This window comes from Methylobacterium sp. Leaf117, assembly GCF_001422985.1.
In the GTDB taxonomy this organism is placed as follows: domain Bacteria; phylum Pseudomonadota; class Alphaproteobacteria; order Rhizobiales; family Beijerinckiaceae; genus Methylobacterium.
In genome coordinates, this window is record NZ_LMNL01000034.1 from 338,298 (window position 1) to 562,380 (window position 224,083).

At 66.7% G+C, this 224,083-nt stretch carries 224 protein-coding genes, 3 tRNA genes and 11 pseudogenes (1 of these 238 running past the window's edge); 113 read left to right on the forward strand and 125 right to left on the reverse strand.

Translation table 11 applies throughout. The annotated features are described in order from the left end of the window. From ASF57_RS16145 to ASF57_RS16175, 7 genes are all read right to left on the reverse strand, one after another. On the reverse strand, positions 1-163 hold the 5' portion of the coding sequence (locus ASF57_RS16145) for a type II toxin-antitoxin system PemK/MazF family toxin (protein WP_156376183.1). 182 nt of this gene lie to the left of the window's left edge; the window shows 163 of its 345 coding nt (coding positions 1-163); it begins with the start codon at positions 161-163; the stop codon falls past the left edge of the window. A gap of 16 nt (positions 164-179) precedes the next feature. Further along, a complete protein-coding gene (locus ASF57_RS16150) occupies positions 180-413 on the reverse strand; it encodes an AbrB/MazE/SpoVT family DNA-binding domain-containing protein (RefSeq protein ID WP_056181781.1) in 234 nt (77 codons plus the stop codon). A 37-nt stretch (positions 414-450) separates the two neighbouring features. Then, positions 451-1,383, reverse strand: coding sequence for a UDP-N-acetylmuramate dehydrogenase (gene murB, locus ASF57_RS16155; protein ID WP_056181784.1), 933 nt, complete (start codon positions 1,381-1,383; stop codon positions 451-453). Next, complete coding sequence (locus ASF57_RS16160; RefSeq protein ID WP_056485052.1) at positions 1,380-1,922, reverse strand: DUF559 domain-containing protein; 543 nt, start codon at positions 1,920-1,922, stop codon at positions 1,380-1,382. Before ASF57_RS16160 ends, murB begins: the two co-directional genes overlap by 4 nt. A gap of 7 nt (positions 1,923-1,929) precedes the next feature. Continuing rightward, complete coding sequence (gene murC, locus ASF57_RS16165) at positions 1,930-3,345, reverse strand: UDP-N-acetylmuramate--L-alanine ligase (protein ID WP_056181790.1); 1,416 nt, start codon at positions 3,343-3,345, stop codon at positions 1,930-1,932. A 72-nt stretch (positions 3,346-3,417) separates the two neighbouring features. Then, complete coding sequence (murG, locus tag ASF57_RS16170) at positions 3,418-4,527, reverse strand: undecaprenyldiphospho-muramoylpentapeptide beta-N-acetylglucosaminyltransferase (protein WP_056485054.1); 1,110 nt, start codon at positions 4,525-4,527, stop codon at positions 3,418-3,420. Further along, positions 4,524-5,690 carry a putative peptidoglycan glycosyltransferase FtsW gene (locus ASF57_RS16175; protein ID WP_056181796.1) on the reverse strand — a complete coding sequence of 389 codons (1,167 nt, stop codon included), beginning with the start codon at positions 5,688-5,690 and terminating at the stop codon, positions 4,524-4,526. The genes murG and ASF57_RS16175 overlap by 4 nt, the downstream gene beginning before the upstream one ends. 529 nt (positions 5,691-6,219) lie before the next feature. Between ASF57_RS16175 and ASF57_RS16180 the strand changes: the two genes are divergently transcribed. Continuing rightward, on the forward strand, positions 6,220-7,911 hold the full coding sequence (locus ASF57_RS16180; RefSeq protein ID WP_056485056.1) for a HAMP domain-containing methyl-accepting chemotaxis protein: 1,692 nt from the start codon (positions 6,220-6,222) through the stop codon (positions 7,909-7,911). Positions 7,912-7,969: 58 nt separating this feature from the next. Here ASF57_RS16180 and ASF57_RS16185 read toward each other — a convergent pair whose 3' ends face one another. Beyond that, on the reverse strand, positions 7,970-8,956 hold the full coding sequence (locus tag ASF57_RS16185) for a GTP-binding protein (protein ID WP_056485058.1): 987 nt from the start codon (positions 8,954-8,956) through the stop codon (positions 7,970-7,972). A gap of 67 nt (positions 8,957-9,023) precedes the next feature. Then, on the reverse strand, positions 9,024-9,626 hold the full coding sequence (locus ASF57_RS16190; protein WP_056485060.1) for a TetR/AcrR family transcriptional regulator: 603 nt from the start codon (positions 9,624-9,626) through the stop codon (positions 9,024-9,026). Between the two features lie 187 nt (positions 9,627-9,813). Between ASF57_RS16190 and ASF57_RS16195 the strand changes: the two genes are divergently transcribed. The 4 genes from ASF57_RS16195 (at position 9,814) to panB (ending at position 13,640) form a co-directional block, all read left to right on the forward strand. Next, the gene (locus ASF57_RS16195; protein ID WP_056181808.1) at positions 9,814-10,767 is read left to right on the forward strand and encodes a quinoprotein relay system zinc metallohydrolase 2; all 954 of its coding nucleotides are present in this window, start codon (positions 9,814-9,816) and stop codon (positions 10,765-10,767) included. Positions 10,768-10,935: 168 nt separating this feature from the next. Next, positions 10,936-11,742, forward strand: a complete 807-nt coding sequence (locus tag ASF57_RS16200) for a quinoprotein dehydrogenase-associated SoxYZ-like carrier (RefSeq protein WP_244477017.1) — start codon at positions 10,936-10,938, stop codon at positions 11,740-11,742. Positions 11,743-11,756: 14 nt separating this feature from the next. Next, a complete protein-coding gene (locus tag ASF57_RS16205; RefSeq protein ID WP_056485062.1) occupies positions 11,757-12,344 on the forward strand; it encodes a rhodanese-like domain-containing protein in 588 nt (195 codons plus the stop codon). A gap of 471 nt (positions 12,345-12,815) precedes the next feature. Beyond that, entirely contained in the window at positions 12,816-13,640 is an 825-nt protein-coding gene (gene panB, locus ASF57_RS16210; RefSeq protein ID WP_056485068.1) for a 3-methyl-2-oxobutanoate hydroxymethyltransferase, read from the forward strand. Between the two features lie 43 nt (positions 13,641-13,683). Here the strand turns inward: panB and ASF57_RS16215 are convergent, their stop codons facing one another. The 3 genes from ASF57_RS16215 to ASF57_RS16225 form a co-directional block, all read right to left on the reverse strand. Continuing rightward, positions 13,684-15,813 carry a TonB-dependent siderophore receptor gene (locus ASF57_RS16215; protein WP_156376184.1) on the reverse strand — a complete coding sequence of 710 codons (2,130 nt, stop codon included), beginning with the start codon at positions 15,811-15,813 and terminating at the stop codon, positions 13,684-13,686. Positions 15,814-16,232: 419 nt separating this feature from the next. After that, positions 16,233-16,535, reverse strand: coding sequence for a hypothetical protein (locus ASF57_RS16220; RefSeq protein ID WP_056485072.1), 303 nt, complete (start codon positions 16,533-16,535; stop codon positions 16,233-16,235). A gap of 233 nt (positions 16,536-16,768) precedes the next feature. Next, a complete protein-coding gene (locus ASF57_RS16225; protein ID WP_056485074.1) occupies positions 16,769-17,701 on the reverse strand; it encodes a LysR family transcriptional regulator in 933 nt (310 codons plus the stop codon). Positions 17,702-17,800: 99 nt separating this feature from the next. Between ASF57_RS16225 and ASF57_RS16230 the strand changes: the two genes are divergently transcribed. From ASF57_RS16230 to ASF57_RS16240, 3 genes are all read left to right on the forward strand, one after another. Further along, the gene (locus ASF57_RS16230) at positions 17,801-18,163 is read left to right on the forward strand and encodes a hypothetical protein (RefSeq protein WP_056485076.1); all 363 of its coding nucleotides are present in this window, start codon (positions 17,801-17,803) and stop codon (positions 18,161-18,163) included. A 204-nt stretch (positions 18,164-18,367) separates the two neighbouring features. Then, positions 18,368-19,516 (forward strand): type II asparaginase, encoded by a 1,149-nt coding sequence (locus ASF57_RS16235; RefSeq protein WP_082504048.1) that lies wholly within the window; start codon positions 18,368-18,370, stop codon positions 19,514-19,516. Positions 19,517-19,624: 108 nt separating this feature from the next. Beyond that, entirely contained in the window at positions 19,625-20,245 is a 621-nt protein-coding gene (locus ASF57_RS16240) for an alpha/beta hydrolase (RefSeq protein WP_056485081.1), read from the forward strand. A 73-nt stretch (positions 20,246-20,318) separates the two neighbouring features. Here ASF57_RS16240 and ASF57_RS16245 read toward each other — a convergent pair whose 3' ends face one another. The 4 genes from ASF57_RS16245 to ASF57_RS16260 all read right to left on the reverse strand — a co-directional run bounded on the left by ASF57_RS16245 (position 20,319) and on the right by ASF57_RS16260 (position 26,290). Next, complete coding sequence (locus ASF57_RS16245) at positions 20,319-21,239, reverse strand: bestrophin family protein (protein ID WP_056485083.1); 921 nt, start codon at positions 21,237-21,239, stop codon at positions 20,319-20,321. 241 nt (positions 21,240-21,480) lie between these two features. Continuing rightward, complete coding sequence (locus tag ASF57_RS16250; RefSeq protein WP_056181840.1) at positions 21,481-23,454, reverse strand: CoA-transferase; 1,974 nt, start codon at positions 23,452-23,454, stop codon at positions 21,481-21,483. A 308-nt stretch (positions 23,455-23,762) separates the two neighbouring features. Continuing rightward, entirely contained in the window at positions 23,763-25,025 is a 1,263-nt protein-coding gene (locus ASF57_RS16255; RefSeq protein ID WP_082504142.1) for a hybrid sensor histidine kinase/response regulator, read from the reverse strand. Positions 25,026-25,117: 92 nt separating this feature from the next. Continuing rightward, positions 25,118-26,290, reverse strand: coding sequence for an FIST N-terminal domain-containing protein (locus tag ASF57_RS16260; RefSeq protein ID WP_056181847.1), 1,173 nt, complete (start codon positions 26,288-26,290; stop codon positions 25,118-25,120). Positions 26,291-26,432: 142 nt separating this feature from the next. Between ASF57_RS16260 and ASF57_RS16265 the strand changes: the two genes are divergently transcribed. Further along, positions 26,433-27,092 carry a response regulator transcription factor gene (locus tag ASF57_RS16265; RefSeq protein WP_082504051.1) on the forward strand — a complete coding sequence of 220 codons (660 nt, stop codon included), beginning with the start codon at positions 26,433-26,435 and terminating at the stop codon, positions 27,090-27,092. 55 nt (positions 27,093-27,147) lie between these two features. Here ASF57_RS16265 and ASF57_RS16270 read toward each other — a convergent pair whose 3' ends face one another. Continuing rightward, positions 27,148-27,585: a PRC-barrel domain-containing protein gene (locus tag ASF57_RS16270; protein ID WP_056485090.1), complete on the reverse strand. Its 438-nt coding sequence runs from the start codon at positions 27,583-27,585 to the stop codon at positions 27,148-27,150. A gap of 132 nt (positions 27,586-27,717) precedes the next feature. After that, positions 27,718-27,843 (reverse strand): hypothetical protein, encoded by a 126-nt coding sequence (locus ASF57_RS27295; RefSeq protein WP_274533543.1) that lies wholly within the window; start codon positions 27,841-27,843, stop codon positions 27,718-27,720. A 596-nt stretch (positions 27,844-28,439) separates the two neighbouring features. Between ASF57_RS27295 and ASF57_RS16275 the strand changes: the two genes are divergently transcribed. Next, positions 28,440-28,805: an SWIB/MDM2 domain-containing protein gene (locus ASF57_RS16275; RefSeq protein ID WP_056485092.1), complete on the forward strand. Its 366-nt coding sequence runs from the start codon at positions 28,440-28,442 to the stop codon at positions 28,803-28,805. A 78-nt stretch (positions 28,806-28,883) separates the two neighbouring features. On the opposite strand, the gene ASF57_RS16280 is transcribed toward ASF57_RS16275, so the two are convergent. Both ASF57_RS16280 and ASF57_RS16285 read right to left on the reverse strand, forming a co-directional pair. After that, the gene (locus ASF57_RS16280; protein WP_056485094.1) at positions 28,884-31,028 is read right to left on the reverse strand and encodes a helicase-related protein; all 2,145 of its coding nucleotides are present in this window, start codon (positions 31,026-31,028) and stop codon (positions 28,884-28,886) included. A gap of 149 nt (positions 31,029-31,177) precedes the next feature. After that, positions 31,178-31,681 (reverse strand): ferritin-like domain-containing protein, encoded by a 504-nt coding sequence (locus tag ASF57_RS16285; RefSeq protein ID WP_056181863.1) that lies wholly within the window; start codon positions 31,679-31,681, stop codon positions 31,178-31,180. A gap of 502 nt (positions 31,682-32,183) precedes the next feature. Between ASF57_RS16285 and ASF57_RS16290 the strand changes: the two genes are divergently transcribed. Then, a complete protein-coding gene (locus tag ASF57_RS16290; protein WP_056485096.1) occupies positions 32,184-32,540 on the forward strand; it encodes a hypothetical protein in 357 nt (118 codons plus the stop codon). Between the two features lie 5 nt (positions 32,541-32,545). On the opposite strand, the gene ASF57_RS16295 is transcribed toward ASF57_RS16290, so the two are convergent. Both ASF57_RS16295 and ASF57_RS27010 read right to left on the reverse strand, forming a co-directional pair. Further along, complete coding sequence (locus tag ASF57_RS16295) at positions 32,546-33,130, reverse strand: sigma-70 family RNA polymerase sigma factor (protein WP_056485098.1); 585 nt, start codon at positions 33,128-33,130, stop codon at positions 32,546-32,548. Beyond that, positions 33,127-33,456 carry a NepR family anti-sigma factor gene (locus tag ASF57_RS27010; protein WP_156376185.1) on the reverse strand — a complete coding sequence of 110 codons (330 nt, stop codon included), beginning with the start codon at positions 33,454-33,456 and terminating at the stop codon, positions 33,127-33,129. Before ASF57_RS27010 ends, ASF57_RS16295 begins: the two co-directional genes overlap by 4 nt. 407 nt (positions 33,457-33,863) lie before the next feature. On the opposite strand from ASF57_RS27010, the gene ASF57_RS16305 reads away from it, so the two are divergent. Further along, positions 33,864-34,793: a glutaminase gene (locus ASF57_RS16305; RefSeq protein ID WP_056182011.1), complete on the forward strand. Its 930-nt coding sequence runs from the start codon at positions 33,864-33,866 to the stop codon at positions 34,791-34,793. A 22-nt stretch (positions 34,794-34,815) separates the two neighbouring features. Here ASF57_RS16305 and ASF57_RS24910 read toward each other — a convergent pair. Beyond that, a pseudogene (locus ASF57_RS24910) lies at positions 34,816-35,458 on the reverse strand (WYL domain-containing protein); the annotation flags it as partial. Between the two features lie 284 nt (positions 35,459-35,742). Beyond that, positions 35,743-36,783 (reverse strand): glutamine synthetase beta-grasp domain-containing protein, encoded by a 1,041-nt coding sequence (locus ASF57_RS16310; RefSeq protein ID WP_056181877.1) that lies wholly within the window; start codon positions 36,781-36,783, stop codon positions 35,743-35,745. 196 nt (positions 36,784-36,979) lie between these two features. On the opposite strand from ASF57_RS16310, the gene ASF57_RS16315 reads away from it, so the two are divergent. Continuing rightward, on the forward strand, positions 36,980-38,086 hold the full coding sequence (locus ASF57_RS16315) for a cytochrome c peroxidase (RefSeq protein ID WP_082504053.1): 1,107 nt from the start codon (positions 36,980-36,982) through the stop codon (positions 38,084-38,086). 28 nt (positions 38,087-38,114) lie between these two features. Here the strand turns inward: ASF57_RS16315 and ASF57_RS26480 are convergent, their stop codons facing one another. Beyond that, complete coding sequence (locus tag ASF57_RS26480; RefSeq protein ID WP_200935883.1) at positions 38,115-38,276, reverse strand: hypothetical protein; 162 nt, start codon at positions 38,274-38,276, stop codon at positions 38,115-38,117. A 318-nt stretch (positions 38,277-38,594) separates the two neighbouring features. On the opposite strand from ASF57_RS26480, the gene ASF57_RS16320 reads away from it, so the two are divergent. Beyond that, positions 38,595-39,596: a hypothetical protein gene (locus ASF57_RS16320; protein WP_056485100.1), complete on the forward strand. Its 1,002-nt coding sequence runs from the start codon at positions 38,595-38,597 to the stop codon at positions 39,594-39,596. A 106-nt stretch (positions 39,597-39,702) separates the two neighbouring features. Here ASF57_RS16320 and ASF57_RS16325 read toward each other — a convergent pair whose 3' ends face one another. Continuing rightward, positions 39,703-40,050 carry a cupredoxin domain-containing protein gene (locus ASF57_RS16325; protein WP_056485102.1) on the reverse strand — a complete coding sequence of 116 codons (348 nt, stop codon included), beginning with the start codon at positions 40,048-40,050 and terminating at the stop codon, positions 39,703-39,705. Between the two features lie 265 nt (positions 40,051-40,315). Between ASF57_RS16325 and ASF57_RS16330 the strand changes: the two genes are divergently transcribed. After that, complete coding sequence (locus ASF57_RS16330) at positions 40,316-43,165, forward strand: EAL domain-containing protein (RefSeq protein ID WP_156376186.1); 2,850 nt, start codon at positions 40,316-40,318, stop codon at positions 43,163-43,165. Positions 43,166-43,263: 98 nt separating this feature from the next. Here ASF57_RS16330 and ASF57_RS16335 read toward each other — a convergent pair whose 3' ends face one another. Then, complete coding sequence (locus ASF57_RS16335) at positions 43,264-43,575, reverse strand: hypothetical protein (RefSeq protein ID WP_244476970.1); 312 nt, start codon at positions 43,573-43,575, stop codon at positions 43,264-43,266. 231 nt (positions 43,576-43,806) lie between these two features. Between ASF57_RS16335 and htpG the strand changes: the two genes are divergently transcribed. From htpG to ASF57_RS25865, 8 genes are all read left to right on the forward strand, one after another. After that, entirely contained in the window at positions 43,807-45,642 is a 1,836-nt protein-coding gene (htpG, locus tag ASF57_RS16340) for a molecular chaperone HtpG (RefSeq protein WP_056485106.1), read from the forward strand. Between the two features lie 163 nt (positions 45,643-45,805). Next, positions 45,806-47,458, forward strand: coding sequence for a DEAD/DEAH box helicase (locus tag ASF57_RS16345; RefSeq protein ID WP_056485108.1), 1,653 nt, complete (start codon positions 45,806-45,808; stop codon positions 47,456-47,458). Positions 47,459-47,552: 94 nt separating this feature from the next. Continuing rightward, positions 47,553-47,628, forward strand: a tRNA-Thr gene (locus tag ASF57_RS16350). Positions 47,629-47,799: 171 nt separating this feature from the next. Next, positions 47,800-48,168, forward strand: a complete 369-nt coding sequence (locus tag ASF57_RS16355) for a hypothetical protein (RefSeq protein ID WP_244476971.1) — start codon at positions 47,800-47,802, stop codon at positions 48,166-48,168. A 16-nt stretch (positions 48,169-48,184) separates the two neighbouring features. After that, a complete protein-coding gene (locus ASF57_RS16360) occupies positions 48,185-48,448 on the forward strand; it encodes a hypothetical protein (protein WP_056485112.1) in 264 nt (87 codons plus the stop codon). A gap of 313 nt (positions 48,449-48,761) precedes the next feature. Further along, entirely contained in the window at positions 48,762-48,980 is a 219-nt protein-coding gene (locus ASF57_RS16365) for a hypothetical protein (protein ID WP_056485114.1), read from the forward strand. Then, positions 48,977-49,306 (forward strand): hypothetical protein, encoded by a 330-nt coding sequence (locus tag ASF57_RS16370; protein ID WP_056485116.1) that lies wholly within the window; start codon positions 48,977-48,979, stop codon positions 49,304-49,306. Before ASF57_RS16365 ends, ASF57_RS16370 begins: the two co-directional genes overlap by 4 nt. A gap of 206 nt (positions 49,307-49,512) precedes the next feature. Beyond that, positions 49,513-50,163 carry a hypothetical protein gene (locus tag ASF57_RS25865; protein WP_156376187.1) on the forward strand — a complete coding sequence of 217 codons (651 nt, stop codon included), beginning with the start codon at positions 49,513-49,515 and terminating at the stop codon, positions 50,161-50,163. Positions 50,164-50,400: 237 nt separating this feature from the next. Here ASF57_RS25865 and ASF57_RS16375 read toward each other — a convergent pair whose 3' ends face one another. From ASF57_RS16375 to ASF57_RS24915, 6 genes are all read right to left on the reverse strand, one after another. Further along, positions 50,401-50,862, reverse strand: a complete 462-nt coding sequence (locus tag ASF57_RS16375; protein ID WP_056485118.1) for a hypothetical protein — start codon at positions 50,860-50,862, stop codon at positions 50,401-50,403. Next, positions 50,859-51,104 (reverse strand): hypothetical protein, encoded by a 246-nt coding sequence (locus tag ASF57_RS16380; RefSeq protein WP_056485120.1) that lies wholly within the window; start codon positions 51,102-51,104, stop codon positions 50,859-50,861. Before ASF57_RS16380 ends, ASF57_RS16375 begins: the two co-directional genes overlap by 4 nt. After that, entirely contained in the window at positions 51,101-51,442 is a 342-nt protein-coding gene (locus ASF57_RS16385) for a hypothetical protein (RefSeq protein WP_056485122.1), read from the reverse strand. The genes ASF57_RS16380 and ASF57_RS16385 overlap by 4 nt, the downstream gene beginning before the upstream one ends. A gap of 44 nt (positions 51,443-51,486) precedes the next feature. Continuing rightward, positions 51,487-51,999, reverse strand: coding sequence for a hypothetical protein (locus ASF57_RS27015; protein ID WP_056485124.1), 513 nt, complete (start codon positions 51,997-51,999; stop codon positions 51,487-51,489). 69 nt (positions 52,000-52,068) lie between these two features. Next, positions 52,069-52,386, reverse strand: coding sequence for a DUF6527 family protein (locus tag ASF57_RS16395; protein ID WP_056485126.1), 318 nt, complete (start codon positions 52,384-52,386; stop codon positions 52,069-52,071). A gap of 1 nt (position 52,387) precedes the next feature. Then, the gene (locus tag ASF57_RS24915; protein WP_082504054.1) at positions 52,388-53,053 is read right to left on the reverse strand and encodes a lysozyme; all 666 of its coding nucleotides are present in this window, start codon (positions 53,051-53,053) and stop codon (positions 52,388-52,390) included. Here ASF57_RS24915 and ASF57_RS24920 point away from each other — a divergent pair. Together ASF57_RS24920 and ASF57_RS25875 are read left to right on the forward strand one after the other, a co-directional pair. Next, on the forward strand, positions 53,052-53,549 hold the full coding sequence (locus ASF57_RS24920; RefSeq protein ID WP_162241570.1) for an HNH endonuclease: 498 nt from the start codon (positions 53,052-53,054) through the stop codon (positions 53,547-53,549). The genes ASF57_RS24915 and ASF57_RS24920 overlap by 2 nt on opposite strands. Before the next feature lie 172 nt (positions 53,550-53,721). After that, positions 53,722-54,549, forward strand: coding sequence for a hypothetical protein (locus ASF57_RS25875; RefSeq protein ID WP_156376188.1), 828 nt, complete (start codon positions 53,722-53,724; stop codon positions 54,547-54,549). An 87-nt stretch (positions 54,550-54,636) separates the two neighbouring features. Here ASF57_RS25875 and ASF57_RS16405 read toward each other — a convergent pair whose 3' ends face one another. The 5 genes from ASF57_RS16405 to ASF57_RS16425 all read right to left on the reverse strand — a co-directional run bounded on the left by ASF57_RS16405 (position 54,637) and on the right by ASF57_RS16425 (position 61,631). Further along, on the reverse strand, positions 54,637-56,070 hold the full coding sequence (locus ASF57_RS16405; protein WP_056485130.1) for a hypothetical protein: 1,434 nt from the start codon (positions 56,068-56,070) through the stop codon (positions 54,637-54,639). Further along, the gene (locus tag ASF57_RS16410; RefSeq protein ID WP_056485135.1) at positions 56,070-56,927 is read right to left on the reverse strand and encodes a hypothetical protein; all 858 of its coding nucleotides are present in this window, start codon (positions 56,925-56,927) and stop codon (positions 56,070-56,072) included. The genes ASF57_RS16405 and ASF57_RS16410 overlap by 1 nt, the downstream gene beginning before the upstream one ends. Continuing rightward, a complete protein-coding gene (locus tag ASF57_RS16415; RefSeq protein ID WP_156376189.1) occupies positions 56,924-58,195 on the reverse strand; it encodes a hypothetical protein in 1,272 nt (423 codons plus the stop codon). The genes ASF57_RS16410 and ASF57_RS16415 overlap by 4 nt, the downstream gene beginning before the upstream one ends. Before the next feature lie 78 nt (positions 58,196-58,273). Further along, complete coding sequence (locus ASF57_RS16420; protein WP_056485139.1) at positions 58,274-61,213, reverse strand: hypothetical protein; 2,940 nt, start codon at positions 61,211-61,213, stop codon at positions 58,274-58,276. Beyond that, positions 61,203-61,631: an NlpC/P60 family protein gene (locus ASF57_RS16425; RefSeq protein ID WP_056485141.1), complete on the reverse strand. Its 429-nt coding sequence runs from the start codon at positions 61,629-61,631 to the stop codon at positions 61,203-61,205. Before ASF57_RS16425 ends, ASF57_RS16420 begins: the two co-directional genes overlap by 11 nt. Positions 61,632-61,727: 96 nt before the next feature. Here ASF57_RS16425 and ASF57_RS24925 point away from each other — a divergent pair, with 96 nt between their 5' ends. After that, the gene (locus ASF57_RS24925) at positions 61,728-62,369 is read left to right on the forward strand and encodes a YadA-like family protein (protein WP_162241571.1); all 642 of its coding nucleotides are present in this window, start codon (positions 61,728-61,730) and stop codon (positions 62,367-62,369) included. A gap of 38 nt (positions 62,370-62,407) precedes the next feature. On the opposite strand, the gene ASF57_RS16430 is transcribed toward ASF57_RS24925, so the two are convergent. The 21 genes from ASF57_RS16430 to ASF57_RS16535 form a co-directional block, all read right to left on the reverse strand. Further along, on the reverse strand, positions 62,408-62,923 hold the full coding sequence (locus ASF57_RS16430) for a DUF1833 family protein (protein WP_056485143.1): 516 nt from the start codon (positions 62,921-62,923) through the stop codon (positions 62,408-62,410). Then, positions 62,923-63,351, reverse strand: a complete 429-nt coding sequence (locus tag ASF57_RS16435; RefSeq protein WP_056485145.1) for a hypothetical protein — start codon at positions 63,349-63,351, stop codon at positions 62,923-62,925. Before ASF57_RS16435 ends, ASF57_RS16430 begins: the two co-directional genes overlap by 1 nt. Then, complete coding sequence (locus ASF57_RS16440; protein WP_056485147.1) at positions 63,348-66,845, reverse strand: phage tail length tape measure family protein; 3,498 nt, start codon at positions 66,843-66,845, stop codon at positions 63,348-63,350. Before ASF57_RS16440 ends, ASF57_RS16435 begins: the two co-directional genes overlap by 4 nt. Further along, positions 66,835-67,032: a hypothetical protein gene (locus ASF57_RS16445; protein ID WP_244476972.1), complete on the reverse strand. Its 198-nt coding sequence runs from the start codon at positions 67,030-67,032 to the stop codon at positions 66,835-66,837. Before ASF57_RS16445 ends, ASF57_RS16440 begins: the two co-directional genes overlap by 11 nt. 29 nt (positions 67,033-67,061) lie before the next feature. After that, positions 67,062-67,502 (reverse strand): hypothetical protein, encoded by a 441-nt coding sequence (locus ASF57_RS16450; RefSeq protein ID WP_056485149.1) that lies wholly within the window; start codon positions 67,500-67,502, stop codon positions 67,062-67,064. 10 nt (positions 67,503-67,512) lie between these two features. After that, positions 67,513-68,454, reverse strand: coding sequence for a phage tail tube protein (locus ASF57_RS16455; RefSeq protein ID WP_056485153.1), 942 nt, complete (start codon positions 68,452-68,454; stop codon positions 67,513-67,515). A gap of 21 nt (positions 68,455-68,475) precedes the next feature. After that, on the reverse strand, positions 68,476-68,910 hold the full coding sequence (locus ASF57_RS16460; protein WP_056485155.1) for a hypothetical protein: 435 nt from the start codon (positions 68,908-68,910) through the stop codon (positions 68,476-68,478). A 12-nt stretch (positions 68,911-68,922) separates the two neighbouring features. Further along, complete coding sequence (locus ASF57_RS27020) at positions 68,923-69,090, reverse strand: hypothetical protein (RefSeq protein WP_244477028.1); 168 nt, start codon at positions 69,088-69,090, stop codon at positions 68,923-68,925. Positions 69,091-69,596: 506 nt separating this feature from the next. Beyond that, positions 69,597-69,974, reverse strand: coding sequence for a hypothetical protein (locus ASF57_RS16465; RefSeq protein ID WP_156376190.1), 378 nt, complete (start codon positions 69,972-69,974; stop codon positions 69,597-69,599). Positions 69,975-70,169: 195 nt separating this feature from the next. After that, the gene (locus tag ASF57_RS16470; protein WP_156376191.1) at positions 70,170-76,169 is read right to left on the reverse strand and encodes a fibronectin type III domain-containing protein; all 6,000 of its coding nucleotides are present in this window, start codon (positions 76,167-76,169) and stop codon (positions 70,170-70,172) included. A gap of 166 nt (positions 76,170-76,335) precedes the next feature. Next, complete coding sequence (locus ASF57_RS16480; protein ID WP_056485165.1) at positions 76,336-77,001, reverse strand: DUF6441 family protein; 666 nt, start codon at positions 76,999-77,001, stop codon at positions 76,336-76,338. After that, positions 76,998-77,324: a hypothetical protein gene (locus ASF57_RS16485; RefSeq protein WP_348528131.1), complete on the reverse strand. Its 327-nt coding sequence runs from the start codon at positions 77,322-77,324 to the stop codon at positions 76,998-77,000. Before ASF57_RS16485 ends, ASF57_RS16480 begins: the two co-directional genes overlap by 4 nt. Before the next feature lie 26 nt (positions 77,325-77,350). Continuing rightward, positions 77,351-77,635, reverse strand: coding sequence for a hypothetical protein (locus ASF57_RS16490; RefSeq protein ID WP_056485169.1), 285 nt, complete (start codon positions 77,633-77,635; stop codon positions 77,351-77,353). A gap of 11 nt (positions 77,636-77,646) precedes the next feature. Then, positions 77,647-78,702 (reverse strand): major capsid protein, encoded by a 1,056-nt coding sequence (locus ASF57_RS16495; RefSeq protein ID WP_056485171.1) that lies wholly within the window; start codon positions 78,700-78,702, stop codon positions 77,647-77,649. Between the two features lie 4 nt (positions 78,703-78,706). Then, on the reverse strand, positions 78,707-79,087 hold the full coding sequence (locus tag ASF57_RS16500; RefSeq protein WP_056485173.1) for a head decoration protein: 381 nt from the start codon (positions 79,085-79,087) through the stop codon (positions 78,707-78,709). Positions 79,088-79,089: 2 nt separating this feature from the next. Beyond that, complete coding sequence (locus ASF57_RS16505) at positions 79,090-80,262, reverse strand: head maturation protease, ClpP-related (RefSeq protein ID WP_056485175.1); 1,173 nt, start codon at positions 80,260-80,262, stop codon at positions 79,090-79,092. 27 nt (positions 80,263-80,289) lie between these two features. Further along, positions 80,290-81,816, reverse strand: a complete 1,527-nt coding sequence (locus tag ASF57_RS16510; protein ID WP_082504059.1) for a phage portal protein — start codon at positions 81,814-81,816, stop codon at positions 80,290-80,292. Beyond that, a complete protein-coding gene (locus ASF57_RS16515; RefSeq protein ID WP_056485179.1) occupies positions 81,816-82,046 on the reverse strand; it encodes a hypothetical protein in 231 nt (76 codons plus the stop codon). Before ASF57_RS16515 ends, ASF57_RS16510 begins: the two co-directional genes overlap by 1 nt. Before the next feature lie 2 nt (positions 82,047-82,048). Then, positions 82,049-84,043 (reverse strand): terminase gpA endonuclease subunit, encoded by a 1,995-nt coding sequence (locus ASF57_RS16520; RefSeq protein WP_244476973.1) that lies wholly within the window; start codon positions 84,041-84,043, stop codon positions 82,049-82,051. A gap of 34 nt (positions 84,044-84,077) precedes the next feature. After that, positions 84,078-84,722 carry a hypothetical protein gene (locus tag ASF57_RS16525; protein WP_056485183.1) on the reverse strand — a complete coding sequence of 215 codons (645 nt, stop codon included), beginning with the start codon at positions 84,720-84,722 and terminating at the stop codon, positions 84,078-84,080. A gap of 1,011 nt (positions 84,723-85,733) precedes the next feature. Next, positions 85,734-86,102 carry a hypothetical protein gene (locus tag ASF57_RS16535; RefSeq protein WP_056485187.1) on the reverse strand — a complete coding sequence of 123 codons (369 nt, stop codon included), beginning with the start codon at positions 86,100-86,102 and terminating at the stop codon, positions 85,734-85,736. Positions 86,103-86,243: 141 nt separating this feature from the next. Between ASF57_RS16535 and ASF57_RS16540 the strand changes: the two genes are divergently transcribed. From ASF57_RS16540 to ASF57_RS16565, 8 genes are all read left to right on the forward strand, one after another. Next, on the forward strand, positions 86,244-86,465 hold the full coding sequence (locus tag ASF57_RS16540; RefSeq protein WP_056485189.1) for a hypothetical protein: 222 nt from the start codon (positions 86,244-86,246) through the stop codon (positions 86,463-86,465). A gap of 94 nt (positions 86,466-86,559) precedes the next feature. Next, positions 86,560-86,874 carry a hypothetical protein gene (locus tag ASF57_RS24935; protein ID WP_082504060.1) on the forward strand — a complete coding sequence of 105 codons (315 nt, stop codon included), beginning with the start codon at positions 86,560-86,562 and terminating at the stop codon, positions 86,872-86,874. A 443-nt stretch (positions 86,875-87,317) separates the two neighbouring features. After that, entirely contained in the window at positions 87,318-87,560 is a 243-nt protein-coding gene (locus ASF57_RS16550; protein WP_056485193.1) for a DUF6522 family protein, read from the forward strand. Between the two features lie 294 nt (positions 87,561-87,854). Then, the gene (locus ASF57_RS16555; protein ID WP_244476975.1) at positions 87,855-88,127 is read left to right on the forward strand and encodes a hypothetical protein; all 273 of its coding nucleotides are present in this window, start codon (positions 87,855-87,857) and stop codon (positions 88,125-88,127) included. Between the two features lie 61 nt (positions 88,128-88,188). Continuing rightward, on the forward strand, positions 88,189-88,449 hold the full coding sequence (locus ASF57_RS16560) for a hypothetical protein (protein ID WP_056485195.1): 261 nt from the start codon (positions 88,189-88,191) through the stop codon (positions 88,447-88,449). A 61-nt stretch (positions 88,450-88,510) separates the two neighbouring features. Then, complete coding sequence (locus ASF57_RS25880; RefSeq protein ID WP_156376192.1) at positions 88,511-88,900, forward strand: hypothetical protein; 390 nt, start codon at positions 88,511-88,513, stop codon at positions 88,898-88,900. A gap of 378 nt (positions 88,901-89,278) precedes the next feature. Beyond that, positions 89,279-89,449 carry a hypothetical protein gene (locus ASF57_RS25885; protein ID WP_156376193.1) on the forward strand — a complete coding sequence of 57 codons (171 nt, stop codon included), beginning with the start codon at positions 89,279-89,281 and terminating at the stop codon, positions 89,447-89,449. Positions 89,450-89,459: 10 nt separating this feature from the next. After that, positions 89,460-89,699, forward strand: coding sequence for a hypothetical protein (locus tag ASF57_RS16565; RefSeq protein ID WP_056485198.1), 240 nt, complete (start codon positions 89,460-89,462; stop codon positions 89,697-89,699). Between the two features lie 71 nt (positions 89,700-89,770). Here the strand turns inward: ASF57_RS16565 and ASF57_RS16570 are convergent, their stop codons facing one another. The 4 genes from ASF57_RS16570 to ASF57_RS16585 all read right to left on the reverse strand — a co-directional run bounded on the left by ASF57_RS16570 (position 89,771) and on the right by ASF57_RS16585 (position 93,089). After that, positions 89,771-90,325, reverse strand: coding sequence for a transcription termination/antitermination NusG family protein (locus ASF57_RS16570; protein ID WP_056485200.1), 555 nt, complete (start codon positions 90,323-90,325; stop codon positions 89,771-89,773). Between the two features lie 191 nt (positions 90,326-90,516). Next, positions 90,517-91,467, reverse strand: a complete 951-nt coding sequence (locus ASF57_RS16575) for a DUF1376 domain-containing protein (protein ID WP_056485202.1) — start codon at positions 91,465-91,467, stop codon at positions 90,517-90,519. Positions 91,468-91,494: 27 nt separating this feature from the next. Next, positions 91,495-92,901, reverse strand: coding sequence for a DnaB-like helicase C-terminal domain-containing protein (locus ASF57_RS16580; protein WP_056485207.1), 1,407 nt, complete (start codon positions 92,899-92,901; stop codon positions 91,495-91,497). Then, a complete protein-coding gene (locus ASF57_RS16585) occupies positions 92,898-93,089 on the reverse strand; it encodes a hypothetical protein (protein ID WP_056485209.1) in 192 nt (63 codons plus the stop codon). The genes ASF57_RS16580 and ASF57_RS16585 overlap by 4 nt, the downstream gene beginning before the upstream one ends. Before the next feature lie 222 nt (positions 93,090-93,311). Between ASF57_RS16585 and ASF57_RS25890 the strand changes: the two genes are divergently transcribed. The 3 genes from ASF57_RS25890 to ASF57_RS24955 all read left to right on the forward strand — a co-directional run bounded on the left by ASF57_RS25890 (position 93,312) and on the right by ASF57_RS24955 (position 95,257). Continuing rightward, positions 93,312-93,473: a hypothetical protein gene (locus tag ASF57_RS25890; RefSeq protein ID WP_156376194.1), complete on the forward strand. Its 162-nt coding sequence runs from the start codon at positions 93,312-93,314 to the stop codon at positions 93,471-93,473. 440 nt (positions 93,474-93,913) lie between these two features. Then, positions 93,914-94,237, forward strand: a complete 324-nt coding sequence (locus ASF57_RS24950; RefSeq protein WP_156376195.1) for a hypothetical protein — start codon at positions 93,914-93,916, stop codon at positions 94,235-94,237. Between the two features lie 114 nt (positions 94,238-94,351). After that, on the forward strand, positions 94,352-95,257 hold the full coding sequence (locus ASF57_RS24955; protein ID WP_162241573.1) for a helix-turn-helix transcriptional regulator: 906 nt from the start codon (positions 94,352-94,354) through the stop codon (positions 95,255-95,257). Between the two features lie 223 nt (positions 95,258-95,480). On the opposite strand, the gene ASF57_RS25895 is transcribed toward ASF57_RS24955, so the two are convergent. Next, the gene (locus tag ASF57_RS25895; RefSeq protein ID WP_156376196.1) at positions 95,481-96,038 is read right to left on the reverse strand and encodes a hypothetical protein; all 558 of its coding nucleotides are present in this window, start codon (positions 96,036-96,038) and stop codon (positions 95,481-95,483) included. 358 nt (positions 96,039-96,396) lie between these two features. On the opposite strand from ASF57_RS25895, the gene ASF57_RS16605 reads away from it, so the two are divergent. The 11 genes and pseudogenes from ASF57_RS16605 (at position 96,397) to ASF57_RS16645 (ending at position 104,374) form a co-directional block, all read left to right on the forward strand. Continuing rightward, positions 96,397-96,747 (forward strand): hypothetical protein, encoded by a 351-nt coding sequence (locus ASF57_RS16605; protein WP_056485217.1) that lies wholly within the window; start codon positions 96,397-96,399, stop codon positions 96,745-96,747. Between the two features lie 90 nt (positions 96,748-96,837). Then, complete coding sequence (locus tag ASF57_RS25900) at positions 96,838-98,403, forward strand: hypothetical protein (protein WP_156376197.1); 1,566 nt, start codon at positions 96,838-96,840, stop codon at positions 98,401-98,403. After that, a complete protein-coding gene (locus ASF57_RS16615; RefSeq protein WP_056486046.1) occupies positions 98,400-98,870 on the forward strand; it encodes a hypothetical protein in 471 nt (156 codons plus the stop codon). Before ASF57_RS25900 ends, ASF57_RS16615 begins: the two co-directional genes overlap by 4 nt. After that, positions 98,867-99,598: a hypothetical protein gene (locus ASF57_RS16620; protein ID WP_056485221.1), complete on the forward strand. Its 732-nt coding sequence runs from the start codon at positions 98,867-98,869 to the stop codon at positions 99,596-99,598. The genes ASF57_RS16615 and ASF57_RS16620 overlap by 4 nt, the downstream gene beginning before the upstream one ends. Positions 99,599-99,670: 72 nt before the next feature. Next, complete coding sequence (locus ASF57_RS25905; protein WP_156376198.1) at positions 99,671-100,585, forward strand: hypothetical protein; 915 nt, start codon at positions 99,671-99,673, stop codon at positions 100,583-100,585. A 162-nt stretch (positions 100,586-100,747) separates the two neighbouring features. Next, on the forward strand, positions 100,748-101,026 hold the full coding sequence (locus ASF57_RS16625) for a hypothetical protein (protein ID WP_056485223.1): 279 nt from the start codon (positions 100,748-100,750) through the stop codon (positions 101,024-101,026). Beyond that, a complete protein-coding gene (locus ASF57_RS16630) occupies positions 101,013-102,203 on the forward strand; it encodes a hypothetical protein (protein ID WP_056485225.1) in 1,191 nt (396 codons plus the stop codon). The genes ASF57_RS16625 and ASF57_RS16630 overlap by 14 nt, the downstream gene beginning before the upstream one ends. A gap of 155 nt (positions 102,204-102,358) precedes the next feature. Then, positions 102,359-102,667: pseudogene (locus ASF57_RS27030) on the forward strand (IS701 family transposase); the annotation flags it as partial. A 1-nt stretch (position 102,668) separates the two neighbouring features. Beyond that, positions 102,669-103,819: pseudogene (locus tag ASF57_RS16635) on the forward strand (IS3 family transposase). A gap of 63 nt (positions 103,820-103,882) precedes the next feature. Then, positions 103,883-104,155, forward strand: a complete 273-nt coding sequence (locus tag ASF57_RS16640) for a hypothetical protein (RefSeq protein ID WP_056485227.1) — start codon at positions 103,883-103,885, stop codon at positions 104,153-104,155. A 15-nt stretch (positions 104,156-104,170) separates the two neighbouring features. Continuing rightward, positions 104,171-104,374, forward strand: a complete 204-nt coding sequence (locus ASF57_RS16645) for a hypothetical protein (protein WP_056485228.1) — start codon at positions 104,171-104,173, stop codon at positions 104,372-104,374. 9 nt (positions 104,375-104,383) lie between these two features. Here ASF57_RS16645 and ASF57_RS16650 read toward each other — a convergent pair whose 3' ends face one another. From ASF57_RS16650 to ASF57_RS16665, 5 genes are all read right to left on the reverse strand, one after another. Then, positions 104,384-105,373 carry a helix-turn-helix transcriptional regulator gene (locus tag ASF57_RS16650; protein WP_056485229.1) on the reverse strand — a complete coding sequence of 330 codons (990 nt, stop codon included), beginning with the start codon at positions 105,371-105,373 and terminating at the stop codon, positions 104,384-104,386. Between the two features lie 159 nt (positions 105,374-105,532). After that, the gene (locus tag ASF57_RS25910) at positions 105,533-105,730 is read right to left on the reverse strand and encodes a hypothetical protein (protein ID WP_156376199.1); all 198 of its coding nucleotides are present in this window, start codon (positions 105,728-105,730) and stop codon (positions 105,533-105,535) included. Between the two features lie 451 nt (positions 105,731-106,181). Next, on the reverse strand, positions 106,182-106,430 hold the full coding sequence (locus ASF57_RS16655) for a hypothetical protein (protein ID WP_056485231.1): 249 nt from the start codon (positions 106,428-106,430) through the stop codon (positions 106,182-106,184). 324 nt (positions 106,431-106,754) lie between these two features. After that, positions 106,755-106,991 (reverse strand): DUF2171 domain-containing protein, encoded by a 237-nt coding sequence (locus ASF57_RS16660; protein WP_056181921.1) that lies wholly within the window; start codon positions 106,989-106,991, stop codon positions 106,755-106,757. 387 nt (positions 106,992-107,378) lie between these two features. After that, positions 107,379-107,561: a hypothetical protein gene (locus ASF57_RS16665; protein ID WP_056181925.1), complete on the reverse strand. Its 183-nt coding sequence runs from the start codon at positions 107,559-107,561 to the stop codon at positions 107,379-107,381. 774 nt (positions 107,562-108,335) lie between these two features. Here ASF57_RS16665 and ASF57_RS27035 point away from each other — a divergent pair. Then, the gene (locus ASF57_RS27035) at positions 108,336-110,324 is read left to right on the forward strand and encodes a family 16 glycosylhydrolase (protein WP_244476976.1); all 1,989 of its coding nucleotides are present in this window, start codon (positions 108,336-108,338) and stop codon (positions 110,322-110,324) included. Between the two features lie 199 nt (positions 110,325-110,523). On the opposite strand, the gene ASF57_RS26260 is transcribed toward ASF57_RS27035, so the two are convergent. The 13 genes and pseudogenes from ASF57_RS26260 to ASF57_RS16730 all read right to left on the reverse strand — a co-directional run. Next, positions 110,524-110,801, reverse strand: a 278-nt coding sequence (locus ASF57_RS26260) for a family 16 glycosylhydrolase (RefSeq protein WP_162241579.1), incomplete at its 5' end; no start/stop codon positions are given. Position 110,802: 1 nt separating this feature from the next. Beyond that, a pseudogene (locus ASF57_RS27300) lies at positions 110,803-111,806 on the reverse strand (family 16 glycosylhydrolase); the annotation flags it as partial. A 99-nt stretch (positions 111,807-111,905) separates the two neighbouring features. Next, positions 111,906-112,603 (reverse strand): annotated as a pseudogene (locus ASF57_RS27375) (hypothetical protein); the annotation flags it as partial. 14 nt (positions 112,604-112,617) lie between these two features. After that, positions 112,618-112,946: pseudogene (locus ASF57_RS26615) on the reverse strand (hemolysin); the annotation flags it as partial. Between the two features lie 574 nt (positions 112,947-113,520). Further along, positions 113,521-113,868, reverse strand: a pseudogene (locus ASF57_RS26620) (hypothetical protein); the annotation flags it as partial. A gap of 413 nt (positions 113,869-114,281) precedes the next feature. Beyond that, positions 114,282-114,458: a hypothetical protein gene (locus ASF57_RS26495; RefSeq protein WP_200935884.1), complete on the reverse strand. Its 177-nt coding sequence runs from the start codon at positions 114,456-114,458 to the stop codon at positions 114,282-114,284. A gap of 41 nt (positions 114,459-114,499) precedes the next feature. Further along, complete coding sequence (locus ASF57_RS16700; protein ID WP_056185735.1) at positions 114,500-114,718, reverse strand: hypothetical protein; 219 nt, start codon at positions 114,716-114,718, stop codon at positions 114,500-114,502. A gap of 182 nt (positions 114,719-114,900) precedes the next feature. Further along, complete coding sequence (locus ASF57_RS16705) at positions 114,901-115,887, reverse strand: acetamidase/formamidase family protein (protein WP_056485241.1); 987 nt, start codon at positions 115,885-115,887, stop codon at positions 114,901-114,903. Between the two features lie 22 nt (positions 115,888-115,909). Next, a complete protein-coding gene (urtE, locus tag ASF57_RS16710; RefSeq protein ID WP_056485243.1) occupies positions 115,910-116,629 on the reverse strand; it encodes an urea ABC transporter ATP-binding subunit UrtE in 720 nt (239 codons plus the stop codon). After that, entirely contained in the window at positions 116,626-117,336 is a 711-nt protein-coding gene (locus ASF57_RS16715; protein ID WP_056485245.1) for an ATP-binding cassette domain-containing protein, read from the reverse strand. Before ASF57_RS16715 ends, urtE begins: the two co-directional genes overlap by 4 nt. Beyond that, positions 117,333-118,478, reverse strand: a complete 1,146-nt coding sequence (gene urtC, locus ASF57_RS16720; RefSeq protein ID WP_056485247.1) for an urea ABC transporter permease subunit UrtC — start codon at positions 118,476-118,478, stop codon at positions 117,333-117,335. Before urtC ends, ASF57_RS16715 begins: the two co-directional genes overlap by 4 nt. Further along, entirely contained in the window at positions 118,475-120,100 is a 1,626-nt protein-coding gene (gene urtB / locus ASF57_RS16725) for an urea ABC transporter permease subunit UrtB (protein WP_244476977.1), read from the reverse strand. The genes urtC and urtB overlap by 4 nt, the downstream gene beginning before the upstream one ends. A 4-nt stretch (positions 120,101-120,104) precedes the next feature. Continuing rightward, the gene (locus ASF57_RS16730) at positions 120,105-121,331 is read right to left on the reverse strand and encodes a transporter substrate-binding protein (RefSeq protein ID WP_056485251.1); all 1,227 of its coding nucleotides are present in this window, start codon (positions 121,329-121,331) and stop codon (positions 120,105-120,107) included. A 249-nt stretch (positions 121,332-121,580) separates the two neighbouring features. Here ASF57_RS16730 and ASF57_RS16735 point away from each other — a divergent pair, with 249 nt between their 5' ends. Further along, positions 121,581-121,970 (forward strand): transposase, encoded by a 390-nt coding sequence (locus ASF57_RS16735; RefSeq protein WP_056486050.1) that lies wholly within the window; start codon positions 121,581-121,583, stop codon positions 121,968-121,970. 34 nt (positions 121,971-122,004) lie between these two features. On the opposite strand, the gene ASF57_RS25920 is transcribed toward ASF57_RS16735, so the two are convergent. Next, positions 122,005-122,157, reverse strand: a complete 153-nt coding sequence (locus ASF57_RS25920) for a hypothetical protein (RefSeq protein ID WP_156376201.1) — start codon at positions 122,155-122,157, stop codon at positions 122,005-122,007. Positions 122,158-122,395: 238 nt separating this feature from the next. On the opposite strand from ASF57_RS25920, the gene ASF57_RS16745 reads away from it, so the two are divergent. Beyond that, positions 122,396-122,809: a hypothetical protein gene (locus ASF57_RS16745; protein WP_056485255.1), complete on the forward strand. Its 414-nt coding sequence runs from the start codon at positions 122,396-122,398 to the stop codon at positions 122,807-122,809. A gap of 90 nt (positions 122,810-122,899) precedes the next feature. Here the strand turns inward: ASF57_RS16745 and ASF57_RS16750 are convergent, their stop codons facing one another. Then, a complete protein-coding gene (locus ASF57_RS16750; protein WP_056485256.1) occupies positions 122,900-123,079 on the reverse strand; it encodes a hypothetical protein in 180 nt (59 codons plus the stop codon). A gap of 186 nt (positions 123,080-123,265) precedes the next feature. On the opposite strand from ASF57_RS16750, the gene ASF57_RS16755 reads away from it, so the two are divergent. Next, positions 123,266-123,448, forward strand: coding sequence for a hypothetical protein (locus ASF57_RS16755; protein WP_056185710.1), 183 nt, complete (start codon positions 123,266-123,268; stop codon positions 123,446-123,448). 8 nt (positions 123,449-123,456) lie between these two features. Next, complete coding sequence (locus tag ASF57_RS16760) at positions 123,457-123,789, forward strand: hypothetical protein (protein WP_244476978.1); 333 nt, start codon at positions 123,457-123,459, stop codon at positions 123,787-123,789. A 65-nt stretch (positions 123,790-123,854) separates the two neighbouring features. Here ASF57_RS16760 and ASF57_RS16765 read toward each other — a convergent pair whose 3' ends face one another. The 4 genes from ASF57_RS16765 to ASF57_RS16780 all read right to left on the reverse strand — a co-directional run bounded on the left by ASF57_RS16765 (position 123,855) and on the right by ASF57_RS16780 (position 127,668). Further along, entirely contained in the window at positions 123,855-125,006 is a 1,152-nt protein-coding gene (locus ASF57_RS16765) for a GGDEF domain-containing protein (protein ID WP_056485258.1), read from the reverse strand. Positions 125,007-125,237: 231 nt separating this feature from the next. Continuing rightward, positions 125,238-125,450, reverse strand: a complete 213-nt coding sequence (locus tag ASF57_RS16770; protein ID WP_156376202.1) for a hypothetical protein — start codon at positions 125,448-125,450, stop codon at positions 125,238-125,240. Between the two features lie 146 nt (positions 125,451-125,596). Beyond that, positions 125,597-126,028 carry a response regulator gene (locus tag ASF57_RS16775; protein ID WP_056185700.1) on the reverse strand — a complete coding sequence of 144 codons (432 nt, stop codon included), beginning with the start codon at positions 126,026-126,028 and terminating at the stop codon, positions 125,597-125,599. 170 nt (positions 126,029-126,198) lie between these two features. Beyond that, positions 126,199-127,668, reverse strand: coding sequence for a PAS domain S-box protein (locus ASF57_RS16780; RefSeq protein WP_056485262.1), 1,470 nt, complete (start codon positions 127,666-127,668; stop codon positions 126,199-126,201). Positions 127,669-128,131: 463 nt separating this feature from the next. Between ASF57_RS16780 and ASF57_RS16785 the strand changes: the two genes are divergently transcribed. Together ASF57_RS16785 and ASF57_RS16790 are read left to right on the forward strand one after the other, a co-directional pair. Then, positions 128,132-128,428, forward strand: coding sequence for a hypothetical protein (locus ASF57_RS16785; RefSeq protein ID WP_056485264.1), 297 nt, complete (start codon positions 128,132-128,134; stop codon positions 128,426-128,428). A 208-nt stretch (positions 128,429-128,636) separates the two neighbouring features. Then, positions 128,637-129,164, forward strand: a complete 528-nt coding sequence (locus ASF57_RS16790) for a hypothetical protein (RefSeq protein ID WP_244476979.1) — start codon at positions 128,637-128,639, stop codon at positions 129,162-129,164. 190 nt (positions 129,165-129,354) lie between these two features. Here ASF57_RS16790 and ASF57_RS16795 read toward each other — a convergent pair whose 3' ends face one another. Beyond that, positions 129,355-131,997 (reverse strand): EAL domain-containing protein, encoded by a 2,643-nt coding sequence (locus ASF57_RS16795; RefSeq protein ID WP_056485266.1) that lies wholly within the window; start codon positions 131,995-131,997, stop codon positions 129,355-129,357. A gap of 254 nt (positions 131,998-132,251) precedes the next feature. On the opposite strand from ASF57_RS16795, the gene ASF57_RS16800 reads away from it, so the two are divergent. The 3 genes from ASF57_RS16800 to ASF57_RS16810 all read left to right on the forward strand — a co-directional run bounded on the left by ASF57_RS16800 (position 132,252) and on the right by ASF57_RS16810 (position 133,643). Continuing rightward, positions 132,252-132,530: a hypothetical protein gene (locus ASF57_RS16800; protein WP_056485268.1), complete on the forward strand. Its 279-nt coding sequence runs from the start codon at positions 132,252-132,254 to the stop codon at positions 132,528-132,530. A gap of 90 nt (positions 132,531-132,620) precedes the next feature. Further along, the gene (locus tag ASF57_RS16805) at positions 132,621-132,989 is read left to right on the forward strand and encodes a DUF4440 domain-containing protein (protein ID WP_056485270.1); all 369 of its coding nucleotides are present in this window, start codon (positions 132,621-132,623) and stop codon (positions 132,987-132,989) included. Between the two features lie 96 nt (positions 132,990-133,085). Then, entirely contained in the window at positions 133,086-133,643 is a 558-nt protein-coding gene (locus ASF57_RS16810; RefSeq protein ID WP_056486054.1) for a metallophosphoesterase, read from the forward strand. A gap of 51 nt (positions 133,644-133,694) precedes the next feature. On the opposite strand, the gene ASF57_RS16815 is transcribed toward ASF57_RS16810, so the two are convergent. Next, complete coding sequence (locus tag ASF57_RS16815; protein ID WP_244476980.1) at positions 133,695-134,600, reverse strand: trypsin-like peptidase domain-containing protein; 906 nt, start codon at positions 134,598-134,600, stop codon at positions 133,695-133,697. A gap of 39 nt (positions 134,601-134,639) precedes the next feature. Continuing rightward, complete coding sequence (locus ASF57_RS16820; RefSeq protein ID WP_156376203.1) at positions 134,640-134,867, reverse strand: hypothetical protein; 228 nt, start codon at positions 134,865-134,867, stop codon at positions 134,640-134,642. A 458-nt stretch (positions 134,868-135,325) separates the two neighbouring features. Between ASF57_RS16820 and ASF57_RS16825 the strand changes: the two genes are divergently transcribed. From ASF57_RS16825 to ASF57_RS16890, 14 genes are all read left to right on the forward strand, one after another. Then, positions 135,326-137,209 (forward strand): methanol/ethanol family PQQ-dependent dehydrogenase, encoded by a 1,884-nt coding sequence (locus ASF57_RS16825; RefSeq protein ID WP_056185676.1) that lies wholly within the window; start codon positions 135,326-135,328, stop codon positions 137,207-137,209. Between the two features lie 449 nt (positions 137,210-137,658). Continuing rightward, positions 137,659-138,525 carry a methanol oxidation system protein MoxJ gene (moxJ, locus tag ASF57_RS16830; RefSeq protein WP_056485274.1) on the forward strand — a complete coding sequence of 289 codons (867 nt, stop codon included), beginning with the start codon at positions 137,659-137,661 and terminating at the stop codon, positions 138,523-138,525. Between the two features lie 178 nt (positions 138,526-138,703). After that, positions 138,704-139,297, forward strand: a complete 594-nt coding sequence (gene moxG / locus ASF57_RS16835) for a cytochrome c(L), periplasmic (RefSeq protein ID WP_056185670.1) — start codon at positions 138,704-138,706, stop codon at positions 139,295-139,297. A 92-nt stretch (positions 139,298-139,389) separates the two neighbouring features. Further along, positions 139,390-139,680 (forward strand): methanol dehydrogenase [cytochrome c] subunit, encoded by a 291-nt coding sequence (locus ASF57_RS16840; RefSeq protein WP_056185667.1) that lies wholly within the window; start codon positions 139,390-139,392, stop codon positions 139,678-139,680. Between the two features lie 317 nt (positions 139,681-139,997). Continuing rightward, entirely contained in the window at positions 139,998-141,029 is a 1,032-nt protein-coding gene (locus tag ASF57_RS16845; RefSeq protein WP_056486062.1) for a MoxR family ATPase, read from the forward strand. Then, positions 141,026-141,880 carry a hypothetical protein gene (locus ASF57_RS16850; RefSeq protein ID WP_056485276.1) on the forward strand — a complete coding sequence of 285 codons (855 nt, stop codon included), beginning with the start codon at positions 141,026-141,028 and terminating at the stop codon, positions 141,878-141,880. The genes ASF57_RS16845 and ASF57_RS16850 overlap by 4 nt, the downstream gene beginning before the upstream one ends. Positions 141,881-141,887: 7 nt before the next feature. After that, positions 141,888-142,823, forward strand: coding sequence for a hypothetical protein (locus ASF57_RS16855; RefSeq protein ID WP_056486065.1), 936 nt, complete (start codon positions 141,888-141,890; stop codon positions 142,821-142,823). Continuing rightward, complete coding sequence (locus ASF57_RS16860; RefSeq protein ID WP_056485278.1) at positions 142,820-143,869, forward strand: vWA domain-containing protein; 1,050 nt, start codon at positions 142,820-142,822, stop codon at positions 143,867-143,869. Before ASF57_RS16855 ends, ASF57_RS16860 begins: the two co-directional genes overlap by 4 nt. A gap of 134 nt (positions 143,870-144,003) precedes the next feature. After that, complete coding sequence (locus ASF57_RS16865; RefSeq protein ID WP_082504146.1) at positions 144,004-144,519, forward strand: MxaK protein; 516 nt, start codon at positions 144,004-144,006, stop codon at positions 144,517-144,519. Further along, a complete protein-coding gene (locus ASF57_RS16870) occupies positions 144,516-145,505 on the forward strand; it encodes a vWA domain-containing protein (protein WP_056485282.1) in 990 nt (329 codons plus the stop codon). The genes ASF57_RS16865 and ASF57_RS16870 overlap by 4 nt, the downstream gene beginning before the upstream one ends. A 3-nt stretch (positions 145,506-145,508) precedes the next feature. Beyond that, positions 145,509-146,042 (forward strand): SRPBCC family protein, encoded by a 534-nt coding sequence (locus ASF57_RS16875; protein ID WP_056485284.1) that lies wholly within the window; start codon positions 145,509-145,511, stop codon positions 146,040-146,042. Further along, positions 146,039-146,986 (forward strand): YncE family protein, encoded by a 948-nt coding sequence (locus ASF57_RS16880; protein ID WP_056485286.1) that lies wholly within the window; start codon positions 146,039-146,041, stop codon positions 146,984-146,986. Before ASF57_RS16875 ends, ASF57_RS16880 begins: the two co-directional genes overlap by 4 nt. Then, positions 146,983-147,498, forward strand: a complete 516-nt coding sequence (locus tag ASF57_RS16885; RefSeq protein WP_056485288.1) for a hypothetical protein — start codon at positions 146,983-146,985, stop codon at positions 147,496-147,498. Before ASF57_RS16880 ends, ASF57_RS16885 begins: the two co-directional genes overlap by 4 nt. Further along, positions 147,488-148,153 carry a response regulator transcription factor gene (locus ASF57_RS16890; protein WP_244476981.1) on the forward strand — a complete coding sequence of 222 codons (666 nt, stop codon included), beginning with the start codon at positions 147,488-147,490 and terminating at the stop codon, positions 148,151-148,153. The genes ASF57_RS16885 and ASF57_RS16890 overlap by 11 nt, the downstream gene beginning before the upstream one ends. A gap of 184 nt (positions 148,154-148,337) precedes the next feature. Here ASF57_RS16890 and ASF57_RS16895 read toward each other — a convergent pair whose 3' ends face one another. Next, a complete protein-coding gene (locus ASF57_RS16895; RefSeq protein WP_056185637.1) occupies positions 148,338-148,586 on the reverse strand; it encodes a hypothetical protein in 249 nt (82 codons plus the stop codon). A gap of 398 nt (positions 148,587-148,984) precedes the next feature. Here ASF57_RS16895 and ASF57_RS16900 point away from each other — a divergent pair, with 398 nt between their 5' ends. Both ASF57_RS16900 and ASF57_RS16905 read left to right on the forward strand, forming a co-directional pair. Further along, positions 148,985-150,337: a transposase gene (locus ASF57_RS16900; protein WP_056485290.1), complete on the forward strand. Its 1,353-nt coding sequence runs from the start codon at positions 148,985-148,987 to the stop codon at positions 150,335-150,337. Between the two features lie 42 nt (positions 150,338-150,379). Further along, complete coding sequence (locus ASF57_RS16905; protein WP_348528132.1) at positions 150,380-153,886, forward strand: DEAD/DEAH box helicase; 3,507 nt, start codon at positions 150,380-150,382, stop codon at positions 153,884-153,886. A 103-nt stretch (positions 153,887-153,989) separates the two neighbouring features. On the opposite strand, the pseudogene ASF57_RS16910 reads toward ASF57_RS16905, so the two are convergent. Then, positions 153,990-155,061, reverse strand: a pseudogene (locus ASF57_RS16910) (IS630 family transposase). Positions 155,062-155,636: 575 nt separating this feature from the next. Further along, the gene (locus ASF57_RS16920; RefSeq protein ID WP_348528133.1) at positions 155,637-156,113 is read right to left on the reverse strand and encodes a regulator; all 477 of its coding nucleotides are present in this window, start codon (positions 156,111-156,113) and stop codon (positions 155,637-155,639) included. Between the two features lie 127 nt (positions 156,114-156,240). Between ASF57_RS16920 and ASF57_RS16925 the strand changes: the two genes are divergently transcribed. From ASF57_RS16925 to ASF57_RS16935, 3 genes are all read left to right on the forward strand, one after another. Continuing rightward, on the forward strand, positions 156,241-157,218 hold the full coding sequence (locus ASF57_RS16925) for an AraC family transcriptional regulator (RefSeq protein WP_244476982.1): 978 nt from the start codon (positions 156,241-156,243) through the stop codon (positions 157,216-157,218). A 132-nt stretch (positions 157,219-157,350) separates the two neighbouring features. Then, positions 157,351-157,926: a DUF2380 domain-containing protein gene (locus ASF57_RS16930; RefSeq protein ID WP_244476983.1), complete on the forward strand. Its 576-nt coding sequence runs from the start codon at positions 157,351-157,353 to the stop codon at positions 157,924-157,926. Between the two features lie 94 nt (positions 157,927-158,020). Further along, complete coding sequence (locus ASF57_RS16935; protein WP_156376204.1) at positions 158,021-158,893, forward strand: hypothetical protein; 873 nt, start codon at positions 158,021-158,023, stop codon at positions 158,891-158,893. Between the two features lie 271 nt (positions 158,894-159,164). On the opposite strand, the gene ASF57_RS16940 is transcribed toward ASF57_RS16935, so the two are convergent. Next, positions 159,165-160,022: a LysR family transcriptional regulator gene (locus ASF57_RS16940; protein ID WP_056485302.1), complete on the reverse strand. Its 858-nt coding sequence runs from the start codon at positions 160,020-160,022 to the stop codon at positions 159,165-159,167. A gap of 89 nt (positions 160,023-160,111) precedes the next feature. On the opposite strand from ASF57_RS16940, the gene ASF57_RS16945 reads away from it, so the two are divergent. Further along, positions 160,112-160,492 carry a tautomerase family protein gene (locus ASF57_RS16945; protein WP_056485304.1) on the forward strand — a complete coding sequence of 127 codons (381 nt, stop codon included), beginning with the start codon at positions 160,112-160,114 and terminating at the stop codon, positions 160,490-160,492. 46 nt (positions 160,493-160,538) lie between these two features. After that, positions 160,539-161,462, forward strand: a complete 924-nt coding sequence (locus tag ASF57_RS16950) for a DMT family transporter (RefSeq protein ID WP_162241574.1) — start codon at positions 160,539-160,541, stop codon at positions 161,460-161,462. A 451-nt stretch (positions 161,463-161,913) separates the two neighbouring features. Here the strand turns inward: ASF57_RS16950 and ASF57_RS16955 are convergent, their stop codons facing one another. After that, a complete protein-coding gene (locus tag ASF57_RS16955; RefSeq protein ID WP_244477019.1) occupies positions 161,914-162,333 on the reverse strand; it encodes a MarR family transcriptional regulator in 420 nt (139 codons plus the stop codon). Between the two features lie 242 nt (positions 162,334-162,575). Between ASF57_RS16955 and ASF57_RS16960 the strand changes: the two genes are divergently transcribed. The 11 genes from ASF57_RS16960 (at position 162,576) to ASF57_RS17010 (ending at position 174,315) form a co-directional block, all read left to right on the forward strand. Next, positions 162,576-163,850 carry an amidohydrolase/deacetylase family metallohydrolase gene (locus ASF57_RS16960; protein WP_056485310.1) on the forward strand — a complete coding sequence of 425 codons (1,275 nt, stop codon included), beginning with the start codon at positions 162,576-162,578 and terminating at the stop codon, positions 163,848-163,850. A gap of 41 nt (positions 163,851-163,891) precedes the next feature. After that, positions 163,892-164,782 carry an alpha/beta hydrolase gene (locus ASF57_RS16965; RefSeq protein ID WP_056486072.1) on the forward strand — a complete coding sequence of 297 codons (891 nt, stop codon included), beginning with the start codon at positions 163,892-163,894 and terminating at the stop codon, positions 164,780-164,782. Beyond that, positions 164,779-167,151 (forward strand): xanthine dehydrogenase family protein molybdopterin-binding subunit, encoded by a 2,373-nt coding sequence (locus ASF57_RS16970; RefSeq protein ID WP_056485313.1) that lies wholly within the window; start codon positions 164,779-164,781, stop codon positions 167,149-167,151. The genes ASF57_RS16965 and ASF57_RS16970 overlap by 4 nt, the downstream gene beginning before the upstream one ends. Next, positions 167,148-168,041: an FAD binding domain-containing protein gene (locus ASF57_RS16975; protein ID WP_056485314.1), complete on the forward strand. Its 894-nt coding sequence runs from the start codon at positions 167,148-167,150 to the stop codon at positions 168,039-168,041. Before ASF57_RS16970 ends, ASF57_RS16975 begins: the two co-directional genes overlap by 4 nt. Beyond that, entirely contained in the window at positions 168,038-169,267 is a 1,230-nt protein-coding gene (locus ASF57_RS16980; RefSeq protein ID WP_056485316.1) for a 2Fe-2S iron-sulfur cluster-binding protein, read from the forward strand. Before ASF57_RS16975 ends, ASF57_RS16980 begins: the two co-directional genes overlap by 4 nt. 64 nt (positions 169,268-169,331) lie before the next feature. Continuing rightward, positions 169,332-170,489, forward strand: a complete 1,158-nt coding sequence (locus ASF57_RS16985; RefSeq protein ID WP_056485318.1) for an ABC transporter substrate-binding protein — start codon at positions 169,332-169,334, stop codon at positions 170,487-170,489. Positions 170,490-170,562: 73 nt separating this feature from the next. Further along, entirely contained in the window at positions 170,563-171,435 is an 873-nt protein-coding gene (locus ASF57_RS16990) for a branched-chain amino acid ABC transporter permease (protein WP_056485320.1), read from the forward strand. Further along, complete coding sequence (locus ASF57_RS16995) at positions 171,432-172,484, forward strand: branched-chain amino acid ABC transporter permease (protein WP_056485322.1); 1,053 nt, start codon at positions 171,432-171,434, stop codon at positions 172,482-172,484. Before ASF57_RS16990 ends, ASF57_RS16995 begins: the two co-directional genes overlap by 4 nt. After that, the gene (locus ASF57_RS17000) at positions 172,481-173,296 is read left to right on the forward strand and encodes an ABC transporter ATP-binding protein (RefSeq protein WP_056485324.1); all 816 of its coding nucleotides are present in this window, start codon (positions 172,481-172,483) and stop codon (positions 173,294-173,296) included. The genes ASF57_RS16995 and ASF57_RS17000 overlap by 4 nt, the downstream gene beginning before the upstream one ends. Beyond that, a complete protein-coding gene (locus ASF57_RS17005; RefSeq protein WP_056485326.1) occupies positions 173,289-173,993 on the forward strand; it encodes an ABC transporter ATP-binding protein in 705 nt (234 codons plus the stop codon). Before ASF57_RS17000 ends, ASF57_RS17005 begins: the two co-directional genes overlap by 8 nt. Continuing rightward, positions 173,965-174,315 carry a Rieske 2Fe-2S domain-containing protein gene (locus ASF57_RS17010; protein WP_056485328.1) on the forward strand — a complete coding sequence of 117 codons (351 nt, stop codon included), beginning with the start codon at positions 173,965-173,967 and terminating at the stop codon, positions 174,313-174,315. Before ASF57_RS17005 ends, ASF57_RS17010 begins: the two co-directional genes overlap by 29 nt. A gap of 244 nt (positions 174,316-174,559) precedes the next feature. On the opposite strand, the pseudogene ASF57_RS17015 reads toward ASF57_RS17010, so the two are convergent. From ASF57_RS17015 to ASF57_RS17025, 3 genes and pseudogenes are all read right to left on the reverse strand, one after another. Next, positions 174,560-176,061, reverse strand: a pseudogene (locus ASF57_RS17015) (IS66 family transposase). A gap of 107 nt (positions 176,062-176,168) precedes the next feature. Further along, positions 176,169-176,516 (reverse strand): IS66 family insertion sequence element accessory protein TnpB, encoded by a 348-nt coding sequence (gene tnpB, locus ASF57_RS17020; protein ID WP_056485330.1) that lies wholly within the window; start codon positions 176,514-176,516, stop codon positions 176,169-176,171. Further along, entirely contained in the window at positions 176,513-176,887 is a 375-nt protein-coding gene (locus ASF57_RS17025; protein WP_056485332.1) for a transposase, read from the reverse strand. Before ASF57_RS17025 ends, tnpB begins: the two co-directional genes overlap by 4 nt. A gap of 289 nt (positions 176,888-177,176) precedes the next feature. Between ASF57_RS17025 and ASF57_RS25925 the strand changes: the two genes are divergently transcribed. Further along, entirely contained in the window at positions 177,177-177,635 is a 459-nt protein-coding gene (locus tag ASF57_RS25925) for a hypothetical protein (protein ID WP_156376205.1), read from the forward strand. A 628-nt stretch (positions 177,636-178,263) separates the two neighbouring features. On the opposite strand, the gene ASF57_RS27045 is transcribed toward ASF57_RS25925, so the two are convergent. From ASF57_RS27045 to ASF57_RS27050, 3 genes and pseudogenes are all read right to left on the reverse strand, one after another. Then, positions 178,264-178,471 (reverse strand): transposase (locus tag ASF57_RS27045; protein ID WP_244476984.1); only part of this gene is annotated, 208 nt, incomplete at its 5' end. Position 178,472: 1 nt separating this feature from the next. Beyond that, positions 178,473-178,777: pseudogene (locus tag ASF57_RS27380) on the reverse strand (transposase); the annotation flags it as partial. After that, positions 178,696-179,223 carry a transposase gene (locus tag ASF57_RS27050; protein ID WP_348528134.1) on the reverse strand — a complete coding sequence of 176 codons (528 nt, stop codon included), beginning with the start codon at positions 179,221-179,223 and terminating at the stop codon, positions 178,696-178,698. The pseudogene ASF57_RS27380 and the gene ASF57_RS27050, both read right to left, overlap by 82 nt. A 341-nt stretch (positions 179,224-179,564) precedes the next feature. On the opposite strand from ASF57_RS27050, the gene ASF57_RS27055 reads away from it, so the two are divergent. From ASF57_RS27055 to ASF57_RS17045, 4 genes are all read left to right on the forward strand, one after another. Further along, positions 179,565-179,891: a hypothetical protein gene (locus ASF57_RS27055; RefSeq protein WP_244476985.1), complete on the forward strand. Its 327-nt coding sequence runs from the start codon at positions 179,565-179,567 to the stop codon at positions 179,889-179,891. Positions 179,892-179,945: 54 nt separating this feature from the next. After that, positions 179,946-180,476 carry a hypothetical protein gene (locus tag ASF57_RS27060; RefSeq protein WP_244476986.1) on the forward strand — a complete coding sequence of 177 codons (531 nt, stop codon included), beginning with the start codon at positions 179,946-179,948 and terminating at the stop codon, positions 180,474-180,476. 170 nt (positions 180,477-180,646) lie between these two features. Continuing rightward, positions 180,647-181,039, forward strand: a complete 393-nt coding sequence (locus ASF57_RS17040) for a hypothetical protein (protein ID WP_056486074.1) — start codon at positions 180,647-180,649, stop codon at positions 181,037-181,039. A 766-nt stretch (positions 181,040-181,805) separates the two neighbouring features. Continuing rightward, a complete protein-coding gene (locus ASF57_RS17045) occupies positions 181,806-182,027 on the forward strand; it encodes a hypothetical protein (protein WP_156376206.1) in 222 nt (73 codons plus the stop codon). A gap of 415 nt (positions 182,028-182,442) precedes the next feature. On the opposite strand, the gene ASF57_RS25930 is transcribed toward ASF57_RS17045, so the two are convergent. Further along, positions 182,443-182,520, reverse strand: a tRNA-OTHER gene (locus ASF57_RS25930). A gap of 79 nt (positions 182,521-182,599) precedes the next feature. Here ASF57_RS25930 and ASF57_RS17050 point away from each other — a divergent pair. From ASF57_RS17050 to ASF57_RS17075, 7 genes are all read left to right on the forward strand, one after another. Next, positions 182,600-183,916, forward strand: coding sequence for a tyrosine-type recombinase/integrase (locus tag ASF57_RS17050; RefSeq protein WP_056485336.1), 1,317 nt, complete (start codon positions 182,600-182,602; stop codon positions 183,914-183,916). Further along, positions 183,913-184,341, forward strand: a complete 429-nt coding sequence (locus tag ASF57_RS25935; RefSeq protein WP_156376207.1) for a hypothetical protein — start codon at positions 183,913-183,915, stop codon at positions 184,339-184,341. The genes ASF57_RS17050 and ASF57_RS25935 overlap by 4 nt, the downstream gene beginning before the upstream one ends. A 384-nt stretch (positions 184,342-184,725) precedes the next feature. Next, positions 184,726-185,496, forward strand: coding sequence for a hypothetical protein (locus tag ASF57_RS17055; RefSeq protein ID WP_056485339.1), 771 nt, complete (start codon positions 184,726-184,728; stop codon positions 185,494-185,496). Positions 185,497-185,598: 102 nt separating this feature from the next. Next, positions 185,599-185,880 (forward strand): hypothetical protein, encoded by a 282-nt coding sequence (locus ASF57_RS17060; RefSeq protein WP_056485340.1) that lies wholly within the window; start codon positions 185,599-185,601, stop codon positions 185,878-185,880. 139 nt (positions 185,881-186,019) lie between these two features. Then, positions 186,020-188,611, forward strand: a complete 2,592-nt coding sequence (locus tag ASF57_RS17065) for a DUF3987 domain-containing protein (protein ID WP_156376208.1) — start codon at positions 186,020-186,022, stop codon at positions 188,609-188,611. Between the two features lie 259 nt (positions 188,612-188,870). Further along, complete coding sequence (locus ASF57_RS17070; protein ID WP_156376209.1) at positions 188,871-189,464, forward strand: HGGxSTG domain-containing protein; 594 nt, start codon at positions 188,871-188,873, stop codon at positions 189,462-189,464. Then, complete coding sequence (locus ASF57_RS17075) at positions 189,461-189,766, forward strand: hypothetical protein (protein ID WP_056485347.1); 306 nt, start codon at positions 189,461-189,463, stop codon at positions 189,764-189,766. Before ASF57_RS17070 ends, ASF57_RS17075 begins: the two co-directional genes overlap by 4 nt. A gap of 17 nt (positions 189,767-189,783) precedes the next feature. On the opposite strand, the gene ASF57_RS25940 is transcribed toward ASF57_RS17075, so the two are convergent. Beyond that, complete coding sequence (locus ASF57_RS25940; RefSeq protein WP_162241575.1) at positions 189,784-190,422, reverse strand: helix-turn-helix domain-containing protein; 639 nt, start codon at positions 190,420-190,422, stop codon at positions 189,784-189,786. A 261-nt stretch (positions 190,423-190,683) separates the two neighbouring features. On the opposite strand from ASF57_RS25940, the gene ASF57_RS17085 reads away from it, so the two are divergent. The 4 genes from ASF57_RS17085 to ASF57_RS17110 all read left to right on the forward strand — a co-directional run bounded on the left by ASF57_RS17085 (position 190,684) and on the right by ASF57_RS17110 (position 196,431). Beyond that, the gene (locus ASF57_RS17085; protein WP_056485351.1) at positions 190,684-191,058 is read left to right on the forward strand and encodes a hypothetical protein; all 375 of its coding nucleotides are present in this window, start codon (positions 190,684-190,686) and stop codon (positions 191,056-191,058) included. A 402-nt stretch (positions 191,059-191,460) separates the two neighbouring features. Then, complete coding sequence (locus ASF57_RS17090; protein WP_056485353.1) at positions 191,461-192,072, forward strand: recombinase family protein; 612 nt, start codon at positions 191,461-191,463, stop codon at positions 192,070-192,072. Positions 192,073-192,652: 580 nt separating this feature from the next. Continuing rightward, on the forward strand, positions 192,653-193,207 hold the full coding sequence (locus ASF57_RS17105) for a hypothetical protein (RefSeq protein ID WP_056485360.1): 555 nt from the start codon (positions 192,653-192,655) through the stop codon (positions 193,205-193,207). Beyond that, positions 193,207-196,431 (forward strand): hypothetical protein, encoded by a 3,225-nt coding sequence (locus tag ASF57_RS17110; RefSeq protein ID WP_056485362.1) that lies wholly within the window; start codon positions 193,207-193,209, stop codon positions 196,429-196,431. Before ASF57_RS17105 ends, ASF57_RS17110 begins: the two co-directional genes overlap by 1 nt. 143 nt (positions 196,432-196,574) lie before the next feature. On the opposite strand, the pseudogene ASF57_RS26505 reads toward ASF57_RS17110, so the two are convergent. From ASF57_RS26505 to ASF57_RS17125, 4 genes and pseudogenes are all read right to left on the reverse strand, one after another. After that, a pseudogene (locus ASF57_RS26505) lies at positions 196,575-196,682 on the reverse strand (IS630 family transposase); the annotation flags it as partial. A 218-nt stretch (positions 196,683-196,900) separates the two neighbouring features. Beyond that, positions 196,901-199,426, reverse strand: coding sequence for a S8 family peptidase (locus tag ASF57_RS17115; protein WP_082504076.1), 2,526 nt, complete (start codon positions 199,424-199,426; stop codon positions 196,901-196,903). Next, positions 199,389-200,396 carry an ATP-binding protein gene (locus ASF57_RS17120; protein WP_056486077.1) on the reverse strand — a complete coding sequence of 336 codons (1,008 nt, stop codon included), beginning with the start codon at positions 200,394-200,396 and terminating at the stop codon, positions 199,389-199,391. The genes ASF57_RS17115 and ASF57_RS17120 overlap by 38 nt, the downstream gene beginning before the upstream one ends. A 368-nt stretch (positions 200,397-200,764) precedes the next feature. After that, entirely contained in the window at positions 200,765-201,031 is a 267-nt protein-coding gene (locus tag ASF57_RS17125) for a hypothetical protein (protein WP_056485366.1), read from the reverse strand. 123 nt (positions 201,032-201,154) lie between these two features. Between ASF57_RS17125 and ASF57_RS17130 the strand changes: the two genes are divergently transcribed. The 3 genes from ASF57_RS17130 to ASF57_RS17140 are packed head-to-tail and all read left to right on the forward strand — an operon-like array spanning position 201,155 to position 203,129. Next, a complete protein-coding gene (locus tag ASF57_RS17130) occupies positions 201,155-201,388 on the forward strand; it encodes a hypothetical protein (RefSeq protein WP_056485368.1) in 234 nt (77 codons plus the stop codon). Then, positions 201,385-201,840, forward strand: a complete 456-nt coding sequence (locus ASF57_RS17135; protein ID WP_056485370.1) for a S24 family peptidase — start codon at positions 201,385-201,387, stop codon at positions 201,838-201,840. The genes ASF57_RS17130 and ASF57_RS17135 overlap by 4 nt, the downstream gene beginning before the upstream one ends. After that, positions 201,837-203,129, forward strand: coding sequence for a Y-family DNA polymerase (locus ASF57_RS17140; protein WP_056485372.1), 1,293 nt, complete (start codon positions 201,837-201,839; stop codon positions 203,127-203,129). Before ASF57_RS17135 ends, ASF57_RS17140 begins: the two co-directional genes overlap by 4 nt. A 283-nt stretch (positions 203,130-203,412) precedes the next feature. On the opposite strand, the gene ASF57_RS17145 is transcribed toward ASF57_RS17140, so the two are convergent. The 4 genes from ASF57_RS17145 to ASF57_RS17155 form a co-directional block, all read right to left on the reverse strand. Further along, on the reverse strand, positions 203,413-203,679 hold the full coding sequence (locus ASF57_RS17145) for a hypothetical protein (protein WP_056485374.1): 267 nt from the start codon (positions 203,677-203,679) through the stop codon (positions 203,413-203,415). A 148-nt stretch (positions 203,680-203,827) separates the two neighbouring features. Beyond that, positions 203,828-203,878: a PsiF family protein gene (locus tag ASF57_RS27385; RefSeq protein ID WP_348528138.1), complete on the reverse strand. Its 51-nt coding sequence runs from the start codon at positions 203,876-203,878 to the stop codon at positions 203,828-203,830. Further along, complete coding sequence (locus ASF57_RS17150; protein WP_244476987.1) at positions 203,875-204,147, reverse strand: PsiF family protein; 273 nt, start codon at positions 204,145-204,147, stop codon at positions 203,875-203,877. Before ASF57_RS17150 ends, ASF57_RS27385 begins: the two co-directional genes overlap by 4 nt. 147 nt (positions 204,148-204,294) lie before the next feature. After that, positions 204,295-204,371, reverse strand: a tRNA-Arg gene (locus ASF57_RS17155). Positions 204,372-204,760: 389 nt separating this feature from the next. Between ASF57_RS17155 and ASF57_RS17160 the strand changes: the two genes are divergently transcribed. Both ASF57_RS17160 and ASF57_RS17165 read left to right on the forward strand, forming a co-directional pair. After that, positions 204,761-205,744: a DctP family TRAP transporter solute-binding subunit gene (locus tag ASF57_RS17160; RefSeq protein ID WP_056485376.1), complete on the forward strand. Its 984-nt coding sequence runs from the start codon at positions 204,761-204,763 to the stop codon at positions 205,742-205,744. A gap of 20 nt (positions 205,745-205,764) precedes the next feature. Next, positions 205,765-207,786, forward strand: a complete 2,022-nt coding sequence (locus ASF57_RS17165) for a HAMP domain-containing methyl-accepting chemotaxis protein (protein ID WP_056485378.1) — start codon at positions 205,765-205,767, stop codon at positions 207,784-207,786. Between the two features lie 354 nt (positions 207,787-208,140). Here ASF57_RS17165 and ASF57_RS17170 read toward each other — a convergent pair whose 3' ends face one another. Beyond that, positions 208,141-209,613, reverse strand: coding sequence for a phospholipase D-like domain-containing protein (locus tag ASF57_RS17170; RefSeq protein ID WP_056485380.1), 1,473 nt, complete (start codon positions 209,611-209,613; stop codon positions 208,141-208,143). 124 nt (positions 209,614-209,737) lie between these two features. After that, positions 209,738-211,066 carry an alpha-amylase family protein gene (locus ASF57_RS17175; RefSeq protein WP_056486080.1) on the reverse strand — a complete coding sequence of 443 codons (1,329 nt, stop codon included), beginning with the start codon at positions 211,064-211,066 and terminating at the stop codon, positions 209,738-209,740. 332 nt (positions 211,067-211,398) lie between these two features. Between ASF57_RS17175 and ASF57_RS26510 the strand changes: the two genes are divergently transcribed. Beyond that, positions 211,399-211,566: a hypothetical protein gene (locus ASF57_RS26510; RefSeq protein ID WP_200935886.1), complete on the forward strand. Its 168-nt coding sequence runs from the start codon at positions 211,399-211,401 to the stop codon at positions 211,564-211,566. A gap of 183 nt (positions 211,567-211,749) precedes the next feature. On the opposite strand, the gene ASF57_RS17180 is transcribed toward ASF57_RS26510, so the two are convergent. The 10 genes from ASF57_RS17180 to ASF57_RS17225 all read right to left on the reverse strand — a co-directional run bounded on the left by ASF57_RS17180 (position 211,750) and on the right by ASF57_RS17225 (position 223,118). Next, the gene (locus ASF57_RS17180; protein WP_056485382.1) at positions 211,750-212,502 is read right to left on the reverse strand and encodes a TerC family protein; all 753 of its coding nucleotides are present in this window, start codon (positions 212,500-212,502) and stop codon (positions 211,750-211,752) included. Positions 212,503-212,646: 144 nt separating this feature from the next. Then, positions 212,647-213,618: a tripartite tricarboxylate transporter substrate-binding protein gene (locus tag ASF57_RS17185; protein ID WP_082504078.1), complete on the reverse strand. Its 972-nt coding sequence runs from the start codon at positions 213,616-213,618 to the stop codon at positions 212,647-212,649. 66 nt (positions 213,619-213,684) lie between these two features. Continuing rightward, the gene (locus ASF57_RS17190) at positions 213,685-215,190 is read right to left on the reverse strand and encodes a tripartite tricarboxylate transporter permease (protein WP_056485386.1); all 1,506 of its coding nucleotides are present in this window, start codon (positions 215,188-215,190) and stop codon (positions 213,685-213,687) included. Between the two features lie 15 nt (positions 215,191-215,205). Further along, entirely contained in the window at positions 215,206-215,871 is a 666-nt protein-coding gene (locus ASF57_RS17195) for a tripartite tricarboxylate transporter TctB family protein (RefSeq protein ID WP_056182336.1), read from the reverse strand. Between the two features lie 280 nt (positions 215,872-216,151). After that, a complete protein-coding gene (locus ASF57_RS17200; RefSeq protein WP_162241576.1) occupies positions 216,152-216,886 on the reverse strand; it encodes a response regulator transcription factor in 735 nt (244 codons plus the stop codon). A gap of 357 nt (positions 216,887-217,243) precedes the next feature. Further along, complete coding sequence (locus tag ASF57_RS17205; protein ID WP_056485390.1) at positions 217,244-218,527, reverse strand: cytochrome P450; 1,284 nt, start codon at positions 218,525-218,527, stop codon at positions 217,244-217,246. A 128-nt stretch (positions 218,528-218,655) separates the two neighbouring features. Beyond that, the gene (locus ASF57_RS17210; RefSeq protein WP_056485392.1) at positions 218,656-218,898 is read right to left on the reverse strand and encodes a hypothetical protein; all 243 of its coding nucleotides are present in this window, start codon (positions 218,896-218,898) and stop codon (positions 218,656-218,658) included. A 42-nt stretch (positions 218,899-218,940) separates the two neighbouring features. Beyond that, positions 218,941-219,936 carry an SDR family oxidoreductase gene (locus tag ASF57_RS17215; RefSeq protein ID WP_056182359.1) on the reverse strand — a complete coding sequence of 332 codons (996 nt, stop codon included), beginning with the start codon at positions 219,934-219,936 and terminating at the stop codon, positions 218,941-218,943. Between the two features lie 117 nt (positions 219,937-220,053). Next, complete coding sequence (locus tag ASF57_RS17220; protein ID WP_056486083.1) at positions 220,054-221,472, reverse strand: sorbosone dehydrogenase family protein; 1,419 nt, start codon at positions 221,470-221,472, stop codon at positions 220,054-220,056. A gap of 197 nt (positions 221,473-221,669) precedes the next feature. Then, positions 221,670-223,118: a sensor domain-containing diguanylate cyclase gene (locus tag ASF57_RS17225; protein ID WP_162241298.1), complete on the reverse strand. Its 1,449-nt coding sequence runs from the start codon at positions 223,116-223,118 to the stop codon at positions 221,670-221,672. Positions 223,119-223,444: 326 nt separating this feature from the next. Here ASF57_RS17225 and ASF57_RS24995 point away from each other — a divergent pair, with 326 nt between their 5' ends. After that, entirely contained in the window at positions 223,445-223,711 is a 267-nt protein-coding gene (locus ASF57_RS24995; RefSeq protein WP_082504080.1) for a hypothetical protein, read from the forward strand. A gap of 25 nt (positions 223,712-223,736) precedes the next feature. Here the strand turns inward: ASF57_RS24995 and ASF57_RS17230 are convergent, their stop codons facing one another. After that, positions 223,737-224,024: an MTH1187 family thiamine-binding protein gene (locus ASF57_RS17230; protein ID WP_056182372.1), complete on the reverse strand. Its 288-nt coding sequence runs from the start codon at positions 224,022-224,024 to the stop codon at positions 223,737-223,739. Between the last annotated feature and the right edge of the window lie 59 nt (positions 224,025-224,083).

The following is a 224,083-nucleotide window of genomic DNA, read 5'->3' on the forward strand; positions in this document are numbered from 1 at the left end:
CGCCCCGCATGGCGGGGTTGTTCGCACTGGTGATCATGGCGATCCAGACGAATCCCGTCTCGGCGACGGCCGGTCCCGAGACCACGACGGCCGGGCGACGCTTCCCGGCGAGACGGTCGGAATAAGGAAATGGGACGACCACGACGGCGCCTGCGGCAAGCATGCCTCCGATGGGATCCCTAGAGATTGCCATAGGCTTCTTCGTCGGCGGCCCCAGCCCATTCCGTGAAGGTCACGAAGGGATCTTCGCCCTCGGGACGCGCCTTCTCGATGCGGATACCGTCCGGCGTGATCACGTAGCGAAGACGGTCGCCCGGGCCGATGCCGAGGCGTTCGCGGACCTCGGCCGGGAGCACGGTCTGGCTCTTCACGGAGACCTTCGAATAGGTCGTCAGAACATCCCGACCGGTCATCGGCCACTCTCCAGCAGAAAACTTACGTCTTACCGCCTTACTCCGCGGGTGTCGACCGGCCGATGCGCTTGATCTCCCAGTGCAGCTCGATGCCGGAGGTCTCGCGCACCCGCCGGCGGACCTCCTCGCCGAGGGTCTCGATATCGGCGGCCGTGGCGTTGTCGCGGTTGATCAGGAAGTTGCAGTGCATCTCCGAGACCTGCGCACCGCCGACCGTGAGGCCACGGCAGCCGGCGGCGTCGACGAGTTGCCAGGCTTTGCCGCCGGGCGGGTTCTTGAAGGTCGAGCCGCCGGTGCGCTCGCGGATCGGCTGGGCCGCCTCGCGCGCCGCCGTCACCCGCTCCATCTCGGCCTCGATGGCCGCGCGGTCGCCCGGACGGCCCCGGAAGACCGCCTGAGTGAAGATCACGTCGGCGGGGGCGCCGCTGTGCCGGTAGGCGAAGCCCATCTCGGCGTGGCTGAAGCGGCGCGGGTTGCCCTGGCGGTCGACGCCGTGCGCTTCGACCAGCACGTCGGTGGTCTCGCCGCCATGGGCGCCGGCGTTCATGCGCAGGGCGCCGCCGACCGAGCCGGGAATGCCGCGGAAGAACGCGAGCCCGTCGAGCCCGGCCTCGGCCGCCGTCTTGGCGAGGCGCATGTCCGGCACCGCGGTGCCGACCCGCAGGGTCTCGCCGTCGATCGCCACCGTGCCGAAGGCCTTGCCGCCGAGCCGGATCACCACGCCGGGCACGCCGCCGTCCCGCACGATGAGGTTCGAGCCGAGGCCGATCACGGTGACGGAGGTCTCGGGATCGAGGGCGCCGAGCAGGACGCCGAGGTCCTCCGCATCGGCCGGGGTGAACAGCACCTGGGCAGGACCGCCGACGCGGAACCAGGTCAGGTCCGAGAGCGGCTGGTTGGCGATCAGCCGCCCCCGCAGGCCGGGCGCCCGGGCACGGATGTCGGGCGTGATGTCCGGGAAGGCGGTCATGCGAGCACCTCCCCTCTCCCCGCTTGCGGGGAGATGGCCCCGCCTCCTTTGTTGTGGGCGAAGCGCGCGGAGAGTGGGTGAGGGGACATCGGGGACAGAGGCTGTGCGTCCATGAGAAACGCCCCCTCACCTCCGCCCTTCGGGCTCACGCCGAACGCGGCGAGAGGTTCGGCGCCCTCTCCCCGCAAGCGGGGAGAGGCTGGGAGGGCCGCGAGGATCGGCGCGGGGATGCAATCGGTTTGATGCATGATGTCGGAATTCCAGAAGCTTGGGATGCGATAGCCGCGCGCGATCAACCAGGCATCTCGGGCCTGATCGTGCGTGTTCGCAGCGTGCTGACTACCATCCGCCTCGACGATGAGCCGCGCTTCGCGACAGCCGAAGTCGGCCATGTGGGGACCGATCTGCGCCTGCCGAACGAACTCGAAACCAGCAAGGCGCCGATCCCCCACGTGCGACCGGAGACGCCGTTCGGCCTCAGTTTCGTTGGCCCGCAAGATCCGGCGGAAGCGCGTGCGCGCCTTCGAGGCAGCGCGCATCGGCGTCTCACGCCTTCACACCATCCAGAGCCGCGAGTTCGCCCGGGAGCGCATAGGCCCATTGGGTGATGTTGCCGGCCCCGAGGCAGACCACGTAGTCGCCCGGCTTGGCGCGGCCGGCGACGATACCGGCGAGGTCTTCCGAACGCTGGAGCGCGATGGCGTCGCGGTGGCCGCGGGACTTGAGGCCCGAGACGAGGCCGTCGCGGTCCATGCCCTCGATCGGCGCCTCGCCCGCCGCGTAGACCGGGGCGACGATGACCGTATCGGCATCGTTGAAGCAGGTGCAGAAATCGTCGAACAGCGAGGCGAGGCGGGTGTAGCGATGCGGCTGCACGATGGCGATGACGTTGCTCTCGGTGGAGGCGCGGGCGGCCTTGAGCACCGCCTTGATTTCCACCGGATGGTGTCCGTAATCGTCGAAGATCAGGGCCCCGTTCCACTCGCCGGTGCGGGTGAAGCGGCGCTTGACCCCGCCGAAGCCGGCCAGCGCCTTGCGGATCGCCTCCGGCTCGACACCGAGCTCGTGCGCGACGGCGAGGGCCGCGGTGGCGTTCAGGGCGTTGTGCTTGCCCGGCATCGGCAGGACGAGGTCCTCCATCTCCAGGCGGAAGCCGGGGCGGCGGTCGCGGATCATGACGCGGAAGCGGCTCTGGCCACCGCGCAGGTCCACGTCGATGAGGCGGACGTCGGCCTGCGGATTCTCGCCGTAGGTGATGATGCGACGGTCCTCGATGTGGCCGACGAGGTCCTGCACGATCGGGTGGTCGATGCACATCACGGCAAAGCCGTAGAACGGGATGTTGTCGATGAAACGCCGGAAGGCATCCTTGACCGCGTCGAACGAGCCGAAATGGTCGAGGTGCTCGGGGTCGATGTTGGTGACGATGGCGACGTCGGCCGGCAGCTTCAGGAAGGTGCCGTCGGATTCGTCGGCCTCCACCACCATCCACTCGCCCTCGCCCATGCGGGCGTTGGTGCCGTAGGCGTTGATGATGCCGCCGTTGATCACGGTCGGGTCGAGGTTGCCGGCATCCAGCAGGGTGGCGACCAGGGAGGTCGTCGTGGTCTTGCCGTGGGTGCCCGCGATGGCGACGCAGGACTTGAAGCGCATCAGCTCGGCCAGCATCTCGGCCCGGCGCACCACCGGCAGGCGGCGCTCGCGGGCGGCGACGAGCTCGGGATTGTCGCGGCGGATCGCGGTGGAGACCACCACCAGGGCGGCGTCCTCGACGTTGCCGGCCTCGTGACCGATGAAGGTGCGCATGCCCTTGTCGGAGAGCCGCCGGACATTGGCGTTGTCGTTGGCGTCCGACCCCTGCACGGTGTAGCCGAGATTGTGCATCACCTCGGCGATGCCGGACATGCCGATGCCGCCGATGCCGATGAAGTGGATGGGACCGAGCTTGTCGGGCAGCTTCATGGGAAGGACCAGTCTCAGGGGCGTCGGGGGTCCGGACGAACCGGCCCGAACGGGGTCAATCGGCGGACGCCGTCAGGTGCGGGCCGCCGTCGCGATGACGATGTCGGCGAGCCGCTCGGCCGCGTCGTGAATTCCGGCGCTTTTGGCGGCTGAGGCCGCCGCGGTCAATTTTCCGGGATTGGTGAAGAGGTCGACCAGTTCCGCCGTGAGGCGATCCGGCGTGAAGGCGGATTGCGCGATCGCCTGCGCGGCGCCGATGGCGGCGAGCGTCGCGGCGTTGGCCGCCTGATCCTGGTCGAGGGCGCCGGGGAGCGGCACCAGGATGGCGGGCCGCCCGATGGCGGCGAGTTCTGAGACCGTGGAAGCCCCGGAGCGACCGATGACGAGGTGCGCCGCCGCCATCCGGGCCGGCAAATCCTTGAAGAAGGGGGCGGCCTCGAAGCCGGCGAGGCCCAGGCCGAGATAGAGGTTCTGGACCTGCGTCAGGTCCTCGGCCCGCACCTGCTGCACGAGATGGAGCCGGGCGCGCAGATCGGCGGGCAGGTTGGCGATGGCGGCGGGCACGACCTCGCCCATCACCCGGGCGCCCTGACTGCCGCCGAAGACCAGGAGATGCAGCGGATCACCCGGACCGACCGGCGGATAAGGTGTTTTCGCGGCCTCGAGCACCGCCGGGCGCAACGGGTTGCCCGTATGGGTCCGGGGCGCGAGGGCCTTGACCGGCACGCCGCGCACGTCGCGAAACCCGGTGGCGATGGCACGGGCGCCGCGCGCCAGGAAGGCGTTGGCCCGGCCCATCACGGCGTTCTGCTCGTGCAGGATGGTGGGGACCTGCAGGATCTGTCCCGCCAGCATCGGCGGCACCGTGGGATATCCGCCGAAGCCAACGATGGCGGCCGGGTTGATGCGTCGGATCTCCCGCGCGGCGACGCCGAAGCCGCGCCCGAGGGTGAGGAGCGCGGTGCCGCGCTTGATCAGGGAGCGCCCCGAGGGCGTGGCGGAGGCGATGGTGACGATCTCGGAGGCCGGGAAGCCGGTGGCGATCGAATCCACCCGGGCATCGGTGGCCAGCGCCACCCGCACGCCGCGGGCGCGCAGGGCGTGGGCCAGGCTCTCGGCGGGAAACAGATGCCCGCCCGTGCCCCCGGCACAGAGCAGGATCGTGGCGGTGGCAACGGTCAACGCATCACTCCGGCGATCGTCGCCGGGGCGGTGCCCGGCGGCTTCTGGCTCAGGGTGGTGGTCCGGGGGCGCTTGCGGGTCAAGGCCACGAGGAAGCCCATGCCGAGGGCGAGCGAGATCAGCGAGGAGCCGCCGTAGGAGACGAACGGCAGGGTCATGCCCTTGGCGGGCATCAGGCGGACGTTCACCGCCATGTTGATGCAGGCCTGCAGCCCGAACAACGTGGTGAGACCCGTGATCGCCAATCGCGAAAAGGTGTCGTCGGTGCGCCGGGCCAGCTTCAGGCCCCGCATGACGATGTAGGCGAAGAGCAGGACGAGGCCGAGGCACACGATGGTGCCGAACTCCTCACCCGTCACCGAGAAGATGAAGTCGGTGTGGGCGTCGGGCAGGTGGCGCTTGGCGACGCCCTCCCCCGGGCCGGTGCCGAACCAGCCGCCGGAATTGAACGATTGCCGGGCCCAGTAGCCCTGGAAGTTGTCGCCGGAATCGCTGTCGAGGAAGCGGTCGATGCGCTCGCGCACGTGGTGCAGGAAGCGGTAGGCGGTGGCGACGCCGATCAGGCCGCCGACGCCGAGGCCCGCCACCCAGAACCAGTGCAGGCCGGCCACGAAGAACAGGGCGCACCACACGATGGTGATGAGCATGGTCTGGCCGAAATCGGGCTGGAGCACGAGCGGCACGATGGTGATGGGCAGGAGCAGGATCGCCAGCAGGCCGCCCGGCATGTCGCGTCGTTGCGCGCCCTCCGAGAAGGCCCAGGCCGCCACCACCACGAAGGCGGGCTTGACGAATTCCGACGGCTGGATGCCGATGGCACCGAACTGGATCCAGCGGTGCGCGCCCTTGATCTCCGGGCCGAACTTGCTCGCCAGGATGCAGAGCGCGACGCCCATCATCCAGGTGAAGAGCGCGACGCGGCGGATGTGGCGCAGGGACAGGAACGACACGCCGACGATGATGAGGATGGTGGGCGCAAGATAGAGCGCCTGCCGATTGAGGAAGTGGAAGGTCGGCAGGCCGATCTTCTCGGCCACGGGCGGCCCGCCGCCCATGAGGAAGACCAAGCCCGCCACCATGAGCGCGCCGAGGCCGGCGAGGAGGCCGCGGTCGACGGTCCACCACCAGTCCGTCAAGGGCGTGCGTTCCGCTCGGGACATCATGGGATCAGCACTCTCCGGGGCCTCACGGCGCCCGGGCAGGGCAGCCGATCGCGGCCGGCGGCGTCAGGCCGGCACGAATTCGATCCTGTGCCGGAATGGTAAACCAAGTGTTGCGATCCGCCGTCGAAGCTTCGCCTGTCCCGAGGGTCGGGCCGCTCGAAGAGCTGGCGCTTCGAGAAGGTTTCACTCGGGCTCCAGCGCATTCGCACAAACCCTCTCCCGCACTTGCCTTCGCGCCGAGCCAGGAACGTCCATCGATTTCCAAGGCCCTGCGTGCGGAAACACGCACGGTTTCTTCTTTTCTACACCCACCTCCCAAAAACAGACAATTCTAATACTGATTGCGATGGATTACTGCTATCCAGAATAGACCAATTTCTTACTCACATAAGATCCGAGATTTTGGCGCATCGCGCAGATTTTGCTTCGCTTATCCGGACAGAATAGCGAACATTAAGATTTATTTTATCGAGAAACGCTATTCTTAAGTAGGTGAATTCAATCTTCGATCTGCAGGACGGGATTTTTGATGAGGACGTTCAATAACTTCAGCCTTCTGGTGAAGATCATCATCCCGCTGGTCATGACGACCCTGGTCGCCCTCGGTCTCGTGATCTACGCCCGCTACGCCCTGTCCCAGATTGCGGATCAGACGCGGGAGATCGTCCAGGTGCAGACGGCACGTCAGGGCTACGCGCTCAACCTGCAGATCACCCTGACCGAAGCCGCACTCCAGAACCGCAACATCCTCATCGATCCGACCGGGCCGAGGAGCCAGGACTTCAAGGCCCGGCAAGCCGGCGCCATCGAGGCGACCTACGAGGCGCAGGCCAAACTTGCCGCCCTGGCCGATACGCCCGCGCGCATCGCGGCGAACGCCGATCTTCGGCGTGGGCTGGAATCCTACTTTACCGTTCTGAACCGCTCCTCCGAGGCCGCCCTGAATAACGATCCAGCGACCGGAAACAGGATCGCGCAGGCTGAGGCGGCACCGTTGCGGGCCAAGCTGCGCGAGCAGGCCAATCAGCGGATCACCCTGGTCGAGTCTGAGTTGAAGGCGAGCGCCGCTCACGCCGACGAGATCGTCAGAAGCACCACGACCATGCTGGTGTCCTCGGCCGTCGTCGGGCTGCTGGCCGCCCTGGGCAGTGCCGGCCTGATCGTGATCTACGCGATCGCCCGTCCGGTGAACGCCATGGGCGCCGCGATGGGCCGTCTCGCGAGCGGCGACCTGACGGTCACCGTGGAGGGCATGGCGCGCAAGGACGAAATCAGTCTGCTGGCCCGGTCGCTGGGGGTGTTCAAGGACAACGCCATCCTGGCCCGCAGCCTGGCGGCCGAGCAGGAGGCCGAGAACCAGTCCAAGATGCGCCGGGCCGAAGTGCTCGACGGGCTGACCAAGCGCTTCGAGGCCAACGTCTCGAACCTGACGCACGGGCTGGCAGGGGCCGCCACCGAGATGGAAGCCACCGCCCAGTCGATGGCCTCCACGGCGGATCAGTCGATCCAGCAGGCGACGACGGTGGCGAGCGCGGCGGAAGAAACCTCGGCCAACGTCCACACGGTGGCGTCCGCCAGCGAGGAGATGTCCGCCTCGATCCAGGAGATCGTAACCCAGGTCAGCCAATCCTCCATCATGGCCAACCAAGCCGTCGAGGATACGCACCGCACCGAGGCGACGGTGAAGCGCCTGACCGACGTTGCGGCCAGCATCACCGACGTCGTCGCCATGATCACGAATATCGCGGGCCAGACCAATCTGCTGGCGCTCAACGCCACCATCGAGGCGGCCCGCGCCGGCGAAGCGGGCCGCGGCTTTGCCGTGGTGGCCACCGAAGTGAAGGAACTGGCCGGGCAGACCGCGCGCGCCACGGAGGAGATCCGCACCAAGATCGGCGAGATCCAGGGGGCCACCGGCGAGGTGGTGTCCGACATCACGCGCATCGGCCGGACCATCGCCGACATGTCGACCTACGCCGGCGGCATCGCCGCCGCGATGGAGCAGCAGGGCGCCGCCACCCGGGAGATCGCCCGGAACGTCCAGGAGGCCGCGCAGGGCACCCAGGAGGTGACCAGCAACATCGAGCATGTCCGCGCCGGTGCGGGCTCGACAGGCGCCGCCGCCAGCCAGGTCCTGAGCGCCGCCAAGGAATTGTCGCGCTATTCGGAAAACCTCGGCCAGGAGGTGTCGCAGTTCCTGGCCGGCGTGAAGGCCGCCTGACGGCCCGGGGGACGCACGCGCGTCCCCCGGGATCGCGAGCCCCCCGGAAGGCCGGGCGTCAGGCCGCCTTGCAATCCTCGAACCCGGCGCGGATCGCCTCCGGATCGAGCTTGCGGCCGATGAAGACCACGCGGGAGACGCGCGGCTCGTCGTCCTTCCACGGCCCCTGAAGGTCGCCGTCGAGGATCTGGTGGACGCCCTGGAAGACGAAGCGCTGCGGCTCGTTCGGGAAGGCGACGATCCCCTTGCAGCGCAGGATGTCGGGGCCCTGGACCTGGGTCAGGGTCGAGATCCAGGGCATGAACTTCTCGGGGTCGACCGGTCCGTCGATCTTGGCCGAGACCGACTGCATGTCGTCGTCGTGGTGATGGTGGTGACCCTCTTCGAGGAAGTCGGGCTCGATGTCGAGGATGCGGCCTAGATCGAAGGCATTGCGCTCCAGCACCGCCTCCAGCGGCACCGCGCAGCGCTCGGTGCGGTGGACCTTGGCGTAGGGGTTGATCGCGCGGATCTGGCCCTCGACCCGGGCCAGGTCCGCCTCCTCCACGAGATCGGCCTTGTTGAGCAGGATCACGTCCGCGAAGGCGATCTGGTTCTTGGCCTCCGGCGCGTCCTTCAGGCGGTCCGACAGCCACTTGGCGTCCGCCACGGTCACCACCGCGTCGAGGCGGGCGGCCGCGCCGACATCCTCGTCGATGAAGAAGGTCTGGGCCACGGGGGCGGGATCGGCGAGGCCGGTGGTTTCGACGATGATCGCGTCGAACTTGCCGCGCCGCTTCACCAGGCCGTCCATGATGCGGATCAGGTCGCCGCGCACGGTGCAGCAGACGCAGCCGTTGTTCATCTCGAACACCTCCTCGTCGGCGCCGATGATGAGGTCGTTGTCGATGCCGATCTCGCCGAACTCGTTGACGATCACGGCGTAGCGCTTGCCGTGGTTCTCGGTGAGGATGCGGTTGAGAAGCGTCGTCTTGCCCGCGCCGAGATAGCCGGTGAGCACGGTGACGGGGATCTTCGCGGAGGCGGGGTTCGGGCTGTCGGACATGGTGACTCTTCGTCGATGGCACGGGGTCGCCCGCGCGGGAGGCGTCGCTGCGACCTGTTATATTGTATCAGTCGGGTCGGATGAAACCCCGGTCGGATGAAACCCCGGCAGCCCGCAGCCCGTCGCAGAGCGCCGCGAGGGTGCCGCGGAAGCCCTCCGGTCCGGCCAGCAGGCGCTCCATCAGGAGGGCGCCTTCGAGGGCGGCAATGACCATGCGGGCCGTGGCGGCGGGCTCGAGGGAGGCCCGCACGCTTTCCGTCGCGATGCCCTCGGCCAGCACCGCCTCCAGCCAGGCGATGTGCTTTTCGAAGAAGCGGGCGATGTCGGCGCGCAGCGTTTCCGGCAGGGCGTCGCCCTCGATCGCCAGGACGGCGCAGAGGCAGCCCAGCCCGGCCTCGACGCCCCCGAGATAGAGGGTGCCGTAGGCCTCGATCCGCCGGATCGCGTCGGGCTCGCCGGCCCGGATCTCGGCCAGAGCCGCGTCGTAGCGGGCATCGTAAGCGGCCACGAGGGCGCGGGCGAGGTCGGACTTGGTCGGGAAGTGGTGGTGGATGCTCGCCTTGCGAATCTGCACCGCCTCGGCGAGGTCGGCATAGCTGAAGCCGGCATAGCTCCGGCGACGCACCAGGGTCTCGGCCTCCAGCAGCAGCGCGGCGCGGGTATCCCTCATCGTCCCATGATCTCCCCTGCCCGGTCCATCTCGTCCGCCCCGGACCTTTCGACACTTCGACGCTTCGACGCTTGGACATTCCGGCGCGCGGGACCGTGATCGCCGGGACGTGGAGGCTCCGCCTTATGCCGTTGACGCCGGCGGAAATCTACCTACTACTTGGTAGAACAAAAAGCGGGAGGCATACATGCGGGCTGAGGCCGGCCGATCACGCTGGAATCCGACGCGTCGCGGCGCCTTGTTCGGCGGCCTGTGCCTGTGCTGCCTGCCCAGCCTCGGGCGCTCGGCGGAGGGCTTCGACCTGCACGAGGTCGGCCCCGGCATCTTCATCCGGCGCGGCCCCGACGCGGAAGCGAGCCCCGAGAACAACGACGCCATCGCCAATATCGGCTTCATCGTGGGCGAGACCTCGGTCCTGGTCACCGAATCCGGCGGCAGTCTCGCCGACGGGGCCTGGCTGCGCGCGGAGATCAGGAAGCGCACGGACAAGCCGATCGGCCATGTGGTGCTGACCCATGTCCACCCCGACCATTGCTTCGGGGCGGCGGCCTTCGCCGAGGACAAGCCGGTCTATGTCGGGCACGGCGCCCTCCGGGCCGCCCTCGACGCGCGGGGCGAATACTATCGCGGCCGCCTCGTCGAGATTCTCGGCGCCGACCGCGCCGGCACGGTAGTCTACCCCACCCTGGAGGTGACGGACGGCGCCGACATCGACCTCGGTGGCCGCACCCTGCGCGTCACCGCCCACGGCCCGGCGCATACGAACTGCGACCTCTCGATGCGGGATTCCGCCAGCGGCATCCTGTTTCCCGCCGACCTCCTGTTCGTCACCCGCATCCCCTCCCTCGACGGCAGCCTCGTGGGCTGGCTCAAGGAGGCCGACCGGCTGCGCGCGTTGGGCGCGACCAAGGCCGTCCCGGGCCACGGACCGACCCTGGTCGACTTCGCCCCCGCCATGGACGACCTGACGCGCTACCTGACGGTGCTTCGCGACGAGACCCGCAAGGCCATCGCGGCGGATCTGCCGATCGAGAAGGCGGTGCAGACGGTCGGACAGGCCGAGCGCGACAAGTGGGTCCTGTTCGACACCTACAATGGCCGCAACGTCACCCAGGCCTTCAAGGAACTGGAATGGGAATGAGGCCGTGGCTCAAGACTGCGACTTGAGGCCGATCCCGCCCCGCGCCACATGATATCAGAGATCTCGCAAGAAGAACGGATGTCGCAAGAAGAACGATCATCCCACAGGAGAAACGCCGTGACCCGCTCAATCACCAAACCTGTTCTCGTCCGCTCGATCCTGACGGCCCTGTCGCTCGCCCTGCCGCTGGTCGGCGCCGGCACCGTGCTGGGGACGGGTCCGAGCCTCGCCGCCGGGGCTTCGGACGACGAGTCGGAGCGTCTCGCCCGCTGGAAGGAGATCCAGAAATCGATCTTCGGCGACAAGACGATCGCGCCGACCGACAGCCTCGTGACGATCGACGCGCCGGTGCGGGCGCTCGATGCCTCGCTGGTGCCGATCACCCTGACCATGCCGGAGAAGGACACGGTCGCGGGCGTCCACCTCATCATCGACGACAACCCGTCGCCCTACGCGGCGCACGTCACCTTCGGGCCGGGCGCCGAGGCGAACGAACTCAAGCTGCGGGTGCGGGTGAACAACTACACCAACATCCACGCCGTGGTGGAGACCAAGGACGGCCGACTTTTCGAGACCACGAAGTTCGTCAAGGCTTCGGGCGGCTGCTCGGCCCCGATGGGCATGAGCGACGAGGAGGCGATGAAGGGCATGGGCGACATGAAGATGAAGTTCGCCGAGAGCCAGCCCGGCCAGCCGGTCGAGGCGACGCTGATGATCCGCCATCCGAACTTCAGCGGCATGCAGATGAACCAGATCACCCGCGACTACACGCCGGCCCGTTACATCAACAAGATCGCGATCAGCCGCGGCGGCCAGACCATCCTGACCCTGGACGGCGACATCTCGATCGCGTCGAACCCGGTCCTCAACTTCGCCCTGAAGCCCGACGGCCGGGGGCCGATCCAGGTGGTGGCCTCCGACAACCAGAACGGCCGGTGGGAGCACAGCTTCCCCGCCCCGAGCGCGACCAACTGAGCGGGCGCCCCATCATGCTGCGCCTCGTCCGGCTCGCGCTCGCGGGCGCCGCCGCCTTCGTCCTGGCGGCGGCGAGCCCGGCCGATTCCCCCGTGAACGTGCCGGAGCCGGACGGGATCTGGACCGGGCCGCAGCGGGGCTACACCCCCGCCACCCTGTCGGGCGCCACGGTCCTCACCATCGACACCCTCGACGCCCTGATAGCCCGTGACAAGCCTGTCCTGCTCGACGTGTCCCTGGCCGACCGGCGCCCGGCGGGCTTTCCGTCCGACCGTCCCTGGCTGCCCGCCCACCGCTCGGTGCCCGGTGCGGTGTGGATGCCCAATGCGGGCGCCGCCCCCCTCGATCCGGCGCACGAATCCCTGTTCCTGAAACGCGTGGCGGACCTGACCGGGGGTGACAAGGACCGGGCCATCGTCGCCTTCTGTCATCCCGAATGCTGGGGCAGCTGGAACGCGGCCAAGCGGCTGGTGCTCGAAGGCTATCGCGCCGTGCACTGGTTCCCCGAGGGCATCGAGGGCTGGCAGGAGCGCCACCCGACCACGGTCATCACCGAGGATGCCGCCTGGACGGCCCGGAGCGGCGGCGAGACCCAGCGCTGAGGCGCGGGCCGAGCCGCTGCCAGGACGAACGTCAGATTCCGATCAGGATAAGCGTCTCGCCCGGCGGGATTTTTCCGCCTTCGCCGGCCTGCGCTCAAACAATCAGCATGCGGATACTCAGCCCCCAGTGCGAACGCAGTTGACAGGGAGCCGGTTGTGGCGGAATAAAGGCATCGAACGGCGCCCGAAAGTCTAGGGAGGAAACGCCCGGAGAGAGTTCGGAGCAGCGACGCCATCGCTGTTACCGATACCCCCGGACAAGACTTTCCACGCAGTGACATTCGCCCGTAATGTCTGCGGTGGGCAGCCTGATATCTGATATATCACTTGCACGACGAAGGCCTTGCGGCGCGACAATCGTGCGGGAGCGTCACACCGGCCCGCGCCATCTCCGCCGAGGCGGTGTATAGAGCCTCCACCAGCAGACGGTCCGCCGCGTTCCGGCGGCCCGAACCAGCCGGGTGGAGTTCGATGTCGCAAGCCGTTCAGTCCCGCCGAATCCGCGCGATCGACCTGGCCAAGCGCAAGGCCGAGGGGCGCAAGATTATCGCGCTCACGGCCTATCACGCGCACACGGCCGGCATCCTCGATCCCTATTGCGACTTCATCCTGGTCGGCGATTCCCTCGGCATGCTGATGCACGGCATGGAATCGACCCTGCCGGTGACCCTGGAGATGATGATCGTCCAGGCGCAGGCCGTGATCCGGGGCACCTCCCGAGCGCTGATCGTGGTGGACATGCCGTTCGGCTCCTACGAGGCGAGCCCGCAGCAGGCCTTCCTCAACGCCGCTCGCGTGCTCAAGGAGACGGGGGCCGGGGCGATCAAGATGGAGGGCGGCGCACGCTTTGCCGAGACGGTGGCCTTCCTGGTCGAGCGCGGCGTGCCGGTGATGGGCCATATCGGCCTGACCCCGCAATCGGTGAACACCATGGGGGGCTTCAAGGTGCAGGGCCGCGAGGCCGACGGCGAGCGCCGCCTGATGGCCGATGCCCGCGCCATCAACGATGCGGGCGCCTTTGCCATCGTGATGGAGGGCATCGTCGAGCCGGTGGCCCGTGCCATCGCCACCGCCCCCGAGATCACCACGCCCACCATCGGCATCGGCGCCACCATGGCGTGCGACGGGCAGATCCTCGTCCTCGAGGACATGCTCGGCCTCAGCGACCGAGTGCCGAAATTCGTAAAGCGTTTCGGCACCCTGCGGGGCCAGATCGAGGCCGCCGTGAGGGACTATGCCGACGAGGTCCGCTCCGGCACCTTCCCGGCCGAGGAGCACACCTACCAGCCGTTGTGACCGGCCTCCGCGGGTTTGCCCCGCGCAAGCCGGCCCCGGCCGGCTACCAGCGATAGCCGATGCTGCCGAGCACCCGGCGGCGCTCGCCGTAGTAGCAGGCCGTGACGGTGCTGCAGCTGTTGACGATGCGCTCGTCCGAGACGTTCGCGACGTTGAGGGCGAAGCGCCAGCCTTCCCAGTCGTAATGGGCGACGAGGTCGCCGACGACGTAGCCCGGCACCCGGAACTGGTTGGCCTGATCGGCGAAGGAGCGCCCGACGCCGCGCACGCCGCCGCCGAGACCGAAGCCGCGCAGGACGCCGTTCTGGAAGGTGTAGTCCAGGAACAGCGAGCCGTACTGCTCCGGCGTGTTGGTCGGGGTGGTGCCGAGAAGCGCGGTGTTCAGGTCCCGCGTCACCGAGAGGTCGTAGGCGGTGTAGGAAGCCACCGCCCGCAGACCGGGTGCGAGGTTGGCCACCATCTCGACCTCGGCGCCGCGCGAGTTCACGGCACCGGTCTGGACCACCTGCTGGACGTTGAGCGGGTTGGTGGTCAGCACGTTCGAGCGGGTCAGGTCGAACAATGCGGCGGCGAAGTAGCCGTCGAAACCCGGAGGCTTGTACTTCAGACCGATCTCGGTTTGCTCGCTGCTCTCGGGCAGGAGGAGCTGGCCGGTCACACCGTTGAGGCCGACGGTCGGGTTGAAGCCCTGCGCGTAGGAGACGTAGGGAGCGAGCCCGGATTCGTCGTTGTAGATCAGGGCGACGCGGCCGCTGAAGGCGCTGGTGTCCCGGGTGGCGTTGTTGACGCCGAGCCGGTCGACGTTGTCGGTGGCGACCCAGTCGTGGCGGCCGCTGAGCACGAGGGAAAAATTGCCGACGGTGATCTCGTCCTGCAGGTAGGCCGCAAACTGGTTCTGGGTGATCAGCGCGTTCTGATAGACGAAACTCGGGTTCAGAGGCGTGTTGGGATAGATCGGTCGGACCAGATTCAACGAAGGTCCGCTGCCGAAGGCTCCGAAATCGTCGATCTGGTAGCGTCGGTACTCGAAACCCGCCAGCACCGTATGCCCGAAATCGCCCGTGCGGAACGGGATGACGAGTTGGTTGTCGATATCGCTCTGCACCGCCGCGCCACGGGTGAAGAAGTCGAAGCGGCTGAGGTCGGCTGCGGCCGGCGTGGTGGCGTAGCCGCCGCCGTAACGGTTGGACAGATTGACCGTGACCGTGCCGTGGCGTGCGTTCTGCCGGAACTTGATGTCATTGTCGAAGCGATGCTCGAACTCGTAGCCCACCATGTCCTGTGAACGGGTCAGGCGGTCGGTCGCCGGGTCGCCGGTGAAGCGGCTCGTCTTGATGAAGCCGAAGGGCGCCGGTGTCACCGTGCCCTCGTAGGGCAGGAAGTTCTGGGTGCCGGCACGGTCGCGCTGCACCTGGGCCAGAAGGGTCAGCGAGGTATCGGTGTCCGGCTTCCAGGTGATCGAGGGCGCGAAGAAGAAGCGGTCGTTGTTGACGAAGTCGACCTGCGTTCCGCCGCCCCGGCCGAGCCCGACGAGGCGATAGAACAGCTTGCCCTCGGTGCCGGCCTCCACGGGACCGCCGATGTCGAAGCCCGCATAGGCATTGCCGAAATTGTCGATTCCGGCCTCGACGTAGCGGATCGGCACGATCGGGGGGCGCTTGCTCACCGCGTTGATGATGCCGCCCGGGCTGGCGCCGCCATAGAGGCCGGAATTCGGTCCGCGCAGGATTTCCAGGCGCTCCAGGCCGAAGGGCTCCAGCTTCCAGGTGGCGAAGGCCGAGGTGAACAGCTGCAGACCGTCGAGGAAGTAGCCGGATTCCTGGGCGGTGAAGCCACGGATGAGGAACCAGTCGTTGCGCGGATCGGCGCCGAAGGTCTCGCCGCGGATGCCCGGCGCGTAGCGCGTCGCCTCGGCCAGACTCGTCGGCTTCTGGTCGTCGATCTGCTGGCGTCCCACCACCGAGATCGCCTGCGGCGTCCGGAGGATCGGGGTGTCGGTCTTGGTGCTGGAGACGGAACGGGTCGCGACGTAACCGGCGACGGGGCCGCGCGGGTCCTCGGCCGCACCGATCGCGGTGACGCCCCGGCGATCGCCGACGACCTCCAGGGTGTCAAGCGTCACGTTCGAAGCGCTCGGCGGGCTGGATTGCTGCGCGACCACCGGACCCGCCATGCAAGTCACGAGGGCAGCCGTCGAACCGATCAGTGTCCGGCGAAGAACGGCGCCGCTATTCAACTTGTGCGCGAGCATAAACCCGAAGATGATTGGCACGTGCGGACCTGCGACCAAAGATTATTTTCGTGCATTGGAATGAAAAAATCAGACGGTCAACGATCCAGACGGGACCGAAAACTGATCATTTCACGCCGTGCTCGCAGGGCAACATCTTAGAATCAGTACAATGAAATACTGGAACACACACATCCACATGCCCGACAAGCGGACGGGCGAAAGCTTTCATCTCGCTCCGGGGGCGATGCCGCTGCCTGACATGCAAACGGGCCCCGCCTGCGATGGCGGAGCCCGTTGGGATCGTTCGTGGAGAGCAGCGCCGTCGGTGACCGCGCCGAGATGCGGCGCGGCGACGCGTCCTATTCGCAGACGCGGACGCGGCGGATGTGCTCGTAGCCGTAGGCGTCGATGAAGCCGCGGCGTTCCATGTGGCACACCTCCTCTTCGACATAGACCGGGCGCGGCGCGCGATAGACCGGGCGACCCGGGTAGTAGCCGCCGTCGTTCTGCGACGAGGCGATGGCGCCGCCGATGGCGAGGCCGCCAAGCACGCCGAGGGCGGCCGCGCCGCCCGCCCCGATTCCGTCGCGCGCCTGGGCGCTCGGAACGGCCACGACGGCGACCGTGGCGGCCACCAGGGCCGCGACCAGCGTATTCTTCATAGCTCCGTTCCTTCAATCCCGAAGAGCTTGCGTCAAATCAGAAGCGTCACAGTGAGAGAGAATCACCGAACGGTTGATGAACGGTAAGAGAATCGATGATTGTCAGCCCCCCGGCTGTGCGCTGCCTCACGCATCCTTGAAGATCCTCACTTCGAGATCTCCCTGCCGAGTCCCGTCCCACGCAGGCCCCCGGGACGATCATACCCCTTCGGGCCGCCGCCCGGCACGCCGGGTCAGATCGTTCCGGTCGGTGCCTCCACCAGGGTAAGCAGCGTCCGGCGCAGCCAGCGATGGGCGGGATCGTCGTCATAGGAGGCATGCCACAGCATCGAGACCGCGACGTCCTCCAGGGCCACGGGCGTCGGGCTCACGGTGAGTCCGAGGGCGCCGGCGAAGAAGGTGGCGAGTCGCGCGTGCATCGTGGTCAGGACCGGGGCGCTGCGCACCAGGAACGGCACCGCGAGGAAGCGCGGCGTGGTCACCGCCAGGGTCCGGCTGCGCCCGAGCTTGGCGAGCGCATCGTCCACCACCCCGTGCGCGGTCTCCTTCAGGCTGGTGAGCACGTGGGGAAAGCGCAGGTAATCGTCGAGCGAGATCGGCGGCGACAGCCCGACGAGGTCCGCGTTGAACATGCACAGGTAGCTGTCGCGATAGAGCAGGCGCTGCTTGTGGTGCGTCTGGCCCTCCGAGAAGAAGCCGATGCCGAGGTCGACCCGGTCGGCATCGAGTTCCTGCAGGATGCGGATGCGGTCGATGGAGCGCAGCAGCAGGCTGATGCCGGGCGCCTCCGCCCGCAGATGGGCCAGCAGGCGCGGGCCGATCAGCACCTCGGCGCTGTCCGGCAGCCCGATGGTGAAGGTGCGGGTCACGGTGCGGGGATCGAACTCCGCATCGCGCCGCACCAGGGACTGGATCTGCCGCAGCAGCGTCCGCACCGGCTCGGCCAGCGCCAGGGCGCGGGGCGTCGGCCGCATCCCCTCCGGGGACCGGGTCAGGAGTTCGTCGCCGAACAGGGTTCGGAGACGGGCGAGGCTGCTGCTCATGGCCGACTGGCCGATGCCGATGCGGGCGGCTGCCCGGGTGACGCTCCGCTCCGACAGGAGCGCGTCGAGGGCCACGAGCAGGTTCAGGTCGACCCGGGATAGATCGACGTGATCAATAGTCATTATCGATTCGTTCTGTTTGATCCATGGCGCAACGCACAGCATATTCGCCTCAGAAGCAAGGGCATCGGGCGCCTTGCCCCAGAGCAGAGACCTTCGATCATGTCCGTTCGTACCACACTCCTCACCGCCGCCACCGTGCTCGCCACCCTCGCGGGTGCAGCCCAGGCCGAGCCGATCAAGGCCCGCGCCGGCGGCAGCGTCAGCCTCGGCGACGTGGCCGGCGTCGCCTACTACACCCCCGAGCCCACGGGTTACCGGGTCGTCGTCACCCTCGCCCGCACGGAGAGCGCCGGCCCGGTGCGCTTCGAGACCGTGCTGGTCAACGGCCAGAGCGTCACCCTCTCGACGCCGCGCGACCTCGGCGGCGAGACCCAGGCGATCGAGATCCTCCGCACCGGTGACAGCGTCTCGGTCTCCCGCGCCAAGCCAGCCGTGACCCGCCAAGCCGCGGCCCTGAACTGAGGCCCCGGCCGTGACGGCGCGCGACCTCGACGACGGATCTCCCGGCCCCACAGGCCGGGGGATCCGAGCCCCCGCCGGTCGTCTCGGCGCTGGCAGCGCGGGGATGGACTGCATCGGGATTGAGCGAGGCACGGCGTGATTTTCGGCTGGCCTTATCGGTGGTGCGGGTCACAATGCCACTCCCGAAACGACCCGAGTCTCAGCATGCGCCGTACCCTGCCGATCGCCCTGATGGCCCTGATGGCCGGCACCGTCCTGCCCGCGCGCGCGCTGGAGGGACCGATCCCGGCCAAGCCCGGCGCAACGGTGATGCCCGGCGCAACGGTCACGCCTGGCAATGTGGCACCGGCACCGACCGCCGCGGCCAAGCCGCGGGTGGTCATCGTGGCGACGGGTGGCACCATCGCGGGCGCCGGCGCGGACGCCGCCAACAGCGCGACCTACCAAGCCGCCAAGGTGCCGGTGGACAAGCTGATCGCCGCCGTGCCGGCCATCGCCCAGGTGGCGGACGTGCGCGGCGAGCAGGCCTTCCAGATCGCCTCCGAGAGCTTCACCAACGCGCAGCTCATCGAGCTCGCCAAGAAGATTTCGGCCCTGGTCAAGCGCGACGACGTCGACGGCGTCGTCGTCACCCACGGCACCGACACGGTGGAGGAGACGGCCTACTTCCTCGACCTCGTGGTGAAGACCGACAAGCCCATCGTGATGGTGGCCTCGATGCGCCCCTCCACGGCGATCTCGGCGGACGGCGCCCTCAACCTCCTCGACGCCGTGACCGTGGCCGGCGCCAGGGATGCCCGCGCCAAGGGCGTGCTGCTGACCATGAACGACGAGATCCAGGCCGGCCGCGACACCACCAAGCGCATCAACATCAAGCCCTCGGCCTTCTTCAGCCAGTGGGGCCCCCTCGGCATGGTGGTGGAGGGCAAGACCTACTGGTTCCGCGCCCCGGTGAAGCGCCATGGCACAACCTCCGAGTTCGACATCGACACCATCGACAGCCTGCCCGACGTCGCCATCGTGTACGGCTCCGGCAACATGCACCCGGAGCCCTATACCTCGGCGGTGGCGGGCGGCGCCAAGGCGATCATCCATGCGGGCACCGGCAACGGCTCGGTGGCGGGCTACCTCGTCGACACCCTGAAGGACATCCGTTCCAAGGGCGTGCAGATCATCCGCTCGTCCCGCGTCGGCGACGGCTTCGTCCTGCGCAACGCCGAGCAGCCCGACGACAAGTACGACTGGGTGGTGGCCCACGACCTGAACCCGCAAAAGGCCAAGATCCTGGCCGCCGTCGCGCTGACGAAGACGCAGGACTCGAAGGAACTGCAGCGGATCTTCTGGGAGTATTGAGCAGCGCGGGTCGAGCGTCGACGCCATGGACGCGGCCGTCCTCGACCCGACATGGCCGGTTACCCTCGTCACGTCCGCACTTCAGCGACGATGAGCGGATGAACCGTAATGAAAACGCTGTTTCTACCCGGTGCATCCGGAAGTGCTTCGTTCTGGGGGCCCGTTGCCACCCAGGCCGGATTGGATGGTGTGTTTTTCGGATGGCCGGGATTGGGCGTAGAGTCCCCTCGGCAGGACGTGGACGGGCTGGACGATCTCGTCGCTCTGGTCGCCACTGAAATCCGCGAGCCGGTGGCCATCGTCGCACAGTCGATGGGCGGGATCATCGCGATCAAGCTGGCGCTGGCATTTCCCGATCTCGTCAAGAGCTTGGTGTTGACGGTGACATCCGGCGGCGTGCCGATGGTCGATCTGGGCGGATCGGATTGGCGGCCGGACTACTTCAGGGCCTTCCCACGCGCTGCGAAGTGGATCGCCGATCCGGTCGCCGATCTCTCTTCCGGTTTGCCGTCCATCCGAGTTCCGGTCCTGTTGTTGTGGGGAGACTCGGATTCGATCAGCCCGGACGCCGTCGGGAAGAGGCTGGCTGCTCTCTTGCCGAACGCGCGCCTTTGCATCCTGCCGGGGGCGAACCACGATTTGGCGCAGACACATGTCCGGGCGGTTGCGGACGAAATCAGACGGCATCTCATGGCTGTCGTCGCGCCTCGACCGCTCGTCAACGACTGACCGGCCCTTCACCCGCTCGAATGATCGACAATCGAGGCGCTTCCGCGACGAGCACGCGCGCGGCCTCGCCCCTTCACGTCAGCAGATACCGCTCCGGCTCCAGGGGCGGCGGCGCGGTCTCGCCAAGGGCATCGAGCACGATGCCGTCGATGGTGTGCAGCAGGGCATCGAGCGGCAGGTCGTTCGGCGCCAGGCCGAAGGGCTCCTCCAGTTCGTCACCCAGCGCATCGAGGCCGAAGAACGTGTAGGCCACCAGGGCGGTGGCTACCGGCGTCGCCCAGCCGAGGGAGGCTGCGAGGCCGAAGGGCAGCAGCAGGCAGTAGATCCACGCCGTGCGGTACAGCAGCAGGGTGTAGGCGAAGGGCAGCGGCGTGTTCTGGATGCGCTCGCACACCACCTGGACCTGCGCCAGGGCCGCGATCTTGTGCTCCAGGGCAGCGAACAGGACGTCGGTCAGCGCCCCCCGGCGATAGGCCTTGGCGAGGTCGGTGGTGAGTCCGGCGAGCACCGCATCGGCCGCGCTCGGGTGGCGGGCGAGGCGCTCCGCCTCGGCGCCCGGGAGCCAGGGCTTGGCCGCCGCGGCCACGTCGCCACCGCGAAGCTGGGCGTGGAGAGCATGCGCGAAGGCCGAGAGGCGCCGCAGGGCGCGTCCGCGCAAGGGCTCGTCGGCCTCGCCGGGCAGGAGGGCGCTGAGCAGCCGGGCGAGTCCGCGCGTCTCGACCACGAGGCCGCCCCAGGCCCGGCGCCCCTCCCACCAGCGGTCGTAGCAGGCGCTGTTGCGGAAGCTGAGGAAGATCGACAGGGCGATCCCGATGAGGGTGAAGGGGCCGACGCCGGCAGTGATCGGGAACGCCTCGGGCCAGCGCCGCTCCACCGCCACCACGATCACCGCGATGAGGGTGATGCTCAGCACCTTGGGCGCCACCTGCGGCAGGATCGAGCCGCGCAGGGTGAACAGAATATCGAACAGGCTCGGGCGCGAACGGACGATCATGGAGCCTGTTGTCTCGGATTAGGCGAACCCCGGCAATTGCCGCGCCTCCGCGACGCGCCCGGGTTCGGCAGCCGACTGGCCGCGCAGCCGCACGCGGACGCGGCCTGGGACCGGCCGGGCATAAACGCCCGGCGGGGCACAAACGCCCGCCTCCGGCTCAGATGGAGCACGGGATCGGCTTGGATCGCCGAGGACGCCGCACGGTCGCGGAAGGACCGGCCCGTCGGGCCGGCCCCGCCCTTCAAGCCGCCGAGGCGATCGCCGTCGAGGCCCGGCGGACCTTGCCGGCGCCCTCGAGGAAGGCGTGGGCGTCCTCCTTGCGCTCGAAGACGTGGGGCGCGAGGCCGCGACGATTCAGGGCCTCCTCCATCTTGAGGCGCAGGAAGGCGCTGGTCGCGTAGCGGGTGGTGGTGAGATAGTAGTTGGCCTGCAGGTATTGGATCATGTGGGCGTAGTCGTCGTACAGGTTCTCGTTGATGCGGAACCCGTCGTGATTGACCACGGTGTTGACCCGCTGGCCGGCCTTCTTGCAGGCGCCCACCAGCACCATGCGCAGGTCGTCGAGGTCGCTCTTGGCGCGGGCATGCCAGCCCTCGAGGTTCACGAACAGGATATTGCGCTCGGGGTCGTAGCTCACCCGCTCCGGCAGGTTGAGGTTGAGCAGGTCGGCGAGCAGTTCCATCGGCTCGTCGCGGAACAGGCGGGCATCCATCGGCATCGGCTGCTTGATGATCGGCCGGAAGCCCATATGGGGCAGGATGTCCCGCTCGATGTCGATGCCGGGTGCCACCTCGATGAGCTCCAGGCCCTCGTCGGTGAGCTGGAAGACGCAGCGCTCGGTGACGTAGATGACCGGCTGCGAGCGCATCTGCGCATAATGCCCGCTGAAGGTGATCTGCTCGACCTGGGGCAGGAATTTCTGCGAACGGCCCTCCGTGACGATGCGGAGCTTGCCGTCCTCGATCGCGGTCTCCAGGCCGCCCACCGTGAAGGTGCCGGCGAAGACCACCGAGCGGGCGTTCTGGCTGATGTTGATGAAGCCGCCGCAGCCGTTGAGGCGGCCCCCGAACATGCTGGTGTTGACGTTCCCGTGCTGGTCGCACTCGGCCAGACCCAGGCAGGTCATGTCGAGGCCGCCGCCGTCGTAGAAGTCGAACATCTGGTTCTGATCGATGACGCAATCGGCGTTCGTGGCGGCGCCGAAGCTCGACCCCGATGCAAGCACGCCGCCGACCGCGCCGGCTTCGGTGGTGAGGGTGATGTAGGGTGTCACCTTCTCCTCGTTGGCCACGGCCGAGATGCCCTCGGGCGCCCCGACGCCGAGGTTGACGACGCCGTTCGGCGGCAGCTCGAAGGCAGCGCGGCGGGCGATGACCTTGCGGGCATCGAGCGGCATCTTCTTCATGCCGCTGACCGGCACGCGGATCTGGCCGGCGAGGGCCGCATCGTGCTGCACCCCGTAGTTCATGCGGTGCATCTCGGGCTCGGCCAGCACCACGCAGTCGACCAGGATGCCGGGCACGCGCACGTCCTTCGGCAGCAGGAAGCCGTCATCGACGATGCGCTCGACCTGGGCGATGACGATGCCGCCATTGTTGCGCGCCGCCATGGCCTGGGCGAGGCAATCGAGGGTCAGGGCCTCCTTCTCGAAGGAGATGTTGCCCGACGGATCGGCCGAGGTGCCGCGGATGAAGGCGACGTCGATCTTGGTGGCGGTGTAGAACAGCCATTCCTCGCCATCGACCTCGACGAGCTTCACGATCTCGTCCTGCGTCACGGTGTTGACGCGGGCGCCGCCGTGACGGGGATCGACGTAGGTGTGCAGGCCGACCTTGGAGAACAGCCCAGGCTGGCCGGCGGCACAGGCTCGGTAAAGCTGCGAGATCACGCCCTGAGGCAGGTTGTAGCCCAGGATCTTGTCTTCCTGCGCGGCCTTGGCGACCTTCGGCATGCGGCCGAAATTGGCCGCGATGACGCGGCGAAGCAAGCCTTCGTGATGCAGACGCCCGGTGCCGAGGCCTTTGCTGTCGCCGGCTCCCGCCGTCATGATCAGGGTCAGGTCACGGGGTGCGCCGGTGTCGACGAAGCGCTTCTCCAGGGCCGCGTGCAGCGCCTCCGGGATGCAGCTCTGGACGAAGCCCGTCGTGGTGACCACGTCGTTGTGCCGGATCAGCGCGATCGCCTCGCCGGCCGTGATGACCTTGTTTTTCTTCATGAACCGGGCCGTCCTCCGCGCGCCCACAGCGACGACGAGCGACAGGATTCATCCTGGCGAAAGGCGTGCGGGGGCAGTCTTGTTCTGGGGCGGAAGCGTAAAGACCCGCGCGAAGCTTCGCAAGGGCGCCACTACTATCGCCGCAGTGCAATTATATCTTGGTGCGCTGCAAATTTTTCAATGCAGCCTCAAATTTGACTGGAGACATTCAGCAAGACAGACGCGCAACGGCGGGGAAGGCTCTTTTGTTAGGGTTGCGATGCCTTGCGACGCCATAGGATTATTCAAAATACTCTAGCCCGTCTTCGTCATGCCAGCAGGTAGGTTAGGAGCGCCCGCAACTGCGCCGGGCGAACCGGCTTGTGCATCAGTTGCCCTCCCAGTGCCGCGACCTGCGCGGCGATTTCGGGCGCATGATCGGCGGTGGTCACGATGACCGGTAGGGGGGCCGACATCCGGGCCTGCAGGTGGGCCGCCACATCGAGGCCGCAGGCCCCGTGGTCGAGGTGATAGTCGAGGACGAGAAGGTCCGGCAGGTCCAGCCCCGCGGCGAGCGCCGCCTCCACCCCTGCGAGATCGCGATGAACCGAGACCTCGGCGTCCCAGGCCCGCAGGAGGCGCTCCAGGGCATCGGCGGTGGGCGGATCGTTCTCCACCACCAGCACCCGTGCGCCGGTGAGCCGGGTCGCCACGGGTGGCGCCGGCACCACACGCTCGGGCGGCGTAGGGCTGACCGGCAGGGTCAGGGCCATGCGGGTGCCGCGCCCGACCTGCGAGGTCAGCTCGAGGGGATGGTCGAGGGCCTGCGCCATGCGGCGCACGATCGAGAGACCCAGGCCGAGGCCGGGTTCACCGCCCTCCCCCTCGGCACCGCCGCGGAAGAATTCCTCGAAGACGAGGTCCCGCTCCGCCGCGGCGATGCCGCAACCGGTGTCGAGCACCTCGAGCCGGCAGGATGCGCCACGCCGCCGAACCGCCACCAGCACCCCGCCCGCGCGCGTGTACCGGATGGCGTTCGACACGAGGTTCTGGACGATGCGCTGGAGCATCAGCGGATCGCTGGCCACGACGAGGTCGGGGCCGCGGACGACGAGGCGCAGGCCCTTGCGCGCGGCGAAGGGCCGGAAGCTCGCCGCGATGCCGGCCAGGAGGTCGCCGAGGGCCACCGGCTTGATCGCCGGGCGCACCACGCCGGCATCGAGCTTCGAGATATCCAGGAGGGTCTTGATCAGGTCCTCGATGATCTGCAGGCCGCGCTCGATCCGGCCGGAGATCGCCACCGCCTCCGGCCCGAGGGCCAGGCCGGCCAGTGCCGAGGCCGAGAGGCGCGCCGCATTCAGGGGCTGGAGCAGGTCGTGGCTCGCGGCGGCGAGGAAGCGGGTCTTGGAGCGGTTGGCGTTCTCCGCCTCCTCCTTGGCGGCCACCAGGGCCTCGTTGGAGCGCTCCAGGCGGTGCATGAGGCCGGTCAGCTCCTCGGTGCGGCTGCGGACGCGTCCCTCCAGCATGGTGGCGGTCTGGAACAGCGAGTAGGCACCGCCCTGCTGGTCCATGCTGCGCTCCACATGCGCCATCAGGGCGGCGTTGATCCGCTCCAGCTTGGCGATCCGCCGCAGGTTGGCGCTCTCGCCCGGCGCACCCCCCTGGGCTTCGGGGGACGGGACCGTCACCGGTCCGCTCCGCCCCGCCCGATGGCGATGCCCGTGAAGGTCTGGTTCAGGTGCATCGAACGGTACTGCTCGCCGTAGGTGTCGAAGCCGACGACGTCGTAGCGCCGGTAGAGGTCGACGATGCCGTGGCGCACCTGACGGCTCTCGGCGTCGAGGCGGCGCAGCACGCATTCGAAGCCGATGACGAGGTCGATGCCGCCGAGCGCCGCGTCGAGGCGCGACAGCTCGGCCTCCGTCGCCGCCACGATGTCGCGCGGTCGCGCCAGGGTCAGCACCACGCCCTCGTCGATGGCGCAGAAGAAGCTGAGCGAGCCGTCGGGATTCATGCGCCGGATCGACCGGCAAAAATACTCGCCGCCCACCTTCACGGCGAGGGGATAGGCAGCAAAGCTCATGGGCGACAGACGCTCCGGGTCGAGCCCCACCGCCATGGCGTATTCCCGCGCGGCCGGCTCGGCGTTGAGTTCGTGGACGGTGCGCTGCTCGTCGTCGGAAGCGGTGACCACGAACCGGGTCGCGGTCGGCTCGAAATTGTCGCTCTTGAAGATCTGGATCGGGAAATCCGATTCCACCAGCAGCAGCACGGCGGCGCGCTGATGAATGCCGCCGTCATGCAGCAGCACGGTCTCACGGAAGGTGAGGTCGTCACCGGCCGAGCCGCCCACCAGGGGGATGCCGTCGAGGGCCCAGGCGATGGCCGAGACCACGGTCTCTTCGGCATTGGCGAGCCCGTCGATCAGCGACAGGGCGAAGCGGCGCCCATTGATCGGATCGGCGGATGCCCCGTCGAGGCTCCTTCGCAGAGCGCGCACGCTCGAGGCGGTGCGCTCGACGTCGAGATGGTCGATGGCGTCGAGCAGCGTCGAGACGATGCGGAAGCCGTCGGGCGGAAAGGCGATGACCACGAGGCCGCGATCGAGGCCGCCCGCCGGGGAGATGCCGCCGGACATCGTGCACCCGGCGATGCCCGCACCGGGAAAGCGGGTGGAGAAGCCCCGATTGAGGGTGTCGACGTCGTAGTCGGCCGAGAAGAACGCCACGATCTGGGCGACCCGGCCGGTGCCGATGGCCGCGCCGATCTCCGCCAGCGCCGTTTCGGCGTCGGCGGCGTCGGTCCAGGTCGTGGTGATGCCGCACCGGTGCGTGCGCACCCGCGTCCCCTCTGTCACCCGCGTTCCCTCGCTGCCCGGCGCGGGCCGGGCTTGACGCCCGGTTCTCCGCGATGACACGAGTATGTCGGGCGACCGGTGGCCGCGCAATGCAGCGCCGAACGGCTCCGGCACAGGGGCGCACGCACCGGGCGGAACGGGCATGCATCTCCTCATCGTCGACGATCACCCGCTGTTTCGTGAGGCGCTGGCGAGCGCCGTGGGGCTCGCCTATCCGGACGCGACGGTGCATGAGGCCGATGGGATCGTCGGCGCCTGCGCGGTGCTGGCCCGGCAGCCCGCCACCGAGATCATCCTTCTCGACCTGTCGATGCAGGGGGTTACCGGCTTCGAGGGCCTGCTGGCGATCCGGGCGCAGGCCCCGCGCGTCCCGATCCTCGTCGTGTCGGGCCTGGAAGATCCGCGGATCATCCGCGAAGCCCTCGACCACGGCGCCGCCGGCTTCGTGCCGAAGGCGGTCGACAAGGCGACGCTGACGCGAGCCATCGCCGATGTCCTGGCCGGCGGCCTCTCGGTGCCGGCGAGCCTGCCGGCCGCGCCCCCGATCCCGTCAACGGCCCGCAAGGCCCCGATCGCCGAGCGGGTTGGGAGCCTGACCCCGCAACAGGTGCGGGTGCTGGCGATGATCCGGCAGGGGATGCTGAACAAGCAGATCGCCCACGAGCTTCAGGTCGGGGATTCGACCGTGAAGGCGCACGTCTCTGAAATCCTACGCAAGCTCGACGTCATCAGCCGCACGCAGATCGTGATCGAGACCGCGCTCCTCGACTTCGACCGGATCGTGGCCGCGCCGGAATCGTGAACCGGCGGGCGGAGATCTTTCAAGCGGCGGGGATTTGTCAGGCAGCGGATATTCTTCAGGCAGTAGGCACTTTCGAGCCGCCGTAATGGCCGTCGACGCGCTCGCCGTAACGCGGATCGGCGAAGGGGTCTTCGCCGGGGCCATGCGTCGGGGCGCCCTCCAGGGTGTCGCGGTCGATGTCGACGATGTAGCCGCCGAGTTCGACGCTGTAGGTCAACGCCCGCCAGGGCACCGGGTGATAGCTCTCGCCCAGGCCGAGAAAGCCCCCGAAGGACAGGACCGCGTAAGCGACCTGGCCCGAGACCTTGTCGACCATGAAATTGTAGACCGTGCCGATATGCTCGCCGTCGCGGCGATAGGCGGCCGTGCCTTCGACCTTGTTCGAGGCGATCAGGCGCGAGGTCTCGTCGATGGCGACGCCCTCGGCGGAGGGATCGAGCTCCATCGAGCCGGCGGGACGGATGCTGCGCTCGTTCGGGAGGTCCGTCGGCATGCAAACTCCTCGTGGCTGGGGGATGCGCCGGGACCGGCGCCCGACCGGACAAGCCGCGACCCGCGCGGGGGTTCCAGGACAGGGGCCGGTCGTCAGCTCCGTCTGGCTCGCCCGTGCGGTGTCAGACCGGCGTCAGATCAGGCCCGCATCCGCCCGGGTACCGGGACGGCCTTGTGCCTCCACCGACACCAGCGTGCCCAGTCCGATGATGAGTGCGGCGGCGGCGCCCAGCGAGAGCGTGAAGGCAAGGAGGATCATGACCCTGGATTCACCGATCGCCCTTAAGGTTCGGTGACGGTGCCCACCGGCCGATGTCCCGAATCCGCCCGGGGCCAGGCCGTCTGTCTACCAAAATTTCGACCGATCGTGGAATGTTCTCGGCGGAACCGACCGTTCCACTGAACGAAGCGCTCGGGCTTGAGCGTCGGCCGGCCATCCCGCCTGCACGGGCGACACGCCGCCCGCGCGAGGGAACGGCGGCCTCCGCCCGGGACCTGCGCCTAGACGAAGGCCGCGAAGTCGCCCTAACCTCCTCTGCACTCACATCTTTCGCCCGACATACCCGCCTGGGTCCGATCCGCTGGCGCCGTGGCGTCGGGCGGAAGTACAGACCGCCGAGACCACGTTTCCGCGCACGTGGAGCGGGGTTTGTCGCGTCCCGCACCAGCCCTTCGCCCGCTCTCCGCCAGCCCTTCGCCGGCCCTTCCGTCTGCGCGCCTGTGGATGACGCGGGCGCAGCGGGCGGTTTTCCCTTGGAACGCTCGCGGCACCGCTTAGTTGTTGCACCTATGCGCTGCGAGGCCACGGGCCGTGGGCGTACCGGCGCTCACCGTCGACATCCGGAGGAACATCCCATGGCAAAGAGCACCACGAAGACTGTCGAGAAGGCTGCACCCAAGGCGGCTGAGAAGGACGCTGAGAAGCCGGCCGCCAAGGGCAAGAAGGTCGCCGCTCCGAAGGGTGAAGGCGCCAAGCCCAACGCGCTGCAACAGCCTCTGAAGCCGTCGCCCGAGCTCGCCGCCGTCGTCGGCGACGCGTCGCTGCCGCGCGGCGAGGTCGTGAGCAAGGTCTGGGAGTACATCAAGAAGCACAACCTCCAGAACCCCGAGAACAAGCGCGAGATCCTGGCCGACGACAAGCTCAAGAAGGTTTTCGGCAAGGACAAGTGCACCATGTTCGAAATGAACAAGCACCTCGCCGCGCACCTCAAGTCGGCCTGAACGCAAAATCCGGATCGGCGTCGGGGAGGGGTCGCCCCTCCCCTGGGCCGTCCGGCGATCGAACGCGGCGCCGGGCGCTCAGCGTCTGCTGCCGGCGCGGCGTGTGCGCCGCTCGACTTTGCGGGTCGCCGTCTCCCGCAGGTGGCGCTCGATCTCCCCGTTGGCGCGTCCCCGCATGGCGCGCATCGCTTCGGCATCGTCGAAGGTCTCGGGAAAGCGCCGCGACAGCCAGAGATAGGCGCTGGCGAGCTTCACCGTCCGCTCCTGGTAGACGAGTTCCCCCGCCAGGTTCGCGCGCAGGGCCGGCACCGTCGTGCCCGCCGCCCGTGCCTGGGTCCAGCGCTCCAGCATGCCGAGGGAGACCGGATCGCGCCGGTCCACCGGGCAGACCGAGAACGCGAACTTTTCCGCGATCGGCAGCCGCGCCTTGTCGACCACCCGGGCGATCTCCAGGATTTCCTCCAGGGCCGAGGGCTGGAACGGCGATCCGGCATAGAAGGTGGCACGCGCGAAATGCGCCAGCACCTCGCGCAGGCTGTCCGTGCGCATCTCCTCGGCCACCGAGTTGATGGCGATGAGGTCGGGCCGCACGAAGAAACGGGTATCGGCGGCCGGCGCCGTGGGCGCCCCCGCGAGCGCCGCGCGGATCGGCTCCAGTCCGGTCTCGTCCACGGCGGCGACGTAGCCCTCGTCCTGATGCCCGAAGCGCCCGGCGCGGCCCGCGATCTGGCGGATCTCCGAATTGGTCAGCGCCCGCTCCCCGACCCCGTCCCACTTGCGCACGGCCGAGAATACGACCCGCTTGAGGGGGCCGAGGTTGAGGCCCATGCCGATGGCATCCGTGGTGACCAGGACGTCGGCCTCGCCCGCGCGGAAGCGCGCGGCCTCGGCCCGGCGCACCTCCGGTGAGAGCGCGCCGTAGATCGTCGCCACTCGGTGGCCCGCCGCCACCAGGATCTCGCGATTCTCGTGGACGGCCCTTCGCGAAAACGCCACCACCGCATCACCCGGCGTCACGTCTTCGAGGGGCACCGGCACCTCCTGCAACACCAGGGGGGTCTTGCGCACGAAGGTGACGACCTCGAGGGATTCGTTGGCCGCCTCCGCCGCCCGTCGCACGGCGGCCAGCGCATCGTCCGAACCGCACACCACCACGGTGCGGGCGGCCACGCCGAACAGGGCGTTGGTCCAGGCCCAGCCCCGGTCGGGGTCGGCGATCATCTGGATTTCGTCGATGACCGCGACGTCGACGGGCCGCGTCAGGTCGGCGGTCTCGATGGTGCGGGCGGTGTGGGTCGGGTTCAGGTCGCCGAGGGTCTCCTCGCCCGTCACCATCCCGGCGCGCAGGCCGCGCTCGGCCAGAGCCTCGTAGTTCTCCAGGGCGAGGAGGCGCAGGGGCGCCAGGTAGGTGCCGGTGGGCGCGGCGCGCAGCATCTCCAGGGCCGCATAGGTCTTACCGGAATTGGTCGGCCCCATGTGGAAGATGATGCGTCGGCCGAGGCGTCGGGCCGCGGTGAACTTCTCGATGTAGGCGCCGAAGCCCACCTGGTCGCGCAGGCGGCGCAGGCGCGAATCCTCGCGCGCCACGCTGCGGGCGCGGGCGCGCACGCCCTTGAGCGTGTCGGTCAGGGACTGATTCAGGTTCGGCGAGAGCAGGAAGGCCCGCGACCGCAGCGAGCGGTCGAGATGGTCGATATAGGTCACCGCGTCGGCGCCGACCTCGCGCAGGTCCTCCGCGACCTGGTCGCGCAGGCGCTCCACCGCCCGGCGCAGGGACTTCGCGGTCCGGACCGCGGTTTCAGCGACGGCGGCGCGCAGTTCGTCGAGGCGCCAGTTCGGGTCGTTGCGATGGGCCATCCCGGAGAGGATGCCGGCGATTCCCGTCTCGGGAGCCGCATCGACCCGGAGGTCGAGGCGGCCCCCGTCCAGGATGGGAATCAGGGTCCGGATCGTCCAGGCGATGCTGCCGTCCCGCATCACCGCGGCGCGCAGGGCCGGCACCGCCTTCTTCACGGTGGCGACACCGCCCTCCGAGAAGGCGCGGCGCGCCTTCAGCTCGCGCAGCGCCTTGGCCACCACCGCATCCTCGACGAAGCCGCCATATTCGGGCAGGCCGAGATGGAGCCGCAGGGCATCCAATTCGACGCTCCGGGGCGGCAGGCCGAGGCGCATGGCTACCTCGGCCAGGATCTCGTTCGTCGGTCGCGCGCGCTTGCGGGCCATGGGCTCTCGTCGGGGAGTCGTTCACCGCCACGGACGGGCGACCGGGCCGCGCCAGGGTGCGCGGGACGTGGCCCAAAAAGCAACGGCCCGCATCAGCGCAAGATCCCCACGTCGGCCGGTTGGTGACCGCTTCGTGCGCGGCGCGCCGGTCAGGCGGCGCGCTGGTTGACTTGCCGCTCGGCCATGGCGGTGAGCAGGTGGTCGGTCGCCTTCTCCTCGTCGAGGTTCTGCTGGAGGACACCCGCGCAATCGTCGCGCCCCAGGCGCTTGGCCCAGGCGATCAGCGTGCCGTAGCGGGTGATTTCGTAGTGCTCGACGGCCTGCGCGGAGGCGACGAGGGCCGCATCCAGCACATCCTTGTCGGCGATCTCGCCGGCGACCTCGTTGGCTTCCTCGATGATGCCGTTGATCGCCGGGCAGGTCACGGCCTTCGGACTGTGGCCATGCATCTGAAAGACCTTCTCCAGGCGCTGGATCTGGGTCTCGGTCTGGCGCAGGTGGGTCTCGAAGCTCTGCTTCAGCTCCGGATGCGTCGCCTTGGCGATCATCTTGGGCAACGCCTTCGTGATCTGATTCTCGGCGTAGTAGATGTCCTGCAGGGTGTGAACGAAGAGGTCGTCGAGGGTTTTGATGTCTCGGGTGAACAGGCCCATGCGTGCCTCCACTGGTGTCCGGTGCGGTTTCGAAGGGGCTGGCAATGACCGTCCGGTGCGCCCCTCGTGCTCGCCGCCGCGCGGCAGGTTCGCTGTCCCCTGTGTCGATCGAGCGCGATTCCAGGTTTCGGCAACGCGGAACTTCGACACGGGTGAAGCTTCGACAAACCATGACTTCAGCTGACCGGCCGCAGCAATTTAGGCGAGCACGACATGAAAACCGGTCCTTTGCGCTCCGTGTTCCCTGATGGCCAGGATCAACCATTGATTTGGTCACAGAATAAGTCACTCCATAACTTTTCGAGCGACAACCCAGAGTGGTTTTCAATTACGATTTGATCCAAGTTATTTAACGCTCCGCTTCCTTCTTGTTAACGGGATCACGGGGTTCGGATTCGCGTCGCAGCGCGCAGAGGGAGGCGAGGTTCGCCATGCCCGACGCGGGCGGCTCGACGCGGGCCGTCACCCCTTACGCGTCAACACACGTCAGGGAAGCGAGACGATGCACGAGAATTCCGCCGGACCGGCCGCATTCTGGGCCTCGGTGGCGCACGACGTCACGTCACGGGTCGAGCCGGTGCTGGCCCGAGAAGGCCAGATTCGTGAAGGCAAGGCTCGTGAGGGCAAGGCGCGTGAGGGCAAGGCTCGTGGAGGCCAGGTTCGTGAAGGCCAGGTTCGTGAAGGCCAGGTCCGCGAAGGCGTGATCGAATACCTGCGCGATCTCGAGGCTGTGGCCCTGCGGGAGGGCAGCAGCCGCGAGGCCCTGCAGGTGATCGCCTCCGGCCGGCGCCTGCTCGGAGACCGCAGCGAGGTGCCGGCCGACAAGATCGCCCGCGCAGTGCGAAGCGCCCTGGTCTGAACTCGCTACCCGGGGGGCGCCCCCAGGGCCGCCCGCGTGAAGGCATCGGCGCCGATATCGTCGGTGCCGTTCATGCCCAGGCTCTCGATGAGCCGTCCGCGCGCCCGGCTGACGCGACTCTTCATGGTGCCCACGGCCACGCCGCAGATCTCGGCCGCCTCCTCGTAGGTGAAGTTCTGCGCACCCACGAGCACCAGGGCCTCGCGCTGGCTGAACGGCAGGGTGTTCAGGGCTTCCTGGAACTCGAGCATCTCGACGCGGATCTCCTGCTCGGGCAGGCTCGTGAGGCGCCCCGCCAGGGCACCATCGGCATCTTCCACCTCGCGCTTGCGCTTGCGCTGCTCCGAATAGAACAGGTTGCGCAGGATGGTGAACAGCCAGGCGGTGAGGTTGGTCCCCCGCGTGAAGCTGTCGGCCTTGGTCCAAGCGCGCACCAGGGTGTCCTGCACGAGGTCGTCGCTGCGGTCGAGATCGTAGGTCAGCGAGAAGGCGAAGGCGCGCAGCGCGGGAATCGCGCCGAGCAGCAGATTGCGCATCTCGTCATCGGCGCCCCGTGGGGTACCGACCGGGCTCTGCATCGCGGCGTTCATGAAGATCCTCGCGTGTTGCTGCGGGTGGCCAGATCGGCGAGGAGTGCGTCGAAACGGTCGGGAAGGGGCTGTTGCAGCACCTCGGCGTAGAGGAGGCGCAGGTTGCGGCCGATGCGCCGGCGCGCCTCCGGCGTCATGCCGGTCTGCGAAGCGCGCCGAGGGACGGACAGGGCGCGGGGCACGACACCCGCAGGACCGCCGAGAACCGCCTCTGTCTCCGCCGCGGGGACTCTCGATGCATCGGCGGCGATGCAGAGAGCCGGCGTGCCGGAGAACGAATTGCCGCCCAGGAGGCTCAGGTTCGGTTCGCTCGAATCAGTGCTCATCGCTGCCCATCGCTCGACGGCAGCTTCGGGAGAGCCCGGAGCGCCGTCATTTCGGCCGCCGTGCTACGGCTGCGCGATTTAACGGCCACTGAAAAACGCATTCATCGGATCTTAAGTCTGCGAATGCAGCCGAAAGACCATGCCCTTTATCCGGAAACGATTAGATACAAACTTGAACTCTCAATCAAGCATCACCATGGCAGCGGTATAGTCCACGGATGCTGTCGCTAAGCTGAACCGTACGCCGCCGCGAAGGACCTGTGCACCGGCAACGACCGGCGGCTCACCCGTCCGCACGCTTCGCGTTCGCCGTGGCCCGGCGCTTGCCCGATCCTTGCCTGACGCTTGCCGGGTCTTTGCCCGCCCTTCGTAGCCTCCAGCGGAACTCCCATCCGATGCCGTCAGACGTGCCCGACCTCGACCGTGTCGTCCGCGAGATCACCGACGAGATGCGGGATCGGCAGGACCGCGGCGAGGTGGCGACCTACATACCCGAACTCGCGCGCGTCGATGCCGGGGCCTTCGGCCTCGTGGTGATCGACGCCGAGGGCCGGGTCGCGGCCGGCGGCGACTGCGACGTGCCGTTCTCGATCCAGAGCATCTCGAAGGTCTTTACCCTGACCCTCGCCCTCGGCATGGCCGGCGACCGGCTCTGGCGTCGCGTCGGGCGCGAGCCATCCGGCAGCCCGTTCAATTCCATCGTTCAGCTGGAACGCGAGCGTGGCATCCCGCGCAATCCCTTCATCAATGCGGGCGCCATCGCGGTCACCGATCTGATCCTCTCGGGCCACCAGCCTCGGGAGGCCCTCGGCGAGATCCTGCGCTTCCTGCAGTTCCTGGCCCAGGACCCCACCATCACCATCGACGAGGCCGTCGCGGCCTCGGAACTGCGCACGGGCTTCCGCAACATGGCGCTGGCCAACTACATGAAATCCTTCGGGGTGCTCGACAACCCGGTCGATTTCACCCTCGGCGTCTACTTTCACCACTGCGCCATCGCCATGTCGTGCCGCCAGCTCGCCATGGCCGGGCGCTTCCTCGCCCATTCCGGGCGCAATCCCTCCACGGGACATTCCGTGGTTTCGCCGGAGCGGGCGCGCCGCATCAACGCGGTGATGCTCACCTGCGGCCATTACGACGGCTCCGGCGAGTTCGCCTACCGCGTCGGCCTGCCCGGCAAGAGCGGCGTCGGCGGCGGCATCCTGGCGATCGCTCCCGGCAAGGCCTCGATCGCCGTCTGGTCGCCCGGACTCGACACCTCGGGCAACTCACACCTCGGGCGGATCGCCCTGGAGATGCTGACGAAACGTCTCGGATGGTCGATCTTCGGGGCGTAAAGGACGCTCGACCTCCGGACCGCTACACGCAACAGGGCGCGGGGGCTTGTCCTTCTGACCCTGCGGGGGCTTGTCCTTCTGACCCTGCGGGGGCTTGTCCTTCTGACCCTGCGGGGGCTTGCCGCTTCAGCGCATCGAGATAGGCGCGCAGCAGGGTGACGCGCCTGGGCCGGAAGCTGGTGCCGGCGGCTTCGGCAGCGGCGATCCGGTCCGCACGGAACATCCTGTGCGCCCCGCGCAGGCGGCACCACGGGAGGACCACGAGCTTTCGGTCGAGATAGACGATCGCGAGCGGCCAAATCGTGCGCTCGGTTGAGCCTTTCGTCCTTGTCGGCGTAGCGGATCGTCACCGCCCCCTCGCGCCAGCAGCCCTCCCGGATCGTCGCCAGCACGACCGAGGGCGCGAAGCGCGCCTCGGAGCGGCGAACCCGGGAGACGGCATGAGGCAGGTGCTGCTGGCTCGCATCCGGCAGGGTCGCCGCCACCTTGGCCACTACCGCCTCGGCCGCTCGCGCCAGGGCCGGCCCCCCCATGTGCCGCACCGCCGACAGGCCGAGCACCAGGGCCTCGATCTCGATCCGGTCAAAGATCTGAGGCGGCAGCGCTCCATCCTCGATCAGGCGATAGCCGTAGCCACGCTCGTGCTCGATCCGGGCTCCGGCTGCCGGACCTGCTGCGGCACTCGCCCTATGCGTGATTCGACAAGTCCGGCGACCCACTCCTCGACGCCTGGATCGACCGCTGCACGGATCGCCCCAGCGCACGCTTGTCTGCCGACTTCGGCGCGCGGTGTCTGGCCACGGCCCAACTGGCCTGGCCGCATCCGGCGCAAAGGTGCCAGCGAAAGGATTTAGCGCCTGCGAAACAGGCAAAAAAGAAGGCCCGCCGCAGGTGATGCGACGGGCCGTGATTTTAAATCGAGCAAATATCTACGGAAATCGCCTAAATCTTAGGCGGCGGCCTTCTGACTGGTCTCGGTCGGAACCGACGAGATCGTCTTCAGGATCTGCGAAGCGATCTGGTAGGGGTCCCCCTGGCTGTTGGGCCGGCGGTCTTCCAAATAGCCCTTGTACGCGTTGTTGACGAAGCTGTGCGGCACGCGGATCGAGGCGCCGCGATCGGCGACGCCGTAGCTGAACTGGTCGATGGCCGCGGTCTCGTGCTTGCCGGTCAGGCGCATGTGGTTGTCGGGGCCATAGACGGCGATGTGGTCGTCAAGGTTCTCCTTGAAGGCCGCCATCAACGCCTCGAAATAGGCCTGTCCGCCCACCGTGCGCATGTGCTCGGTCGAGAAGTTGGCATGCATGCCGGAGCCGTTCCAGTCGGTCGCGCCGAGCGGCTTGCAATGGTATTCGACGTCGATCTCGTATGACTCGCACAGGCGCTGGAGCAGGTAGCGGGCGACCCACATCTCGTCGGCGGCCTTTTTGGAGCCCTTGCCGAAGATCTGGAACTCCCACTGACCCTTGGCCACCTCGGCGTTGATGCCCTCGTGGTTGATGCCGGCGTCGAGGCAGAGGTCGAGGTGCTCCTCGACGATCTTGCGGGCGATGCTGCCGACTTCCTTGTAGCCGACGCCGCAATAGTACGGGCCCTGCGGAGCCGGGTATCCGGCGGCGGGGAAGCCGAGCGGGCGGCCGTCCTTGTAGAAGAAATACTCCTGCTCGAAGCCGAACCAGGCGCCGTCATCGTCCAGGATGGTGGCGCGCTTGTTCGATGCGTGCGGCGTGACGCCATCGGGCATCATGACTTCGCACATCACCAGCACGCCGTTCTTGCGGGTGGAATCGGGGAAGTGCCGCACGGGCTTGAGCATGCAGTCGGAGCTGCCGCCCTCGGCCTGCATCGTCGAGCTGCCGTCGAAGCCCCAGAGCGGAAGCTGCTCGAGCGTCGGGAACCCGTCGAACTCCTTGATCTGGGTCTTGCCGCGCAGGTTCGGCACCGGGGTGTAGCCGTCGAGCCAGATATACTCGAGTTTGTATTTCGTCATGCCGAGCCTCTCGTCCTGTAGCGATGCGACATCCGAGGACACCTGAGCGGATGCGCAGCCATCGCTGGCTGGGCCGGCCTAAGCAACGATCGCGCCAGACGTTCCGGAACCCGGGATGCGGCAAATGGACCATAACAACCGGCGTGAGATTTCCTTAACGGGTTCCCACTAGCGCTGGCAGGATCAGGAGATCGCGATGCGCAGACAGGTCGGGAGCATGCTCGCGGGCGCCGCCCTGATCGCCGCCATGGCGTCGGGGTTCGGCATCGGGTCCTTGGGGGCGGGCGAGCCGAGGGGAACCAGGGCCGGCACGGTGCAGGCCGAGGCTGCGGCCCTGCGCGAAACCTATCGACGCGTCGACGAGCCGGTCCATCCGGCGAACAATCCCTACAGCGCCGCGAAATCCGAACTCGGTCAGCGCCTGTTCTTCGATCCGCGGCTTTCGGGCGGTGGCACGATGAGTTGCGCCAGTTGCCACATTCCGTCCCGGTCGTGGAGCGATGGCCGGCCGCGCGGCATCGGCGAGACCGGTGCGGCGATGAAGGTGCGCACGCCGACCCTCCTCGACGTCGCCCAGATCCCGATCTTGGGGTGGGACGGCAAGTTTCGCGATCTCGAGAATGTCGCCTTCACGCCGATCACGAGCGCGAGCGCGATGAACCTGCCCGAAGACACGCTGATGCAGCGCCTCCGGGCCGAGCCCACTTACGTCCGGGCCTTCGCCGACGCCTTCCCGGATCACACCACGGCAGCCTCCGCCCCCGGCGCTCCCCCTGAAAGCGCGATCAGCCGCCGCACCGTCGAGCTGGCCCTGGCCACCTTCCAGCGCTCCATCGTATCCGGCGAAGCCCCGTTCGACCGCTGGGTCGCCGGAAACGAGGACGCCATCAGCCCGAGCGCAAAGGCCGGCTTCGCGGTGTTCAACGGCAAGGGCCAGTGCGCGGCCTGCCATTCCGGCTGGACCTTCACCGACGGCTCCTTCCACGACATCGGCGCCGGCACCGGTGGCGACATCGGCCGGGCCGCGTTCTTCCCGGACTCGGAGCAGCTGCGCTACGCCTTCAAGACCCCGACCCTGCGCGATGTCGCCGAGCGCGGGCCCTACATGCACGACGGTTCGCTGCAGTCTCTGCAAGAGGTCATCGATCTCTACGATCGCGGCGGCATCGACCGGCCGAGCCGCTCGCCCGCAATTCGGCCGCTCGGCCTGACCGATACCGAGAAGCAGGACCTGATCGCCTTCCTGACCTCCCTGACGGCCGATGGTCCGGCGGCCGCCGCTCCCCAGCATCGCCTCAACTGACGACGCGCCCCTCCGACGAAGCTCGCCCTCAGCGGAACAGCGGCAGGCTCGCGCCCAGAAGTCCGAGTCCTCCGACGAGCAGGCGCCCGGACCAGAGTTCGAGACGATCGGCCCGGTCCGGTCTCCGCGTGGCCGCGTAGGACAGGCCCGTTCCAAGCATCAGGCTCGACAGGCTCAAAGCTGCGATCATCGGGCCCTTCGGACGAAACGGCAGGTCATGGTTCTTGTCTAACTTTGCCAAGCTTGGCAGGCCAGTTGTCGCCATAGCCTTTCGTTCGCCACCGTCATCAAACTCTGACCGCCGAGGGTCGGATGCGAGGAATACTTCGCGATCGCTGTGAATCAGGGCCCGGACAAGTTAACCATTTGGTAAGATCCGTTAACGAATTCCTTCCGCGAAAGAACAAAGACGCGTAGTTTTTACCGACCGGCAAGCCCCCGCGCCGGCGTCGTGAACAAGGCCTCCCCCATGCACCCTGGAAGACGCTGGCTGCCGCATGGCGCAGTCATGATGACGACGACGCTCCTCACCCTCGCCGGCACGAATGCCGCGATGGCGCACGTCAAATGGTTCTGTGCCTACGATCTCGTCGGCGCCCCGCGCGGCCTCGACGAAGTCCTGTGCTCGGATTTCGAGAAGCTGGTCGGCCTCTCGGTCCTCGCCCTGCTGGTGGGGGGGCTCCTCGAGGGAACGGTGCTGGGGGCAGCACTGATCCGATCCCTCGACCGCACCACCGCCTGGGCGCGCGCCAACACCGAACTGATGTTCCGGGCGGTACTGGGCGCCTTCTTCGTCGCGCTCTGGACGCTGGGCGGCGTTATCCTGACTCCGGAGCTGAAGACCGCCAACACCGCCCTGCCCTGGTTCCAGCTCGCCATCGCCGCCGGGTTCCTGTGGCGCCGGACAATGCCTTTCTCGGCCCTGGGGATCGTCGTGCTGTTCGCCACCGCGGTGGCCGAGTACGGCGCATTCCACCTCGCCGACTATCCGATCTTCCTCGGACTCGCCGGCTATTGCGCCCTGACCGGCCTCGGCCGCGCGCTGCCCGGAAACGTCCGGCCGCTCGATCTCGTGCGCTACACCGCCGCCGTGACCCTGATGTGGGCCTCGGTCGAGAAATGGGCCTATCCCCAATGGTCCTACCCGCTCTTCATCGAACATCCCGCCATGACACTCGGGTTCACGGGCGAGTTCTTCATGAAGGCCGCCGGGGCGGTGGAGTTCGCGCTCGCCTTCGCCCTGGTCTGCACGCCGCTCGTCCGCCGGGTCGCCGCGATCCTGCTGGCCGCCACCTTCGTCACGGCGATCTTCGAGTTCGGGAAGATCGACGCGATCGGCCATGCCCCGATCATCGTCGCCATGGTGGCGATCGCCGCCGACAACGCCACGGCGCCCTACCGCCTGCGCAGCCTGGCCCTGACGCCCGTGGGCTTCGGGGCGGCCCTCGCGGCCTTCATCGGGCTCTACTACGGCGCCCATGCGCTGCTGCAGGGCTCGACCGTGCTTTAGAGAGTGTCCGGGATCAGCGGAAACTGGTTATCCCGACACGACAAACGAAAGACTCTCGCGGCCGAGACCGCCTCGGCGGCGGGAGGCGGAAGGCTCCCGCGGGACCTCAGTGGCCGTCGACGCGGACGGTCAGGCGCATCTTGGGATGGATGCCGCACAGGACCGCGAAGGTCCCGGGTACGGTAAAGACCACCTGTGTCCTGCTTCCGGGCTTCAGGTCCCCGGAATCGAAGCTGAAGTCGGGCGCGTCGATGTAGACGTGGTGGAGGAGGTCGCCATCGTCGTTGACGATCTCCACCCGCGCGCCCCGCGACACGTTCAGGGCGTTCGGCTGGAAGGCGCGCCCCTTCTGCGACACGTGCAGGCTCGGAGTTCCGACGGCCGCCAGAGCGAGGCCGGCGCTGGCCGCCCCCAGAAATCCGAACGCCACGCAGAATGAGGTCAGGCGCCGCATCCGTTCTCCATCCGCTCGTGATGCCGTGGCCTTCCACTTGGCCCGTCACATCGAACGAAGGACCGGACAATCGACGGGAAGACTCGGCACCACGACCCCTGTCATAACGGAGTGAACGGGCGGTTAAGGTCGAAACGCTCAAGGCATGCAGCAAGACGGCTTTAACATATCTCGACTATTCTTCTTTGGCAGGGGCAACGGGACAGCAGTGATGACGGTTCCCGAAACCCCGATGCCGTCGCGTTTCCGAGGCCGCCGGAGTTTGATGGAAGCATTCGGCACGATAACCGGCAAGTTGCTTGGCACGATCCGGGGATGGATCGTCATCGCTTTCCTGATCATGAGCGCGATCACCGGAGCGCTCGGATTGTCGGCCGCCTCCAGCATCCGCCGGACCGACGAACTCGTCAGCCAGACCTTCGACCGCTCGCTGATGTCGATCAACTACGCGCGCGCCGCCGCCACCGATTTCGCCGGGATGCGGACGGCCGAAGCGCGGCGCTGGATGGTCACCGACCCGGCGGCCCGCACGGTTCTCGACGAGCGCCTCGTCGGTCTGCAGCGCCTGCTCGCCGAGGACCTTGAGATCGCCGTGGAGCGCGCCCAGTCCGAGCGGGCGACGCGAGCGGCGCAGGCGGCCGAGCAGGCGGTCGCCGCCTGGACGGAGGCGCGGGCCAGGATCACCGATCTCGGCCGGGACGAAGCGGCCTATGCGGACCTGGACCGCCACGCCGCCGTGGCGGAGGAAAACTTCGACCTGTTCATCAACTACACCGCGGGCGACGGCTTCATCTATCGTCAGCAGGCCCGCGCCATCGTGGCTCGGGAGACCCGGTTCAATCTCCTCGGAACCCTCATCGCCGTGCTCTTGTCCGGCACCGTGGCGTTCTGCCTGGCACGCCGCATCATGAACCCGCTCGCCGATGCCTCGCGGGCGGCCACCCGCATCGCGGGCGGCGATCTCAGCGGCACCATGCCGGCCGGCGGCGGCGACGAGGTCGGAACCCTGCTGGCCGCCATGGGCACCATGCGGGACAATATCCGCCATGCCATGGAGAAGGAGGTCGCGCAGCGGATTTCCGCCGAGGACCAGCTCGCCGACGCCCTGGAGACCTCGCGGGAAGGCATCGTCGTCGTCGACGAGGCCGGACGGATCACCCTGACCAACAGCCAGGCGGAGGATTATCTCGGCCTCTCCTCCGGTACTCTGGCACCGGGCAGCACGATCGCCCGTCTCGCCGAGGGCCATGGCGGCGATTCGGGCACGCTCGCCCAGGCTCTCCTGTCCGCCACCGACGAGCGCAGCGAACTCCGCCTCGCCGACGGCCGCTGGCTCCGGATCAGCCGGAGCGACACCCGCACCGGCGGGTTCATCGCGGTCTGCAGCGACATCACCCTGCTCAAGATCCAGGAGGCGACCCTCCAATCCACCAACCTGCGGCTCGACACCGCCCTCGACAACATGTCCCAGGGCCTGTGCCTGTTCGATTCCACCGGGCGGCTCACCGTCGTGAACCGGCGCTACTGCGAGATCTTCGGCCTCGCTTCGGCGCAGCTCCCCTTCGGCCTGACCTACCACGAGGTCGCGTCCTTGAGCGCCGCGCGGTGCGACTACCCGGAGCCGGCGCCGGACGCCTTCGTCCGCGCGCAGGCCGAAACCGCGAGCGGCGGCACCGTGGACGCGGATTTCCTCCATCTCGGCGATGGCCGGGTGGTCGCCGTCTCGCACAAGGCGGTGCGCGGGGGCGGCCTCGTGGCGACCTACGAGGACGTGACCGAGCGCCGGGAAGCCGATGCCCGCATCGCCTTCATGGCCCGCCACGACGTTCTCACCGGCCTGCCGAACCGGGCGATGTTCGGCGAGCGGATCGAGGAGGCGGTGGCGCATCTCGGCGCCGGCAGCCCGTTCTCGGTGCTCTGCCTCGACCTCGATCGCTTCAAGGAGGTCAACGACACCCTGGGGCATCCGGTGGGCGACGCCCTCCTGCGGGCCGTCGCGGATCGGCTCCGGGCCTGCGTGCGGGACGTCGACACCGTGGCGCGTCTCGGCGGCGACGAATTCGCCATCATCCTGTCGGAGACCGGCCGCCCGCAGGAGGCCGCCGTGCTGGCCCGCCGGATCGTCGAGGTGGTCAGTGCGCCCTACGAGATCGACGGCCATCGTGCCAGCGTCGGCGTGAGCATCGGCGTCTGCTTCGCGCCCGGCGACGGCACGACCTGCGACAAGCTCCTCAAGAACGCCGATGTCGCCCTCTACCGCGCCAAGGCGGATGGGCGCGGAACCTGGCGCTTCTTCGAAGCCGAAATGGATATCAGCCTCCAGGCGCGCCGGGCCCTCGAACTCGATCTGCGCGAGGCGCTGGCGCGCGAAGAATTCGAGCTGCACTACCAGCCGATCTACGATTTCCGTGCCCGCCGCGTCGGAGGCTTCGAGGCGCTGGTTCGCTGGCGCCATCCGATGCGCGGTCTCGTCCCCCCCGGGGATTTCATCGCCGTCGCCGAGGAGATCGGCCTCATCGTACCGCTGGGAGCCTGGTGCCTCACCACCGCCTGCACCGAGGCGATGCGCTGGCCCGACGGCATCAAGGTCGCGGTCAACGTCTCGGCGGTGCAGTTCCGCGACGAGGTCATCGTCGAGGCGGTGCGCCAGGCCCTGTCGGCGAGCCGCCTCCCCCCGGGACGGCTCGAACTGGAGATCACCGAGTCGGTGCTGCTCAAGGACAACCTGGCCACGCTGGCGACGCTCTACGCCCTGCGCCGCCTCGGAGTGCGGATCGCCATGGACGATTTCGGCACCGGCTACTCATCCCTGAGCTACCTGCGCAGCTTCCCGTTCGACAAGATCAAGATCGACCAGTCGTTCGTGCGCGACATCACCAACAAGACCGATTCCGGCCTGATCGTCCGGGCGGTGATCGGCCTCGGCCTCAGCCTCGGCATGCGCACCACCGCCGAGGGGATCGAGACCGAGGCCCAGTTCGAGCGCCTGCGGAGCGAGGGCTGCGACGAGGGCCAGGGCTATTACTTCGCCCGGCCGAGCCCGGCCAGCGAAGTTCCGAAGGCGATCGAGCGCTGGTCGCGCGGGACCGGCGAGACCGGGCGGGCCGTGGCCTGAAACAGGCCCCTGCCTGAGACAGGTCTTCGTCCCGGAAGTGCAATCGTGTCGGACGGCTCCGGGCAGCGCGGGAGCGGTCTCCCGCGCCGGCCCGACACTCAGTCGACGACCTTGAGGTCGTCGACGGCGACATCGCCGTTCTGGCTCGAGAAGGTCGGCGATCGCCCGTTCGACTGCGAGACGCCGCTGATCTGGTGGTCGCCGCTGTCGTAGGTGGTGAGCTTGCCGTCGGCTTCGATCAGCAGGCGATGCTTGTCGGGAAAGAACGCGTAGCGCATGTCGTTCTGGCCGCCGCTGGTCGAGGGCTGGCCCAGCTCCTGCGGCCACCAGGGATCCGATCCCTTCATCGGTTCCATCGGCTTCATCGGTTCCATGGGCTTCATGGGGGCCATCGGCTTCATCGGTTCCATCGGGGCCGTCTCGCTCTGGGTGGGTGTGAAGGCACGGCTACGCCCCAGACCCGCGAAGGTTGCATCGCAGCACGGCGGAATCGAAGCACCTCCGCCATGGCGGCCCGATCGTCACCGGAGACATCCGTCCGCCGGGATCGCGGACTCGACCTGGGCCGCCATTGAATTCGCCCCGGCGCGGAGGCATATCGCGCTCGCTTCTCATTCTTTTCGCCATCAGGAGGCCTTCCCTTGAGCGACACCGTGGAACGGCACGAATTCGGTGCCGAAGTCGGCCGCCTGTTGGACCTCGTGGTCCACGCGCTCTATTCCGACCGCGAGATCTTCCTGCGCGAGTTGGTGGCCAATGCCGCCGACGCCATGGACCGGCGCCGCTTCGAGGCGCTGACCGACCAGGCCTCCGCCCTGCCGCCCGATGCCAAGGTCCGCATCGTCCCCGACAAGGCCGCCCGAACCCTGACGCTCTCGGATGCCGGCATCGGCATGACCAAGGCGGAACTGGCCCAGAACCTCGGCACCATCGCGCGCTCGGGCACCCGGGCCTTCAGCCAGAGCCTGGGAGACGCCAAGCCCGAGGACAAGCCGAGCCTGATCGGGCAGTTCGGCGTCGGCTTCTACTCGGCCTTCATGGTCGCCGACCGGGTCACCGTCACCTCGCGCCGCGCCGGCTCGGACGAGGCCTGGACCTGGGCCTCCGAGGGACAGGGCAGCTACACCCTGGAGCCCGCCACCCGCGCAGAGCCCGGCACCGACATCGTCCTGCACCTCAAGGACGATGCCGACGAGTACCTCGAAAGCTACCGGCTCGACCACGTCGTGCGCAAATGGGCCGACCACATCACCGTGCCGATCGCCATCCAGGGCGAGGACGGCAAGGAGGAGAACGCCAACCAGGGCACGGCACTGTGGCGCAAGGCGAAGTCCGAGGTGACGCCCGAGCAGTACACCGCGTTCTACCGCCATGTCGGCATGAACTTCGACGAGCCCTGGGCCACCCTGCACTGGCGCGCCGAAGGGGCTCTGGAATTCTCCGCCCTGCTGTTCGTGCCCGGCATGAAGCCGTTCCAGGCGGTGGAGGGCGAACGCGCCAGCAAGGTGCGCCTGCATGTCCGGCGCATGTTCATCACCGACGAAGCCGAACTGCTTCCCTCCTGGCTGCGCTTCGTGCAGGGCGTGGTCGACACCGAGGACCTGCCGCTCAACGTCTCGCGCGAGATGCTGCAGGCGACGCCGGTGCTGACCAAGATCCGTCGCGCCGTTACCGGGCGGGTGCTGTCTGAACTCACCACCCGGGCGAAGGACGCCGAGGGCTACCGGCCGTTCTGGGAGAATTTCGGCCCGGTCCTCAAGGAAGGCATCTACGAGGATCACGAGCGCCGGTCCGAGATCGCGCCGCTGCTGCGCTTCCACTCCTCGGCCGTCGAGGGCTGGACCTCCCTGCCCGACTACGTCTCCCGCATGAAGGACGGCCAGGACGCGATCTACTACCTCGTGGCCGACGATGCCGACGCCCTCCGGAGCTCGCCGCAGCTCGAAGGCTTCCGGGCGCGCGGGGTCGAGGTGCTGCTGCTCTCCGACCATGTCGACGCGTTCTGGCCGGAGGCACTCGGGCGCTTCGACGACAAGCCCCTGCGCTCGGTCACGCAGGGGTCGGTCGACCTGTCGAAATTCGCCAGCGAGACCCCCGAGGGTGAGGAGGCTCCGGCCTCCGTCGAGGCGCTCGTCGCCGCCCTGAAGACCACACTGGCTGCGGATGTGTCGGACGTACGAGCCACCGACCGGCTCGTCGAGAGCGCCGTGGTGCTGTCCGCCTCGGGTCATGGCCCCGACCTGCAGATGCAGCGCCTGCTGCGTCGCGCCGGGCGGGGCGCCGGCGGCCTGCCGGTCCTCGAGATCAATCCGCGCCATCCGCTGATCCGCTCCCTCGGGGCCCGGATCGAGGCGCAGGAGGATATCGCCGACGCCGCCGGCACGCTGCTCGACCTGGCCCGCGTCCAGGACGGCGACACGCCGCGCGATCCGGTCGCCTTCGCGCAGAAGATGGCGGCGGCTCTCGCGGCAGCCTGAGCGCGGTCGTCGGAACGACCGGATATCCCGGCGGGCGCAGCCCGCCGGGACGATCGGCCGGGCGCCTGCCGGCGGGACATTCCCGGATCCGCCATCGCGCCGACGCGGAACACGGCAGATTGGCCACGGACGGCGGCGCCCGCCGGCGTTAGAACCCCCGCCGATGGACCTTCGACCCTATCAGCGTGCCAGCCTCGATGCCCTGTACGCCGCCTGGACGCGCCGGGCCGGCGCCGGGCTCATCGTCCTGCCCACCGGAGCCGGCAAGTCGCTCGTCATCGCGGCCCTGGTGCGGGAGGTGCTGGATCGCGATCCGGCCCACCGCATCGTCGTCGTCACCCACACCCGCGAGTTGATCGCGCAGAACCACCGCGAACTCCTCGCGCTCTGGCCCGAGGCCCCCGCGGGCATCTATTCCGCCGGGCTGGGACGCCGCGACGCCGGCGCGCAGGTCCTGTTCTGCGGCATCCAGTCGATCTGGAACCGGACGCACGACCTCGACCCGTTCGAGCTCGTCATCGTGGACGAGGCCCATCTCATCCCGCGCGACGCGGAAACCCGCTACGGCCGCTTCCTCGCCGCCCTGCGAACCGCACGCCCCCATCTGCGCGTCGTCGGCCTCACCGCCACGCCCTATCGCCTCGACAGCGGCCGTCTCGACGCGGGTGCGGGCCGGCTGTTCGAGGACATCGTCTACGAGGCCAATGTCGGCGACCTCATCCATCAGGGCTACCTCGCTCCCCTGGTCTCCAAGGCCACCATCACCGCCCTCGACGTGAGTGGCGTGCCGCGGCGCGGCGGCGACTACATCCCCAGTGCCCTCGAGGCGGCGGTGAACCAGGACTGGATCACCCGCGCGGCGGTGGAGGAACTGGTGGGCTACGGGCACGGGCGGCGCGCCTGGCTCGCGTTCTGCGCCGGCATCGCCCACGCCACGGCCGTCCGCGACGCGATCCGGGACGAAGGGTATTCCTGCGAAACCCTCTCGGGCGAGACGCCGAAGCGGATGCGCGACCGCATCGTCCGCGACTTCCGCGAGGGCCGGGTGCGCTGCCTGACCTCGGTGGGCGTGCTCGCCACCGGTTTCAACGTACCCCAGGTCGATCTCATCGCGCTGTTGCGGCCCACGCAAAGCACCGGGCTCTACGTGCAGCAGGTGGGCCGGGCCCTGCGGCGCGCGCCCGGCAAGACCGACGCGCTCATCCTCGATTATGCCGGGCTGGTGCGGATGCACGGCCCCGTCGACATCGTCACCGCCCGCAGCGCGGCGGCGATCCGGGGCCGCGAGGGCGAGATCCGCGCCAAGGCCTGCCCCGGCTGCGGCGCCCTGATCGCCCTCAATGCCAGCACCTGCGAGGCCTGCTGGGTCGAGCCCGACGGGGAGGAGGCCGGTCCGAGCCACGAAGCGTCCGCCGACGATGAACACCCGATCCTTTCCAACCCGGGGCCGGCCCGGACCTCCGCCACCTGGGAGCCCATCGCCGACTGGAGCTTCGTGGCCCGTCCGCGCTCCGGCTTCCCCGACGACCTCGCCGTGACCTTCCACTTGCGCGACGGGCGGCACCACCAGATCGTCATCGGTCTCGCCCAGGCCGGTTACCCGCGCGAGAAGGCGGTGCAGTGGTGGCGGCACCTCGGGGGCGGGCGCGACGCGCCGATGACCGCCGCCGAGGCCCTGGAGCAGACCGATGCCCTCACCCGCCCGGAGGCGATCGAAATCTGGCCGAACGGTCGCCTGACGGAAGCGGTTCGCTATCGCTTCCCGGATGGCCGCACCTTCTCCGACACGCGCCGGCTGGGAGATCTCGCCGCCTAGCCACGGGCTCGCCGTCACCCGACCGACGATCCGTCCCGCCCCCCCAGCACCGGACTTGCGCGCCGTTGACGGCCCTGCTAGCGCAAGGCGGCACGCCGGTTTAGCTCAGCTGGTAGAGCAACCGCCTTGTAAGCGGTAGGTCGCGAGTTCAAGTCCCGCAACCGGCACCACTTTTTCTGCGCCGAGTTGAAACTTTTGATTCTGGTTTCAACTCGGCTTACGAAATCGGCTTTTGGTGGGGGTCCAAGGCGCTTCCAAATGTGCCTTCTGAGCCATAGCCGCCCCCTCATCCCCTATCCCGGATGGCCCGCAGCAGTCGCCAACCCCCGATGTCGGCCTCATTGAAGCAGAAGATCGCCCCAGCAAACCCGCAGCTCTGGCGCAAGGCCTTTCTCGATCTCCGGCCGAGCGTCGTTCCGTGCCCCGGCTTCACCTTCCAATCGTGGGGAGACGCTCACGAGGCGTGCGTCGACTTCCTGGACCGCTGGGCGGATGAAGCGGTAGCCCTGGGTTGGACCACGCTGGAGATCTTCGGGGTTCATCCCGAGGCCGGCACCATCCGTCCTGATTTCTGCGGCGCCCTCGTGCTCGGCACCGAGAAAGTGTCGGGCATCACGAAAACTCAGATGCGCTTCGTGAACACGACCTTCTACCGAGACACGCCAGGCCGACCTGCGGGCGCCGTCCCCATCTGGGTATTCGGGCGCTGAGCCCTATCTTGCCGCCATGGCTGAGCATCCGACCACCGGCGAACTGTTCAAGGCGAAGACGATCACCGGCGCCGAGGTCGATGCGGCGGTCGATGTCTTCATGCGCGACGCGACGGTGAGCCTGTTCCGATTCGAGAGCGGCCATACTCTGGACCCAGCCGCAGCCGTGAAGGCGCACCCGTGGGCCAAGGCTACCGTGGCAAACCAGGAAGCGACCGAGCACTTACGGCGCGCTGCCGTCCGGACCGCAATCCTACTTGGGCGGCCAGAGAAAGAGTGACTATGAGACTGATCAGAGCCGGTGCCATGGGCATCGCTGCAGCTTTAGCCCTGCTTCCTCAATCGGCAAGCGCCTACTGCTCGTGCGCATGCGTGAACGGCAAGTCGCAAAATGTCTGCTCAAATTCTTTCGACAGCGAAGTCTACTGCGTAAAGTTTTGTCCCCAGAGCGCCCTGCCTCCCGGAGTGCCACAGCGGAACCCGGACCTTGAAGGTTTCGCGGCGGATGCAGGAAAGGCTAACCCGCAAGACAAGATCTTCATCGGCGGTCAGTGACCGAAACCTCGCCCTAGCGAGCGATCATAACGATGCCAATGACTGAGCGGGATGCGGGCTATCTGTATGCCCTCGCGGACGTGCAAAGCGAGGTCCGGAAGATGGTACTGGACCCAAGCACGTCGAAGGACGGCAAGCTCGAACTGCTCGGTGTGCTGTCGCTTCTGTCGATGCTCGTCGACGCCAAGATGCAGCGCGAGGATGGCCGGGAGGTCAGAGAAACGTCTGACGAGATTGCCGCCGGGCGGGACGAATGAGCGACGCACCCCCCTCTCCGCCCTGGCGCGAGATCACGACCGACGATTACGCCCCGCGCACGTTTCCTGAGCTGTCCGGCAGCTTACCGTGGATCGCTTCGAGCGACCGAGTTTACGCGCTGCTGGAGGGGCAGCACCGGGGCGAGTACCGGCTCCGTCTGATCCTGCGCGAAGCAGTCGACCTGAAGCGCGGCCCGAAGGCCGATCCGTCCTGGTACTGGGACTATGACGCCGGGCCGCCTGCGATCACCTGCGTGGCCGAGAAGTGGATCCTGATGAAGGATGGACGGCGGCGGCGGGTGGGTGAGAACGGATTCGCGCGGTGACCCGCGAAATTTCCGAGTATTTGATCGCAAAAGGCTTGCACGTAACAGCCGTTTTGCTAGTGGGCTGCTGTAAGGTTTCTAATCCATCCCACGCCAACTTCTGTCAGCGGCTTTTCCGACGAAGATCTTTGATGGTAAAGTAGGTCACGACGATGCCCAAGGCTAGGAACCCAGAACAGAATGCCAGAAAGGCCCAAAGAGGAATCATGACTACCGATGGCCTACTGTCCGTAACGAATTGGATCTACCTACTCTCACTATTCATCGCGGCGGTGGCGAGTGTCGGCCTCTGGCGCCTTTCTATCGCATCCGGCGAGGAAAAGGATCGACAACTCGAGCACTATAAGACAGAGGCGGCCGAGAGGATAGCCGGAGCCAACGCAACAGCAGAAAGCGCCAGAGCCGAAGCCGCTCAAGCCAATGAGAGATCTAGAGGCCTTGAAAAAGATGCTGAGGTTGCGCGCGCGGAACAAGAACGCCTAAAGGTCCGGAGCCTGGATCTTGAGCTACAAATTAAGAAAATCGGCCCAAGGGAAATTCTAGTTTCACAATTTGAAGCTATCAAAGCCGCTTCGGCCGAAGAAAGTTTCAAACCCATGATAAGGCTTGATTCTGCGGGGGACCCGGAATCTCAGAGATTTGCTCAGATCATAGCAAATGCATTGGGGGAAAGTGGTTTTAGTGTCAGGGGCGGCTCGACTATTATCTCGGGCAGCAGTCCCGGTTTAGCTGTATTTGATCCGTCAGGCGCAATTCAGCGGGTTCTGATACGCGGCGGAATACAATTCGGTCAGGCTACGAACTATGGGAGTAATCAAGAGACTTTCATAGTGGTCGGGCAAAAGCCTGCGGAGTAGTTCTTGCAATGCCAAACGAAAAACCCGCCGCGGAATGCTCCGGGCGGGTGAGGTTAGGGATGGGTCGAGGCAGAGTTGATTAAGTGGGCTTGGCGAACCAAGCTCTCAGCCCGTCAGCAGCCCGGTCGATGAGCCCCAGGAACCAAGAGGCGGTATCCTCTAGAACGAACCGGCTGGCCTCGACGTACTCCGAGATATCGGGCCGGCTCCAGAGCACGATGCAGATTCCTGTCACCGCTACGCCCATCCCGATGCCCAGCACAATCCGGTTGCGCCGGGGCACGATGCCATCAACCGCGCCTGGAGCGACGATGTGCAGAGGATGCCGGAGATTGCGCTCATCAAAATCCAGAGCGAGTTCGCGTCGATGTTCGTGAACCAAATCGGCATGCCGGCGAGCCTGAAGATCACCGAGAACATGGCTTGGCAGAACGTTGCCATCCACCCGATAGTAACTCCCACGATGAGGTAGTCGCCCCGCTCCGGCGAATTAGACAGCCACGCTGCCCGCGCGTCCGGCCAGTAGACCACCACCACCATCATGGCCACGGAGGCCTGGAAGATGCGTTCGGCCAGGATCAGGTCGGCGTTCGGCACGAAGAAGTTGAGCATGAACACCGTGCCGACGAGCACGATGGTGGCGAAAACGATCTGCTTCTTGATGGTCTCGGGCGAGGTGTCGTCGTACCGGGGCATCATGATTCCGTGTCTCCCGCTTCCATCCGATCGTGCCGGAGGCGGTCGACAGCGGAGTTCGCGACCTTCCGCATGTCCCCGACGCGCAAGCCGGTCTTCCTGGTCTCGTTGGCGGCGTCCTGCGCCGACAGGATGTGCAGCTTCTCAGCCCGCTCCAGCCTGTCCTCGCCGGGGGTGCTTTGCGGATCGACGAAGTGGGGGCAGAACGCCCGGCAGAACCCGTCTCGGAGGCGGTCGAGGATCATGATGCGCGCGCTCCCGTGTTCCGGTCGATCGCTTTTCGAGACTCCTCGATCTCCTTCAGAATAGCCTTGTCGTTCGCGGCGCCGGTGAGCGCGGCCTCGGTCGCGGTCTTAAGGATGGCCGCCTGCCCGTCGCGGAGATCCTTGATCGCCTCGGTGTGGTCGACGCTGGTGGCCGACTGTCGCTCGATGGCAGTAGCGACCCGTTCCACCATCGCCTGCTTGTCGTCGAGACGAGCTTGCCACGAGTCCTTCAGCCACGAGACCAACATGCCGATCGCGGCCAAGGCGAGGGCCAGAGCCCCCACCAGTCCGTAATCCTTGATGAGGCCGGCAATCATGGCAGCAGTCATCTGCTCGGCCTCTCCTGGCATAGATCAGTGCCTCACTTCGTGGTGATTGCGGCCTGCGCGGGCGCCAGGGTGTTCGCGGCCGTGGCGCCGTCCTGCAGGTGCAGGGTGCGGAAAACGAGCTCGGCCACCCCATTCGGGCCGCCGGCGGCCGCCACCACCTTCGCAGGGGCCGCATCGACAGCGCGCTGCACTGCCTTCGCGATCACGGCCGATCCCACTGGGATCGTGAGCGCCTGACGCTTCACCACGCCCTCGGTAGCGTTCAGGGCATAATCGGTGATGGCCTTGGTCATCTGCTCGAGGCGGGCCTGGGTTAGGAACAGGCGGGCCCACGGAGCGATCTGGTAGACGGCCTTACCGAGCAGGGCGACGAGGACTGGCAGCAGTACTGATGTTAGGGTCTGGCCAATGGCCACGACCCAGTCGCCCCAGGGCAGGATGACGGCCGGCGCGACGGGTACGGGGGCGACGACCTCCGCAGCGAGGGCATGGCTGGAGAGGGCACAGGCGAGCGCCAGCGCCGCGAGCGGGAGCATGCGGTTCATGGTGGGTCCTTAGGAGGGGAGCTTGGGAGGGGAGTGCGCGACGTGACCCGGCCGGCGCGGGATCTCAGGTCAGCCGGCGTCGAAGTCGGGCAGCGGCACCGTTTGCCCGGCGAGCGCATGGGTGCAGTCGCCGAGGAATTGGATCTGCCCATCTGTCACGAAGGAGTGGCAGACGGCCGGTGGCGCTCCGGGCTTACCCACATCAGCGCCGTCGTAGCGGACCAGCACGGAGGGAGTGAACGTCGGGCGGTCGTAGTCGCCGTTGAAGCCCCAGCGCGGACCAGGCGCCGGGTCGGTCGAGCACCGGAGCCCATGAGCGCCGTCGCACCCCGGGCACCAGAACAGCGCGTAGCCGTCTTCTCCGGTTCGGAGCTTGCCGCGGCGCATCTCAGGCCACCTTCCGTACGTCAGGCGCAGCGTTATCGTTCGCCGTGGCCTTCCGGTTGTCGCCGTAGGTGTCGTCGATCCAGCGCAGGAACCGCATCAGCAGGTTGGGCTGCGCGATGACAGCCGGGGCGACCGGAATGATGACGGGTGTCGGCACCTCGGCGTGCATCACCTCGATCACGGGCGCTGCCACCGCGATTGGTTTCGCGGTCGTCGTCGCCCGCGGCATCGCGGTGGCGTAGGCGGTGACGAACTGTTGGGCCTCGGCCTGCCGGCGCGTGATGATCGCCGCCGGCTTCTTCCACATCAGGATCGCATCGTAGGCGCCGGCCGTGTCGCCCGCGTTGATGCGCTTAAGAAAGGTGGAGCCAGCGAAGGCGCCGGGCCCGATGTTGTAGGCCAGCGAGACCAATGCGTCGTAAGCGTTTTGAGATAACGCCACCTTCACGCACCGATCGACGCATTGTTCATAGGCCTTGATATCGCGCTCGAAAATTGCGTCGCATTGTGCGGACGTTATAGTCATCCCCGAAGTAACGAGTGGCGCACCCGCGGCTGAAGTGTGCCCTATGCCAATCGTAAGTACGCCAACAGTGTCGCGATAAGCCTTCAAGCGGCGGCCCTCCCGGGCAATCAGAACTGCTATCCCAATGCTAGAGGTCTTCATGGGCGATCTCACACAGGCTCGATTGATGGAGCTTTTGATCTACGATCCTGCCGCCGGCGATTTCTGCTGGCGCATAAGCCGGGGCAACAGAATACCGGCCGGCTTGAAGACGGGCTGCGTCAACAAGGTTGGATACAAGGTTATTCGCGTAGATGGGCGCCTGTACTCAGCGCACAGGCTCGCGGTTCTCTACATGACCGGAGCGATGCCTGCGGCGGACGTTGATCACATCAACAACGACCGATCTGACAATCGATGGTCCAACCTCAGGCGAGCGACCTCCTCGCAGAACTGCTGCAACACCTATAGGATGAAAAACAACACCTCTGGCGTGAAGGGCGTCTACCGTCCGGCTGGGCGCAAAAACTGGACTGCTCGGCTGAGCTTCGAAGGCACGACCCGCCATCTTGGATGCTTTCCTACAAAGGAAGCCGCCGAAGCTGCTGTCCTATCTGCAAGGGCCGCAACACATGGAGAGTTCATGAACCCTGGCTAGGCCGGCCCTCGCGAGCAATCAGCACGGCTTCGCCGATGGGCGAGAGGTCCATGGGTGGTCTCTAAATCAAACGTAGCAGGGATTCCGCCTCACGATCGCTGCCCGCGACCAGGATTGCGACTCGGCGAGACTTGAGGGTAAGTCCGAAGCTTATCGGATTGCAGGCGGTGCAATGAATTGGCAGGCCCGAGTCTTATCAGGAGTAGCACTTTTTGCTCTGCTGACTATTGTTTTTGCGTCTTTGATATCGAGCAGACCATACAACAATTACGTTTATGATTTGTCAAATAATCAAAATTACTGCAACGCCAAGATAACGGCCGACGAGCGCAAGAACTCCAAGGAATGTCAGGGTGTTATCTATAGAGCTCTTGATGACCCGGCGACACTCGTTAATGGCTTCACCGCCATCATAACCCTCGCAATGTTCGTAGTAACCTATAGACTTTATCGAACAGCTACACAGCAGAGCGGTGCTGCTATTTCAGCAAGCGATGCCGCCGCGGCTAGTGCTAATGCTGCCAATCATGCACTGGGTCTTGAAAGAGCCTGGATCGCGGCACCAACAATCGTGATTGAATCCGGGTGTGTGGGCAATGGTTTGTTTGCACTCGAATTCAAGAATACAGGAAGAGAGCCAGTGCGCGGTGCATACGTGGGTGCGAGACTTGTGAGGAACGACATATTTAAGGAGAGAGATGACTTGGAGGCCGAAGTAATAAGTCGTGCCAATACTAATATTGCCGAATTTAAAGGCATGGTCGTTGTGCCGAACGGTTCAATATTAATAGAAAATAAACAACAGATGGTTGATATTCCGTTTGATATACTTGGAAGTTTCAAGGAAATCGCTGGGATGCCTATTCCTCATATCGTCGGATGTATCGTGTACGGGTCACCTGATGGGAGAGTCGCTCACCACACAACTTTTGCCATTCCTCTCAAGGAAAAGGATGGCGGCTTGGCCGCCGGTACGGCTTGGACTAGCGCTGCTCAGTAGTGCCGTCGTTTGAGTATGGTCCCCAATGTTTGAAGAAATGTCGTGTTAAGCTAGAGCTAGGTGGCGCAGCGAACAGACCGCCGGGCTTCAGTGCGCTTCCCATGCCGTGCCCGAGCAGAATACCGGCAGCCGCTCCGCGCCGCCGCCGGTCAGGGCGCCGCGGTATGTGATGTTCCTGGCGTCGTTGACGTAGGCCATCGCTCCCTCGCGGCTGGCGTTGCAGGCCGGGAGTGTGGCGACACTGAACATGGCGAGTTGCACGGGGGCCTGCATCTGCACGGTGCCCGTCCCGCTCGGCGAAAGAGCAAGGCTGGCGTTCGCGCTCCCGACCGCCACAAGACGTGCCGGGTTGCCGGCGGCGCTGCCGCCCTGAACCTGCATGCCGTTCACGTCGCTCGCCTTGGCTGCGACCTGCATCGTCACTGCGCCGCCGCCATCGAACTGAACACCGCCATCGGTGAAGGTCATGCCAAGCGGGTCACCGGATGGGGAGACATCGGCGCGGATCTTCGCAGCCTGCCTCAGCGTGCTGTCGATCCACGCGTAGGTCGCGCCCCGGCCTGCCTCGATCGCCGTGCACGCCTTGCCGCCGGCTCCGTCACAGCCCGTCAATCCGTCCTGAGCGAAGATGAGGCCCTTCCGGAACTTCGCCCCGTTGCCGTGGATCACCAGCGCAACCGAGGCATCGACCGCGTTGGCCAGCTTCGTTCCATCCCAGCACGAGCCTGCGAAGGTCGTGCAGTTGCCGCCCGAGGCGAGATTGAGCGCCGCGGACGAGTAGTTGAAGTAGGCGTTCGGCGCGGTGTTCTTGGCGCTGATGTCGGCCACGTCGGTCGAGCCGAGTTCGGTGACGTTGATCTCCATCGCCTGCGCCGAGCCGGCGCCAGTCTTGCGCCGCGCTTCAAAGTAGCCGCCCCAGGCGGACGTCAGGGGGACGACCGAGCCATCGGTGCGGAAGTTGAAGCCCCAGCCCATCGTGCCGATCGGGAGTCGACCAGAGGACGTCATATCCGTCGTGCGCGTTGCGCCGACGATGCCCACGTCGCCGATGCCTGACAAGGATACGGTCTGACCGATGCCGCCGTAAGCGTACTGAGAGGCCGACCCACCGGCGGCGTTTCCAAGCCAATTCGTCGGCGGGCCCGAGGGCGGCGAGTTGATCAAAGTCCGGCTGTTCAGGGTGAAGTAGGCAGCGTCGAGGTTCGCGAATCCGGTCAGGCCGGGCGCCTTGAACCCAGAGAGGTCGCCCAGCAGGCGCGCCAGCGTGTTGGCGGAGGCGGTCACTGAGGGAGTGACGCTCATCCCAGACAGGTTGCCCGTCGAGCCTTGGTCGGTCGATGGTAGCACGAGAGCGTCGGGCGTGGCGGTGTACTTGTTGCCCTGCCAGCGCCCGAGGGTCGGGCCGCCCGGCAGTATCACCCGGCTACTGTTATCGATCCGGCCCTGCCCGAGAAGCTGATCGGCCTTGGCTGGAGCGATAGTGGCGAACGCGGCGAAGGCCGCCAGGAGGAGCTTGCGCATCAGACGGTCCAGAGGTTGGTGCCGTTGGAGTGGAATGCGAACTTCCCGTAGGGGCTCGCGATGATCTGGTTCGGCTGGCCCACGATCGTGTCGGAGCCGGCCGCGGTCACGATGATGGATCTATCGGTCGAGCAGTCTCCCGTCTCGTCAGCGACGTAGAGGGGCTGCCCCTGCGGATAGGCGTTGGCCGCCGGCAGCGTGATCGTGCGGGGCGCGGTGAGTTTGGCGAGCCCGACGTAGGTGTCCGCCACCTTGACCGCGTAGTTCGTGTCCTGGACGGCCGCTCGGCTGAAGGCGGCAACGGACAGTGCCGCACGCACAGCCGCGGCATCCTGCGCCTTCAGCAGCGCCCGGCCGATGTCGGTGCCGTCGGAGATCTGCGCCGCTCCGATCTGCGAGGGTCCAGGTGCGCCCTGCGCCGCTGCCACCACGAGATTGAACGACGTGCTCTCGGAAACGAGGGCGACCTGCGGGATCTCGTCGATCGACAGGCCCTCCGCGCCGTCGAAGACCGCGAAGGGCACCACGCCGAGCGTCTGCCGCCGGCCGTAGGTGTCGATCTTGTAGATGAGCACCCGGGTGCGGTCCTTGGCGACCAGCCCCGACGCATCGCCGCGCGCCTGGGCGGTCAGAAGGCGTGAGGCGATCACCGTGAACTGGCCGGCGGCATCCGAGACCCGCACGATGCCGCCGTTGGCCACTGTGAGGGGCTGGAACACGGTGTAGCCGGACAGCCAGAGTTCAGCGCCGATCGTCGAACCCGTGAGGTCTACAGGGGCACCGCCTGGATCGCGCAGGGTGCACGGTATGACCCAGTCGTCGCGCTTCCAGCGCTGAAGGGGAGTGATCGCGTTCATGCCTGCACCGCCTGGTTCGTACCGCTGATGACCCACTTCGAGCCGTTGTCGATCACCTCGACTCCCGTGCCGGCGTTTGCCGCCTCCAGCACGCCGGCCGCGCTCGGCGCTCGACCATCACGAGCGAAGGCTTTGCGTCCTGGAGTGCCGGCCTTGGGAAGATCTGCGACCGAGAAGGCAGGAAGGATCGGCGTCGCGAAGGGCAGACCCGCCGCGATCTTGCCCTCGATCGTGCCCATGCGCGCGGCGAGCGCCGACACGTCGGGAGCGTAGACGCCGGCAAAGGTGGCGTTGCTCGCGCCGAGCAAGCCGATGGCCGTGGCACCGTCTGCCCCGTAGGTCCGAAGGTATGGGCGCCAGGACACGGCGCCCTTCGGTGGCACGATGGCTGGCGCATCACCCACCAGAGATGGCACCCGGATCGTCAGCAAGCGTGGGCCGTCCTGGCGCAGCAGATTGGTCTCGCGCCGGATCAGGGTCTGGCCCGCATCGCGGTCCGATGCATCGAGCCACTGGATGCCGAGGTCGACGGCGTTGTTATTCGGGTCGAGCACGTCGGCGAGACGCCAGTATCGAGCCCGCAGGATCCAGATCGCGTCGGGGTCGACGGCGATGGTCCCGCGCGGCGCAATCAGGCCCGCACCGGTGATCTGGTAAGCCGCGCCCAGAGCGGTCGAGACCCGACCGTTGGCGTTGAGCGCTGGAGCATCCTCCGTCGAGCCAATTGCCGTGGCTGAGAAGGCGATCGGCGAAACTCCAGGCTGATCTCCGCGCAGGATGGCGAGGAGGGTCGCAGCATCGCCCTTTACCCGATCCGAGTTCGCGATGCTGAGCAGCTGTTCCAGGATCTCGATGGATACCTGCTCAGCCGCCAATGCCACCTGCTGTATCAGGATGTCGACTTGGCGCTGGGGGGCCTTATCTCGAGCCAGGAAGGCAATCTGCTGGATGAGGATGTCGACTTCGTCCTGCGAGGCCCGCGCATCAATGAGTGAGATCAGGTTCCTTGATTGCGCGTCGTCAGCTTGAGCAGCAGCAGCAATCTGCTGGCTCAAGATACCGATAGCATTCATGGCCGAGGTGATCTGACCTTGAAGACTTGCGACGGCACTCTCATCGCCGTTAGCGAGGCCGAGAACCGCATTGACGAAGTCGCCGATCGCCATTCGTGCAAGCGCCCGAGCCCCACCGCCCGCGTCGGAGTGACCGAGCACTTCGATAAGCGGCCTGAGCGGCACGTTCGACGTGCGGATGCCGTTCTCGGCCATGGGCGTTTCCCAGTACTGGAGGGGGCGCTCGCGCTGCCCGATCAAGACGGATTGTCAGGAGGCCACCGGCCTAGAACATCAGACGACGGTGACGTTCACTGGGCCGCGCGGGATGGAGGCGATGGGCGGCGCATCGTTATCAAAGGCGACGACGAAGATGCTGTAGGGCCCAGGCGCAAGGGTGAGGTCGAGAGACAGCGGAACGTTGGGACCGCTCGCGACAGGATCGCCATAGGGGTTGGCCGTCGAGAATGCGGCTCCAGTACCGGCGGCCACGTAGACCTGTGAGGCCGTGTTGTTCGCGCTGGCGCTGCTGGTCCACATCACCCGCGCGCCGCCTGCCTGAGGCTCGGCCGCAAGCCCCTCCGGCGCCACGGGTCCGATCGGGTCCGTTGAGGCTACCACGTGGGTCATCAGGGCGGTGAACTCACCGGGCGTGCCAAGGCCCGAGATGCCGCGCGCCTTGAACTCGATGTCGTCCCCCTTCGCGTAGCCTGGCAGGAGCACCGCGCCGCTGCCAGCATCTGCGGTCGTGGAGGTGAAGGCTGTCGTCCCGCTGATCCGGCTCTGCACCTCGTAGGCGACGATGGCGACGGTGCCCGCCGGGTTCGGCTGCAGCGAAACCACGACAGGGTACGGCACGGCATCCGTGGCGACGCTGGCCGCCTCACGGCCTGAGGCGACGCCCGTGATGATTGGGGCCACCGGTGCGTCGGTGTTGGCTTGTGCCTCAGAGCCCGATCGCCCACTCCAAGGGGGCGGCACCTCGGCGTCGACCAGCTGCTCGATCTCAGGCGCGTGGTCGACGAGCGTTAGGCGCGCGGTGAAGTTTTCCATCGCCTCGACACCCTTGACCGTGCAGGCGAACGACTCCTCGGAGCCAGGGCCAAAGAAGGCGAGATTGCCAACCTCCGGCAGATCGCCGGTCCCGGAGAGGTTCAACACCTGAGTCTCGCCGAAGCCGCTGACCGCGCGCACGAGGCTTGCACCATCCGACCGACGGAAGCGGCAGGCGTAGGCCAAGCCAGCCTCGAAGGTCACCGCCTCATCAAGGTAGACGCTGGTGCCGACGACGGTTTTTATTCGAGCCGCAACCATGGTTCGATTGAGCACGTCGTGGCTCAGCTGCACCCGGTCGCCGCGAGTGACCACCAGCGCCTCGAAGTCCTGGTTCGCGGTGTAGGTATCGGGTCGGTAGACGAGTTCGTACTGGCGCCGCCGGGTCTCCTTCCAGACCATGTCCGGGTTGGTGTGGCCCGGCAGGTCCAGCTTCTCGACCACCTTCGGATCGCCGGAGAAGCCGGGGAACGGCACGATGCGGTCGGCTTTTGCGTAGCCGTTGGTCTCGTCGAGGAAGGAGACGCGGAAGGCGTCGGGGAACTTCGAGAACGGCCTCTCGCCTTGAAAGCCCCAGGAATTGCGCGGGCTGATGTGTGCGGTGACCGTGTCGAGGATCTGGTCGACGACGACGCCCCAGCGCTCGCCGCTGTCATGCGGGCTGGCCCGGCCGGCCGCCGCCACGTCCGAGAGCACGTCGAGCACCGAAGCCTCGTAGTCGTGGACCCGGTTGTAGGTCAGGCCTTTGGCGGCACAGAACGCGTGCCAGTCCTCGAGGTCGCCGATCTCGTCCAGCGTGAAGGGGTAGCGCATGGCCGGCCCTGTGAGCACGTACCGGAAGAGCGAGGCGGGGTTCTGGGTCTCACGTGTGATCCAGGCCTGCGAGGCCGTATCCCAGTCTGGGCAGATGCAGAACAGGTCGGCGTTGAACTCGTCGAGGGTGCCGTTGAGCTGGCCCGAGGCGCGGATACGCACTGCGGCCAGCGCCAGGGGCTGGTCGAAGTTGATTGGGTACTCGGGTCGGAACGAGCGTAGCGCCGACCAGGCCGAACGGCCGGTACGCTGGATGTCCTTCTTGGTCTGGTCGATGTCGTCGTAGTCGACCGTGGTACGGGTCAGCTCAATCTCGTAGCGACCACGGGCCGGGAAGTTCAGCGGGAAGGTGCGGGTCAGCGGCTTGCCGGACTGCTTGGCGGTGACGCTCAGTTTTGAGGTGAAGTCCCAGGCCACGTTGCCGACCCGCCGGAAGCGGATCGTGATATCGACCGTGACGCTGACCTTGCTACCGTCCTTCTTGAAGCCGCCGAGACCGCCCGGGAAGCTGAGGTCGATGGAGCAGGACGCGGCGTCCGGCGCGGTGAAGCGCGACTGCGGGCCGCCGGTGGGCGAGGCCGCCTTCAACTCGACCGACAGCGGCACCTCAATCACCTGCGTCGGGTACAGGGCCAGCCTCGCGTCGTCAGGGCGCCCCTCGCGCAGCTCCATCTGAACGTCGCTGAACTTCTCAATCGGCGTCTCGCCGATCCGAACGTTGCGGATGGCGAGCGGCCCGTACCCGAAGCAGAACGCGGCCGTGACGTAGCGGTCATCGCCCACAGCCTCGGTGAAGGGCAACGCTGCATAGACCGGGGCGTAGCGGTGAAACCCGAGGACGGATGGCACGACGCCGTCGGGGGTTGCTTGATTGCGCAGCCCTTGAATGGCGTAGGTCGGTGCGTCCTTCCCGTTCGTGCGAGTCGGAATCAGCGCGTTGATCAGCAGCGTGCCGGCGATCAGGGCCGAGCCCGTGATGGCGGCCGAGAGAGCCGAGGTCAGGCCGCCCGAGACCGAGCCACCAAGCCCGAGCGCACCCGCCGCAAGCCCTGGCGCATAGAACTGCCCGAGGGCCAGGGCGCCGACCGTCACCGCGATCGTGAGCACATTGCGCAGGATGTCGTCGCCCGGCACGACGCGGATGACAACCTGGGTGCCCGCCTTCGGCCGCACAGCGTGCCAGAGACCCGGCAGGATGACGTGCTCGCCGATAGTGACGCGCAAGCGGGCCCGGTCCGCGCCCGTAACCTTCGGCAGCGTGGCGGCGATCATGTCGGAGATGGTCGAGCCCGGCAGCGCGCGCGCCTCGATCCGCCCGAACGAGGGGTCGATGTGCGGCAGCGCCAGGACGCCGATGTCACCTGTCAAAGCGGTGCTCCACCAGGTCCGCGTGCCGGTAGACGCCAGCCAGACGGTGCGCCCAGCGGCCCGAGCGATAATCGACGATGGCGCTCTCCTGATCGTGGGTGATGTGGAGCATGCGCCCGCGCCCGCAAATGATGCCGACGTGAGTGTCCATGCCGGCGCGCCGAAAGATCGCCACGTCGAGATCGCGCTCCTGGCCGGGCACGACGAGGTTCCAGGGCCATTTGGTGGTTGCGCCGTCGATAATGGCGGCGATCTCCGCGCGCTCAGCCGAGGTGGCGAAGGCCTCGGCATAGGTCCGCAGCGTGATGCCGGCGACCTCTCGGTAGATCAGGACGCCCAGGCCCCAGCACGAAACGCCAGAGCAGGTGTCGCCCTTCTCCTGCCAAGTAAGGCCGACGTAGGATGCGGACCAGTGCATTGAGAGCCTGCTTTTCGAATTCGGAGCATTTGGACGTTGCGCGATTCGCCAACTCAGTTCACAGCGATGGCCTCAACCGGACGAACGAGAAGCCAAATGCGCCTGCGTTTTGAGATGGAGTCTACGTACTCCAAGAAGATATATTTATCGGCTCTTGTTATTCTTGCGTGGCCATGTGCTGCACTTTCACAAGAAATACCGGCACCTAATTTTCAATCAGTTGTACCAATAGGCAACCAAAGCCCCTTCGAAGCGCCTATCTTCTCATCTCCAGCTCCAGTGGCTCCGCAATCATATCTCCAAGTGACGCCGTCCGTTCAGACGCCTGATGGAAGGACCGCAATTCTTTACGGTCAGGGTGTCGCTCAATCTATTAGCCTCGACCAGTTTGCGTCCAGGGGTCAAGTTCAGCAACTACAAGGCCGTCTAGATCAAATTTCTCAAAATGGTCAGTCTCCGCAGCTATTAACGCGCTTAGACCAGCTTGCATTCTTCGCCCGTCGAGATTTTCAACGTCTTAACGAAGGTATCGCCCTTTCATCCGCTTTGACGATCATGCCTCCCAACCCAGGTGATCGGTTCGCGCTCACAGTAGGCGGCGCCGGATTTAATGGCCGCGGAGCTGGAGCGATCACAGGCACATATCGTGTAAACGAAAGCATGATGGTGTTCGGAGGATACGCTCGTAGTGAAACTCAGAACCTAGTTAAGGGCGGAGCTACATTTTCTTTCAGGTAGAGCTCTAATGTTTTTCATGTCGGTGGTCGGCATCAACACTAACTCGTGAACAGCCCCGGGAATCGGCTCACCGTCATCCGCCCGGCCGGCCATGGCTCGGCGGTCAGCGGCTCGGCTGAGATGTCGAGCGAGACCTGCGCGGCATCGTAGGAGCCCCGGACGCTGCGCAGGTTGGTATAGCGGGCCTCGATGATGTCGGGCGTGCCGGCGAGGACCACCGTCATGTCGACCGTCGCGTAGGTCCCCGGGGTGATGGAGCGGATCGCCCTGGCCATGTCGCTGTCGACGTTCTCGAAGGTGAGTGTCGTCTTGGGCGGGCTGTCCTTTTCGTCGTCGGGCAGGACGGCGCCCATCAGGACGAACGGGTAGACGATGCCCTTGTGGCGCGTGCCGTAAACGAGCGGGTCGGCCGAGATACGCTCGGTCGGGTCGCTGGAGAGGTAAGCCGGCGCCGACAGACTCGGGTGCCGGATTGTGACGAGCACCACCGGCACCTGGTCGGTTTGGTCCGCGTTCGCCGCGAGCCGGGCGTTGAGAGAGACGACGCGGCCCATCAGGGCAACACCATCAGCGGGAAGGTCGCGGTGTAAGAGATGCCCCGGTTGCGCGTGGTGAAGGCAGGTGGGCTGTCGCCAGCCAGCACCAGCCACCAGGCTGTATTGATGAGCGGCCGGCCCTGGTCGTCCAGCAGCTGTAAGCCGCCAGCAGCAAGAAGCGCGACCCCGTCGCCGGTTTGGTCCGGAATTAGGAAGGGCAGCGAGCCACCGGCAATTTCCTCAAGCCAGAAGCGCTCCAGCCGAGCTTTCTCGTCGAGGCTGACCTTGAAGCCTGCCGCCACCGGCTTCGGTGTCGACGAGAACCGGCGGCGCGACTTTGCGTGCCCGGTCTCCATGGCGGTGCGAAGCCGGCCGTCGGCCAGCCCCTCGCTGAAGCTGTCAGCGAGAACTCGCTGCGGCAGGTCTGAGGGCCAGTATCGGATCACGTGGAGACGACCTTGCGCTGATTAAGCGCCGCCTGACCCTTGGGGCTACGGATGCCCTGCGCCGTCACCTCGGCGAACGAGATTTCCGGCTTGCGCCCGCCGCGTCCGTCGTCGACCTCGCGCGTCTGAGCGACGAAGCCCGGCGGCGTGATGATGTTCGGCGCGAACACAGGGGGCGGCTGGTTGAAGTTCGCCGCCGCCACCGGCTGAATGCGAGGCACCCGCAACTCGACTGGGATGGCCCGGCCGCGCGAGAGCGGCACTGCGGCCTCTGGCCCGGCCTCGCCAAAGATCGACGGACCGTTGCTGACACCACCCTCGGCGAACTTCGGCAGCGCGCCCGAGCCGAACAGACCAGCCAAGCCCGACAGGAACCCGCCGCCTTCCTTGCCGCCGCCAGAGAACAGCCCAGAGATGATCCGGTCAGAGGCCGTGCTCAGCAGCTTGTCGGCCAGACGGTTGGTGATGTTGCCCAGGAGGGTCGCTGCGCTCACGCCTTGTCTCAGATCGGAGAGCATGCCGCTGAAGACGCCGCTCGCCAGATCCCTCGTCTGCCGGAGATTGTCGTTGAGCCGGAGGGCGCCAGCCTGAGCCGAATCCATACCCAGGCCGGTGCCGCGCAGACGCGAGGCGACCGACTGCTCCTGCTGCGTGCGATCAACCTGCGAGCGGTCGAACAGGATGTCCCGGCCGATCCGGCTTGTCTCCAGGCCGGCCTGTGCCTTGCCGTAGGCGTCGGCCGTCTCAAGGATGACCTTGCGTTGCGTCTCCATCTCGGGGGTCAGCTGAGAAGCCGAGGCTTTCAGCAGATCCTGGGCGGTGGTGAAGCCGCGGCCGAGAGCAGTGCCGCGCTCAATCTCGGCGTTCAGAAGCTCCTGGACGCGCTGGCGGCGGGCTTCGGCTTCTGTCGTCTGTTCCGTCAGCGTGGTCTGATCGCGAAGGACCGCCTCCTCGCGCGAGGAGGCCCGGACAGCCGGCGCCGCCCGGTTGATGGTGCGATCTGCCCAGTCGATGACACTGCCAGCGGTCCGGCCGCCGCCGACGACTGTCGGGTTGGCACGGGCCGCGTCGGCGCCGAGGATGGACGCTGCGCTTGCGCCCCGATCGGCTCGCAGGAGGTCGACAGCGCCCTGGGCACCCGCGAAGTGGGCGAGGTAGAGATTGCGGTCGGTTGTGGCGAGGCCGGCCTTCTCCAGCGCACGCGAGTTCTGTTCCGTCAGAGCCCGGATCAGCTCGACGCTGTCGCCGCGATCGGTGCGGCGCGCCAGGATCTCGTCGCGGGACATGCCGGCGGCGCGCTCCGGGAAGCGCTCTTTGAACAAGCCGAGCCACGTCCGCTCAATGAACTGGCCGAGACCAGTGGCGGTCGAAAGAGGGTTCTTCGCGTCGGTTCGACCGTCGCTCTCCGCGCCAACGACACGCTCCATGTAGGAGTTGACGTTCTGAGACCGGCTGGCCCGGGTCTCCGTCTCTTTCTTCATAGTGTCGATGTCGGTGTTCAGAACCTTTGTCAGCCCCTCACGCTCGGTGATCATGCGCAGCGCAACCTCGCGCGCCGCCACGATGGACTGAAGGTCCCGCGCGTCGAGGTTCGGATCGGCGAGGCGGTCGTTGTAGGGCTTGGCAATGCTCTCGCGCGTGGCCGTCGGATCGATGTTGCGGTCGCGCAGATCCCTCTCGAACTGGAAGCGTCGCTCGGCAATCTGCCGGTCGACGGGGTTGGTGCGATCGGTGGCCAACCGGTTCTGCAACTCTGACTGCCGAGCAGCCGCCGCTACGCCGGCATCGCCGAACTTCTCAATGTCCTCGCGCATGTTGCGCGCCAGCGTGCTCAGCCGCTCAAAGGCGACCTGCGTCTGGGCAAGCTGCGTCGCATCGAGCCCAAACCGCACCGGGTCTGCGATGGCCTTACGCAGCTTCTCGGCCTTGTCCTGGACCTCGCCCATCGCAGCAGATGCGGGACTGAGCGACCGGACAAGGTCCCCGATCTCGCGGGAGTTCTGCGCAGCCGCCGCCTGGGTTGAGCGACGAGTGCGCTCTTCCATCTGACGAGAAAGGTCGTCGACCTCCTTCTGCGTGCTGGCGGCGAGCGGCCGACTGACGAAGCTGCCGCCCGGGCCGGCCATCCGCTCGCGGATGTTGCGCAGACGAACCTGCGCGTTCTCCAGACGCTCCTCGAGGGAGCCGCCGTTGAACGCCTTGTCAGCCTGCTGGCCGATGAAGTCCCAGAGGTTTTTGATCGGGCCAAACGCGGTGTCGGTAGCCCGGCCCCAGGCGGTCGTCAGATCCGCGGCCTTGGTCAAGCTGCCAGCATAGGCATCGAACAGCACCCGCTGCGCACCGAGCCGATCACCCTGCGCCTGCAGGCTGCGGATCGACTGCGCCGTGCGGTCGTCAAGGAAGCCCAGACGCTCGTTCAGCAGGTCCGCGCCCTTGCTAGGATCGGCGAATGCCTTCGCAAGCTCCTGTGCCGCATCCGGCACAGCCTGTCCGCTGGTCTTGGCGTAGTCCTCCAGACTGCCGAGCAGTTTGGCGACCACTTCCCCGCCGATGCGCCCCGTGGCGGCAAGCTCCCCGCCGGCTTCGCGCGCAGCACGGGTGCTGATGCCGGTCGCATCGGAGGCGGCGCGGGCATAGGTGCTGATCTGGTCTGCGCTGGCGCCTGAGGCGCGGCCGACCCCGGACACCAGGCGCTCGGTCTCACGCATGGAGTTCTGGTAGGACAGCATCGCGGCCGCGCCGGTGACGGCAGCAGTGGCTACGATTCCGAAGGCTGCGCCAGCCACGCCGATACGGCTGACGAATCCGCCGACTGCCTCGCTGGCCTGAATCGCAGCGCCCTTGATTGAAGCCCCGCCGGACCCAGCGAACACCTGCGCGATCTGCGGACCCTGCTGCAGGGCGATCATGCTGAGGGGGCTGCCGCTACCGAGCTGAGCGACGATGTCGCCACCCTGATAGAGCAGGTTCTGCGCTTGGTCCTGGCGCAGACGGCCATTCTCGTTCGCAGCAGGGGTAAGAGACGGCGTCTGCCCGATTGAGCCGAGGCGCCGGCTGGCCTCAAGGTTCGCCGCCCGCGAGTTTGTCTGCGCCTGGATCGCGGAGAGCTGCGCGCTTCCCTGGGCCTGAAGAGCTTGGAAGCCAGCGGCCATGCTGCGCTGCGCGTTGCCGACGCGGCGCGCGGCGTCCTCGGCCGCATCTGCCTGGGCCGCGAAGACGCTGGCGGAAGCGCGTGCGGCGCCGGACGCAGCAGGACTGATGCCGAGCAGGCTGTTGACGTTGGCCTGCGCACGGGCCTGCGCCTCAGCCTCGCGGGCTGCCTGCGCCATCTTCTGGTAGCGAGCGGTCTGACGATCAACGGCAGCGCCGGACGCGTCCGCAGCTGCGCCGACCCCCTGGAAGGCAGCCTGACCTGCGGTGCCGGCATCCTGTAGGACGCGCTTGACCTCGGCCCCGCCTTCCACACCAAGGCGGATCGCGATGCTAGTCGGCATTGTCGCTCTCCTCCTGGTAGGACTTCACGATCACCGCCTCGATAGACGGCAGCACGTCGGCGAGCAGGAATGTGCCGGCGCCCATGGCGTCGGCGAGCAGGAGCACGGCGGTGAAGTCGAGGGCGTAGGGCGTACCCATGCCAGCGCGGACCTGACCGCCGCAGCGCTCGATCACGGCCCAGGTCACCAGACCTTCGTCGGTCTTGGCCTCATGCGTCAGGTATGGGCACTCTGGGCACTGCTCTCCGCAGGCATCGCAGTAGCTGGCGCCGCCTCCGTAGTGCCAGCGGGCGAGCTCGATGAGCCGTTTTTTTCCTCCCCTCGCTCCAGGGCCGGGGCGACATAGCGGACGTCGATCTCGTCGTAGGCCGGCCAGTGGTCGAGGAGTGCGCCGATGGTCTCGCGATTGACCGGTGCGGGGTTGCCCTCGGCGTCGCCAACGCCCTCCCACTCCACGACGCCGCGTTGCGCGATCTCGCGGACGAGCGCGATGTTGGCCCGAACGCCGACATCCTCCTGATCCTCGCCGCGGAAGACCTTGCTCACCGCATCTCGGGCGATCAGCATGGATGCGATGGTGATGGGGCGGACCTTGATCCGCACGCCAGGAAGGAGGTCGAGCCAGTAAGGTTCGGCAGCAGGAGAGAGCTTCAGCACGGGCGAGACCTCAGTAGGCGGAAACGTTGTTGACGAGGGTGGCTGTGACGGTTCGGCCTTTCGTCATGTCGCGCGCGGCCTGCCAAGCGAAGGTCGCCTGCACGCCATTCGGGCCGGTGACCGGGGTCTTGGCCCGCGGCAGGTAGACGGCGTGCACGGTGAAGACGAGCGAGCGCCCGGCGTCGGTGACCCAGCCGAAGGACAGCTCGACGGGCTCGCCGGCCGTGGCCTGGTCGAGCAGGACAGTGTCACGGAAGCGCACCGAGATGCTGCCGGTCATCATGACCATGCCGGGGTCGGCATCCTCGATGCGCCCGTCGCCGCGGATGACCTCCACCTTGTCGAGGCTGTTCGAGTAGGTGAAGTCGGCTGAGACGACTGAGCCGAGGTCGACGCCGGCCCGCTTCACGGCGCCCTGGAAGGGCGAGAAGCGTTCGACCGAGGCCTCGGCGAGGGTGCCGGCGCCGGAGGCGGGCAGCTTGTTCTCGCCCTGGGCGATCAGGCCGAGGGAGGCGGTCAGCAGGCCGGAGCGCTGCATCTGCACACGCATCGTGTTGCCGCGGACGCCGACGTTCTGACCGTAGCTCGGCACTTCGGGCAGGCCGACCTCGACCGTCATGGACGGAAGGACGATCGCGCCGGACTCGAATACGTGCGTGCTGACGCCGCCCGCGGCGGTCGTATCCGGCGCGCCCATGAACAGCTTCAGCCAGTTGCCGAAGTTGCGCAGGTCGATCGGCACGACCACGTCGCCGTCGTTGTTGATGACGTCCTTCGAGGGCGGCAGCGGCTCACGGCCATACCCCAGGAGGTCGGACGCAATCAGCTGCTGCTCCTCACCGAGGTTCGACGAGACGAAGGGCAGCTTCCGGTAGCCGCTCGCCGGCGGGACGCCGTAGGTGGTCTCGAAGGCAGCCGCCATGATGGCGTTACTTCCACGCGCGCGCGCCATGGTGCTCTCCTTAGGTGGGGGTCAGTTCAGGGGATCGGTCGTGCCGTAGACGGCGACGATGTTGACGAGGGCGTAGCGGGACACCGCGGCGCCGTCGGCCGTCAGGCCCTCGGTCTGCGCGGCCTGCACCATGACGTAGTCGCAGAGGCCGCCGAGGGTCCGATTGGCGACCACAGCCGCGCCGATCGCCTGCAGCATGGCGTCGAGGCGGACCTCGGCGGTGACAGTCCGAGTGGCGTTCGCCGCGACCTCCACCGGGATCTGGTGCTCGTAGATCCAGGTCGTCGGGTTCAAGGTAACCTCGGGCTCACCCGGATCACCATCATCGACATTGACGTAACCGCCGGTGGTGATGGCTTCCTGCTTCTCAGCGTTCCGGAAGTGGGAGGCCTTGGGCAAGGCCGACTGCACCAGGGTTGCAACGGCCTGGATGACCTGTTCGCGCGTGCTCGGCATCAGGGCATCCGGTCAGTTGCAGATCACGCGGATGGTGATGGCGGTCGAGGGCGCGTTCTCGAACGGAAGACCACCGAGAACGACAGCCTTGGAGCGCTTTACCAGGAGGGTGGCGCCGGACAGGGTCTGAGATGTGACCCCGCCCGTGATCATCGCGTCGCCGTTCCAGGTCGTGATCACGTCGACATCGGGTGCCGTAGTGCAGGCCGTCCAGGTGAAGGTCGCAGTTGCGGCTGTAGTGCTCGTGCTTGAGGTCGCCGTGTAGCGTTCGACGCGCTTTGGAGCGCCAGCTGGGCCTACGGGCCCCTGAGCACCCGCCGTCCCGGCCTGCCCTTGCGGACCCTGGGGACCGCTGATGCTCGCACCCGCTTGTCCAGCTGGACCTTGAGGCCCCTGAGGGCCGGTGATGGATTGCCCGTCCTTGCCAGGAGCACCCTGCGGTCCCTGCGGGCCAATCTGCCCGGGGATGCCTTGCCCCCCGGTATCGCCCCTTTGCCCCGGACTGCCCGGGGCGCCGGCATCTCCCTTATCCCCCTTCTGTCCCGATTCGCCCTGCGGCCCTGCTGGTCCGGCAGCGCCAGTCCGTGGCACCCCGTCGCCCATCATCGGGCTCGAGGCGCGAAGGGCACTCTCGGCTGGAGAGGCCAGGCCGAGGGTGAGGCATGCGAGAAGCCCGAGGATGCGCATCAGCCGCCTCGCCCGTACTGGAGTTCAGGATTGCAATCGCCGCTCGGCGCGGCCGTGGCGATCAGCGATACGAACGTAGGCTCGGAGGTGCCCAGCGTCTCCGAGGAGCGCGCGAGGAACCGCGTGCCGGTCGTCTGCGTCACAGCCTCCGAAAGGCTCGCCACCTTCCGGATCCGGACATCGACGTTGCAGGGATTCACGAACCGGTAGCTGGTCGCGTCCGCCGGCTTCGAGATGGCGAACTGCTTTGCTGTGGTGGTGATGCCGCTGAAGATGATGGGATCGCCTGTCCCGGAGCGAACAAACGGCGCCGTCAGAACGGTCATCGGCGTATCGGGCGTGCCAGAAAGCTTGCCGTCCTGGCCGTAGATCGCCACCGGCTGAAGCGTAACACTGCGGGGCGCGCCGGGAGCGATGGGGGGCGGAGACTCCGACCGCGCCTGTGCGCCGCCGAGGCAGAGCGCGATGGAGAAGCAGCATACGAAGCGCTTCATTGCGACCTCACTCGTCAGTGGAGCCAGTGCGGATCAGGGTCGCGTAAGAGCCGGCTCGGCAAACCGTTACGCTCTGGATCAGGCGGCGTGTCCCGGGACCGCCCACTTCTGTAGGAGCGGCTTCATCAGGCGGTAGGCTTCCGCCACCTCCTCCTCTTTCCATCCGCGGTGCGTCAGGGCGCCGGCGACCGAAGCAGTTGCGCCTTGAACACCCGCCGAGTGCGAGCCGATCTTGAAGCTCTCCGTAGGCGTCACGCCGCCAGAGTGGCCGTTGATGTAGTCTCGGCCGGTGAAGTAAGAGCCGTAATAGGCCGCGTTCCGGATGCCGTTCTTCCGCACCTCGTAGCGGGCTTCGTCGCGCGATGAGGAGTAGAAACCCGGCTGCATGAACACGCGGCCGAGATCCGCGATCGAATCCATGGCGTGCCCCTGCCGGACGTTGAAGCAGTCCGGAACCGAGCGAGAGACCGTCGTGGTGATGTCTTTGACGGTCAGAGCCCGCGTCAGAGACGGCCCGCCGATGGCGAGCTGCACCGTCGCGCCGGCGCCGACGATGGGAGCCATGGCGGCGGATCCCGTCATGGCGTTGTCCGAGAGGATCACGGAGAATCCGTTGTCATCGTTCCGGAAGAGGTTGGCGAGCGCATTGTTGGTGCGCAGATTCTTCACGGTGTCGATGAGCTGGCCGCCGCCGGCCCGGCCATCGAAAGTCCGGCCCTTGTCGTTGGACTTCACCGGATCCCCGCTGACCGTGAAGATCGAGCTCGGATCCTTGATGTCCACGAGATCGCTCCAGGGGCCGACGGACAGGTAGAACTGCCCGATGCCATCCCAAATCGACTTTGCGTTGACCCGATCCCACTTCTGGTCGGAGCCGTCCATCTCCCGATCCCACCTGCGCTCGAGAGCCATCATGTTTGAGATCATGGTGGCGAACAGCGCCTTGTCGGCGTCGGGTACGGCAGAGCCTCGAGCGGCAATAGCCGCGAACAGATCCGTGCAGTGCGAGTTGGCCCGGGTCTGGATGGTGGTGGTGATGTTGGCCGGGGCTCGCTTCATCGGCGAGATCCGCATGTTGGACACGAAGAGATCCGCGCTGATGTTCGGATCGGGGATGCCCGCGAAGGACGCCCCGCCCATCGCCATGTTGGCGATCAGGTACATGCCGGTGTGGAAGCCGTCATAGAAGCGCGGATCGTTGATACCGACACTCACCAGGGAGGCATCCGGTACCGTCGTGCAATTGATTGCGGCGCCGGTCGCCAGCTTCAAGGTCAAGGCGCTGTCGTCTTTGTAATTGCCCGGCATGAAGGCCAGGGCAGAGCTCGAGAGCGGGGTTGTCGGCACGTTCGGATCGTTGTCGTACGCGATGTCGACAAGCTCTCCGTTCGTTACGAGACCCATGAAGGTCGCGGGGACACCGCCGCCGGCGTTCACCAGGGACAGGCGGATTGCGCCGCTGGTCTGGCCGGTTGGAAGGACAATCCCGGAGCCGCGGATGCCGGCCGGCGAGTTGGCCTTTAGAGCCGCGCGCCAAGCCTTGACGCTGTTGATCCGCAGGCCCTTCTGAGCCTCCTGGACGTAGATAACCCAACCGTCCTGAGCGTAGACCCAAGTATCGGACGCGGCATCCTTGATGCACTGGTAGCTGTGAAACTCCTTGTCCGTAGCTGAGGGTCCGAAAGACACCTGAGAGATGGCGCGACGGGTGCCGCCGATGGGCCAACGCGCGTTCTGGTGAACACCCGTCGAGATGCGGCCCTTGGGACCGTCTTGCTCCATCACGTCCGTCTCAGGCGGGTGGCCGCCGGCGTCCGCAACGTCCCACATCATGCACGCGAACACGCCGGTGCGAGACTTGGGGTTTTTGCCGACCACTTCCGGCATGCCGTAAATGTAGCTCTGCCAATTTCGCGTCATGCGGTAGGCGCCGAGGTGCGTGTAGGTGACACCGCCCTCTCGAGGGAGACCGGTGATGTAATCCTTGGCGGCTTGAGGAATCGGGGCGGTCGAGATCGGGATGGCGCTCTCGCGCAGGATGTTGCCCGGCAGGCGCTCCTGGAGGTTCAGGCCCGACGCGAGATACGTCGAGCTGCGCAGATCCATGTGGTAGGCGACTTCGGTACCGTTGGCCGCCGTGGTACCGAGCAGGTTGGCGTTGTCGTGGTTGAAGCTCCATGCCCCCGGGAGAGAGACGTCGGCCTCGTAGCTCGGCGAGAAGTCCCAGTTGGTGTCCTCAGCCTTCCAGCGCGGAGCGTCCACGCCCGACATGTCGAGCGGCACGCGGTAATCCGGCACGTTGGGAAGCCCCATGCCCGGGTTCTGAAAGCGGATGCCGGCGAGGATCGCGCGCAGCTCGGACGGACAAATGTCGTCCTTCTTGATGCCCTCCCACAACACGATCATGTCGGAATAGGCGGTGCCCATGCGCCCGAGCTCGCACTCTACGATCACGGCATCCGCATAGTCGTTCTTGACGGGCTCGGCTGGGCGGCGATCCCAAATTGCGTTCCAGGTCATCTCTCCGTTCATGACCGTCGTCGCCATGAACGGGGTGCCGACGGCGATCAGGCCTTCGGTATTCAGCATGCTCTGGCCCATGTCGGCCGCGAAGGAATTCACGCCGCCCGCTTGGCGCATGGTGCTGACGGGATGGGATCCATCCGCCTTGGGGACCATGCGCAGCGCTGTTTTGGTGAAGCCGCCCGCATCCGAGTAGCTCACAAGCGGAGTGTTCGCGTCGACATCCAGAGTAACCGGAATCGCGATGACGATGTGCGTGTACGTCGACTTGCGAGCGCCCGTGAGAGCTCGCCAATCATCGTTCTTCGCATCGGTTGAGAGCTTGAGATACTGGCTGGCCGACTTGGTGAGCCGCATGCGGTTGGTGGAGGTGTCGAACGTGGGCGCGGTGGTTCCCGGCTCGGCGCCGTCTCCCGCAGGGCTAACGCGGACGTGGCCGTTGAGGAAGCCGGTCGCCGTCTTGATCCGGCTCGAGTTTGCGCCCGATCCGAAGGTAAACGTTCCCGGGGCTGTGTAATCGAAGGCGTCCAGCCAATCCGCCTTGTTGAACACGTAGGGGACGGTTGGCATCGCCACGGTGCGCGTAACCGTCTCAGAGCCGTTCGCGGCCGTGAGGGTCATGCTTCGCGTGGAGCCGATTGCACCGACGTCTCGGTTCCACTGCTGGAGCAAGTACGGCTCGCCGCGCTTGCCCTGAACCGAGAACTGAGCGTTCGGGTCCGAGACCGAGATCGTGGCGTTCGGGATCGTAGTCGACACCATCGCGAGGTGTCGGCCGCGCCACGTCTCGACGGTCATGCTGTCCTGGGGCTGATTATTCAGCATTAGGAGCGAGACCGTGCCTGTCGGCGATGTCGAGGCAGTTGCGCCGCTATTGCCTCGAGCCGCGTCGGCCTTCAGGCGGCCAATGATGCCGTCACGGGTACCGGTGGTCCAGACGCCGGAATGCAGATGCCAGGACTTGCGGATGCCCTGGAAACCGGTCTGCAAGGGGCGTACCGCTGTGTGGGTCTGCGCCGGCTTGCTCCAGGCGGCCGAGATCGTCTCGATACCGTCCCGCAGGAGCCTCAACGTCGTGCCGTCGTAGGTCAGAACGTAGCTGTGCCACGCATTGAGGGTCGCATCGGTGGCCTCAGTCCCGATGACGGAGGTTCCAACGATCGCGAGCTTTGTGCTGCTGGCGGCATAGCGGGCCAGGAGCGCGCCAGTGCCGCCGAGGAACTGCCAGATCACCTTGAGCGAGGACGCCGTGGATCCGGCGCTGACATAGTCGACCCACGAGATGATGAAGGGCTGCGCGGCCGCGTTAATGGCCCCGTAGAAGGCCGCATCGGTGGTGTTCTCGAGGTATTGGTTCAGGCCATCTCCCGTGACGCCCTTCTGCCCCGGCTGGAGACCGACCACGAATTGCGTTTGCTTGTAGGGAACCGTCGTCGCAACGCTGTTGATGACCTTGAAAGCGTTGGGCGACTTGCCCTGCACAACACGCGCAAGCTCATTCATCTTCGAGTTGCGAGTGGCCGAGTCGTCTACGAAAATCGTGCTCTGGTCGTTGAAGTCGAACGAAGCGACTGCGCCCGGCCACGCGCCCGGCTGGACTTGACCACTGGCCTCCGCGAACGTGGTCACGAGATTGTCGACGCGGGTTTTCAGGGCCGCTCGAGCCGAGAGAGCTCCGGTGTCCGTCGTGTCTGGCAGCGAGGCCAGCATCAGGTACAGGCGGTCTTTCTGAGCCTGAGTGGCCATGGGCTCAGAGGCGGCGATGATGCGCTCGAAGAGCGGGGCCGGCGCGCCGAAGCCCGTCGCGTAGGCGTAGGCATCCATCACAGGGTAGCGATAGAGCGCCGTCGCCAGATAGAGCGGGTGCGTCCCGTCCTGCAACGTCATGCCCGGCAGGACTTGCTTGATCCAATCCCACGAATTTAGGAAGGCCGTATAGCCGTCGTATTGCGCTGCCTGATACTTCGCGTTCCAGGAGCCATCGACCGTCCGGATCGTCGGATAGTAGGCGTTGATGTTGTAGAAGCGATTGCCGAGGTTCTGGTTCGTGATGCTGACGTTGGGGCCGTCAACAACGTTCTCCTGGAGGATGCCGGTGGCAGAGCCACTATCGAAGTTGGTCGGGTTCACGAAATTCGGGGCGAGAAGCTGGAGTTTGTGGCCCCGGGCGCTAGCCCACGAAACGATCGCTTCGCCGTCGGCCTTGATCCGGTCTTTCCCGGCTTGATTGAGGCCGTCCCAATTTCCGTTGCCAAGAAATTCGTTCACGCCGAAGTCGACAATGAACCGCTTGATGTACGGGCGCGCGGGGTAGGGAGCGAGACCGTCGAAAAACGTCTGGAGCTGCTCGGTGAGCATGTCGGCAGGCTTCGCGCCAGATCGAGCGCGGACGTAGAAGATCGGATCACCGCCAGGGTAGGCCTTCCGAGCCTCTTCGTAGAGCTGCCCGATTCCCATCGCGTTGATGCCGATCGACATGCTGGCGACGCCGAAGATCGGATTGCGCAGGGGGTCGGTCTGACGCTGCACCGGCCCCATAACCTTGAAGGCATGGGCGGTCGTGGAGGTGTAGGTCATGCGCAGGCGCGCGTTGGCGGGCATGCTCGGCAGATCGATGAGCTGATCCGCATAGCGGGTCGGGGTGGGGTTGCCCGTGGTAGAGGGAACTGTGTCGAAGCTCAGGCCCGGGATAGCGGTATAGGTGGCGCCGCTGTCCGTGGTGTAATCGAAGGCCACGGTCCGGTTCGCGGTGACACCGCTCGTCGTCGTGAACCACAGAAGGCCGCCCGGAGACGCTATGCCAGATGATAGAGTCCACTCGATTACGACGGGCGTATTTGCCAAGGTGCTGACCGTAACGAGATCCTTGTTCGCCGGGCTCGCCAGAAGGGCGGGCGAAGGATCCTGGCTGGTGTAGCCAGTTGCAACGGCTGAGGAGAGCGGCACGCGCCAATCGGTGACGGGTACAACGACGGTGGCGGCCGCGGCCAGGGTGATGGACTTCTGCGCGCTCTGTGCGCTCTCGCCGGCGGAGTTCACGGCCGACAGGGAGTAGTAGAGGGTCTCGCCAGGGGTGCGGTTGAGATCCTGGTACGGCGAGGCGGTCGAGATCGTTCCGATGAGGACTCGAGTCCCGCTGACCGTGCCACGATAGAGCTTGTGCGCCGTGATGGGTGCGCCGTTCCCCGAGCCGTCGATCCAGGCGACCGTAACCGTGGTTCCGGACGTCGAGACTGCGAGCGTCGGAGCATCCGGAGCCGAAGGGATTGGCGGTAGCGTGCCGCCACCAGCCGATGTGCCCTCTTTCCGCCCCCGCAACCCGAGAGCCTGAAGACGCAGCGGCCTGCGCAGCCCGAGCACAGCCATCGTCTTAAGCCGCGATCCAGGCGAGCTTGTCGCCTGATGAGCAGAAGATGTTCCGGGTCTCGTTTGCCGGCACGAAGATGCGCGTGCCAGTTGAGGCGTTGGGTGCGGCGCCGATCGCGACGTAGATGTCTGCCGACGAGCGGATTTCGAAGGACGGGTCGCCCGTATCTTCGGCGACCGCGGGCGCACCCTTATCAGTCGTGCCTGCGGCGGCCATGGTCTGCGACCAGACCGGGGGCGACAGAATCAGGGAACGATTGTTGAGGCCGCTCTTGCCTCCGATGTACCCGCACGCGATGTGCACGCCCGAAAGAGCCATGGCTGACGTCTCCTGTGATGAAGGGTGGTGAGGCGGTTACGCCTGCCAGTTGGCAGCGATGGCGCTGGGCACGCGCTCGGCCCACTGCTTGGCGGTGGCCTCGACATCGAGGCGCTTGCGCAGCTTGGCCTGCCGGACCAGGACAAAGATGACGACGAAGGAGCGGCCGGCGGTTGGCCCGGCCTCTCGGATGGCTCGAAACGACTTCCGGCCCTGGTATCGGGCCGCTTGGCGCCGGTAGAACGCGTCGGCGACGAGGACACCGCCGGTTTTGGTCGGCACGAACCGCAGTTTGATGCCGGTCTCACGCTCCCAGGCCGCCGGGGTCAGCCCGTTACCGGTCGAGCCCTTGGTTCGGCGCCGTGAGGTCTGTCGAACACCGGCATCTGGGGTCGGAATCGCGAGGAATTTGCCGTTTTTTGAGGTGATCGTGACGCCACGGTCGAAGGCGTCGATCAATTTGGCCGCGTTCGAATAGAGATAGGCCGACGCCTCGGTGCTTTCGCCTGTTTTCGGGAAGGTCAGGCCTCGCCAGGTGTTCGAGAGGCGCTTTCCGAGGCCCGCAGCAACCACATCGTCGCGCAGATCCTGTTTCAGGCCGTCCGTCACCTCGCGCATGCCGGCGGTGACCGATTTGGCGATCTGCACCTCGGTACCGGAGAGCAGCGCGCGCACATCCGGGACCTGAGCGGAGAACTTCACGGCTCGTCCGGCTCGTCGGGTGCGAGCGCGGTCACTTCGCAGGTCCGGACCAGCTTGCGTGCGTCGATCCTGGAGAGGCCGATGACCTGGACCGTCTCCCTGACCGCGCCATCCTCGCCCAGAATGTCGACGACATCGCCCTTGGCGGGCTCGGCAACCTCGGAGGTCCGGATCTCGATCAGGGTGGCGCTCAAATCGAACTGATTGCCCTGCAGGCCGACGATAGCCTCGGGCGACCGATAGCGGACGCGCACGGGCAAGCCCTCACTGGACCCGCCCGCACGCCAAATTGCGTCTTCGGCCATGTTCGGATCGTTGAACATGGCGTCGACCGCCAGAGCGAAGGTGCTCATTTCGGCGCGCGCAGCGCCTCACTGATGTCGGCCTTGGTCTTGGCCTTCGAGATGTCGACATCGCGCTCCTTGGCCAGAGCCTCGAGCTCGGCCTTGGTCTTGCCGTCCAGGTCGTCCGCGCCCGACGCATCGGGCTCAGGGCCCTTCTCGCCGGAGATGGCGCCACCGTCACCGGCGTCGTTGACCACCTCGTGGGTGCCGGCCTGAAGCGCGGTCTGCGCCTCGTCCCAACCCAGGGTGACGACCTCGCCGTCCTTGTTGCCCTTTTCGCGCAACCGCATGGTCGCCTCCGTCAGTTCGAGGTGGTACCGCGCACGAGCAGCGCAGGGCGCTTCACGAGCGGGAGCGGGTTGGATTCGGTGTGGATGTCCATGCCCTTGCCGAACTTCTTCGGCTCGAGCGGGGCCACGAACACCTCGGAGTCGGCGCTGTTCGGGGCCTGGTTCACGCTTCCCCAGAAATCCGGGGGCGCCCAGAAGTTGGTGAAGGTGTCGGTGGTGCCGAGCGGGATGAAGCGGACATCGCCGGCCGGGATGAAGCGCTGCGGCGCGCTGGTGGTGCCATCCTCCTGCATGAAGGACGCGCTGCCGCGGTACTCCTCGAAGGTGATACCACCGAACTCGAAGCCCTTGCGGACGTCCTGACGAAGGGGGTTCGGCGCCGAAGCGTAGTACGTGTAGGCCTGCTTCACGCTGGCGTGGGAGATGAACTTCCGGAACCACTCCGGTGAGCACAGGGCGTGGATGCCCGTCATGGTCTCGCCGAGGAGGTTGTCCTCCATGTAGCCGGTGACGTCCTGGCATTTGCCGACGACGTCGGTGCTGGCGGTCCCCAGAGCGAAGTCAACCACCTGCTCGGTGACGCCGAAGGCCGTGAACAGGTTCAGCAGCACGCTGCCGTCCGAGTCGCGGATGATGCCCTTCACGGCACCCATCCGCAGGTTCTCCAGCGTGATGGCGTGCTTGCGCCGCATCGTGATCAGCTTCCGGTTGAGGAAGCCGAGCACCGTCTCCAGGCCCGCATCGCCACCGGCGGTGAGCGCCAGCATGTTCTGCACGTCCGTGGCGAGGACGCTGTCCTCGTGCGGGATGTGCGGGACCACGAAGGAGGCGGGCTTCTGCTTGCCGCGGGTGCCGAGACTGGCCGGGCCTCCGCGCGGGCGAGTCGGCAGCAGGTTAAGTACGCCGTTCTCGATCATCACGATGACCGAGGTCGTCGCGATCGGCTCGGCCGCGAAGATGCCGAGCTCATTGATGCGGCCGTAGGCGTTCGGCACCAGCGAGATGTTGCCGGTGAGCGAGGCCGCCGAGAATGCGTCCTGGTTGAAGATGTCGAGGATGGTGGGCATCGGCTTACGCTCCTTCGCGCACGATGATGCCCGCCGCCTTCAGCTGGCCGCTGGCCGCTGCGCGCTTCGTCGCATCGTTGATGGTGGGGCCGTAGATCAGGCCGTTGTGGCTCACGACGGCGTGCCGGGAGACGATGACGGTCTTCTGGTCGGCGCTGGTGGCGTCGACCGCGGTGAACAGCACCGCCACGGCGGTCTGCGAGCCGTCGGAGCCCGAGGCGGCGGCGGGGACGTACTTGCCGGTGGCGGCCACCTGGGCGAGCACGGTGCCGGTCTTCAGCTTGCCAGAACCCGAGGCGATGATGGCCGTGTCGCGGCTGCGGTAGCTGCCGTCCTCGACCTTGAGCCAGTCGGACCCGACAAGGGCGGTTTCGAGAAGTGCCATGATCAGGCTCCCTTGGTCAGGCCAGCCCGCTTCAGCTCACGCTGCATGCTGGTGGCGGATGCGGTGGGCCCAGCGTTGCCGAGCGCGGCGGGGACGTGAGAGGAGACCGAGGTCTGTTCCTCGCTCGCCACGAGCTTGTCGAAGAGCGCTGCCCGGGCCTGCTCGACCGTCTTGCCCTCGGCGAGCATGGTGGCGTCGAGGTCGGCCGGCAGGGTCGGGTCCTTGCGGCGGGCCAGCGCGACGAGGTTCTTGACCTCGCCGGCCGCGCCGATGCGCTCCTTGGCCTGAGCCACGGTCGCGCCTTCGGCGAGAAGGCTAGCGGCCATGGCCGGCACGCCGCCCGCGACGCAGAGGGTGACGATCTCGGAAGCGTCGGCGCGCGACACCGTGGAGGCGGTCGCGGTAGGCTTGGCGCCGTCAACGACCGCAGCTAGAGCGGCGGTCGGGTTCTCGGGAATGACGGGTTCGTTGCCCGCCGGTGCGTTCGCCATGGGTTTTTCCTTCAGGCGTGGGGGGACGGCCGGCGAGGCCGCGGTGGGGCGAGCGCGTTTTGTCCACGCACGCTGATCGGCCAGGGCGACTAGGCGCTCCGGCGGATGTTCAAAGAGGCGGTAGTCGAAGGCTGTCGGCTCGGGCGCAGCGTCGTCGTTGGCCGCGCGCGCTAGCGTCCGGTCGGCGTAGCCGGCGGTGACGGCCTCCTCCGCTGTCATCCAGACCTCGGCCTGCATGTCGGCCCGGGCCTCGGCGACAGTCTTGCCGGTCTTCTCGGCGTAGATGCCGGCCATAGCCGTCGCGAGCGCGGTCAGCGCTTTAATCTGCAGCTCGTGATCGTCGATCGTGCCGAAAGTGAAGCCCGAGGGGTCGTGCACCATCATCAGGGCGCCAAGCGACATCACGACCTCATCGCCAGCCATGGCGATGACGGACGCAGCCGACGCGGCGATGCCTTCGACGACGATGACCTTGCGTCCGCGGTGCGCGGCGATGGCCGAGTGGATGGCCGCGCCCTCGGTGGCGATGCCGCCACCGCTGTTCAGCCGGATGGTGACGTCCTGGTCGCGCCCGACCTGTGCCAGGGCGAAGATGACGTCCGAGGCGGTGAAGCACTCGTCCCAGTAGAGATCGCCGACCGTCCCTGAGAGGATGATCTCGTTCCCATTGACCAGAGCGGCCATGGTGCCTCCGTGAAAGGATGTGGCCGCTCAGCTCGCGGGCGTGGCCGGCTCTGCCGCCGGGTCGTCGTTGGGGGGCGATGCCTCATCGGGCTTCGCCTTCTGGCGGCCGTCGCTGGTGTAGGAGAGACCCAGCGTGTCGGCCCGCTCGTTGTCGCTCGCCTGCTCGGCGTCGACCGTCTCGGAATCGTACCCGCCCTCTGCGACCTTGCGCGTGCGGGTGGAGAGACCCGCCTGGATCTCCATCGTCTTGCCCTGCACGTCCTGCACCGGGTGGATGTACGGCCAGGCCTGCGGGATCCAGTTCACCGCGTAGGCGTCTTGCCGGGTCATGCCGGCTGGAAGCCGAAGGGCGCCGGAGAGCAAGGCGAGGTCCATCCACCGAATCCAGATCGGCCGGCAGAACTGGAACACGACGAGGTGGTGCTGCCACTGCTCGACGGCGCGACGGAAGTCGTTGAGCGCCGCCCGCAGCGTGCGATCGTTCAGCTGGCTGTAGTCGCCGCTCAGGATCTCGTAGAGCAGACCGCAGGCCGCCGCGACGCTGCGCTTCGACTCGCGCACGAAAGCCTCGAAGTTCGGGCCGACGTCCTTCGGGTCGCTGAATGTCATGTCCTCACCGTCGGCCAGCACCTGGATGGTGCCGGGCTCGAAGTCGAGGGTGGCCACGCCATCATCGTCGGCCGGATCGGCACCGAGCGGGCCCTCCGACCCGTCCCCCAAAACCCGCTTCACGAAGCCGACGAGGCGAGCCGCGTTCTTCTTCCGGATCAGTTCGGCGTCGAGGTAGCCGTCGAGGTCGTAGAGCGTTCGCAGGGCCCGTGCGAGCCAGGGTTCACCGCGGTCCTGCCCGGGCCGCATGGCGCGATAGAGGTGGCAGACGTCGGTCGCCGGCACCAGCGTCTGCTCGATGCCAGCGGAGACGATCAGGCCGTCGCCCGGGTGCTCGCGATAGAGCCAGTAGCCGGTGCGCTTGCCGATGGCGTCGTACTGGATGCCCTGCCGGATCCGGTTGGTCGCGTCCGTCCTCAGGTGTGGGCAATGGTCGCCCTCAAGGAGTTGCAGCTGCAGCGGCACCGTCAGCCCGTCCTCGGGGCGCCGGGTCCGAAGTCGCGTGAAAGTCTCGCCACCCTCGACCATACCCCGCACGGCCAGAGCCGTAAGGCCGTAGAAGTCGTGGGCGCCGATGCTGTCGGCCTCGTCCGTCCAGGCGAGGAACAGCTTCTGGATCTGCGCGCGGAATGCAGCGTCCTCAGCCTTCCGCTTCTTCGCCTGTGGCTTGGTCAGTCCCTCGTAGGAACGCGCCGCCATGGAGCGCGGCACGATGCCGGTCCCGACGATGTTGGTGACGAGCCGGTCGACGGCCGCGCCGGCGTAGGGGTTCTTCCGGGCCTGGTCCCGCGACTTCCGGCGCAGCTCGTCGAGCGCGTAGACGATCGCCGAGTTCGGACCGTAGCTGCCGACACGCCAGGAGCGCGACCGCCGGCCGGCGCCATTGGCGACGTCGTAGGGCTGGCTCTCCGACGCTACGGTGGCGGTCTCTCCGGACAGATCCATCACCACCCGCTGCGGCCTGTGGTGACGATCTGGCGCGTACGGCGAGGGCCGATTGCACCCGTGGCGGCGTCCTGCGCACCCTTGCGCAGGTAGAGGTCGCCGAGCGCCTGCCGCATCTCGTCGTAGCTGCGGTAGGTGATGGTGGCCGCGTCAGGGGCCTCGACCCGCAGAGCGCCGGAGGCCATGGCGTTCTCAAGCGCCGCGATCTGCTTGTCGATGTTCGCGGCCATGGTCACCTCGTCCGGCTTCGGACCTTGCTGCGGCGGCTGCCAGCGCGCTGGAGATTGCGGGCAGCGAGCGAACCGGCTGCAACGGTCGCCTCGGGAACGGCATCCTCGGGCAGGATGGCCGTTCGAGTGCGCTCGATGCCCAGCGAGCCCTCAAGGTCGCGCCAGTGCACCTCGCGCCACCGGTCCCAGCCGCGCATTGCGGCAAGCCCGCGGGCGTAGTTCGCGCAGTCCAGCACCTCGTTGCGCCGGCCGCCGATCGGCACCCACTCGCGCCGGGTTCGGCCCCGTGTCACGTGGGTGACAAGCTCCTCGGCGGTCAGCTGCTTAACCTGATCCTCGGTGACGTCGTCCGGGAGATGGACGAAGCCAGCTGGGAAGGGCTTACCCTCGGGGGGTCGGCGGAGCGCCAGACACCCCATCAGCTCCTGTTTCGCGAACGAGGCGCCGATCCGGATCGTCTTCAGGCCGCGGCGCAGCTTCTTGCCCGCCGGGGTCGCATCCTTCGCGCCGACACCGAGGAAGGCCGCGGCGTAGCTGTCCTGGCCGTCAACCGCGTGCACTGGCCGCCCGGCCTGGGTCCGGACGAAGGCGTAGACCTCGGCGGTGAAGCCGCTGGAATCCACGCCCCAGTCGCGCACGCGCATGTCCGCGCCGCTCTCGTACTCCCAGGTCTCATCGAACATGGCCTCGAGGTCTTTCCAGACCTGGGCCCGGACCGTGTCGCCGGGCAGCACCCGGTGCTCGATCAGCCAGCGCTCGCGGTTGCGCCCGAAGGCCCAGACGCTCGCCTCGAGGCGATCCTTTTGGACGTCGACACCGCCGAAGAGGATCAGGCCGCCAGCCGGTACAGTGCCGCTGCGGTATCGATCCTTCCTGGCGTAGACGTCCTGCCACTCCGGCGCGTCCGCACCCTCTTTCCACGTCCGAGCCAGCTGAGTGTTGAAGAACGTCCTCAACGCCTCAGGGCCTCGTCTCAGCGCGCGGGCGAACTTCGCCACCGTCTCGCGAATCGTCTGCTTCGGCGCGTAGAGCTTCGACGCCTGGAAGCCCGCGTGGTCGTTCGGCACCGCCTCCGCACCGCAGTGGATGCAGAGAGCCCGGGCAACGCCGTATGCCTCAGGGGCCCAACGCTCCGGCTTTTGGTTCTCGCCGCAGCAGGTGAACGGCCGGGTCTGGCGCCACTCCACCTTGCGCAGCGCGACAAGCCGCTGGGGCTCTGTCATCGGGTGTTCGCAGACCACGCACTCGTAGCGCGCCGTCTCGGGCCGGATCTTGCCGGCCTCATCCTTGTCGAAGCGCACCTGCTCCCATTCGAGAGGGTGCCAGCCGTGGCAGCCCGGGCACTCGACGTAGGCCTTGCGCTGGTCGCTCTCTTCGTAGGAGGCCTCGATGGCACTCCGGCCTGCGATCGTCGGCGAACAGGCCCGCACCGAGAGGCTGTTGGCCTTGAACTCGGCTTGGCGCTCCTCGGCGAGGTCGATGGGTGAGCCCTCGCCACCGGCCGAGAGTGGGTACTTGTCGATCTCGTCGCAGCAGAGCAGCCGAATCGGCCGCATAGCGAGGTTGGTCGGGCTGTTCGAGCCCACCAGGGTGATGTGGCCACCCGGGAACTGCTTGTGCGTCAGGGTGGCGCCGGCGTCCCGGGACTTCAGGTCCCCGAAGATGTCTCGAAGGGCTTTCGAGTCCCGGATCATCGGGGCCAGCCGGTCTTTCGAGAACGTCTCCGCCGCGTCGTCCTTCGGCTGCACCACCAGGATGGGGCACGGGTCGATGTGGATGAACCGGCCGAGGATGTTCTCGATGACTGTCGTCTTGAGGAGCTGCGTGCAGGCCATCAGGGTGATGGTGCTGACGCCCGGCTCGGTCGCCGCCAGCATCGGACCACGGGCAACCTCAACCCTCGACGTAACGAAGCGCCCTCCATTGGAGGACTCCTTGCTCAGGCGCCGGAACTCCTCCGCCCACTCCACCACGTTGAAGTCTCGCGTCGGGGTCATCCCCTTCCGCCAGGACCGCAGCAGGCTCTCCGTGTCAGCCGAAGTCGGCTTCAGGATCGCCAAGCTCGGAGAGGTGCTGTTTGACATAGGCGTTTAGGATCGCCGTCAGCGCGCGGGGGTCGACCTTCAGCTCGTCGGCCATAGGAATCGCGACCCGCGCCGGCCAGGACAGCCAAGCGTCGCGGACATCGCGGGCGGTGTCGAAGAACAGCTTCTCGGCCGCCTCGCGATCAACCAGCTTGCGGTCGTTCTTCTCGACCTCCTGCTTCCGTTGCAGGCCGAGGAAGTTTTCCTTGCGGCGGACGGCCTCAGACAGGGGCAGGTTCGTCGGGTCGAGTTCGAGCCCGTCGTCGGCACCCTCGGTCGGCACTGCGCCGGGCCGCGGCATCACCTCGCCGATCGTCTGCCAAGTGTCCGGCTTCGGCTTGGCTGGCGCCTTCGGCTCCGGCGCCGATCTGTTACCTGTTACCACCCGCACCGGGCGGTGGGTAACACCACCCCGGTAGCTCGCTGGCCTCTGGTCGAGGGCCCATTCGGTCGCCTCGACGTCGATCAGCCCGGCCTCGTTAAGAACCAGAATAGTCTTTTGCTTCCAGCCCGTTACCGTCTTCCGGGACACGCCGCGTCGGCGGGCGAAGTCGGCTTGGCTTAGGAATTTAGCCCCGGTCGCTTCGGCCATGGGCGCTGTTACCTGTTACCCTGTTACCGGGTTTTGGGACCCTGGCGCTAGAAACTCTGGGGGCCCCGACCACCCGTATACATTCTGGGCTCCCAGGGTCCCTACCAATAGGCGCAGGAAGTCTGTCGCTCGAACCACCCGGCGGTCGTTCCGTAAAACTGCCCTGAATACATAATTCCCAGCTTGATCTGCACTTAGCAGATCAAACGCTGTCCGACTACTTAACGGCGCACTAACCAAGCTAAACCCTGATAGGGAACGGCGATCTTTCAGCGTACTTGGTCAAGCACTGAAAGTTGATAAAGGCAAGTACGAAGAGGGGCAGGAAATGGTGTCGTTTGCTTCCGTCTACCGCGACATACACGCCAGGATCATTATCGCTGTGGAGTCTGGCATCATTGGGCAAAGCTCGGCTGAACACATACTCGCTTTGAAGGTCGCACACGAGGGAGAGGAGAGGCTCAACGAGCGCGAGCGGCGGTACTATCGCGGCCGAGTCATGCCGCTACTGAGAGATATCTTCACCTTCTGATCAGCTACAATGAGGCACCACGAGAGAAAAGATGGATCAACCACAGCGTACTTTCGGCCGGCGCACCGGCGGATACACCGCTGAAGAGCTGGCCGCTTACCGTCAGAGATTGATTGCAGAAGCAGATGCGGAACGGAAGCGCGGAGGGGTATCGGCTCCGATCTCAAATGAAATTCAAGGCTTCAGAGGTCTAGCTAACGTTCCGGAGCTTGAGCGGAAAGCCAAGCCGTCTTCTCCGCTCGCTACAGTTCTGCTGGCTATCTTGGTCCTCACGGTTCCGGCAGTCGCTACCTTGGGACCATTGATATCGAACTGCGGCGGATTCGATCGCCCATTCCAGATCCTCTCCGATCGTGCTGTAAGAAATTGCGTCAGACACGGGATGAGAGAGCAGGTCAGGTCAGCCGAGGCTTTCGTTACGGCGCAGGTGCGAAGCTTTGGCAGCTAGCCATCTGTAGCGAAATGCGGGGAGGGTGCCCTTAGGCGTCATCCTCTTCATCATCTTCGTCAATCTCACCACTCTCATGCTCTCCGTGTATGTGCATGGTGAGGACGGGTGATGCGGTGAAGGTCGTCGCCGCGCTGATGATGAGGGTCATCGTAGCCCGGTTGTAGGTGCTAGCAGTGTAGAGGCCGCTGTGAATCAGCAGGCACAGCGTCATCAGGATTTCTCCGCCGCACTCCTCCTCCGTGCCGCCGGTGAACCGCAGCAGATGCTCCTGCAACGAGTTCACACGGATGGGGCCTTCTAGGTGGGCGGTGTATCGGACTGCCTCCGCGAAGAGAGCCGACCTCCATTCGGGCGATCCGGTTTCGTACTTCTCGATGGGCTCAGCAAACACGTTCACGCCGTTCGTTCCTGTACGATCGGCCCTCGATGTATGCGAGCGTTCTCGCGGTAACGAGGGTGCGGGTGCATCAAGCCGCACCCTCGCTCGATCTTTGCAGTCCCCTTTGGCGTTGACCCTCTGATCAAACAGGAGGCTCACATGACCGCACGCATTTATCCTGGCGCGAACCCGATCCCGTCCACGAACGACGTCATCAACGCTGATGCGAACAAAGCGGGCACCGAGAGCACCTCGATGAACCGCGAGCACCGGGCTGGCGACACCGTCGACAAAGTCGATCAGGTTAGCAGCGTTACGTTGCTCGGCATGGCTATCGCTGGCTCTGCTGTAATGCTTCTCGCGCATTGGATCGTCGGCTGAGTGCGAGGTCGCTTGCGCGGCTCCCGTTAACAAAGCGGCTGCTAGAACTGAACGATGGACTACCTGAACGGGTAGGTCCGCAGGGAGACACCCTATGATCAAGACACTCACGCTCGGTGCCGCCTTCGTAGCTGCCAGCCTTTTCATGGCAGCTGCACCATCTTCGGCAGCACCGCTCGGTGTCGTCACAATGCCTGAAGCTACGATGGTGGTAGAGAACGTTCAGTACGGCTACGGCGGCTATGGCGGTGGTGGATACGGACGCCGTGGCTATGGTGGTGGGTACGGTCGCCGCGGCTACGGTGGCGGCCGCCACTTCGGACATCGCTTCGGCGGTCGTGAATTCGGCTTCGGTCGAGGACGTGGTGACGGCTATGGTCGTGGTTACGGCCGCCGCAGCTACTACTAGAACTATCCGGCGCGCCTTACGATTGAGGCGCGCCACTCTCTGATCCGCCGGTCTGCATAGCCCAGACCTCGCGGTCCTCGCTATCTACGATCCGCGCCGACATAGCCTTGTGCAGGATGAGGCCTTCTCGAGCATGTGCTTTGGCTGCCTCCAAGTCCCCAGGCTCCATCCTTGAGCCGATCTCGTTCTCGCCGTCGTGAAATTCGATGCGGTAGGTCATGGATTGACAACGCACCCGCGCGTGAAGGGTCACCCCTGGTAGGGAGATAATCTCGGCCGGCGCCACTCGGTGAAGCCCCAGGATCAAAGCAGGTCAGGTGCCTTTCGCTTGGGATCCCCACGGGTGAGACCACGGAAACGTTTGCACCTCACATAAGCCAGGGAATGCGTGCTACCGTCACAATCAGCTCCGCAATTACCGCCAAGCTGATTGAAGGCTTGATATGCGCTTGGAGCGAAACGCACGCGGCGATTGGATGCTGGATCCGACCCAGCTTCATTCCCGACTGATGATCAATCCCAGCTTGATGCGTCAGAAGATGCGACTTGGGCAAGTTACCAGCCGCATCGAGAAAGGCATCGAAGAGCACGTTGGCACCTGGCGGGTCACGCTTCGTGTTGCAACCTCGGTATGGGAGGGCATCTTTGATGATGCCGGCATGCTGATGAGTGAGCGGATGGTCTGAAGGTCTGAGCACGAACATTGTGACAGGTCATCCAACAGTCCACCACTGGGGGACTACCTAGCTAACCAGCCCTCAATGTGGAGAAACGCGTCCCCGTAGAGGCTTAACATCGATCCCGAAAGGGGAGAGTACAGCGCCCACACAGTCATCAGCTGCCTACAATACTCCGTTGAACCGCGCAACGTTCCGCGGCTCTGATCGGCCACTCCATGCACCAGAAAAATGCGTCGTTGCGTGCCTTATCCTGTCAGGGCACGCTTGCCCGAGATAGCGTTTCGGGAGCGAGAGACATGCATGGCCGATGATAAGCGCACAGAGCAGGATGAGTTTTTCGGCCTGAACGAGGCTGAGCAGGTTGAGTTCGAGGGGGACGGCCCGTTTCTGCTCCCGCTCTGTGAGGCGAAGGCTGGCATCCTGATGGGGGAGGACGTGGGGATTATCATCCTGAAGACCGCAGAGGGACACCGCTTTGGTGTTCCCCTCGGGCATGAAGCCCTTTCGACGCTGTACCAGGTGATAGGTGAGGCCCTTCGGGATCTGAAGCCCGACGGCGAGCCCGTTCAGTGACCGGCGGCCTTTCCTGTCAGCGCAGCATCCTTGTGTGTGCTATTCGAAAAGGAGGGCACGTGTGACCGAACCAAAGCCCTTTCGACTTACTGAGGCCGAAAAAGCTTTCCCGGATCGGCGTAAGGGCGACTTCATGGTGCCCTACTGCGTTCCGGGCGCTCAGATACATATGGGCGAACAGATCGCAGTGGTCGTGGTGCCCACCCAGGAGGGGCAGCGCATCGGCCTTCCTATGGATCTGCAGACGGTCTCAGACCTTCATGCCCTTCTCGGCGAAGCGCTCCGCATGCTGCAGGCACCTGAGGGTGGATCGGTGCAATGAGCGAGAACTATAGAATCAATTCGACGCTCGGTACTAATCGATATTGAAAAGGTTTAAAATAGTGGCTTTCCGAGACAAAATCCTGAACGGACGAGAGATTATCGATTCTGGTATAATGATAGGCAAAAAAGGATGGCCAATAGAGCTACATCCTCTTCCCGCTGACGATTTTCCAGTTATTGTCGAGCTTGTCGTATTAGATGACGCCAAGTATGATGAAATCGAAAATGACTACGATGTAATCCCTGTAGAAGAACCCGACTCGGTTTTGGTGAAAATCTATCGAGCCTGGAGCGGCGGAAGCCCCGAGACAACTACTGAGATTGTAATTGCGCACAGCAATGACGGTCAATTTATTCTTAATACGTGGTTCGATCTATTTGGAAAAAAAGAGGACTACTCTTTCAGTTTCGGGTTCTGCGTCTACGCGGAGCCGAAAAATGGCAAATAGCGCAAATCCCAGACACAGTGGCTTGAGTCTGCCGCCAGCTAGGTCGGGGCGAAAGTCTGGAGGGAGGCACGATAGCCAATCATCTATAAGCCTTCCGCCGCCTGCGCGTGGATCGAGGCCGCCTCCCAATGGGATAGATGTCGGCGCGAGGATGATCGAAAACGAGCGCTGGAAATATCTTGCTACGTTTCTAAATACTCTAGCCGCAGCCGCGATTGCGGTTGGTATCATAACGCCTACGTCGTCCGTCCTTGCGAAGGGTACCAGCGGCATCGGTGATATCGACGTTTTCACGTATGGTGGTTTTGTCCTTATTTGGCTTGCGATCGCAGCCGCACTACATTTGTCCGCTCAGTACGTGCTTGGGAACCTACGGCCATGATCAACGGAACCATATTCCTTCTGGTCATTCTGCCCGCCATGACCATCTTTGGTGTGCTGGGCATCGGCATAGCTTCGGCTCGAATGATCAAAGCTGGGCGGCCCAATCGCACCGCAATCATCGCGTCCCCTCCTGAATCGCAGCGTCGTCAAGCGACGGGCGGCTAGGCTGCAGTTCGTGAAACTGACCCTCTACATCGCCGGATCGCTGCACATCGCGTTCGGCATCTTTTTCATGCTCGCTTCTACCGGTGCGCCTGCAGCAGAAGGAGGCGCCTTTCTCGGTCCGGCTCTGGGGGGCACGATCGGCGGGTTCGTAATGCTCGCGCTTGGTCGAGCGATTGAGCTGCTTAAGCGGATTGAACGGAACGGCAGGCCGGTGCCGCAGGACACAAACAGACCTGACCTGCTGCCGTAGCTCCTAGAAGGGCAGAGCATCCTCTACGCCCGGCGGGACTGTCCCATATACCGCTAGGGTGACCGGCCCCCCTACAGTGTCTGGACCTCTGCGATTCCTAGGTCGACGGGCGAGGGCCGCCCGAACAGGCTGACGGCGACTCGTAACCGATCATTCGGCAGGACCACTTCCACCACGGCGGGGAAGCTCGCAAAGGGGCCCTCCCGAACGATCACGCTCTGACCGACCTTGATACCCACGGGTTCGGCGATCTCCCCTTGGGCAATCCGCCCGACGAAGCGCTGCAGCCCCAAGGCGTCGAGGCGAGCCGGCTTTAGAACCGGACCAGCGATGTTTCCCTCGAGAGAGGCGTCCTGGACTGGGTAGCAGACCAGCTCGGCCACTCCGGGAGCAGCCTTAGCCTCGTCGAGGTGGTTGGCGTCCGCAACGCCGATGAAGACGGTCCGCAGGAGCATCGGTGTGCGGCGGATGACACGCCGTCCGCGGCGGACGACAACTTCCGAGGTGCGGGGCTGGTAGGTCACCACGTTCGCGGCCTGAAGAGCCTGCAGAGCCCGCTCGCCCATGCGGGGCTTCGTGCGGGCGATGTACCAAAGCAGCGTCGGATCGATGGTAGGAGATGCCACTCCACAGATCGGATCCGCGGCGCTCCTGGCGTTGGCCGTTGCCCTCCGTCCGAAAGCGGCCGCACTGTTTCCCTCGCGCTGCTCAATGCGACGCAGTTCTCGGCGCTGGCGACGCTCACGTTCGCGCTGACGCTTGCCCTTAGCTCGGCTGCTCATGGATGGTCCTCGGTACGCAACAGGGGAGGATTCGGTTAGGCGGCGTTCGCTGGCTGCGGCTGGCTAGTTAGGAGGCGTTCGGCTGCAACGGACGCACGAGCCTCCTCGACGATCTGGGGTAAGGTTGTGCAGCCCGCTGTTCCCGGCCGGTACTGCTCGTCGGTCCCCTGGCGCCACTCGTCGCGGAAATGGTCGATCGCCAACCGCAGGCGGTGTCGGCGGTCCTGCGCAGGGTTCAGCTTCGTGGTACTGGCGCCTGGAGGGTCGCTGCCCTGCTGGGCGAAATCGAGCCATCGGCGCTGGTAGAGCCAGCTATCCGCAGACTTCACGAACTCGGTGCCAGATTTGCCGATGCGGATCTGTTCGGCAGCGTAGGCCTTCGCCCCGGCCTCGATCTCGTCGTGAGTCGCACCGCCCTTGATGGCCTGGTCGTAGCGTTTCCGGGCCTGCTGGGTCGGAAAGCTGACGTGCTTCGGTGGATAGGCTGCTCGAAATCTCTCGAACCCCGTCTGCGTCCCCTTGGGGACTACAGGGGTAGACTCTTCTCTCTTCTTCTCTCCCTCTATCTCTTTCTCTGCTTGATTCTGCTTGTTTTCCGCTTGAGCATCCGCTTCATCAGCATCGTTTGTTTTCAGTAGCTTACGTCGATTTTCCTGCGTCCGTGTGCCGCCGGTGTGACCAGCGTCTACCTTGTGTGTCCGCTTGGTCTCCCTCTCGTCTAGCTCACGTGTGACCCGCGTGTTGGTCAGGTGTCCGTGCGTTTCGACGATTTTCCCGGCGGCGATGAGGTCGGCGAGGAGCTTGCGTGCCTTGTTAGGATGGCAGCGCCAGATGCGGGCGAGCGTCGCCGGAGCTGATGGAATCGCAGCCTTGCGGCGATACAGCTGATGGCAGAGGCGCAGGTACGCGGCTTCCTGTTCGAGCGTGAGCTCGTCAGTGCCCTCGTCCCAGGCCTCGTAGTCCATCTTGTAAAATTCGCCCTTCACGGCTGAGCCCTCGCCATTCTCAGCATGTCACCGGTCCCGGATGGCGTTGAGCGCGGGATCCACCCAGACCCGAACGGTCTGGTTCGGGCGGCCCGCGCGGTTCTTGTCGATGATGATCTCGAGATCGTGCCGGACGCGATCGAAGGCATCACGGGCGTCAGGGCAGCCGTCACGGAAGGCCTGCGTGCGTTCGGCGTAGTACCCAGGCCGGTAGAGGAAAATGACCGTGTCCGAGTTCTCCTCGAACGCGCCAGCGCCGCGTATATCGGCGAGGCCAGGCCGCTTATCCTCGCGCCCCTCTGGGCCGCGGTTGCACTGCGCCAGCAAAAACACCGGGCAATCGAGGTGCTTGGCCAGCGCAAGGGCGCCGTCGGCCACCTCCTTCAGCCCCTCGTCCTCACGACGGTAGGCGCGAGCCGGGCGTACGATGTGGGCGTGATCAATGACCACACACCCGAGCGCCTTGCCTTTGCGAGCGTAGGCGTTGGCCAGTCGATCGGATGAGGCGGCGATGTCACCGATGGTGCGCCCGCCGCCGTCCTCGATCATCATCGGCTGTTGGCGCTGCTCGTAGACGACGCCAGCGACGAGCTCCGCCTGCCGTTGATCAAGGCCGCCACGGCGCATGATCTGCTCGTAAGAAATGCGGATGCCGCGCCGTTGCAACTCACTCGACGCCGTGCGCGCCGCGATCTGGCGTCGGGACATCTCCAGGGAATGGTAGATCGTGGCGCTGCCCTGATCCGACATGGACAGGGCGACCTCGACGCCGAAGATGGATTTGCCCATCGATGTGCGTCCGGCGGCGGTGATGAGGTTCGAGGGTTGTGGGCCGCCGCCGATCTCGCGATCGAGCGAGCGAATGCCGCTGCTGGCCAGCCTCTCTGCCTTGCCCTGCAGGTCGGCCGTGATGGAGGCGATCAGGACATCACCGGCCTCCGCCAGAGTCGCGCTCATCGACTTCTGAGAGACGAAGCTCGCGCGGACTTTGTCGACCTCGGCGTAGATCCGCTCGAGCGTCGGGCCAGGAATGACGGGACCACCCGATCGAAGGTCACTCGTTGTGGCGGCGAGCTGACGGAGCTGCCAGTACTGCTGCACCGTCCTGGCGTATTCCTCGGCCATTGCTGGTACGGCGCCGTGGGCGGCGATTGCCGCGATGTACTGAGCCAGGGAGCGGCCACCGAGATCCCGCTCGGCTGCCGCAGGCCCGATCGCTGCCTTGACCTTGAGGTAATTGGGCGTCCCGCCGGCCGCGCTGACGGCGGCGATCGTCTCCCATAGGTCAGCATGCAGGGGCTCGCGGAAGTGCTCTGGCGCAACGAGGTGCTGGACGAGCGGAAAGACCCCTGGTGACGTCAGCACGCAACCGATCAGGCCCGCCTCGGTGTCGAGGTCGGCCGGAACAACGTCCGCTGTTCGTGGCTCCGTCACAGGAGGCCCAACCGTTCACGAGGATTCGGGATCGCCAGATGGATGAATCGCTCCCAGGCGCGCGCCGCAGCAAGCATGTCCAGGATGCGTAGGGTCGTGTCGGCCCGGTTCTTGAGCGAGACGTACTCGGCGAAAGCGTCACCGGCTCGAACGTCGCGGGCCACTTCGATGTCAATCACAACGCCCATGACGACGCTCCATCTGACCGACCTGAGGGAAGGGATGCTTGGAGGCCGCTCGGGTCGGCCGGGTATGTCAGCGGGGTGCTAGGCGCGCGTTAGGGCGGCGGCTCGCCGATCCAGGGCGCAATCTTAAGGGCGAGCCAGCCCGACCCGCGCATGATCCAGCCGGCCAACTTGGTCCTCGCTCGGTAAGCGAAGGGCCTGTTCGTAGGCCCGGAGCCGGGTAAGGTGGGCCTGGTACGCGACATCGACTTCCTCACGGGTGCGGGCATCCAACGCCACCTGCCGGAGGCGATCCATCTCTTGGGCCTCGATGCGGCGGGCCTCGCCGTTCCAAATCCCGCGGACGCGGCGGTCTCCGAGGCCCGTGGCCCTAGAGACCCGCGTTAGTGCAGCCTTGACGTTCTCGCCCAGCCGCATCGGCCCAGCGATGAGCTCGACAAGGTGCCGGGCTTCGGCTTGCGCGGTCGTCATGCCGCCCTCTCGACGCGCGGGTGATCGTCCCGCGACCTTGGGTGAAAATCCCGACACCTTGGGTGGCTCCTATGGTCAGTTGGGGTCACCAACGGAGAGGAGATCGACAGGTGCGGTTCACGGATAGAGACAGCGGCAACGATCAGACCGGACGCAACTTGCTGGCAGGCGCGGGCGGACGGTCGATCGGGGCAGCTGGTGGAAGACGAGTGGAGGGACACTGGGATGCCTCCGGGGCGGAGCGGGGTCTTGCCGGCTGCATGTCCACGGAACGGACGGCGCCGGCGGAAATCGCCTCAATGCGAGCGGCCACTCGGATGGAGGGGCCACGCTCACGGAACCGGAGCTTACGGACCATGAAGGGGGAGATGTCACCGATGCGCGCGGCTACCTCAGTGTCGGACAAACCCTCGGACAGCATCCAGGTCTTCAGGAGCATGGCGTTAACCCCGAGCGCTACGGTGGCGCGCCCGGCGACCGAACTGACGACCGACCGGATAGCCGAAGCTCTGGCCGTGATGATGCTCGATTTGGTAGCCGTCCTGGACGTCGGGGACCGGCGCAGTGTGATGGAGCGTCTGGCCAACAGGCTCGATGACCGAGGTCGGGTGCCGAACGGGTCTGATGCCGCAATGCTGCTCGGACGGATCGGCGGGGCACTGATGCGTGTCGGGTGCTAAAGAGTTCATCACAAAGTGGCCCCGCACTGAATGTCATGGGAGCTAATCCGGCGACGACGCGGCCTTGCTGCTAGTTCAAGCGCTTCATATGTGATTTTTATTAGATCACGCTGCTTGGCTTCAACCTCGATTGCACGCCAATATGGTTGTGGAATTGCGTTCCTCGTTTTCCACGCACTGACTGTTCCCGCAGGAATAGAGAGTGAGGTTGCGAGCGACGCATATCCGAAGGAGTCGATTATTTCACGCGCAGACAGCATAAGTTCGTCTCTGCCTTATGTAGAGGCCGCAGTCAACGAAAATCTCTGCGACATGCAGAGGTATTTGGCGGATAAGGCTCATATGGATAAGAACGATCGCATCAGGGAAGCACGCGCTCGGGCGGGATTTTCTTCTGCCGCGGAGGCCGCACGGCGCCTCAATATGTCGTACGGAACATATTCGAGCCACGAGAACGGACTTCGAGGAGTCAAAGAGCAAGATCTTGTACGATACGCCCGCGCGTTCGGTGTCACTGTCGAATGGTTGCGCACAGGTGCCGATGTCAAATACGAGGGACGCTCAGCAGTTCACTGTATTGGCGAGGCCGGAACCTTAAACAATGGTCAGGTTCAAATGTACGGAGATGAGGACCCAGATAAGGTTCTCTTGGTATCGGCCATGATCAACGCACCCTGTTCTTATCTCTATGTAAGAGGAAAAGAACTTAGAGGAATAGCAGATCAAAGCTCCGCAATAATTTGTTCGTCCAAATTTTCGTTTGAACGCATACATACAGGAGATTTGTGCCTATGCATGCTCGAAGATGGGCGCATTCTTATCAAAAAGGTTTACGATAACGGAGACGGTAAGACCTATGATTTAGAAGCTCCCCTGAGCGATACTATGCGCTCCGTTTCCGTTTCTGGATTTGCACCCGTATATATGATTATCACGCCTAATGCCTACCAGCTAATAGTTGAATCTAATCACCGCCTCGCTGCATCGTTTGACGACGCCACCAAACAAGCTGCAAGATAACAAACCTCTGCAATTTGTGTTGACATCGTTCTACAAAACGCAGAGATAGGGCTATCGCTTCTCGCGATGGAGCCCTCCGATGCTCGTCCAAGTCCTTCCCTTCGCTCCTAATCTCAGCTTAGCCGCTCTATGGCTCGCCGGTCGCCTGGCTCTCCGTATGGAGGGCTGAGCGATGGCGTACGCGATCGGCATCAAGGCTGGCGGTCTACCGCGACCTGCCGCATCAGGTTTTCCGAGGCACGTCCTCACGGCGGGGGAACGGAACGCCTTCGTAGCGCCTCCAGTTTCGCAACAGACGCTGCCACGGCGTGACGACGATCTGGTAGGCCGCCGGTCGGTCGAGCGCTGTCATGGCAGCGTTGTAGGCCAGTTTGTCGACGGCGTGGAACGTCGGTGGTTCATCACCGAACAGAGCACGCATCCGACGCGCCGTATTCTTGACGTTGTCATCCTCAAGGTCGGCGAGCAGTGCCAGAAAGCGGCGCCTCAGATCGGCATGCAGCGCTTCGCGTCGGCTAAGCGCGAACACCAATTGAATAGCACCTACAATGCTGGTTGCCGCAGCGATCCATCGCCCATCAACTTGTGCCCAGGGGGGCAACAAGTCCGAGAGCGCAACAACGGTGCCCAGACCACTTACAAGGACGAAGAGGTCCAGGGCTCGATTGATCCAGGCGAAGTGCCCTTCGCGATCCTCGTGGTATCGAACGTTTTTGAGGAGACTGAAACGGCACTTCTGCTCGTCTGTCAGCGGCGGCGAGGGCTTTTCGGATTGTCCCAATCGGTCGGATCCTGCGAGCGCTTGCGCTCCTCCTCGATCTGCTGGCGCCGGCGCTCCGCTTCCTCTTCCCGCCTCTGGCGATCCAGTTCCTCGCGGCGCTCCCTCTCCTGCTGCTCCCGGCGATCGGAGTCCCTCTCCATCAGGAGTGGGATCAATGGTGTCGTCCGTCCGCTGGTCCATGGGGCCGGGCTCTCCATTCGTGGTCTCCAATCGGTCTGGTCGGTTGGTGGCTGCGAGGCCTGGGGCGGTTCACGGCCGTCCCAGGCCACCTTGATAACGCTTCAGACTTCACGAGAGCGCCACAGAATTCCGCGTGCCAGTGGTGCGGCGGTGATGGTTGCGGCGGGAGGACGGTAGGATGAGCAATGTCGTTACGGCGCACCCCGAACCTGAACGGGCCGAACGGCTCATCGACGCCGCGGCGGACGGCGGTATCGAGATCTCCGTCCACTTCTGCAAGATCGCAGGAACGAGCCTGTTGTTTGGCCTAGCTGCGGGCACGGCGCCCACTGAGGGCGCGATTTTAGCCTTGCTGGAGATGATGACGCGCTTCAATGCCAACGCAGTCTTCCGCGAAACCGTCGAGAGCTACTGCGTTTCACTGGGTGCAGCCGTTCACGCGGTTCACGAGCCGGCATGGACGTTTCGCGACCTCACGAGGGAGGAGACTGCTGCGCTGGTCGCGGATGAGCCTCGACTGAATTCATGATCTTCCCAGGGCACCAAGCCCTGAGATGAAGCGGCCCCTGCCAGTGTTCGAGCACCCGCAGAGGCCTACCCCGCAGCCAGGAGATCAGTCATGGAACGAGGCGATTGCCTTGATAGCAGACCCGCGTCCGTACGTCAGGAAGCAACCTGCACGACCATCGGTTCGGGCGTAGATGCGGCAGTTACGACGCTGCTGACCCAGCCGAGCCGGACCACCGGCGGCCCCATAGTCAGCGAAGCCGATACAGACCTTCTCGCGCTCACTCCGAGCTTCGATGCTGCGCATAGCGCTTGGCTGGAAGCGGCAGCCGCGAACGACGAACCGCACAAGCGTTGCAGCTCCTACTTGAAGGCTGCCATGGCGCGAGGAGTTCCGGCGCTACAGGCATCCCAGGCGGCCTGGGCGCTCCCGGGCGTGATGGCGGCGAACAATCTAGAGGACAGCACCTACATCGCGGTTTGTGACCTCGCACAGAAAGCTCTTCAGATGCGCCCTAAGACGCTCGCTGGGCTCGCGTTTCAAGCTCGGGCTGTCCAACCTCTCGTTTGGGTTGGAGGAAATTATGATGCCGATGCTTCCCTTGGAACGGATGAAGATCTCAACAAGGAAGCAGTCAGACACCTAATCGAATCCGTCCTTGCCCTCGCAGAACCCCGCGGCGTGAGCGAGAGAGACGACGACGATCCGTTTGCAGATCCGGATAGGATACCCGGGTTCATTCCTATGCCAGCCTATAAGCCGACCGGCTTCATGGCGATCTCTTTGGCGATCCCCATGGAAGCCAAGCGCCTACTGAATATTGCTCAATCCGAGTTTGAGCGCTGCATGCCGGCTTGTGCCGACTTTCCGGCTGAAGAGCGCGCCGAACACATCGCGCGGATGCGAGTGAGATACCGTCTTGACGCTCTCCAAGCCGCAGCTGGGCCGGACGACCCCAACAGCGCTGGGGCCCAGAAGCCCGAAAGTGATGATGGTGTGTGGCAGGCCATTGATGCGCACAGTAAAGCAAGCGCGGCCTACTCGACCGCCGCTATTGCCGCTGACCCTGTTGCAATCCGTAAGGCAGGTCGCAACGCTTCTGTTCGAGCAACGGTATCTCTCGAAGCGGCGAGAAAAGCTGCCAGTATCGCAGCTGAGCAGGCTTGGTGTGATTTGTTCTGCGCTCGTCCCAGCACCTTGAGCGGGTTGCTTCAGCTGACGAGACATACAGCCGAGCACTTCGACACTTATTACGGGATGGATGATGCACCCGATATTTTTGCAGCGTTGATCGGTGCCCTTGAGGGCCTGAGCTTCGCGATGCAGCCGCGCCCGGCGGAGTATGACTTATCGAAGCTGTCGATCGCCGAACTAGAACAGCTCGCGCGCATAGCTAACCGCGAGCGCGAAACCTTGATGGCCGTTGAGAGCCAGGGCTTCTGCTGGGCTGACGGCAGTAGGTCATATTCGGAAATCGGTAAGATCATCGAACTTGAGGGTGAGCGCTTGGCCTTCCTAGGAGATCATGCCGTTCACGAGATCGAACGGCGCCAGCCTAAGGACAAGGACGACACCAATCTGCGCTTGGAAGCGCTCGTCCGCCACGATCTCAACTGTAACGGATACGTGGAGCCAGATCTGCTCGCAGAGGTCGTTCAGGCTTGGGGGCGCTCATGAACGCCGCTCTCGACATCCAACCCCGCGACTTCAGCGGCATCAACGTGATCCGCTTCCGCGACGGGCGTGAAATTAGGATCGATGACATAGGGACGGCCGAGCAGGGCCGCCTCATCCTGACCGAAGTGGACGCCACGATCCTCGCGATTGAGGATCAGATTGACCGCGTCGACCTTTCAACGTGCAACGGGCCCGCCTGGAAGAAGCGGGCTGAGCGGGCACTCAAGGTCAAGCGTCGGCAACGGCCAACTATCCAGGCCCGCATCGGCGAGCTCGGCCGAGCCGAGAGAGGTACAGTAACCCTCGCGGTTCGTGAGGCCGAGATGCGGAAGGTCGACGACAAACGTCGGGCTTTCATCCGGGCGGCCTACGCCTCTCTGGGACATGAGGCCTGCATCGAGATATGGGCGCGCGCTGAGGAGAGGGAACCGTCGGTGTTCGCTGACCGCGCGAAGGTGCCGGCATGAACACCATGAAGCCCTTCGGCACCTTCCCGACGCCCTATGGGGTCAGCGTCCCGGTGTACCGGCCTGAGCACGTGGACCCGGAGGATCCGGATGCATGCCACTTCAGCATGGATGCGGCTGCGATCTGTGCCGGGATCCACGACAAGGATGCTCGTAAACGGTTCGAAGCTGATGCCAAAGCGCTAGGCCATGCGCCTCCTGTTGAGCGCTACGGCGGTCGCACTTTGCTCCATGTCTCGATCCGCCGCCCGGCAGGTAAGGCGGTCTACCATGACATCGTGAACTCGTCGGCCATCGCGCCGATCGAGGCATGGGTCACGGGGGCGCTGGATTACTCGCGGTGGTGCGACAGGGCGGAGTTTCTGCTCCAGATCATCGGAGAGAATATGGAGGCTGCAGGGTCTGAGACGCGCGAGATGGAAGGCATCTACGCCTTCGGTGCCGCGATCCTGCTCACCGGCACTCTCGAACACCTCGGCGAAAAGGAGATCGACTGCGTCGAGGCAGCGGCGTTCTACGCCCTCGCTGTGCACGAGGAGTACGCCATTGCCGGGCAAGAGTGGCTGCTGCCGGTTCGAGACACTTGGTTTCAAGACTGGGCCCGCGCCCGACCGCGCTACCAGCGCCTCATCCGCGCGCTGCGGGGACCGATGGCGTTCCCCGGGTGGCTGGGCTGGATAGGCTTGACCAACGGCGAGGGAGACGCAGCATCAGGCGCCGCAATTTGATTCCGCAGCCAACAGTTTAGGCTGACTTCAGCCCGCATTTCCTACTCCTCCTTCATGCAAAAAGGGAGTTCCATGTCTGTGCAGCCCAAATCGATCCCTTCCTCTCGGGACGTAGAGATTCGCAAGGAACAAAAACGGGTTTACCGCGAACGGCTGAAAATTAGGCGCCAGACCGACCCCGATCTCGATCTGCGACTGAAGGAGGCGCGAAGAAAAAGTTGGGCGAAAGAGCGTGACCGCAAAGGATCAACAGCCTGTACCGACATAATCCGGGCCATAGATCGTACAGGGAAGCAATACAATCAGGCCGAGCTGCAATCCGTTTTTGAAAAGATTTATTCTATTAGCCCAAAAGCTCTGAGGCTTATGTTCCCAGACATGTCGGTCGGAGTGATGCATTTCCGGGCACGAAAATATGGAATTGCAAATACGCACCTGCGCTTCACAGCTGAAGAAGATGCAATTTGCCGAGAGCTATACCCGAACTATGAAATGATGATCGCTCGATTGGGGCGCAAGCGAACAGCTATCGAACGCCGATGTGCTTACTTGAAGCTGGCTCGGCGTAGGGGAAAGCTTTATACGCAAGCTGAAATTGACATGTTACGTGCTGGCCTGGAACCGCCCGATCATAGTTATGAGGCTAATGGGCGGAAGCGCGAGCGCTTAGGCATCAGGAAACGGGATGCCATCCAGGTTAGGGCTCTCGGGTTCCAAGGAATATCCAATCTCGTAGAGCCGTTGATAAGTCGTGGCTATCCAGAGGACAGACGACAGGACATAATCCAATTCGTGTTTGCAGAGTGCATGGAGGGGCGGTGCTCGCCCGATCCTACAAGCCTCAAGGCATGCGCTAAACGGGCTGTCACAGCGACTTACAAGCTACACCCTGACCGCGGTGCGCCAGTCAGTCTCGACGCAAAGCTCTTTGACGATGGTGGCACCACTGTCGGAGATCGCATCGCCTCCGACACCTTCCACTTCTAGGGTGCCGACCATGAAGCCCCCAGGCTGCAATGCCATTCGTTTCTGCTGCTTGGGGGCGACCGACTGGTTCGACTTCCCCCGTCGCGACGATTGCAACGTGCCGTTCCGTGGCAGAGGTCGAGCGCTCACCTGCGCAAATTGCGCCTACTCCGAGTGAGCGAGATGCGCTTTCACGTCGAGCCCCGCGATATCCCAGCCCATGCTGCTGCACGGCGCCTTGGCCTCACGGCCGAGGAGTTCGACCAGGTGGCGGATCGGCTCTACAGCCGCGGCTTCCCACGGCCGGATCCCGACACCAACCGCTTCGACCTCGACGCGATCGATCAGTGGCGCCGGCTTCGGAACGGCCCCTTGTTCGGCCTCACTCCGAAGATCGATGCGAAGAACGCCAGCGATGTCGTAGGCGACCGAGTAAGGAAAATGCGCCGTGGGGCTCCATAGGATCCGCTACTACGTCGAGCGGAAGGGTCGCGGTTATTGGATCACCACACCGACCATGCGGGCCGCCGGCTTTCCCAACTCGGTGCCCTGCGGCCCGCACGGGCCGGATGCGATGAAGGTAGCCGAGGCCTGGAACGCACGATGGGATTCGTGGCGCGCCGGCGAAGAACCTCAGCGCATCACCGTGCCTGGTTCGCTAGGCGAAGCTTTCACCCGCTACCGCGCTACAGGCACATGGGCAGGTAAGGCGCCGAAGACCCGGCTGGAATGGGAGCGCGCTTGGCGGGACATTGAACCCGTCTTCGGCGACGTGGCACCGGCATCGGTGGCCTATGACCACATCGACCTCTGGTACGGCGCCCTCCTTGAGAACACGACTGTCGACCGGGCTTGGCGCGCGATGAAGGTCTGGCGCGCCCTCTGGGAGATCGCCAGTGGTATGCGCCACAACGGCCTGTCGTTCACCGGAGGACATGAGGACCCGTCCGCGAAGGTGCGGCGGCGCTCGCAGCCTAAGCGGGCTTTGTTCTGGCGAGCGGGTGAGGTCGTTCGTCTGGTCAAGCAGGCTTGGCGAGATGGGTCCCGAGGCTTGGCCTGCATCATGGCCGTCGCCTGGGACAGCCAGCTCTCGCCGGGCGATGTCCGGACGCTCAGCATCGATCAGCTCGGCGACCTCGGCTTTTGGACCGCACGCGGCAAGACCAAGCGCGCGGCCCTCGGCACGATCTCGCCGCGCACGGCGTGCCTGATCGCCGCCTACCTCGATGGGCAGCCTCAGCGCCCAGCCGCAGGCATTCCAATGTTCCGGAGCCAGAGCGGCACGGCGTTCACCGACCAATCGCTGGCGAAGGCGTTCTGGCGCAATCGTGCCAAGGTGTTCCCGGGCGACACCCGCACTCTCATGGACATGCGACGCTCCGGCGCCGTCGAGGCGAACGCCGGCAACGTGGATGCAGGCGCTCTCGGTGCCAAGATGGCCAACTCGATCGCGTCGGCGCGCGACCTGCAGCTCACCTACCAGCCGGTGGACGCGGCAACCGTCGCCCGAGCTGATGAGGCCCGCAGGCGGGGCCGCAGCGCCTTGCGCGACACATCAAGGAATCACGCTAAGCCGGTTTCAACTCCGCCCCCAGCTACGTCGAGCAGGGCGGCCAAAGATGTTGCATCAAAGGACTGATTTTGTTGGTAAATTAAACGCCTTGTAAGCGGTAGGTCGCGAGTTCAAGTCCCGCAACCGGCACCACCGAAATCTTGGCTAAAGCCCTATGAAAATAGGGCTTTAGCTAGCTTCGAGCAATCCTTGGGGTTCAGCAGAGAGAGCCTTTCGGCCTGAACCGGAAGTTCTACGCGGCCGACATGCGCCTCGTGCCGCCGACGCGGCGCGCCCGCAAGCCCGTGCCGGACCAAGAGCTGCGGCACGCCGAGGCCATGCTGTCAGATTTGCCCTTGCGGCGTGTGACGTGGCGCCAGGGCACGAAGCGCAAGCTCCCGGCCCGGTTCGCCGCCCTCCGGGTGCGGGTCGGCGACGGTCCGGTCTGGGGGAACAACCGGCACGGAACCGCGCCGGGTTTTCCGTGGGATTGGGTGGGATTGCCCCGGTTTGGTGGACACCGAGAACGTTTTTGCGTGAGGTGTTTGCCCAATACCCAAGACCCGTCCCGCATACCCGGCTGAGTTCCGCCGGCAGATGGTCGATCTGGTCCGTGCCGGCCGCGATCCAACCGACCTCGCCCGCGAGTTCGAGCCATCGCGACAGACCATCCAGAACTGGGTCACGGAGGCTGACCGCGGCGAAGGCCGATCCGAGGCCAAGCCGCCGATGGTCGATCCCGGCCTGACGACGACCGAGCGCGACGAACTCGTCCGGCTTCGGCGGGAGAACCGACAGCTGAAGCTGGAGCGCGAACCGAAGGTCAGCGAAGCAATATCCTCTCGCGCGCGACTTCCCGATCACGGTGATGGCCCGTGTGCTTGGCGTGTCGAAGGCCGGGGACTACGCCTGGACCCGCCGGGAGCCCTCGGCGAGGGCGATGGCGGACGCCGTGCTGCTGAAGCGGATCCGCACCGTCCACTTCGGCTCGCACGAGACCTATGGCGCGCCGCGCGTCCACGCCGACCTACGCGAGCAGGGCGAGCTGCATTCTCGCAAATACATCGCTCGGCTGATGCGCGAGGCCGGCCTCGTCGGGGCCAGCCATCGGCGCGGCGGTCCCGTGACCACACGGCGCGATCAGGAGGCGCGCCCGGCCCCCGACCTCGTCGATCGCAACTTCGTGGCCGAGGCACCGAACCGGCTGTGGGTGGCCGACATCACCTACGTGCCAACTGCACGGCTTCCTCTACCTTGCCGTGGTACTCGATGCCTTCAGCCGGCGGATCATCGGTTGGGCGATGACCAACCACCTGCGTTCCGAGCTGGTGCTGAACGCCCTGGAGATGGCCGTCACGCAACGCAAGCCGCGTGACGTGATCCATCACTCCGACCAGGGATCGCAGTATACGTCGCTGGCCTTCGGCAATCGATGCCGGGAGGCGGGCGTGCGCCCATCGATGGGCTCAGTCGGTGACGCCTACGACAACGCCATGGCCGAAAGCTTCTTCTCCACCCTTGAATGCGAGTTGCTCGCCCGACGCTGCTTCCGCTCGCAGGCGGAGGCCCGCATGGCAGTCTTCAGCTACATCGAGGGCTTCTACAACCCGCTGCGTCGCCACTCGGCGCTCGGATACCGCTCCCCCGTCGTCTACGAGCAGAAGGCCGGGTCAGAACCGATCATCAAAACTCTGCTCAGCTAAGTCCCCTAACCGTCCACTGAACCGGGGCAATCCCACTCCCTTGCATGGTGCCGTACGAAGCGCTTGGCGAGCCTGCCTGCAGAGCCGCAGACCTCGGCTGCCTATATCGCCGCGCAGGTCACCACGTTTAGCAGAGCCACCATCGAGCGCCGCGTGGTGGCGAGCGGGCAAGCGCACAAGATCGCCGGCCACGACTGGCGCCCTTCGCACCCGATCGTACGCGCGACGCTCAGGGGCATGTTCCGAACACACGGGCGGCCGCAGGTGAAGGCGGCGGCTCTCGGCCGCGAGGAGGTCGTGACGCTTCTTTCCGTTTGCACGGGCTCATTCGCCTAGCGCCGGGACAAGGCCATGTTTCTGCTGGCCCTTGCCGGCGCGCTCCGACGCTCGGAACTCGCTGCGATCCGCGTTCAGGATCTACACTTCACGCGGGAGGGGCTGCGCTTGTTCCTGTACATCGCCGAGCACAATCGGCGCGCCAAACCCTTCGTCTGGACAAAACCTGCCGCCGACATCCTCGCCGCAGCCAGCCGATCCCCTGAACCATCCGTCTGAGTCAGTGCTTTAGGCAGTCGAGCGACGGGTCTCGGAGGGCGTGCATCCGTAGAGCCTCCGGTAACGCTGGCCGAAGTCACTCATGTGGGCGAAGCCCCAGCGCTTCGCGATCACCGCTACCGGAAGGGCGGCATTGCGCGCGCTGATCAGATCCTGATGGACCCGCTTCAGGCGCTGATCGATGAGGAATTGAAATGGCGTCTGTCCCACGTCCCGGCGGAACCGGGTCTGCAGGCCGCGGACGCTGATCCCGGCGGCGGCCGCAATGTCCGCCAAGGTGAGGGGGCCGGACAGGTTCGCCTCGATATAGTCGAGCGCCATCCGGAGGCTGCGGGACGGAACGTCGACCCTGTCGCAAACCTTCGGCTCCACCCGCTTCGGCCAGGCCGAGAGCAACTGATAGCTCAGAATTTCCTGAACCAGGGGTAGGACGTAGTCACACGCCGGATCGGCCTCCTGGACCCGACGCTGGATCTGGCGCAGGGAGCAGGCGAGGGCCTTCATGCCCGGGGTCGCGATGTCGGCGACCGGCGCGAGGGACGACAGGCCGCGGCAATCACCCATCAGGGCCGCATCGGCGGCCGTCAGGGTCTCAACGGCGATCGTCCCGCTGAGGGCGCTGAAGCTGCCCGAGGCCTGAACTTCCCGCAGATCCTCGAATCCCACGAGGGTCGCTTGCGTCGGTGTTCCGATCGAATTGCCGGCGCGGTGGCGGTAGGTGACGTGGCCGCGCGTGACGAAGCGGAACGTCATCACGGCCGCGTCGTATTTCGGCTTGGTGACGAAGCCGCTGATCGTGTGGGTCGCCCACAGGCTCATGCACGCGTCGACCCGCCCGTCGATCTCGATCTCCGGCGCGATCGAGCGCATCACGTCGAAATGGACCGGGATCCCGCCGCGATCGTTGAAGGCCTGGAGTTGCCGCAGGGAGTCGATATGGGCGGCGAGCCGACGCGGCGGCTGCCTTGCGGACGGATAAGCCGATGCGCGATCCACCATCCTACCCTCCTGGCCGCTCCGCGCCCGCGCAAGAATCCGCCTCGTGGAGCCCTCGGATCGGACCTGCGGGCGCAGATCAGGACGGAAGGCGGGACGCTGAGCCCTGCAACGTCGCGGATGGCGGATCGAACGGCGCCGCGCCGACCCGTCGCCGGAAGCTCAAGGCCTGCGGGACACCGGCTCCACATCCTGAAAGGCGACCACGACGCCCCTCTTCAGTTTCTCCCACAGGCGAAGCGGAAAAAACAGAATGCAGGCCAGGGAAACGAGGACCAGGCCGCACAGCATCGCCGATCTTTGCATCGGCGGGTCGGATTCCTCGCGATCGTACCAGAGGGGATCTTCGTCGGGAATCACGATGGGTCCTCGCCAACACGCGCGCGATTGTCTGCTCATTTCAGAACATCACAGATCTGAGCATAGGTCGATGACGGGTTTAAGATATCGTTAATCCTAACCCGGCGCCTCGGGCCAAGCAGCCCGTCCGGGATTCCACGTTCACGCCGAACCGGCACACCGAAAGGTCCCTTCCGGCCCTTGGTATTCCGAACTTGGTATTCCGAACTCGGCATTCCGAACTCGGGACCGGGTGGACCGCCACGGATGGGGACGAGGCGGTCCCGGATGCGCGCGGCGCTGGGGCCGGGGATCATCGCGACAGGCTCACGGGGATACCTGCCAGAACCGGACCGATGCCGGCCCGAAAACGAAACGGGCTCACCGAGGAAGATCCCAGCAGGAATCGCTCGATGAGCCCGGTTCGAGGCGGTCAGCGGCGGACCCGCAGGGTCGACGCCGTCGGTCTTCTTCAGAAAGAGCCGGTCGTTTCCACCTCTCCCGCCGCCTGCGCGCTCCGCGGCGTCGCCGCAGGCCCGGCCGAAGCGGTCGGCTGAGGCGTGGTGGTCAGGTCGCTGACGCTGCGCACCTGCTGGGTTTCACGCACCTGCTCGCGAAACAGTGGAGGCGTCAGGTAGAGGGCTTCACCCGCCTGGGCGGCACCGCCGGCGAAGGACACCGACGCGAGAACGGTCAGGGTGAGAAGGCGAGCGACGCGCATGGGAAATCTCCTGATCGGCTGGCAAGGGGCCGCCGTTGAAGAGATTGAACCACATTTTTGTGCGCTGCGGTTTGCTGATTTTGCAACGCAGCATAATGCCCGCCCGCCGTCCGATGACCACTATATCGCAGCTTTGCAAGGGCACGGGGCCAATGATGACCGAAGAAAGACATGTCCTGAGTGCAGGCCGCCCAAAATCAGCAATGCTGCCCAAAAATTAACTTTTCGGACTTCGCAAAAATACTTTGCGGGACCAGGCGATAAGCCGTCCGTCGCTCATGCGGGTAGGGGGCCATCGGCTCCCTACCCTGGGACAGGATCGTGTTACTCGGCCGTGCCCCACTCATCCTTGGCTTCCGCGGTCGTGCGATTCAGCCGGACTTCGCCGCCCTCGACAGCGGCGATCGAGTCGATATGGATGAAGTGATGCTGGCCCTGAGCCTCGGGATCGGTGCGGGTGAGCTTGATGCGTTGCCCGTCGAGGTGATCCACGGTTCCGACATGTCCGCCATCGGAGCCGACGACGGGCATGTGCTCCTGGATCTGACTGGTGTCGGTCATGGCGGTGTTCCTCTATCCAAACGCTGGTGAGCAGCGAACGCGCGTCCGACCAAACGGGTCCGAAGCATGTTTCCGAGCTGTGGAGGAACTTTCGCGCGGTGCAGGAAGGGGTCTCCGCCCCGCCGATTTCGCGACCGCGACGGTCAGCGTGAGGCCTGCGGGCCGCCGCGCAGCGGCGCGTGATCGGGCACGGGACGGGAGATTTCGGCCGGGCAGAGGCAGATCGCAGGTGCGCGGCAAGCCGGGACGGCGCCCTGCATCGGTTCGGGGGATCGCCCAGGCGGACCGGTCCCGCCCTCGGGTCGAGCGGTCCTTCTGCGATCGCGCGTTGCATCGGCGCCGTTGCGTTCGTTGATCGAACCGCAACGGCGACCGATCCGCCGAAGGCTAGATGTTCTCGCCAGGCTCGGGACTGGCCACGAGCTGCTCGGCCTCGACGGTCGTGTACCCTTCCAGCCAGTCCGCACTCTCCTGCGATCCCGCCGGATACGGGTTGGCGGAGACGGGCTGGCCCTCGCTCCGCGCGGCACTGCCCTCCAGCCAGATCTTGTTCGACGCGACGACGGTCATGACGGTCCCTCCTGTGGACGTGAAAACGGCCTTCGGGGAGGACGGTTCACGCCAAACCGAAAGTCCCACGCTGCCGTTTGCCTGCGCGGGCCCCTGGAATTGTCGGACATCCCCTGTCGCCCCCGGCTGCGGACGTGCCGTACAACCCGGACGGAGGCCGCAGCGGCGACCTTCGCCGGGCTTCGGAGTGCCGGGGCCGGCCCCGTGGGGGCACGCATCGAGGCCCGAGGTCCGGCCGCCGAATCGGCCGCGCCGGCACCGGGCGATCGCCAACGGGCCCGGTAGGCCCCTCCTCGCCGGGTCGCCCCCTCAAATCGGCCTTCGCATGCGCCGCGCGCTGGCGGCCGGCGTCGCCGACGGCATCGCGGGCGGCCGCCGGAACCGCTCGGGCCGTGCGGGCGCCTTTGGGGGGACGCGGGAGGCCGCCGCGATGGCGCTTGCGACCCGCCCGTCCGAGCCGGCACGACCCTTCGCGTCCGACGAAGGCTCAGTCGCTGTTCGACACTCAGATTCCCGCGGGGGTGTGCCCTTTTAGGAACAGCGACCTTGATCGCACCATCAATCGTTTGTTAGCCATTTTGAGCGCGTATCCGTGACCTGGACCTGCGTATTCGTTCACCACTATTGTGAGGTTGTATGGCAAGTTGGCTCAATTCATCTGGTGTTGCACTGAGAGACAGTACATCTCCGGCGAAGTGGTTCACCACTTCCTATGGCGGTCAGACCCTCAATGGCACCAGCGGCGCCGACTCGCTTTCCGGTAAGGCCAACACCGTGTCATCGCTGGCCGGGGGGGCAGGCGACGACAGCTACGCGCTGCCCGACCTGAAGACGAAGCCCATCGAAGCGGCCGGGGGCGGCGTCGACACCGTGACCACCTGGTGGCGCGACTACGTCCTGGCCGACAACATCGAGAATCTGAACATCAACGGCATCGCCCGCGTCGAGGGCAACGGCCTCGCCAACATCATCCGCGGCGACAGCAGCGCGCAGACGATCGACGGCGGCTTGGGCAACGACGTCCTGATCGGCGGCGGCGGGCGCGACACCTTCCTGGTGACGAAGGGCGACGGCAGCGATGTGATCGTCGATTTCCAGACGAGCGGGGCCGGCGACCTGGCGCGGCTCGACGGCTACAGCCTGACGAGCTTCGCCCAGGTGAAGTCGGCCATGTCGCAGGTCGGATCGGACGTCAAGCTGGCCTTGAGCGGGAGCGAGGCGCTCATCTTCCGCAACCACAAGATTGCAGACTTCACCGCGGACGATTTCCAGCTTCCGGTATCGACCGCGGGCCGCACCCTGACCTTCGCGGACGAGTTCAACAGCCTGAGCCTGTGGAACGGCAAGTCGGGGACCTGGGAGACGACCCAGGCAGGGTCTTCGCTCAACGTCAATGGCAGCACACTGGCCGGCAACAAAGAGCTGGAATGGTACATCAACAGCAACTATACGCCGACCGCTTCGGTCAAGCCCTGGACGATCAACAACGGTGTCCTTGAAATCACTGCCGCGAAAGCTCCGGCCGCGATCAAGCCCTATATCAATAATTATAATTACACGTCCGGCATGATCCAGTCGCATCAATCGTTTTCCCAAACCTATGGGTATTTCGAGATGCGCGCCCAGCTTCCTGCCGGGCAGGGTTTGTGGCCGGCCTTCTGGCTGATGCCGCAGGATGGCACCTGGCCCCCCGAGCTCGACATCATGGAGGTGGTCGGAAGCAAGCCGACCTCGCTGGTGACCACGCTTCGGTCGATGCAGACGGGATCGCTGGTCGAAACCTCGATCGGCTCGACCGTCGCCGACATGACCAAGGGCTTCCACACCTACGGCGTCGACTGGCAGAAGGACACCATCCGCTGGTACTTCGACGGCCTGGAAGTCGCCTCGATCGCCACCCCGGCCGACATGCACAAGCCGATGTACATGGTCGCCAATCTCGCGGTCGGTGGGACCTGGCCGGGCAATCCGGACGCCACGACGACGTTTCCGTCCAAGATGCAGATCGACTACATCCACGTCTATTCCGGTGACGGCACCGCGGCCGCCCCGACAACTCCGGTCACCCCGACGCCCGCCCCCTCCTCTCCGGACAAGAGCCCGACCGGCGGCACCCTGTTCGCGCTCAATGCCGAGGATAAGCCCCTCTACGAGAGCGCTGTCGCGACCAAGGGCTTCGTCGCCAGCGGAAGCTACCAGACCCTCACGGGCACATCGGGCGCCGATGCGCTCCGAGGCAACGGCACCTCCACGCTGACGGGCGGCGCCGGCGACGACACCTACTACGTCTCGAAGGACAAGGTGGTGGAGAGCAGCGGCGGCGGCACCGACACGGTCATCGCCTATGCCAACCATACCCTGGCCGCCAATGTCGAGAACCTGTTCGCGTTCGGTGCCAACACCACGGCCACCGGCAACAGCCTCGACAACGTCATCCAGGGCGGTGCCGGGCGTCAGACCCTCGACGGCGGCGCCGGCAACGATGTGCTGAAGGGCGGCGCGGGCTCGGACATCTTCGTGTTCGGGTCGGGCCACGACCGGGTGCTCGACTTCCAGGGCGGTTCCGGCTCCGACAAGGACCTGCTCCGCATCTCCAAGGCGGATTTCAGCAGCGTCGCGGCCGTCCAATCCGCAAGCCACCTCGTCGATGCCGATCATGACGGCGCGATCGACGACGTGGTGATCACGCATGGCTCGGACACGATGGAGCTTCTGAACCTCAGCCTGTCGACCCTCGATGCCGGGCACATCCTGATCGTCTGACCCTGCTCCTCACCCTGCTCTCGCGCGAGAGCGACCTGACCGGCTCCGGCGCGTCCTGCGTCGGAGCCGTCTTGCGTTTCCAGCGTCACGGGCGCAGCGCTGCACCGATCCCACCGGCAGACGGAGACCGCCCGCCGATACCGGTCCCGGCGCGGGAACCGCGCCGGTTCGCGCATCGGGGTCGTCGAGCGCGAGGATCTCAGTGGATGGCGTCGTTGGCCCAGACCCGGACGTAATCGACGTCGAGATGCGTGGTCGGCATGGAGGCGTCGTACTTGCCCGGCCAGCTGCCGGTGTCACCCACCGCCAGATTGACGACCATGTACATCGGCTTGTGCATGTCGGCCGGGGTTGCCATCTCGGCCACCTTCGCACCGTCGATGTACCATTCCAGCGTGTCCTTCTGCCAATCGACCCCGAAGGTGTGGCAAGACGCCGGGCCTGCGCAATCTGACCTACCGCGCGCCCTTCGGCCATNGTGGTCGGCATGGAGGCGTCGTACTTGCCCGGCCAGCTGCCGGTGTCACCCACCGCCAGATTGACGACCATGTACATCGGCTTGTGCATGTCGGCCGGCGTTGCCGTCTCGGCCACCTTCGCACCGTCGATGTACCATTCCAGCGTGTCCTTCTGCCAGTTGACGCCGAAGGTGTGGAAGCCCTCCGTCAGGTCTTCCGTCTGCACCGGCATGCTCGTCAGGGTATGACCGCCGATCGAGGAATGCGCCGTGGCGTAGGCGGTGTCCTTGTCGTGGCCCAGGAACTCCAGAACGTCGAGTTCGGCCGGCCACGTCCCGTCGGCGTTCAGCAGCCAGAAGGCCGGCCACATGCCCTGGCCCGCCGGCAGCTCGGCGCGCATCTCGAAATAGCCGTAGGTCTGGGCGAACGACTTGGCCGTGGTGAGCACGCCCGAGGTGTAGGCCAGGCCCAGCGGGTTGCCGTCGTGATCCGGAGCCGCCGTGATGCTCAGGACGCCGTTCGAGACCGAGAACGGGTTCGTGCCCACCGAGCTGTCCGAGTAGTACTGCGCCTCGTGGTTCGACCCCAGGGTCCGATCCTGGCTGGTGCCGACGCCAAGTGCGCTCTTCCACACCGTGCCTTGGCCATTGGCCGAAGCACTGAGGGTGTTGAACTCGTCGGCGAAGCTCAACGTCATGCCCGGATGCGACGGGTCCGCCGGCAGGGCGAAATCGCCGGCCTTGAGGTTCGTGAGCGCCACGTTCTGTAAGGTCAGCGTCTCGCCGCCGCCGAGCGCGATGACGGTGTCCGACCCGACCTGACTGGCCGCCATCTTCAGCTCGGCGAAGCTGTGCAGGTTGACCCCCTCCATGCGGACCTTGTCCACGCCGGAGGCGAAGTCGGTGATGATGTCGCTGCCCTCGCCCTTGGCGATGACGAAGATATCGGCCCCGCCGCGGCCGGTCAGGATGTCGTTCCCGGCCTTGCCGTTGAGGGTCTGGGCGCCGCCATCGCCGGTGATCATGTTGTTGAGGCTGTTGCCGGTGCCGCTCTTGGCGTTGCTGAAGCTCAGGTTCTCGACGTTGTCCGGCAGGGTGTAGTCGCGCCAGGCAATGATGACCGNACGACCTGATCGCTCGATTGCCAGATGTGATAGGTGTCGTCGCCGGTGCCGCCGGTCAGGACCGCACCACCCTTGTCCCAGCCCCAGATGTCGTCGTGCCCGGCCGTGCCGTTGAGGGCCTGGACGGCATTGTTGGCCTTGATCGTGCTCGTCGGTGCCACGCTGGCCCGCGCCGGCTCGTTCACCACGACGGGTGGAGCGACGACCACAGGCGGGTCGACGACGGGCGGGGTGACGACGGGCGGAGCGACGACGACCGGCGGCTCCGGGGGCGCCGGCGGTACGGCCACTTCGGGAGGCTGCGGCCCGGGGGGCGCAACGACCACGGGCGGCGTTTCGGGCGCCACGGAATCCTCCAGGACGAAATCGCCTGACGTGAGGGCATTCCCGGCATGGACGGCGGTGAAGCGGCCGACGGCCGCGCCGTGCTCGCGGATCTCGTAGGTGTGCAGCGTACCCTGACGGGCGATCTCGACCACGTTGGCATCGGCGGCAAAGCCGCGGAACACCAGCGTGTCCCCGCCGGCGGCGCCGGCCCCCTGGAAGTCGGTGATCCGGTCGAGGGCCGTGCCCGTCAGGCCGGCCGTCCCGGCCAGATCCGCCTTGCTGAACACGAAGCGGTCGGCTCCGGCCCCGCCCGTCAGCAGGTCGACGCCGAGCCCACCGGTGATGATGTCGTTGCCGGCGCCGCCGTTGATGGTGTCGTTGCCCNACGAAGCGGTCGGCTCCGGCCCCGCCCGTCAGCAGGTCGACGCCGAGCCCACCGGTGATGATGTCGTTGCCGGCGCCGCCGTTGATGGTGTCGTTGCCCGACGCCCCGATGATGATGTCGTCACCGTCCTGGCCGGCGATGAGCTGCGCCCGCGTCCCGCGCGAGGAGAGGTCGATCCGGTCGGCACCTGCGGTGCCGGCGGTGTACTGGGCCGCCAGGGGTGCGATCGGGCCGCTGCTCGAACTGACCGGTGCGGTTGCGGAAACCACCGGCGCGAGCGTGCTCGACGCCGCCGGCGTGATCAGCGCTTCCGGAGAAGGCTTGACCACGGACGAACGCCGAGGGCCAGGGCGAGCCGGCGGTAATAGGTCTCTTCGCCGNCCGATGATGATGTCGTCACCGTCCTGGCCGGCGATGAGCTGCGCCCGCGTCCCGCGCGAGGAGAGGTCGATCCGGTCGGCACCCGCGGTGCCGGCGGTGTACTGGGCCGCCAGGGGTGCGATCGGGCCGCTGCTCGAACTGACCGGTGCGGTTGCGGAAACCACCGGCGCGAGCGTGCTCGACGCCGCCGGCGTGATCAGCGCTTCCGGAGAAGGCTTGACCACGGACGCCTCCGACGCCTCGAACACGAAGTCGCCTGACGTGAGCGCCTCTCCGGCATGGACAGCGGTGAAGCGGCCGACGGCGACGCCGTGCTCGCGGATTTCGTAGGTGTGCAGCGCGCCCTGCCGACTGACCTCGACCACACTGGAATCGGTGGCGAAGCCCTGGAGGACGATGGTATCGCCCCCGGCGACGCCGGCGCCCTCGAAGTCGGTGATCCGGTCGAGGGCGGCGCCCGTCAGGGTGGCCGTACCGGCGAGATCCGCCTTGCTGAACACGAAGCGGTCGGCCCCGGCTCCNGCCCTCGAAGTCGGTGATCCGGTCGAGGGCGGCGCCCGTCAGGGTGGCCGTACCGGCGAGATCCGCCTTGCTGAACACGAAGCGGTCGGCCCCGGCTCCGCCCGTCAGGGTGTCGACGCCGAGCCCGCCGGTCATGATGTCGTTTCCGGCGCCACCGTTGATTGTATCGTTGCCTGATGCACCGATGATGATGTCGTCACCATCCTGGCCGGCAATCAGTTGTGCGCGCGTCCCGCGCGACGAGAGGTCGATCCGATCCGCACCTGCGGTGCCGGAGGTGTACTGAGCCGAAAACAATGCCGTGTCCGCCATGGGTCGCTGACTTTCTTGCGATCGATGACGGATCATGAGAACGGCTAAGTTAATACAGAGCAAATACTGCCTTTGGTTCCATCGTCTGAATCGGCAGAGTATTTCTCTCGTTAAAGAAGAGTACCGCCAGGCCGACAAATTAATCGAACCCTTTCGCTCAAAGGCTTAGGGGCAAGGGTGGCCGGTGGCGGATGGCCTTCCGTCAGCGGTTCCATCCCGAGGCGAGAGGGTGAGGATCGTCCCCGAAGCGGCCTTGCTCGTCGGCGTCACGCTTCGCTGGAGATCGGGCGCATCCGGGGCGCCAACGGGGCGACCGCCCTCGCCTGCATGACGGAGTCCTCGCCTGCATGACGGAGTCCTCGCCCGCATGACGGATCGGGGGCCGGTTTCCGGCGGTTCCGTCCAGCCGGATCAGAGGCCGGCGCAATCGCTCGGCCGACCGGTGAGACTCACGTGGTCACGCTCCCTCTGCCCAGCAGGAACAGAGCTGCGCCGATGACGAGAAGGCTTTTCGACAGGAACGAGAATCCGGAAACGCCCTCGCCGTCGTCCAGGGATCGCAGATAGGCGACCTGGGCGAACATCGCCGCCCAGTACGCGGACCACAGGGCGAGGACGGACATCATCCCCATCGGCGCGGCACGCCCCCAGGATGCCGCCGGGCGATCTAGGCTTCGACCCGCCGCTCATGCCGCCAGAGCGCGACCGCATGCCGGCGCGCCTCGTAGGCCCGGCGCACGGGCGTGCCGTCGGCGCCGCGGCCCTCCTGGCTGTAGCCGAACCGGAGCACGCCGTCCGGACCGTAGAGACGCGTCATCTCGGAACGCCAGGCCTGATCGGTGCGCGCCAGAACCGCTTCGGTCTCGGCCAGTCGGTTCGTCTGCATCGGGGCTCTCTCGCGGGGCTGAATGCAGGTCTAACGCGCGCCGAGGCCATCCGGTCCCGAGCCCGTCCCTCCTCCCCATCGCATCATACGCGACCCGGCGACCGCGCATGCACAGGTGAGTCGCGTGCAAGGTTGAGTCGCGTGCAAGGTTCGCGCCCAAGGGAGCTTCCGGCCTCGACGGCTCAGCCCTTCGGCGCGGCCTGCGTCGGCGCGGGCGACGCCCCCGGCGACGCGAGAGCGCTCTTCGGCATCAGCATGTGCACGCCCTTGTTGCCGTCCACCGTCTGGGTGATGCGCAGGTTTCCGGCGAGCGAGCACAGCATGTAGGCTTGGTTGCGGGTGAGGCTCGTGCGATCGCAGACGTGCCGCACCATCTCGCGCACGGCCTGGCGCATCGCCTCGTCGAGGCTCTCGTGCAGGCCGATCGACATCAGGTCGGTGGGCGTCTCGGCGAAGGGCCAGGCATAGCCGAGGTCCTTGCGCACGGTGAGGCGGAAGGTGCCGGTCAAGCCGGTTTCGAGGGCGGTGATGCAGACCTCGCCGTCGCCCTGCACGCCGTGGCCGTCGCCCGCATAGAAGCCGGCGCCCGCATTGTAGACCGGCAGGTAGAGGGTGGTGCCGACCTTGAGTTCCTTGTTGTCCATGTTGCCGCCGAACCCGCGCGGGACCGGGGTGCCGACCCGGCCCCAGGCGGCGGGGGGCGCCGTGCCCATGATGCCGAAGAACGGATCGAGGGGCAGCTCCGTACCCCAGGGCAGCACGGCGACGCCGCGGGCCACATCGATGTCGGGGTGGATGGTCTCGTAGTCGGTGAACTCGTCCGGCAGGGTGCCGAGGAGCGGCAGGATCGCCACGAAGCCCCAATCCATGCGGAATTTCAGGTCCAGGATCTCGACCTGGAGCACGTCGCCCGGCTCCGCCCCGCGCACATGGACCGGCCCGGTGACGAAGTGGGGGCCGGGTCCCTGCGCGAGCGTGTCGAGGGCGAGGCGATAATCGGCCGGTACGCGGGCGGGATCGGGGTGCAGGGATTCCCGGCCGCCGGCCGGAAACGAGTGCAGCGTCACGGTATCGCCGGAGGCGATCTCCAGGACGGGCGGCAGGGCGGCGTCGAAGTAGCCCAGCGCCATGGTTTCGGGGGTCGCGGGAATCTCGTGGTGCTGCGACATACGGGGTCCTTGCTGTGTCGGATCAGACGGTGATGTGACGCGAGACGGCGTCGTGGTTCAGGGTTTCGCGGCTGCCATGCTCGACCACGCTTCCGCGCGCGAGCACCACGAAGGCATCGGCGAGGCGGATCGCGAAATCGAGGTACTGCTCCACCAGCACCACGGTGATCCGGCCCTTGAGACCCGCGATCACGCCCTCGATGGCCGAGACGATGGAGGGCTGGATGCCCTCGGTCGGCTCGTCGAGGAGCAGGACGCGCGGCCGCGTCGCCAGCGCGCGCGCGATGGCGAGCTGCTGCTGCTGGCCGCCGGAGAGGTTTCCACCCGGTCGATGCCAGAGGTCGCGCAGGGCGGGGAACAGGGCGATCGCCTCGTCGACGGCGTCGCCGCGCTCCAGCCCGTGCGCGCGCGCGGCGACGCGCAGATTCTCCGCCACGGTGAGGTCGGCGAAGATCTCGCGGCCCTGGGGCACGATGGCGAGGCCCGCGCGGGCGCGCCGGTCGGAGGGCAGGCGCGTGATGTCGGCGCCGTCGAGACGGATCGTCCCGCCACTCGCCGGGATCAGCCCGGTCAGGCAGCGCAGCAGCGTGGTCTTGCCGGCGCCGTTACGGCCGAGCACGGCGAGGCAGGCTCCGGGCGCGACGGCGAGGTCGACGGTCCGCAACACCTGGGCGCTGCCGTAATGCTGGTCGAGCCCCGAGACCGCGAGGCCGGCCGGGCGGGGGGGACAGGGCGTGCTCATCGGCCGAGGAACACCTCGATCACGCGGGCATCGGCCCGGGCGGCGGCCATGCCGCCCTCGAACAGGGTGCGGCCCTCGTGCAGCACCGTCACCCGGTCGGCGACCGCCTCGACGAAGGCCATGTCGTGCTCGATCACCAGGATGGCGCGATCGGGCCGGCGCAGGGTGGCGATGAGTTCGGCGGTCCGGGCCGTCTCGGCATCCGACAGGCCCGCCACCGGCTCGTCGAGGAGGATCACGCGCGGCTCGGAGGCCAGCACCATGCCGATCTCCAGCCACTGCTTCTCCCCATGCGCCAGGGCACCGGCCAGCGCACCGGCCCGGGCCTCCAGGCCGGTCTCCGCGAGCGCCGCAGCGATGCGGTCCGCCTGCGCGCCCGGCGGGCATCCGGGGCCGCAGCCGAGGCTCAGGTTCTCGCGCACCGTCAGGGCCGGGAAGACGCTCGGCTTCTGGAACTTGCGCCGCACGCCGGCCCGGGCGATCGCGGCCTCCCCGTGCTGGGTGAGATCGAGACCGTCGCCGAGGACGATGCGCCCGGATCGCGGCCGGGTGATCCCCGTGATGGCATCGAGCAGCGTGGTCTTGCCCGCGCCGTTGGGGCCGATCACCGCCCGGACCTCGCCGGCATCGACGGCGAGCGACAGGCCGTCGAGGGCGCGAAAGGCCCCGAACACCACGGAGAGGCTGTCGACCACAAGGGCGCTCATCGAAGTCCGCCTCCGCGTCGAAGCCATGTGGGCTTGAGCGATGTGGGCTTGAGCGATGCGGGCCGGAGCCGGAGCGCGGCGAGGTCGAGCAGCCCGTTGGGCAGGCCCAGCACCACCGCGAGGACGAGGCCCGAGAGGATGAAGGGCCAGGCCTCCGGCATCGCCGCGCTGAGCCAGAACTTCAGGGCGTTCACCGCCACGGCGCCGATCACCGCGCCGCCGAGCCGGCCCATGCCGCCGATGGCGACCCAGACCGCGATCTCAATGGACAGGTCGGGGCTCAGCACCCGCGGATTGATGATGCCGACCTGGGGCACGTAGAGGAGGCCGGCCAGCGCCGCGATGACGGCCGAGAGGCACCAGATGCCGAGCTTCAGGCGGGTGGTGCTGTAGCCGAGGGTGCGCAGCCGCGCCTCGTCGTCCCGGCAGGCGAGCATGCGGCGGCCGATCGGACTCGCCACGAGAACCTTGGCACCGACGAGCACGCCCGCCAGGGTCAGAAGGGCCGCCACCGCGAGGCCCGTGACCACGCCGGGGCTGCCCATCGGCCAGCCGAACAGGACGGAGAAACCCGTCATGCCGTTGTTGCCGCCGAGCCCGGTATCGTTGCGGAACATCAGCAGCATGGCGACGTAGACCAGCGCCTGGCTGATGATCGAGAAGTAGACGCCGTTCACCCGCGAGCGGAACGAGGCAAGGCCGAACACGAAGGCGACGGCCGCCGCCAGACCCAGCGCCAGGACCAGGGCGTAGGGCGCGCTGGTCAGGCCGGTCCAGTAGGCCGGCAGGCTCTTCCAGCCCATGAACTGCATGAGGTCCGGCGCCGTGCCGGTGACCGCGTAGGCATGGGCCAGCAGGTGCATGGCGCAGACGTATCCGCCGATGGCGAAGAACAGCCCGTGCCCGAGGCTGAGGATGCCGAGATAGCCCCAGACGAGGTCGAGGGAGACGGCCAGGATGGCGAAGGCCGCGAGCTGCCCGACCATGTTGACCAGGTAGGGGGCGGGCTGGAGCAGCACGAGGCCGAGGGCCGCCGCCAGCACGAGGACGACGAGGCTCGCCAGCAGCGGGTCGCTCCCCAGAGCGGGGCCGATCCGCCGGACGGCCGGGACACGCGGCGACAGGTCCACGGCGCCGCTCATCGCCGGCGCCTGACGGCGAACAGGCCCTCGGGCCGGCGCTGCAGGAACAGGATGATGCCGGCGAGCACGATCACCTTGGCGGCGACCGCCCCGTAGAGCGGCTCGATCAGCACGTTGGCGCTGCCGATGCCGAGTGCCGCCACCAGGGTGCCCGCGACGGTGCCGACGCCGCCGAGCACCACCACCATGAAGCTGTCGACGATGAAGTTCGCGCCCATGCCGGGATTCACGCTGTAGATCGGGCAGAGGGCGACGCCCGCGAGGCCGGCCAGCCCCGAGCCGAAGCCGAAGGCGAGCCGGTCGACCCGCCGGGTGCGGATGCCGAGGCAGGCGGCCATGTCGCGGTTCTGCGTCACCGCGCGGATGTCGAGCCCGAGCGGCGTCCGCTTCAGGATCACGAGGGTCAGCGCCAGGGTGGCGACCGCGAAGGCGATGGCGAAGAGGCGGTTCCAGGTCACCACGAAGTCGGCATAGAGCGGCACGCCGCCGCTGACGTAGGACGGCATGGCGAATTGCAGGTTCTGCGATCCGACCGCGACCCGTACCCCGTTGATGAGGAACAGGCTCACGGCCCAGGTGGCGAGCAGGCTCATCAGCGGGCGCCGGTAGAGGTGGCGCAGGATCAGCGCCTCGATGGCGATGCCGACCCCCGCCGAGGCCAGGAACGCCACCGGAATCGCGGCCAGCAGGTACGCGTCGAGCCAGGCCGGGGCGAGACGCCGGAGGACCTCCTGCACGCCGTAGGTGGCGTAGGCGCCGATCATGATGAACTCGCCCTGGGCGAGGTTGATGACGCCCATCAGCCCGAAGATGATGGCGAGGCCGGCGGCCGCCATGAACAGGATGCTGGCGAAGCTCAGGCCGTTGTAGAGCACGGCGAGACCGTTGCCGATGGACACGGCCCGCTCGACCCGGGCGAGGGCGGCGTCGAGGGCGCTGCGGAAGGCGGGATCGCTGCCGTAGGCCGCGTCGGTCTTGAGGGCGGAGAGCCGCGAGAACGCCGCGCCCGAGGGCGCCTCCGAGACGGCCCGGATCGCCGCGAGGCGGCGCGCCGGGTCCGGCGACGACAGGGCGGCGGATTGCGCGACGGCCGCGAGGCTGGCCCTGAGGCCGGGATCGGTCTCGGCGGAGGCCGCGCGCAGGAGGAACGCTTCCGGCACGGCGCCGATGCGGCGCTCCAGGATGGACAGGCCGGCCCGGCGCGCCTCGACGCTCGGCCCGGTCAGCAGGGCCGCCGCCCCGGAGGCGGTCTCCACGAGGGCGCGCTGGCGCAGGCCGAGCACCGGGGAGCGCCCGCCCGCGGCCGGACGCGCCGTCCCGGTGGCGGCCTCGACGCCTTCGGCGGCGCCGGTACGGTCGAGCAGCAGGGCGGTCTCGCCGAGGCAGGCGAGGCGCCGGTCGAGGAGCGCGCGCAAGGCCGCGCCGGCCCAGGCGATCTCGGCGGCCTCCGCCTCCGCGGCGCGGTGCAGGAAGGCCTCGACGGCCTTCGTCTGCGCTGCGCCGTCCCCGCACAGGGCGGCGGCGAAGGGGCCGCGCTCGAGCGGCGCATCCGCCGCGAGGGCCGGCGGCATCATCAGGCTCGCGCCCCACGCCAGGAGAGCAACGAGACCGAGCCGTCTCACCCCCTCAACCATACGGGCTGAACGGCACGGGCTTGGGGGCGTCGGGCGATTGCCAGAGGATGTCGAAGCCCTGCTTCTCGTTGACCGAGCCGATGAAGACCCCGCGGGCGACGTAGTTGTTCTCGGCCCCCATGGTCAGAGTGTAGCCGGACGGATCGGCGAAGCTGAGGCCCGGGAAGGCCTTGCGCACCTCCGGCACGTCGAAGCTGCCGGCCTTGGCGGCGGCGAGCGCCCAGAGCTGGACGCTGTCATAGGCCGAGACCATGGGGTCGATGACGGTGTCGGCGCTGAAGGGCACGGACTTGGCCTTCACATAGGCCGCCCATTCGGACAGGAACCGGGTGTTGGCCTCGGCCTTGGCGGCCTGGAGATAGGCCCAGCAATTGAGGTGGCCGACCAGCGGCGCGGTATCGAGGCCCTCGAGGTCGGCCTCCACCATGTCGAGGCCGAGGATCGGCACGTCGGTGGCGCGGATGCCCTGGTTGGCGAATTCGCGCAGGAAATCGGGAATCGACGAGCCGACCACGGTGAGCACCACGATGGGCTGCCCACCGGGTTGCGCGGCGAAGCTGCGGATCTGGTTGACCAGGGTCTGGAAGTTGGAGAAGCCCAGCGGCACGTATTCCTCGCGCCACGCAGTTTCGGGCACGCCCTTGGATGTCCAGTAGGCCTTGAGCTGCTTGTTGATGGTGCGCGGCCAGACGTAGTCCGAGCCGATCATGAAGAAGCGCTTGGCGCCGACCCCCTCGGCCCCCATCAGGTAATCGACCGCCGGCAGCACCGAGCTTGCCGGGGGCGAGTTCACGTAGACGATGTTCTTCGAGTTCTCGTCGCCCTCGAAATGCAGCGGGTAGAACAGCAGCCCGTCGTTCTGCTCCACCACCGGCAGGACGGATTTGCGCGAGACGGAGGTCCAGCAGCCGAACAGGGCCGCGACCTTTTCCTGCTGCAGCATCTGCCGGCCGATCTGCGCGTAGAGGGGCCAGTCGGAGGCCGGGTCCGAGGTCACGACCTCGATGCGCCGGCCGTTGACGCCGCCCTTGGCGTTGAGGCCCTCGGCCGCCATCCGCACCACGTGGTTCAGGCGGCCCTCGATGTTGGCCATGGTGCCCGAGGACGAGAACAGGCAACCGAGCTTGACCGTGTCGGCGGCCCAGGCCGGCCGGATGAGGGCCGGGGCGGCCAGGGCCGCCGCCGTTCCCAGAAGGCTGCGTCTCGTGAATTCGACCATCGCTCTCGCCTCGTTCCGTGACGCCGCGATTGTCCGAGCTGAGGGCGTGAGGAGGAAGGCCAAATAGGCTGCACGGCGCCCGTGCCTTGCGTAAAACCCAGGCGTTCCGCTCAAGGTGAGTGCGCCCGGGTGCGACAAACGTCAAAAGTTGCACAATCGGCCGGACGGCACACCTTTGCGCGTCGAATGACCGACGGTTCGTTTCTTGCTGGAGGCCGTCCCGGATACCGACTCGATTGGCTCCTGCGCATGCGTCGATCCCGACATACCGATCAAGAGATCGCCTTCCTGTTGCGGGAGGCGGAGAACGGAACGGCCATCCCGGCGATCTGCGCCGCCGCGCATGTCTCGGTCGGGACCTTCTACCGCTGGCGCCGACGCTTCGGGGGTCTGCCGCCGGCCGGCGTCCTGCACCTCGGAGAGGTCGAGCGCGAGAATGCACGGCTGCGCAGCGAGGTGACGGCTCTGCGGCGCGCGCTGCTCGCCTCGGTTCCGGGAGAGCGCGCCGGGAGAACGCAGCCGCCGTCGACCGGGCTGGCTGCATCGGCCGGGCGGCCCGCATCGGTCATGACACCGCCCCGCTTCAGAGGCAGTCACGCCTCGGTCGGGCGCTATGCCGGTCTCAGGACCGCGCGCTGACGATGAACGGACGAGGCGCCGCGATGGGCAGGCCTCAGCGGCCCCCATCGATCCACACGTCGATTCCCGTGCCGGTGATGCGGACCGGATAGGTCCGAAGCTCCCGGACGTGCCATCCGGGCGAGACGGCACCGCCCGGGAGGGTGACCCACGCCGGGTGCCGGGGGCCGAACAGGCGTCCGGCCACGCACCGGCCGAGAGCCTGATCCGCCTGACGACGAAGATCACGGCCGCGCCGGCGCAGCGCCGGGCGCCGGACGGGTTGCTGGCGTGGTTTCCTCCCGTGGGCTCCGTGTCGGTGGCGGCCATCTCAGAATCGAAGCGGCAGCGGAGACACGGCGGAACCCGGACCGATGGCGTCGCCGTGGCTCAGGCGTTCGGTTTGTTAAGTCCAGCCGCGTAAGTCCGGGAGCCCGAAAATTCGGGTGTACAAGATCAACGTCATCGGGGGCATCGCTATCATGAAGAGATTTGCATCGAGGATCTGCACATCGGCCGTATTCGGCCTCGCGCTGTGCGCGAGTCTGCCTGCTCTGGCAGGCGGCGCCGGCAATTACAGCGTCAAGGGCAGCAACGGAGAGCCGGACACCGAATATTCCGGTACGCTGGTCATCGTCCAGACCAGCAAGGACACCTTCAAGCTGAGCTGGAACATTGCCGGCGACAAGTACACCGGCTACGCCGTGGGGGACGCCCGGATCATGGCGGCGAGCTTCACCAGCGACGGCACCAGTGGAACGGCACTTCTCGTCGAGGACGACGCGGGTGGCTACAAGAGCATCTGGGCCTTCAACGGCGAGAAGCGCATGGGCTACGAGATGATCAAGCCCAAACCGTAGCCCGATCGAGCCGTAACCTGATCGAGCTTTGGCCTTCTCACGCCCGCCCGGTTCCGGCCGCGGCGGGTTCGGTCGGTCGACGCCGTGGCCTCAGCGATCCTCGATCAGGTCTTCGACCGACTGGATCTTCGTCTCCAGTTCGACGATCCGCTGGAGGACGGCCTGACAGGGAGGCCGTTCGTCGGCCTCGGCGTCCAGCAGCAGAACGTCCTGCTCCGCCCTCAGGCGTGCGACGACCACTTCCAGCTCTGACGTGACACGATCCGGCATGATCGGAGAAATCCTGCCCGCTGCCGTCTGTTCCGGATTTTTCCGGCACGCGGGCGTCGCAGCGTTGATGAATCCTTTCCGCAACACCGATTGCAGACGTCACCACGAAACCCAGACTTGACCACGAAACGCAGACTTCCGCGCTCGCCGCCCTATCTTCCCTGGGAGCAGGAATGAGGAGCGCCCATGCCGACACCGCCGAGCCACGTCGTCGACCGCATCGAGACCAAGGCGGCCAAGCTTGCCGAGCGCGACCGCGTCGCCGAGGCGGCCTGGTCCGAATTGCGGGAATCGCTCCAAGCGCGCGACGAGAAGACGGAGCGGCTCAAGGCTCAGCGGCTGGCCAAGCAGCTCGAACGGCAGGCATGATCCCGACGATGGCGGACGATGTCCAGACGCCCCAGGGGCGAGAGCGCGAGGTTCGAGAGCGCGAGGTTCAGAAGCTCGAACTTCTGACCGGCCTGTACGAGGTCGCCATCGGCCGGCTGTTCGAAACGGTCCCGGGCGGCGACGAGGCCAAGCGCCGGTTCGCCGCGGATGTCCGCCAGCTCCTGGAGGTCACGCGGGAACGCCAGCCCGATGGCCCGGCCGTCCAGACCTACGAAGCCCTGCTGCGCCGTCTCGATGCCGCCCCGCCGGATGCGGCCGGCGGCCTCGGCGTGGTGCCGACCCCCGAGCAGGGCCTGCCGCCATCCGGGTCCGGCGCGTAGGCGAACCGGCGGGCGCATCCGTTCGGTAGTTTCACGCCGACGCCATACCTCGAAGCGGCCCTCCTTCAGGCGGCCCGCGTCAGTGGTGCGATGGCACAGCGGGATTCACCCTGGGCCTTGCCCTGGGCCTTGGCCTCGTAGAGGGCCTTGTCCGCCACGGAGAGCAGTCGCGGCAGGTCGGTGCCGTGTTCGGGCGCCAGGGCGATGCCGATGCTGACGCCGATCCGTGCCGTCCGGCCGCCCTCCAGGGCATAGGGCTCCGAGATCCGGGCCGCGATCGCCTCGCTGAAACCGATCAGCGCCGAGGGGGCGAGGCCGTCGGCCAGGACGACGAACTCGTCGCCGCCGAGCCGGGCGGCGACGTCGCCCGGCCCCGTGCCCGCCCGCAGGCGATCGGCGACGGATTGCAGCAGAGCGTCGCCGACCCCATGCCCGTAGGTATCGTTGACAGTCTTGAAGCCGTCGAGGTCGAGGTAGAGCAGCGCCTTCGGGGCATCGCCGCGCGCCTCGATCGCCTCCGCCAGTCCGGCCCGGTTGGGCAGGCCGGTCAGGATGTCGTGATGGGCCCGGAAGGCGTTCTCGCGCTCGGCCCGCATGGTCGCCACCAGCAGCTTGTTCAGGCGAAAGCCCGCCGCGCTCATGCTGGCGAGGTAGAACGGAATTTGCAGGAAGGTGATGAGCAGGATCGGCTCGCCGGTGAACGGCGCGGCGAGGCAGCAGCAGCCCAGCGTCAGCACGATCATCGCGCCGGCGAGGCGCGGCGCCCCGAAATTGCGGAACGAGATGCCGCCCACCATGGCGGCCGCCGAGAGGCAGGCCAGGGTCGCCACCACCCAGTCGCCGCTGATCAGGCTGATCAGGGTGCCGTAGCCGACGCTGGCCGCCCAGGCGAGCCCGAGCACCAGGTAGAGATCCGTCGGTGTCCGGCGCCGCGCGGTCGCGGCGCGGTGGGCGATCACCAGCACGACGAGGCGCGTGAGGCAGATGGTGTATTCGAGGGCGCACCAGATCAGGAATTCCGGCCGGGGCAGCCGGAGCGCCACCAGGGTCGAGACCGCGATCGTGTTGAGAACGCCGCCGGCGAAGATCGGAAACGTGCCGAACAGGCTGCGGATCAGGGCCGCGCGGATCTCGAGAGGAACGTCCGGACCCGCATCCGTCAGCCAGCGCGTGAGGCGCCAGGACGGGAGGCTGAACGACCGGGCATCGGTGTGCATCGAAGGACCTGGCATTCGCGAACGGCGATCGGCGTCGGAGAGGGTTCCGCAGTGCCCCCCGCCGCCGGTCCCCGCAGGCTTGATGGCCCGGTTCGGTTAAGATTCACGCCACACTCTCCTTCACAGGCGCGCCCTACCGCGGCGACCCGGATCGACCCTCCAGCCGCGCCGCGCTCCACCAGCAGATCCGCCGGCAAGGTGGCCGGGAACGCGTCGTCGGAGGAGAGGCGCTCAGGTCGTGTACGGCGCGTGCCAGAGGCCCGTCATCGTCACGGTCGCGGTGTAGGCGAGATGGCCGGATTCATCGCGCACGGAGGCCTGGAACGTCTGCTGATCGTTCTTCGGCAAGGCGTCTTTCACGATCTCCGCCAGAGCCTTCAGGATCTCGTCGCGGCCCGCAGCCGCATCCGGAAGGTCGAAGGCGTCGCCTTCGACCACACGCAAGTGATTACAATCAAAGTCGAAATAGAATCGCGGCATCAAACATCGGCTCTGGAATAGGGATAAACTTCAACAATCATACGATAAGATCGACCATCTGTCGCGGATATTACGGGTCGTTTGAATTATGTCTGCTGCAACACATAGGACTATCGGTCGAGCTTCGCCTGCTCCTTCAGCGGCCCGGGCTTCCTGTCCTCCGGCAGAATGCGCTGCAGGTGCGCGTGGACGATCCCGGCGCTGAAGGGCTTCTCGATGAAGCAGGCCGTCTCCGGCAGGTCGCCCGGGCCGGGTGTCTCGTGGCCGGAGGCGACCACGATGCTGATATGCGGGTAGTCCGCAGCGGTGACGCGGGCCAGGGCGAAGCCGTCATGCGCGCCCTGAAGGCCGACGGCGGTGAACAGCAGGGTCACGGCGGCGCCGTGCTGGCGCAGGATCACCACGGCCGCGTCGCCGGTGGCCATGTCCAGCACCCGGAAGCCCGCATCCTCCAGGATGTCCACGGCGTCCATCCGCACGAGGGCGTTGCTCTCGACCACCAGGGCGAACGACGGAGGGGACGAGGATCGGGTGCTTGCCATCTGGGCGATACGCCCGAGGTCGCGAAAAGCTCCGCGCGGCCGCTCGATCGCGCGTGATTTCGGCCCCAAAAATCTTGACTGCACGAAATCTTGATCGCTTAAGATGTCATGCGCCTGAAATCTTGACTGCTCTGAAACGCGATCGTCCGCGACCCTGATCGCTCAAGGTCTCAATCGCGCGTGATTTCGGGCAAGGGGGCTTCGGCCGTGAAGACGACGCCGCGCGGCCGGTAGTCGATCTCGGCGGTGCCGCCGATCTCCTGAGCCAGAGCCCGCTCGATCATGCGCGAGCCGAAGCCCGTCCGGGTCGGCCGCGACACCCGCGGGCCGCCCACCTCCTGCCACTGGAACCAGAGCCGCGCCGGGCTCGATCCGTCCACCACGTCCCAACTCACGATGACCCGACCCGCATCCCGCGAGAGCGAACCGTACTTCACCGAATTCGTCGCGAGTTCGTGGATCGCCAGCGCGAAGGCGAGGCCGACCCGCGGCGCCAAGCGCAGGATCGGCCCGCCGACCTTGAAGCGGTGGTCCTGCTCGACCCCGAAGGGATGCAGCGCCGCGATCACCACCTCGGTCAGCGTCGCCCAGTCGCCGCTGCCCCGGGTCAGCATCTCGGTCGCGGCCGACAGGGACCGGAGCCGGGATTCCATGGCGACCTGGGCCTCCTCCAGGGAGGCGGCGCCCCGGAGGGTCTGGCGCGCGATGGACTGCACCGTCGCCAGGGTGTTCTGGATGCGGTGATTCAGCTCCTTGGCCAGGAGGTCGCGGTGCTCCTCCGCGCGCTTGCGGTCGGTGATGTCGAGGCTGATCCCGGCGATGCTCAGGGGCGTGTTGTCGGCCCGGTAGGAGGCCTGGCCGCGGATCTGGAGCCAGCGGATCTCGCCCCCGGGCGTCACCACCCGAAGCTCGATGTCGTAGTCGGAATGCCCGTCGATGGCGGCGGCGGTGGCGGCCAGCTTCCGGTCCCGGTCATCCGCATGGATCGTGGCCAGCATCTCGTCGTAGGTCAGGGATTCGTCCGGCCGACGGCCGAAATTCTCCTTGAAGCCGTCAGAGGCCAGCAGCCGCATGACGCCGAGATCGAGCGACCACGCGCCGAGGCGCCCGGCCTTGTGGGTGAAGCGCAGGCGCTCCTCGCTGTGGATCAGTTCGAGGGAGCGGCGCTCGGATTCCGCCTCCAGGGCATCGCGATCCCTCTGGAGCAGGACGAGGCGCTCCTTCTCCAGGGTCACGTCGTATTGCGAGGCGAAGAAGTAGGTCAGCGTGCCGTCCGGGTCGAACACCGGCGAGACCAGGAGGCGGTTCCAGAACGCGGTGCCGTCCTTGCGGTGGTTCTTGAGGTCGATCTCGATGGTCACGCGCCGCTCGATCGCCTCCCGCACCCGGGCCACGTCGGCGAGGTTCGTCTCCGGCCCCTGCAGGAAGCGGCAGTTGCGGCCGACGATCTCGTCGCGGGCGTAGCCGGTCAGCGTCACGAAGGCGTCGTTCACGTAGATGATCGGATTGTCCGCCTGCTGCGGATCGGTGATCACCATCGGCATCCGGGTGGCCCGGACGGCGGCCGCGAACGGATCGGAGCCCGGCACCGTGCTGGTCATTTCGGCGTCGATGCGCGCGCTGTCGTCGTGATCGCTCATGCGCCGATCGGTCTCCTGATGAGACCGGTTCTAAGGACTGTTTCTGATCAGGAAAGGGGTACAGTTGTCACATTGCCGGGGGGCGCGTGTCTCCATTCCGACCATCACGTCCGACCATCACGTCCGACCATCACGTCCGACCATCACGTCCGACCATCACGACACCGGTCCGGGCATACGGCCTCGAAGAGATGAACCTGTGAGGCCTGCGTTGCTGTCCCGGCATTGCGGCCGGCCCTCGATGACGTGCGCGCCTCCGGTGCCGGCCGGATCGGGACGAACGGGCTCTTCCCGAGCCGTCGCACGGCCTTCATCCGCTAGTCGACACCCTTTCGACCGATGACGGCTTCGGTCCGTGCCTTCAGGCACCTGCCTATCCTGAATGCATTAAGAACTCGGAATAGGCAATTCCGGCCGCCCGTCTCCCTTGATGTGACGTCAAACTGCATCGAGGTTCATCATAGTGATCAACAAAGCTGCATCGATCTCCGTCGCCCTCTCAATCCTCATGGCCCTGCCCGCCTTTGCGGGAGAGCCCGCACGGCGCAAGAGCCGCCCGTTCCGGCCCGCCATCACGGAGCCGCCACACGCCGTCCGCAGCGAGGCCGACCGCCGGCGCGACCCCCTGGGCATCATTCAGCGGCAGGGCGTCAGCAGCCTGTATGGCGGCATGGGCAACATGGGCGGCGGCTCGGGGCGCAGCGCCAATACGGGGATCGGCCTCGGGGCGCACGGCAACAGCCAGGGACCACGATTCTGAAGGGCGGGCCTGCCGCCGATTCGCGCCCTGGGCTCGCTCCGCTCCGGGCGCCGGCCCAGCGGGCCCTTGGCGCGTCTCCGGGGTCGGGGACGCCCGGGATCCCGTCGAGGTTCCGGTCCCGGAGGACGCGCCGAGAAGACGACCCAGGAAGAACCAAGGATCACCCGCCGAGGCATTCAGCCCCTCCTGCGACCGTCGCCGGATGCCGATGACCGAACGCTCAACCACGGGCGGAGCGATGTCTGCTCACGCTCGACCGGGTCCCATCCAATGGGCCGCCGACATGCAGGTCAAGCACTGGATGGGCGTGCTCTCCGACTGGAAGCAGCAGCTCGGCCCCGACTGGGGCAAGGTCTATGCGGCCAGCAACACCATCTACGTCGCGCGCCAGAACAACGTGCTCTTCAGCACCTTGGCGCAGTTCTTCAAGCCCGAGGACATCAATGCGCGGCTGATGCTGATCGAGACGATGGGCTTCACCACGACGCCGGGCGAGATGCTGGAATCCCTGACGCGGATCATCTCCAACCGGACCGTCGGCGAGACCTTCTTCGGCAACGCCTTCCTGATGGATTACGAGCTGATGGGAGGCGACGCCCGCGACACCATCGTGGCCGAGACCAAGGCGCGCGGCCTGCCGACGAACCTGCCGCCGCGCGTCCCCTTCGGCTCACACCAATGGCCGACCCTGATCACCCCGGGCAACGGGCCGGCCTCCCTGGCCGACCTGCCGTAAGCCGCGGCACCCCGCCGGGATTCCACCGTCCGGGGCCGGTCCGTCACACAGACGGGCCGGCCTCGCCCGGGGCGTTCCCAGCGCGCGCGTGCCAGCGCATGGCGCTTCCGCGAGACCGTCCTCGCACAGGCCGCCCTTCTGCTCGCACAAGGGGTCACGGCGACCGAATGACGGCGGCCTGGACCCGGCGCTACGCCGCGCGGCCGAGCGGGTCCGGCGCGGGGTTCGACGAAGTGTTCGACGCAGAATTCGATGACGTGCGGGCCGGGCGGCCGATCAGGTAGCCCTGGACCGCGTCGCAGCCGAGCGTCCGCAGGAGCGCGAGCTGCTCGGCGGTCTCGACGCCCTCCGCCAGGGTCGGGATGCCCATGTCCCGGCCCATCTGGGTCACCGCCCGGATGACCGCCAGGGATTGCCGGTCGGTCAGGGCCGCGGCGACGAAGCTCCGGTCGATCTTGATCCGGTCGAGGGGCAGGTCCCGCAGATGGACGAGGGACGAGTAGCCGGTTCCGAAATCGTCCATCGCGATCTTGATGCCGAGGCGGCGCAGGGCCGTCAGGGTGTGGGCGATCTGCGGTCCATCCTCCACGAGGGCGGTTTCCGTCAGTTCCAGCTCCAGGCGGTCCGCCGGCAGGCCGCTCCGGGCCAGGGCCTCGGTGACGTGCGACAGCAACTGGGGCGAGCGCAGCTGGACCGCCGAGACGTTGACGGCGAGGTGCTGCTGCGGAGGCCAGCCGACGGCGTCGCGGCAGGCCTGCTCCAGCACCCACCGGCCGATCGGCACGATCAGGCCGTTCTCCTCCGTGAGGGGGATGAAATCGGCCGGCGAGACCAGCCCGCGATGGGGATGGTTCCAGCGGATCAGCGCCTCGAACGAGACGATCCGGTCGCTCGCGAGGGACAGGATCGGTTGGTAGACCAGATGGAACTGCTGGCGGACGAGGGCGCCGCGCAGGTCGGCCTCGAGGCGTCCGCGCTCGGCCAGGGCCTCGATCATGCCGGGTGCGTAGCAGACCGCCTGGCCGCGGCCGCGGCGCTTGGCTTCGTAGAGGGCGATATCGGCCCGCTGCAGGAGGTCGTCCGGGCCGGCCGGGGCGTCCGGGCCGGCGAGGCCTTTCGGGTCGCCCGCACGCACGCACAGCCCGATGCTGCACCCGATCACAACCGTGGCTCCGTCGAGGCTGTAGGGCCGTTCGATCGCCCGCACGATCCGGTCCGCCAACGTCTTGGCGGTTGCCAAGGTGTTGGCCGTTGCCAGTGTGTTGGCGGTCGTCACGGCCTGGGTGGTCGTCAGGTCCCGGCTCGTTGTCGGGTCCTTGGTCATTGTCAGGTTCTGGCTCGTTGTCAGATCCTGGCTCGCATCCGCATCCCGCCCCGGAATCAGGATCGCGAGTTCGTCGCCGCCATGGCGGGCGATGAAACCGTCGCCGGCGCAGTCGCGCAGCCGGGCCGCGACCGCCACCAGGAGCTGGTCGCCGACCGTATGGCCGAAGGTGTCGTTGACCGCCTTGAAGCGATCGAGGTCGATCAGCAGCAGGGCGACGCGTTCGCCGTCGCGATGGGCGGCGCGCATCCGCTCGTTGAGCGCCCGCCGGTTGCCCAGCCCGGTCAGGGGATCGCGGTAGGCCAGATGCGAGATCTCCTCCTGGGCGCGCCGGTCCCGGGTCACGTCGTCGTAGGTCAGGACGGCGCCGCCGGCGACGGGCTGGCAGGCGATCGACAGGATGCGGCCGTCGTCGAAGCGATGCTCGATCAGGGTCTCCTCCGCCCGCTCCATCCAGAGCCGGTGGTTCTCCAGAACCCGGGCGACGCGCGCGGCATCCCAGCCGTTGGCCCGGCCGGTGGCGGCCAGAAAGTCATCGACCCGCATGCCCACCCGCATGGTGTCCGGTGCGAGGTTGAGCATGGTGCAGAGGCGCTGGTTGTAGAGCTCGACGATGCCGCCGGACGAGATCTTGAGGATGCCGTTCGACATGTTCTGGAGCGCGGTCGCCAGCACGGTCAGGTGGGCCGTCTCCTGGGCCTCGAATCGCCGGGTCGCGGCCAGCACCACGACGGCGCCCAGGATGAGGATCGCCGCACCCGCCGCGGTCAGCAGGCTGAGGGCGACCTGGATGTCCGAGAGATGTCCGTCGGGGCGCTGCCCGGTCACGACGGTGCCGGCCAGCGAGATGAAATGCGTGCCGCACACCGCCAGCACGATCAGGCCGCAGGCCAGAAGGCCGGAATTGCGCCAGCCGGACCCATCCGAGGCCGGCACTTGCGAAGCCGGCACTTGCGAAGCAGGCACTTGCGAAGCAGGCACCTGCGAAGCAGGCACTGGCGCGTCCGGCGAACGCCGGTCCGGCAGAAGGCGCGCGACCGCCATCAGCGTCGCCCCCACGAGGCCGGCCAGGGCGTTGGCCCAGACCGACTGGCTCTGGGTGCAGCCCTCCAGGGCCGCCATGCCGGTGACGTGCATCGCACCGATGCCCAGACCCGAAGCGGCGCCGAGGACACCCCGGCCGACCCGGCCCGCCGGCAGGGCGGAGAGCCCGAAGGGCAGCCCGACCGCCAGCACGGCGATCAGGACGGAGACCAGCGTGGTGGCCGAATCGTAGCCGAGAATGATGTCGGTCCGGTATCCGAGCATCGCCATGAAATGCGTGGTCCAGACGCCGAGGCCGGCCGCCACGGCCGTGCCGGCGAGCCAGACGGGGCGTCCCGCCGGAGCCGCCTCGACCCTGCGCAGCAGGTGGACCATCAGCCAGGCGCTGAGGGCACAGATGGTCGCGGCAGCCAGGACGAAGCTGAACGCCTGGGCCTCGATCAGCGTGACGAAGGTAAGCATCATGCGCCCCTCTTAGCGCGCCAGATCTTTTCTCTTCCTCAAGCGCTTGCGTAAACGAGGACTTACGATTTTCTGTATCGGAATACTTCCGCAACACAGATCAATATCCTTTGCTGCGGCGCGGCTGTCGCTCACTATTTTGTGATTCACGTCCGATCGAAGCGCAGGCCGGCGCCGGTTCGCCGCACCCCCGGCCGCGTGGCGATCCGTCGGCGAAAAACGTCTAGGATGGGTGCGGGCGGGACGAGGATGACGGGATGGCCTTCAAGGCGAAATCGGCGGCGGAGACGAAGGCGGCGGACCTGGCCGCCGCGCTGATCCGGATCGCGGACCGGGAGGGCGCGCCCCTCACCATCGGGGTCGATCCCCTGCGCCAGGCCAATCCGCGCCTGACGCCACTCGCGATCGGCCAGACCTTCCGCAAGCACCGCGACAGCCTCGACGCGGCCCTGGCCGAGCGCGGCTACGTCCTCGTCGACTATGCCGATCTCGGACCCGGACGCGGCATGGCCTTCACCATCGCGGCCGACGCGTAGGGCGGGCACCGCGACCTGCGGACCGCCACGGAACGAACCGCTCCCAGGCGGCGTCATCCTGTCGATTCGTGACAGATCGAGGAGACACCGATGGATGATGCCCGCGTCTGGTCGTTCGAGGAGAGCCTGTGGGTCGGCGACGCCGACCACTACCGCGAACTCGTCGACGAGGAATGCCTGATGGTGCTGCCGCAGCCCCCCTTCGTGCTCGGCGGCGCCCAGGCGATCGAGGCGGTGGCCGACACCCCGCGCTGGTCCCGCGTCGAACTGTCCGAGGGGCGGATCTCCCGACCCCAGGAGGGCCTCATCGTCATCGCCTACCACGCCAAGGCCTCCCGCGACGACGAGACCTACGAGGCCAACTGCACCTCGACCTATCGCCGGCTCTCGCCCGAGGTGTGGCGGGTGGTCCAGCATCAGCAGACCCCGCCCCTGATCGCCCCGGCGGCGGAGGCCTGAGCGGCCACCCATTATCCGGGGCGCGACAGCGCACCGGGTTGCCGCCCGGCCGGGGAACGCCATCTGGCCCCGTCCGGACACGCGATGATCGGCAGGATGACAACCTTCTTCACGGCCGACACCCATTTCGGCGATGCCCCCCTGGTCGCGCGGCGCCGCTCCGCCTTCGGCTCGGTCGAGGGCCACGACGAGGCCCTGATCGCCCGCTGGAACGCGGTGGTGGCGCCGCGCGATACGGTCTGGCACCTCGGCGACTTCGCCGCCGGGGCCAGCCGCCCGCATTGCGCCGCGGTGTTCGCCCGCCTCAACGGCATCAAGCGCCTGGTGCGGGGCAACCACGACACCAACCGGGTCCTCGAACTGCCCTGGGCCGAGCCGCCGGTGGAGAGCGCCCGCCTCACCGTCGCGGACGCCCTCGGGCGGCCCTGGCGGCTCTTCCTGTCGCATTATCCGCACCGGTCCTGGCCCGGCTTCTGGCGCGAGACCCGCCATCTCTACGGCCACACCCATGCCTGCCTGCCGGATACCAGCCGGTCCTGCGATGTCGGCGCCGATGCCTGCGACTACCGCCCGCTCGACCTGGCGACGCTGCTGGCGCGCCAGGAGGCCGCTCCGCTCGCCCCCGAGGAGATGGCGGCGCGCGGCCTGCGCTGAATCGATGTCACGGCGCCGGCGGCCCGATGTTATGGCGCTGGCCGCCGGGTGTCATGGCGCCGGCGGCCCGATGTCCTCCGGCGCGACCCGGGCGCGGATCGCATCGAGCAGGGCGCCCTCGAACATCAGGGCGGAGCCGTAATGGTACTCGATGTCGAAGACCCGGCGCGAGTTCATCGACAGCGAGGCGCTGTGGAGCGCCACCAGCCGGCCGTGGGTGTCGAACAGGCCCGAGCCCGAGCCGCCATAGCCGTTGTTGCAATCGTGCCGGACGCGGCGGATGGCGTCCTCGCTCGGCGGATCGATCTGCCGGATGGCGCAGGGTTCGAGGCTGGTCTGGCCGGGATAATTGGCGTGCCCCCCGGGCGACACCATCACCACCGGCACCGTCCCGGTCCCGGTCGGCAGGTCGGGCGCGGCCGGGATCGGCTGCGGACGGACGCCCTCGGCCGCCTCCGCCAGCTCGACCAGGGCCCAGTCGTCGGTGATGTGGAGCGAGAGGGCGCCCGGCACCGTGCCGAAATGCAGCGTGGCGGGACGGAAGGCGTAGTTGCGTCCGCCGATCTGGAAGAAGCAGTCGGCGATGTCCCGCGTCGGCTCCAGGTGCCGGCTGCGGAAGTTGTGGGCGTTCATCACCACCAGGCGCAGACTCCCGATCAGCCAGGCCGCCGCGGCCTTGCGGGGAATGCCCTCGGCCCGGCAGTAGAGCACGCCAGCGCCGGGATAACGCGCGTAATCGGCGCCCGCCAGTTCGCGCCGCCCGTCCTCCGGATAGAGAGCCGCGACCCGGTCCGCCGGGTCCGGCCCGGCGGCGGCGAGCAGGCCGGGAGCGCCCCACGCGATCAGCCCTGACCCGATCGCCAGCCGGCTGCACGCCCGCAGGCCGCGCCCGATGATCCATCGGAGCCGCAAGCCCTGGCCGCGCCGGATGTCGTGCATGTGCCGCGAGCCCCGCATCCGCGCCGCGCCTGTCCGCCTGTCCGCCTGGGGCTCGGCCTATTCGGTGGCCTTCTGGTGCACCGCGACGCAGATCTTCACCGCCTGCTCCAGCTTGATGTCGCGGGGATTGCCGATGTTGGCCGTCTCCTCGAGGCAGCGGACGAAGTAGTTCCGGTCGAGTTCGGGCGAGACGGTCGCGAACGCCTTCGCCATCCGGGTGGCGAAGGCGATCTTGTCCGGGGTCGGCGTGCGCGGCCAGCGGGCGACCGGATCGTCCAGGGTCAAGGACGCCGCCTCCGCCGTCGCGCACAACCCGCAAGACAGCAATAAGATAAATCTAAGATGTCGAACCATGGAGGATGCCGAACCGTGCGATGATCTGTCGTCGAGCGATGTACACCTTCGATCGTCTCAGGTCGCCGTGTCAATTCAGACTTTTCCGCTCAACGACAGGGGCGGATCTGCACTTGCGCTCTTCCGAATCCAAGCCCCCCCGGGATTGCCGATTGATCCCGATAAAAAAGTGCCAACATCCCGCAGACAGGGACCAAGACAAATGCTTTTATGAATAGCCAGCCGATCAGTAATAAAAACTTTATAAGAACGATCCTGCCTCAGGATAGTCTTATGAATATGAGGACACCCTGAATTCAATACAGGGGCCTTCTCTGATCCGGCGAAATCAAACGCTGCCCCGAACCGAACGGTCAACGGGAGCGGCATTCAGGGTAGGAGACGGTCGAATGAACAGGTTTCTGGCTTCGGTCTCGGTGCTGGCGATCGGCGCCCTCGCGCCGATCGGCCTGCCGAGCATGGCCTCGGCGAACGACAAGCTCGTCGACATGGCGAAGGACGACGCCAACTGGGTGATGCCCGGCAAGAACTACGATTCGGACAATTACAGCCCGCTCAAGCAGATCAACACCAGCAACGTGAAGGATCTGAAGGTCTCCTGGAGCTTCTCGACCGGCCTGCTCAACGGGCACGAGGGCGCCCCGGTGGTCGTGGGCGGCAAGATGTACGTCCACACCTCCTTCCCCAACAACACCTTCGCGCTCGGCCTCGACGATCCGGGCAAGATCCTGTGGCAGGACAAGCCCAAGCAGAACCCGGCCGCCCGCGCGGTCGCCTGCTGCGATCTGGTGAATCGCGGCCTCGCCTACTGGCCCGGCGACGGCAAGACCCCGGCCCTGATCCTCAAGACACTGCTCGACGGCAACGTCATGGCGCTCAACGCCGAGACCGGCGAGACGGTGTGGAAGGTCGAGAACTCCGACATCAAGGTCGGCTCGACGCTGACAATCGCGCCCTACGTGGTCAAGGACAAGGTCATCATCGGCTCGTCCGGCGCCGAGCTCGGCGTGCGCGGCTATCTCACCGCCTACGACGTGAAGACCGGTGCCCAGGTCTGGCGCGCCTACGCCACCGGCCCGGACAAGGACCTGCTGCTGGCCGACGACTTCAACATCAAGAACGCCCATTACGGTCAGAAGGGCCTCGGCACCGCGACCTGGGAGGGCGATGCCTGGAAGATCGGCGGCGGCACCAACTGGGGCTGGTACGCCTATGACCCGGGCACCAACCTGATCTACTTCGGCACCGGCAACCCGGCGCCGTGGAACGAGACCATGCGTCCCGGCGACAACAAGTGGACCATGACGATCTTCGGTCGCGACGCCGATACCGGCGAAGCCAAGTTCGGCTACCAGAAGACCCCGCACGACGAGTGGGACTATGCCGGCGTCAACGTGATGATGCTGTCGAACCAGAAGGACAAGGACGGCAAGGATCGCAAGCTCCTGACCCATCCGGACCGCAACGGCATCGTCTACACCCTCGACCGGACGGACGGCTCGCTGGTCTCGGCCAACAAGATCGACGACACCGTCAACGTGTTCAAGTCGGTGGATCTGAAGACCGGCCAGCCGGTGCGCGATCCCGAATACGGCACCCGGATGGACCATCTCGGCAAGGACATCTGTCCTTCGGCGATGGGCTACCACAACCAGGGCCACGATTCCTATGATCCCGAGCGGAAGCTCTTCTTCATGGGCATCAACCACATCTGCATGGATTGGGAGCCCTTCATGCTGCCCTATCGTGCCGGTCAGTTCTTCGTCGGCGCGACCCTGAACATGTATCCCGGCCCGAAGGGCGATCGCCAGAACTACGAAGGTCTGGGCCAGATCAAGGGCTACAACGCCATCACGGGCGAGTTCAAATGGGAGAAGATGGAGCGCTTCGCGGTCTGGGGCGGCACGACGGCGACCGCCGGCGGGCTGGTGTTCTACGGAACCCTCGACGGCTACATCAAGGCGCGCAACTCGGACAACGGAGACCTTCTCTGGAAGTTCAAGATGCCGTCCGGCGCCATCGGCTACCCGATCACCTACACCCACAAGGGTGACCAGTACGTCGCCATCTACTACGGCGTCGGCGGCTGGCCGGGTGTCGGCCTCGTGTTCGACCTTCAGGACCCGACCGCCGGCCTCGGCGCGGTGGGCGCGTTCAAGAAGCTCGCCAACTACACCCAGATGGGCGGCGGCGTGATGGTGTTCTCGCTCAACGGCAAGGGCCCCTACGACGATCCGAACGTCGGCGAGTACCAGACGGCGGCGGCCAAGTAGGCAGCACGACACGGCAGCGCCCGCATCGTGAGCGTGTCCCCCTCCCCCCTTGTGGGGAGGGGTCAGGGGTGGGGGTGGCTCCGCTGGCCTTCGTCCGTCGAGGATCACCCGACCACCCCCACCACTCACGCCTCCCCCGAGGGTCGGGTGATCGCATCTGCGATCTGCTTGTCTGTGATCTGCTTGCCTGCGATCTGCTTGCCTGCGATCTGCTTGCCGAACGACTGATTTCAGCACCCCGTCATCCCGGGGCCGCGCAGCGGAGCCCGGGATCCAGAAACGCAGGGGGTGCCATTTCTTACGCTGTCGGCGGCTCTGGATTCCGGGCTCGCCGACGGCGACCCGGAATGACGGTGTGCCTCATCTGTGATTGCTCTGCCGCAACGGGCCGCGGAGCCGCGCCCCGGTCCCAGAAGACTCCGACCAACAAGAACAACGGAAACGCTCCCATGTCCTTCGCCACAGGATGCTCCTTCGCCACAGGATGCCTGTCCGCTGCGGTTCTTCTCGCCCTCGGCGGGGCCGCGGTCGCGCAAGGCGACACCAAAGCCGAGCCGGACGACAGGATCCTGCGGGTCTGCGCCGCGAACCAGCCGCCGCTCTCGCTGAAGGACGGCAGCGGGCTGGAGAACCGCATCGCCTCCGCCGTCGCCGAGGCCATGGGCCGGAAGGCGGAGTTCGTCTGGTCGGACAAGGCCGCGATCTATCTGGTGCGCGACAGCCTCGACAAGAAGCTCTGCGACGTGGTCGTGGGCCTCGACAGCGACGACCAACGCGTGCTGACGACGAAGCCCTATTACCGCAGCGGCTACGTCTTCGTGACCCGCGCCGACCGCGACCTCGACGTGAAGTCCTGGGCCGACCCGCGGCTCAAGACCGTCGACCACATGGTGGTCGGCTTCGGCACGCCCGGCGAGGTCATGCTGAAGGATATCGGCCGCTACGAGGAGGACATGGCGTACCTCTACTCGCTGGTGAACTTCCGCGCCGCCCGCAACACCTACACGCAGATCGATCCGGCCCGGATGATCAGCGAGGTCGCCACCGGCAAGGCCGACGTGGCGGTCGCCTTCGGCCCGGACGTCGCCCGCTACGTGAAGGACTCCCCCCAGCCCCTGCGCATGAGCCTGGTGCCCGACGACACCACCCGCAGCGACGGCCGCAAGATGCCGCAAAGCTTCGATCAGTCCATGGGCGTGCGCCGGGACGACACCGCCCTGAAGGCGGCCCTCGATGCGGCGATCGTCAAGGCCAAGCCGCAGATCGAGGCGATCCTGAAGCAGGACGGCGTGCCCCTCGTGCCCGCCACCAACTGAGGCCGGCCCGGCGCGGACCGCCGCCCCCCCTTCACCCTCCTCTCGCCTCCGCCCTCCCCTTTCCTTCGCCCTCCCCTCGCCTTCGCCCTCGCCTTCGCCCTTTCCTCCGCCACTCCCTTGTCCGGCGCTCGCCTCCGAGCCCGGCCGTTTCGCCCCTCGGCGTCATCAGGTCATCGTCATGCGTGATTCCAAAGGCTTCCTGGCCATCTGCCTCAGCGTCGCCGCCGTCCTGGGCGGCGTCGCGGCCCTGGCCCAGCCGGCCGCCGGTCCCCAGACCGGCTTCGTCTTCCGCAACACCGTCACGGGCGAGCAGCTCAACGTCGCCGAAGGCAAGGAGGGCGGCCGCGACACCCCGGCGGTGAAGCAGTTCTTCCAGTCCGGCAAGAACGCCTACATCGACGACAAGTCCTGCCTGCGCAACGGCGAGTCCCTGTTCGCGACCTCGTGCTCCGGCTGCCACGGCCATCTGGCCGAGGGCAAGCTCGGACCCGGCCTCAACGACAATTACTGGACCTATCCGTCGAACACCGAGGATACCGGCCTGTTCGCCACGATCTTCGGCGGCGCCAACGGCATGATGGGGCCGCACAACGAGAACCTGACCCCCGACGAGATGCTCCAGGTCATCGCCTGGATCCGGCATCTCTATACCGGCCCGGTCCAGGATGCCGTCTGGCTCAACGACGCGCAGAAGAAGAACTACACGCCCTACAAGCAGGGCGAGACCTTCCCCAAGGACGTGAAGGGCCAGTGCCCGCCGCTGGAAGAGTAACGTCCGAGGAAGTCACGGCGCCATCCGTGAGGCACCACCGCGCACAGCCGCAACACTGATCGAAACAACACCGATCAACAGAGGAGACGACCATGCGGACTTTCATCACAGCCCTGGCGATCGGCGCGGGCGCGCTGCTCGCGGTTCCGGCGATGGCCTATGACGGCACCAAGTGCAAGGCGGCCGGCAATTGCTGGGAGCCGAAGCCCGGATTCCCCGAGAAGATCGCCGGCACCAAGTACGACCCGAAGCACGACCCGAAGGAACTCAACAAGCAGTCCGAGTCGATCAAGGCGATGGAAGAGCGCAACAAGAAGCGCATCGAGGCCGCCAAGAAGACCGGCAAATTCGAGTACGACGTCACCAAGCTGTCGTCGAACTGACCACGCCGTCCCGATCCTTCGCGACCCGGCGGGGCGGCCGTCCGGACGCCCCGTCCCGGGTCGCACCGGTTGCCGTCGCCGGGTCGTCGTTCCCCCGGGACGCTGTTGCCCCGGGTCTTCCTTCCCTCGGGTCTTTGTTCCCTCGGGTCTTTGTTCCCTCGGGTCTTTGTTCCCTCGGGTCCTGCTTCCCCCCGGGTCTTCGTTTCCCCCCGGGTCTTCGTTTCCCCCCGGGGTCTTCGTTTCCCCCCGGGGTCTTCGTTTCCCCCCGGGGTCTTCGTTTCCCCCCGGGGTCTTCGTTTCCCCCAAGGCTGAGCATGATGAATCAGGTCCGCTCCGGCGATGCGATGCTCACCGACTGGCGCGGGGCGGCCGGCCGCTTCGAGGCCGCATTGGGCGGCGCCGTGCTCGGGCAGACGCGGGCGATCCGGCTCCTCACCATCGCGCTGTTCGCCCGCGGCCACGTCCTGCTGGAGGGCGATGTCGGCGTCGGCAAGACGACCCTGCTGCGGGCCGTGGCGCGGGCGCTGGGCGGTGCCTACGAGCGCGTCGAGGGCACCGTCGACATGATGCCCACCGACCTCGTCTACCACACCTACCTCGCCGAGGACGGGCGCCCCCGCGTCGAACCCGGCCCGGTGCTGCGGCAATCCGAGGACCTGTCGATCTTCTTCTTCAACGAGATCAACCGGGCCCGGCCGCAGGTCCATGCCCTGCTCCTGCGCCTGATGGCCGAGCGCACCCTGACCGCCTTCAACCGCGAGTACCGGTTCCCCAACCTGCAGGTCTTCGCCGACCGCAACCGCGTCGAGCGCGAGGAGACCTTCGAGCTGCCGGCGGCCGCCCGCGACCGCTTCCTGATGGAGATCGGCCTGGAGGCGCCGCAGGACGCCGAGAGCCGGCGCGCCCTGGTCTTCGATCCCCGCTTCCACGACACCGACGCCCTCATCGCCGGCCTCGACGCCGGCGTCCTCGATCACGCCGCCCTGCCGGGCATCGCCGCCGCGATCCAGCACGGGGTCCAGGCGAGCCCGGCGATCGAGGCCTACGTGATCGGGCTCTGGGACGCGCTGGTGCGGCCGGCGCAGGCCGGCATCCGCCTGCCCGGCCTCGACATGGAGGCCCTGGTCCAGGGCGGGGCCTCGCCGCGCGGCGTCGCCTTCCTGGTCCGCGCCGCCCGCGTCCGCGCCTGGCTGGAGGGGCGCGACTGGATGGTGCCGGAGGACATCCGGGCGATCTTCCCGGAGGTCATGGCCCACCGGGTCTTCCTGGAACCGATCTACGAGATGCGCCGCGCCGCGATCGTGCCCGAGCTGTGCCGGGCCGTGTTCGAGACCGTGCCGGCGCCATGAGGGAATCGCGCCAGCCCGACATCGTCTACCGCCCGCGCGGGCGTCCGCCCGGCACCCGCCCCGGCGCCCATCGCGGCCGCGAATCCGGCGGCCTCGGCACCTTCCGCGATCAGGTGCCGTTCCTGCGCCTGCCCGACGCCCGCCGCATCGACGTGCGGGCCACCCTGCGCGACCCCTTCGAGGGTACGGTGGTGCGCCGCTTCGAGGCCCGCACCCCCATCGAGGTCTGGGCGCTCGTCGACCTCTCCGCCTCGATGCGCTTCTCCGGCGAGGCCGACCGTGGGGTGCTGGCCTCCGATTTCTGCCGCGGCCTCGCGGCCTCGGCCACCCGGATCGGCGATCCCTTCGGGCTGATCGGCTGCGACGGCGCCATGCGGGAGGACGTGTTCCTGCCCGCCAGCCGCGCCCGCAGCCAGGTCGCGGCGGTGAGCCGCCGCCTCGCGGACGCCGCCTGCACCGGCGACCGCGCCGACGGCTTCCTGGCCGCGGCCCGCCGCCTGACCGGCCGCCCCAAGATGGTGTTCCTGGTCTCCGACTTCCGCTGGCCGGAGCCGCTGATCGCCGAGGTCTTCGCCGCCCTCAGCCTGCACGACCTCGTCCCGGTGGTGCTCGGCGATACCGCCGAGGCCGAGGGCCTGCCGGAGTGGGGCCTGCTCGAACTCGACGATCTCGAGGGCGCCGGGCGCCGGGTGGTGTTCATGCGCCCCGCGCTGCGCCGGCGCTGGATCGCCCGGGAGGCGGCGCGCGCCGAGTCCCTGCGACGCATCGCGACCGCCCATGGTCGTCCGCCCTTCCGCCTCGCCGGCCGCTTCGACCCCGACGCGGTCAGCCGCCACCTCCTCGGCACCTGAGGCGGCCATGCCCATCCCCCCCGCGATCCGCCTCGCGCTGATTCTCTCGGCCCTGACCCTGTCCGCCGCCGCCGAGGCGCAGGTCCGGTCGGTGGAGGTCCGCACACCGCGTCCCTTCGGCTACTTCCTCGGCGATCTCGTCCAGGCCCAGGTCGACCTCGTGGTCGAACCGGGCTTCCGACTCCAGAGCGCGTCGCTGCCGCAGCCCGGCGCGCTCACCTACTGGCTCGACCTGCGTGACCTCGACGCGACCGCGTCGGTATACGGCGACGCCCAACGCGTCCGAATCGCGCTGACCTACCAGACCTTCTACGCCGCCCTCGACGCCCGCGCCCTGGAGATCCCGGGCTTCACCGTGACCTTCGTCAGCGAGAGCGACCACGGCGCCACCACCGTCAAGGCCGAGGTGCCGGCCTGGTCCTTCAACGTCTCCCCCTTGCGGGAAGTCCAGCCCCCCGCCCGGAGCGACCCGCGCGATTACCTGCGTCCCGACGGCCAGGTCGGCCCCGGCGATCCGCGCCCCCTGCTGCTGGGCGCAGCCGCCTCCACCGCCCTCGCGCTGCTGGCCTTCGCGGGCCTCGCCCACGACCGGACCTGGTGGCCGTTCCAGGCCCGGCGCAGCCGCCCCTTCGCCGTCGCGGCCCGCCGCATCCGCGCTCTCACCCGCCGGACCGAGGGCGATGCGGCGCCGCGGGAGGCGCTGCTGGCCCTGCATCAAGCCCTCGACACAAGCGCCGGGCGCCGGCTCCTGGCCGACGACCTCGGGGCGTTTCTCGAAGGCTACCAAGCTTTTAAGCCCTCTGGTCCCGATCTCGCCCGCTTCTTCGAGGCCTCCCGCCGGACCTTCTTCGGGCCTGAGGCGGAGGCGAAGTCCGGTGCCCTCTCGGGCGCCGATCTGGCGAGCCTCGCGCGCCGCCTCGCCCGCGTCGAGCGATCCGCATGACCGACGCCCTGGTCCGCCTTTCCGCCGATCACCCGCTCCTGCTCTGGCTGCTGCCGCTCGCCCTGCTGCCGCTGCTGGCCTCGGCCCAGCGCGCGACGCCGGTGGCCTCCATCGCGGCGGGCCCGCCGGACGGCCTGTCGCGGGCGGTCGGCGTGGTCGTGCGGCTCGGCGGCATCCTCGCCCTCGCGGGCCTGATCCTCGCTCTGTCCGGCCCCTATCGCCGGGGCGAGACCCTGACCCGGACCGGGATCGGAGCCCAGGTCTCGATCCTGATCGACCGCTCGGGCAGCATGAACGAGACCTTCGCGGGCCGGCAGCCCTCGGGCGCCGAGGAATCGAAGGCCGCCGCCTCCCGGCGCCTCCTCGCCGCCTTCGTGGGCAGCCGCACGCACGACCAGTTCGCCGTTACGGCCTTCTCGACGGCGCCCATGCTGGTGGTGCCGATGACCGACCGGCACGACGCGGTCCGCGCCGCCATCGCGGCCATCGACCGCCCGGGGCTCGACTACACCAACATCGCGCGCGGCCTCGCCATGGGGCTGTCGCAGTTCGCTGCGGCCAGCCCTTCGACCTCGCGCGCCCTGCTGCTGGTCTCGGATGGTGCGGCCGTGATCGACCCGCGGGTGCAGGAGACGCTGCGGGCCGCCTTCACCCGCCTCCGGCCGAACCTCTACTGGCTCTTCCTGCGCACCAAGGGCTCCCCCTCGATCTCGGACAGACCGCAAGGCGAGGATACCCCGCAAGCGGCGCCCGAGCGCCACCTCGACCTGTTCTTCAAGAGCCTGCGCACCCCCTACCGCGCCTTCGAGGCCGAGGGCGCCGAGGCGGTCGCCGATGCGATCACGCAGATCGAGCGGCTCGAGCGCGACCCGATCCCCTACACCGAGCAGCGCCCGCGTCGGGACCTGGCCGGCTTTGCCTACGGCATGGCCCTGATCGGATTGCTGATCCTCGTCCTGGCCAAGCTCGGTGAGGCCGACCTGCGCCGGACCGGCTCATCCGATGCCGCGCCGAACCGGAGCCTCCCCGTGAGACTGGCCGCATGACGACGCGCGTCACCCTGCCGGCGCGACCGCCCGCGATCCCTGCACGCCCTGCCTTGGGATTCGCCCGGCTCGTTCGGGTGCCGCTTCGGACCGGGTGGGCGCGCGCCCGTCCGATCCTCCTCGCCCTGCTACCGATGCTGCTGCTCGCCTGCGCCCTGGGCTTCGCGGCCGTTGCTTGGCGGATCAGCCGGGACACCGCAACCATCCGCGCCCTGTCCGAGGGGCGGGACATCGCGGTTTCGGCGGAGGCGGCGCCCTCGCTCGTGCTCGCGCGCGTCCTACACCTCGCCCGGCGTGGCGCCACCGAGGCGATCGAGCCGCTGGTCGAGGCCCTCGACACGCGCGGCGCGGTGGATGCAGCCTCGCGTGCCCGCTACGCCTTAGCCAACGCCCATCTGCGCCAGGCCTTCGATCATCTCGAGCGCGGCGACCTCGATCCGGCCGGCCCCCGCATCACCCTGGCGCGTCAGGCGTACCGGCGGGCGCTCCAGGGCCGGCCAACGTTCTGGGACGCCAAGTTCAACCTCGACGTGGCCTCGCGCCTGCTCCGTGACTTTCCCGAATTCGATCGGAAGTCCGGCGATGCCCTGGCGGCCGAGCCGAAGAAGATCTGGACCGACATCCCGGGCCAGCCCAGGGGCGAGCCGTGACGGCCAGCAGCCCGATCGCCCGCAACTTGCGGGACTGGCGTCTACGCGGCCTTGCCGGAGCCCTCGGCCTGGTGGCGCTGACCTTCGTGGTCCCGCCCCTGAACCTGACCCGCGACGGCGTATCCATCCTGGCGGTCGTCGACATCACCGGCAGCATGAACGTCCGCGACTACGTCAATCCCGATGGACAGCCGGCGAGCCGCATCGAGACCGCGAAAACGGTCCTGCGCGACCTCCTGGCGCGCTTGCCGTGCGGGTCGCGACTGGCGCTCGGCCTCTTCACCGAGCGGCGCCCCTTCCTGCTGTTCGCACCGATCGAGACCTGCAGCGGATTCGCGCCGATCGACGGAGCGCTGGCGGCTCTCGATTGGCGCATGGCCTGGGAGGGCGACAGTCGTATCTCCGCCGGCCTGTTCCGCAGCATCGACCTGGCGGCCGAACTCGGCACCGACCTCGTCTTCATCACCGACGGCCAGGAGGCGCCTCCCCTGCCCAGCAGCGGCGGTCCTCGCTTCGACGGCAGGCCCGGCGCCGTTCGGGGCCTGATCGTCGGAGCGGGGGCTTCCGGCCTGTCGCCAATCCCGCGCTACAACGACCGGGGCCGGGAGACCGGATTCTACGGCCCCGGCGACGTGCAGCAGCAGAACCGCTTCGGGCCGCCACCCGCCGACGCGGAGAGCCGCGACGGCTACAACCCGCGCAACGCCCCCTTCGGCGCCGCGGCCGCGACCGGCACCGAGCACCTGTCCTCGGTGCGCGAGCCCTATCTGCGCGCGCTCGGCCGCGAGACGGGTCTCGCCTACGCGCCTCTCGCCGGACCGGCCGGTCTCGCCTCCGCTCTCGCCGCCGAAGCCACGCCGCGTCCCGTCCCGGGGCGCTTCGATCCGCGCCCGGTGCTGGGCGCGATGGCACTGCTCCTCCTCCTCGCAACCTTCCTTTCCGCCCTTCTGCGCGCGCGCGGATTCCCGACCTGGAAAAAGGCCTGATCGATGCGTCTCGGTGTCCTCACGATTTCCCTCTCCCTCTTGTCCGGGGCAGCCCTGGCGCATGGCCCGACTCCGCAGAAGGTGGATCAGACAATCGTCATCGCGGCCAAACCCGACGCCGTCTGGAAGGTCGTGGGCGAGTTCGCCGGCATCGATCGCTGGCACCCGGACGTGGCCAGGAGCGAGGGCAGCGGCGGAAACAAATCCGGCGGCAGTCGCAAGGTCACCCTCAAGTCCGGCGGCACCCTCGACGAGGGTCTCGACGAAATGGACGCCGCTGCCCGCAGCTACTCCTACCGCCTGTCCGAACCCGACCTGAAAGGGCTGCCGGTCTCGTCCTACACGGCGACTCTCACGGTCTCGCCGGAGGGTGACGGCTCGAAGGTCGAATGGCTCGGACGCTTCTACCGGGGCGATACCGGCAACGAGCCGCCGGAGAACCTGAGCGACGAGGCCGGCAAGGCCGCCATGAACCGCTACTTCGCCGACGGCCTCAAGGGTCTGAAGGCCCGCGTGGAAGGAAAGCCGGCGCCATGACCTGGCGCTGTGCTCTGGTGGGCCTGCTCGTCGTCCTCGGCGCCGGCGGGGTGCAGGCCTCGCCCGTCTCCGTCTACGTGGCGAGCCAGGGCGCCGGCACCCTGGTCGCTCTGGCACCGGGGCCATCGGTGAGCGCAAGCCCCGTCGTCGTGGGCCGCTCGCCCGCACAGGTCGCCCCAGGCCCGAATGGGCTGTTGTACCTGACCCATCCCGACGCGCGACAGATCTCGGTCTTCGACGCCCGGCGCGGATCGCTCGTCCGGACCTTCCCGGTGGACGGGCAGCCCTTCGGCATCGCGGTCTCGGCCGATGGCGCACGGCTCTTCGTCGGCGACTGGGCCGGCGACCGGGTGATGCGCCTGTCCGCCGAGACGGGCGCGCTGGAGGGAACCGTCTCGGTCGGAAAAGAACCCGCGGCCCTCGTCCTCGATCGGCGCGGCAGGCTCTACGTGGCGGATCGCGAGAGCCGGCAGGTCAGCGTGGTCAACTCCCTGCGCCTGGAGCGCATCGCGACGATACCCGTGGGCGAGGCCCCGTTCGCCCTGGCGCTCGATCCCACCGAGGATCGCCTCTACGTCGCGAATGTGCGCAGTGGTACCGTCAGCGTCATCGACACGGTCGCTTCGCGGACCATTGCGACCTTTGCCATCGGCGGCATGCCCTACGGTGTCGCCGTAAGCCCGGATGGCGGCCTGATCCTCGTCACCAACCAGCAGGGCGGAACCCTCGTCGTCGTCGATGCGACCGATGGTATGCGGCGGGCGACAGTACCGGTCGGGCGCTATCCCGAAGGCGTCGTCATCGCCGAGGCGTCCGCCTACGTCGCCAACTGGTTCTCGGATTCCGTGTCGGTGATCGACATGGCGACGTTGCGGGAGACGGCACGGATCGCCGTGCCGGACGGTCCGCGTAGCCTCGCTGTGGCGCGCGGAGGGGACCGGTGAGGTCCGCCGCGTCGCAGGCGCTCCTCCTGCTCTCTCTCCTCCTGGCCGGTTGCGATGGCGGCGAGCAGCCCGCGGAGCCGGCGGTCGTTGCGACGAAATCCGGTCCCGAGGAACCCAAATGGCTTTCGCCCATGGATGCGACCGAACCGGCGCTGTGGCTCGCCAGCCAAGAACCTCGACAATCGGCCGAGACCATCACGGAGCGAACAGACCACCTGAGGCACAGCCTCGCGCGTGCCAAGCGGACCTTCATCGAAGACCCTCGCATGATCGCCAACCGCACGGTGCAGCTCGGACAGATGCTTGCGGAAGCCGGACAGGGCGAAGATTACAGCGCCCTTCTCGATGGTCTGGAGGCGGCCGCAGCCACGAGCCACCGCAAACAGCTCTTCGGCGAGCTGTGCCAACATTACTACAACTCTCGCCAGCAGGGCCTGGACCGAACCAAGGCTCTCGTACGTCTGACCGACCGCTACGCCGCCCAGGCGATCACAGAGGGCGATGCACAATGAGGACTTGGCCGTGCAACGGGGCGTCCATCAGGCGATGACCAGTGTCCTCATCGCCGATGATCATCCGGTGATCCTTCGGGGATTTCGCACCCTCATGGAAGATGTCGGCGTCGAGACCATTCTCGAGGCGAGCACGGTCGTGGACGCTTACCGGGCCTTCTGCCGCCAACATCCCGCAATTGTCGTCTGCGATCTGACCTTCGGCGATCAAGGGGTTTCGGGTCTGACGTTGATCCGACGCATCAGAAAATTGGAACGCAGAACTGGAATCCTTGCCTTCAGCATGCATGACGATCCGATGATCGTTGCGCGCGCGTTGGAAAGCGGAGCGACCGGGTATGTTCTCAAGGACGCGCCGGCAAAGGAATTTCTCGAGGCTTTCGCGTGCGTTCGGACCGGCCGGCACTACCTCGAACATGAGCTTGCCTTGCGGATCGCCATGCTGAATGCGGACACGCAGCAGCTGAGAATGTCGAACCTGACCGAGCGCGAGTTTCAGGTGCTCGCTCTGATCAAAGAGCGGCGCTCCTACCAAGACATCGCAAACGAATTGTCGATGAAGTACAAGACCGTCGTCAACGTCTGCTCATCGATCCGGCAGAAGCTGGGTGCAAAGAACTTCGCCGATCTGGTCAGGGCCGCGCTGGGTACTTGACGGCAGAAGAGCGAGTCGCTCCTCTTTGCCGCAGCACGACGTGTCTGGTCAGAGCCCGAAATGCCTGGATGCTGCCACCGCAGCATCCCGCAGCGCAGATGCCGCTAGGGTTTGGCTGAGAGCGGACGACGGATACGCGTCGCACTGGGGCGATCGCAATGCCTTCCGGACAGCGGCATTCCCGTCAATCCGCACGGTTGGCTGCGGCGTCGGCCACGATCCGGACGGTGCGCGACGCGATCATCGGCTTTGAAGCGGCGACCGGCTGCGGGGTGGTGGTGAGGTCGCTGAGGTTCCGGGTCTGCTGCAGCGCGCGGGCCTGATCCCGATACAGGGGCGGCGTCAGGTACAGTGCCTCATCGGCCAGCGCGACAGTGCCGGCAAAGGGAACGGCGGCGAGAACCGCGACGGTGAGGGCGTAAACGACGCGCATGACAGATCTCCGAAACGACCGACGCGATGGCGTGGCCGATGGAGTGATTGAACCATAGATTTGTGCGGTGCGGTCTGCTCATTTTGCAACGCAACATAATGCGTGCGGCGGATCTCGGGGGATTTATAAGACATTCGCGCGAGCGTACGCCCCGCCAGTCTGGGGATCGAAGGCATGCTTCAAATGCAGGGAGCTGAAATCTGCAGTTTCTCAAGTCAAAATACAATTTCACGTCAGTCAAAGTATTTTTGAGGCCTGCCCCGCTCCGGTGCTCGATGGGCGCATCTCTCAGGCGGCCATAAGCTCGACTTTGGCCATTTCGAGCGGTCGTGGAACGGTCTGGGTGACGAAGTGGGCGTGATGGATAGGCTAATGGTGTCCCTCGCCAGAGACGCCTCATGCCGCACCTGCCTGCCCGCTTCGCCGGGATCATCCTGTCCTTCGCTCCGCTGTTCGTCCACCAGTCGTGGCGAAACGCTCAGGCGCTGCTGATCGGTGCGATCCTCTGTCCGGGTCGGCGCACGGTAGCGAGCGTGCTGCGGATCACGGGCCGGGCGCGCGACCGCCATTTCGTGAACACGCACCGGGTGCTCAGCCGCGCCGCATGGTCGCCCCGTACCGGAGCCCGCATCCTGCTCCGGCTGCTCGTCGAAGCCTTCGCGCCGCGCCGTCCTATCGTCCTGGCGCTCGACGACACGATCGAACGGCGCTGGGGACGGCGCATCCGGGCCCGCGGGATCTACCGTGATCCAGTGCGTTCGTCCGGCGCCCACTTCGTCAAGACCAGCGGCCTGCGCTGGATGAGCCTGATGCTGCTCGCACCCATACCCTGGGCGGGTCGGGTCTGGGCGTTGCCGTTCCTGACTGCCCTCGTTCCGTCCGAGCGCGCCTGCCGGGAACGACGCCATCGGCACAAGACCCTGCTCGATGTCGGACGGCAGATGGCTCTGCAGGCGCGGCGCTGGCTGTCAGGGCGCGACCTCGTGCTGGTCGGCGACAGCGCCTTCTCGGCCTTGCTGTTTCTTGATGCTCTGCGCGGCAGCGGCGTCACCACCATCACGCGCCTGCGCCTGGATGCAGCGCTCTACGGTCCTGCGCCCCCAAGGCTTCCGGGCACGATCGGGCGCCCGAGCAAGAAGGGTGCACGGCGGCCAACCTTGTCCAAGATCCTGACGGACCCGGGTACCGTCTGGCAGCAGGTGAGCGTGCCGGGCTGGTACGGCACAGGTGAACGCAGGATCGAGATCACCTCGGCTTCCGCCGTCTGGCATCATTCCGGTCTGCCGGTGGTGCCAGTCCGCTGGGTTCTGATCCGCGATCCCGAGAACCACTTCGAGCCGCAAGCGCTACTCTGCACCGACCCCGCACGAGATCCGACACAGATCGTGACGTGGTTCGTGCGCCGCTGGCAGGTCGAGGTTACCTTCCAAGAGGCACGGGCCCATCTCGGCGTCGAGACCCAGCGCCAGTGGTCCGACAAGGCCATTGCCCGCACAACGCCCTGCCTGCGCGCCCTGTTCTCAATCGTCACCCTACTGGCCCAGCTGCTCCCAGCCCGTCAGCGGCGTCAGATCGCGACGACAGCGTGGTCCCCCAAACCGCAGCCTACATTCTCGGACGCCCTCGCTATCGTCCGCTATGCGATCTGGCGCGAAGAGGGGTTATCGATGTCACGTCGCAAACGCGACCGCAGGAAAACTCGGTTCCGTCTGCCGCCACCCTGGGCCTACGCCCTCTGCCAAGCAGCTTAATTGGCCAAAGTCGAGCTGAGAAGCCGACCAGCGTGGCACTGATTGACAGAGGCCCTTCCGTTCCAATCGAATGACGTCACCCTCAGCATCGAAGAAGGCCATTCAGACGATCTTATGGAGCGCTACAACGAGAAAGACATCCTCACCGAAGTTGGGCGGAAAGCCTTCGAGGCTGCTCGGCAGTATGTGCGTGACGGTCGGGTTGTCGCCTTCGACCAGGACGATGAGGTCGTGTTCGGGCAGGTTCTCGGCACTGCCCGTCGGCCCTACGAGCAGACAATCGAAGTTGAGGGCATTCGCGGTGGTGTAGGCATCGCTGGAGAATGCACCTGCTCCGTCGGCTTCAACTGCAAGCATGTTGCAGCCGTGCTCCTCTTCGGCCTCCAGTCGGCAAACCGCCTCACTCGTCCGTCGTCGGAGGAGCGCCTTGCCCGGCTCCTCACCGCGCCGGCACAGCGTTCCGTCGCATCGTCTGCCCATGACGTGGACACCGTGCCGGGCTTGGCTGCGTGGCTTGAGGATCTCGACCGAGCTCAAGCCATGGCCGAGGAGAGCTATCCCAGCAGCATCGCGCAACGCCTCGTCTATGTTCTCAACCCAATTCCGTTCCGCGAGGGTGTTCCACGGCTCGGCGTCCAACCCATCTCTGCGCGCCTGCTCAAGGACGGACGTTTCTCAGGGAGCAACCGCCCTTACGAGGCCAGCTCCGCCCTGTCTGGGACCCCTGCCAAGTTCCTGAGGCCATCGGATCTCAGAATTCTTCGTGCGGTGGCGTTACTCCGACGCAACTACGGGAGTGGAGTTTCCATCAGCCTCGCGGGTGAGGGCGGTGCCGCGATCCTCGCCGAAGTTCTTGCCACAGGGCGAGCACGCTGGCTCGGCCTCGATGGATCGGTCCTCTCAGCGGGCCCACCACAAACCGGCCGGATCGTCTGGCAAATGGCCGGCGAGGCTGCATTGGTGCCTGGGCTCGAACTTGACGGCCGGGGCATCGCTCTCAGCGCTACGCCGCCGGTCTACGTCGATTCCGAACAGGGTCTCATCGGGGTCATCGAGACGAGCCATCCGCCACGTATCGCCGCAACACTGCTGGCTGCTCCGAGAGTGCCCGGCGCAGCAGTGAAAGCGTTCAACGCCGCTCTGACAAAGCGTGCACCCAAGCTTGCCGCTTTGGCGGTGCCGGAACCGAAGCGGGAACGTTTGGCAGGCGTAACACCTAAACCGGTTCTGAGTCTGTTCGCCGCTGATCTACCGCCCGAGTCAGCCTCACCATACGGCTACGGCACGCCGCCTGCTCCAGAGCGGGTCGGGCTGGGCCGCCTCTCCTTCCGCTACGGTTCTGTCACAATTCCTCTCGGAGAAGCCAAGCCCGTGGTGACGCGGCTGACGGGCGGACGCTTGATCGAGCTTCATCGTGATGCGGAGGCGGAGCGCCGTGCCATTGCGAGCCTGCTGGCCAACGATTTCGTCCCATTGCCCGAGCGTCGCGCTCGGGTGCCAACCGCGCACGTGCATGACTTCGTCCCCGAAGGAGACGAGCTCGCTTGGCTCGACGCTCAGTTCCACATCCTGCCCCAGCTTCGGGCGGATGGCTGGGAGATCGAAGTCTCCGAGGATTTCCCGGGGCGCCTGCTACGTGTCGGCGACAGCTTCGAGGCGGAGGTCCACGAGGGGTCGGGCATCGATTGGCTCGAACTCCACCTCGGCGTCATCGTCGACGGCGAGCGGATCGACTTGATCGGTCCGATCGTGGCGATGATTGCCGCTCCAGGCTTCGATCTTGAGATGCTGGAAAGCGCGGCGGAGGACGACGAGGCCTCTTATCTGCCGTTGAGCGATGGGCGCGTTCTCGCCTTCCCGGCGGCGCGGCTCAAGACGATCGTGGCCGCGATCCGCGATCTCGCCCATGGCAACGGGGCGGAAGAGGGTCGCCTACGCCTCAGCCGTGCCGATGCAGCCGGTCTCGCGGCCTTCGAGGCGGCGATGCCGGATACAATCTGGCGCGGCGGCGAGCGCGTGCGCGAGATGGGGAGACGGCTCGGAGCAACTGGAGGGATACCGCCAGCCGTCCTTCCGCCGAGTTTTCGTGCCACGCTGCGGCCCTACCAGCACGAGGGCGTATCGTGGCTCGCCTTTCTGCGCGATGTCGGTTTCGGCGGCGTGCTCGCGGATGACATGGGTCTCGGCAAGACGGTGCAGGCTCTCGCCCTGCTGGCCATCGATAAAGCGCAGGGTCGGCTCGACGGTCCGGCCCTTGCAGTCGCCCCGACCAGCCTGATGGCGAATTGGCGCCGAGAGGCAGAGCGCTTCGCGCCTGACCTGCGCGTTCTGACCCTCCACGGCCATGATCGCGCGGATCGGTTCGGCGCGATTCCCGACAGTGATCTTGTGCTGACGACCTATCCGTTGATCGCCCGCGACCACGCCATGCTGGCAGCCCGAACTTGGCCGCTGCTGCTTCTCGATGAGGCGCAGACAATCAAGAATCCGGATGCCGCGACGACGAAGCTGCTGCTCGGGATTGAGGCGCAGCACCGTATCTGTCTGACCGGCACCCCGTTGGAGAACAACCTCGACGAGTTGTGGTCACTGTTCGCCTTCGCCTGTCCCGGCCTGCTCGGTGACCGCAAGAGCTTCGCCAAGGTTTGGCGTGGCCCGATCGAGAAGCAGGGCGACCGCGAGCGCAGCCGACTGCTGGCCCGGCGCGTGAAGCCGTTCCTGCTGCGCCGGACTAAGGCGGAGGTCGCCCGCGAGTTGCCACCGAAGACCGAGATCGTCGAGCGCATCGATCTCCAGGGTTCGCAGCGCGACGTCTACGAGGGAATCCGCCTCTCCATGCACGCGCGCGTGAGCGCCGCGATTGCAGAGCGGGGTTTTGCCCGGAGCCGGATCATCATCCTCGACGCTCTGCTGAAACTGCGCCAAGCCTGCTGCGATCCTCGCCTTCTGAAGCAGTCGACGGACAGTGAGGACAAGGCCCATCCACCGAGCCGGACTATGGCCCGCAAGCCGGCGATCCGGTTGACTGACGCCGGGTCGGCCAAGCTTGATCGGCTGGAGGAGATGCTGGTCGAGCTACTCGCGGAGGGACGCCGCATCCTCGTCTTCTCGCAATTCACCTCGATGCTGCGCCTAATTCAGGAGCGGCTCACGAGGCGAGCCATCGCCTATGCGCTCCTGACAGGAGCCACTCGTGACCGAGAGGCAGCGATCCGGCAGTTCGAGGATGGGGATGCTAGCGTTTTCCTGGTCAGCTTGAAGGCCGGAGGGACGGGGCTGAATCTGATCGCCGCCGACACAGTGATTCTCTACGATCCCTGGTGGAACCCCGCAGTGGAGGATCAGGCTGTCGATCGTGCCTACCGGATCGGACAGACCAAGCCGGTGTTCGTGCACAAGCTCGTGGCGACCGGGACGATCGAGGAGAAGATGGAGATCCTGAAGGAGCGCAAAAGCGCGCTCGCTCAGTCCCTCTTCGATCCTGACGGCACACCAACTCTCGCGATGACGCAGGCCGATCTCGAATCGTTGCTGGCGCCTGATTATTAACTTGAGCACTGCGACGTAGTTGAGGTGGCACGGCGCAATTTTGCGCTCGCCAAGGACCCGAACTGAAAGTTCGCGAGCACAAAATCCCCCCTAGTGCACTGACTCAGACGGATGGTTCAGGGGATCGGCTGACGGCTGCGCGGATGCTGACGGCGGGTTTGGTCCAGACGAAAGGTCTGGCGCGCCGGTTGTGCTCGGCGATGTAGCGTTTGATGGCCGCCTGCAGATCGACGACGCCGGTGAAGGACCCGCGTCGCAGCCGACGCCGCGTGAGTGCTGAGAAGAAGCCCTCGACGGCGTTGAGCCAGGAGGCCGAGGTCGGGGTGAAGTGAAAGGTCCAGCGCGGGTGGCGGGCGAGCCAGGCGCGCACCTTCGGATGTTTGTGGGTGGCGACGTTGTCGAGGATCGCGTGGATCACCTTGCCGGGCGGGACGGCGGCCTCGATGGCGTCCCGGCAAGCGGATGAACTCACCGTTCCGGTGGCGCTGCATGCAGCGGCCGAGCACGGTGCCCGCCAGGACGTCGAGGGCGGCAAACAGCGTCGTGGTGCCGTGACGGGTATAGTCGTGGGTCTGGGCGGCGGGATGGCCGGGGGCGAGCGGACGGTCGGGGCGGGTCCGCTCCAGCGCCTGGATCTGGCTTTTCTCGTCAATGGACAGCACGACCGCGTGGGCGGGTGGGTCCATGTACAAGCCGACCACATCCTCGACCTTGGCGGCGAAGGCGGGATCGCGCGAGCGTTTGAACGTGCGCAGCCGATGCGGCTGGAGGCGGTGAGCGTCCCAGATCCGCTGCACGGCACGTAACGAGATCCCCACAGCGCGGGCCACGGCACGGCCGGTCCAGTGGGTGACCTCGTCCGGCGGCTCTGAGCAGGTCAGCGCCAGCACCTCGGCCACCGTCTCGGTCGAATGGGGTGGTGTCCCGGGCGGACGTGTCTTGTCGCGCAGCAGACCTTCGACGCCCGCCTCGGCATAGCGCCGCTGCCAGCGCCACACGGCCGGGCGGCTGACGCCCGCTCGCCGAGCGACGTCTTGGACACTCAAGCGCTGGGCCGAGAGCAGGACGATGCGGGCGCGCTGGATATGCTTGAGCGGGCGCGATCGATCCTCGGCGATCACAGTGAGCCGGGTCGTGTCGGCTGCATCGAGAAGTACGCATACCGTCTGAGCCATTGCCCAGACTCGCACGTCTCACCGACTGAGTGAATCCTCCGTCCGCGTCACTGCACTAGGCGAAGTACAAACGACGCAAGGAGGAGGGGTGATGGCCCCCGACCGGATGACCTTCCGGACCGTGTTGCGGGAGACGTGCTGGTCGCGGACGATGTCCTTGATCGCGCGGCCGCGGGCGAAGAACTCGCGCCGGATGCGCGCAATCGTGTCCACGCCCTTCATCCCCCTACACCACCCTTCCGGCCGTACCGGAGAGCAGTCTGCGAGAACGAGGTTAGGGGGTCAGAATTGGACGCCGATCCCCCGCCTCACGGGGTCAAAGTTGCACGCCGAAACACAGAAGAGGGCTGTTTGCGACATCGACTGATCCGAACCTTCGGGTGGCGTACTCACTCCAAGCAATTGTCACGCGGAGATGGATCGGCGGGCTTTCGAGCCCGCCTTTTTTTGAACCGAAACATGATTGCCAGAATCAAATCGCAACCTCCGGCGAACGTCCGCTCCCAACGCCGATACAATTCTACTGTTACAGCGAGGTTGGGTCGGTTGCGAAACGTCCGGTTCGGGAAGCAAGGTCACGGTCCGCTGGTCGATGACGCCTGGGCTTGGAAAAGCGCCTTGAAGTCGGACATGCCAAAAGTGGCCACCGTCTCGTGGCGATCGTCGAGGATCTCGTAGACCGGGCCGTCTACGTCGCGGTTCGTGAAGAAGACGATGACATCCTGCTCGCCGCCACCCTCCGTATGAGGCTCGCCACCGGCCTGGCCCGAGACGTAGCTCCCGACCGGACGGATCTCCTTCAGGTCGCCGTTGGGTCGATAGATCCTCAGTTCGCCCTGCAGGACAAGCGTTCGATAGTCCGCGCCGTGCCGGTGCAGCGCGATGCGTTCGTTCGCCGCAAATTTGAAAAGCAGGTCGACACTGCGCGCCGATTCATCGACGTTCAAGATGAAGAAGGCGGCATGATCGAAGCCGTCGGTCGTTTGCCATGTGATGTTGCGATCATCGAATGCGAGCGTCGGCATGGCGTCCCCCTGGTCTTTCGCAATCACGCGAAGATCTCTTGGACACGGGCGTATGCTGCCGGCGTGACGCGGTCTTGCCATTCGGTGCCAGCACAGCGATCGTCTCGCCCGTGGAGGGGGCATGGCGGGATACGGTCTGACCAGGGCATGCACGATGGGGCCAATCGCCGAGGCGGTCACGGCCGCGGGCGGATCGCTCGCACGGGTGTTCGCTCGTGCCGAGATGCCGCTGACCTTGCTCGAAGAGCCCGACCGCCTGATCCTGCTGCGCGACCAGCTTCGGCTCGTCGAGGCCGCAATAAACGAGATCGGCGATCCGGCGCTGCCCGCGCGGCTCTCGATGCTGACCGGCATCTCTGGGCTTGGGCCCATCGGCGTTCAGGTTCGCCAAGCCAACACCCTTGGTGCCGCCTTGGCGCGGGTCGAGGTCGTCACCCCCGTCGTACTGCAAACCGCGACGTGGACAGGCCTACGCCGGCAGGGCGCGCACGCGTTCTACGGCTATACGGTAGCGGAGCGGATCGACAGCGGACGTCAGGCGAACGAGGTCCTGGCGCTCGGATACCTGCTCGGTACCGTCCGGCACTTCCTTGGATCCACCTGGCGTCCGGAACGCGCCGTGGTCACAGGGGCCAGCATGTTCGCCCGCGGGGAGATCGAGGCGTTGTTCGGCTGCGAGATTGCGTTTGGGGCACGGGCCGGCCTCGTGTTCCCCGCCCATGATTGCGACACGGCCAATCCAAGCCGCCTCGATCCCACCCTTGAGGGCACGACAGAGAGTAGGCCGATCGAAGACGACCTCCTCGCATGCGTCGCCCAGCTCATCGCGTTGAGCTTGAACGAAGCACGCCCCTCCATCGACTGGGTCGCCCGCCGCCTCGGTCTGTCGCGCCGGACCTTGCAGCGCCGGCTGGAGCAGGCCGGGACCCGCTATGCTGACATCCAGCGCCAGGTCCTCGGAAACCGGGCGAAGGAGCTGTTGGCCATGGCAACGCTCCCCATCGGTCGCGTTGGCTTGGAACTCGGCTACGCCGATGCCGCCCACTTCACCCGGGCATTCCTGGATTGGACCGGGGTCACACCGAGCCAATGGCGGAGTGGCGTCCAAAGGAGACGGTTGGGCACGGACTGATCCGCGACGGACGCCTGTCCGAATGGCGCGAAATGGCAATTCGGGTGCGAGCGAACCGCTTATCCTCGGCGTCAACGCAGGCGATCCCATGCTCGGCATGGAAACGACCTGCGCGAGGAGGACCGCCCCCTGATGTATGAGCAGCCCGTTTCAGCCTTCGCGTACAGCCTGCAACCCCGCCGGACGTCGCGGTCGAGACCACGCCGCCTTTGCAAGGTCGCTGCCCTGCTGCTTGCGATTAGCGCCATGGCAGTGCCGGCGAAGGCGCAGCCGCCGGCGACAACGCTCGCGGTGCTTCCGATCAAGCTGCTCGACACCTCAGCGGAGCCAAAGGATCAAACAGACGAGCATCGCCTCCGCTTGCAGTCGATGGCAGTCGAACTAACGTCCGACCTCGGTTCGCTGGGACGGTACCACACAGTGCCAGTGCTCGCCGAGGACGTGCAGCGCACCTGCATCAAGGAAACCACCGACTGCCTGCTATCGATGGCGCGCTCGCAAGGAGCCGAGCTGGTCTTCGTTGGCGTCGTTCACAAGAGCAGTACCCTGATCATGCAGATGTGGGCTCGGATCGTCGACGCCCAGACGGGCGGGGTCCTCTTCTCACGTGAGCTCAATTTTCGTGGCGACAACGACGAGGCTTGGCATCGCGCGGAAGCGTTCCTGATCGACCAAATCAGGGAGGCTGCACCACAAGTGCAACCGTAACCGCGAAGCGATGTTGGCGTGGCCAAGATCGCGCATGGCACATGGCGTCCGGATGTGGAACGTCCGCATTTGAGGAGCACGAAGGAAGGCTTTAATGACCAACGTGGGTCGTTTGCAGACGTTCATCGCTGCGCCACAATCAATGCTCGATCCGAGGTCACCTAAACCACCCGCAACCCTTATGCTGCCACTCCTACCAGAAACCCTGCCGCCGGATGAAGACGCGCTCGTTGAATTGCTGGCCGGGATGTTGGGCGAGCAGGACCTGCGCTTCGTCGCTCAAGCAGATTACGGGTACGACGCCGACGAGCACCTGATGGCCCTGCGCCGCCTGCTGGACGGGGGCGCTCTTGATCTCGGGCAGGGCAAGCCAACCGAGGTTCTGGAATTTACGCGCTGGGACAGGCCGCAGTCTGAGCCCGGCCAGGAGCAGCGGCACTGGCGTCGGGCGTTCGCCTGCGCGGCGCTCCTGCGCGCCTACGGTAGGCCGGAGAACCGCCACAACATCATCGGTAGCAACCAGTCGATCGCCGGTCTCATCGACAGCCTGTATGCGCTCGGTCAAATCCTACCGCTGCGGGAACGCCAGAGAGCCATGGCAGGCATCGATGCGGCCGGAACGGCACTGATGGCATGGCTCATCCCACACCTACCGTCCGGTCCGGACGAGGAGGCCGCCTTCCACGGGGTCGGGCTACTCTGGTTTGCCCTCGCCTGCGAAGTGCGAGACACAGCGCTCGTTGCAGTCGCGGAGTGGGTCATGGTGGCCGATGATGAGGCAACGGCACCTTGGCGCCCATACCTCGGCGATTGGCTCCTGGGCACGACGAGGTATGCCGAATGCCACGACCTCTGGCGCCTGTTTGGCGCCCGGCTGCCCTCTCGGTTGTCCCCCCGGCATGGGACCGAAGTGGTGGAGGCCGTCCGCCTGATCTCGACCATGATTTCCCGTCCCCAAACGGACTGACAGTATCGAACCTCCCTTCGAGCGAAAGTCCGCAATGGGTCGAGGCGGGGCACGCTGACGATCGTCTGCGTAGTGGTGTAGCTACCCGGCCCTGCGGAGATCGAGTTTGATCTGCGGGCTCGACGCGCGGCTGATCTCGATCGTCACCGTGCCAACTTCGACCCATGCCAGTCTTCTGGCGTCAACAGGACGTTCACCGATAGCAGACGTCTCCTACCGAGCTCGATTGCCGTGGGTGGTCTTGAGGGTCACACTTAGCAAAAATGCCTCGTCACGCCCGCACTGCGCTACGGAAGGCAGCCGATAGTGTGGTGAGCAGATCGTGCGCCGGACCGCCTTGGATTCTCGTATGGAGGAGGATCGGGAGGTGGGGGATCTTCGGGAGCCTCAGCTTGGCGCCGACGTCGATGGCACCGAGCGGAAGCATTCGTGGAGCCAGGGCCGCGACGCCGAGCCCGGCCGACACGGCGGCTGCGACGGCCGACACGCCGCCACCGACGAAGGTCTCGATCCAGGGAATGCCGGCGGTGTCGAGGAGACGCCCGGCCATGGCGCGGACGCCGCACGGCTCGGCCGACATGGCGACCGGCAGCGGTTCGCCCGCACGAGGCTGCCAGCCTGCCCCAGCGAACCATCCGAAGCTCTCCTGGGCCAGAACTTCGCCGTCATCCCGGCCCAAATTCATGCGCGCGATCACCGCATCGAGTTCACGGCGGTCGTAGCTCTGCAGCAGGTCGCCGGACGAGCCGATCTTGATCTTGATGAGAAGCTGAGGATCCTGCGTGGTCAGACGCGCGATGAGCGTTGGCAGATCCGGCCCCGCGACATGGTCGCTGATCCCGATGGCGATGCGTTGCCGGGCCTCCCCGAAGACCGCGAGCGCCCGCTCATGTGCGTCCACCAATTCGCGCGCTCGTTCGAGGAAGGCGACGCCGTGCGGTGAGAGCTTCACGTAGCGGGGCGTCCGCTCGAAGAGCTGGTGGCCAACCCTCCGTTCCAGCCGCTGGACGCGAAGGCTGACGGCCGCCTGCGTCGTCTCCATCGCCTCAGCCGCGCGCGTGAAGCTGTCGAGTTCGGCCACGTGAATGAACGCACGCACGGCATCGAGGTCGAGGGGCTTGGACGTCATAACAAGTCGTTATTTCTGAAATCGGCGACGATAGCATATTGTAATGTCGGCTGAACTTCTACAACTCCGAGCGTCAAACGAGGTGCACCATGCCGCTCATCTCCGTATCTCTGCGCTCCGGGAAACCCGACGCCTACAAGCAGGCCATTTTCGACGGCCTGTACCGAGCCCTCCGCGAGACTTTCAGCGTTCCGGACGACGACCAGTTCATGACGCTGACCGAGCACGGAGAGGCGAACTTCCGCTACGGCGCGACCTACGGCGGCATCGACCGCAGCGACGACGTGATCTTCGTGCAGATCAGCGCCATGAACACCCGCACCGTCGATCAGAAGAAAGCGCTCTATCGGCGTATCGCGGAGCTGCTCGGCGACGAGCCCGGCATCCGAGCTGACGATCTCTTCATCAACATCGTCGAGGGCGCCCGCGAGAATTGGTCGCTCGGTCGCGGCCTCGCGCAGTATGCCTGACTTGACGCTGGGGGGGCCAAGCCGTGGCTCCTCGCTGGAGACGACCGTGACAACTTCGCCCTCCGTCACGCTATCGGCCGACGACCCAAGTGCGGTGTCCACCGCCTCCATCATCTGGCTCTTTGCCTTCGTCGTGGTGGCCTGGAGCCTCAACTGGGTCGTCATGAAGGTGGCAGTGCAAGACGTCACGCCGCTCTGGGCTGTCGCGATCCGCACTGGCCTCGCCGCCCTCGTCCTATTCCCGTCGCTGTCTGCAGCCGGGCAGCTGAGGCTGCCGCCCCGGGGCGATCTGCCGATCGTCCTCGTGATCGCGCTGTTCCACATGGTGGCCTTCGCGAGCTTAATGACGGCGGGGCTTGTCTTCGTCCCCGCGAGCCGGGCCATCGTGCTCGGCTACACCACGCCGCTCTGGGTCGCTCCCGCCGCCTTCCTGTTTCTGGGCGAGCGCGTCTCTGCGCGGCAAGCAGCAGGCATCGCGATCGGCATTGTCGGCTTACTAATGCTCTTCAAACCAAGCAGTTTCGCTTGGGGTGATGAGACGGTCCTTCTCGGCAACGGCTTGATTATCCTTGCCGCGCTCTGCTGGTCGGTCAGCATCGTCTACACCCGGGCTCATCGTTGGGTTGCGACGCCGCTCCAGCTCATGCCCTGGCAATGCCTGCTCGCGACGGTCGCCCTCGTCATCCTGGCTCTTGCGCTCGAAGGCCCACCGCCGTCCCGGATCGGCACCCCGGCCCTGCTGGCGCTCGCTTACAACGGCTTCATCGGTACGGCGCTCGGCTTCTGGGCGATGACCGTCGTGAACCGGCGCGTGCCGGCGACCACGGCATCTCTCGGCGTCCTCGCGACACCCGTGCTGGGCATCGGACTGTCTGCCATCGTCCTAGCCGAAGGGCTCGATCCGCTACTCATCGTCTCTGCGCTCACCATCCTGTTCGGGATCGCGCTCGGTGCGAGAGGCAGGGGATGAGCCGCCGGCAACCGCCTTATGTGACGGTCGATCTATTCGACGGCATCAGCGATGGGTCGACAACGTCCGCTTAGATACACTGCTCGCTCCGAAGCGGAACGGCAGAATTCCACCCAACCCGGTCGTAAAACGGACGGACGGGTCTCGACCCAAAGCCGCCGTTCTAGCAACCGCTCAAACTGCTCGTAAGCGGACGTCGCTCCTGCTTGTGCCGGTACTTCGGAAGGATCCGTTAAGCACGGAACGTCACGGGAGATCCAACTTCGAGACACAGCGCGGACGTCACACCGTTCTTGGAGCGACGGCTCTCGACGACTTCTACCCCTAATCAACAGCGTATGGTTCGAATCAGCCTATGCTCTTTAATCATACAAGCTGTTGAATGGAGACGATTTGGAATAAAGAGGTTGCCGTTCTTGCAATTAATACATTCCGTAAGAGTGATGCTGAATCAGGTCATCACACCATCGCCGCCCTGCCGCTGCTGATAGGCTGCGGTAATCTTCTTCATCAGCCGGATCAGGACCTCCCGCTCGGGGCCCGCGAGGGGTTCGAGGGTCGCGTCGTGCGCCTGGCGCGCGGCTTCTTCCATGCGCTCGAGCAGGTCACGCCCCGCCTGGGTCGGGCGACAGCACTGGGCGCGCCGGTCGGTCGGAGATACCGCGCGTTCGATGAAGCCGCGGGCTTCGAGGCGTTTCAGAGCCCCGGTCGTCGTCGTCCGGTCCAAGGCGACCGAATTGGCCAGCGTCGTCTGATCGGCTTCACCCCTTTCTGCCAGCAGAGAGAGCAGACTATACTGCAGCGGAGTGATGCGGAATGCGCCACAACGCTCGGAAAAGAGGCTGACGTGGATCTGATGCAGCCGTCGCATCAGGAAACCCGGCCGTTCCGGCAGGGGCCAGGGTCGCCCGGGTTCCTGAACGCGCTGCGGCGATAGCGCCGTCCCGGCTTCGACCGGCCTGATCTCGTCCATCCGCGTCCTGTGCCTCCCCGCGCGATCCGCATCTCGGACGGCTCCTGGCACATACCATGCTTGGAGCAGATGCGAAGCATACTTCGCATCTGCCGGTCGCGGCGATGCATAGGCCGATGCGAGACGCTGGAGGACGCCGAATGGACGATGGACGGTACGACATGCTTCTGCGCGGCGGCCGGGTGATTTGCCCGGTCTCGGGCATCGACGGCCTCAAGGACGTCGCCATCCGCGACGGGCGGATCGCCGCGGTGGCGGACAGCATCATCCCATCCGCCGCCACCGAGGTGGTCAACGTCGCGGGCAAGCTGGTCCTACCGGGCCTGATCGACACGCATGGGCACGTCTACCAGTACGTGACTGGCCGGTTCGGCCTGCCGCCGGACATGGTCGGCGTGCGCTCGGGCGTGACCACAGTGATCGACCAGGGCGGCGCGTCCTGCATGACTCTGCCGGGGTTCCGCCACTTCATCGCCGAGCCGGCCGAGACCCGGGTCTACGCCTTCCTCTCGGCTTATCTGGTCGGTGGTCTCGAAGGGCATTTCTATCCCAATCTCTATAGCCCAGAAGGCGTCGACATCGACGCCACGGTGAAGTCGGCGGTGGAGAACCGCGACCTCGTGCGCGGCATCAAGGGGCACGCCGAGATCGGCGGGTTCGCCCGCTGGGGCATCAAAGTCATGGAGATGGCGGCCGAGATCAGCCGCCGCGCCGACCTGCCGCTTTACGTGCATTTTGGCCAGCTCTGGGGCCTGCCCGAGAGCGGCGCCAACGGCGAAGACGCCAACACGATCATGGAACGGGTGATCCCGCTGCTGCGCCCCGGGGACTACCTCGCGCATCCGTTCACCCGCCATCCCGGCGGCTTCATCAACGAAGAGGGCGTGGTCCACCCGATCATCCGGGCGGCGATGGACGCCGGCCTGCGGGTCGATGTCGGGCATGGCAGCCACTTCTCCTACCGGGTCGCCCGCGCCTCCCTGCGGGCGGGCGTCGTGCCCTACACCCTCGGGGCCGACATGCACGGCTACAACACCGAGGTGCCGCGGCCGGCAGGGACGCCCGATGAGCACCACGACGACGAGAACCACCCCTTCCTCGGCCAGGCCCGCTTCAGCCTGACCCAAGCCATGAGCTCGATGATGGCGCTTGGTCTCAGCCTCGAACAGGTCGTCCCGATGGTGACGCAGCACCCGGCCGAGATGCTGGGCCTGTCCGACCGCATCGGCGCCCTGACCCCGGGCTTCGCCGCCGACGTCTCGGTGCTGCACGATCATCGCGGCCGCTTCCTTCTGCGCGACAACGAGGACACGCAGGTGATCGCCCAGCGCCTGCTGCAGCCGGCCTTCTGCCTGCGCGCCGGAAAGCGCTTCGACGCCGACTCACCGATCCTACCCCAGGCCGTCGCGGCCTAATCCCGGGCATGCAGGCATACGATCGCAGGGAGACCGACAGCATGGGCGACCACCAGACGCCGGATACCCCGCTGCCACCCGATCCCCGGCGCGCCTGGGCGCGCCTCGACCGGGCCGCCCGCGACGCCGCTTACGACAACAATGGCGCGGTGCCCGATGCCGCCGCCCAGGCGGCCGCGCGCAACGCGGCCTCCGCAGCCTACCGGGCGGTGCATCCCGCGGCGCTCGACATTTCCTATGGGCCCGCGCCGCGCACGGCCTTCGACCTCTACCCGGCCGCCGACCCGGCCGCACCCTGCCTCGTCTTCATTCATGGCGGCTACTGGCAGCGCAATTCCCGCGATCTCTTCGCCTGCCTAGCCGAGGGGCCCGCCGCGGCCGGCTGGTCCGTGGCGATGCCGGGCCATACCCTCGCACCAGAGGCGAGCCTCACCCGGATCGTCGCGGAGATCGGCCTCGCCCTCGACTGGCTGGCCGAGCACGGACCGGCGCACGGAATTGCCGGTCCCCTGGTGCTCGCCGGGTGGTCGGCCGGCGCCCATCTCGCCGCCCTGCAACTCCATCACCCCGCCGTGGTGGCGGGGCTGGCGATCTCGGGCGTCTACGAGCTCGGACCGATCCGCGACACGGGCCTGAACGAGGCCCTCTGCCTCACCGATGCGGAGGTCGCGGGTCTCTCGCCCCTGCGCCAGCCGGTCGTGGCCAAGCCCCTGGCTATCGCCTACGGGACCGCTGAACGCCCGGCTCTGGTCCGCGATGCCCGCGACTTACACGCCTTGCGCAGCGCCCACCACGCACCGGGGGCTCTGCTGCCCGTGGCCGGTGCAGAGCATTTCTCAATCCTGAACGAACTGCGCCGCCCCGGCGGCGCCCTGGTCCGTGCCGCCCGCGACCTCGTCGCGGGCCTGTCCGACGGAGGTCCGTCCGCATGACCGATGCGAGCCCGCTCACCGAGGGCGTCGGCGCCCGCCTGCCTCGCAAAGAGGACGATCGCCTTATGCGCGGGCGCGGACAGTATGTCGGCGACCTGCGCTTGCCCGGCCTACAGGACGTCGCCTTCGTGCGTAGCCCCCTCGCGCATGCCCGCATCCGGGCCATCCAGGTTCCGGAGGCCTATCGCGGGCAGGTCTTCACCGCGGCCGACCTCGCGGACGTGCAGCCGATCCGGGCGGTCTCGGCGCTCGCTGGCTTCAAGGTCTCCGAGCAACCGGTCCTGGCGAAGGACAAGGTGCGCCAGGTCGGCGAACTCCTGGCGATCTGCTTCGCCCCGACCCGGGCCGAGGCCGAGGACATCGCCGCGGCCGTCGCCCTCGACCTCGAGGAGCTGCCGGCGGTCCACGACATGCAGGCGGCCCGCGCGCCGGGGTCCGCCCTGGTCCACGAGCACTGGGGCGACAACATCTTCCTGGAGACCTTCGTCGACGTGAATTTCGCGGCCGCCCTCGACGCGCCGATCCGGGTCTCGCGTACCCTCTCCACGGGCCGCCAATGCATGGCGCCGATCGAGGGGCGGGGCACGGTCGTGCATCTCGACAACCGCCTCGACCAGCTCGTGGTCTACACGGCGAGCCAGATGCCGCACATCGTGCGCAATGGCCTATCCGAATGTCTTGGGGTCGAGCAGGGACGCCTGCGCATCGTCTCGCCCGACGTCGGCGGCGGCTTCGGCTACAAGGCCATCCTGCTCGCCGAGGACGTCTGCCTCGCCTGGCTGGCGCTCAGGGTCGGCCATCCGGTGCGCTGGCTTGAGGACCGGCGCGAGCACCTCACCGCCAACGCTAATTGCCGCGAGCACCACTACCGCATCACAGCCTACGCCGAGCGCGACGGCACCCTACGGGGCATCGATTGCGAGGCCACCGTCGATTCCGGTGCCTACTCGGCCTACCCCTTCTCGGCATGCCTGGAGGCCGCGCAGGTGGCGAGCATCCTGCCCGGCCCCTACGACTTCCCGTCCTATCGCTGCCGGACCTGGTCGGTGGCCACCAACAAGTGCCCGATCCTGCCCTATCGCGGGGTCGCTCGAACCGGCGTCTGTTTCGCAATGGAGCTGATCCTCGACGCGGTGGCGGCCGAGGCAGGCCTGGAGCCCTGGGTGGTCCGCGAGAAGAACCTCGTGCGGGCCGACCAGATGCCCTTCGACAACATCACGGCCAAGCACTTCGACAGCGGCGACTACCCGGAGGCACTCCGGCGCGCCCTCGCTGCCATCGACGTCGAGGCCGTGCGAGCGCGCCAGCGGACGCCCGAGCCTGACGGGCGCCGGATCGGCCTCGGGCTGTCGATCTACTGTGAGCAGGCGGCGCACGGCACCTCGGTCTATTCCGGCTGGGGCATCCCCATGGTGCCCGGCCACGAGCAGGCCGGCGCCCGCCTGACGCCCGACGGAGGCCTCGAACTCCGGATCGGAGCGCATTCCCACGGCCAGGGACTGGAGACCACCCTGGCCCAGGTGGCGCACGAGATCCTCGGCGTGCCGGTGGCGCGGACGCGAGTCGTTCACGGTGACACCGCGATGACGCCCTATTCCACCGGCTCCTGGGGCTCGCGCGTAATGGTGATGGCGGGCGGCGCCGTGGCGGCGGCCTGCCGCGAACTCGCGGACCGCGCCCTGCGCATCGGCGCGCACCTGCTCCAGGCCGACCCAGCGGCCTGCCACTTCGAGGCCGGCCGCGTCATCGGTCCCTCAGGTGACATCGGTCTCGCGCAGATCGCGCACACCTGGTACCGGCGCCCGCAGGATCTCGCCCGCGACGTCGATGCCGGCGGGCTCGAAGTTACCGCAGGCTACAAGCCCCAGCGTGATTCCGGCACCTTCTCGTACGCGGCCCACGCGGCCGTCGTCGCGGTGGACCCGGATCTCGGTGCGGTGGAGATCCTCGACTACGTGATCGTCGAGGACGGCGGCACCCTGGTGAACCCGCTCGTAGTCGACGGCCAGATCTATGGCGGCCTCGCGCAGGGGATCGGCACGGCCCTCTACGAGGAGATGCGCTTCGATGCCCGCGGGCAGCCCCTCGCCTCGACTTTCGCCGACTACCTCCTGCCAGGTCCCGCCGAGGTGCCCGAGCCGCGCATCGACCACATGGCGACGCCCTCGCCTTACACGCAGTTCGGCGTGAAGGGCATCGGCGAGGGCGGGGCGATCGCACCGCCGGCGGCCCTGGCCAACGCGATCAACGACGCCCTGCGCCCCCTCGGCGCGACGATGCTGCATGCGCCGGTGAGCCAGCACCGCATCGTCGAGGCCGTGCTGGAGGCCCGCGCAGCTGCCCTCGCACGCCCCCGGGAGGCCGCATGAAATCCGCCCGCTTCGCCTACGAGCGCCCCGGCGACCTCGCCGCCCTGCTGGCGCGGCTGGCCGAGGCCGGAGACGGCGTGAAGCTGATGGCCGGGGGCCAGTCCCTCGGCCCGATGCTCAACCTGCGTCTGGCCGAGCCCGAGCGCGTCCTCGACATCACGGGCATTCCCGAGCTGCGCCGCGCGGCGATCGAGGGCGACACCCTAGTGCTCGGCGCCTGCGTCACCCACGCAGACATTGAGGACGGGCGCGTTCCGGACCTCACCGGCGGGGCCATGGCCCGCGTGGCGACGGCCATCGCCTACCGGCCGGTGCGCAATCGGGGCACGATCGGCGGCTCCTTGGTCCATGCAGATCCCGCCGCCGACTGGGTCAGTGCGCTGGTTGCCCTCGGCGCCGAGGTCGAGCTGGTCACTGCCTCCGGACGGCGGCGCTTGGCCGTCGAACGCTTCGTCACCGGCGCCCTCGACGTAGCCCTGGCGCCCGGCGAGATGCTGGTGGCGGTGCGGATCCCCGCCCTGAGTCCCGGCGCCGCCTGGGGCTACGCCAAGCATTGCTCCAAGATCGGCGAGTTCGCCCACGCCATCGGCGCCGTGCGGATCGAGCCCGATGCGGGGCGCGCCCGGGTAGTGGTCGGCGCCATCGAGCGAGCGCCCCTGCTGGTGCCGGACCCGCGCGACCTGTTCGGCGGCCGCATCGGCCGGGATTTCGGCGAGCGCTTCGACGCCCGCGCCGCCGAGGCTGTCCTGCGGCAGGCCGGCATGACGGACGCGGTGGCACGCCACGTCCACGTCACCGTGCTGGGTCGCGCCGTCGCCCAAGCTGCAGCCCCGCTCCCTTCCACCGCCCTGCCACCGTCCCCCACCCGTACCGTCAGCGAGGCCGCATGAGCACCGCATCGGCCGCCCTTCGCGATGACAGCTTGCCCCTCGACCTCACAGTGAACGGCCGGGCCCGGAGCCTGCGCGCCGAGCCGCGCACGCATCTCGGTGACGTCCTGCGCGAAGCTCTCGATCTCACCGGCACGCATCTCGGCTGCGAGCACGGGGTCTGCGGCGCCTGCACGGTGCTCCTCGACGGCGAGCCGGCCCGCGCCTGCCTCACCTTCTCGGGGGCCTGCGCCGGCGCCGAGATCGTCACCATCGAGGGGCTCGACGATGATCCGGTCGCCGGCGAGTTGCGCGCCGCCTTCAACCGCGAGCACGCCCTGCAGTGCGGCTACTGCACGCCCGGCATGCTTATCGCCGCCCGCGATCTCGTCCTGCGCCTGCCGGAGGCGGACGAGCGCCGGATCCGGGCCGGCCTCTCCGGCAACCTCTGCCGCTGCACCGGCTATGTCGGCATCGTCCGGGCCGTGCACAGCGTCCTCGCCGAGCGCCGGGCTCGGGGCATCGCGCCGGAGACCGGTGCGCACCGCCCCCTCGGACCCATCGGGGCCCGCCCCGGTACGTCCGTTGCAGCAGCCCGAACCCCGCTGCCCCGGGCCGCGGCGAGCCCTCCGGCGATGGCTACGCTGCCGACTGCGGATCTCGGGGCAGATTTCGTGCCTGCCCACCGGTTCGAACAGTCGTTCCAGGTGGCGCATCCGCCCGAGATCGTCTTCGCCGCGTTCGGCGACGTGGAGGCCGTGGCCGCCTGCCTGCCCGGGGCGGTGCTGACGGGCCCACCGAGCCCGGAGGCCGTCGAGGGCGCCCTCCAGGTGCGGATCGGCCCCATCGCGGCGCAATTCCGCGGGCGGGCCCGCATCAGCCAGGACGAAGAGACCCGGTCGGGGCGCATCGTCGGCGCGGGCAGCGATGCCGGCGGCCGGTCCGCCGCCCAGGGCGAGATCCGCTACCGGGTCATGGCGGGTGAGGAAACCGGCACGGCCCGAGTCGATCTCGCCATCGGCTACACCCTAAAGGGACCGCTGGCACAGTTCGGCCGGCCCGGGCTCGTACGCGATCTCGCCGGACGGCTCTGTGCGGACTTCACCCGGAACCTCGAGGCCCGGCTCTCAGGCGCCCCGGCTCCGAAGACGACCGGCCTGAACCCACTGCACCTCCTGCTCTCCACCCTCCTAGCGCCGTTGCGGCGGCGCCTCGCCGCCCTCTTGGCGCCTCTGCGGCGCCTCTGAGCGCCCTTCATCCTCGCCAGACCGCCTTCGCCTTCCCATTCGCCCACCGAGACCGGAGCCCACCATGACGCGCAGCAGCCTCACGAGACTCCCCGCCCTCACGCTTGCGCTCAGCCTCTCGGCGGGATTCGCCCAGGCCCAGGCGATCCGGATCGGCGTCAACGAGCCCTTGACCGGCCCATTCGCGGCCTCCGGCACCTACGTGGTCAACGGCGCGAAGATCGCCGCGGACGAGATCAACGCCAAGGGCGGCGTCCTGGGCCGGACGCTCGAACTCGTCATCGAGGACAACAAGAGCAACCCCACCGAAGCCGCGGCGGTGGCCGAGAAGCTGATCACCAGCGACAAGACGCCGGTGCTGATGGGAGCCTGGGGATCTAGCCTCACCCTGGCGGTAATGCCCAAGCTCGCCGATTACGAGACCGCGATGCTGGTCGAGACTTCGTCCTCCGGCAAGATCACCACTTCAGGCAATCCGTTCGTCTTCCGCATCTCGCCGCCCTCGGCGCTAGAGGCCGAGGCTTTCGCGCCCCTGGTGGAGAAGATCGGTCTGAAGAAGGTCGACTTCCTCGCCATCAACAACGACTGGGGCCGGGGGGCGGCCGCCGATTTTACCAAGATGCTCAAGGGCAAGGGTGTCAGCGTCGGCCTCATGGAGACCATGGATCAGGGCGCGCAGGACATGAGCGCCCAGCTCTCCAAGCTGAAGGGGTCGGACGCCGACACCATCATGATCACCGCCGCCGTCGATCAGCTCACATTGCTATTCAAGCAGATGGCGGCCCTCGGCCTCAAGAAGCGGGTCATCACCACCGGCGGCTCGCAGAATCCCGACCAAATAATCGCCCAGGCGGGGGCTGCGGCCGATGGGACGATGCACCTGACCACCTTCCTGCCCTGGTACCCCGAGAAGACCCCGAACCCGGCGGCGACGGCCTACTTCATCGGCGAGTGGAAGAAGCGCGGCTTTGAGTTCGCTGGCGTCACCGAGAGCTTCCGCGGCTACGATGGCATCCGCGCCATCGCGGCGGCCATCGAGAAGGGCGGCGCCGCCGACGCCGCCGCGATTCGCAAGGGCTTCTGGTCGGTGGATTTCACCGGCCTCAACGGTCCGATCCGCTTCGCGAAGGCCGGCCCGTCCGGGTCCGAGAGCGGCCAGAGCAAGCCGGACGTCTACCTCGTGAAGATCGAAGCCGGCAAAGTCGTCGTCCCCGAGCTCTAACGCCGGCCGCTCCCATACCCGGTCGCCCGCCTCCGGGCCGGCCGGGCTCCCGTCCGCTCCGGCGAGGGCCCTCATGAACGAGTTTCTGCAGCACCTCCTCAACACCCTGATCCTGGGCGGCACCTATGCCCTCCTGGGCATCGGCCTGACCTTGATCTTCGGCATCATGAACGTGGTAAACTTCACCCACGGAGCGCTCTACACGGTGGGCGCCTACTTCATGTACCTGGCGGTGACAGCTCTGGGTCTCAACTTCTTCGCGGCCCTGCCGACGGCGGTCCTCGGCGGCCTCCTCCTCGGGGCGACCCTCGACCTAGCCCTGCTGCGACCACTGCGCAACGCGGACATGGACACCACCATGCTGGTCATGATCGGGGCCGGCATCGTTCTGCAATCGGGCACGCTCTGGCTCTTCGGCGGCGTCGCCAAGTCGATCCCGACGCCGTTCCCCGACGCGCCGCTCCAGCTCGGCCCCGTCTCGGTGTCCTGGCTGCGCCTGTTCGTGCTCGGAGCGGCCCTTGTACTGATCGGCCTGACCTACTGGCTGATCAACCGCACCCGGCTCGGGCTCGCCATGCGGGCCACCTTCCAGGACCACGACACCGCCGCCCTGATGGGCGTCAACGTGCGGCTGATCTACACCGCGACCTTCGCCATGGGTTCGAGCCTCGCGGCGGCAGCCGGGGCCCTGCTCGGCCCGGTCTACGTCGTGTTCCCGCAGATGGGCGGCATGGCCGAGTTGAAGGCGTTCGCCATCGTCATTCTGGGGGGCCTCGGTAACGTCACCGGCGCCGCCATCGGCGGCTTCATCCTGGCGCTCGCCGAGGAACTCGGCGCCGGCTACATCTCCTCGGGCTACCGTGACGCCATGGGCTTCCTGATCATCATCGCGGTGCTGATCTTCAAGCCGACCGGCCTGTTCGCCAAGGCGGAGCGCATCGGATGACCCAGCCTTCCAGGACGCGCCACCTCCCCGCCCTCGTACTCCTGGCGGCGCTCGCCGCCTTGCCCTTCGCGCTCGGCCACGACCCGTACCTGCTCAACGCGTTGATCACGACGGGCGTTGTCACCATCGCGGCCATGAGTCTGAACCTGCTCCTCGGCTTCACCGGGCAGCTCAGCCTTGGGCACATCGCCTTCTTCGGCATCGGCGCCTACGTCAGCGGCCTCACGAGCCTCGGCTTCGACGTCGAGCTCTTCGGCGGCTTGCGCGTCGTGCACGAGCCGTGGCCGCCGGCCGTCGGGTTCGGTCTCGCCGTGCTGGCGACCGCCGCCTGCGGCTACCTCGTCGGACGCCTCTCCTTCCGGGTGCGCGGCGCCTATTTCGTGATCGTGACGATCTCCTTCGCCGAGGTGGTGCGCCTCGTTGCACTCAACTGGGTGGAGCTGACGCAGGGTCCCCTGGCCCTCACGGGGATTCCACCTCTCGGCCTCTGGCTTCCCGGCCTCGGCACGACGGTCCTGCGCACGAAGCTGCAGAACTACTACCTCGTCCTCGCGGTCGGCACGCTCTGCTACGTCCTCATCGGGCGCCTCGTGGCCTCGCGCTTCGGCCGGGCCATGCGGGGCCTAAAGGAGAACGAGTCCCTCGCCCTCTCGCTCGGCATCAACGCCACTCGCACGCTAACCCTCGCGGCAGTGATCTCAGCGGCGATGGCGGGGGCGGCGGGCAGCCTCTACGCCCACTACCTGCGCATCATCGATCCCGACGTGTTCCTGTTCTCTACCACGGTAACGATGGTCATCATGGTGGTGGGCGGCGGCAAGGGCACGCTGCTCGGCCCCGTGGTCGGCGGCCTGATCTTCGGCCTGCTCCCCGTCGCCCTGCGCCCGGTCATGGTACCGGAAGCGCAGTGGATGGTGTTTGGCCTCGTGCTGATCGGGATCCAGTTCGTCATGCCGAGGGGCATCGTTCCAGGCCTCGTCCGCCTCGTCGCACCCCGCCGTCCCGCGGCGGCGTCCTCCAGCCCTGTCCCCGCGGAGGTTCGGCCGTGAGCGAACGCGCAGTCCCCATCCTCTCCGTGGAGCATGTCGGCGTGCGCTTCGGCGGCTTGGTCGCCATCGCGGACCTGCATTTCGACGTTCATCCCGGCGAGATCGTCAGCCTGATCGGCCCGAACGGCGCCGGCAAGACCACGGCCTTCAACGTGATGACCGGATTCCTGAAGCCCAGTCAGGGACAGGTCCGCTTCCGCGGTACCAGCCTGCACGGCCTGCAGCCCCACGAGATCGTCCGGCTGGGCCTGAGCCGGACGTTCCAGCGCACCAGCGTGTTTCCCGACGACACGGTGTTCGACAACGTAATGATCGGCCTCCACCGCCGCAGCCGCGCGCGCCTCGTCGACACGCTGCTCGGGCGGGATCGCGCCGGTGAGGCGGCCCTGCGCGACCGTGCCCGCGAACTCCTCGACTGGGTCGGCCTCTCCGGCCGGGCCCAGGAGAAGGCCGGGGCCCTGGCCTACGGTGAGCAGCGCCTCGTCGGGGTCGCGCTCGCGCTCGCGACCGAGCCCGCCATGCTCCTCCTCGACGAGCCGGTCTCGGGCATGAACGCCTCCGAGACGCAGGTCTTCGTCCGCCTGATCCGCGCGATTCGCGACCGCGGCGTCACCTTGCTGCTGGTCGAGCACGACATGCCGATGGTGATGGAGGTCTCCGACCGCATCGTGGTGCTGAACTACGGCCGCCTCATCGCGGAGGGGCCGCCGGCGGTGATCCGGTCCGATCCCGCTGTGATCGAGGCCTATCTCGGCCAGGGCAGCGCCGCCCGCGCGGCCGCACAATCCGTCCGGGAGGCGGCCAATGCTTGAGATCCGCGACCTCGTCTGCGGCTACGGCACAGTGACCGCTCTGAAGGGCCTCTCGCTCAGGGTCGAGGAGGGCCAGCTCGTGGCCCTGGTCGGAGCCAACGGCGCCGGCAAGTCGACGACGCTGCGAGCCGTCTCGGGCCTGATTCCGGCGCGTGCAGGCAGCATCCACTTCGCCGGCCGGGACATCACCGGCACCGATCCGCGCAAGGTGCTGGCCCAGGGCATCGCCCATTGCCCAGAGGGACGCCGCGTCTTCCCGCAGATGAGCGTCGCCGAGAACCTCGCGATGGGCGCCTACCTGCGGCGCGACCCGGCCGGGGTCTCCGCCGATCTGGCCCGGATCTACGGCGAGTTCCCGCGCCTCGCCGAGCGCCGGCGCCAGGCAGCCGGCACCCTCTCGGGCGGCGAACAGCAGATGCTGGCGATCGGGCGCGCACTGATGTCCCGCCCGCGGCTAGTCCTGTTCGACGAGCCCTCCCTCGGCCTCGCGCCCAACATCGTCGAGCGCATGTTCTCCGTCATCCGGGCGATCTGCGACACCGGCACCACGGTCCTCTTGGTGGAGCAGAACGCGTTCGCCGCCCTCGAACTCTGCGACTACGCCTACCTCCTGGAGACCGGTCGCATAGTCCTTTCGGGGCCCGGCGCAACGCTGATCGCGGACCCCCATGTGCGCCAAGCCTATCTTGGAGGCTGAGGCGGGAACCTGGGTCCGGGCCTGCCGGGTCGAGGCGCTGGCGGATCGTGCGATCCTCCCCATCCGCGTGGCAGGCCTCCATCTCGTGCTCGTCCAGGACGGGGGCCGGGTCTTCGCCGCCGAGCGGGCCTGTCCGCACGAGGGCGCGGACCTGGCCCTGGGGCGTTGTGCCGCCGGGCGCCTGTTCTGTCCCCGGCACCTAGCCTGGTTCAGCTTGCCGGGCGGGGTCGTTTCACCGGGATGGCACTTTCGGGACCTGCGCACCTATCCAGTCCGCATCGAGGGATCCACGATCGCAGTCCGCATCGACGGAGGCCATTAGCACCCGGCCAATGCCGTCTTGCAGCAGTCCGGCTTCACTATCCTGCTTTTGGAGCACGGTGCAGTCTATATCCGCTTCCGGGCGACGCTCGCAGCAGCATGTGTGACTATGTAAGGTCGAGAGCAGCGTGCCCTCCTCTGTGCAGGTGGCCAGCTTTTGCTTCGTGCGCGAAGCGGTTGTGCGTCAGAATTTAAAGGAGCGTCTGGTTACTTGATCGTAAGCGCTCGGTGAGGGACCTTACGGGTCAGGCGGCCTGAGCGAGCCCCATGAGCGGGACCCAATTCCACGGTAGCAGGTCGCCGAGGCGTCGGGCCGGATGCTCGGCGATGCGGGTGACGACGTCCCGCAGGTAGGCCTCGGTGTCGAGACCGTTCAGCTTGGCCGTCTCGATCAGGGTGTAGAAGACGGCCGCGCGCTCGGCGCCTCGATCCGAGCCGGCGAACAGATAGTTCTTGCGCCCGACCGCGACGCCGCGGAGCGCCCGCTCGGCCGGGTTGTTGTCGAGCCCGATCCGACCGTCTTCGAACACCCGGGTCAGTGCGCGCCAGCGGCTCAGCATGTAGCGGAACGCCTTGGCCAGATCCGAGGGGCCGGAGAGTTGCGGCAGGATCGTCTCGGCCCAGGTTCTCAAGGCATCGGCCAGCGGCCGGGATCGATCCTGGCGCCGTCGCTGTCGCTGATCGGGCGGCTGGCCGGCGATCTCGCGTTCGATGGCGTAGAGGGCGCCGATGCGCTCCAACGCCTCTCCGGCGATGGCTGAGCCGGTCTTGGCGTGCACGTCGAAGAACTTGCGCCGGGGTGTGGACCCAGCAGGCCGCCTCGATCAAGGCACCGCCGGTGCGCCCGCCCTCGTAGAGGCGATTGAAGCCGGCATAGCCATCAGCGTGCAGCACGCCCTGGAACGCGGCCAGATGCGCCAGCGGCCGCTCGCCCCTCCGGGGAGGCCAGGAACACGGCGGCCGGCGACCGCACGCCGCCATGGGGGCGCTCGTCGCGCACATAGACCCAGAGCCGTCCGGTCTTCGTCCGGCCCAAGCCTGGCGCCAGTACCGGAATAAGGGTGTCGTCGCCGTAGAGGACGTCCGAGCTCGTCAGGACGTCCTGGCGAAGCAGGTCGACCAGCGGCGAGAGGGCGGCAGCCGTCGCACCCACCCAGCCCGACAGGGTCGATGTGGCTAGGTCCACCCCGTCACGAGCGTAGATCTCGGCTTGGCGGTAGAGCAGCAGATGATCGTCGAACTTCGCCACCGCGATATGGGCCAGCAGACCGGCTCCGGCGCGCCCGCGGGCAATGGCGTGATGCGGGGCGGGCGCCTGCACCATGCCTTCGCAGGCCCGGCACGCGAACGCCTCGCGCACGTGCCGGACCACCTTGAAGCGGCCGGGCACGTAATCGAGGGTCTCCGTCACGTCCTCGCCGATCCGGCGCAAGGACCCGCCACACGATGGGCAGGCGCAGGGACCGGGATGGATCACGCTCTCGCGCGGCAGGTGATCGGGCAGCGTGCGCCGGGCAGCCTTGGTTCGCGCGGCCTCAACGGCGTCGGCCACGACCGGTGCGGCGGCCAGGCGCTCAGCCTCGTCGACCTCCAGCGCCTCGATGGCGAGTTCGAGCTGCTCGACGCGCGCCTTCAGCTTCTCGGACGAGACGCCGAACTGCGCCCGCTTGAGCCGGGCGAGTTCGCCGCGCAACTTCTCGATCAGCGTGTTGGCGTGGACGGCCTCCCGCGCCATGCCGACGATCATGCGCTTGAGCGCATCGACGTCATCGGGAAGTGAGCCAGGATCGAGAGCCACATCAACAGCTTAAGCCGTTCTGGCCCATGCGCAAGCCCGTTGCCGGCACCCGCGTGTCAGCCCGCGATGCGGGGGCGGTCCGTGCGCACCGGGGTACGCCAGTCGATGCCCTCCAGCAGCATGGCGAGCTGCGCCGGCGTCAGCGCGGCGGCCGCCCCCGCCGTCGCCGGCCAGACGAAGCGGCCCTTCTCCAGGCGCTTGGCAAAGAGGCACAGACCCTGGCCGTCCCACCACAGCACCTTGATCAGGTGCCCCTGCCGCCCGCGGAAGACGAAGGCCTGTCCCGAGAACGGGTCCCGCGCGAGGTGATCCTGAACCAGGCTGGCCAACCCGTCGAAGCCTTTGCGCATGTCGGTGTGACCGGTCGCCAGCCAGACCCGCGAACCGGAGGGGACCGGGATCATCGTCCCAGCAACGCCACGATCACGCCCTGCAGGAGCGCCACGTCCGCGCCCGCCTCGGCCCGCAGCCGATGCCCCCCGGCCAGCTCGATCTCGATGGCGCCAGGGCGGGACGGCTCGTCCCGGACGGAAGATTGCGGAGCCGGCAGCGCAAGCGGAACGAAGCTCGGGCGGGACGCCATCGTCGGCGCCGATGCTTCTGCCCGGAGAGCACGTCGCCAGCGGAACAGTAGGCTCGAATGAAGCCCGTGCCGGCGTGCCACTGCGGAGGCCGTCGTCGCCGGATCCTCCGCCTCGGCGAGGATCGCGCGCTTCTGCTCGGGCGACCAGGTCCGTCGCGTTCCTGCGACGACGATGTGAGGCGTATTCGTCATAGGTCCAGACACAGGGCCGATACAGCGCCATCCCGCGCCATCACCTGTATCCAGATCCAAGCCCTATCCCCACAAGGCAGCCGTCACCGAGCGCTTACACTTGATCCTGCTTTTTAGAAGCGGACCGGCAAAAATCTACCCAACTTTGTCGTAGACCGGACTGACGGGTCCCGACCCACCCCTGCCATACAAGCCCGCGTCAACGCTTCCCGAAAGCGGCCATTCGTCGGGCGTGAGGCAACTTCGGTTCGGGGTGGTCACTGGAAGCTACACCCAATAGATTTGCTTAATGCGCTCAGATGATAAACAACCGCCTAAACCCTACTTCTGGCTGGCCGGAATATTTGTTTCTCTGGCTATCTCATTGTCGCAGGCATTTTTGATACTAAATGCCAAAATAATGATGGCTTCAATTTTAATGGCAGCCATTATATTCCCGATATATAATTTAGGATCTACGTCGTTTTATGTGATTACTTGGATGCTCAACATAATCGTGTGGGCAATTTTTTGCAAAACGCGTAGTTTTATTGCTAACTTGGTTATATCTTCAGCGCTTTCATTGGCGCCGGCGCTCGCAACCGAGTGGTTTACCCAATCATTCGACAGATCGAATTCGTTTTTTCCATCGTTTATCGTTTCTTTTATCGGGTATTTGATTTTGGCAATCGTTGTTGCTCGTGGTTCAACTGGCCGGGGTTGGGCATACGACCTTAGTCTGAAAGTAGACAATCGGCATTCAGCCTAGGTATAACCGGATGTCTGGAACGGGTCGCAATCCGACGGTCTGCTCTACGACCGGGTCGGGTGGTTTCCTGCCCGTCCGGTTCTGGACGGGAGATGCATCGAAGCGGACTTAGCCGCGGGGCCACTCACGATCCTTTGCAGACCTCCAGCAATGATGGCTAGATACCGTGCATGACGCGCGATCAACCCGTTCCATCCATGCCGGATCAGAGCAGGATTTCTTCATTGCGCTCCGTACCGCAGGGCAATGGGATCTGGTCGGGTCGCAACTGGTGATCAAGAGCCAGAAGGGCGATCCCGGTGGACGACCGCGGTGAGATCATCTTCGAGACAGCTTAGAAGCAGATTTCGTTTCAACTGATAAGAAAGCAATAATACGGTTTGCGTTTCGGAGCGTAATTGCATTCCGCATGCTGGATGAGAACGGCCTCTTGGAATTATGGGGCGCTTCGAGTGCTGATCCGCGTCCAGCCAAAACAACTTTCCGAGCGCGGGGGCACAAATGGTCAGATGAGAGTTTCCTTGTTTTCATGGCAGGAGGTTCTGAACAGCGGTCAAGTTATTTCATCGCAACAGACGCGCACTGCCTTGAAGTCGTTTGTGATGAGGAGCCTAGGGTCTGGACTCGATCAGCACCAGAAGGCGATGACGGCAGCGAGTGCGACGGCCGAGGCGTAGTTGCGGGCCAGTTTGTCGTAGCGGGTGGCGATGCGACGGAAGTCCTTCAGGCGATTGAAGGTTGCTTCAATCCGCCAGCGCTCGCAGTAGCGGCGCTTGTCGTGGCGGATCTTCCGCTTGCGGCCGCGCTTGCCGGGGATGATCGGCGTGATGCCTTTTNCTTGCTTCAATCCGCCAGCGCTCGCAGTAGCGGCGCTTGTCGTGGCGGATCTTCCGCTTGCGGCCGCGCTTGCCGGGGATGATCGGCGTGATGCCTTTTTCCCGCAGGTCGGCCCGGAGCCAGTCGGCGTCGTAGCCCTTGTCGGCGGCCARGCGACGGACCCGACCGGGAGCCTCGGCGAGTACGGCTGGGGCGGTGGYGACGTCGCTRGCGTTGCCAGGCGTCAGCAGAAGGACGCCKGGGCGGCCGAGGACATCGGTGAGGGCGTGGATCTTGGTCGTCTGGCCGCCACGCGACGGGCCGATGCCTTGCGTACGAGCCCCCCTTTACCGCCATGCGCCGAGCGGTGCGCCTTGACGTAGGTGCTGTCGATAGCGGCCGCCTCGCCCGCYCATCCGCTCTTGGCCAGCGCCCTCARCATCGCCCGCCAAAAGCCGCGGCGGGACCAGCGATTGAAGCGGTTGTAGACGGTCGTGCGCGGACCATACGCGGCCGGGCAGTCGCGCCAGCGGCAGCCCAGCATCGCCCGCCAAAAGCCGCGGCGGGACCAGCGATTGAAGCGGTTGTAGACGGTCGTGCGCGGACCATACGCGGCCGGGCAGTCGCGCCAGCGGCAGCCTGAGGTCAGCACGTGCAGGATGCCGGAGATGATTTGCCGATCATCGTTCCGCTCTGGCCCAGGCTGGTTCTTGGGCATGAACGGTTCCATCACCGCCCACTGCTCATCCGAGAGCCAGAACAGGTCTGCCATCGCCGCCTCCGTGCTGCAAACGGCGGCTCTGAATCACAAAACCAGAACTCTCGCAACGTCTTGGTTCGGTTCACACCCTAGGCCGTCATCGACCCGACCACGGGCAAGCTCTCGATCTCGACGATGAACGATTACGGCGCCGAGACCCTGACGGCGACGGCGACGGCGACGGCGACGGGCGCCGGCAATCCCTTCACCTCGGCCGCCACGAGCGCGACGGTGGGGGGCGACGGGCTCAACACCCGCAACGGGCTGGTCAGCAGCTACAACAGCCTGCTGACCCAGATCGACCAGCTCGCGCAAGCCCCGGACGCCGCGGGGCGCAGCCGGGAGCCAGGGGGATGGGGATTGGGGACGGAACGCAGGCCATTCAGACGACCGGGCACCGAACCGTCGAGGAAATTCTTCTCCATTCCCATTTCCCGGAGGCGCACGCCGTCTACATGGCGGACCATCTCAAGGTCTACGGGATGGGCGCCTTCCCGGGGCATTTCGGCGCGGATGCGGGCCGGGTCACCACCCTCGCGGTCATCGTCTGCCCTCACGCGCGCTACGTCGAGGACGACCGCGAGACCTGGCCGACCCTGACGCGCCTCAAGGACGTGGTGATTGGGTTCGGCTTCGCCAGCCCCCGCCTGATCGACGACTTCGTGGCGCGCCTGGTGTAGACCGGCTTTCTCGAACTGCATCGCCACCCGGCCGACAGCCGGGTACGCCTGCTGGTGCCGACCGAAGCACTCCTGGCGGGGGACCGGGAGTGGATGGCCGCGCATTTCGCACCGCTGCAGGTCATGTTTCTGGATCCCGGCTATGTCCTCGCCCTCGAGCGGGACCCGCGCTTTCAGAAGGCCCATGGCAGCGCCTCGGTCGCGGTCTTCGAGGGCGCCGCCACGGTGGCGTGGCGCAATCTCGACGTGGTGTTCTTTCTCAGCGCCACGGGCGCCCTATCGATCCTGTTCACGCTCTGTCGCATGGGCGGAGAGGAGGCCGACAGCACCATCCGGGAGGCCGACCTCTCCGAGATCGCGCCGCAATTCGTCGTCTCCCGCACGCACATCCGCAACATTCTGCGCGCCGCGAAGGAGCGGGGCTTCATCGGCCATCACGGCGAGCGCCGACAGTTCATCCGCCTGACGCCGGCGTGGATCACCGCTTTCAATCGGTTCATGGCGGATTCACTGGCCTACAGCGACCTGACCTACCGCCTGGGGCTGGCAGCGTTGGCGGACCACGACGCACCGCTCCCGGCCTGAGAGGCGCACCCCAACGCTGATCATGAGAGGTGGTCTGCGCTGCAGCGAGTCGTCAGGGCGGGGACAGAGATATGGTGGCAGCCAAACTTGCCAAACGATCCTGCCGGATGGGAACCGAAGTTCGCGATGCGGAATTATTCTTCCCGATAACAAATCTGGAGGAACGCACGATGAAATTCTCGATGATTGCCGGCGCCGCTGCCATTCTCGCGCTGACGTCCGGAGCATCCTTGGCGGCTCCCTGCAACACCGGAGCGGTGAAGGGCAAGACGCCTGAGCAGCACGCGGCGAACGACAAGAGCTCGAGCGTCGATCAGGGCAGCAAGAATCTCGCGGGCGGCCAGCAGCCGGCGTCCCCCGGCACCGTCGGTGCCATGAACAATGTCGGCGCCAATCAGGGTGTCGGTGAGAAGCCGGGCTCGGGTACGGCCGCCAAGGGCAATGAGGATCCCGCCAGCAAGAACCTCGCGGGTGGCCAGCAGCCGGCCGCGCCAGGGACCGTGGGCGCGATGAACAACGCCGGTGCGAACCAGGCTGTCGGCAAGTCGGGCGACGATTGCTGATCGCCTGATCGGCATGACACGGCTCGCGTCAAGACGCGATGTCTGACGCGCGATGAAGGAGCCCCGGCCGCGTCGCGGTCGGGGTTTTTCAATGCAGGGGTCAGAAGTTACAGGGGTCAGCCTGTGCAGGCTCGACCCACCAACGATGTCGGCCCGGCGCTGCGGCTTCGGGACCTTGGCCATCCCTGGATCTTGGCCATCCCTGGATCTTGGCCATCCCTGGATCTTGGCCATCCCTGGATCTTGGCCATCCCTGGATCTTGGCCATCCCTGGATCTTGGCGATCCGTCAATCGTCCCTTGGTGAGCGGTCTAGGGAGATGAGAGGCCGCTGCACCCGCTGCAGAGCGCGCCGCATTCAAGGCTCGGAGACCAAGATCGCCTGCGACTCCTTGCGTCCGCGACGGGCGGAACGTCCCTTCCGGCGAAACATTCCCTGCTCACACCCAGTCAGTCCTGGCATACCAGCAGGGTTTCCAGCATGCGCAACCATATCATGCCCGATCAACGGGCACGGTCATCCGCGAGCATCGCACTGAGCCAGCGACCCCGCGTCGGCGGGTGCCATCAATCCTCGGACCTGACCCGCAGTCATCATCGCGGCGCAGTCGTCGGCACCGGTTCCAGCCTAGCCCGCACGACGGTTCCCCCGTCGTCCGATTTCGAGGGTTTCGGCTCGTTTTCCTGACCGCTGCGTCTCAAGCCCCGCCGATCACCGTTTCCATAACAACCGCCCCGTCGTCGTTCTCGCCAGATCGGACATGTTCATGACCACACTCACCCATCTCGATGCCAAGCCGCACCAGGCGACGTCCGCAATCCTCGACGGCGGCTCCAGTCGAGAGCGGCTGGACAGCACCGCCATGAAGCGCGAGCACCGGGTCGGCAACACCGTCGACAAGGTCGATCAGGTCAGCAGTGTCACGCTGCTCGGCTTCGCCGTTGCGGGATCTGCGGTGATGCTCGTGGCGCACTGGTTGGTGGGCTGAGCCAGCGCGGATCGCGGTTGACGACCGGGATACGCATCGCCGGTCTTCGAGGGGATCCGTCCCAGGTCGATCGTGCCCTCCGCCCCGACGTGTCCGCCACGCACGCCCCCAGCCGGCACGGCAGAATCGCGCGTGGCGGCCGATACCTTCCCTGCAAACCCCGAATACTTCCAGCCACGCGTTGTTCTGGGCGGAAATCTTCGGGCATTTACCCCCAGTGCCAAGACCCCCCGAGTGACGCCGACGCTCACTGGAGCAGGCTTGAAAGGCTGTCAGATGTCGGAGGTCTCACGGGCCGGCGTGGTAATCTCCCGGCGTCCATCTTGGACCGAGCGGAATCCCCACCGCAAGGCGCGCACGGGACAACCCTCACTCAAGGATAACCACACAGATCGGGCGAAGGTGATGAAATGATTGGCGCACCCGACACGATTCGAACGTGTGACCTTTGCCTTCGGAGGGCAATTAATAGTCAAATAAGACGTACAGGCACGATCTAGTACGCTCTTGTTGCTAAACTTATTCGTCCTCAGTAACCTGTCCCCTGTGTGAGACGCAGTGTGGGACGCCCGATGGCGAAGGCTTTGCCGATTGATACGGCCGCGAAACGGTCGAAGCTCCCGTCCCGCAAAAACCCGTACTGGCATGGCGTGTCCGGCGGGCGCGGCGGCGTCTCGCTTGGCTACCGGCAGCCGGAGAAAGGCGGGGGGACTTGGGTCGCGAAGCTCGTCATCGACGGCAAGCGGATCGAGGAGCGGATCGCACCGGCCGATGATGCCCGCAGCACTGCAGACGCGATCACATACCCGGCTGCCGTGACGGCAGCTTTGGCGTGGGCGAGACAGCAGTTTGCTCGTCTCGAAGCGGCCGCAGACGCCGAAGAAACCTTGAGGGCTCCGACTGTACGATCGGCGGTGACCAACTACGCTGCAGGTCGGAAGGCGAGAACCGAGCGCGCAGGGCGAAACGCCGAAGGCAGGTTGGCGAAGTACGTGCTTGCCGACGAGACTTTTGCAAGCACGCATCTGTCGCGGCTCACGGCGGGGGTGATTCTAGCCTGGCGCCGAACGCTACCGACGCGCTTGGCGCCCTCCACCATCAATCGGTTGCTGAATGACCTGCGGGCCGCGCTGAACAGCGATGCCGAAGTGCACCGCCGAGGCTTGCCGGCTGGGCTGGTGGGTGAAATCAAAAGCGGCACCAAGGCTACGCCCACGCCGTCGAACGCCCGGAAGCAGATCCTCACCGATGCCGCCGTCCGACGGATCGTCGAAGCAGCATGCGCCGTAGATTCGACCGGTGACTTCGGCAATCTCGTCATGGTCTCGGCCGCGACGGGCGCGCGGTTCTCGCAGATCGCTCGGCTGACGGTGGGAGACGTCCAGACCGATCGCCTTCGCATCATGGTCCCGACCTCTCGCAAGGGACGATCCGTGAAGCCGACGGAGCATGTCGCGGTGCCCGTTGGGCTGGACGTGCTGTCACGCCTCGAACCCATTCTGCGCGATCGAAGCTCGCGCGAGCCGTTGCTGCTCCGCTGGACGCACAGGGCGACGGATCAGCCTGGGCGTTGGGAACGGGGTGGCCGGCGAGCATGGCGTGAGGCCTACGAGGTCGACAAGCTCTGGGCGGCGACGATCTCTGCGGCAGCCGTCCCGGCCGACACGGTGATGCTCTCGCTGCGTCATAGCTCGATCGTCAGGGGGCTCCGCGCCGGTCTGCCGGTGCGCTTGGTCGGCGCCCTCCACGACACGAGCGTCCAGATGATCGAGCAGCACTATGCGGCATACATCGTGGACGCGACGGAAGAGCTCGCTCGACGAGCTGTGATGTCGCTCGGGTCGACAGATGCAACGCACTCGCTCCCGGCCGTCGGGGTGGCAGCGTGAGCCAGGATGTCGAACATCTCCTTCGCGAATGGGCAATTCTTCAAGGCCAAGACCCTGACCCGGTGATCAAAGATTTCAAGCATGGCGGCCCACTCGCCAAGCTGGTGCGCAGCGTGCTTTCGGCGGCGCCAGAGCCCAAGCGAGGCAGGAGGGCTGATGTCAAAGAGAACTGGCGACGGTTCGTGCTTGTCGTGATGGCGAAACGACGTCTGTCTTCTGGCACCGATACGGGTGCACCGGACGAATTCCATCTCGCGGCACAGTTGGATCAGCGCGACGATTGGGAGGGAGACCCCGGCCTGAAGCGACCGGAGATGTACAGGGCTACCTACCGCCGCATGTCGCATCATGGGTGGCAGGACGAGCACGTCCCGAAGGGCTTAGGTGCTTTCTACGCTCCACCGCCTGATTTGACGGACAAATAACCCCCACAATTCTGTCCCGTGACCCTCCCTGTCCGTCCTGTTTGTCTCTGTCCATCGACACTATGGACAGAACGGACAGATGATGCCCCTGCCTTCGAACTCTCAGCCGCGAAAGTCGGAAACGATCCCCTGGGATCAACGCCCTCATCTTCGGATGACCGTGACCACGGATGTTACCGGTCTATCCCCCACGACAATCTACAGGTTGGCTGCGGAAGGTAAGCTGACCCTGAAACGCATTGCAGGTCGCGTCGTGGTCGAGACGCCGGGTGTCGTCGCGTTGGTGCAGAACGCCGAGCCCTGGAGGCCAGGAAAGCGCGGTGGCGCTGCGAGATCGAAGCGGGCCGAAGTCGCTCGTGCGAACCTGCGATAGGGGGCGGCGTCATGAACAACCGACGCCACTACTCCTCCTTCGCCAAGAAGCCTGTGCCGGGCACGGTTTTCGAGTTCCACGTCGCCGCGACGGAGATCTGCGACGAAGAGCCGATGCTGTCGATCGGGTGGTCCCCGGTGCCGGACAGCGAAGATATGTCGCCCCAGGTGCGGAGCTTCTGGAAGCGACACAATCCACTCCTGGTTCTGATCGGCAAGCAGATCGAGGACGAGGCGGTCGCGAAGCTTGCGGCAGCTGGTGTGCCGGCATCGAAGCTGACACCGCCGTTTTCACCGGAAGTCGAAGCCCTGGTCGCAGACTACGTCCGCGGCGCACGTCACGGCTTCTTGCTGAAAGATGAGACGTTCAAGCGCCCGCCGGCAACGAGATCGGATCTTAGCCCCCTGCCGCCCCATCACCGGGTGATCGTCGGCGCCTGGCTCGGCCGTGGAGGCTCGACGAAGGCCGCCGAGGCGCTGAACGGCGGATTGCCCACGGGCGTTCAAGGCGGTCTCGATCGCAATCACATCGACCGGGTGATGCACGCCTTCAAACGCCTGCCCGGTCGTACGAAAATCGTCTTACAGGCAGAAATTCTGCTGTGTTCGACGAGCTTCCTCGGACTGGAACGCGTGCGACTGGATGCCAGCCGGCGCCCCGAGTTCAAGGGAATCCGGGGCCGTGAGCTGGCTGAGGCAATCCACGAGAGCCGTGATCTCTGGAGCGTCATGGATCGGGCGGTGTCGACGATCCCGCGCTCGCAGATCCCGAACGTCGCCTGATCGACAGACGCGCGATTCGCGGCCTGCTCAGAGCATCTCGTATCGCGCGCGAAGCCTCGTCAGTCTGCCTGTTTCCATCCCGCCACGTCAGCAGGACCGCGCATGCCCGCACTATCGAACGAACTCGAACTCTGGCGCGAGCGCAATTCGCTCTCGGTCCGCGAGACCGCAGCCGTCTTCCGCCGATCAACCTCGTGGGTCCGCGACCGCATCACCGACCGAAGCTTGGCAGTCCTTCACTCACCGAACCGCAGTCCGACCGAAATCACCGTCAGCAGCATCGCCGCTCTGATCGATCGGCTCGGCCCTGAAAGGGTGCAGATGAGCCCGCCGCGCCGTCGCGGCGCCTACCTGAGACTGATCGTAGACAACACAGTTTCATAAACAAAACGGCCAGGCCCCCGTGGCAGGGCGTCTGGCCGTTTCGCTTAAGCGTTCGAGGAATTGATATGCTCTACAGCACCAATATAGCGACAGTAGCGCCGCCCGACAATAAGGCCTCTCCTTTCGACGAGGGCGGCCGATGAACGCTCAGCCCCCGCGCAGCCTATTCCTTAAACTTCGAGATATCGGGTATCTGTTCACTCTCCCGATCATACCGCCCGGTTCGATCATATCGCCTAAGTCGTCCTTGGCTAAGACAGGAAAGAAGATCGGGAAGATCCCTGGTGTTCGCCGCGATGGCCTTTGGTTCTCGCTTCCCGGCTGGCCGACATTCGAACCAACGGAAAACGATCTTCGGGAATGGCAAGCCATGGCTGCCGGCATCGGTATTCGGACCGGGCTGCAGCATGACGGCACATACCTTTACGCGATCGATGCCGACACCAGGGTTCAAGCTTGTGCCGACATCATACGTGCGCAGGTCGAGGGCCAATTCAAGGACGCGCCGACCCGCATCGGTGAAGCACCGAAGGCCCTGTATGTCGTGCGATGCAGCGGCAGGCTTCCCTACACGTCGATTGGCTTTGACGGCGGCGTGGTCGAGATACTGGGGAACGGAAAGCAGTTCGTCGCCAGCGCAATTCACCCCGGGACGCTGAAACCCTACCGCTGGCCGCGTGCCATGCGTCCGCTCGCTGACCTGCCGATTTGCGACCCAGAGGAAATAGCCGGGCTCCTCGATACCCTTCGAAGCATGCTGCCCAATGCCGGCGCCATTTATCGGGAGGGGGGAGCGCGGCGCGATACGCCACAAGGCGCGCTCATCGGCGACCCGGAGGCTGTCGAAACCGCCTTAGGCTTGATCCCCAACGTGTACGCGCCGCCCGGCCGCGCGAACTTCGTCAAGATGGCCGCGGCGGTGCGGGGCGCCTGTCAGAACGACTACGAACGCGGCTTAGAGCTCTTCGTGGAGTGGGCCGAGAAAGCCAACGTCCCCGATCCACAGGACGACCCGGAACAGACATACAGGAGCGTGAAAGCCCCGTTTGCCGTCGGCGCCCCTTGGCTGTTCGAGCTGGCGGAGGCAGCTGACTTGACGGGGAAGTTCAAGAAAGCAGACGCGTGGGCGCTGCCATGGTTCGATGAGGTCGCCGCGGCAGCTGCGGCTGCCGCGGCGGACGAAGCGAGGGCCAGTGCTCCCGCAGGAGAAGCGTCGCCGTCGACCTTCGATGATATCGAACCGATCGACATCTTCGGCGACGCGGACCCTTCCGAGCTCGACACCCCGCCGGACGGGGCTATCCCTCCCATCATCGGCCCGTGGGCGCGCGACGAAGCTCGACGGAAGGGGGTTCCGCTATCCCTCCCCGTGATGGCGGCGCTAAGCGTCATCGGCGCGGCGATCGGGTGTTCGCTGAAGATCCGATCACGCTTGCACGATAAGCGCGAGGAGCCCGCGTCCCTGTGGGTCATCATCGTCGCGGACCCGGGGAGCGTGAAATCCCCCGTCATCTCGGCCGCATTGGATCCGCTTAGAAAGATGGATCGCGGACACTACCAGCACGACAAGCCGCTTCATGATGCTTGGGCTGCGAAGAAGCGGCCTCGGGGTGTGGCGGCCACCGAGCCGGAACCTAAGATCCGGCGGTGCGTGGTCGATGACGCCACCATTGAACAGCAAATCCGCATACACGCGGATAATCCGCGCGGCCTCATGCGTGCACCTGATGAGTTCGCCGGGCTGCTTGGCTCGCTTGGGGCCTACAAAAAGGGTGCCCAGGTCGACCGGAGCATGGTGCTCCGCATGTTTGACGGCGAATCGATCACGGTGGATCGAGTAAGCGGCGGGAACAGGCATGCAACCTCCGGCCTGATGGGTGTCCTGGCGGGGACGCAACCCGATGTCCTGCGCGAGCTGACCCGAGATCTCGGGACGGACGGGCTTCTGCAGCGCGCCATTTTCATCCTGTACGATGGCCGCCGCCGGCCGGAGTTGGATGCGCCGCCGGATCACGCCGCGGCTGGAGCATATGCGCGAGCCGTGCGCACGCTGGGAGTGATGAAGGCGGGGTCCGGTGTCGTGGAGCTGTCGCCCGAAGCCTACGCCGTGCTGACCCGGGCGGAGGGCGACTTTCGGGCGCTGTCCGATCTGCCGGGGGTCTCGAAGGCGTGGCAAGGGCATATTGCCAAATGGGGCAAGCTCCTGTTCCGCCTGACGCTGATCTGTCACGCGCTCCGGCACGTAGACGACTTCGACGGATTGCTGCCCGGGGTGAAGGTCGACAAGGAGACGGCTGAGCAGGCGGTACTTTTAGGACGTTTTGTCCTCCGACACAGCCTGCGCTTCTACGAGGATTATTTCGACACCCGCGCCGAGACGAGCGAAGCGCGGAAGATCGCGGGCTACATCCTGACCAAGCCGGGCAAATCCCGGCTAAGCCATCGCGATCTTTACGAGGCTCGGAAGGAACTGCGCGGTGCCGATAGAGCCAAGATCCGGCTCCGCGTCGAGATCATGGGCGAGCTGGAACGCGCCGGCTGGTGCGCTGTGGCGGAGCGGGGGCCGGACGGTCCGGTTTCCTGGCTCATCAATCCGAAGGTCCGAATCCGGTTCGAGGATCGCGCAGCGCGTGAGGTCCAGGACCGCAACAGTGCTCGTCAGAAGATCATCGAAGCCAGCAAGGCGCGGAAGAGGATGAACACCGACACGCTGTCGGACGGGGAGGCATGATGGCCTGCGTGACATACAAAAGGTCTGGTGAGACGTTTGCCACGGGGGGCGATTGCGGAAATTGCGGCTTGCGTGTGCGCGAACTTATATATGGTTTTCCTCTCTCTTTTAATTATCTCCTTGTCCCCCCGGCTATCCGAGTGGGTTCAAAAGTATCTCACACGCACACAAGCCGCAGTATCCGCAACTCTGCCGCTAGCCTCGATGCTGGAAGGCCGACGATCCAGCCGCTTCGGGGCTTAACTGAAGGGGCCGCAACGTGAAGCGCGGCTTTGGGACAAACGAGCCGGCATCCGCGCGGCAGATTGCGTGGCGCCGCTCGGCCCGCTTCAAGGCGATGGGCCGGGCCGCCTGCATCCAGTTCAACCGGGCGCGCCAAGCTGCACCGAAATGCGGGGCCAGAAAGAAGTCCGACGGGGAGCCGTGTCAGAATCCGGCCATGGCCAACGGACGGTGCAGGCTGCACGGCGGGCGTGTGCCCTCGGGCAGGGCCTGGCACGTCGTCCAACTCCCGCCGGTCGATACGCCAAAGTTCGATCGCAAGCTGACCGCCGTTCAGAAGCGCACCCGCGCCCTGGCCAAACGCTTGGCCGCGATGACGCCCGAACAGCGGGAGCGCTACGACCGCTGGCGACGCACGCACAAGCCGGGATCGGCCAGCGCACGGTCGGCGGCGCGATACCGGGCGGCGCAGGACAACGCCATTGCCGAGATCCTGGCGCGGCCGGTGGCGCCGGGCGCCAACGCCGCAAAGATCGCCGAGGTCGAGGGGTTCGTCGCGCAGCTCAAGCGAGAGCAAGCCACGGCGGCGATTCAGATCGCAGTGACATACAGCGAAGGGATTTTCGGATGAGCCAGCACACGCATGAGATGACTCCGGCACAGGTGCGCCGGCACCTTCGGGAACGGATGGAAACGGAAGGGGCGCTCCTCGCCTACGAAACCGCCGTAGCGATCTGCCGCGACACGCGGGCGCCGGCGACCGCGAAGGCCTCCGCGCTCAAGGCGCTGCTGTACGTCGGCGGCTACGACGGCAAGCCTGCGCCCGATCGTGACAAGCCAATTTCCGAGATGACGCTGCAGGAGACGGAGGCACTAATCGCCCGGCTGAAGGGCGAGGAGGCGCCTGCCTTGTCGGAGGATGTTTTCGGGTAGGTGCTCAGCACCTGCCTTCAGGACGTTTTAGGCTTCTTGAGAACCTTCGCTGCGCGGCGAAGCACGGCCCGCTGCCTTTTCTTCCTTTGGTCCTGGCGGAAGGCCTCTCGGCGCGCCTTTTCCTCATCTGTCAGCGGCGTGCGTTTGATGGGGCCGGCGATCTTTTTCAGGAGCAAGACCCGTCGAGCGCGAGCTGCCGCGTCTATGCGGGCCTGCTCCTCTGGCGAAGGGCTAGGTCTCGCGATCGTTTCTTCATTCTGCAGTTTGAATTTAGCGGCCTTGCGTTCGAATTCATCCAAATCGTCGACATGGATGAGAGTTGGCCTGCCGGGTATGTATTTCAGCTTTCCGGTAAGCCTGAGACGTTTGACGTTCGAGACAGAGCACCGCAAGCGATCCGCCGCTTCTTCTTGGGTTAGAAGATGGTTTCCGCGCTCGGCTTTCCGCTTGTCAGGACCATTTTGGTCAACGTTTTCTTCCAATAATATCAATAGTATTTGGATTATTTGCTTGTAAGAAGCCGGCTGGCCTATTTTCATTCGCCCTATCTTGCTACCCCGCCCAAGTCGAAAGAATGTCGGTTTCGACGGAACAGTATCGGACGGCCAATCCCAATCGACTTCGCACAGAGGTTTTACGGGTTTGAATTTGAACATAGAATTTGTCCAAAGTTGCATATTCTGTCTATTGACGAGGCAGACAGTCTATGCAGGTTTCATTTTGATTCATTGTCGGATATACGATCTTAAGGTGCTTGAAAACACTTGAACACATAAACGAACCCAGCGGGTCCGGGGTCTCCACGCGAATGTCCAAGGCGAAAGCCTAAAGGCGTGCGAGGGCCGACGTGTCCGGTTTTTCAAGCTCCGGATCTGCAGCAGCCGCGTGAAAACGGCTTCGATGGGACACGTCCAACCATGTCGCACTTGAGCATCGTGCCGCCTCTGGCGGCGCAATCGAACACGCTTGATCTTTTCACACACCCCCTCGCAGCGGGCGGCTTTTACCCAAGCTATATGGTCCCCTGCTTCCCTGTCGTGGACGGTGAGGAGCCGTGCCTGAACGCCTCGATTGAGGTGCTCATCCACCAGGACCAGCTCCCGGCGTTCGAGGCCGAAGCGAACCCCATCGGGGAAGCCGCCGGCCTCTCGCATCCCGTGTGTGATGTCGCCACCGACCACGGGGGCGGCACGTGGCGCCTCATCGAGGTCATCGGCCCTCGCGCGCTGATCCTGGAGTTGATGCAGGTGGCGCAGCGCCACGGATGCAAGCGCGTGCTGTTCCCGGCATAAGCGCCCGCCATCATCAAACGACTGGAGGGGCGCCCTGACCGGCGCCCCTTTCGCGTTCTAGGCCTGCTTCACTCATCAGTTTGCGCGGCGAGGGCCAGGGCGAGGCCGTCGAGGATGCGGCCGCGGATCATGAGTGCTGATCTGGGACGCGGCAGTAGTGGGACCAGATTGAGCCTGCGCCCGCACCTCAGGCGACCATGCAGTGAGTAGGAAGCAAGCGAGGCAGAATGCGAAGCGGATCACGGCGGGCATCCTTTGCGCTAGGCGTGGCGTAAGATGATCTGGTTCAGTTTGGGTATGGCCTAGCTGCACCTAGCATTCTCTGGTTCACTAAATCGACTTGACCGTTCAAAAAAGACCTGTCAGATGTAAACCATCCTAAGTGAACCGATAGGTCTACAGATGTTCGTCCGGGCCTACCTCCGCGCCTCAACCACCGAACAGGACGCCACCCGGGCGCGCGAGCAGATCGAGACTTTTGCCGCCGAGCGCGGTCTCTCGGTCGCGTCTTGGTACGTTGAGAACGAGAGCGGCTCGACTCTGGCGCGGCCGGAACTGTTCCGGCTCTTAAAGGATGCCCGCCCAGGTGACGTGCTTCTAGTTGAACAGGTGGACCGGCTATCGCGCCTTACCGCGGGCGATTGGGAGAAGCTGAAGGCCGAGATCGCCACGCGCAGCCTCAGCGTCGTCGCCCTCGACCTTCCGACATCCTGGATGATGGCCACCACGCACGCCGACGAGTTCACTGGCCGGATGTTCGAGGCCATTAACGCCATGCTGCTCGACATGCTCGCTGCGGTGGCGCGTAAGGACTACGACGACCGCCGTCGTCGGCAGGAGCAGGGCCAAGCCAAGGCCAAGGCAGCCGGGCGCTACAAGGGCCGCCCCGAGGACGTGGCGCGGAACGCCAACATCGCCATGATGCTCGCGAAGGGCGTGTCGTGGTCTCAGGTCCAGATCGCCACGGGGTGCAGCCGCGCTACTATCGCCAAGATCGCCAAGCGGGCGGCCTGAGATGGCCTAGCCAGCCCGGAGGGCGATGACGTTCGATCCGGGTTCGCTGTGACCCACAAAGCGCCGTGACGGCCTCGGCGGGATCGGTGCGCGGACCGCGGGCGGGCCGGGTCGTAGTGTCTCCTCCAACTCAATTGCGCTCTGCCGCGCGTCTTCCACGATCGCAGTGAGCTGAGAAGCCTGCGCGGATGTGAGGTCAGCTTGGCGGATCGTATCGACGAGCGCTTCGAGAGTGGAGCGCAGGACGCGGGCGTGCATGTCAGCCGGCAGGCACATAGGGGCAGACTCCTCGTGGCGGTGCCAGATTATGCGCTCGTCGATCGCTCGGCACCACCGATGCCGCCGCCCCGGTGGTGGCTACCCGGACCCCACCCCTGGGTACCGGTCGCAACGGCTTTCCTGGAACGGCGTCAGAGCGCCGAAGAAAAATATCGCCGCTGAAAAACTCGGCTCTCCAGGCGCGCCGACTGTCATAGTGGCCGCCATGCGCGCGAATTCCAGCCCATAGATCCCGCCTATTATCGCGCACGCGGCGTTCATACGGTCAGGCATCACCTTTCGGATGAAAGCCCGATCGCCAATGGCCAGCTCCGCGACAGACGCTCTCTTCCAGGAAGGCCCGGACGATCCGGACTTCGACGAGCCGGCACCGCCCTCCCGCGCAGAGGAAGAGCTCGACTACAAGGTTTTTGATCTTTGTAAGCACCTGAGACAGATCGCGGACGGCGATGACCCGCCGTGGGCACTTGATCACGTCCTCCGATGCCTCCGGTCCCACGTGCATGATCGCAAGGGCTTGCGGCCATCGGGCGAAGACCGGGACGAGTTGCTCGGCGTCATGACGCACGCGTTGGCCGGCGCGATCGAGCATCTGCCGGCGAGCTACGACCGGGGCAAGATCCGGCTCGGCATGAACGCGGCCCGCGGTTTGGTCATCTATTGGGCGGAAACAGACGCGGCACGCGCGCAGCGGCATCCGCACGTCCTCCCCGATCTCCTCGCCTACGCCGCGCTGCTGCGGAACGATGCGCGCAGCATGACCTTGGTCGAGGAGATCCGGGAACGCGCCAACCTTCGCCAAAGAGACCTGCTGGCGGGCCTCTATGAAGCATTCGGCAACGAAGGAGCAGCGTGATGGAACTGAACGCCCGACCCGCCATCGATCCGGCGTTGAACCGTCTCCTCGTCGATAGGATCATGGGCCGGCCGGCATTTGCGCCAGCTCCGGCCCGTTCCGCCGATCCGTGGGACGCCTTTCCCGACGCTCCACAGGCCCCCGCGAAGTCCGTCGACCCCTTCGCCGAATTCCCCGATGCGCCGCAGGCTGCAGCGGCGCCCAAGCCCGGCCGCCTCATCGACTTCGAAGGCCGCCGGATCAGCGTTCCGGGCGATGCGACGGACGACGAGATCAGGGAGATCCTGTCGACACCGCCGGCCAAAGCGACGCCGCCATCCGCCGGCATCATTGAGGTCGAGGCCCCCGACGGTAGCATCGTCGAGTTTCCGGCGGGCACGTCCGACGATGTGATGTCGAAGGCCATGCGCGACACGTTCGGCGGCCCGACGTCGCGTGCGACGCCTCCCGCGGCCCCGGCCGAGGCCGGCGGCTTCATGTCGACGATCGGCGGCATGGCGAAGGCCGGCGCGCAGGGCGTGGTGTCCGGCTTGAACACGCTGGCCGACGCGCCGGTCCATGCGGTGAACCAAGCGCCCCGGCTCCTGAACATCAACGGCGGTCTGGTCAACAAGATCATGGGCCGCGAGGTGGTCCCGACCTTCGGGCCGATCAGCGACAACCCGCTCCTGCCCTCCGACATCATCCAGGCCGGCCCGCGCGCGGCCGGCGCCAAGGAATACCGGCCCAATGGTTTGGCCGAGCGGATTTTGAACCGCGTCGGCCAGGAAGTCGGCGCCTCGGCTGTTCCTGCAGCCGGCGCGCTTGTCGCCGGTGGCCGTCTCGGCCTTCAGGGTGCCCGGGCGCTGGCGACGAGCGAGAACCCGCTTGCGGCCCTGGCATACGGCCCCGTGGAGGCCGCCGCCGCGAACCCGTCCGGCATGCTGACGCGTGAGGCCCTCGGCGCTGGTGCCGCCGGGACCGGAGCCGGCATCGCCAACGAGGCCGCGCGCGCCGTCACCGGCGACGATGTGAACCCGATCTCGGATCTCGCCGGTTCGGCCGCCGGGGTCAGCGCTCTGGCCGTCGCCAAGCCGATCCTCGGCGCCGTCGGTTCGCTTGCCTCGGCCGCGCGCGGCTCGACCCGCTTCGCCGACGACGTGGCCCGCGAGAGCGTCGCTCACGAGATCATCGCCAACTCGGGCCATGCCCAGGCGCAGGTCGCCGGCGGCATCGACCGCGGCGCCATCGATGCGCAGCCGCTGGCAGACCAGCTCCGGCGGCCGTCCACGGCGGAATCGACCATCCCGGGCTATCGCTCCGACATCGCGGACCGCTCCGGCGATCCCGGTTTGGCCGCTTACGTGTTCGGCCATACGGCCGCCAACCCCGGCCTCGACACGGTCCGGCGCGCTGCGAACCAGCAAGCCATCGGCGACCGCATGGCCGAGCTGGCGCCGACGGGTTCGTCCGGTCAGTTCCGCGCCGACCTGCAGGGCGGCGTTGATCGGCGGGTCGCGGCGGTCGAGAGCCAAGCCGAGATCGCGCAGCGGACCCTGGACGAGCACGCGCAGCGCCTTGCCTCGACCATGACCGGCGAGGCCCGCGGCGCCGACATTCGGGCGGCCCTGGCGCGCGCGGCCGACGAGGCGCGCGCCGGCGTGCGCCAAGCCTACGAGCCGATCAACCGGGCGACTACAAGCGTCGACGTGGCACCGCTGGCCGAGCGCTTCAGCGGCATCGACGAGGCCTTGAGCGTGGCCGAGCGCCAGCGCTTCCGCCCGGCAGAGGCCAGCATCCCGGATCGGCTGATCGGCCCGGCCGAGGCCGCCGGACCGGTCGATACCGGCATTCTCGACGCCTCGGGCCGACCCATCACGCGCGAGCCGGCGCCGGGCAACAGCCGGCAGCCGCTCCGGGAGGTGACGGGACTGCGCTCGGCCCTGACGGACGACGCGCGCGCCGCGCGCACAGCCAACCGTCCGGCCGAAGCCCGTATCATCGACCAGCACGTGACCGCGCTCGACGAATACCTCGACCAGGCGGTCCCGGAGGGCCTGCGGGGTCAGTACGACGCGGCGCGCGCGACCCGGCGGGACTTCGCCGATCGGTTCGAGCGGCCGCAGAACGCGGTCGCGCAGGTGCTCGGCGAACGGCAGGGCGTCTACGATGTGCCCGACAGCGGCGTTGCGCCCCGGTTCGCGCAGTCCGAGGAAGGCCGGCTGTCCGATCTCCGGCAGCTCATGAGCGAGGCCGGCGGCGATGCCCGTGTGCGCCCGGCACTCCGGGACCAATTCCTGGCGAACATCCGGGACCGCGGCTTGCTCGACCGGCCGGACCAGCTCGGCGCCTACCTCGACCGGCATGCCACCTTGCTCGACCAACTGCCCGGCTTGCGCGACGAGATCACCGCCGGCGGCCAGGCCAGCCGCGCCGCATCAGAGGCCCGCGGCGCGGCCGATGCGACCCGGCGCGATCTCACGACCCCGGGGCGTTCGCCCGAGGCCGCCTATCTCCGCTACGACGAGGCCGGGACGGTCCGCTCGATGCGCACGGTGCTCGGGGCAGCCAAGCCCGCGGAAGCGGCGGAGCGGCTCCTGGCGACGGCCGGCACGAACCCGGAGCACGCCCGGACCGCGTTCTGGGAGGCGCTGAAGGACCGGGCCACGGTCGATGGCGGGGTCAACCAGCCGAAGCAGATCAGCGGACGGCGCGGCAACGACTTCCTGAACGACCCGCAAACCAAGGCCGTGGCCGAGGTGCTGTACCGCGACAAGCCGGAGCAGCTCCGGGACATCACGGACGTATTCGACGCGCTCGCCGGTGCGAACAGCGCCACACGTGCCCGCCGGCCCGGATCCTCGGGGACGGCGCAGGGCATGCGGGCTGGCTATGACGCTGCGCTGTCGGCGGCTTCGATCTCCAGCCGGCTCCGCAGCGTCCACCGCGGCCAACTCTCGCCGACCATCGCGGGCATCGATCTCCTGGCGACCTACCTGCGCAGGAAGTCGGCGCAGATCCAGGCCGGCTCGATCTCGCGGCTGCGCGACGAAGTGGTTCAGAACCCGGAACTCGCGGCCCGTCTGCTGGAGGACTACAACCCGGCGACATACTCGGCCAAGCGCCGGGAGTTGCAGACGGCTTTCGGCGCCCGCGCCACCACAGCCATCCGGTTGTTCGACGAGGCCCACGACGAACAGGAGCGACCGGAGGCGGCGGCAGTCCGGCGCGGGGCGTCCCGATGATGGCTGTGTGCAGCGATCCGGGCGCGTGGCGCGACCTTGAGCGGCGTGTTGCCTACGCGCGACGGGCGCCCGGGGCTTTCCCCGGTGCCTCAACTACCGAGGATTCTTCGGTAGTTGCTCCCGCCACCCCATCCGTCCTTGACTAGGAGCGCGGCCATCCAGCGGCCCGAGGCGACGATGCCGGCTCCAGACCGCGCTTCCGCCTGCCGGCATGAGGTCGTCGCCGCGACTGCCACCACCCGCTCGCGCAGATCCTGACTTTAGGGCCGCCCCATCGGTCGCTCCTCACCCAGAGCGTTCAGTGAATCAGCCCATCACCTCAGTGTGCGATTATGCCTTATCGACGCAGCGCGAACCGAAAACGCTCTAGTTTTCCGTTATCGTGCCGTGCACGAGGAACGATCAACGTGGCGAGGCCTATATCTGCGCAAGTCGCCAAGCTACGAAGATATAAGACGGTATCAAGGGCTCACACCGCTATCGGCACCTGCGGCTGGAGCAGGATCTGGTTGCGGACTTGCGCATAGATCTGGGCTGCGCCGGGCATCTCGATCGTGACGGCGAGGCCGAAGGGTACCGGCTCGTCGATCCGCGATCCCTGATCCTTTTCCCGTTGAATTTGAAGGGGGATGGTGGGGCCGCCGGCAAGATCGCCGATCTTCGCATCGCACCAGCGGCGATGGACGATGGTGCCACCCTCAGACTGGCTATTAGACGGTTGCCCCGTGGTAGTGGCGATGCCGGCACTATCCAGCGAGTCCTGTCTTAGCGCCGCAATCTTGAGCTTGACCGCACGATAGGCAAGATGCCCAGGCCGGACCGGCGCCATCCAGGCCAGCGTGACTCGCACCTCACGAAAGTTCGCCTGTGCACCGAGCGATGCGGGAACCGGCACGTCGAAGACAATCGCGCCCTCGGGACCGAGGCTACCCGTGGCCCATACGGTCGCGCGGTCATCGGCACAGGCGACAGCATTGTCGGGGTCCATGAAACCATAGCCGAGATGGCGGCAGACCTCGCGGCGCCAATGCTCATGGTGCATCGTGCCTTGGGGATCAACGATGGGGCGAATGAACTGTTCAGCATCACGCCACGACGCGCAATGCACGAGCATGGCCTTGATGAGCACGGCGCGCTCGGCGAACGGCATCGGTCCGATCAGTTGCGGATAGGCGCTTTCAAGCCCGTCGAAGATGCGGTGTGCGGTATGGGTAGCGAGGGCGTTTGCTCCGCTGGTGCCGATCGTGAAATGCGTGCCGGTAGCTGCGTCACTATCGGGAGCAGCAACTTTAAGCCCCCAGAAGCGGCTGGGGTTGGGGTGACTGAGCAGGGACAGCGGCGGCGCCTGCGGAACGAAGCGCGCTGGCTGGCGACCGCCCGAGACCAATATGTCTGGTTTGGTGCTGCGGCTATGGCCCAACCCCAGCCGCGAGGACAGATTAGGCATTTCCTGACCGGAGTAAGGCGTGAACGGACTGACTCCGCCGAATGGCACGGCGACGGCATCGCGATGCCAGGCCCCTATGCAAAGCGCGTTGAGGCTGTCTGCCGGGGCGAGTAGGCGCCGATCGGCCTTCAAGCCGTCGAGAGCGCGCAACACTGCCTGATTGCGATCATGCGGTGGTGCGGCGTGGAAGGCTGCTTCATTCGCATATCCCGAAACCGAGATGGGTTCGCTGATATTGCCAGCGCTAACCAAGAATAGGATACCATAGCTATAAGATAGATGGTCGAGCGCACGGCCCCAGGTGGAAATCTTACCCGCGAACGGGCGGGTCCGATCGCCCAACGATAGATTGACGATAAAGACCTGCGATCCGCCGCCAGCCCGCATCCGCATAACCGCCTCGACGATAACGTCGATTACGAGCCGGTCGTCGTCGAATAGTTCGCCGCCGAAGGCAGGCGCATACATGACCGGGCGGAAATAGATGCGTCGGCTGATCGGCGATGGCGGATCGTTGAGGTCGCCATGCACGGCAAGCGACGCCATGGCGGTGCCGTGAACGCGCGCGCCGACCGCTTTGGCTTCGAGATCGACTGGGTCGTCGACCATGAGCCGTCCGGCGAGCAGCGGATGCGCCTGGAGCGGCACGGCATCGAAGATGGCAGCAATCGGTTCCGCTGCACCTGGGGCGAGCGGCACCGGGGTCATAGCGTCGTGATCGCCGGTGTCGATCGGTGCACCCACGCTTTGCGGGACGATTGCGGCGACGGGATCGGCGCCGGCGAGCGAGTGGGGATCGAGGGCGGCAATGCGCCGAATTTCACGAGCGGGAATGTCGGCCAGCACAGCGTGATAGGCGAAGGCGGAATGCGCGGCACGGTGGATCACAGCGCCACCTGCCGCCGCTATCGCTGCTGTGATCGTCCTCTCGATCGCGGCGCGGACCGCCGCCGACTGACGGAAGAGAAGTTCGATTTCGACGCGGACGAGAAATTCGTCGGGCGCGCCGTCCACCACCGCCTTGAAATAAGCGCGGTTCTGGGGCGACACGCGGTCGCCCGGTCCCCAGGGGCGGATCGCCTTCAAGTGAAGGAACAGGTCGCGCCACGGGCCATAGCCATGAGGGACGGTGCCGGCCTTTTCCCATCCTTCCCACAGCGACACGATCTCGCGCAGCGCGGCAAGTTGAGGAACGAGCAGGTAGAATTCGGGATTTTTGTCGAACTCGTCGGCTGCAAGCTCTTCCTCTCCGGCAAATTCCAGGCCGGCTATCCGGGCGACCGCACCAGCAAAATTCTGAATGGAGTCGGTGACTTCCAGCACAAGCATACGTTCGGGTGCGAGAGCTTTGGGATCGCCATGAAGCGCGAGCGCGGGGTTGTCGGCGTTGAGGACGTTCCGCAGGTTGTGAAACACCGGACCATGGACGGCGATCTGGTTGGCTTGGCTAAAGGAGCGTTTCTCACCGGCACCCCCACCGCCGCGGCGACGTTGAGCAGCTTTGGGATCGTTAAGACGAAGAAACGGCTTGTTCGTATCGTGCGGCATCTACTTGGTCTATCCTAACCCGTGTCGACCAAAAATCGATCTGTTCTCGAAGGATATCGCGAATGCTGCGCGAGCCAAGTGAAAGAATATGCTGCCGCCGAATTGTCTGGCAAAATTCTAGTGCTTCGGCATAGCTTATTGAGCCAAGTTTCGTTGCCACGGTTTCAGGGGGTATCCCCGGACCGTCTGGCCACAGGGCAAATTGCCGGCCGAGGAAGATCGCCAGCGCATCGTGCGATGGCTGGGGCAGCGACAGGCGCAGTTGGAAGCGGCGCCAGACGGCACGGTCAAGTAATTCGGCGTGATTGGTCGCCGCGACCGTCACGACATAGCTGGGCAACTGATCAATCTGCATCAGCAGAAAGGAAACGACACGCTTGATCTCCCCCGTTTCATGGATGTCGCCGCGCTCCTTACCGATCGAATCGAATTCATCGAAGAACAACACACACGGCACGGTGCGGGCATAGTCGAACAGTCGTGCGAGCCGCGTGTTGGTTTCTCCAAGGTAAGACCCAACCAGCGCGTCATAGCGCACGGTGAAGAACTGGACGGCGAGTGCTTCCGCGATCGCCTCAGCAATTGATGTCTTTCCGTTGCCGGGGGGGCCGGACAGCAGCACGCGATGGCGAGGCTGTATGCCGTGGGCGCGCAGCAGATCGGCGCGGTGCTGCTCCTCAACTAATTGCCCAACCTGATGCTTTACCGGTAGCGGAAGAATCAGGTCTTCAAGCCGCTGGCGCGGCTCGGTTTCAAGGATCGTGTCGCGCCCGGCATGGCTACTTGGGACTGGGCGTACCGGCGATGTGACTGCCACGGTATTCAAGGCGCGCTGAAGCCGGTCAGCCAGCACATTGTGGTTCTTAGTCCGTTCGTCGGCGACCGCGGCCTCAACCGATGATCGCAACGCAGCCTGATCGCCGGACGCCCCCGCCCGCACGATTGATAGGAGAAGATCGCTTCTCGCCACCGCCTTTTCCGTCCTTATCGTCTGTGTCGCCCGTGATATCATGATGTGCCAACATCGTCACGGGTCGGCGGGGTGGGACGCCCATCTCACATGCGAGCCGATATTAAACTAGGCCCCGGAGGAGAATGCCGCGGATCCGTTACCGCTGGGGCAAGGAACCTCGATTCCCGAAGCTCCAAATCGGGAATGCCTACCAAGGTTCAGGGTGTCGATCCTTGAAGCGCACGCCGGCTCCGCCCCCGTTCTTCGGAATGAACTCAAGTCGGGCTTTCTCAAAGGCGAGCCCCAAGAGGTTCCGATTGCTGTCTCGCATCTCGCCACCGACGCAGCTTCCGAGCGGTGTCGCTTTGATGCTACCTCGCCGGAGGTCACGCCGCGTCCTCGCTATCCCGCGCCGCCGGCCGATCAGTCCGGACCTCGGTGAACGGCTTCGCCAGCACCACCCGGCCGCTCTGGTCGTAGACCTCGACCCACCAATCCGACCAATCGAGGCGCCCGCCGTGCATCATCAGTTCGAGCGCGACCCGCTCGGCCTGGAGGCGCACCAGCGCCAGCGTCGGCAGCCGCCGGCCGCGCAGATCGGCGACGAGATCGTGCCCATCCGTGCAGTGGAAGCGGTAAAGCCGCGTCGGCATTGATTTTCTACCCCGCGCTCCACAGGCGTCCACCGCCCTGTTTCTCGGCTTGGCCGTTTCGATTGAACCACGCCCAGCGATGCGCTTTGTTCCCGTTGTGTTCTAACAGCAGCCGGACGCGCAATGCAGGCCCAGCCCAACGAACCCCCTGTGGACATCCGCCTGACCGAGGCGGAGACGATCGCGCTTGCCTACCATCGCGCCGCGCGCGGCGACGCCTGGGCCGCCCTCGTGCAGGCGGTCGAAGATGCGCTCGGCGATCTGGCGGATGCCGAACGCCAGACAGCGCAGCAGCGCCGCCTCATCTCGCGGGGCTACATCCGTGACGGCGCGATTAGCCCAGGCGCCGGCCGATGAAGCTGCTCCAGATCGCGGAGCTGCCGCCTCATGGCGCCAGCACGGTTCGCATCCCGATCCAGGGCGCCGCGCTCTGCGCCGGCTTCCCATCGCCGGCCGACGACTTTCTAGAGGGCTCTCTGGAGCTGCCGCGCTGGCTCGCGCCGAACCCACCCGCCACCTTCGCCTGGAACATCTCCGGCGACAGCATGCGCGGGGCCGGCATCTTCGACCGGGATCTGGCGGTGGCCGATCGCAGCCTCAAGCCCGGCAACGGCAGCGTCGTGGTGGCGATCGTCGATGGCACCATGAGCCTGAAGCGCCTCGTCATCGAGGGCAACGTCGCGCGCCTCGCCTTCGACAATCCCGACCTGCCGGCCTTCGCCGTCGAGGACCTGATCGAGGGCGAGATCTGGGGCGTGGTGCGCTTCTCGATCCGCTGGCACGTGGCGCGCGCCGGGCTGGTGCGATGAGCCGGGCCATCGCGCTGATCGACGGCAACAGCTTCTATTGCTCCTGCGAACGGGTGTTCGATCCCAAGCTCGCCCGCGTGCCGGTAATCGTGCTCTCCAACAACGACGGCTGCGCCATCGCCCGCACTGCCGAGGCTAAGGCGCTCGGCATCAAGATGGGTGATCCCTGGTTCAAGATCCGGCAGCAGTGCCAGCGCGAGGGCGTGCGGGTCTTCTCCTCGAACTACACCCTCTACGGCGACATGAGCGCCCGTACGAACGCGGTCTACCAGGACTTCTCGCCCGCGGTGGAGATCTACTCTATCGACGAGAGCTTCCTCGACCTCTCGGACGTGCGCGACCGGGACCGGGTGGCGCTCGCGCGGGATCTCCGCGCGACGGTGCGGGCCTGGACCGGCATCCCGACCTGCGTCGGCATCGGCCCGACGAAGACGCTGGCCAAGCTCGCCAACCACATCGCCAAGACGATCCCCGATCTCGACGGGGTGTGCGACCTGACCGACCCCGTCGCCTACGATCACTGGCTCTGCCGGATCTCGGTGGCGGAGGTCTGGGGCATCGGCCGGGCATCGCTCGCCAAGCTGATCGGCCTCGGCGTCGACACGGTGGCGGACTTACGCGACCTCGACCCGCGCCCGGTGCGCAAGGCCATGACGGTGGTGGGGGAGCGCATCATCTACGAACTGCGCGGGCTCGCCTGCCTGCCGCTCGAACTGATGCCGGCCCAGCGCAAGGGCTGCGCGGTGACCCGCTCGTTTTCTCGGCGCATCACCGAGCGCGAGACCCTGGAGCAAGCGGTCGCCGCCCATGCGACGCGGCTCGGCGAGAAGCTTCGGCGCGGCGGCCTCGGCACCACGCATGTGTCGGTCTTCTACCACACGAGCGAGCATGACCGCGGCGACCCGATGCGCTCGGTCTCCACCACCGTAACGCTGCCGGAAGCCACCAACAACACGCTGGCGCTGATTAAGGCCGTGCAGGCGGGTGTGGCGCGCACCTGGCGCGAGGCGCCAGGCGAGCGTCCCTGGCGCTACAGCAAGGCCGGCGTGGTCACGACCGACCTGAAGCCGTTGGAGGATGCGCCGCGGGCTCTGATCGGCCAGCTCGACCGTGAGCGTAGCGCGCCGCTGATGGCAGCCATGGACGCCTGCAACGCACGCTTCGGCCGTGGCGCCGTCGTGCCGGCCCGGGCCGGCCTGACGGAGAAGCGCACTTGGTCGACGAAGTTCGAGATGCGCAGCCCGCGCTACACCACGCAGGTGACGGAGTTGCCGACAGCGCACGCTTGAATCAAGATTAGCGCTTGAATTGCTGCGAGCAACCGTGGCGGAGCAGTATCGTTTTCAGGCAGCACATAGATCCGAGATAAGGCGGTCGCGAGCGCTGCCTGCGCCGGCATACTACGGTCGTGGACACGAATAGGGACAAGCGAAAAAACGGGTTGCATTTGGAAAGCCCAGGCTACTGTGCCTGTTCGCTGACGAGTGAAAATTTCACCCGCGAGATTTAACAATCGTGTAGCCGATGATTAGTTGCGCCGCCCAGGCAACTAAGGGCTGTTTGCGTCAATACTCAAGCCTTCTCCGGCCGGGCCAGTAGGATCGCGGTGCGCACGGCCGCGCGGCGCAGGTGCTCGGTGGCCTCCTGGTTCGCCACGGTCGCCTTCGCCCATGGGTGCGCCTTGACCGCGGCCGCCACGTCGAGACTGTGCCCGTCGTTGAACCGGAACATGCTCACGGTCGGGTCGCGCATGAACACGTCGACCGCGGCGACGACCTCGTCCTCGAGGATGGCCTTCGCCTTGTAGAGATCGCCGGTCGTGGGATGTGGATCAGCCATGCGGAAGGGATAGCATGCAGGGCCGCTGCGTCATCGCCCGAACGTCCAGAGCGGCACCGCGCCGCTGGGCCGGCCATCTGGCTTCGACCTCCGCGGCCGAACATCCGAAATACGCGAAGTTACCCGAAGCCGCTGTTCGCGCTCGGCTTCAGCCCTTCAAGCAGGTGCTCATAAAGGTCTTGCGTTCCGCGCCCTTCAGGCTCTTGGCCGAGGCATCGGCGTTGCACTTTTCATCTTCGCCTGCTGCGGCGTCAGCTCCTTCGCCGGTGTCGCGGTCTTGCCGGCGAGGCAGTCGGCCATGAAGCCCTTCCGTGCGCTGCCAGCAAGCTTCTGCGAGCCCGCATCGACGTTGCAGCTCTTCATCCGCTCCCGCTGGGCGCTCTGCGCTGCCGATGGGGCTGGTGTCTGGGCGAGCGCCGGAGCTGCAAGGCCGAGGATGATGGGAAGGACGAGGGAAAGAGCGCGCATCGACAGGGTGCTCCGGGACAACTTGTCCTACGGTAGCAGGGCATCTTCAGGTCAGCGAGCTAGGGCACATGACGGTCCACAAGCACGGCTGTGTGGGCTCACTGTGTGAGATAAGCCGCCGGAACAGAGCTAAGTGCTTGATTTGATTGGCGCACCCGACACGATTCGAACGTGTGACCTTTGCCTTCGGAGGGCAACGCTCTATCCAGCTGAGCTACGGGTGCTGACCGTGTCGCTCTGGTAGCCCATGCGGGGGCTCCGCGCAACGGGGGTGTGGAGGCCTTCGCGCACCATGGGATGGGTACGAGGGAGCCTCAGGCACAGGTCACGGGGTCGGGCGCGCGGGCGGTTGTCGTGAAGCACCGGTGGAATGCTCGGCGGCGGCAGGCCTGGCGGGCCTCGCTGGTCGGGTAAGCCTCCATGAACTTCGATACGCACCTTCGAAGATTTTCGACAAGCACCTTCGCCCGCTGAATGGGCCCCTCAAGTAGCGGATAGCGTCCGCTTCAAGATGTTCGAAAGCGCTCGAAGGCCAGCTTCGGCACCGGCGCTGTCAATGATCTTTTAAGCGCAGGCATTTAAGCACCCGACGACTATCGCATAGGATACGCCGGTGCCTGGACGTCTCAGAGTTGCAGCAACGATCGTCGGGCTCTGCTCGATCTTGACCATCACCCGGGCGCAGGCCGAGGAGCGCGTTCTGCGGCTCGGCTTCCTCTTCGCCCAGACTTCGCAACTCGGGGCGGGGGCGGAGCGCTTTGCCAAGGACGTCGCCAAGCGCACCGGCGGCACCACCCGCGTCGAGCTGTATCCGAACGGCACCATCGGTGGCGAGGTCGAGATGGCGGAGGAGCTTCGCCTGGGGCACCTCGACATCGCCTTCATCACCAGTGCGCCCTTCTCCAGCATCATCCCCGAATTCGGGGTCTTCGACATCCCGTTCCTGTTCCGCGATGCCGGCCATGCCCACGCCGTCTTCGACGGCCCCGTCGGGCAGGATTACCTGAAGAAGTTCCAGCAGAAGGGCATGGTCGCGCTCGCCTGGGGCGAGAACGGCATGCGCCACATCACCAATTCGAAGCATCCGGTCACGAACCCGGAGGACCTGAAGGGCCTCTCGATGCGGGTGCCGCAATCGGACATCATGCTCACGGGCTTTCGCAGCCTCGGGATGAAGGCGGAGCCGCTGGCCTTCCCGGCACTCTACGGCGCCCTGCAATCCGGGCAGTTCGACGGGCAGGAAAACCCGATCGCGGTCATCTCGGCCTCGCGCTTCGAGAAGGTCCAGAAGCACCTGACCCTCAGTGGTCACGTCTATTCCTGGGCCGTCATCGTCATGTCGAAGACGGCCTGGGACGCCCTCGGCCCTGCCGAGCAGAAGGCCTTCACCGAGGCTGCCCGGGCTGCGGGCCAGGTCTCCCGCGAGGCGGCCGGGCGCGCGGAGCGGGAGGGGGTGGACGAACTGCGCAAGGCTGGGATGAACGTGGTCGCCTCCGTCGATCGCGCCGCCTTCGAACAGAGCCTGCAATCCGCGACCGCCGGATTCAGCGCCAGGTTCGGCGCCGAAACGATCCGCCAGATCAAGTCCGTCCGCTAAAGCTTTCGAGGCTCCCGCCCATGTCCCTTCTCCGTCCGGACTCCCTTCTCCGCCTCGACTCCCTCCTCCGCCTCGACCGCCTCTCGGTCTCCCAGCGCATTCTCGCGGGTTTCGGCGTGGTGCTGCTGCTCCTCACCGTGTCCGCGCTCATGACCTTCCGCAGCGTCAGCGTGCTCAACGCCGAAATCGAGGCCACCGGCGCCCGCATGCAGGCGGCCGAGGAGGCGAGCGCGTTCGAGCTGCGCCTCAACGGGGCGCGGCGCCTGGTGCTCAACTACATGCGCACGGAACAGGGCGAGATGTTGAGCGACCTCAAGACCGGTCTCGCCGCCCTCAAGGCGGAGATTGCCGGCCAACAGGCGGACGGCCGGGACGCGGCGGTCCGGAACCGGGCTCTCGACTACGTCACCGGCGCCGATGCCCTGGTAAGCGTGATGCAGAAGCGGAAAGCCGCCCTCGGCGACCTGGTGAAGCTCGGTGCCACGCTCTCGAACGCCGGTTACGCGATGGCGCAGCGCGCCGCGCCAGAGCCGGGTCTCGCCGCCGCGACCTTTCGCGCCGATCGGGCGCTCCAGGCCAGTATGAGCGCCGTCTATCTGTTCCGCTCCAGCAACAACCCGGCGGATGCCAGCACCGCCACGGTCGAGTTCGGGCGCTACACCCGGGAGCTGCAGGCGTTGTCCCAGCTCGACGAGGCCGGACTGCTCCAGACCTCCCTCAAGGTGGCGAATGCAAAGGTCGCAGCCTTCAAGGCCGCCCTGGACGGCGTCCTGCAGGGGGCCAATGACGTCGAGGTCGCTTATCAGGCCCTGAAGCAGACCGGCGACGGGCTGATCGGCCTCGGCCGGGAGACCCGGGAACGGGCAGTCCAGGAGCAGCGCCAGATCATGACGGTGATGACCGAGGATGCGAGCGAGTTGAGCCAGCGGGTGATCGGGATCGGAGCCGTCGCCCTGGTCATCGGGGGGCTGCTCGCCTGGCGCGTCGGCTGCGGCGTGTCCGGGCCGGTGACGGCCATGACCGGCGCGATGCAGCGCCTCGCCGCGGGGGATCACGGCGTGATCGTGCCGGGTGCCCGCCGCGCCGACGAGCTCGGCGCCATGGCGCGGGCGGTGCAGGTCTTCAAGGACGCGCTCATCGCCAAGGAGCAGGCCGACGCTGCGGCCGCCGAGGAGGCGGCCGCGAAGACGCGGCGTGCCGACCAGCTCGACGCCCTGACGAAGGCGTTCGAATCGAATGTCTCCGTTCTCACGCAGGGTCTGGCCGGCGCCGCCACGGAGATGGAGGCCACGGCCCAGGGCATGGCAGGCACCGCGGAGCAGACGACCCGGCAATCCACCGGCGCGATGCGGGCGGCCGAACAGACCTCGGCGAATGTCCAGACCGTCGCCGCGGCCACCGAGGAGATGTCCGCGTCGATCCAGGAGATCACGCAGCAGGCCGGTCAGTCGGCCCGCATCGCCCAGCAGGCGGCCGACGAGGCGCGCCGGACGGATGGGCTGGTCCGGCAGCTCGCCAGTGCGGCCGAGCGGATCGAGACCGTCGTCGCGATGATCAACAAGATCGCCGGACATACGAATCTCCTGGCGCTGAATGCCACTATCGAGGCGGCCCGGGCGGGCGAGGCCGGACGGGGCTTCGCCGTCGTCGCCTCCGAGGTGAAGGAGCTCGCCGGTCAGACCACGCGCGCGACGGAGGAGATCGCCGGGCAGATCGCGTCCATCCAGGCCGTCACGCAGGATTCCGTCGCGGCCATCCAGGCCATCGGCAGCACGATCGGGCAAATGGCGGCGGCCTCGAACGCCATCGCGGCCGCGATGGAGCAGCAGGGGGCGGCGACCCAGGAGATCGCCCGAAACGTGCAGCAGGCGGCCAACGGGACCGGACAGGTCGTCGGCAGCATCGACGACGTGCGCCTCGGCGCCGATTCGACGGGCACGGCGGCGACTCAGGTGCTCGGCGCGGCGCAGGCGCTCTCGTACCATTCGGAAAGCCTCCGCCAGGAGGTCGGCACGTTCCTGACGGCGGTGAAGGCTGCCTGAGGCGGCCGGACGGCGTCGAACAGGCGGGAGACCGGGATCGAACCGGTCTCTCCGCCTCGACGAGGGCGTTCCGCATTCCGCACGCGGCGTCGCCGTCATCGGACGATCACGGCGGGACGTGGTGTCGTCGGCGCCCCATCTCGGCGGCGCCTGGTTCCATGCGCGTCCCTTGGCAGAGCACGCGGCGGCACAGCCCTCGTGATGCCCGCCCGAGCGGGCGGCACGGCGGGGGCGACCGATTCCGCGCTTCGACGTCACCCCTGCCCGGGCGAGCTGCGGATTCGTGCGCCGTCGAACCGCGCTCCCCAGACACGATCCGATCCCGGGGCGGGGCAGAGATAAGAGATCGGGGGGTTAGAGATAGGGCAGCAACAGCCGCACGCTCGCGTCCCGGAGCCGGACCGGTAGGCTGCGACCGGTCAGCTCGGCGCATTCCAGGCGGGTCGTCATCTTCGCCTGCATGGACCGGCCGAGCTCGGTTGCCAAAGCCGGGTCGTAGAGCTCCAGGTTGAGTTCGAAGTTCAGGCGGAAGCTCCGCATGTCCCAGTTCGCACTGCCGACGAAGCACCAGGTTTCGTCGACGACGAGCATCTTGGAATGCTCGAAGGGCGGATCGTTCAGCCAGATCCGGACGCCGTGATCCAGCAGCGGGCCGACATGGGCACGGGTGGCCCAATCCACGAACCGGTGGTTGCTGGCACGCGGAATGATGACGTCCACGCCGACGCCCCGGGTCGCCGCGAGCAGGAGCGCGATCGTCAGCACTTCGCTCGGCAGGAAGTAGGGTGTGACGAGCCGGATGCTGCGCTGTGCCCCGTTGAGGGCATGCAGCACCACGTGCTCGATCTTCTCGATGTCGGCATCCGGCCCGGAGGTCACGACCCGGGCCATCGTGCCGCCGGCCAAAGCCGCCGTGCCGCCGGCCAAGGCCGTGCTGTCGCTGGCCGGGGCGGGTTGCCAGCGGTCGCCGTGGAGATCCTCGCCCGCGGCGAACATCCAGCTTCGGGCGAAGGCGCCCGCGAGCTGCCGGACGACCGGCCCTTCGATGCGGAAGTGGGTGTCGCGGACCGGGTTCGGAGGATGCCAGCCGACGCGGTTCTCGTCCGCGATGTTGATCCCGCCGGTGAAGGCGGTCGCGCCGTCGACGATGAGGAGCTTGGTGTGCGTCCGCAGGTTCAGGAACGGCATGCGCCAGGGCAGGGCCGAGTGCATGAACAGGGCGGCCGGCACGCCGGCCCCCCGCAGGCGCCGGTAGATCGGGTGCCGGAAGTAGCCGCCGCCGATGCCGTCGATCAGCACGCGGACCTCGGCGCCCCGGGCCTTCGCGGCGACGAGGGCGTCGAAGAAGGCCGCCCCGGTCCGGTCATTGCGAAAGATGTAACTCGACAGGGCCACGGACCGCTGCGCGCGGCCGATGGCGTCGAGCATCGCCGGATAGGCCTCGTCGCCGTTCCGCAGCAGGCGGACGGCGTTGCCCGCCACCAGCGGCAGGCGCGTGATGTGTCGAACGGCGTGGTCGAGCGCCCGAAAGGCCGGGGCGATCGTGGGTGCCTGCGGCGGCTCCGTCTGCGCCGGCGCCGAGGGGGGCACCGCGAGCTGTCGTGCGCGGCGGGTGACGCGGTTGATGCCGAACAGCAGGTACAGCGCGGACCCGGAGAGGGGCGCGAGCCAAGCCAGTCCGATCCACCCGATGGCCGTGCCGACCTCGCGCTTGTGCAGAAGCACGTGGATCGTCAGCAGAAGCGCCGACGCCAGACCGATCCCCATCAGGACGTTGGATCGGATCGACCCGGACGCCGCAATCCACCGATGAAACGCCTCTTCCACAGCCGCCCCGGGGTTCCGATACCGACACCGTGGATACGGGACCGCGGCCGGTTCGCAAACCACGCACGCATCCGCGCCGTCTCGCGCCGAGCGTTCTGTCACGCGCAGGCCGTTCGCGAGGTCGTCAGACGGCCAGCACGGCCCAGCGGTGGGGTCCGAGACTCGCCCGCGCATCCCGTGTTCCGGCGTCCGTCACGACAGCCTCTCCGGCTTCCACCGAGCGGGCGTCCGGCGCCGGAACGACCGCCGCGTCCTCGGCGAGGTTCAGGGCGAGGAGAAGGCGTCGCGTTCCGTCGCCGACCGACAGCACGAGCTGGGTGTTCGTCAGGTGAAGCGTCCGCGTGCGGGCGCGGTGCAGCCAGGCATGGCGGCGGCGCAGGCCGATCAGCGTCTGGTGCAGCCGGTAGATCGGCCAGCCGAAGGGGGCGAGATCGGCCGGCGTGTCCGGAAAAACCGGCCGGATCGCATCGTCCCCGCCGATGCGATCTTCCTTCAGGCCGCGGAAGGCCTGCTCGTCACCTGCATAGATCGAAGGCGTGCCGCCGCAGACGAGCAGGATCGCGAGGGCATGGGGGAGGTGACGCTCATCCACGAGACGGCTGGCGATCCGCGTAACGTCGTGGTTGCCCACGAAGGTGAGCGGCACGAACGTATCGAGAAAGGCGATGTGGCGGTCGAGCGCGTGGGCGAGTTCGAACAGGTTACGGTCGTTGAGCGCGCTCCAGATGGCTTTCCAAAGCTCGTACTGGGTCACGGCATCCAGGCCGGTGTCGCGCACGAGGGCGGCGTAATCGCCGTGGATCACCTCGCCGAGCAGGTAGGCGTCCGGGTGGGCCGACCGCACGCGGCCCAGGACGTCAGCCCAGAATCGCCGCGGCACTGCGTAGGCCGCATCGAGGCGCCAGCCATCCACGCCGCGGGCGAGCCAGTGCGTCATGATGGAGACGACGTAATCGGCCACTGGGGGCGCGTCGTGATTCAGCGTCACGAGTTGCCGGTGCCCTTCGAAGCAGGCGTAGTCCGGCTCCGCGCCCGGATGACCGCCATGCGGCCAGGACAGCTTGAACCACCCGGCCCTGGGTGCTCGCTCGCCCTGCTGCAGAACCTCCTGGAAGGCGGGATGCGCGCGTCCGACATGGTTGAAGACGCCGTCGAGGAGCACGCGCAGGCCCCGCGCATGCGCGGCCTCGATCAGGGCAACGAGATCGGCCTCGTCGCCGAGGCGGGGATCGACCCGGAAGGGATCGACCGTGTCGTAGCCGTGGGTGGAGGCGGCGAAGACGGGCCCGAGCGCAAGTCCCGTGGCGCCGAGCTCGACGGCATAGTCGAGCCAGGCCTGCAGGTGACCCAGGCGATGCACGACGGGAGCACCCGCTGCAGTCTCGGGCTCGGCGCCGACGAAGCCGAGCGGGAAGACCTGCCACCAGATCGTGTGTTCAATCCAATCCGGCACGGCACCGCCTTCGTGCAAGACCGGCAGGAAAACTCGTCAGGTCCGCCTCGGGTGCCATACCGCGCTCTGTTCGCCCATCACGTGTTCGTCGGGCGCGCGAACGGCCGTCGAGGCAGGCTCCGGAGGTCCGATGACACGGTGACAGCGCGCGGCATAATATTGCTGTCTCGGACATGAAGTCTAAGAACCATAATGCAAGATACTTCGACCTGACCGGTTCGCATCCTCATCCATGCAGGACTGGTATATCTGGCATAACGTATCTGGCATACCAGTTTTGGGCGAGAAGCGTCATATCAGCGTCAACGCAAACGCTTCTCGGGATAACCTTCATGCTCACCCTGCTTCTCGTCGTCGCCGCCGGTACCGCCAACATCGCGCTCGTGGCCTTCGTGGCCGATCGGTTGACCCCGAAGAGCACTGCGTCCGTCATTTCGGCCGGCGAACTGGCGATCGTGAACGACAACGTTCCGGCCTCCGCGGTGAAGCTGGCGGCCTGACGGCCCGTCCCCCGGCCCGCATCAGCGGACCCACACGACCGAACCGATCGGCCCCGCCCCTCGAAGGCGGGGCTTTTCTTTTGACCCGTCACCTGTCGCCGCGCCGAGTCGATCAATTCCCGCCGAAACGACGCAAGTCTTGATCGGAACGCAAACCTCGATCGGAACATAAGTCTCGATCGATCAGCTGCCGAGCACGTCCGCCTCTGCCCGGCCCACCGCTGCGGCCTGCTGCTGCGCGATGGCCCTGTCGGACTTGCGCTTGAGAAGGAGGCCGATGCCGACCACCAGCGCGGCCCCGAGGACGCCCATCGCGTGCGGGACGGCCCCCTGCAGGCCTGCGGGCAGCACCACGACCATCTGCTGCTGAACGAGCCGATCCGTGGCGATCATCTCGCCGGCCACCCAGCCGAGCAATCCGCCGCCGAACCAGATCAGGATCGGGAACCGGTCGATCAGCCGGGTGATCAGGCTGGCGCCGACCACGAGGAGCGGCACCGACAAGGCGAGGCCGATGATGAAGAGCTCGTCGTGCCCCTTGGCTGCGCCCGCCACCGCCACGACGTTGTCGAAGCTCATCACGGCATCCGCCACCACGATGGTCCAGATCGCCTTGGGCAGGCTGGAATGCTCCTTGACGGCGCTCTCGTCCTCCTCCTCACCGCGCACCAGCTTGACGGCGATGTGCAGCAGGATGAGTCCGCCCAGAACCTTCAGCAGCGGCACCGCCAGCAACTGCGAGATGATGACGGCGAAGAAGATCCGCAGCAGGGCCGCCGCGAAGGCGCCCGCGAAGACGCCGATCCGCCGCTGCCGCTCGGGCAGGCCTCGGCAGGCCATGGCGATGACCACCGCATTGTCGCCCGACAGGATGATGTCGATCCAGACGATCTGGAGGAGCGACAGCAGGAAGGAGGAGGTAAGGTAGGAATCCACGATCAGGCGCCTCTGATGCTCCGGCCCGGTGAAGCGGTGGTGTCCCGTGCCGGCGCCCGTTGTCCTGGACGCCCGTGCGCAGAAGGGCAACCGACGTGTTGAAAGAGCCGGCCCCCCGGACGGGAGGCCGGCCCCGAAGACGTGTCAGGGATTGGCTTCGACGGCGGAGCGGAGCACGGGCGTCCACCGCGCCACTTCGCGCTCGACCAGTGCCTGCAGGGCGGCGGGACCCGCTTCGACCTCCTTCGGCACGGTACCGCCGAGATCGAGGATGCGCTTGGTCGTGGCCGGGTCCTTGAGCGCGCTGTCGAGGGCGGCGGTGAGCTTGGCCCTGACATCCGCCGGCAGGCCCTTCGGCGCGAACACGGCGTTCCAGGCGCTGACCTCGTAGCCGGGCAGGCCCGCCTCCTTCGTCGTCGGCACGTCGGGCAGGCTCGGGGAGCGCTCGGGCGTGGCGATGGCGTAGGCCTTGATCGTCCCGCCGGCGATCTGAGGCGCGACGTTGACGATCTGATCGGTCATGAAGTCGACCTGGTCTGCCATCAGATCGTTCAGCGCAGGCCCCGTGCCGCGATAGACCACGAGCGTGGGCTTGGCGCCGGCGAGGGAATTGAACAGCACGCCCGTCGAATGCGAGACGGAGCCGACGCCCGCATGAGCCTGGTTGGTCGCGGGGCCGCGGGCCTTCAGCACCTCGATGAAGCCCTTGAGGTCCTGGGCCGGGAAGCTCTTCTTGGCGACGATGACGATCGGCGTGCCGGCGGCGAGGCCGATCGGATCGAAGCTCTTGGCCGGATCGTATTTCAAGCCCTTGAACAGGGCCGGCGCGGCGCCGTGCGTGCCCATGTGGCCCATCATGATGGTGTAGCCGTCGGGCGCGGCCTGCGCGGCGCGGGTGATGCCGGTGGTGCCGCCGGCCCCGGTGACGTTCTCGATGACGACCTGCTGGCCCAACGCGCGCGACATCGGTTCGGCGACGATCCGCGCCACCACGTCGGTCGGTCCGCCGGCCGCGAAGGGCACCACCATGGTGATCGGGCGCTGGGGATAGGTGTCGGCGGCGGCACCGAACGCACCGAGTGCCGACAGGAGGCCGATGGCGAGTGCCCGTCTCATGTTCCTCATCCTTCTGGTTTCTGGTTGTCGAACCCGTTGCCGCAAGACGCCGAGGCGTCCACGCCGTCAGGCCTCCGTGAACACCGCGTCGCGGCTTCGTCGCAGCGACGGCAGCAGCGCCGCCGCCAGGATGGTGAAGGTGACGAGGAACAGCACTGCGCTGACCGGGCGCTCGAGGAACACCAGGGCGTCGCCGCGCGACAGGGTGAGGGCGCGGCGCAGGTATTCCTCCATCAGCTTGCCCAGGACGAAGCCCAGCAGGAGCGGCGCGGGCTCGAAGCCGAACTTGATCAGCCCGTATCCGAACACCCCGAAGGCCGCGATCAGCATCACGTCGGTCGGCTGCGCATTGATGGAGTAGATGCCGATGGAGCAGAACATCAGGATCGCGGGGAACATCAGCCTGTAGGGCACCTTCAGCAGGCGCACCCAGATGCCGACGAGCGGCAGGTTGATGACGAGCAGCATGAGGTTGCCGATCCACATCGACGCGATCATGCCCCAGAACAGGTTGGGGTTCTTGGTCATCACGCCGGGACCCGGAACGATGCCGTGGATCGTCATCGCGCCGACCATCAGCGCCATCACGGCGTTGGGCGGAATGCCGAGGGTGAGGAGTGGAATGAAGGCCGTCTGCGCGCCGGCGTTGTTGGCGCTCTCCGGGCCGGCGACGCCCTCGATGGCCCCGCGCCCGAACCGGCTCGGATCGCGGGCGAGCCGCTTCTCGATCGTGTAGGCCGCGAAGGGGCCGAGCACGGCGCCGTTGCCGGGCAGGATGCCGAGGATCGACCCGATCGCGGTTCCGCGCAGCGCCGAGGGGGCCGCCTGCCGCAGGTCCGCCCAGCTCGGCAGCAGGCGGCCGATCCGCGCCCGGGCGATCTCTCGGGTCTCGGTCTGGTCGAGGTTGCGCAGGATTTCGGCGACCCCGAACAGGCCCATCGCCAGCACCGAGAAGTCGACGCCGTCGGTCAGGAAGCCGAAGCCGAAGGTCATCCGCTCCTGGCCGGTCTCGAGGTCGGTGCCCACCGTGGCGAACAGGATGCCGACCAGGATCATGGCCACGGCCTTGAGCACGGAGCCGTGCGCGAGGACGACCGCGAAGGCGAGCCCCATCACCATCAGGGCGAAATACTCCGCCGGCCCGAAGATCAGCGCGAGGCGGGTCAGCGGTGCGCCGAGGGCCGCGATCAGCAGGGTGGCGACGGTGCCGGCGAAGAACGAGCCGATGGCGGCGATGCCGAGCGCCACGCCGGCCCGGCCCTGGCGCGCCATCTGGTGCCCGTCGAGGGTGGTGACGACCGAAGTCGCCTCACCCGGGATGTTGACGAGGATCGCGGTGGTGGAGCCGCCGTACTGCGCCCCGTAATAGATCCCTGCGAGCATGATCAGGGCGCCGACGGGATCGAGCCCGAAGGTGATCGGCAGGAGCATGGCGATGGTGGCGATCGGCCCGACGCCGGGCAGCACCCCGATCAGCGTGCCGACGAGGCAACCCAGGAAGCAGAGCGTCACGTTCTGAAGGCTCAGCGCGACGGCGAAACCGAGGCCGAGATTGGCGAGGAGATCCGTCACGTGCCGCGCTCCCGATCAGGTCGTCATCGCGTGCGGGGCGACGTCGGTCCGGCTCCGGCGGGTGGAGCGGCGCTCCAGGGCGAGCAGGCCCAGTCCCGCCAGGGCGAGCGCACCGGCCGCGAGCCGCAGCATGACGCGCGACGGAATCGTCCCGCTCGCCGCCTCGATGAGGGCGGTGGGGAAGATGGGAATGGGCAGGTTGAGCAGGTCGCCGAACAGCAGCATGCATCCGGCGGTGAGGAGCAGGGCCAGGATGAGAAGTTCGCGAAAGCGCGCCTCGGGAGTCGCATAGCCTCCGATGATCACCGCGAGCGGTCCCGCAACGATGAGACCGAGGCCCGGACTGGCAACGGAGCCGAGGGCGAAGGGCCGGATCGTGATCGCGAAGGCCAGGATGGCCAGCACGACGGTGAGGGGGCCGCGCAGGCCTGTGGTCTGCAGGCCTGCCCCTTCGCGGGCGAGGCCCGTCACGGCGAGAACGCTTCCGCAGGCGGCGACGCCGATCGCCACCCAATGCGGCAGCATGCCGGGTCCCATGGCGCCGAGGGTGCCCCGCGGCAGATCGCTCGCGGCCCAGAGGCCGAACATCCCGAGCAGGACCAGCCCGAGGCCGGCCACGAAGCTCTGCGGCGCGCGCACCACGGACCTCGTCCGCCGCACGGCGTCGGATGCGTCGCTCATCGTTCCTCCCCTGCGCGCCCCGCCTTCGTTTCTCGGGCGTATGGCACGGCGATATGCGCGTTCCCGTTCGTACTGACGGAAGGCCGGCTCGAGGATGGCCTCGGCAGCCAGCGCTTCCGTTCACACAGGACGATGCGCCCTGTCGGATCGGGGTCGTCGAAAATGATTGTTGCCCAGAATCTATGCCGTAACGCGAAGTCTCCACAAGGGCCGGCGTCTACGCATACGCTCGATTTCAAGGTTTGATTTCAGGACATCTAGGCACGTTACAGGGCGCACTTTAATCCGGCTGCGATGGCGGAACCCGCATTGCTGCGCTTCGCTCGCCCGCCACCACGCCGCGGGTGTTGACCAGGTAGGCGAGCTCGGTCCGGTTCTTGGCCTGAAGCTTCTTCATGATGTTGCGCACGTGAACCTTCACGGTGTTGGTGCACATGTTGAGTTCATAGGCGATCACCTTGTTCGGCTTGCCGATCTGCAGGCCGCCGAGCACGGCCGCCTCGCGCTCCGTGAGCCGGACCGCATCGGCTCCGCGCGGCTCCGGTACCTGCGGTGCCGGGATCGCGCACAGGAGTTCGGAAGGTACGAAGCGCCCCCCCGCCAGCACGAGCGCGATGGCGCTCTGGGCCACCTTCAGCGAACTCGTCATCGGAATGAAGCCGCGCAAGCCCCGGCGCATCGCCTCAGTGACCTGATGATCGTCCTCGATCTCGGACAACAGAATCACGGGGACGCCCGGGCTGATGATGGCCAGGGTGTCCAACTCGCTCCGCATCTGGGCGACGCGGCGGTGGGTCGCCGCGATGACGATGACGGAGGCGCCCGGATGCGCCGGCGCCACCTGCTGCCAATGCGTGACCGTGCAGACTCCAAGGACGTTCGGCGCGTCGCCCTTCATCTGGATCTGGCAGAGCAGACTTTCCCGGAACAAAATTCGAGGATCGATGATGACGATAGTCGAAGTCTCGACCTTCTCGTGGGGAATGACGGATTCGATCATGATACCGGACATCATCGGAACTCCCATCGCGATCATCGAAGCATGCCTTCCGGCGGCATCCCGACGCGGACCGGTGATGAATTCCGCGACAATTTTTTCAGTTATCGCGTTAGAATTTTAATGACAAGCGATTACTTTATAATCATCGCCGGATTGATATTTGATAATATCATAATACCACTCGGACTGGAAACGAACGAGGATACTCAGTCGATCCGCCGCGACGACGCAAGACGACGGTCCAGTGACGCTCATTCTATTGCCGGGCGGTCCTCTCAAGCACTTTCGCCGGCCTCGCCCGTTGTACCGGAATCTCCTGTCCGTCGGGCCCCTGCCGAGAGCAAGCGCGCCCCATGACCAGTCGGATGGCGGCTAGACCGGCCGCACGTCCCGCAGCACGAGCCCGCTACGCGGGCGGGCGGGGATGTTCGCGAGGTCGAGGGTCAGGTCCTGCGGTGGGATCGTGTACGTCATCCCGTTGGCCAGTTGATCGGTCAGGGTTTCGACCAGAATCTGGGTGATGCCCTCGCCCGGGCAGCGATGGCCGGTCGCGGCCGAGCCGGCGCCGTGGGAAACGAGGTCGAAGGCGCCGGGCGGCGCGTCGCGGAAGCGCTCGGGATCGAACCGGTCCGGCTCGGGCCACAGGCGGGGATCGTGGTTGGTGCCGTAGAGGTCCATCAGCACCCAGGCTCCGGCCTGGAACGCATGGCCGCGCCAGGTGAACGGCTCCCGCACCCGGCCGCCGATGAACGGGATGAAGGGGTAGACGCGGCGGACCTCGAAGGTGAAGCGCGCCAGGGCGCCCGGATCGGCTCCGCGCAGGGCCTCGCGACAGGCAGGGTTGTCCCGGAGCGCCATGGCGGCGAACACGACGTAGCGGGCATTGGCCACGGTCGGCCGCAGCACGTTGATCAGCTCGACCCCGGCGGTCTTCACGTCGAGGAGGCGGCCCTGGAGGTCGCGATGCTCGGCGATGGTGCGGGCCGCACCCTCCGGCACCGCCCGCCGCCCGTCGCGGATCTCGGTGATGACCCGGCGCGCCCATCGCTCGGTCCGGGCGCGGTAGAGATGACCGCGCCAGTTGCGGGGACCGACCGCCCCCGTGCCGGCGATCATGGCGGCGAACTCGGTCGCCCGGTCGCGGGTCTCGCCCGAATCCAGGGGGAGGCCGACCCATTCGCTGATCGCCGCCGTCAGCACGGCATGCGCCTCGTCGAGGAGGATCACCGCGTCCTGCCGCGCCCAGCGGGCAGCGGCCGCCCGCCAATGCCCCACCGTCAGGTCGGCGAGGCGGCGCAGCGCCTCGGGGCCGACGAGCGAGAGGAACATCGCCTTGCGCCGGCGGTGGGCCTCCCCGTCCATCACCATCACGCTGCCGTGGTCCTGGATCAGCGCGAACGCGGTCGGCGGAAGGGCGTGTCGTCGGGTGAAGCGGTGATCGTCGTAGAAATGGCGCGCGGCCTCGGCACCGGACATGCAGAGCACCGGGCTCAGCATCAGGCGGGTCGCGAACAGGTCGGTGCCGAGGGCCCGGCAGCGGTTCGGGATGAAGGCGTAGCCCTCGGCCAGCAGCGCCAGGGTGCTGTCGAAGCCGGACGCGCGCGGCAGGGGGGTGGCGTCGCGGCTCTGGTCCAGCATGGCGGGGTTCGCGGTCATCGGGGCTCCCTGGGGTCGAACCGTTCAAGCCCGTCGAACCGTTCGGGGTGGGGTCCAACGTCGACTCTCGGGGTCCAACCCGCGAGCCGCAGGGGATGTTCAGCCGCGCGCCGGGCGGCCCCCTGCGGTCACAGTCGCAGCAGGGGCAGGGCCTTGAGGCTGCCATGCGCGTGGAGATCGAGCCCGTGCTCGGCGATCTCCTCGGTGCTCAGTTCCCGCAGGGTTTCGGCTTGGGCACCCGAGCCCGCCGCCTCGGCGGCCACGAGCGCCGCGTCCTGTTCGTCGCGGGCGACGACGATCACCGGCGCCACGGTCGCTTCCCCCGCACCCGCCGGAATCACCGTCACCTGCACACCATAGGCCTTGTTCATCACGCCTTCTCCGTCCGCCAACGATCCGGCCTCCCCTGCGCGCTACGGGCCGCCGCGTCCCCCCACGGCGCCGAAGACCTGCCCCGTCGAGTAGCTCGCCTCATGGGAGGCGAGGAGGACGTAGATGCCCGCCAGCTCCGCCGGCTGGCCCGGGCGCCCCATCGGCGTATCCTTGCCGAAACCCGGCAGTTTCTCGGGCGGCTGGCCGCCACAGACCTGGAGCGGGGTCCAGAACGGTCCGGGGGCGACGGCATTCACCCGGATGCCGCTCTGCGCCAGCTGCTTGGCGAGCGCCTTGGAAAAGTTCACGATCACCGCCTTGGTGGCGGCGTAGTCGAGCAGGGTCTCGGAGGGCTCGTAGGCGTTCACCGACGCGGTGTTGATGATCGCCGCCCCGAGGCCCAGATGGGCGAGCGCCGCCTTGGTGATCCAGAACATCGCGTAGACGTTGGTCTTGAAGGTCTGGTCGAACTGCTCGGTGGTGATGTCCAGGATCGAAACCTGCGATTTCTGGTAGACGGCGTTGTTGACCAGGATGTCGAGGCCGCCGAGGGACCGGGCCGCATCGGCCACGAGGCGTTGGCAGAAGGCTTCGTCGCGGATATCGCCGGGCAGCGCCACCGCCTTGCGTCCCGCCTGGCCGATGAGCGCCACCACCTCGGCCGCATCCGACTCCTCGGCCGGCAGGTAGTTGATGGCCACATCCGCGCCCTCGCGGGCATACGCGATGGCGGCGGCGCGGCCGATTCCGGAATCGCCGCCGGTGATCAGGGCCTTGCGGCCGGCGAGCCGGCCGGAGCCCTTGTAGGTCGTCTCGCCGTGGTCCGGGCGCGGCACCATCCGGCTCGCGAGGCCCGGCCAATCCTGCTGTTGCCGCTCGAAGGGCGGCCGCGGATAGCTCCGGGGCGGATTGGGGGACGTATCGGTCTGGGCCACTTGCTCCTGGGCACCGGCCGCACTCCCGAGGGCGGCCACCATGCCGGCGGAGAGGCCGCCGACGAGGGCACGCCGCGAAGGATCGGTCTTCGTCTCGGTCATGAAGACTTTCGCTGCTCGATGAACGGGGCACCGGCGGAACCGCCGCCCCCGTCGGGTCAACCCGAACCGGCCGCGTTCGTTCGCGGCCGGGCGAGAGGCGGACGATCGCCCAGGCCGCTACTGGGTCTGGCTGGCGCCGCTGACCCGCCAGATGGTCTTGCCGACATCGTCCGAGACGAGCAGTGCCCCGGTCTTGTCCAGGATGACGCCCACCGGACGCCCCTGCGCCTTCTCGTCGGCATTGAGGAAGCCGGTGAGCACGTCGACCGGCGTCCCGGCGGGCTTGCCGTCCCGGAAGGGCACGTAGATCACCTTGTAGCCGCTCTTCGGCCGGCGGTTCCACGAGCCGTGCTGGGCCACGAACAGACCGGTTTTCCAAGCCTCCGGCAGGCTGCTCTTCGAAGCCTCCGGCAGACCACTCTTCGAAGCCTCCGGCAGGCCACTCTTCGAAGCCTCCGGCAGGCTGCTCGCCGGCGAGAAGGCGAGGCCGAGGGAGGCCGTGTGGGTGCCGACCGCGTAGTCCGGCGCGATCGCCTTGGCGACGAGGTCGGGCTTCTGCGGCTGCACACGCTCATCCACGTGGTTGCCCCAGTAGCTGTAGGGCCAGCCGTAGAACCCGCCCTCGCGCACGGAGGTGATGTAGTCCGGCACGAGGTCGCTGCCGATCTCGTCCCGCTCGTTCACGACCGTCCACAGGGTGCCGGTCGTGGGTTCGAAACCGAGGCCGTTGGGGTTGCGCAGGCCGGTCGCGTATTCACGCATCTGTTTCGTCGCGATCGTGTATTCCCAGATCGCCGCCCGGCCCGTCTCCTTGTCGAGGCCGTTCTCACCGACATTGCTGTTCGAGCCGACGGTGACGTACAGCCGCTGGCCGTCCGGGCTGGCGATGACGTTCTTGGTCCAGTGGTGATTGATGCCGGACGGCAGGTCGACGACCGTCTCGGGGGTCGCGGTGATCTCGGTCTGGCCCGGCTGATAGGGTACCTTCACCAGGGCGTCCGCATTGGCGACGTAGAGATCGTTGCCGACCAGCGCCATGCCGAAGGGCGAGTGCAGGCCTTTCAGGAAGACGTGGCGCTCCTCGGCGACGCCGTCGCCGTTTGCGTCGCGCAGCAAGACGATACGGTCGGGGCTCTTCACCCCCGCCCCGGCCAGGCTCTTGACCTTGTCGGCCACCCAATCGGCGATCCCGGTCGAGGGATCGTCGGTCTGGGGCTTGTTCGCCTCCGCCACCAGCACGTCGCCGTTGGGCAGCAGGGCCATCCAGCGCGGATGGTCGAACCCCTCCGCATAGGCCGCGACCTGAAGTCCGGCGGCGGCCTGCGGCTTGGCGCCGTTCTCCCAGCGTGCCACGCGGGCGATGTTCACCGTCGGCATCAGGGTCGGGTTGGGGGCGGGCAGGGTCGGGCTCGCCCCCTGCCCCGCCGAGGCTTCGAGCGTCGCCTGTTCGGGGAAGACGATGAAGCGCACGAAGGCTGCGCCGCCGAGGAGGACGACGGCCAGGGCCGCGAGGCCGATTTTCGATCGGGTCCGCATGACATTCACTTCGGTTCGCGTGGGCGAGGTGTCGCGTCGGCGAAGCCTCGCTTGAGGGAGAGGGCGCTCGCCGACAGGGCGTTCGCCGCATGCGGCCCGCCGGATCGCACCGCATAGACGTCAAGCGCGCGAGACCGGTTTTGGCTCCCTTCCGTTCGCCCTCGGCGCAACGGTACCCCAGGGGTCGAGCCGGGTCGTCAGCCCGTCATTGCGCGGGGCGCCGTCACCTCCCGGCCGTAGACCTGAATCTGGTTGCGCCCGTTCGCCTTGGCGCCATAGAGCGCCTGGTCGGCCGCCTCGACGAAGCCCGCGGGGTCGGCGGCACGCGTTTCCGGGATCTGCGCCACGCCGATGCTGACCGTGAGCACGCCGTTCGGACTCCCCGCATGGGGCACCTTCCAGCCCAGAACGGCCTCGCGGATGCGGTTCGCGACGACTTCGGCGCCCGCCGCATCGGTCTCGGGCAGAAGGACGGCGAACTCCTCACCGCCGATCCGGCAGGCCGTGTCCGCCTGGCTGCCGATGCTGGCCTCGATCGAGCGGGCGATCAGCCTCAGGGCCTCGTCGCCCCTCTGGTGGCCGTAGCGATCGTTGAAGCCCTTGAAGTTGTCGGCATCCATCACGAGCAGCGCGAGGGGCACCTGGTTACGAATGGCGCGGCGCCACTCGCGGCCGAGCACGTCGTCGAACCGTCGCCGGTTGGCCAGACCCGTCAGGGCATCGGTGGTGGCGAGCTTCTCCAGTTGGATGTTGAGTTCGTGGGCGGCCCGCTCCGCAGCCCTGCGCTGGCGCAATTCGCGACGGAGGAGGCCCGTGAGCACCACGGTGGTGGCGCACAGGCTGAGGACCACGGCGCCGAGGCCCAGGGCACGGTGCCACCAGTCCGCGTAGACCTGCGCCGGAGTCACGGCGATGCTGAGATGGAGCGGCAGGTCCCCGACCTTCGTGAATACGAAGTCGCGGGTGCCCTCCCCCACCATCGCAGGTCCGCTGAAGCTGTCCCGGTCCGTATCGAAGAATTTCCGGTAGCTGTCCGTCGCCGAAACGCTCTGGCCGATCACGGTCTCGTCGTACGGCTCGCGCATGATGATGGCGCCGCCCGGTCCGTAGAGGGTCACGGTCCCGGCGTGATCGGCGCCGACGGCCGCGAACAGCTGGCGGAAATAATCGAGGTAGATCGAGCCGAGGACCACGCCCGCGAAGGTGCCGTCCGGGTCCGACAGGCGCCGGCTGATGATCAGCACGCGCCGTCCCGTCAGACGCGAGACCAGGGGCTGGCTGATGTGCAGGCCGTTGCCCGGATGGGTGGCGTGGTACTGGAAATATTCGCGGTCGGCGTAGTTCAGCGGCTCCGGATTGAGAGAGCGCGAGCTGATGATGAGCTTGCCGGTCCGGTCGAACACGAGGGTGTGGCCGAAATTCTCGGCGGTGGCCGCCCGGTCGAACAGGATCATCTGCCGGAGTTCGGGGTCGGCCTGTGCCAGTTCGGGCAACTTAAGGCCGTCGACGACGGAGCGGAGCGAAAGATCGTAGAGTTCGATGTTGCGGGCGATGTCGCGCCCAAGAACCTGCACCAGGCTGCGCGAGGTGACCTCCGAGCGCCGCGCCGCATCGAGGCGCATCTGCCAGAGCATGAAAGCGGACACGGCACAGAGCCCGATCACCGAAAGCAAATTGATCGTACTCAGCCATCGGGCCGAGTGGGTCCACCGAAATCGCCGCGTCAGGATAGGTCGCTTTGGCATCGTCAGGACCCTGACATCCATCGTTGATCCAGCAGGGAGCGCCTTTGACGGAAGAATGACATCCGTCGACAGGGCTCTTTCATCGCCCAACGGCGGTTAATTCTTCCTCCGTCCACCGGGGTGCCATGCGGTTACGAACTTTCACGGGCCGTTTGCTCCACGGATCAAGCGGCCGCTCGGCCGCGTTGCCCAGTCGACGCGGACCGAACCGGACGGAAGGACCCTTCATGGCATCTCGACAGAGCCTGCTGCTGCTCCTCGCCCTCGGGTTGGCGACGCCGGCTGCGGGTCAAGCCCCGCCAGCATCTGAGCGAGCGCCGGCGGCCTCCAGCCATCCGCCAGCGGCCTCGACCAACGCGGCGCGCGGCGAGGCGGTCTGCGCGACGCAAGCCGACAAGAACGGGCTCACGGGAGCGGGCCGCGACACCTTCCTGCGGGAATGCGTGGCAGGCGAGAGGCTGGATCAGCCGAAACCGGCTGGGGCGAAGCCCTAAGCGTCCCGGCCATGGCGGGCGACGCTCAGAGCACCGCCGTCAGCTTGTCCGCCATGGACTGCACCTTGTCGCGCCGCGACGAGAACGCCATCGTGAAGAAGACCCGCTGGACGCCGAGTTCGCTGAGCCGGGCCTCGCAGGCCTCGATCAGCGCACAGATGTCACCGAGTTCGCCCTCGATATTGGTGCCGTTGGCATGCATCTCCGCCTGAAGGGGACTGGCGTCGATGACCGCCTTGATCTCCTTCACGTAGGGCGAAACCGAGGGGCCGACGCCCATCGGGACGATGCACAGATCCGCGACGACCTTCATGATGTTTCTCCCTGCGCCCGACGGCTCTGCCAGAGGTCGCACGCATCCCGGCCTGTCAA

Excerpts from the sequence above, each read along its gene's own strand:
- ASF57_RS16790 (WP_244476979.1), top strand. The coding sequence starts at position 128,637 with ATGACCGAACGCTCAACCACGGGCGGAGCGATGTCTGCTCACGCTCGA.
- ASF57_RS17075 (WP_056485347.1), top strand. The coding sequence starts at position 189,461 with ATGAGCCAGCACACGCATGAGATGACTCCGGCACAGGTGCGCCGGCAC.
- ASF57_RS16585 (WP_056485209.1), bottom strand. The coding sequence starts at position 93,089 with ATGGGCGTTGTGATTGACATCGAAGTGGCCCGCGACGTTCGAGCCGGT.
- ASF57_RS16990 (WP_056485320.1), top strand. The coding sequence starts at position 170,563 with ATGAACGAGTTTCTGCAGCACCTCCTCAACACCCTGATCCTGGGCGGC.
- ASF57_RS16705 (WP_056485241.1), bottom strand. The coding sequence starts at position 115,887 with ATGTCGCAGCACCACGAGATTCCCGCGACCCCCGAAACCATGGCGCTG.
- ASF57_RS16965 (WP_056486072.1), top strand. The coding sequence starts at position 163,892 with ATGGGCGACCACCAGACGCCGGATACCCCGCTGCCACCCGATCCCCGG.
- ASF57_RS16555 (WP_244476975.1), top strand. The coding sequence starts at position 87,855 with ATGGCCGATGATAAGCGCACAGAGCAGGATGAGTTTTTCGGCCTGAAC.
- ASF57_RS24925 (WP_162241571.1), top strand. The coding sequence starts at position 61,728 with ATGCGCCTGCGTTTTGAGATGGAGTCTACGTACTCCAAGAAGATATAT.
- ASF57_RS16440 (WP_056485147.1), bottom strand. The coding sequence starts at position 66,845 with ATGCCGACTAGCATCGCGATCCGCCTTGGTGTGGAAGGCGGGGCCGAG.
- ASF57_RS17105 (WP_056485360.1), top strand. The coding sequence starts at position 192,653 with ATGGCCAGCTCCGCGACAGACGCTCTCTTCCAGGAAGGCCCGGACGAT.
- ASF57_RS17145 (WP_056485374.1), bottom strand. The coding sequence starts at position 203,679 with ATGGCTGATCCACATCCCACGACCGGCGATCTCTACAAGGCGAAGGCC.
- ASF57_RS16175 (WP_056181796.1), bottom strand. The coding sequence starts at position 5,690 with ATGATGTCCCGAGCGGAACGCACGCCCTTGACGGACTGGTGGTGGACC.
- ASF57_RS16650 (WP_056485229.1), bottom strand. The coding sequence starts at position 105,373 with ATGGTGGATCGCGCATCGGCTTATCCGTCCGCAAGGCAGCCGCCGCGT.
- ASF57_RS16275 (WP_056485092.1), top strand. The coding sequence starts at position 28,440 with ATGGCAAAGAGCACCACGAAGACTGTCGAGAAGGCTGCACCCAAGGCG.
- ASF57_RS17045 (WP_156376206.1), top strand. The coding sequence starts at position 181,806 with ATGACCACACTCACCCATCTCGATGCCAAGCCGCACCAGGCGACGTCC.
- ASF57_RS17165 (WP_056485378.1), top strand. The coding sequence starts at position 205,765 with ATGTCCCTTCTCCGTCCGGACTCCCTTCTCCGCCTCGACTCCCTCCTC.
- ASF57_RS16150 (WP_056181781.1), bottom strand. The coding sequence starts at position 413 with ATGACCGGTCGGGATGTTCTGACGACCTATTCGAAGGTCTCCGTGAAG.
- ASF57_RS16550 (WP_056485193.1), top strand. The coding sequence starts at position 87,318 with ATGCGCTTGGAGCGAAACGCACGCGGCGATTGGATGCTGGATCCGACC.
- ASF57_RS16945 (WP_056485304.1), top strand. The coding sequence starts at position 160,112 with ATGCCGCTCATCTCCGTATCTCTGCGCTCCGGGAAACCCGACGCCTAC.
- ASF57_RS16715 (WP_056485245.1), bottom strand. The coding sequence starts at position 117,336 with ATGAGCGCCCTTGTGGTCGACAGCCTCTCCGTGGTGTTCGGGGCCTTT.
- ASF57_RS16855 (WP_056486065.1), top strand. The coding sequence starts at position 141,888 with ATGCCCATCCCCCCCGCGATCCGCCTCGCGCTGATTCTCTCGGCCCTG.
- ASF57_RS16270 (WP_056485090.1), bottom strand. The coding sequence starts at position 27,585 with ATGCCGACGGACCTCCCGAACGAGCGCAGCATCCGTCCCGCCGGCTCG.
- ASF57_RS16815 (WP_244476980.1), bottom strand. The coding sequence starts at position 134,600 with ATGCGGGGCTCGCGGCACATGCACGACATCCGGCGCGGCCAGGGCTTG.
- ASF57_RS16525 (WP_056485183.1), bottom strand. The coding sequence starts at position 84,722 with ATGGCCGAAGCGACCGGGGCTAAATTCCTAAGCCAAGCCGACTTCGCC.
- ASF57_RS16265 (WP_082504051.1), top strand. The coding sequence starts at position 26,433 with ATGCATCTCCTCATCGTCGACGATCACCCGCTGTTTCGTGAGGCGCTG.
- ASF57_RS27055 (WP_244476985.1), top strand. The coding sequence starts at position 179,565 with ATGGGGATTGGGGACGGAACGCAGGCCATTCAGACGACCGGGCACCGA.
- ASF57_RS17195 (WP_056182336.1), bottom strand. The coding sequence starts at position 215,871 with ATGAGCGACGCATCCGACGCCGTGCGGCGGACGAGGTCCGTGGTGCGC.
- ASF57_RS16665 (WP_056181925.1), bottom strand. The coding sequence starts at position 107,561 with ATGACCGTCGTCGCGTCGAACAAGATCTGGCTGGAGGGCAGTGCCGCG.
- ASF57_RS25940 (WP_162241575.1), bottom strand. The coding sequence starts at position 190,422 with ATGTTCAAATTCAAACCCGTAAAACCTCTGTGCGAAGTCGATTGGGAT.
- ASF57_RS16875 (WP_056485284.1), top strand. The coding sequence starts at position 145,509 with ATGCGTCTCGGTGTCCTCACGATTTCCCTCTCCCTCTTGTCCGGGGCA.
- ASF57_RS16760 (WP_244476978.1), top strand. The coding sequence starts at position 123,457 with ATGGCGGACGATGTCCAGACGCCCCAGGGGCGAGAGCGCGAGGTTCGA.
- ASF57_RS16345 (WP_056485108.1), top strand. The coding sequence starts at position 45,806 with ATGGACCTTCGACCCTATCAGCGTGCCAGCCTCGATGCCCTGTACGCC.
- ASF57_RS17085 (WP_056485351.1), top strand. The coding sequence starts at position 190,684 with ATGTCGCACTTGAGCATCGTGCCGCCTCTGGCGGCGCAATCGAACACG.
- ASF57_RS16245 (WP_056485083.1), bottom strand. The coding sequence starts at position 21,239 with ATGATCGTCCGTTCGCGCCCGAGCCTGTTCGATATTCTGTTCACCCTG.
- ASF57_RS16360 (WP_056485112.1), top strand. The coding sequence starts at position 48,185 with ATGGCTGAGCATCCGACCACCGGCGAACTGTTCAAGGCGAAGACGATC.
- ASF57_RS16485 (WP_348528131.1), bottom strand. The coding sequence starts at position 77,324 with ATGTTCAACGATCCGAACATGGCCGAAGACGCAATTTGGCGTGCGGGC.
- ASF57_RS16730 (WP_056485251.1), bottom strand. The coding sequence starts at position 121,331 with ATGGTCGAATTCACGAGACGCAGCCTTCTGGGAACGGCGGCGGCCCTG.
- ASF57_RS24950 (WP_156376195.1), top strand. The coding sequence starts at position 93,914 with ATGAAGGGGGAGATGTCACCGATGCGCGCGGCTACCTCAGTGTCGGAC.
- ASF57_RS16375 (WP_056485118.1), bottom strand. The coding sequence starts at position 50,862 with ATGATGCCCCGGTACGACGACACCTCGCCCGAGACCATCAAGAAGCAG.
- ASF57_RS17220 (WP_056486083.1), bottom strand. The coding sequence starts at position 221,472 with ATGCGGACCCGATCGAAAATCGGCCTCGCGGCCCTGGCCGTCGTCCTC.
- ASF57_RS16860 (WP_056485278.1), top strand. The coding sequence starts at position 142,820 with ATGACCGACGCCCTGGTCCGCCTTTCCGCCGATCACCCGCTCCTGCTC.
- ASF57_RS17065 (WP_156376208.1), top strand. The coding sequence starts at position 186,020 with ATGAACGCTCAGCCCCCGCGCAGCCTATTCCTTAAACTTCGAGATATC.
- ASF57_RS17060 (WP_056485340.1), top strand. The coding sequence starts at position 185,599 with ATGCCCGCACTATCGAACGAACTCGAACTCTGGCGCGAGCGCAATTCG.
- ASF57_RS17135 (WP_056485370.1), top strand. The coding sequence starts at position 201,385 with ATGAAGCTGCTCCAGATCGCGGAGCTGCCGCCTCATGGCGCCAGCACG.
- ASF57_RS16395 (WP_056485126.1), bottom strand. The coding sequence starts at position 52,386 with ATGCGCCGCGGCAAGCTCCGAACCGGAGAAGACGGCTACGCGCTGTTC.
- ASF57_RS25900 (WP_156376197.1), top strand. The coding sequence starts at position 96,838 with ATGGAACGAGGCGATTGCCTTGATAGCAGACCCGCGTCCGTACGTCAG.
- ASF57_RS16750 (WP_056485256.1), bottom strand. The coding sequence starts at position 123,079 with ATGCCGGATCGTGTCACGTCAGAGCTGGAAGTGGTCGTCGCACGCCTG.
- ASF57_RS17050 (WP_056485336.1), top strand. The coding sequence starts at position 182,600 with ATGGCGAAGGCTTTGCCGATTGATACGGCCGCGAAACGGTCGAAGCTC.
- ASF57_RS16410 (WP_056485135.1), bottom strand. The coding sequence starts at position 56,927 with ATGAACGCGATCACTCCCCTTCAGCGCTGGAAGCGCGACGACTGGGTC.
- ASF57_RS16800 (WP_056485268.1), top strand. The coding sequence starts at position 132,252 with ATGGCCTTCAAGGCGAAATCGGCGGCGGAGACGAAGGCGGCGGACCTG.
- ASF57_RS17205 (WP_056485390.1), bottom strand. The coding sequence starts at position 218,527 with ATGACCGCGAACCCCGCCATGCTGGACCAGAGCCGCGACGCCACCCCC.
- ASF57_RS16930 (WP_244476983.1), top strand. The coding sequence starts at position 157,351 with ATGTATGAGCAGCCCGTTTCAGCCTTCGCGTACAGCCTGCAACCCCGC.
- ASF57_RS16980 (WP_056485316.1), top strand. The coding sequence starts at position 168,038 with ATGAGCACCGCATCGGCCGCCCTTCGCGATGACAGCTTGCCCCTCGAC.
- ASF57_RS16940 (WP_056485302.1), bottom strand. The coding sequence starts at position 160,022 with ATGACGTCCAAGCCCCTCGACCTCGATGCCGTGCGTGCGTTCATTCAC.
- ASF57_RS16335 (WP_244476970.1), bottom strand. The coding sequence starts at position 43,575 with ATGGAACCGATGAAGCCGATGGCCCCCATGAAGCCCATGGAACCGATG.
- ASF57_RS16160 (WP_056485052.1), bottom strand. The coding sequence starts at position 1,922 with ATGCGCGCTGCCTCGAAGGCGCGCACGCGCTTCCGCCGGATCTTGCGG.
- ASF57_RS16500 (WP_056485173.1), bottom strand. The coding sequence starts at position 79,087 with ATGGCACTTCTCGAAACCGCCCTTGTCGGGTCCGACTGGCTCAAGGTC.
- ASF57_RS16755 (WP_056185710.1), top strand. The coding sequence starts at position 123,266 with ATGCCGACACCGCCGAGCCACGTCGTCGACCGCATCGAGACCAAGGCG.
- ASF57_RS16180 (WP_056485056.1), top strand. The coding sequence starts at position 6,220 with ATGAGGACGTTCAATAACTTCAGCCTTCTGGTGAAGATCATCATCCCG.
- ASF57_RS16845 (WP_056486062.1), top strand. The coding sequence starts at position 139,998 with ATGAATCAGGTCCGCTCCGGCGATGCGATGCTCACCGACTGGCGCGGG.
- ASF57_RS16960 (WP_056485310.1), top strand. The coding sequence starts at position 162,576 with ATGGACGATGGACGGTACGACATGCTTCTGCGCGGCGGCCGGGTGATT.
- ASF57_RS16805 (WP_056485270.1), top strand. The coding sequence starts at position 132,621 with ATGGATGATGCCCGCGTCTGGTCGTTCGAGGAGAGCCTGTGGGTCGGC.
- murB (WP_056181784.1), bottom strand. The coding sequence starts at position 1,383 with ATGACCGCCTTCCCGGACATCACGCCCGACATCCGTGCCCGGGCGCCC.
- ASF57_RS16625 (WP_056485223.1), top strand. The coding sequence starts at position 100,748 with ATGCGCTTTCACGTCGAGCCCCGCGATATCCCAGCCCATGCTGCTGCA.
- ASF57_RS16895 (WP_056185637.1), bottom strand. The coding sequence starts at position 148,586 with ATGCGCGTCGTTTACGCCCTCACCGTCGCGGTTCTCGCCGCCGTTCCC.
- ASF57_RS26495 (WP_200935884.1), bottom strand. The coding sequence starts at position 114,458 with ATGATGTCCGTCCTCGCCCTGTGGTCCGCGTACTGGGCGGCGATGTTC.
- ASF57_RS16900 (WP_056485290.1), top strand. The coding sequence starts at position 148,985 with ATGCCGCACCTGCCTGCCCGCTTCGCCGGGATCATCCTGTCCTTCGCT.
- ASF57_RS16615 (WP_056486046.1), top strand. The coding sequence starts at position 98,400 with ATGAACGCCGCTCTCGACATCCAACCCCGCGACTTCAGCGGCATCAAC.
- ASF57_RS17055 (WP_056485339.1), top strand. The coding sequence starts at position 184,726 with ATGAACAACCGACGCCACTACTCCTCCTTCGCCAAGAAGCCTGTGCCG.
- ASF57_RS16315 (WP_082504053.1), top strand. The coding sequence starts at position 36,980 with ATGCGCAGACAGGTCGGGAGCATGCTCGCGGGCGCCGCCCTGATCGCC.
- ASF57_RS16795 (WP_056485266.1), bottom strand. The coding sequence starts at position 131,997 with ATGATGCTTACCTTCGTCACGCTGATCGAGGCCCAGGCGTTCAGCTTC.
- ASF57_RS16505 (WP_056485175.1), bottom strand. The coding sequence starts at position 80,262 with ATGGCCGCTCTGGTCAATGGGAACGAGATCATCCTCTCAGGGACGGTC.
- ASF57_RS16255 (WP_082504142.1), bottom strand. The coding sequence starts at position 25,025 with ATGGCGCATGTGGAGCGCAGCATGGACCAGCAGGGCGGTGCCTACTCG.
- ASF57_RS16890 (WP_244476981.1), top strand. The coding sequence starts at position 147,488 with ATGCACAATGAGGACTTGGCCGTGCAACGGGGCGTCCATCAGGCGATG.
- ASF57_RS16850 (WP_056485276.1), top strand. The coding sequence starts at position 141,026 with ATGAGGGAATCGCGCCAGCCCGACATCGTCTACCGCCCGCGCGGGCGT.
- ASF57_RS16975 (WP_056485314.1), top strand. The coding sequence starts at position 167,148 with ATGAAATCCGCCCGCTTCGCCTACGAGCGCCCCGGCGACCTCGCCGCC.
- ASF57_RS17110 (WP_056485362.1), top strand. The coding sequence starts at position 193,207 with ATGGAACTGAACGCCCGACCCGCCATCGATCCGGCGTTGAACCGTCTC.
- ASF57_RS16825 (WP_056185676.1), top strand. The coding sequence starts at position 135,326 with ATGAACAGGTTTCTGGCTTCGGTCTCGGTGCTGGCGATCGGCGCCCTC.
- moxJ (WP_056485274.1), top strand. The coding sequence starts at position 137,659 with ATGTCCTTCGCCACAGGATGCTCCTTCGCCACAGGATGCCTGTCCGCT.
- ASF57_RS16310 (WP_056181877.1), bottom strand. The coding sequence starts at position 36,783 with ATGACGAAATACAAACTCGAGTATATCTGGCTCGACGGCTACACCCCG.
- ASF57_RS16735 (WP_056486050.1), top strand. The coding sequence starts at position 121,581 with ATGCGTCGATCCCGACATACCGATCAAGAGATCGCCTTCCTGTTGCGG.
- ASF57_RS16225 (WP_056485074.1), bottom strand. The coding sequence starts at position 17,701 with ATGACTATTGATCACGTCGATCTATCCCGGGTCGACCTGAACCTGCTC.
- ASF57_RS16380 (WP_056485120.1), bottom strand. The coding sequence starts at position 51,104 with ATGATCCTCGACCGCCTCCGAGACGGGTTCTGCCGGGCGTTCTGCCCC.
- ASF57_RS16775 (WP_056185700.1), bottom strand. The coding sequence starts at position 126,028 with ATGGCAAGCACCCGATCCTCGTCCCCTCCGTCGTTCGCCCTGGTGGTC.
- ASF57_RS16220 (WP_056485072.1), bottom strand. The coding sequence starts at position 16,535 with ATGAAGAATACGCTGGTCGCGGCCCTGGTGGCCGCCACGGTCGCCGTC.
- ASF57_RS16370 (WP_056485116.1), top strand. The coding sequence starts at position 48,977 with ATGAGCGACGCACCCCCCTCTCCGCCCTGGCGCGAGATCACGACCGAC.
- ASF57_RS16455 (WP_056485153.1), bottom strand. The coding sequence starts at position 68,454 with ATGGCGCGCGCGCGTGGAAGTAACGCCATCATGGCGGCTGCCTTCGAG.
- ASF57_RS16385 (WP_056485122.1), bottom strand. The coding sequence starts at position 51,442 with ATGATTGCCGGCCTCATCAAGGATTACGGACTGGTGGGGGCTCTGGCC.
- ASF57_RS16660 (WP_056181921.1), bottom strand. The coding sequence starts at position 106,991 with ATGACCGACACCAGTCAGATCCAGGAGCACATGCCCGTCGTCGGCTCC.
- ASF57_RS16540 (WP_056485189.1), top strand. The coding sequence starts at position 86,244 with ATGACCGCACGCATTTATCCTGGCGCGAACCCGATCCCGTCCACGAAC.
- ASF57_RS25925 (WP_156376205.1), top strand. The coding sequence starts at position 177,177 with ATGCGCTCAGATGATAAACAACCGCCTAAACCCTACTTCTGGCTGGCC.
- panB (WP_056485068.1), top strand. The coding sequence starts at position 12,816 with ATGTCGCAAGCCGTTCAGTCCCGCCGAATCCGCGCGATCGACCTGGCC.
- ASF57_RS17040 (WP_056486074.1), top strand. The coding sequence starts at position 180,647 with ATGAAATTCTCGATGATTGCCGGCGCCGCTGCCATTCTCGCGCTGACG.
- ASF57_RS25875 (WP_156376188.1), top strand. The coding sequence starts at position 53,722 with ATGAATTGGCAGGCCCGAGTCTTATCAGGAGTAGCACTTTTTGCTCTG.
- ASF57_RS17140 (WP_056485372.1), top strand. The coding sequence starts at position 201,837 with ATGAGCCGGGCCATCGCGCTGATCGACGGCAACAGCTTCTATTGCTCC.
- ASF57_RS17185 (WP_082504078.1), bottom strand. The coding sequence starts at position 213,618 with ATGAGACGGGCACTCGCCATCGGCCTCCTGTCGGCACTCGGTGCGTTC.
- ASF57_RS16780 (WP_056485262.1), bottom strand. The coding sequence starts at position 127,668 with ATGAGCGATCACGACGACAGCGCGCGCATCGACGCCGAAATGACCAGC.
- ASF57_RS16280 (WP_056485094.1), bottom strand. The coding sequence starts at position 31,028 with ATGGCCCGCAAGCGCGCGCGACCGACGAACGAGATCCTGGCCGAGGTA.
- ASF57_RS16840 (WP_056185667.1), top strand. The coding sequence starts at position 139,390 with ATGCGGACTTTCATCACAGCCCTGGCGATCGGCGCGGGCGCGCTGCTC.
- urtE (WP_056485243.1), bottom strand. The coding sequence starts at position 116,629 with ATGAGCACGCCCTGTCCCCCCCGCCCGGCCGGCCTCGCGGTCTCGGGG.
- ASF57_RS16880 (WP_056485286.1), top strand. The coding sequence starts at position 146,039 with ATGACCTGGCGCTGTGCTCTGGTGGGCCTGCTCGTCGTCCTCGGCGCC.
- ASF57_RS16955 (WP_244477019.1), bottom strand. The coding sequence starts at position 162,333 with ATGCGACGGCTGCATCAGATCCACGTCAGCCTCTTTTCCGAGCGTTGT.
- ASF57_RS25865 (WP_156376187.1), top strand. The coding sequence starts at position 49,513 with ATGACTACCGATGGCCTACTGTCCGTAACGAATTGGATCTACCTACTC.
- ASF57_RS17215 (WP_056182359.1), bottom strand. The coding sequence starts at position 219,936 with ATGACCGAGACGAAGACCGATCCTTCGCGGCGTGCCCTCGTCGGCGGC.
- ASF57_RS16205 (WP_056485062.1), top strand. The coding sequence starts at position 11,757 with ATGCTGCGCCTCGTCCGGCTCGCGCTCGCGGGCGCCGCCGCCTTCGTC.
- ASF57_RS16195 (WP_056181808.1), top strand. The coding sequence starts at position 9,814 with ATGCGGGCTGAGGCCGGCCGATCACGCTGGAATCCGACGCGTCGCGGC.
- ASF57_RS16520 (WP_244476973.1), bottom strand. The coding sequence starts at position 84,043 with ATGACCCCGACGCGAGACTTCAACGTGGTGGAGTGGGCGGAGGAGTTC.
- ASF57_RS16320 (WP_056485100.1), top strand. The coding sequence starts at position 38,595 with ATGATGACGACGACGCTCCTCACCCTCGCCGGCACGAATGCCGCGATG.
- ASF57_RS16865 (WP_082504146.1), top strand. The coding sequence starts at position 144,004 with ATGCTGCTGCTCGCCTGCGCCCTGGGCTTCGCGGCCGTTGCTTGGCGG.
- ASF57_RS17090 (WP_056485353.1), top strand. The coding sequence starts at position 191,461 with ATGTTCGTCCGGGCCTACCTCCGCGCCTCAACCACCGAACAGGACGCC.
- ASF57_RS16295 (WP_056485098.1), bottom strand. The coding sequence starts at position 33,130 with ATGAACGCCGCGATGCAGAGCCCGGTCGGTACCCCACGGGGCGCCGAT.
- ASF57_RS16240 (WP_056485081.1), top strand. The coding sequence starts at position 19,625 with ATGAAAACGCTGTTTCTACCCGGTGCATCCGGAAGTGCTTCGTTCTGG.
- ASF57_RS16510 (WP_082504059.1), bottom strand. The coding sequence starts at position 81,816 with ATGGATCTGTCCGGAGAGACCGCCACCGTAGCGTCGGAGAGCCAGCCC.
- ASF57_RS16490 (WP_056485169.1), bottom strand. The coding sequence starts at position 77,635 with ATGCGGTTGCGCGAAAAGGGCAACAAGGACGGCGAGGTCGTCACCCTG.
- ASF57_RS17010 (WP_056485328.1), top strand. The coding sequence starts at position 173,965 with ATGTGCGCCAAGCCTATCTTGGAGGCTGAGGCGGGAACCTGGGTCCGG.
- ASF57_RS16970 (WP_056485313.1), top strand. The coding sequence starts at position 164,779 with ATGACCGATGCGAGCCCGCTCACCGAGGGCGTCGGCGCCCGCCTGCCT.
- ASF57_RS24935 (WP_082504060.1), top strand. The coding sequence starts at position 86,560 with ATGATCAAGACACTCACGCTCGGTGCCGCCTTCGTAGCTGCCAGCCTT.
- ASF57_RS16325 (WP_056485102.1), bottom strand. The coding sequence starts at position 40,050 with ATGCGGCGCCTGACCTCATTCTGCGTGGCGTTCGGATTTCTGGGGGCG.
- ASF57_RS16985 (WP_056485318.1), top strand. The coding sequence starts at position 169,332 with ATGACGCGCAGCAGCCTCACGAGACTCCCCGCCCTCACGCTTGCGCTC.
- ASF57_RS17025 (WP_056485332.1), bottom strand. The coding sequence starts at position 176,887 with ATGACGAATACGCCTCACATCGTCGTCGCAGGAACGCGACGGACCTGG.
- ASF57_RS17150 (WP_244476987.1), bottom strand. The coding sequence starts at position 204,147 with ATGCGCGCTCTTTCCCTCGTCCTTCCCATCATCCTCGGCCTTGCAGCT.
- ASF57_RS16215 (WP_156376184.1), bottom strand. The coding sequence starts at position 15,813 with ATGGCGGGTCCGGTGGTCGCGCAGCAATCCAGCCCGCCGAGCGCTTCG.
- ASF57_RS16495 (WP_056485171.1), bottom strand. The coding sequence starts at position 78,702 with ATGCCCACCATCCTCGACATCTTCAACCAGGACGCATTCTCGGCGGCC.
- ASF57_RS17200 (WP_162241576.1), bottom strand. The coding sequence starts at position 216,886 with ATGATGTCCGGTATCATGATCGAATCCGTCATTCCCCACGAGAAGGTC.
- ASF57_RS25885 (WP_156376193.1), top strand. The coding sequence starts at position 89,279 with ATGATCAACGGAACCATATTCCTTCTGGTCATTCTGCCCGCCATGACC.
- ASF57_RS25905 (WP_156376198.1), top strand. The coding sequence starts at position 99,671 with ATGTCTGTGCAGCCCAAATCGATCCCTTCCTCTCGGGACGTAGAGATT.
- ASF57_RS16405 (WP_056485130.1), bottom strand. The coding sequence starts at position 56,070 with ATGCGCAAGCTCCTCCTGGCGGCCTTCGCCGCGTTCGCCACTATCGCT.
- ASF57_RS16415 (WP_156376189.1), bottom strand. The coding sequence starts at position 58,195 with ATGGCCGAGAACGGCATCCGCACGTCGAACGTGCCGCTCAGGCCGCTT.
- ASF57_RS16235 (WP_082504048.1), top strand. The coding sequence starts at position 18,368 with ATGCGCCGTACCCTGCCGATCGCCCTGATGGCCCTGATGGCCGGCACC.
- ASF57_RS16430 (WP_056485143.1), bottom strand. The coding sequence starts at position 62,923 with ATGGGCCGCGTCGTCTCTCTCAACGCCCGGCTCGCGGCGAACGCGGAC.
- ASF57_RS24995 (WP_082504080.1), top strand. The coding sequence starts at position 223,445 with ATGGCATCTCGACAGAGCCTGCTGCTGCTCCTCGCCCTCGGGTTGGCG.
- ASF57_RS17130 (WP_056485368.1), top strand. The coding sequence starts at position 201,155 with ATGCAGGCCCAGCCCAACGAACCCCCTGTGGACATCCGCCTGACCGAG.
- ASF57_RS27010 (WP_156376185.1), bottom strand. The coding sequence starts at position 33,456 with ATGAGCACTGATTCGAGCGAACCGAACCTGAGCCTCCTGGGCGGCAAT.
- ASF57_RS16290 (WP_056485096.1), top strand. The coding sequence starts at position 32,184 with ATGCACGAGAATTCCGCCGGACCGGCCGCATTCTGGGCCTCGGTGGCG.
- ASF57_RS16810 (WP_056486054.1), top strand. The coding sequence starts at position 133,086 with ATGACAACCTTCTTCACGGCCGACACCCATTTCGGCGATGCCCCCCTG.
- ASF57_RS26510 (WP_200935886.1), top strand. The coding sequence starts at position 211,399 with ATGCTCACCCTGCTTCTCGTCGTCGCCGCCGGTACCGCCAACATCGCG.
- ASF57_RS16250 (WP_056181840.1), bottom strand. The coding sequence starts at position 23,454 with ATGAAGAAAAACAAGGTCATCACGGCCGGCGAGGCGATCGCGCTGATC.
- urtC (WP_056485247.1), bottom strand. The coding sequence starts at position 118,478 with ATGAGCGGCGCCGTGGACCTGTCGCCGCGTGTCCCGGCCGTCCGGCGG.
- ASF57_RS27295 (WP_274533543.1), bottom strand. The coding sequence starts at position 27,843 with ATGATCCTCCTTGCCTTCACGCTCTCGCTGGGCGCCGCCGCCGCACTC.
- ASF57_RS16925 (WP_244476982.1), top strand. The coding sequence starts at position 156,241 with ATGGGGCCAATCGCCGAGGCGGTCACGGCCGCGGGCGGATCGCTCGCA.
- tnpB (WP_056485330.1), bottom strand. The coding sequence starts at position 176,516 with ATGATCCCGGTCCCCTCCGGTTCGCGGGTCTGGCTGGCGACCGGTCAC.
- ASF57_RS17115 (WP_082504076.1), bottom strand. The coding sequence starts at position 199,426 with ATGCCGCACGATACGAACAAGCCGTTTCTTCGTCTTAACGATCCCAAA.
- ASF57_RS26480 (WP_200935883.1), bottom strand. The coding sequence starts at position 38,276 with ATGATCGCAGCTTTGAGCCTGTCGAGCCTGATGCTTGGAACGGGCCTG.
- ASF57_RS16620 (WP_056485221.1), top strand. The coding sequence starts at position 98,867 with ATGAACACCATGAAGCCCTTCGGCACCTTCCCGACGCCCTATGGGGTC.
- ASF57_RS17230 (WP_056182372.1), bottom strand. The coding sequence starts at position 224,024 with ATGAAGGTCGTCGCGGATCTGTGCATCGTCCCGATGGGCGTCGGCCCC.
- ASF57_RS16460 (WP_056485155.1), bottom strand. The coding sequence starts at position 68,910 with ATGCCGAGCACGCGCGAACAGGTCATCCAGGCCGTTGCAACCCTGGTG.
- ASF57_RS24920 (WP_162241570.1), top strand. The coding sequence starts at position 53,052 with ATGGGCGATCTCACACAGGCTCGATTGATGGAGCTTTTGATCTACGAT.
- ASF57_RS16330 (WP_156376186.1), top strand. The coding sequence starts at position 40,316 with ATGGAAGCATTCGGCACGATAACCGGCAAGTTGCTTGGCACGATCCGG.
- ASF57_RS16605 (WP_056485217.1), top strand. The coding sequence starts at position 96,397 with ATGAGCAATGTCGTTACGGCGCACCCCGAACCTGAACGGGCCGAACGG.
- ASF57_RS16515 (WP_056485179.1), bottom strand. The coding sequence starts at position 82,046 with ATGGCCGCGAACATCGACAAGCAGATCGCGGCGCTTGAGAACGCCATG.
- ASF57_RS16185 (WP_056485058.1), bottom strand. The coding sequence starts at position 8,956 with ATGTCCGACAGCCCGAACCCCGCCTCCGCGAAGATCCCCGTCACCGTG.
- ASF57_RS16365 (WP_056485114.1), top strand. The coding sequence starts at position 48,762 with ATGACTGAGCGGGATGCGGGCTATCTGTATGCCCTCGCGGACGTGCAA.
- moxG (WP_056185670.1), top strand. The coding sequence starts at position 138,704 with ATGCGTGATTCCAAAGGCTTCCTGGCCATCTGCCTCAGCGTCGCCGCC.
- ASF57_RS16230 (WP_056485076.1), top strand. The coding sequence starts at position 17,801 with ATGTCCGTTCGTACCACACTCCTCACCGCCGCCACCGTGCTCGCCACC.
- ASF57_RS16935 (WP_156376204.1), top strand. The coding sequence starts at position 158,021 with ATGACCAACGTGGGTCGTTTGCAGACGTTCATCGCTGCGCCACAATCA.
- ASF57_RS17005 (WP_056485326.1), top strand. The coding sequence starts at position 173,289 with ATGCTTGAGATCCGCGACCTCGTCTGCGGCTACGGCACAGTGACCGCT.
- ASF57_RS16645 (WP_056485228.1), top strand. The coding sequence starts at position 104,171 with ATGTTTCTGCTGGCCCTTGCCGGCGCGCTCCGACGCTCGGAACTCGCT.
- murC (WP_056181790.1), bottom strand. The coding sequence starts at position 3,345 with ATGAAGCTGCCCGACAAGCTCGGTCCCATCCACTTCATCGGCATCGGC.
- ASF57_RS27015 (WP_056485124.1), bottom strand. The coding sequence starts at position 51,999 with ATGAACCGCATGCTCCCGCTCGCGGCGCTGGCGCTCGCCTGTGCCCTC.
- ASF57_RS16765 (WP_056485258.1), bottom strand. The coding sequence starts at position 125,006 with ATGCACACCGATGCCCGGTCGTTCAGCCTCCCGTCCTGGCGCCTCACG.
- ASF57_RS16700 (WP_056185735.1), bottom strand. The coding sequence starts at position 114,718 with ATGCAGACGAACCGACTGGCCGAGACCGAAGCGGTTCTGGCGCGCACC.
- ASF57_RS16285 (WP_056181863.1), bottom strand. The coding sequence starts at position 31,681 with ATGGGCCTGTTCACCCGAGACATCAAAACCCTCGACGACCTCTTCGTT.
- ASF57_RS16425 (WP_056485141.1), bottom strand. The coding sequence starts at position 61,631 with ATGCACTGGTCCGCATCCTACGTCGGCCTTACTTGGCAGGAGAAGGGC.
- ASF57_RS17210 (WP_056485392.1), bottom strand. The coding sequence starts at position 218,898 with ATGAACAAGGCCTATGGTGTGCAGGTGACGGTGATTCCGGCGGGTGCG.
- ASF57_RS16655 (WP_056485231.1), bottom strand. The coding sequence starts at position 106,430 with ATGCGCGTCGCTCGCCTTCTCACCCTGACCGTTCTCGCGTCGGTGTCC.
- ASF57_RS17125 (WP_056485366.1), bottom strand. The coding sequence starts at position 201,031 with ATGCCGACGCGGCTTTACCGCTTCCACTGCACGGATGGGCACGATCTC.
- ASF57_RS16190 (WP_056485060.1), bottom strand. The coding sequence starts at position 9,626 with ATGAGGGATACCCGCGCCGCGCTGCTGCTGGAGGCCGAGACCCTGGTG.
- ASF57_RS24915 (WP_082504054.1), bottom strand. The coding sequence starts at position 53,053 with ATGAAGACCTCTAGCATTGGGATAGCAGTTCTGATTGCCCGGGAGGGC.
- ASF57_RS16995 (WP_056485322.1), top strand. The coding sequence starts at position 171,432 with ATGACCCAGCCTTCCAGGACGCGCCACCTCCCCGCCCTCGTACTCCTG.